Source organism: Ruminococcus bicirculans (ex Wegman et al. 2014) (assembly GCF_000723465.1).
GTDB classification, from domain to species: Bacteria; Bacillota; Clostridia; order Oscillospirales; family Ruminococcaceae; genus Hominimerdicola; species Hominimerdicola aceti.
On the sequence record NZ_HF545616.1, the window covers coordinates 1557128 to 1787813 of the forward strand.

Here is a 230686-nt window from a genome sequence, read left to right on the forward strand (position 1 = left end):
AAAAAGTTGAAAATGATTTAAAGACTGACGAGTCACAGGAAAACGATGAAAATTTAAATGAAGATACTAATATTGATGAGAGTATTGAAAAAGATAATGATACCAGCGATATAGATAGTGACGGCTATGATCCAATAAAAGCAACAGATTTTGATGATGAATTGGCGTCAGATCATACGAATGAGAAAAAACGTAACGAGGAAAATGCTGCACTTATAAATAATCTCACCAAACATAAAAAAGGCAAGGCTGCAAAGCAGAGCATTCCGCCTGTGAACAGGGCAAGCCTTAAAGATATCAAAATGGGACTGACGGGAAAAATAATCCCGAAAACAGAGGAGTTTGACAAGGCACTTATCCCTGATGACGCCACCTATGAGGAAAAATCCTCTATATTGTCACAGCACAGAAAGAAGAAAGTTGACAGCTTTGTTCTTAAAACTGACGAGCAGGAAAGTGAGCCTGACAGTGATGATACAAACGATAAAGACAAGGCAGGGCAGACGGAGTTTAAGAAGTTTGATGATGCCGAAAAGGTCTTTGGCTCTATCCGTCATGTGAAGAGCAACCTTGTTCTAAGGCTTTGTGTACTTCTGTTTACGGGCATTTTCAGCACATTCATCACGGTTGCAAATGACCTGGAACTGCCTCTTATAAAGACATTTGACAGAACGATAACCCCTGCGGCATATCTGTTTGCAAACACTATTTTGGGCCTTATTTCTATAGCGGTGTGCTATAACGTGCTTCTTGCCGGAATGAAAAGCCTATTTAAAAAAGAGGCAGATAATGATACAATAGCAGCGATAGGTATTTTTATTACAGTCATTGCAGGAATAATAAATCTATTTGACCCTGAGTCTATTCGTGACAGTGTTTACCATGTTTACATATCCGTTGCAATCGTGGGTCTGATATTCAATACTCTTGGAAAACTTATGGTGGTAAAACGTACTGAGCGTAATTTTAGGTACGTTGCAGGAGATTTTGAGAGATATGCAGTTACATCCGTTGAAGATGAGGAAATAGCAGAAAACTTCACAAGAGGCGCTGTTGCAGAGCCAAAGATAGCAGCTATGCGCAAAACCGAGTTTGTGGACGATTTTATGAAGAACAGCTACACTTCTGATATCTCAGATGAGTATTCAAAGAAAATAAGTCCTTATATCCTCATTGCAGGCGTTGTTATAGCACTTTTGTCACTTATATTTGATAAGGGTGCGTCAAACATGAAAGAACGTTTGTTTATAGCACTTGCGGCTTTCTCAGGCACTGTTACCATGTGTTCTTCGTTTGCGGTAATGCTTATAGTAAATGTACCTTTGGCAAGAGCTACAAAGAAGTATTTGCAGTATTCAGCGGTAATGCTGGGATATTCTTCTGTTGATGAATTTGCTGACACAAATTCACTTCTTGTTGACGCTGAACAGCTTTTCCCTAAAGGAAGTATTGAGCTTGCAAACCTTAAGCTTCTCTCAGCTATTTCTATTGAAGACTGCATTTTAATGGCGGCAAGCCTTAGCTGTCAATCGGGAAGTGTTCTTAAGTCTACATTCTACAAAATGCTCAGAGGCAAGACTGAGTTGCTTTATCCTGTTGAAAGCTACATTTATGAGGACGGTCTTGGACTTTCGGGCTGGATAGAAAACAAACGTGTACTTCTTGGTACAAGAGAGCTTATGGAAAACCACTCTATTGACGGTCTGCCGTCAGAAGCAAAAGAGAAGGAGTATACAAATGGGAATGTTGCTGTATATCTTTCTATTTCTGGAATAACAGCAGCAATGTTTGTTATTCAGGTATCGCCTAATCTGTCCGTTACACGTTGGCTTCAGGAGCTTGAACTTGAAGGTATCACAACAGTAATAAGAACAGTTGACGGCTTTCTTTCACAGCGTTTTCTCTCTGATCTCTTTGATATTGAAAGCGACAGCGTTAAGCTTCTCAGCTTCAGATATCACAAGGATTACGAAAGCGAAACCGAGTACGTTCCACGTCAGGCTTCATCAATGCTTTGCAGCGGACATTTTCCGTCATTTGCAATGCTTGTGATAGGCGCAAAAAGGCTCAAATTTACCGCAGAACTTGGTGCGTCAGTGATGTATGGTGCAACGATACTTGCGGCGCTCATAGCCCTTATAATGATGCTGACAGGTTCATTTGTTCAGCTTACTCCAACGCTAGTTATCGTCTACAACCTCATTGTAATGGGAGTAGCGTTGCTTATACAGCACATCAAAAAACTATAAAAATAAAACCTCGGTCTGTAGTGAAACAAACCGAGGTTATTTTTTACTTATTGCTTATTGTCCAATCTATTGGCTGAATATTGTTACTTACAAGGAAATCGTTAACCTTAGAAAAATGCCTGCATCCGAAAAAACCATTATACGCAGACAATGGAGATGGATGAGCTGCCTTGAATACTGCATGAATAGGGTTCGTTATAAGTGGTGCCTTAGCCTTAGCATTGCCACCCCAAAGGATAAACGCAGTAGGCACATTACGCTCATTAAGCTTTTTTATTACAGCGTCAGTAAGCTGTTCCCAGCCTTTACCCTTATGAGAATTAGGCTGACCCTGACGAACAGTAAGAACAGTGTTCATCATCAGCACACCCTGCTTAGCCCAATCGGTAAGCTCACCATTATTAGGGATAGAGATACCAAGATCAGCATTAAGTTCTTTAAAAATATTCTGCAAAGACGGTGGTGGATTAACACCAGCTTTAACGGAAAAACAAAGACCATGAGCCTGTCCCGGACCATGGTAAGGATCCTGTCCAATGATAACAGCCTTGACTTTTTCATAAGGCGTGTACTTCAATGAATTGAAGATATCATGCATATCAGGATAAACAGTGAAGTGTGAATATTCGTATTTCAAAAATTCACGGAGTTTCAAATAATATTCCTTTTTAAACTCATCAGCCAGAATATCGTCCCAGCTATTTCCGATATGCACCATTATACAGCACTAATGACAGTTCCGACGATCAGACCGAGTATAAGTGCGGCAACCAAAGCGAGAACGAGTATTCTCATGACCATAGGTTTCTTGTCGTTCATTAACTATCGTTCCTTTCATAAAATATACTACTATGATTTTATCATATTTTCGCTGTAAAATCAACTGTTTGGAGGAAATTTATAAAATAATTTGTTCAAAAAATAATGAAGTGGCTCACAAAGGTTCGTAAGTAAGCTACTTCTATACACAAAAAAAATATCATATGAGCAAGGTTTTAACATCGCCTTGTTTTATATGATATCATAAATTTTGTTGTCAAGGGATTACCGCAAATGTAGCATAGCTTGACAGTCCACAAAGTAGGGTGTATACTTAAAGCAGTACACAACGGAGAGAGCCGACAAAGCGTAAAAGAGCCACAAACAGCCCCTCGCACAGCGTGCACAGAAAGTTTCACTAAATAAAAATTTAGTGAAACTTAGAGAAGTGATAAATAAGGAGAATAGATATAAATGAAACAAGCATATGTAGATGATTGCCCATATTATCTTGACGATTTTCTAACTAACATGAAGGTTGTCAAAGACCGTTCTGACCGCACTGAAGAAGCTTATTTTATTGATATCCGAACATTTCTGCGATATCTTAATGTCAAACACCATGCAGTTCCAGCCGAAACGCCTTTCAATAAAATAAAAATAAAAGAAACGCCAATAGAATGGCTCGAATGCTTTTCACTAAACGATGCTTATGTTTATTTAAAGTATCTCAAAGATGAGCGCAATAATTCCACAAAAACCCGTGCGAGAAAATGTTCAGCTTTGAAACAATTCTATGTTTATCTTTGCCAAAAAGCCAAGCTCATTTCAAACAATCCGCTTGATGATCTTGAATTGCCACATATAAATCAAGCCTTGCCTAAATATCTGTCCCTTGAACAAAGCCTTGAGCTTCTGCGTAATATCGACTCTAAAAACCAGGTGCGTGATTATTGTATCATTACTCTGTTCCTTAACTGCGGTATGCGTCTGAGCGAGCTTGTGGGCTTGAATTTAAGCGATTACAGCCGAGATAACAGAACTCTGCGTGTCCTCGGCAAAGGCCGCAAGGAGCGCATTATTTACCTTAACGACGCTTGTGTTTCTGCACTTGATGAGTATATTGACACTACCCGCCCCCACGTGGAACAAACTGCCATTTTTTTGTCGGCTAACAAAACAAGGATAAACAAGCGACGTGTTCAACAAATAGTAGATGAACAGCTCCAACGTGCAGGACTTAGCAATTTGGGTATTACCACCCACAAGCTCAGGCATACAGCCGCAACCCTAATGTACCAACACGGCGGTGTAGATACTCTTGTACTGAAAGATATACTCGGTCACAAAAGCATTGCGACCACTGAGATATACACACATTTATCTGATGAAAACATCAAAAAGGCCATGGAGTCGAATCCATTGTCTGAAGAAATTGAAAAGAAAAAGAAGTAAACAAAAAGCCATGTGAGGAAAATCACATGGCTTTTTTGCTATTTTTTCATACGAATTATAGAATGTTCTGGGAACGTCAGATCTGATCTTATCGACATCTTCATAGCTGCATGATTTGCAGTATCTATGGAGTTGTCGTATTCATCAAACATTTCCTCCACGGTGAACTTCACAGGGCTACCAACAGGTGAAAGCACTTCAATCTCGTCGCCCTTGTTGAATTTGTTTTTTTGAGTACAGTATATTCTTCCACCGCTACAACCGTCAACCACAGCCACAACATCATATTCACGAATATACCCGCCGTTTTCGTAATACTGGCTCTCCTTTGGGTGTCCAAAGAAAAATCCTGTGCAGTATGCTCTGTGGCTTACCTTGAAAACTTCATCCTTAAGCCACTGTGGCAACTCAAAATGCTCAGGATCAGACTTATAGATATCCATAGCCTTTCTGTAGGCATTTGTGATAACGGACACATAATACGAAGATTTAGCTCTGCCCTCGATCTTAAAGCTGTTCACGCCTGCCTCTGCAAGCTTATCAATGTGGTTGAGCATACACATATCCTTGGCGTTGAGGATATAAGTTCCTTTTTCGTCCTCAAAAACAGGATAAAACTCATTGGTGCGCTTTTCTTCCATAAGGTGGTATCCCCAGCGGCAAGGCTGTGCGCACTCGCCACGATTTGCGTCACGGTTTACAAGGTACTGGGAAAGCAAACATCTGCCTGAAAAACTTACGCACATTGCACCATGTACAAAGCACTCAATTTCAAGATCTTTAGGGGTCTTTGCTTTTATTTCGGCGATCTCCTCGAGAGAAAGCTCTCTTGCAAGCACTACCCTCTTAGCACCCATGTTATAAAATTCATTTGCAGTAACATAATTTACTATACCAGCCTGTGTGGAAACATGGATCTCCATATCAGGTGCATATTTTTTTATCAGTGAGAAAACACCGATATCGTTGGCTATCATAGCGTCAACGCCTGCCGCAAGAGCGTCATTCACAAACTGCTCTAAATGCACTATCTCGTCATTATGAGGAAGCGTATTGCAGGTCAGATACACACGCTTACCCCTGCTGTGAGCCTCGTCACAGGCTTTTTTCAGAAGCTCAGCGTCAAAGCTTGCAGAGGCGGCTCTCATTCCGAAAGCCGTACCTCCAAGATAAACTGCATCAGCACCAAAATCCAGCGCCGCATACAGACGTTCCATATCTCCCACAGGAGCAAGAACTTCAAGCAAATTATTTTCAGTCATTAAAAATTCAATCCTTTATTACTTTTTCTTTGCAAGTCCAGCCTTAACAAGATTTTCCTCATGCTCGTCAAGTGTCTTTGCATAGAATGTTTCGCCCGTCTTAAGATTATTACAGAAGTAATAGTAATCAGTCTTCTTAGGCTCAAGAACAGCGTTTATTGCAGCCATACCAGGGTTGCATATTGGTCCTGCCGGCAAGCCCTTGCACTTATAGGTATCATAACACTCGGTATAATGCTCGATAGAAGCTGTGTTGTCAGCCTCGGTTTTTATAACATTCTTAATATAATTTGTTGTTGTATCAGACTGGAGCATAGGATAGGTGTCAGGGTCGTCAAGTCTGTTCAGAAATACCGAAGCTACCTTTGGCATTTCGTCCTCAGAAGCGGCTTCAAGCTGAACGATAGAAGCAAGGGTCATAACTTCGTTAAGTGACATACCGGAATTTTTGATCTTAGCTTTGACAGTTTCGTATTTCTTTTCAAACTGCTCTCTAAGCTTCTTGGTAACGTTTCCTGCACTGTCATTCACATAAAACTCATATGTATCAGGATAGAAATAGCCTTCCATGCGATAGAACATATCGCCGTTATCATCAACATCATTTTCAAAGTCAAAGCCTTGATTTTTATTGAATTCAAACAGGAAGTCGTCAGCAGTGCAGACCTCATTATCTTCAAGCTTTTTAGCTATGTCAAGAAGATTTTCTCCCTCTGTGAATGTAATGCTTACAGTCTTGTATGACTCTCTCATTTGTGAAAGTTTTTCGATTATTTCAGAATATCCGCTTGATGGCTGAAGTGTGATATCACCAGGATATATAGCTGCAGGCTTTTCAAATTTCAAAGCAAGCATAAATAGCTTTTTGTTCTTTATAACTCCCTCATTTACAAGTATATCAGCTATCTCACTGTTTGTTGAGCCTGCAGGGATATTAAATCTGATATCCTCGTCAGTTTTTCCGATACCATAATACTCCATGCCAATAGAAATGCCGCCCACTGCAAGCACTAAAGAAACTGTAAGAATTACTATAACAAGTATAATTCCGCCAAACACCGAATTATTCACCTTGCTTTTCTTTCTTTTTTTCTTTTTCTTCTTGCCGCTTTTTGACTTTTTTTCTTGCTTTTCGGGCTTCTCTGGCTTTTTATCCTCGTCTTTCTCGCTTTTGTCTTCCTCTGACTTGTCCTCGTGAAAAGCCAGGATAGGTTCAGGCTTGTCATCGGTCGCTTCTGGAGTTTCCTGTGGTTTCTCGTCAGTATTATCTGCCTGTTCACAGGCTTCGGAACTGTTCTCAGTGTCAGCGATAGGCTCTGCTTCAACGCTTTCTTCGTCCGCTTCATTTTTCTCGGCAGACTTTATCTTTGCGTTGACATCATTTATTATATCGTCAACATTAAAATTCAGATCGTCCATTATTTACTTCCTTTCCTTTGTGTTTATAGTATATATATCCTTATCAGTAAATACCTTATCTACAGAGATATCATAGCCGTCATGACAAAAGCTTTCTGACATACAGTTATCATAACATAAACCTAACTTTATGCCATTATAATCAGCCAAAAATCTGTCATAAAAGCCCATACCAAAGCCAAGCCTGTATCCGTCTTTATCATACGAAAGCGCAGGCACGATACACAATGCATTGTCAAAAACGCAGTATTTCTCACAACTTTCATCAGGCTCAAAAATGCCAAACCTACCCTCTTTGAGATCATAGGTGCTGTTTATTCTGTGAAAATACATAATATTGCCATTTTTTTCACATCTCGGGCATAGCACTATCTTGCTCTTTAGTGCCTTTCTTACTATCTCCGCCGTAGACACTTCAATATCAGAGGAAACATATGCAAGCACAGTTGTGCAGCTTTTATATTCCTCGCTGTCAAGGAAAGCTTGCTGAACAGCCACATCTGCCTGTTTTCTTTCTTCCGCAGACATACTAAGACGTATCTCTTTGAAATGCTTTCTTAAAGCTTTTTTATCTGTCATTTGCTCTGCATACCTGATTCAAGGGCTTCTGCCTTTTCTTTTGAAACAAGAAGCTCAACAAGCTTGAGTGCAAACTTCATGCTGCAGCCTGCACCCTTTGCAGTGATGAACTTACCGTCAACAGCCACAAGTCTGGCAGAATGTATCGCACCTTTAAGATCTTTCTCATAGCCTGGAAAACAAGTTGCATATCTGCCGTCAAGAAGACCCTTATGACCGATTATGGACGGAGCGGCACATATTGCGGCAATGTATCTGTTATTATCAGCACAGTAATCAACTGCACCAAGCACATCAGGGCTTGCTTCAAGATTTAAAGTACCCGGCATACCACCTGGGAGAACTATCATTTCGAGCTCGTCATTAAGAACTATCTTATCCACTGTTGTATCGGTCTTGACAGGAATGTTGTGTGAGCTGACTATCATATCAGAGCCTACACCTACAGTAAAAACTTCAACGCCTGCTCGTCTGAGCAGATCCACAGGGGCAAGAGCCTCCATTTCCTCAAAACCATTGGCAAGAAATACATAAACCATAACAAATGACTCCTTTCGATCATCTGAAAGTAATTACATTTTTATTCAAAAGAAAAGCAGGATTATAAGAAAGCTTTGACTTTCTAAGACCCTCTATTCCTAGATCCTCTTCCCTGTTGATGAAGCTGAGACCCTTTGCATTATGCGACGCAAACTGACTACACAGCATAGGATATGCACCCTGAACGTCAGCGAGTGCTTTTTCTATATGCACCACAAAGGTATCCGAATTTATTTGTTCACCAACTGTAAAGCCTGTCATTTTATCATTTCTGTAAAGCACAGCACCTTTAAGTCCGAGTCTATCCATATTCGTAAGAAAAAGATCAATAGCATATTGCTCAACCACCGCCGAAGGATCGTCAGCGTTGTCATTCTTATTATAAAACTCAGCCGAAAATTCAATACAGCTGTCTATTTCCTTATCAGTAAGCTCTCTGTATTCCCAAGGCTCGTCCATGAAACGCTTTATGTGATTACGCTTGCCGTGATACTTTTTGCCTTTAAGCTCGATAAGGTCGGAAGCATTGTAAATATAGTCTGAACTGTCCCTATCATACTCGCAGATGATTTTATCACCATAATATTCTTTTATCCAGCTTAGGTTATCATCTGTTACAGAAGATACGATAAGCGGCTTTCCATGGGCGGAAACGTATTCTTTAAGCTCATCAAAAAGCCTGATATATTTTTCTTTGCCCTCAACGTCTATTTTAACGCCCGCAGGAAATGTAAAATACGGCTGACCGTCCTCAAAGGAACAGCTTATATAAAAATCACCATGATGTGTTATTACAGTGTCATTAAGTCTTTGCCACGCCATATTATTTGCAAAGCAATATTCTGCTCCTCTGAAATCTGATACTGCAAGACACTTGGTTATCCATTCTTTGTCCTCAAAACTTATTTTTCTGAAATCAAACATTAAACACACATTACTTTCTATTGATTAACCCCAGAACATCTCCGAAAATCTTATCTTTTGTATAAGGCTCGCTGCCGTCGCTGCAAGGAATAATATCCCAATCCTGTTTCTCAGCGGTAAACAAAGCGGCTTCACGGCATTTTTTCAGATACTCCACATTTGCTTCATGGATATCCTTTTTGCTTTCATCTCCGCCGTATCTTCCCGACATCAGCTTTTGAGATATCTCTATTGGCATATCCAAGAATATCACCTTGTCAGGTCTTGGAAGCCCAAGCTTGTCATACTCGTAATTTTCAAGCCAGTCTATAAAATCTTCCCACTGCTCTTTCGGCAGTTTTGTCATCTGATAAATGCAGTTTGATGTAACATATCTCGCTGCAAGTACAAGACTTCCCTCTTTATAGTCATGCTCCCAAAATTGTTTGTAGCAAGCGTATCTGTCAACAGCGTAAAAGCTTGAAGCTGCGTAGGCATTCACGTCAGCAGGCGTTTTGCCTATCTCACCATTAAGATACATCTTTACCAACGCAGATGACGGATTATCATAGTCAGGAAAGCTTATAGCCTTATGCTTTATGTCATTTTCGCTGAAATAAGCAGAAAGCCTTTCAAACTGAGTTGATTTTCCACTTCCATCAAGTCCTTCAAGAACTATAAGTCCAGATCTATTCAACATTATTCATTTCTCCGTAAATTTTCTTTACTTCAGCCATTTTTCCACAGCTCATTGCGCCCTCTGGACACTTGCCTTTCATTACACATGACGGACCTGCGTTCTTGAAAAGCTCAGGAGCGGCCTGCTTGCAAAGTCTGAGCATTTCATCAGCCACAGCCTTTATCTCCCATTGTGCTCTGTTACAGCATCTATGCTGGAAGAAATTAAACAGTGTTCTGACGTTCATTGTCACAACTATCTTTGTTTCACAAGCGTTTGGAAGAACAAATCTTGCGTCCTCATAGGCTTTTTTCTTAGCCTTGTTAAGTGCGTCTTTTTCAGACATACCCTGCTCTAAAAATGCCTTCTCATGAGTTTTGGTAAGTATGTCAGCAATCTTATTATAACACTCAAGGAGCTGATCCATTTGCTTGTCAAATTCAGCCTTTGCTTCTGGCACAGCCTCTATTGATGGTGGCGTGATAAACTCAAAGCCGCTTTCATTTACATAACGCTGGCTTTTTTGAGAATAAGACGCAATTCTGTGTCTTACCAACTGATGAGAGCAGGCACGGGATATCCCCTCTATGCCAAAAGTAAAAGAAACGTGTTCCATAGGGCTTTCGTGACCAATAGATACGAGCCTTTCAATAAAGCTCTTTGTTTTTTCTTCCGTAAGGCCCTCTCTAAGCGAGGCGATATCACTGCTTGAATAGCAAAGTTTTGCAGCAGTAGCAACCACCTTTTCAGGCTCAGGTGTATGGGTAATAAGCTCAACTCTCATCATATATGATCCTTTCCACATATTTTTTATATTATACCATTAAAAAGCCTACAAGTCAACATTTTATTTTAAATGGCTATTTCAACTTTTGTAGTGCTACAATAGATATTGGACAAAATTAAGAAAAAAGAAAAGAGAGATAGGCAAAAATCTGATAAAATAAAGTTACCACACCAAATTCAAATCAGAAAGGAAGCCTATCTCTCATGAATAGTATAACACAAGATATGAAGTTTCGTCAATCCTTAATGAATTACGCAAAGAAATATGGAGTGAGCCGAGCAAGCAGAAAATACAATAAATCACGTTCATATATATATTTCTGGCTGAAACGCTGGGACGGAAGTGTGGAGTCCCTTGCAGTTAAATCACGCCGACCGCATCATCATCCCAACGAGCATACCAAGGAAGAAATAGATCTTATCAAAAGGTATCACAAACGAAACCCAACGCTTGAGCTTCCCGAACTATGGCATCGTCTCAGAAAACAAGGGTATACACGCTGTCTTGAAAGTCTTTACAGGGTTATGAAAAAACTAGGAATGCTTCCGAAAAAGCCGAAGAAAGCGACGTATAAACCAAAGCCATACGAGCAGATGACATACCCCGGAGAGCGTATTCAGGTGGACGTAAAGGTAGTTCCGAGAAAGTGTATAGCTGACCCAGAGATGAAGCTGTACCAATACACGGCGATCGATGAGTATACCAGGATAAGATTTTTATACGGATATGAGGAGCAAAGCACCTATTCTTCAGCAGACTTTGTAAAAAGGCTGGTGAAATGGTACAAACGCAGAGGAATAACGGTGAAATGTATTCAGACCGACAATGGATTTGAATTTACTAACCGCTTTTCGCCAAGCAAAAGAGACAAGAAAACGCTGTTTGAGAATACGCTCTCACAACTTGGCATTGAACACAAACTCATTCGTCCATATACGCCTAGGCACAATGGCAAAGTAGAGCGCAGTCACCGAGAAGATCACAACAAATTCTATTCGTGCCATAGGTTTTATTCCTGCGACGACTTAAACGTGCAGCTAGCTGCACGTTTAAGTCGAACAAACAACCGTCCTATGCGTCCCCTCAAATGGTTTTCGCCTATCGAATTTCTTAATAATAGTGTCCAATATGATTGACAAACCTACATTATTTTAAATGGCTATTTCAACTTCCGTGTTGATGTTAACAAGCATTTAACAATCAACTTATGTAAAATGAAATAATTTAGAACGCAATATTTGTTCAGCTATACAAAAATCTTGTGCATATGAGAGAAATATGCAGAATATAGTGACTTTTGTTGTTATATGTGTTAAAATAATGTATGCATAGATAAAAAAGTCTATTGCAAAAAATGTGATAAGCCCAATGAAGATGTGAATATTTATTATGCACAATTACCCGTTGTAATAATTGTGTGATATGATGAAGTTAAATTACTCTGCAACAAAACTTGAAGAAAATCACACCTATATTATGAAAAAACGTTTAATATGAAAAATATCGTTAAGAGGATCGCAGCTATGGGTGCTGCTGTTATGATGATGAGTTCTATGGCTATTGGGGCTAGTGCGGCAGATAGTAAAGCATTTAGTCTTCGCAACACGCCGGGAGCACCTTCAAGCGATAACGTGACTTCCAAAACACTTAATTTTAAAACAACACAATCTGGTAAATACACTACATATACCAAATTGACTGCAAGTAAAAATACTACAGTTACGACCAAGTGTTATGTTTGGAAAAACAACACTTGGAATTTGATCACAACATCTACGGGTACACAGAAGACTACAGGCTCGTGGTATCAGATAACAGTTGGCATGAATGCTAAAAACGTTGTTTCTATAACTAAAAATGCTTCAAAAGCAACATCTGCTTCTGGAAGTACTTTTGGTTATTAATATATGCACTTAAAATAACATATGAGCGACATATTGTCTGAAATTTATCAGCCGATAGTCGCTCATAATATTAGTAAAGGTCGTGAAATAATGAAAAAAAATTATGGCGTTGTTATATCTCTGCTTTTTCTTTTCCTTTTTGGTTGTTCATCTCAGGACAACAAATCCAATAACCACAGTACAGATGATGCAAGGCTTGAGCCTGTGGAACAGGCTTATGACGGCTGTAATAAGTTGCTTGGCAGCGATCACGGCAGTTTTAAGCTGCCAGAAAAGATAAGCAAAGTGGACTTTAATAAGGTATATTCTTTGTCCTGCAATACTTTGAAAAATGATGATATGACCAATGCTGAAAAGTTATTCAAGACTTTTTATGGCGACGATTTCGACGAAAGTGCACTTTCAACTGACAATGGCGGAATAGTTTATCAAGCTGGAATAAACACATCTGCATACTTGGGTATGGATATTGCACTTTATTCCGCTGATTATGAGTTTCAAGAAAACAGCAGCGGACAGACTTATGTTGTGGGGCTTGACGAGGGCGGCATTACTTTAGGTGGCAAAGCCATTGATGTGACTGATATCGACAGTGGATTAAACAATTATCTTGCCGATTTTTATAAGGATTTTACGATCAATACCAAAGAGTTTTCGGTGAATGACACTGTGGGCAGAATTGATTTTACGGCAAGTCTTGACTATGAAAATGTGCCTTTTCAGTATTCGCCCTCTGCATACAGTCGGGCAGACAACGAGAATAATATGAGTTATTGGACGTTTTTGCAGGTGACAGGCTCTATTGGGGCGGACGGCAAATTTGATTTTATCAACGCAAATGCGCCACTTAACATACTTGACAAAACAGAGAAAACTGAGATGATACCATTTGACGAGGCGGTGAAAATTCTTGAGACGGAGCTTGCAAAAGGGTCATATTATGAGTTTTCAAATGTTGAGCTTATGTACTGCTGTCTTGCAAATCAGCCTGCATTGGATATGACCGAAGAGGACAATGTTGCTAAGGCTGAACAGTTGGCGGAGGAATACAACAAGACACCCAAGAACTTTGAGCCTATGTGGTGTTTCGAGATAAAAGGCGGCGAGGGTGCAAAGGAATATATCAAGGTGAATGCTCTCAGCGGCGAGGTCTTTATTGATGTTCAGTAGGTCAGAACGAAAGGTGAATAGCATGATCACAAAGCGGATTTTTTGTATTGCTGTGATAGGTGGAATCATCTGTCTTACGGCTTGTGGAAATAGTAATAATAACAGCGAGAATAATTCATCTGCGGTGGTGGTATCAGCTGTGGGAAGCAGAACTGACAGCCTTTTGGACAGCAGAGTGACATTGCAGGCTGAGGCTGTGGCTTACGATAACGGACAGCTCACCTTTGTTTATGACGGCAAGGAATACACGCTTGCAATGGACAGCGAGCTTTTTGAACATGATGAAAAATATGTGAATGGGAAAAGCTTATCCCAAGCAATAATAAACAACGATATCGGCGAGGTCATTTCTGCGGAGATAGTTACGGACGAGGGCATAACAAAAATTTATAGTTGTGATGTTGTAAGTCCTAACGGCGAGAAATACGCTTCGGGAATGTATGAGGACATCAAGGCGGACGTGCCTGCGGAGGAGTATGACTACAAGCTTTGCCACAAGAGCGGCTCTGTCTATGAGCTTAGCAATGCAAATCGGACTATCACGGCTGACTTCAACGATCTTGAGGAGTGGCAGAAAGGAAAATATCCCGAAAGTGCTGATGATGTTATGTTCGGCGGCTATCTTTTTACCGACGGCAAGTTTATTATTGAGGATATCAACTTACTTGTTGCGGTGAATGATGACGGCTCAAAGACGTATGAGCCGCTCACGACCAGTGACTACCCCAGCTTTTTCGGCACAGTACAGACCATAGGCGACAACACGGCCGAAATTAAGCTCACAGACAAAAAGACAGTATGCACAGTGCCTACATATTATTGCGACGGGGAGCTTAGCGAGGGGCTTGAAGTCATGGTGATACTTGACTGCTCCACAGACCTTTTCGATAGCGGAAAGTCGGAGAGTTTTGATTACGCCGTTATCTGCACCGACCCTGCGGAGTATGACCCCTCAGGGCATGAGTTTGGAAATCTCGCCTACGCCAAAGCTGACAGCAATAATCTTGGTAGGTTTACCTACACCGAGATCGGAGATATAGAGAAATGAAACTAAAACTTCTAAACGCAATAAAATGTGACCTGAACAAAAGCATAATAAACATAGGCTTTGCAGGGGCGGTGCTGCTGACGACAGTGCTTGCTTTCACCGCCTCAGCCTATACAGACCTTGCCACCGATAAATCATATTCGGTGTTCGAGTCACTTTTCACTCTCGATAAAAATATCCTCCGCACCGACCCAATGCTGTCCTCAGTGCTGGTTTTCAGAAACGGACTTTCGGGATATATCACAATGTTTTTGCCTATTGTCGTGGCATTCCCATTCATGGTGTCTTTCTGTGCAGAGCGAAATAACGGACTGATGCGTTTCACCATATCTCGCACAGGCAAGCTAAGATATTATCTTTCAAAATTCATATCCGCACTTATCTCAGGCGGATTTGCCGTTATGCTCGGTATAGCTGTTTACGGCATAGCCTGTGCAGTGCTTTTTCAACCACTTTCGGAGTTTGACGTATCAGCCGACCAGCTTCAATACATAATGCAAGACAGCACAGGTAGAACCATAATCAAAATGCTTGCAGTAGCTTTCGCATATGGTGCAGTTTCCACACTGCCTGCGTTTTTCCTAAGCTCTTTCTGCAAAAATCCGTATATCATAACCTGCCTGCCTTTTATGCTCAACTATGTCCTCACAACAATGCTCAATAGGATAATAGACGCAAATCTTTTCAACGATAACTTTGATTTTGATAGAGCGAATGCCTTTTATCCAAGCTCTGTGACGAATTTTCTGTATATACAAAGCTTTGACAGAAGTGCAAAGTGGATAACTGCGGTGAACTGTTCGGGGGCGATCGTTACCCTGCTGGGATTTATTATCGTGATGAATTTGCGCAAGGACAAGGGGGTGTAGGTCAGCTATGATGAAAAATTTCAGCCTTAAACAAAGCTTTTTCTGTGCAAGAGCGGAGTTCATAAAGTGGGTATGCGACGCACGAATGATAATCCTAGGAGTGCTTCTTATCTTCATTTACAGCTTTGCTATCGAGCCTCTTAAATCAAACGCAGAGCTTATGGGCGAACCGCTGAATATCCTTGAGCCTTTTATCGCCATAGCAAATTCAGGTGCGATACTTCTTATCATACCGCTGGTTTTCCTCACACTTATCGCAGATTTTCCGAAGATAGACACCAACACAGTTTTCTACATAATGCGTGTGGGCAGGCTGAACTGGCTGTTCGGACAGCTTTTGAAGCTCATTTTTATGGCTTTATCTTATCTTGCAGTGATATTCTTGGGCGCAGTGCTCCCAATGCTTTCAGACGGTTTTTGGTACAACGGCTGGAGCAACGTGGCGACAAAGTTCGCTTCACGCTTTCCTGAACATTCAGGCAATTTCGGCGTGCAGCTTCTCCCTGAAAATCTCTACAATCAGCTCACAGTATTTTCAGCCGCAGTGCAAAGCTACCTGCTCGTGTTCGCATACCTTATGATAATTGGGCTTATCCTGCTGAGCTTTTCACTTGTGAAACACAAAACTGTGGGCTTTGTCCTCTGCGGAGCGGTGATATCATTAGGCACAGCGTTCTGCTCCATAAAGACCACGCTTATGTGGACAATGCCAATGGCGAACAGCATAATATGGCTGCACTACACAAAATATTTCCGTGAGCCTGTTATGTCAATGAGTTTTTCGGTCAGCTATCTTGCCATATTTATAGCAGTACTGCTGGCGTTCTGCTTTATCGCCATAAGAAAATTCAATTACGACAATGTTGCTGAGATAGCAAGTTAGGAAATTAGGGGGACAAAATGGATATCATCAATGTAAATGACGTATGCCTTACGCTTGGCAAAACGGAGATACTAAAGCATATAAATGTGTCCTTTGAGGAGGGCAGGATACACGGACTTATCGGACGAAACGGCAGCGGAAAGACAATGCTTATGAAGTGCATATGCGGCTTTATCAAACCCACGAGCGGTGAGATTATCGTTGACGGCAAGCAGGTGGGCAAGGACGTTGACTTCCCGAAAGATATGGGTATCATTATCGAAACGCCAGGGTTTATACCTTACTATTCGGGCTACAAGAACTTAAAGCTTCTTGCGGGGCTTAACAACAAGATAGGTAAAGATGAGATAAGAAACAGCATGAGGCAAGTGGGACTTGACCCTGATTTAAAGCGCCACGTTCGCAAATACAGCCTTGGTATGAGGCAGAGGTTAGGTCTGGCACAAGCTATCATGGAAAACCCGAAGATACTTATTCTCGACGAGCCGTTCAATGGTCTTGACAAAGATGGCGTAAAGGAAATGCGTGAGTATCTGCTCAGCTATAAAGAGCAGGGTAAGACTATCCTTATTTGCTCACACTCGGCGGAGGATATTTCTGTGCTGTGCGACACGGTACATGAAATGGATAAGGGTGTTATTGAGGGGGTAAGGTGACATATACTGAATAAGTATGGATTCGTACAAACAGATATCAGGAGCCGATATTGATAGGTTAAAATTAGGACTATTCTAAATAGGATAAGCTGCCACAGATTTTCTGTAGCAGCTTATTTTTGTTTATGCTATTCCTTCTTGCGAAGATATCCGTCATCATCATATTTCTTAGCTATATGCTGTGCAGCTTGCCAATCGCCCCATTTGTCTACAGTCTTATCCCAAATTGTCATATATTACAACATGTTTTCTGAAAAAGTTTACATTTATCAACATGGAAGTTGAAATAGCCTTTTAAATCACGCACTATTGCCATTTTAAATTCACAAAAAAGGCAGCAAGCTAACCTACTGCCTAAAATCATTTAATTGATGCCTATCACTGTTAGTAGAAAAAGTATCATCATCACAGCCGATATGCTGCTAAGAATAAGTCCAAATATCACACAGCAAACTGCGTTCAAGTCAAAAACTTCATTTCTTTTGCCGTCATATCTGAGCCTACAGACCTTATCGGGTATGTATATCTTTGAGCGCATTACTACCTCACATGGGAATACGTTTGGATACTCACTATCATTAACCTTGTAAAACGCTGTATCAAACTTCTTGCCCTCTGCCCTGCCGAAACGCACAAACTTTCCTTTCACGCTTTTCGTTCCAGTAAGTTTTACAGCAGAGTATACAAAGAAACCAAAAATAACCAGCAGCAGGACGACAAGAAAAACAATGAACATTATAGGAACTATAACAAAGTCTGCGCCAAGACACATGGCAAGCACAAGAACAACTGTGGCTATGATAACAAATTCCATGACTGTACCCTACAAAAGACTTCTGTAATAGTCGCTAAGACGCTTAGCGTTAGCTTTTAATAGCTCGTCAGCCTTGTTTTTAACGCTTTCATCTGCAAAAACACCACACTTTGAAAGTTCAGAAGCCTGCTTGGCAAGGTCTATCGCCTTTTGAAGATCCGTGGCACTGTCAGAGCCTGAATACTCCATAGCCTCCATAAGGCAAGCTTTCGCCTTAAGCGCACATATCTCATCTGAAAATTCGTCATCAGCGTCATACTCTATAACAGCCTTATAGTTCTTGTTTATAAATTCTTTCCGTATACTGATATAGCCCTCTGCGTCAGGGGCGTTTTTGGAGTCGTTTTCATCAGGCAGAAGGGCATTAGGCTCTATCTCCAACACCTTGCAGAGGTATTCAAGGGTCTTTACCGACGGCGTTGCTGAGCCACTCTCTATCTGACTAAGCATATTGCGGGTTATAAAATCACCTACTACCTCGCTTTGAGTCATTTTCTTTGCAAGCCTTGCCTCTTTTATCCTCTTGCCGAGAGTATTTTTCTCCATTATATCGCCTCACTTTATTTACTGTAAATTTCATTTACTTATATGATAGCAGATAGTAAAACAGATTTCAAGTGTTTAACGAAAAATTTACAATTTTTTTTGTGCTAAGCCATATCCAAAAAATAATTTTAATTATTATCGAAAATCTATTGACAAATAAGATAAATGAGTATATAATAAGCGTAAATAATATTTACATTGGAGGTGTAAGCTATATGAATGAATGGTGGGACGGTTTGTCGCTTTTACTTAAAGTGCTGTATTGTATAGCGTTTCCGTCAACGCTTATACTGCTTGTGCAGACTTTGCTTTCTATGTTCGGTTTTCATGATGGTGGAAGCGGTCACGATTTCAGCGACACGTCAGGTCTTGATCTTGATGTTGATGCCAACATCAGCGCTCACGGAGATGTGGATATTGGTCACTGTACACATGATATCGGCTGCGACCACAACGTAGACGGCGGAAACCCTGCGGATTTTGCTTCTATGAGAATGTTCACGCTTCAGACCATAGTTGCTTTTTTCACTGTGTTTAGCTGGTCATCTATCGTTCTTGTAAGCTCAGGTGTTTATCCAGCACTGTCTACAGTTATCGGCTTTGTTCTGGGTCTGGCGACCATGCTTCTTGTGGCAAAGATAGTTCAACTTTCTGCAAGACTTGCTGAAAACGGTACGGCTGATTATAAAAATGCTATAGGAGAAACTGCTACTGTTTATATCCCCTGCCCACCTAAAGACCATGGGCTTGGTAAAGTGAATGTTATGATAAACGGACAGTTAAGAGAAGTCACTGCAATAAACAATGGTGATGAGCTTATAAAGACAGGAACTCAGGTTCGTATTATCGATTTGCAAGGAGATACTGTCGTAATAGAAAAATAAAAGAATTGATAGAACAAAGGGGTGCTAAATATAACGATTCTGTGAAATGACCCGTCTTGAGGTTATTATAATATTATTTGTGTGGGAGGAAAAATTATGGAACCAGTAATCATCATCTGCGTGATAGTCGTTGTGCTTTTTGCGGCAATTATGGCAATACTGTCACGCTACAGAAAATGTCCGTCTGATAAGGTGCTTGTTATCTATGGTAAAGTAGGAACAGACAAGAATGGTCAAGCAAGAAGCGCAAGATGTATCCACGGCGGTGCGGCATTTATCGTGCCAATAATCCAATCTTATGAGTATATGGATCTTACTCCTATATCCATAAATGTGGATCTAAAAAACGCTCTTTCAAGGCAGAACATCAGAATTGATGTTCCATCAAGATTTACTGTTGGTATCTCAACAGAACCAGGCGTTATGCAAAACGCTGCTGAGCGTCTTCTCGGCTTGAAGCTCATGGAAATTCAGGAGCTTGCAAAGGATATCATATTCGGTCAGTTGAGACTTATTATCGCAACAATGGATATTGAGGAAATAAACTCGGACAGAGATAAATTTCTGCTTGCGGTATCAAACAATGTTGAGATAGAGCTTAAAAAGATAGGTCTTAAGCTTATCAACGTAAACGTAACGGATATTACAGATGAGTCTGGATATCTGGAAGCTCTCGGTAAAGAAGCTACTGCAAAGGCTATCAATGACGCTAAGAAGTCAGTTGCCGAAAAACACAGAGACGGTGAGATCGGTCAGGCAAACGCTCAGAAAGACCAGCGTATCCAAGTTGCTGCTGCAAACGCTTCTGCTATTGACGGTGAGAACCAAGCCAAGATAGAGGTTGCACAGTCAGAAGCCCTCAGACGTGAGCGTGAAGCGGAAGCTCTCAGACAGGCTACAGCCGCTGAAGCTGTTCAGGCAGCAAAGGCAAAGCAGGAAGCTTACATAGCTCAGCAATCCGCCGAGCAGACGAGAGCCGAACTTGAAAAGGCTACACAGACCGCCGATGTTATCGTAAAGGCTCAGATCTCAAAGCAGCAGGCCGAGATCGAAGCTGAAGCACAGGCTGAGGTAGTAAGACGTAAAGCAAAGGGTGAGGCCGATGCTATCTTTGCAAAAATGGAAGCTGAAGCAAAGGGTAATCAGGAAATACTCACAAAGCAGGCAGAGGGTATGAGAAAGCTTGTTGAAGCAGCTGGCGGAGACGCTAATGCAGCCGTCAAACTTATAGTTGCTGACAAGCTTGAAGAGCTTATCTCTATTCAGGTAGAAGCTATCAAGAACATTAAGATAGACAAGATAACCGTGTGGGATACAGGCGCAGGTGCAGACGGAAAAGGCTCGACAGCAAACTTTCTAAGCGGACTTATGCAGTCAGTTCCTCCGCTGAACGATCTGTTCAAGCAAGCAGGAATGTCACTCCCTGATTTTCTTGGCGAGGACATACAGGAAGCTTTGAAAAAGTCACAGGAAGAAGCAGTAAAGAGAGCAGCCGAGGCTGATAATGCAGAAACTCTCGACCCAAAAGATGTTGAGGTAATAGAGTCTAACAAATAAATAATTGTCACATAAAAACGCTGAGTGAAATTGTTTTTCACTCAGCGTTTTTTTATTTTCCAAATAGTAAAAATCAATAAGGCTCTGTAACCACCGCACAACCCTCTTTTAAAGACTTCTGCACGTCGATGAAGCGTTGATTTCGACTGCCCATGAATTTCAACTCAAGGCTTCGTTGCGACAGAATAAATGGTCCGTCAACAAGATAATCAAGCTGACTAAGAAGCTCCATATAGCCATTTTCAGCGTTAGCGTTTGCGATTAGATATTCATAAGTATAGCCCGTGAATGATATCACATTCAGTGGAAAGCCATGGAACGCTTTTATCCTTCCTGCAAGTTCTGCTAACGGTTTGCACTGACAGAAAGGCTCACCGCCACTGAACGTCACACCGTCAAGAAGCGGGTCTTTTATTATCTCATTATAAAGCTGGTCTGTGTCAACGACAATGCCACCGTTAAAATCATGTGTCTGCGGATTGTGACAACCCTCACAGCCGTGTGGACAGCCCTGCGTAAAAATAGTGAACCTAAAACCCGGTCCGTCTACGATAGATTCACCGACAGTGCCTGCTATCCTAAGTTCCATGGCTAATTGTCACCCTCACAGCAGGCTTTTGCACGAGGTATCCTCTCATGTATCACCTTGCTGTGTTCAGCCTCAGAACGTCCACACTTCGGGCATTTGTCACCTATTATTCCAGTATATCCGCAAACAGGATCACGGTCAACAGGGTGGTTTATTGAGCCGTAGCCTATGCCAACTTCTTTCATATATCTTACGACTTTCTCGAATGCAGAAAGATTGTTCAGCGGATCGCCGTCAAGCTCGATATAGCTTATATGACCTGCATTTGTAAGAGCATGGTAAGGAGCTTCTATTTTAAGTTTCTCAAACGCTGTTATCGGATAGTAAACAGGTACATGGAAAGAATTAGTATAATATTCTCTGTCCGTAACTCCTGCTATCTCGCCATAACGTTCTCTATCCATTTTAACAAATCTGCCAGAAAGTCCCTCAGCAGGCGTTGCAAGCAACGAGAAGTTAAGACCAGTACGCTTTGTTTCCTCGTCCATTCTTGCTCTCATACGTGAGATTATCTCCAAGCCAAGCTCTCTTGCTTCTTCACTTTCACCATGGTGCTTGCCAGTAAGCACTTTAAGACACTCAGCAAGACCGATAAAGCCCACGGAAAGCGTGCCATGCTTTAACACTTCTTCAAGCGTATCGTCAGCCGTAAGCTTCTCTGAATCGAGCCATATGCCCTGACCCATGAGGAACGGATAATTTCTCACACGCTTTGAACACTGTATCTTAAATCTGTGCATAAGCTGGTCGATACAAAGATCCATAAGCTCATCAAGGCTGTCAAAGAAAGCACCGATATTACGCTGTGCTTTTATGCCAAGTCTAGGGAGATTAATGGTAGTAAAAGAGAGATTTCCCCTGCCTGTCACTATCTCACGAGTAGGGTCATATGCGTTACCGATAACTCTTGTGCGGCAACCCATGTAGGCTATCTCAGTGTCAGGATTGCCCTCTTTGTAATACTGTAGATTGAAAGGAGCGTCGATAAATGAAAAATTCGGGAAAAGACGCTTCGCTGATACACGGCAAGCAAGCTTGAAAAGGTCATAGTTCGGGTCATCAGGATCAAAGTTCACGCCCTCTTTTATCTTGAAAATATGTATAGGGAAAATAGGCGTTTCACCATTGCCAAGTCCTGCTTCCTCTGCAAGAAGAATATTCTTTATAACAAGTCTGCCCTCGATAGAAGTATCAGTACCATAATTTATGGAGCTGAAAGGCGTTTGAGCGCCTGCACGGGAGTTCATGGTATTAAGATTATGGATAAGCGCTTCCATTGCCTGATATGTGGCTCTGTCAGTTTCTTTCAAAGAGTTTTTATATGCAAAACTCTGTATCTTCTTCACTATAGGTGCGTCGACAAAATTCACAAGAAACTGTGCTTCAGCCTCTTGATAGCCGTTATCATTGGCGAGAGTGATCTTTAAACCCTGCTCATCAAGCATTTCAGTTATTTTCTTTGCAATGCTCTGAGCATCAGAAACTTCACCAAGGAGAGCAAGACCCCTGCCGATATTGTCACGATAGCGGTGTCTGAATGTCTTTCTTACGCCCTCAGCCATATCATAATCGAACTTCGGAAGAGATTGACCACCATGCTGGTCGTTCTGATTGGATTGTATCGCAATGCAGGCAAGCGCCGCATAGCTTTGTATATCATTAGGTGTACGCAAAAAGCCATGACCTGTAGAAAAACCCTTATCAAAAAGCTTTGTAAGGTCTATCTGGGTGCAAGTGGTAGTCAGTGTATAAAAATCAAGATCATGAATGTGGATATCCCCTTCCTGATGAGCCTTTGAATGCTCAGGAGCAAGAACATACATCTCATTGAACTCCTTTGCTCCCACAGATCCGTATTTAAGCATTGTACCCATTGCGGTATCGCCGTCTATATTAGCATTCTCACGCTTCAAATCGTTATCTTTCGCTGATTGGAAAGTAAGATCCTCATAAACTTTCATAAGACGGGTATTCATTTCTCTTGCACGAGTTCTGTTTGAGCGGTAGAGTATATAACTTTTTGCAGTATCAGCCATGCCCTCCTCAATAAGAACACGCTCAACGCAATCCTGAATCTCTTCAACAGTAGGCATATCAAGGTGTTTTTCCATAAGCTTATCAACAACTTTACCCGAAAGCTCCAAAGCTTCCTCATAGTTATCCTTGCCCACAGACTGAGCCGCCTTGTATATAGCGCCAGCTATTTTCTCAATATTGAAAGTTACAGTACGTCCGTCACGCTTTTTTATCTTGATTATCACAATACCGCCTCCGATTTTCCCAATTTATCCTTATATTTTTTTATATTCTCACAACTCGCACCGCAAATCACAACATATTGTATAAAAAGCAGCGCTTAATACAAGTATATAGTATAAGTGACGCAAAGTCAAGGCGTTATACAACAAAATGTGACTTTGTTATTTGTATTAAATGCACAAAGCCACATTTTCGTCAGATATTGATTTTAGGTGTCAAGTAAAATGCTTTTAGCTGTAATGTAGTCGAACTTTACGATGTATAATACAAAATAGTTTAGTTCTTGATGCTGTAAAGTGAGCTAACTTGTCATCTCATGCGTCTTCGAATGTTGTTCCATGCCTCTTAAATGTCGTAAATAGGCGAATTCAGCAAGTACGTAAAGCACTTTAACTTGTCGAATTTTTAAATTTTGCACTATGCCGCTGAACTGCTCTCAGCACTCTCGTAAGTGTAATCGTGAGTAACTACAGAGCTGCCTGTTTCATTTTCAAGTACCTCTTCGAGAGTAGTATTCATCATGTAGGCACAGAAAGATATCAGCATTACAAAAAAACTCACTATCAACACAATATCCAATCTATAACCATTTTTCTTCTTTTTGTTATCGTTCATAAGATCTTCTCCAAAATATGATTTTAATACCATTATACTATATCCATCTGCCTTTTTCAAGCCAAAATGACAAAATCGCAGATATTTTTATACCATACACACTGCCATGTGATAGATGCACAAAAGACAATTTCTTTTATTGTTTAATTTTTGTTTTTACCCCTTGCAAAAAAGCCGCATATAGTGTATAATAAATATTATATTGCTTGACGTTCACTAGGCGACAAGCGCTTGTATTAACTAAGATACAGGCAATTTGATTTAACAGAAATGAGGCTTTTATATGTGCGGTTTTGTTGGATTTACAAATAAAATCAATGACGCTTCCATAGTTCTTGGAAAAATGATGGATAGAATAAAACATAGAGGTCCTGACTCTGACGGAAAATATGTTGACGAGCAGATCGCAATGGGTTTCCGCCGACTCTCGATCATCGACCTTTCAGATCAAGGTAGCCAGCCTATCTTCAATGAAGATAAGTCGTTGGTACTTACATTCAACGGTGAGATATACAACTACAAGGATCTCCGTGAGGAGCTTGTAGCGTCTGGTCACAAGTTCTATACACAGACCGACTCAGAGGTGCTTATCCACGGTTATGAGCAGTGGGGCGAGGATATGCTCGACAAGCTGAGAGGTATGTTTGCATTCGTTATATTCAACAAGAATACAAATGAGGTTTTCGGTGCAAGAGATTTCTTTGGTATCAAGCCTCTTTACTACGCAAAAATGGGCGAAACACTTATGTGGGGTTCTGAGATAAAGAGTTTTCTTGACCACCCTCATTTCAAGAAGGAGCTTAACACTGACGTTCTTGAAACTTATCTCACATTCCAGTATTCTCCTACAACAGAAACTTTCTTCAAAAATGTTTACAAGCTCCCTGCCGCTCACTGCTTTACATACAAGAACGGCGAGATGAACGTAAGAAGATATTGGGAAGTTAAATTTCACGCTGACAATGGTCCTGCTCTTGAAGATTGGGTGAATAGGATATCTGACACTTTCAAGAACTCTGTTGAGGTACACAAGTTCGCTGACGTTGAGGTAGGTTCTTTCCTTTCAAGCGGTGTTGACTCAAGCTATGTTGCCGCTGTTGCCAACGTTGACAAGACCTTTACTGTAGGCTTTGGCGAGGACGAAAAGTACAACGAGATAGGCTATGCTAAGGAATTTTCAAAGTATATCAATAAGGAGAACTTCTCCAAGGTCATTTCTCCTGAGGAATACTGGAACAGCCTTTCAAAGATACAGTATCACATGGACGAACCTCTCGCAGACCCTGCGGCTGTGGCTCTGTTCTTCGTATGTCAAATAGCTTCTGAAAAGGTCAAGGCAGTGCTTTCAGGCGAGGGTGCAGACGAGATATTCGGCGGATACAACATCTATCACAACCCTGCTGATATGGCAAGCTACTTCAAGATTCCAAGACCTATCAGAAAGGCTGTTGGTGCAGTTGCTGAGAAACTGCCTCACAAGCACGGCATAAACTATCTTATAAGAGGCTCTAAGGACCTTGATGAGAGATTTATTGGTAACGCATACATCTTCTCTGAGAAAGAGCGTAAGGACATTCTGAGCATAAAAACAAACGCTCCTGACGCTATGGCTATCACAAAGCCGTTCTATGACAAGGTAAGAGATCAGGATCAGGTAACGCAGATGCAGTACATTGACCTGCACCTTTGGATGACAGGTGATATTCTTCTTAAGGCGGATAAAATGAGCATGGCTCACTCTCTAGAGCTTCGTGTACCGTTCCTTGACAGAAAGGTAATGGAGCTTGCAGAGCAGATACCTGTAAAGGACAGAGTTACTGAAACTGAAACGAAGTATGCAATGCGTCTTGCTGCACTTCAGGCTTGCCCTCCACAGACAGCTAAGAAAAAGAAGCTCGGCTTCCCTGTTCCTATCAGGGTATGGCTCAAAGAAGATAAGTATTATAATATAGTAAAGGATAAGTTTACTTCTCCTCAGTCGGCACAATTCTTCCACACAGATAAGCTTGTACAACTTCTTGACGATCACCGTGCAGGCAAATATGACTATTCAAGAAAGATTTGGACAGTGTTCTCATTCCTTGTTTGGTATGATGTTTATTTCAGCGACAACGTATAATTACACAAGTAGTAAAAGCGGTTACCTCCAGCGGGTTACCGCTTTTACTGTAAATTTTTTTATATAACTATCTTTTAGAAATACTTTTTTCTTTATGTAGTAGCATCAACATATATATATTAGTGTACAGCTAATAAAATATGGTACGGTCAATGTAAAATCATTGAAGATTAAAAGTAAAAAAGCAAAAATATTGTGTCTTAGCTATTGTAAATTTTAAAATAATATGTTATAATAAATCTTAAATAAATGAGAGGAACAGGGGGGATCATATGACAATGGCTACACTCAAAATAGTTTTTTGGGCTTTAGCTTTCGTGTTCTTTGTTGTATGCGAGGTCGCAACAGGAACGGCACTTGTGTCTATATGGCTTGCTATAGCAGCACTTATTGCGATGTTTTGTGCCATAGCTAAGCTTTCTTTCCTTACACAGTGCATCGTATTCGTCGTAAGCTCGATCATACTTCTTTTGCTTACAAGACCTGTGGTCAAGAAGCTCCAGAACAAGCCAGTTGCAACAAATTACGAGCTTGATGTGGGAAAAACTGCAATAGTTATTGAGCCTATAGATAACTCTGTGAACAAAGGCAGGGTCACTCTTGAGGGCACAGATTGGGCAGCAAGAACTGAGGACGGCTCAAAGATCTCAGAAGGCACACCAGTTAAGGTCGTGCGTATTGACGGTGCAAAGCTGATAGTTTCAGAAGAAAAGTAACAGCTTACATAAACTTATTTTTAGGTGGCATATAATGGAACCTGGAATTTATATCGTACTTGCTATCATCGTATTGCTTATAATCATTGTTATCAGCAACATCAAGATAGTACCGCAGGCATATGTATTTGTAGTTGAAAGACTTGGAGCTTTTCATGCGGCATGGGGAACGGGACTTCACGTAAAAGTACCTTTTATCGACCGAGTTGCAAAAAGAGTATCTATCAAAGAGCAGGTAGTTGACTTCAAGCCACAGTCAGTTATCACAAAGGATAACGTAACAATGCAGATAGACACTGTTGTGTTCTTCCAGATAACAAACGCAATGCAGTTCACATACGGCGTTGAGAGACCTATCTCGGCTATTGAAAATCTGACGGCAACAACACTCAGAAACATTGTTGGTGACCTTGATCTTGAGGCTACGCTCACTTCCCGTGACATCATCAACACGAGGATCACAGCAATTCTTGATGAAGCCACAGATAGGTGGGGCATCAAGGTACAGAGAGTTGAGCTTAAGAATATTCTTCCGCCAAGAGAAATTCAGGACGCAATGGAAAAGCAGATGAAAGCTGACCGTGAAAGACGTGAAAAGGTCATTCAGGCAGAGGCTGAGAAGAAATCTCAGGTGCTTGTTGCAGAGGGTGAGAAAGAATCTAAGATACTCAGAGCACAGGCAGACAAGGAGTCACAGATACTTGCAGCCGAAGCTGAGAAGCAGTCTATGATACTTCGTGCAGACGCTGTCAAGGAGCAGAAGATACTTGAGGCAGAAGGTGAAGCGCAGGCTATCGACATGGTACAGAAAGCTATCGCCGAGAGTATCGTTAAGCTGAATGCTGCTAACCCTAATGAGCAGGTCATCCAGCTCAAGAGTCTTGAAGCATTTGCTAAAGCAGCAGACGGCAAGGCTACAAAGATCATTATACCAAGTGAGATACAGGGTATTGCAGGTCTTGCAACAGGACTTAAAGAAGTCATGACAGATGTTAAGAAGCCACAGTAAAACGCATATAGTTAATCCCCTCCAAGGCAAATGCTTTGGAGGGGATATTTTTTTTCATTTTCAAATAATAATTCAAAAGTTAGGCTTTCAGGTTACATCATTTACCTGTAAAAGCCGTAAATACAACTCGTACAAAGGCAGAAGAAGTTCTCCTACATCCATAGGACTAACAAACGCATGAACAGGGTATTCGCCTTTTAACAGTTTCATTAACTCATGTATATTTTTTAGTTTATATCGTATTTAGTTATAGTATCCTTATAAGCCATATACTGATATTCTCCTCTCAATTTAAACGCGTGACTTTCACTTCAGACAATTTAACGGTATCCGAAATTGCTTCAGAAACACCACCGGGAATTCAAAAAGAATTTGCTCCAGATTCATTGGTCTGAAATTACCAATTGTATAGAAACGACGCAGGAATACTTGCGTCCTTCAAGGAGTTTCTGTGCAAGATAACGGAAAATTGGCAAGTTAGACGTACACAAAGCCGTTAGGCGGTAGTTGTGCGGTGTCGCCCTAAAGATCTGAATTACAAATTGATTACCAAGGTCTTAAACTTTGAATTCGTTTAACAAAAGTTCCGTCGTCAGGTGAAAACACAAATCTGAATCCGTTGAAATCATTTACAATTAATTCACCATCAATATAATTAATCATTACATACGGCGAAATAAACTTATATTCCGGACATACCCTTTCTTTATTCTGAATTCGCCAGATAATATTTCCTTCCATATCAACAGCATATACGTTGTCGATTTCATCAGATTTTACAGACGCATCCAGTTCATTTAATTGTACAATTATCCTATCATCAAATAAAACAAAAGAATAAATGTTATGTTCAAAATAAATGGCAGAGTTATTAAAATATAGATTATTCTGATTAATTTCTACTATAAAATCTTTATCTAAGTCTGATCTTTGAAAAGGCTTATTATTTTTTTCAATAATGTTACCCGCCATATCAACAGCATATAAATCTCCGATTTCTAGCTGTACAATTATCTTTTGTTTTAAAATTATTACAGACTTAACATTATAATCAAAGCAAACATCATAACTATTTATATGAATCCATTTTTCAGATATTATCATTCTTAATACCATACTATATTCCTCATCATGATAGCGATCTTTAATTATAAAATTCCTCTATTCTTATTGGAACTATTACCAATCTCGCCCACTTTCATCTCTTCCCACTATATGCCCGTCATTAAGATCAAAAATGTATCTTCCGCCCCACCAATCATTTAACTGAAGCAGATTAGTTTCTTTCCTGACATACATACCAACATATGAGGTTAATTTTTTATTTTCATATTCCCTTGATAAGTATTTTCTGCTTTGAACACGCCAACCTATTGTTCCGTCAAAGTTTACCGAATAGACGTTATCACATTCATTTTTTATGCAACTATCCAGTAAGATCAATATTTGAGATTTTAAAATTAAAACTTGTTCAATTTTGTACGGAAAAGTTACTTTATTAGAATTAATGTAAAGAGTTTTTCCATTCGTTTCAACTATCGGTAACATAAAATCTTCTCCTTTTATAGTGGTCTGAAATTGCCAAATGAATTAAAATATTGACCCATTAAATCAAATTGTAATCCCCCTCCCAAACCCCATTCTGGAACTTCATTTGCTATACCAAAACGTACCTCTGTACCAGCCGGTAGTTCTACATCACAAATATGTGTTGGCTCATATGGTAATGCAAACTTATCTTTAATTTGCTTTGAAGACAATCCTTGAATCTCTTCATAGTTCATTACCCACTGGCCCTTTGCACTTGTTATGTTTTCAGTATACACTCTAACAAACGTGGTATCTTCAGTTAATTCGATAGTTGTTACATTAGTTCCCGGCTTATAAGAGGGATTTGTATATCCATTTTGTTTTAAAATTTCATTTACGTTTTCAGCTGAATTAAAATCAATTACATCAGAGCATGCCCAAGAAGGAATATCATCATATTTTGACATCAAAACAAAAAATTCATCACTCTGCTTTGAAGCAGTTTTTATGAACGATTCAGCTGCATAATCGTCAAGATTCTTAACCGCCCTTACAAGATCATCGCCGCCCCAAATGTTGCGACCGCCAGTATGGTTTGTTTTGCTATGTATGTCCTGATCTACAAAATGATCATATTAGTCAGGTGTATTTTAAATCATTATAAATAAGGTTCACCTGTCTTTTAGTAAAATCCCCCCTTAATTGATCTTGAAAATCATCTATCTCAAAAAAAGGAATACCGGTATAATCACTATTTTCAAACAGATCAGATTTAATTGTGTCATAAAAAAGCTTTTTATCCTCGGTTTTACATTTGACCGAAATTCCCCAAAAACCCTGACAACCCTCACAAGCAATCATAAACGCACGCTCATCATTTTTGCTTTTGTAAAAAATAAATTTCTCATCACCTTTAAAATAATGATTTGGAAAAGACTTGCGTTTTTCTTTTCTGTCAAAAACAAAACCCATGGTTTTACAAAGTGCATTCGTTATCGGTTCAACAAATTTCTCCGCAACTGCAAAAGAATAAGCAGACATATCTTCATATGGCTCTAAATAATCATTCATAAGTGCTATCCTTTCTATTATTTCCAATACACATTAACAACTATTCCGGGGTATGCTCTATTGAATTGTTTAATAACGCTTCGGCAGCTTGAGCAAGGTTCAAGTTCAGTAAATATATTTATAGCTCCAGTGAAGAAACTTTAGCCCAAGTAACTGTTCCAGCACCAAGCTTTCAAGTTAAGAAGAAACATACCCCGAAGCAAAGCGATAAGTATTTAGGTGTTATCGTCATCCGAATAAGATTTTTCTATTGTATTTAAAAAATATAAAATTTTCCGCCTTTACATTTACAAGCTTGAGGTAAAACTGATTTTAAATTTTCTATTCTTTCACTCATATATTTAAGATCTATTCCCGATAAATTCTCAGTAGCCCAAGCCCCTAATGCATTTAATTCTGACATAATAATATTTAAATCGCCCACATCAAAATCGCATCCATCTTTAAACAGTTTAACTTTGGATTCACATATTGCCTTAACCCAATAACGTTGATAGAAAACCTCAGATGATATATTTTCACTGAAAATAAGTTCAGTGTTTTTATCATTAATATCTCCACTATATCGATATAAACCAACAGACACTACTATCAACCTCCATAGACAGCTGAAAAATTATAATCTGGATAAAGAATTCTAAGTTGTTCCAGACAATCCTCAACGGCTATTCTCAATTCAGGTGTATCTGCATTAATTCTAAATACGTAACTCCTGACATCTTTTAACTCACTAGATAAAAAACTATATTCTTCACCATCAATATAAACGCTAAATTCATTCTGAGAAAGTGCCTTTATTCTATTCTCACCTTTTTTTAAGATTTGCTTATTTGCCCATTGAGTTTCAGTTTGTGGAACATCTGGATTTTCTATATATAATCCTCTCGCATTTTTATCTTCGTATATCACTTTCGTAGCAAAATCTATCTCATCAATTTCTGTATTAATAATGCCATGAATTTCAACCTCGTTAAAATTTATTCCACCTTTTTTATTGACAAGACTAATCAAATCATCTGTAAATCTATCACAATTTTCAAATAACTTGAAGAACTCTCTGTCTTGCTTAGAAGCAATCCCCATAAACCTTTCTAATGCCGCATCATCAAGCTTCGCCAAAGCCCCGACGAGATTATTCCCGCCCTTAACAGCAACTTTAACGCCATCATCACCATAGTCTCTTATCAAAGTTGCAACAGCGTCTTTATCCAAAATCTTATTTATCGCAACAATTGCTTCATCATCATACTTAGAAAGAATAGCAACAATATCAGAAGCTTGACCAGATTTGAATATTGAGTCAAGCAACTCAGGAGATATCTTTTTGGAAACCTCATATCCGCATACCTTTGCAACCTCTTCTTTAGCGTATTGCTTTAAGAGATATCTCTGATAAAGTTCGCTTGACGCAATAACCTTATTATTTAACTCCCATACTGCTCCTGAAATACTTCCAATCAGTCTTTGAACAAAGGGGATTTTCATGAATACTTTTGCAATAGGTTCAGCTAATTCCCCCAGGGCAACAAAAATAAAATCTTCTATACATCTGCTTTTTGTTCTTGCCGCCAGTTCTGCAGCAGCTAATGCATCACCGTTCATTGCTTTATTATATAACTTAAGACTGTCATTCCAGTATGTTACCGCAGAAATCGCAAGTGAAGCTGTTAAGACAAACATAACTACAGAGCCGACAATATTTCCTGTTGCAAGCATTGCCGCTCCTGCTGAAAGTGCTTGAAATGCAAAAAAGAATTCAAGTATTTCACACAAATTTGCACCTATCATATCAGCGGTGACATAATCTGTGTTTACCGCACCGTTCAGACCGTTTGTAAGTTTAAATGCGAAACTGTTTTCAGAATCGTCTATTATTATATATCCGGTTCCTGTCCAATTTCCAAAAGTAATATTTTTTTCTGGAACAATAACGGTTTGTCCGTTGTTCACAGCTGAAAGTACTTCTGATTTATCACTTTCATATATGTCCAAGCTATCAATTTCATCTTTGTTTGCAGCAGAAATATATTTTATTTCTATACCTTGACTTGAAGCAAAGGAAAAAATCTTTGCTGTTGATAAACTTCCAATACCAACTAATTCATCCAACACCAGACTCTCCAGATAAGAAGAAACATATCCCGAAGCAAAGCGATAAGCGTATTCGTCGTCGGCGTTATTCCTGTAGCTTACCGTGGAGGCATAGTTCCCCAGAATATCAGCGCTGAACGAACCTTTTTTCTCGATATCCTTAGAAAATGCGGAAACAGTAACGCAAGGCTCGTAGCTGAATACGCCGTAGCTCAGATATCTTTCGGCATAGATACGGTTAGCCCCTGCCAGTACCTTATTCTCGATGTCAAGCTGCGTGAAATACGTCGTTCCGATAAGGCTGAGGAAGTTGCCTATATACTTATCGTTGTAGACGTTGCTTTCGTTTACCTTTGCCTGCTCTTCGTCGGTGAGCGGCATTTTTCCATACGCCGTCAAGAGCGACTGCGCAGAAATATTTTGATTATCCGTAGATATACAGTTTACGGAACCTACAAGAATTTCCTTGGTATCCTCGAATGTTTCGTTTGATGAAACAGAAGCAATGTTGAGATACTGCGTTTTGCCGATCGACGTTAAAGCACCGTTCCACTCGTAAATAATCTTGTTGTCAATGTAAAGAGCAGGCGAAATAGTATCGGCGTATTGTGCCCAATAGTCATTTTTCAGATTATAGATACTGCTTGGAGTTCCGTCTCCGAAAATGCTGTAAAACTCTTTGTTGGGAACATATCCGACCGTTATAGTCGAAATGTATGCCTTGGGTCCCGATATCACCTGCTGATAACCGTTATTAATACCGATTTTGAGCAGATCGGTGTCGACAATCTTGGAGTCGTAAATATTTTTAACTTGTTCTTTAATTGTACCACAAATATACGGCAATTTCAAGGGAATTTTTGATATAATCTTCTGAACGATCATCTTGCCGGTAACATTAACCGATATTTCTTCAGAAGACTGATCGTCAAACTTGCTTAAATACAAATAAAAGTCGGAAGAATCCTTGAAATCGGAAATATCAACATCAATATTCTGTTTTTCAATCTCGTCCGAAATACTCTCTACCTGCTTGTATTTCTTGAAGCTGATATCGAGTTCGTATTCCTTGCCGTCGATCTATCTCGCAGTATCCGACGCACTCAAAGCCGCCCGCTTTTTCAAGTTCCGAACGGAATCCGCCTATTCCTGCAAAGATATTAAAAGATTTTATCAGTACGAATCATCTCCTTCCCGATTTTTCCAATAAAAAACAGTCAAGCTTTTTTTCAAAACTTGACCGTCACATTGATATATTCATTTCTTCATCTTCTGTTGGCTCACTATCTTCACTTACGATATGGAAATCGTCCACGCCTGGGATCACTCCGAGCGTTCTGCCGTTATCAAAGACGCAATGCACAGTGCCGATATCATCCATATGTTCGATATTTTTTGTTGTGTAGGGTTTGACTTCCTTTTTGGTGAAAACTGGCGAAAAGCATCTACGGTTTTACACCTGAGATTTTTACCCTCAAAACGCAAAAAAAGCTCGTAAATACGAGCTTTTCGAGGTGTGCATCTATTTTATTGCACAAGTATGGCAGGGGCAGAAGGATTCGAACCCTCGGCACGCGGTTTTGGAGACCGCTGCTCTACCAACTGAGCTATACCCCTAGATAAAAAAATGTGGTGGACCATCAGGGACTCGAACCCCGGACCCACCGGTTATGAGCCGGTTGCTCTAACCAACTGAGCTAATGGTCCACATAGAGCAAAAAAATAGCAAGCTTTTTGAGAAGCTTGCATAACGACCTCACGCAAGCGAGAGGAAATATTGGTGACCCGTGGGAGAATCGAACTCCCGATGCCGGCGTGAGAGGCCGGAGTCTTAACCGCTTGACCAACGGGCCATATAATGCTGACCTGCAGCATATAAAGAAAAACCGCAGCGAGCAAAAATATATCTGCCCGTTACGGGAAATTTGGTGCACCATCGGGGACTCGAACCCAGGACCCACTGATTAAGAGTCAGTTGCTCTACCATCTGAGCTAATGGTGCATAGGTGTCGGCAGCACCCTATCTTACCGGGACGTTACCATCCAAGTATTTTCGGCGAAGAAGAGCTTAACTACTGTGTTCGGCATGGGAACAGGTGTGACCTCAACTCAAACGCCACCGACTAAGTGAAGAGGAACGAATCCTCAAAATTGAATAATGAAAAAGCTGTTGGTTAAAAGGAGTAGTCATAACCAATAAGGTTAAGCCCTCGACCGATTAGTACTCGCTAGCTAAACACGTCACCGTGCTTACACTTTGAGCCTATCAACCTTGTAGTCTTCAAGGGGTCTTACTCTGTAAACAGAAGGGATATCTTATCTTAAGGGCGGCTTCACGCTTAGATGCCTTCAGCGTTTATCCGTTCCGCACATAGCTGCCCAGCTGTGCCACTGGCGTGACAACTGGTGCACCAGAGGTGCGTCCATCCCGGTCCTCTCGTACTAGGGACAGCTCCTTGCAAATATCCTACGCCCACGACAGATAGGGACCGAACTGTCTCACGACGTTCTGAACCCAGCTCGCGTACCGCTTTAATTGGCGAACAGCCAAACCCTTGGGACCGAATTCAGCCCCAGGATGCGATGAGCCGACATCGAGGTGCCAAACCTCCCCGTCGATGTGGACTCTTGGGGGAGATCAGCCTGTTATCCCCAGGGTAGCTTTTATCCGTTGAGCGACGGCATTTCCATTCACATACCGCCGGATCACTAACTCCAACTTTCGTTACTGCTCGAACCGTCATTCTCGCAGTTAGGCTCGCTTTTGCGTTTACACTCTGACGCATGGTTTCCATCCATGCAGAGCGAACCTTTGAGCGCCTCCGTTACTCTTTAGGAGGCGACCGCCCCAGTCAAACTGCCCACCTAACAATGTCCCCCGACTTGCTTCAAAGCCGCAGGTTAGAATTCCAGCACTCCAAGAGTGGTATCCCAAGGTCGACTCCACACAAGCTGACGCCTGTGCTTCCCAGTCTCCCACCTATCCTGTACGTGAAATACCGAAATCCAATATTAGGCTACAGTAAAGCTCCATGGGGTCTTTCCGTCTAGTCGCGGGTAACCGGCATCTTCACCGGTACTACAATTTCGCCGGGCGGGTTGTTGAGACAGTGCCCAGATCGTTACACCTTTCGTGCGGGTCAGAACTTACCTGACAAGGAATTTCGCTACCTTAGGACCGTTATAGTTACGGCCGCCGTTTACCGGGGCTTCAATTCAATGCTCTCACATCTCCTCTTAACCTTCCGGCACCGGGCAGGTGTCAGCCCCTATACGTCATCTTTCGATTTAGCAGAGACCTGTGTTTTTGCTAAACAGTCGCCTGGGCCTATTCTCTGCGGCTCAATCACTTGAGCACCCCTTATCCCTAAGTTACGGGGTCAACTTGCCGAGTTCCTTAACAACCCTTCTCCCGTTGGCCTTAGAATCTTCTTCCTATCTACCTGTGTCGGTTTGCGGTACGGGCACCTAAGATATTCATACAGCTTTTCTTGTCTCTTTCCATGATGACTTCTCTACTCATTTTCGATCCCTTACGACCGGGTCAACCATCGCCCGGCAACATCACTTCTAAAGCGTCCCTGTACTTAAATCTTTCGGTGGCTACGGAATTTCAACCGTATGTGCATCGGCTACGCGTCTCCGCCTCGCCTTAGCCCCCGGCTTACCCTGAGCGGACGAACCTTCCTCAGGAAACCTTAGATTTTCGGCCATTATGATTCTCACATAATTCTCGCTACTCATTCCGGCATTCTCACTCGAATAAAGTCCACCAGCGCTTCCGCTCTGACTTCACCCCTTATTCGACGCTCTCCTACCACTCTAAATTACTTTAGAATCCCAAGCTTCGGTACATTGTTTAGCCCCGTTGAATTTTCGGCGCAGGGTCACTCGACCAGTGAGCTATTACGCACTCTTTTAATGAGTGGCTGCTTCTAAGCCAACATCCTGGTTGTTTATGCAACCCCACATCCTTTTCCACTTAACAATGTTTAGGGACCTTAGCTGTGGGTCTGGGCTGTTTCCCTTTTGACAATGAGACTTATCTCACATTGTCTGACTCCCGTGAATCAATTATCTGGCATTCTTAGTTTGATAGGGTTCAGTAATCTTTCGACCCCTAGCCCATTCAGTGCTTTACCTCCAGTAATCTTTCACGAGGCTAGCCCTAAAGCTATTTCGGAGAGAACCAGCTATATCCGAGTTCGATTGGAATTTCTCCGCTATCCACACCTCATCACCGGCCTTTTCAACGGACGTGTGTTCGGCCCTCCATGGAGTTTTACCTCCACTTCAGCCTGGACATGGATAGGTCACTCGGTTTCGGGTCTATTGCATACGACTTTTTCGCCCTATTCAGACTTGCTCTCGCTTCGGCTCCGTGCCTTAAGCACTTAACCTTGCCGCATACAATAACTCGCCGGACCATTCTACAAAAGGTACCCGATCACACTTTGACGTGCTCTCGGTGCTTGTAAGCATAGGGTTTCAGGTTCTTTTTCACTCCCCTCCCGGGGTTCTTTTCACCGTTCCTTCACAGTACTATTCGCTATCGGTCATTAGGTAGTATTTAGGCTTGGAGGATGGTCCCCCCATCTTCCCACGGGGTTTCACGTGTCCCGCGGTACTTTGGATACAGCTCGCTGACTTTCTCTTTCGCTTACGTGACTCTCACACTCTTCGGTACGTTTTCCCACACGTTTCAACTAGAAATTATCAATGCTAAATGCTGTCCGAAACCCCATAAGTATTGCTACCTATGGTTTAGCCTCTTCCGCTTTCGCTCGCCACTACTCACAGAATCTCGGTTGATTTCTTTTCCTCGCCCTACTTAGATGTTTCAGTTCAGGCGGTTCCCCTCATATACCTATTTGATTCAGTATATGATGTATGTGCATACACATACGGATTGCTCCATTCGGAAATCTGCGGATCAATTCATACTTGCTGATCCCCGCAGCTTATCGCAGCTTATCACGTCCTTCATCGGCTCCTAATGCCAAGGCATTCTCCCTACGCTCTTCTTAGCTTAACCATTTTTGAATTATGTCTAATCCTCTTAATTTTTATGCTAATTGCAGGTTTTTTACCCGACTTTAACTTTCGTTATTGTCGTTCATTTTTCCTCATTTGCATTACTTTTGCTTTTCATTATTCAATTTTCAAGTTTCGTTCCTTGCAAGATCTCTCTTGCTGGTGGGCACAAGTGGACTCGAACCACCGACCTCACGCTTATCAGGCGTGCGCTCTAACCACCTGAGCTATGCGCCCATTATGCTTTACATAACGGCACTCAAGCTGTTCGTCTTCCTTCGTCCCTTGGTGGAGATGAGGAGAATCGAACTCCTGACCCCCTGCTTGCAAAGCAGGTGCTCTCCCAGCTGAGCTACACCCCCATATGCAGGGACTAGGTACTCCATTGTGCTGTTTTAAAGATACTGTTTCCAGCATCCTCAAAATTGAACAAAAACTACTTTCTTAAACCTTTGCTGACCGGAGAATTTGTTTATGAGAAGTTTTTTTACTTCTCCGTTCTCCATAGAAAGGAGGTGATCCAGCCGCACCTTCCGATACGGCTACCTTGTTACGACTTCACCCCAGTCATCAATCCCACCTTCGACTGCGTCCTCCTTGCGGTTAGACTACAGGCTTCGGGTGTTACCGACTCCCATGGCGTGACGGGCGGTGTGTACAAGGCCCGGGAACGTATTCACCGCAGCATGCTGATCTGCGATTACTAGCAATTCCGACTTCATGTAGGCGGGTTGCAGCCTACAATCCGAACTAAGACTGCTTTTAGGGGTTCGCTCCACCTCGCGGCTTTGCTTCCCTCTGTTGACAGCCATTGTAGTACGTGTGAGGCCCAGGTCATAAGGGGCATGATGATTTGACGTCATCCCCACCTTCCTCCGTTTTGTCAACGGCAGTCCTGCTAGAGTGCTCTTGCGTAGCAACTAACAGTAAGGGTTGCGCTCGTTGCGGGACTTAACCCAACATCTCACGACACGAGCTGACGACAACCATGCACCACCTGTCTATATGTCTCCGAAGAGATTTCACTCATCTCTGAGCTATGCATACGATGTCAAGACCTGGTAAGGTTCTTCGCGTTGCTTCGAATTAATCCACATACTCCACTGCTTGTGCGGGCCCCCGTCAATTCCTTTGAGTTTCAACCTTGCGGTCGTACTCCCCAGGTGGATTACTTATTGCGTTTGCTGCGGCACGGAAGGGGTCAGTCCCCCCACACCTAGTAATCATCGTTTACGGCGTGGACTACCAGGGTATCTAATCCTGTTTGCTCCCCACGCTTTCGAGCCTCAGCGTCAGTTAAAGCCCAGTAAGCCGCCTTCGCCACTGATGTTCCTCCTAATATCTACGCATTTCACCGCTACACTAGGAATTCCGCTTACCTCTACTTCACTCAAGAACCACAGTTTCAAATGCAGTTTATGGGTTAAGCCCATAGTTTTCACATCTGACTTGCGATCCCGCCTACGCTCCCTTTACACCCAGTAATTCCGGACAACGCTCGCTCCCTACGTATTACCGCGGCTGCTGGCACGTAGTTAGCCGGAGCTTCCTCCTCAGGTACCGTCTTTTTTCGTCCCTGAAGACAGAGGTTTACAATCCTAAAACCTTCTTCCCTCACGCGGCATCGCTGCATCAGAGTTTCCTCCATTGTGCAATATTCCCCACTGCTGCCTCCCGTAGGAGTCTGGGCCGTGTCTCAGTCCCAATGTGGCCGATCAACCTCTCAGTCCGGCTACTGATCGTCGCCTTGGTAAGCCGTTACCTTACCAACTAGCTAATCAGACGCGAGCTCATCTTTCAGCGATAAATCTTTGATAATCAAATCATGCGGTTCAATTATGTTATGCGGTATTAACGATCGTTTCCAATCGGTATCCCCCTCTGAAAGGCAGATTGCTCACGTGTTACTCACCCGTCCGCCACTAGATCAGAAAAGCAAGCTCCTCTTCTCTCGTTCGACTTGCATGTGTTAAGCGTGCCGCCAGCGTTCGTCCTGAGCCAGGATCAAACTCTTAATTAAAGTTGTATATCAAAAGCATCTCTGCTCTTGTTATCCTGTTTCAGTTCACTTCACTGAACGTACATTTCTTTTACGTCTTTATGTTAGACCTTTAATTCTTTTTCTCAAAAGAATCTCTCAAGGGTTTCGTACTATTCGTCTTTGTTCAATTTTCAAGATGCTGTTTCGTTACACTCTTTTGTGTCGTGCAACTTTTACATTATATCACACTTTTTATCTTTTGTCAACCCCTTTTCTGAAGTTTTTTCAAAAAAGTTTTTTGACTTCCGATCTTTTCGTGTTTTCTAATGTGCTGTCTTAAATCAGCTTATCTATTATATCATATTAGCTAAGCTTTGTCAAGACTTTTCTTTGTGAATTCTTTATGAATTCGTTTGAACTCTTTCAGAAAGTGCTCATCGTCATCACTTTATTCACATTCATCGCTCTCATCAAGCGACTTATTTATTTTATCATCTACAGCGACATTTGTCAATAGCTTTTTCATCGTTTCTCTCTTTTATACATTTTCTACCCGATAATTTAGATATTTTTCACTATGTTGTTCAGTTTATACTATGTATAAAAGAAAAAGCAGGGCAATGCCCTGCTCTGATGCTCTTAATTATTAGAAGATGTATCAAATCCGCCCCTGTTAAAGAACAATTCTCTTATTGCAAGCGCACAGCCTGACAGGAATCTGTGTTTGTCCTCAATAATAGAAAGCTCGATCTTGCTTGAAACAAGCGCTCCGCCTATCTCTGTCACAGCGTCCTTTAATTTCTGGAACGCCTTTTCATTCTGGAATTTGAACTGATGCAGCACTATCTTCTGTGGGTTGGTAGAAAAATACAAGTTGTTAAGAAGCACCGCTAACAGCGTAAGCTCGCCGTTAAGTATCTCTTTTACAGCCTTGTCGTCTTTCTCGTATGCCATCGTTATCATATCCTGATTGACATTCTCAAAGCTTCCCCTTGCCGCCTCATAGAGAAAAGGCGTCTTTTCAGCAGAAAATACTTCCCTAAGCTTTGACATAGTAGCCGATGGAGTGAGTTCACTCTCAACACAGCCCCTTCTTCCGCAAGGACAAGTCCTGTCAGAATAAGGGTTGATTATCATCTTATCCACAAAGTTAGTTCTGTTATCATATGAAACGATCGGATCATTAAGATTCGTCACAACAAAGTGCATAGTGTTGCCATACTGCAAAAAGGCTATGTTGTGTCTGTTTATATCCTTTGTTTTAAGGAAGTCGATATTTGCCATAGCTGTACCCTTTACAGAGTTGTCAAAAACCAGCGGAAGCTCAGTTTTCTCTCTTATTGCAGCCTTTAGCTTAGCATAATCAGGCTCGCCATCTTCAACACTGATACCAAGTCTTGAATACATAGTCGGGAATATACCGAAACCTATGCCGAGAATAGAGTTCTTGTCAAGGCAGTTGTCGCCCAGTACCTCGTTTATAGACTTCTCAGTGAAATCAAAAATAGTGCTGTAGTCCGTCTTTTCGTTGATAGCCAGGTTTCTCTTATCGAGAACTGCACCTGCCAGAGTTGACAGACCAACGCTTACGATATCCTCCTCTACCGTTACGCCTATAACGAACTTGTAGTGGTGATTTATGTCGATAAGTATCTTTTTTCTGCCTCTCGGAGCTTTTTCTGTAACGTGCTTGTATTCGCCTATTTCCTGTATTATCCCCTGCTCGATCATTTCATTTGTTATGATCGTAACAGCAGCTCTTGTAAGCTCTAAAGTTCCCGCAATGTCGATACGGGAAGTAGGGCCTCTCTGCTTGAGTATCTTGAGGACCTGCATACGGTTGCGCCTCTTGAGATCAAGCTTGCTAATGCCATGCTGTTCCATATAACTATAATTCCCTCCGAATATATTATTACCTGCCCTGTACGTTCAAAGCGTTCCGTGTCCTTTAAATACTGATACGAAACGCCTTTTATGTGCAAGCTTCCGGCGGCAGCCATGCATGAAATAACGCACAACTCCGCCGTTTAATTGTTCTTCTCGAAAATTATAGCAAACATTTTTAAACTCATGATTAACAATTGATTATCATTTAACTGTTTACCGAACATTTACAATTTTTTAAAGAATATCAGCCTCGTTAATATCGTCCTCTATTTCCTCACCGTTGAGAATAGCCTTGAGAGTTTCCACTTCTTCGTCAGTAAGAGTGATACCCTTGCCCATTCTGCTGTGGTCTGGATTCCATTCTCTCAGGTCATATTTAGGCTCTCTCTCGTTCCAGGAAACCTTGTTAAGCTCCTTTGTCCAGCCCTTAGCGTTTTCAGAAAGTACGCCTATACGCTCTGTGATCTCAAATTTCAATTCTGCCATGATAAAAAACCTCCATTGGTGTAATAGGAGCATAGCCCCTTTATCTATAAAACGCAGTATCTCTACCGCTTTTTATATGCCCATTCAATAAGCTTATCCCATATCTGTCTGCGGAATATAAAGCCGCATACAAGTGTCTGCACCGCCGCCGCAAGCACGCCGAACCAAAGTCCTGCCGCCGCACCAAGCAGTATATCAAGTGCCGCAATGCCAATGAAAACATCTGCTGGCCTGCGATTTTTGATAATAACAGCCACCGCCAGTATCAGAAATGCCACCGCTGCCCATACCATGCCGTGCCTGAAAACTAGACTCAGCGGCATAAGCACCATAAAGATATACATAAGCCTGTTCTTGTTTTTGTATATTGCAAAGACAAAGCCTGCCAGAAGCAAAGCATACACAATAATGCCCCTTGTGAGCAAGTCTATGAGTACAAATACAGCCAAGCCGCCTATAACTGCGCAAAGCTTTGCAGTGCTAAGGCTCACAAAATGTGAAGCTATCCTTGCAGGAAGCACCTTGTAGAATATGCTCTCCACAGCCTTTCGGTTGAGTATAAAGACCGCAAAGAAAAGCAGTGTCACGATAGCATACAAAGGCAGGTGGTGCATAAGGTCAGTTTCAAAAAGGCAAATGAACATCATCACAAGGATAACGATGTTGTTCACTATCATCTTTTTCATATCTATCCTGAACGGCACTAGCTTTCTCGAGTCTATGGCTCTTATGATGAAAACCGTCATGTAAGCCGCAACCGTGGATATAGGCGGACCGTAAAGTCCTATCCTCGGTATGAGGATAACGTTCAGCCCCACGTTTATCACACCTGAAACAAGGCTCGTAAAAAGTGACCTCTTCGTCTGCTTTGAAGCAAGATAAATAGACCCCATAAAAGTGGTGAAGCATGAATAAATGGTCGCATATATGATAATAGGCGAGTATTTTACGCAGTCACGGAAATCTGCGCCTATCCAGAAGTTAGTCACAGGCTGAACGATAAGCAGACAGCCTGCCACAAGGATATACAAAAGGCTCTGATTGAAGTCAAAAACATTCTCATAGAAGGAATCTCTGTCATCAGAATCGTCCTCAGTGATAGCCGACATATTCCAAGCCTGACCGAACATAAGATACACCGTTGACACAAGGTTAGGTATCTTGTAAGCCGCCGACAGCACGCCGTTGTAGTCCGAGCCAAGATAGTGGGTAGTCATAAATGAATCCGAGCTGTTTGTTATGAGCCACAAAAGCTGAGCAGGGATAAGAGGCACAGAGTATTGAAGCATTACCTGCAAAAGCTCTCTGTCAATATCCTTGAAGTTTATATATCTCCAAAGCTTTGACTTGAACGTGAGAAATACCACCGATATAAGGTCAGAAAGAATGGTAGCGAGCAAATACTTTTCAATGCCTGTGCCGTGACCGAGAAATCCCTCAGGGAGCACCATATAAAACAAAGCCGTCCAAAACAGCGTAAAGAACGTGGTCAGTATGCCGTTAAAAGCAAACAGCTTCACCTGCTCCATTGCACGCACGAAAGTTGAATACAGCGACTTCATGCTTGATGTGAATACATATACATATAGTATCAAGCTGTATCCGCCAATATACTTGTCAGCAATGCCCGTCAGCGACACAATAGGCAGCAAAATACCGAACACCGCCAGACCAAAGAAGCATATAAGATTGCCAAGAGTAAAGACCTTTACCTTGTCATAAGCCTTGTCAAGACCAAATCTGATTATAGCCTCCGTGATAGTCATGGTCACAAGAGGTATTATCCAGTTAGCTATCTGAGTGAGAACGTCCGTAACGCCCAGCTCAGCCGTAGTAAGATAGTTGGTGTAAATAGGCACAAGCAACAGCACAAGGACTTTTGAGCTGAAAGAACCTATAGCGAACACCAGAGTATTTGAAAACAGCTTTTTATAGCTGCTTTGTTTGCCTGTTTCTGCCATTTAAAATTTCCTCATTACATAAAAATATAACACATAGAGATATTATAACACAATGCTTTGATTTTTGCAAATATTTTTATAAAAAGCCGTATTTTTTCACAAACCGCTTGCAATCAGAGTAAGATTATAGTATAATAGACCTAAAGAAAAGGGCTGTAAAAACAGCGTCACAGAATTACAGGAGGAAGATAACATGAGCAAAGCAACAAAAGTATTTCTGATACTTTTCGTATCTGTATTCACAGCAGGAGTAGCTGCAAATATCATCTGTGAGATATTCAAAACAAGACTTCAGAAATATTATTCTGTAGACTAAAATTTAGCATGGTACAAAAACGTTTATTGTAGGGGACGGCGCCCCCGACGTCCCGCTTAGTCGGGGCTATTCCCAGCACGCACTCTCAGGACGGCTTCTGCCGTCCTTTTTCTTTACAAAAAACTTTTCACAAAGCTGAAACTTTTTCAGCATTTTTTCCGACTATTAGGGTGAAAGCTCACAGAGCAAAAAGAAACCTGCTAAGAAAAATCAATAGGCAAAATGAACAAAGTTGAGAAAAGAAGCAAAGGAAAAAACGATATAGCAAAGCTGACGTTTGAAGGAAGTATTCAAACGCCCGATGAGTATGTACCTGAGACTACAATTAATGTTCGGAGTAAAACTCCATAACCTTGCCGTAGTAAACTCGAAGGAATTTGTTAAGCCCCGCAATCATTGCTTCTTTGCCGCATTTCCCTTCGCTGCGTTTCTTCTGAATAAAGTCATAGACAGCATTGTCGGCAGGTTTGTGTTTGATTAAGGACTGCATGATCTCGTAGCCTGTTTTTCGCAGATAACTGTTTCCACGCTTGGATATATGACGCTCAGAAGCGTGGAATGCACCCGACTGATAAGGCGGAGCGTCAATGCCTGCATAGGCAATGAGAGAGTGCTTGTTTTTGAATCTGCGTACATCGCCAATTTCAGCAATGATACGTGGAGCAAGTGTATCTCCGATACAATCCATTTCCTTGACAACAGAATATTCAGGCAAGGTGTTGCAAAGATCCTGCATTTGTGCTAAAATGGTATTGCGTGATTCCTCTATTGAGTGGATCAGCTTGACGGCTTCACTAACGGCAATTTTGACGGATTGGGAGTTAGGAAGCGTAGGGATACCGTTTTGAGCAAGGGCAAGGATTTCCGCTGCCTTACGCTCGTTTAAGCGGTATCCCTTTTTCTTTGCCCATTTGCAGTAATCAGATGTAAATTTCATTTCTCCCATATCGAGAATATTCTGAAAATGAATATATCGACTGACAAACTCGGTCAGCTTGTGATTTTCACCTTGATTTGAAAGAACATCATTGATTTTGGGCATAACTTGGTCAAGAAGATTGGAGAAGTTCACCTTTGATTTAACAAGCATACCTGTAACCTGATAATACTGACGTGCAAGAAATTTAAGTTCATCGTATATAACATTAGAGGGATAAGCCTTAACAAGCTCGTTCCAGTATGTAATACCGAAAGATGCGATTTTAATCGAATCAATTTTATCGGTTTTTGCTCGTCTTATGCTTTGCGAGCAGAACTTCTTCATACGCAAGGCATTTACACAGCATACAAAAATGTTGTGAGAAGATAAATAGGTCGCAACAGGAAGATGATAGTGACCTGTATCTTCCATAACAACACGGGTTTCTTCATCGAATGATTTGATGAGAGAAATAAGAGAATCCAGTTCATCGGCAGTGTGACCAATGTCAAAGGGTGATTCAAGTATTTCGCCGCAAGGTTTCATAATGCAAACAGTACTTTTTCCTTTTGATACATCAATTCCTACACTAATCATGATAAATCCTTCTTTCTGATATTTTGTAATGTTTCCGCTCAGGAGCTTATTAAAATTCATTTTGGTTAGTGATGCGAACGCTGCTGTAAACACAGCAGGTACAACCTGCTTAATCGAATTTTATAACAAGAAGGCGGCTGACACTTTCTATTACGAACGCTTAGTTCTAAGGGGGTGACCGTCAGTCCATTACCTTCTTATTATATCAAAATAAGCATAGCCTGTCACCACTGTAGTCAGCAGTTTGGACTATGCTAATATCATACCAAAGGGGGAAAACCCATGGGAACAGAACTAAAAGATACATTCGTGCAGGCTTATAATGATACATACGATTATATAGACCGCTATCTTACCTCAAAGCTTCCCACCAGAGAGCTTATAGAGGACGCACTCCAAAGCGTGTATCTTGATTTTTACCGCTCCCTTATCACCACTGAGGGGAAAATAAAAAACGTCAGGCATTACGTCCTGCGTATAGCCAAGCATTATGTTGCAGACCATTACAGACAACAGCCCAAAGCCACATTCGAGGATATCACCAACCTGAATATCCCCGACGAAAAAGCCCTTGCTACCCTTGAAAACGCCGACTTTTTCGACTATGAACAGGTGATGAGCTATCTCAAAAGCTCCGACGATACCACCTACCGCATTTTCGTCCTGCACTATCAGTACGGCTATACTATCAAAAAGACAGCTTCATGCCTTGGCTTGTCGCAGTCCACCGTAAAATCAAGACTATACCGCACCCTTGAAAAGCTGAAAAAAATATACTGTGAAAAGGAGGAACAAAGCAATGAAAATGACAGATATAATGAAAAAGTCCCACAGCGAAAGCAAGTCTGAAAACCTTGACGCGATCCTGCAAAAAATAGACAATAAAGCCTTTATCACCTCTTCATCTGACAGCGCACCGACAGCCGCAAAACTCCAGCCTATAAAGCTTAGAAGAAAATCCGTGGGCATAGCCGCAGTGGCAGCCTGCGCCGCCGTAGCAGTGGGAGCATTCGCATTCAGCGGACTTTTAAAACCCGATATCGACACCACTACTCCCACATCCTCCACAGCTTCCACAGATACCGCCACACAGCCGCCCCAGACCCCACAGCCTATCACAGTGCCGGACGTCACCAACAAGACCTATGCCGAAGCCGAAAAGCTTATCGTACAGGCAGGCGGCACGCCCATGAGACGTGATAGATACAGCGATACTGTCTCCGCCGAAACTGTCATGAATACCGAGCCTGCCGCAGGGGAAGAGATACAAGCAGGGCAAGAAGTCAACCTGTTTGTGAGTAAAGGTCCAGTTCCTGAGCAAAGAACTTATATCCACAATGACAGTTCACAGACCGACTCTGACGAACAGACCGATAAACAGCTCACCGAAGACGAGCTTGGCACATATGAAGTGGCAGATATAGAGATACCGACCTTTACCGAACGCCTCACCGACCTTGAAAACACAGACGATCTTAACGTAATACTCTCCGCACTAAATTCAAGAGCCGCAGACTTTGGCATAATATCCGCCGAAAACCATGAAACCTACCTCGACGTAACAGTAAACACCGAAAATGACGTCACCTGCACAAAAGCCTACCTCCAAGCATACGGCGTAAATATCGACCTTGTGGACGTCCACACCGCCTACCCAGAGCCGACAGGCGATCTCCCCATCAGCGATACGCCTATAACAAATCCGTATAAAGTATCAAATCTTTTGTGCGACCTGGAAGAAATGGGTTACCGCCCAACTTTCACCTCCTGCAGCATTTATGATCAAGGCAACAGATGTGAGGTAACAGTGCTTTACGAACACAACATCAAGGAAATGGAAGAGCTTCTGCAAAGCTGTAACGTTGATATGTCAATAGTCACAATAACCCTCGGCGGCAAAGCAGAAGTCATCTCCGGCTACAGAAGCCCAAGAGAGATACTTGAAGAAGTAAAAGACGTTTTCCATATAAATGATGTAAGAATAGCCATAACTGGCAAGACCTCATATGTAGACGCCTATGCCATAGACATTTCCGATACCGAAAAGCTCGCCGATATAGCAGGCTACATCACCAGCTATTTTTCCGACGATATCCTCTACTCCATACCAATATCCCTAAACGGCAGCGATTACTTTTTCGTACATAAATAGCACAAAACCGCTCTGCACTGCGCAGGGCGGCTTTTGTTTCACATACAAAACCTATGGCTTCCAATAACCGTCACCGTAGGCTTAGCGTGCATATAAGCGTTTGAAGTCTTAGCAGGATTGTAGTAGTAAACGCAGCCGTTGGTAGGATCCCAGCCGTTCAAAGCGTCACGGGCAGCATTGTAAGCTGAAGCGGCAACAGGCTCGTTGAACTGTCCGTCCACCACCGCCGTAAAAGCGCCGTTTTGGTAAATTACCCCCGAAAGCGTGTCAGGGAAAGACGGGTGTTCAATACGGTTGAGTATCACCGCACCCACAGCCACCTGTCCCACATAAGGCTCGCCCCTGGCCTCGGCAGAGATTATCCTCGCCAAAAGATTGATATTCTGCTCCGTAGCCGACGGCACAGAGCCGATAGAAATGCCCAACGCACGCAGCGTCTGCGGACCTGCCGTCCCCGTCTGACTTATCCCCTGCTGTTTCTGAAATTTTATCACAGCGGCTTTGGTCTTTTCACCGTAGTATCCCGTCACAGAATCATTGAACAAACCACGTTCTTTAAGGCGTTCCTGAATAGCCCGCACCTCACTGCCGCTAGACCCAAGCTGAGAGAGCGCACTGTCCGAACCGCCCCAAAAGGCATTCACCGCCGCCAGCGAAACTCCCACCGCCAGCACCGTCACCACAGCTTTTTTTGCAAGCAGATTTCTCATTGTTCTCATAAGATCACCTCCTGAAAATCTGCATTTATTTTTTACAGCATTTACAGATTTATTCACGCCATGTCAATATGCACAAATTCAGCAGTACAAATTCATGCAAACAAATGATTTATATTTTAATTTGGCAACATTTCTGCAATTGTTGCATTTTTTATGCAACAAAAAGGGTACTTTTCGTGTATAAGTAGAAAGCGTTTTGATACTTGCGGGCACGTACAAGCCCTGCGACTTAGTGAATACGATGAGAGATTCTGGAACAGGCTGTAGAGTACTTGTGTCAAAGCGTGGGTGTGCGTTGTGGATTTTGTGTATACGCAACCAAGGGCTTAATACCAAATGTCACACCCCGAACGCAACTTGAAAATCGAATAAAAAACGACTGAAACACGACCCCCACGGCAACAAATCTGTAGGGGCGAACATCGTTCGCCCGTCGAAGAAACAAGTCCACGATTACAACCATTGTAGGACAGAACAAAAAACTATCCTATCACGCTTGTAGGGGACGGCGCCCTCGACGTCCCGCTCGGAGGTGTAATGCTGTGATTGTTGTATCTTTGATGCCAAATTATTTTCGAGGTACATTATTGTGATATTCCCCGATAATTCAATGGGCAAGAAATATCGGGCTGTCGCATTTCTGTGAGCTTGCGAACAGAAATTTCGCCAAGCCCCTACAATGCTGAAATTATGCAAATTCTGAACACGGGCGAACGCTGTTCGCCCCTACAGATATTCAGGCAAGTTTCTACCTCCGCAAAATCGCTCCGCTCTTTGCGGACTTTACGTTGTGCAGGAGGATAGTAAAGCGGTGCAGATTTTATACTCACATATCACTTTCATCTAATATCTAACTTCTATATGCTATTTTTCATTAAATCTGCACCTTGTCGGCTTACGCCGAATGAGGCTCTGCCTCAAACTCCGACAGGGCTTTGCCCTGTACCCACAAGGGGTTTCACCCCTTGACCCTGACCAGGGACGTGTCCCTGGACCTTTTGCTCGCTTCGCTCGGTGCTTTATTTTTACTTTATGCTTGCAATTTACTTTGATCTGCTATGCTCATTCCTCACTCCTCACTCCTCACTAAAAATCCGCCCCCACATCTTGCAATTTACCTCAAAATGTGCTATCATTATCTCTATAGGGGGTCTTATCCATGAAAAAACTCTTTTCCGTAATTTTTATGAACTTTTTCGGCTTCGACATGATAATTTTCTTGGTTGCAGTTGCGACCGCCCTCGTCTTTTATTTCACTAAAAAATCAGCTGATGTTCTCTATAACAAGCTTCATCTTAACATCTTCGTTCCCGACTCAGGTGCTTCCCGCCGTCAGGCTGACAGCGATATTTCCGGCATTCGTGAAACAGATATCGTTTCTATGCGCAACCGCACAGGAAGCCTTTATTCTCTGTTCGTAAATCTCACAGGGATTTTCCCTCTCTTGGGTATCCTCGGCACTGTTATCTCCCTCCTCGGTATGGTGGGCGATATGACAAACGTTCAGGATAATTTCTATGGCGCTTTGACCTCCACTTTTTGGGGACTTGTTTTTGCTATAATCTTCAAATTTCTTGACGGCATAATCTCTGCAAAAATAGAGGATAACGAGAAAAATGTTCAGCTCTATCTTGAAAGAAACAACGCTGAACATTCCCAAAGCGGTGAACAGCCATGAATGGTTTCAGGAAAAATAAGGGCATAGTCCTTGAGCTAACTTCCCTGCTAGATGTTATCATGATAATGCTTTTCTGGGTCATGACCGATGTTTCCGCATCTGCCGACAGTCAGAAAGAGGACGCTAAAGCTCAGGTGCAGGCTGTCACTCAACAGCTTGAGGAGCAGAAGCAAAAGTCCGCTGACGAATTAGAAAAGCTCCGTGAGGATATGCAAAAGCAGATAGATGAAGCCTATAAAAAGGCTGAGAGCATTAACAGCAATGCCGCAAAAAATCAGCAGGCGCTTGACGGCTACACTCAGGGTATGCTCATATCACTTGATATGCGAAATGAAAACGGCTCTGACAAGCTGTATATTTCCCGTAATGATGAGGATATTATGACCGTGACCCCTGATGAAGATATCTCAGGCAGGCTCATATCTCTTTTTGAAGGACTCGGTGCGGCAGACGGTGAAGTAATGCTTGCGGCAGTGGTCTATGACGGTGACGCAGTGCTTTATCGTAACATGAGAATAGTGGAAAACGCTGTGCAGGCTGTGTCAGACAAATACGAAAATGTTTACTTTACATACATAAACACTTCCAAATAGAAAGGACAATAAAAATGAGTATTCAGAACGATGTTGAAAAGCTCTACCGCAGTGACCTTGAAAAACAAAGACAAAAGCAGAAAAAGAAAAAAAAGAAAAAGCTTCTTAGTGTCATGTTGATCGTCATTATCATTGCGGCGCTTATTCTTATAATGCAGTATCTTGGACTTGGACTAGGCGGTGGAAAAGGCGAAGGCTCAGGGGACGGCAAGGACGTAAGTGCCTCCTCCAATGAAGCTTCCGTTACTACCACAACAACAGCAGTGCCAAAGGAATTTTATGACATCAAGGTTTCAGGAAGCACTTATATAATCGATGAGCGTGTGGTAAATCTTAAAAGTCTTGTTTCCACAGTGAAGCTTATGAGCGACAATGTTATCGTAAGGATAACAGACGACAACGCAACAAAGAACGCTATGGATGACTTGAAAAAGGCTCTTACCGACGACGGCAGAGAGTTCACAGAAACAGTTCTTGACAATTCAGCTTTGGATAACAGCGTGGCTAATGACGTCACATCAGAAACCGTAAGATAAAATCGTAGGGGCGAACAGCGTTCGCCCGTTGTTCAGTGCGTTTAACAAAACAGACGGACAGGGTTCGCCTGTTTTCTCAATAGACAGATAATATAATAAAAATGGGGACGGTCAAGCCGTCCTCTTTTCAGAAACAGAGGTAATATCATGCTTGGACTTACTTTAGAGGGCGGAGCCAGCAGAACGGTCTATTCCTGCGGAATAATGGACGCTCTGCTGGAGGATAAAATAATAGCCGATTATGTTATAGGTGTTTCGGCAGGAGCAGCTTTCGGCGTTTCTTATTGCTCAGGGCAGATAAGAAGAAATCTCCGCCTTGCAACTGAGTTTATGGGAACAAAGAAATACATGGGAGCAAGACATCTTATCGACCCGAAAAACCGATGCTACTATAACCTTGATTATGCCTACAATGTTGTGCCTAATGTTGAGCTTCCCTTTGATTATGAAGCCTACAGAAACTTCAAGGGCAGATTTTGTGCAGTTGTTACAAACGTAAAAAACGGCAAGGCTGAGTACATGGACGTGCCAAAAGATGACACCCACTGGAATTTGCTTAGAGCAACCTGTGCGCTTCCTCTGCTTTTCCCTGAGATAGAGATAAACGGAGAAAAATATATGGACGGCGGTATATCAGATTCAATACCATATATGCAGGCAATAAAAGCAGGCTGTGACAAAAATATCGTTGTGCTGACCCGACCAAAGGGCTATGTTAAGACCCAAGAGCCTGCCACAAAGCTTGCCATGAAATATTATCACAAGCACCCTGAGTTTGCCGAAGCCCTTGCCACAAGAGCCGAGAGATACAACAAATGTATCGCAGAGCTTATGGAGCTTAAAGCGGAGGGGAAAGTCTTTGTTTTCACACCAAAGACCACCTTCGGAGTAGGCAGGACTGAGGGCGACCCTGTAAAGCTGAGAAGGCTCTACGATTACGGCTACAACCACGCAAAATGGGCAATGGACGATCTGAAAAAATATCTTTGCAAGTAGGAATGAGGTAATAAAATGTCATACAAGCTGCCGCTTTTTGCTGCCGCCGCATTTCTGGGCGGTTATATGCTTATTTCAAACAGACAGCTAAGGGTGAACGAATATGAGCTGAAAGTATCAAAGCTTCCTGAGAATTTTGTTGGCAAAAAGATACTTCTTCTTGCAGACCTGCACAAAAAACGCTATGGGGACAATTTCAACAATCTTGTAAATTCCTGTATTGCCGCCGAGCCTGACTTTATTTTCTTTGCAGGTGATCTTTACAGCCGTGACGAAACGGACATGATACCGAAGCTTGCCCTTATGAAAAGGCTAAAACATATTGCACCGACCTATTATATTTTCGGTAACCATGAAACTGACAACATGGACAATGCCGAAGCCCTTGCTTTGAAACTCACCGAATGTGGAGTACACATTCTGAGAAACAACATGGAGCAGATAAAAATAGGCGAGGATCACATCAATATATACGGCACTCAGCTTCCCCAAAGATTTTACCGCAACGAAGATTTTTCACATCACGACCTGCCGCAGATTACAAAGGACGAGCTTACAAAACTTTTAGGAGAGCCTGACAGGAGCGAATGTAACTTTTTGCTTTCGCACACGCCGCTGGCGTTCCGTGCTTATGCGGACTGGGGAGCAGATGTGACGTTTTCGGGTCACTGTCACGGGGGAGTTATAAGATTGCCTTTTATTGGCGGAATACTTTCTCCTGAGCGGAAATTCTTTCCACGATACACAAAGGGCATTTACGAACTTAACGCTGAACAGGGCTTGGCAAAGCTTGCTGTTACGGCGGGGCTTGGTAAATTCAGGCTGAATAATCCCTCGGAAATAATGATTTGCACACTTGAAAGGCAGGAATAAATATGTATCAGAAACAATTTGCAGAATATTTTGACAAGCACATGGAGGAGATACTTCGTGACCTTGACGAGATTATTTCTATCGAGAGCATTGGTGACATAAACGCCCCTGTTAAGCCATTTGGCGAGGGTTCTCGCAAGGCTCTTAACTGGGGAAAGGCTTATCTTGAAAAGCTCGGCATGACAACAAAGGACTTTGACGGCTATGCTGTTCACTGTGATTTTTACCAAAATGGGGAATGTAAGCTTGCTGTGCTTTCACATCTTGACACTGTTCCCGCAGGCGAGGGCTGGAGCTATCCCCCTTTCAAGCTGACTAAAGCTGACGGAAAGCTTTTCGGCAGAGGAACAATTGACGACAAAGGTCCGAGCGTTGCGGTGCTGTGGGCTGTAAAGGCTATCAAAGAGCTTAACATTCCTATAAAAAAGAACTTCCGTGTTATTTTCGGTGGCAATGAAGAGGGCGGCTGTGAGGACATGGAATATTATGAAAGCAAACAGCCTTTCCCTGAAATGGTGTTCACCCCCGACGGCTCTTTTCCTGTGCTCAACTGCGAAAAAGGCATGGTGCATCTTACATTCTCTGCTGAATTTTCAGATGATAAGATAGCTGAGATAAATGGTGGAAGCGTTATAAATGCTATCCCGGACAAGTGCATTGTGAAGTTTGCTGACGACAGTGAGAAGGTCATCAGAGGAAAATCGTCACACGGGTCAAGACCTGAAAACGGCGACAATGCGGTGACGAAATTTGTGGCAGAATACAAAAATAAAAATGCTCTCCTTGGTGGGTTGGCTGAGCTTTTCCCACACGGAGAATGCAACGGAAAGTCCTGCGGTCTTGGTTTTTCAGACGATGTATCAGGCGAGATGACCTGTGCGCTGACTATCCTTAAAACTGAGGGTGGCAGGCTTCATGGCGGTATCGACATACGCTTCCCTATTGACAAGACGCTTGCTGAGATAAGCGGTATCATAACTTCGGCACTTGAAAGCAAGGGCTTCAAGGTGGACGAGCTTGACGGCATGGAGCCGCATTATGTGGACGAAAACAGTGAGTTCGTTCAGACATTGTTAAGGGTATACGAAAAGGTCAAGGGCGAAAAGGGAAAATGTATCGCAGAGGGCGGAATAACCTACGTTCACAACACAAAGGGCGGTGTTGCGTTCGGTGCGGAATTTCCTGAGGAAAACAACAATATGCACGGAGCTGACGAGCATATTTCCATGGAAACTTTCAAAATAAATCTGAATATGTACGCAAACGCTATTGCAGAGCTTTGCGGTGAATAATTGGGTGTGCATGGCTCTTGACAAAGTGTGATTTTAGTGGTATACTTTATTACATAAAAGCTTAAAAGCGTAAAAGCAAAGGGAGCATGACGGACAATGAAGATTTGTATAGTTGGACTTGGACTTATAGGCGGTTCGCTTGCCAAGGCAATAAAAAAGAACACTCATGAGAGCTGTTTCGGTATAGATATTGACAGGGGAACGATAGCAGGGGCGCTGGCGCAGGAGGCTATCGACGGTGAAATGACCATTGACGACCTTGCAGGCTGTGACGTTGTTATCGTGGGACTTCACCCTGAGGCTACCATAAAATTCATCACGGAGAATGCAGGTAAGTTCAAAAAGGGCGGTATCGTTCTTGACACCTGCGGTGTAAAGGGCGAGATAGTCAGAGCTGTAGAGGGCGTTTGCATTGAAAACGGCGTAAACTTTCTCGGCTGTCACCCTATGGCTGGACGTGAATTTTCTGGCTTTGCTTACTCGGTGGACAATCTTTTTGAGAAAGCAAGCTTTATAATGACGCCTACTGACAGAACGCCTATGAGGGTGGTGCAGGATATATCAAGGCTTGCATATAACATAGGTTTTGCGAAGGTCGTTGTATCAAACGTTAAGGAGCATGACAGCGTTATTGCGTTCACTTCTCAGCTTGCTCATGTTGTATCAAGCTCCTATGTAAAAAGCCCTAGTCTTTTAAAGCAGGCAGGCTTTTCGGCAGGATCATTCAAAGACCTTACGAGAGTGGCTAAACTCAACGAGGATATGTGGACGGAGCTTTTCCTTATGAACCGTGGTCCACTGGTGGACGAGATAGAGCATATAATCGCAAGATTAACGGAGTATCGTGATGCTATTGCAAATAATGACGCTCAAAGGTTGCATGACCTGCTTAAAGAGGGTCGAGAGCTTAAGGAATTGTCTAATAATAGCTAAATAAGAAAACAAAGCGGTGTCAGAGTTTCAATTCTCTGCACCGATTTTTGTTTATTCTTCTGTGTCCGTATCGTCGTCTGTATTATCAGTTTCTTCCTGCTCTTCATTTTCGTCAGGTTCGTCAGGCTCGGACAAATTGGTATCGTCGCTTTCGTCTGTATCGTGGATATCTTTATCATTATCCTTGTTGGCTGACTTATTGTCGCCTACTGTTTTGTTTTTCACTATCATAAGATATTCAGCGGCAATAAGAGCTAAGCACAAAACGCAGACCACACCAATAATAACGCCCATTGATGAACCGCTCTTTTTTTCCGACACCGGACTTGCGGCTTTTGAGGTCGCTTCTGCTTCTGAGCTTTCAAGCTTCACGGCTTCAGGTTCTTTTATCACTATTTTAAAATGCCCTACTGAGCCGTCCTTATAAACAATATCTATCTTTGTTTCGCCTGTGCTGAGGGTCTGGAACTTGCCGTCCTCGAATATAAGCACTTCGCCGTTGGCTACTGTTACGCTGTCAACATCTGTAAGTCCTATATCCTCAGGAGCGATAGGGTACTTGGAATAGTCAACGTCTATTTCGATGTAATCGCTGTCGTCCTGCTGAACGTCTGCAGCGTCCTGATACTTGACGATACCGTTCTCTACCTGATTTGATATGGCATTGAGGTTTTCGTCATCAAGGGAATTTACTGTGAGATAAAGCACTGTTGAGGTGAGCTTTTCGTCTGCGACTTTGAAATGGAGGGTCGCATAATCACCGTCAAAGTCTGTGCCGTCTGCGTTCACATAGTTATATACAAACTTACCTGCAAAGGCATTGTCTACTGCCATGCCCCCTGCTTTATCATTGGTTTCGCACTTTTCAAACTCTACAAGGCTATCGTCATAGCCCACGGAGATAGAGGCGTTTGAGATAAGGTGGTCGCACTGGATATTTATTTTCGCTGTGAACTTTTTATCCTTTACCTCGCTGACCACAAGCTTTACAACTGTCGGCGTAGAAGTCGGAGTGTCCGGAACATAGGAATAAGATGTGGTAGTTCCCCATGTGGTGGTTTCCCATGTCTGAGCTGTGGTAGTTGTAGTCGTTTCAGTGTCCTCCCACTGAGGCTGAGTGGTAGTGGTTGTTTCCGGTACAGGATCTGTGGCTGGCACATCGGTTGTCACAGGCGTTTCGGGATCAGCGAAACACACTGAGGTCATTGCCATGACCGCTGCAAAAAATCCCACTGTTACTTTTTTGAAATCCATTATTTACTCTCCTGATATTTTTTTGCCGTAAACAAGGGCTGCCGCCATAAAGACCGCAGCCCATGATTTTACTTTTTATTAGTCCTCAATAAGAGTTACTTTCTTCATGACCTGATCTACAAGCGGCTTATCGTTGAAATTTACGTCAACTGCTGCGATCTCGTCAACAACGTCCATGCCCTCGACTACCTTGCCGAATGCTGCATACTGTCCGTCAAGATGAGGAGCGTCCTGGTGCATGATGAAAAACTGTGAGCTTGCTGAATTTGGCATTGCTGAACGTGCCATTGAGATAACGCCTCTTGTATGCTTGAGGTCGTTACGAACACCATTGGCAAGGAACTCGCCCTTTATCTTCTCTTTTGCACCGCCCATGCCTGTTCCCGTCGGGTCGCCGCCCTGTATCATAAAGCCTGAGATAACTCTATGAAAAATAAGTCCGTCATAAAAGCCCTCTTTAACAAGCTTCTCAAAATTTGCAACTGTGATAGGTGCAACATCAGGATAAAGCTCGATCTTGATATTCTTTCCGTTTGCCATTTCTATATTTACCATGTTAATACTCTCCTTATTATCTGTTAATACAAAATTTACTTGGATTTTGGCAGCTCGCCACGTTTATTTTTCTCCATAAGATCATTGAAATACAATGTGACAGGAGTTGGAACTTTCTTGAAAAGTCCCTTTTTCTCAACCTCGTCACAAACGATATAATCTCTTTCACCGTCATTATTTACGCAATAGAGCCTGTCTGTTTTATAGAAGCCGCCGTTGCCGTCATCTCTGTTCTTATCAAAACAGCCGAAGATATCCTTTGCCATAAGCTCGCAAAGTCTGAGTATCTTCTCATAGTTGGTATGCTCGCTCCACTTTTCAAGCTCTTCATGGAAAAACTGCTGGACAGGAACGTCATTGACTTCCATTTTTCTTATTATTCTCGCAAGGCATATAGAAGCGTCCTGATCGGTAAGCTTATCAAGTCTTGCATTCTTATAATCAAGTATATACTCATTTAATGTAGCATAAAGCAACTTATCATACTGAAACGGCTTGCCTTTGCCTGAAAACTTTATGATAGGGTTATCGGTATTGATCTTCAATTTTATCTCTCCAATTCAATTTATTCTGGCAATACCCCTAATTACTGCCTTTACCCCGATCATCTGCCATATTTTTCGTTAAATTCTTTCACCTTCTGCGCCAAAAACTCTTCCGATACTGAGCCGATAGCGTCGTCGTCCTCGCTGTGGTCAACAGAGCCAAGACCCTCCACAAGAGCCTCATCGACGGATATTCCCTTTATATCCTTATACTCTGCATAGTCCTCAGGCTTTTTTGCATAAGGAAGCTCAGCCACCTTTGCGGCTGTAGTTTCTGCACTTATGGCTTCGATATTGCCTGTATCACGCTTCTCCTGAGCCACTTTCTCGTCATGTATCCTATATATCTCCTCAAGCTTTGAGTCGATACCCTCAACGGACGCCACGCTTATATCCTCTTTATGAGAAGCTACAAATCTTGCGTGTTCCTCCTCATAAAGCTTTTCATACTCGCTCTGGGCATCGGTTATCTCAGCCTGTCCTACCGGGTTCACGTCGTAGTCGGCATAGGTCTTTACGGGATCGTTTTTCTTTTCAGCCAGCTCTTTTTCAAGCTGCTCCATCTTGCTGCGGATAGTTTCCGGCTCTATGGTATCGGTTATCTTCTCGGCGTGTACCTTATCGCTGCTGGACTCCTTCACAAAAGCCGTATCTCCGCCTGCTCTCTTCACAGGCGTGTTCCATATATCATCAGCATTTATCTGCTGCTTTTTAGGCTGTGTCGATGTTTTGGGCTCGGAGCTTTTTCTGCTGAACAGACCCATAAGATCTCCCCCTTTTTATTGGCATGATGATCTGATATCGGCTTTTTATGCCTGACATCTTATACTTATTTATTATACAATATTTTCACCAAAATTGCAAACCTTTTGACAGTTACTTTTTGTACGATTTTTTAAACTCTTTTTGTGCATTTTGTTTTGTATTAATATAATATAAATATAAAATTCACGCTTAGTTAATGTAATCTATACTAATATTTGCTATACTATATTTGTTAAGTTATTTATTTTGTTAATTAAAAACAAAAAACAAATTAGTTTAAGAAAACTATTTTGGCATAAAAATACACAAAAATACCCGATCGTGAAGAAGATAACACGAATAAGAAGGGTAAAAGCTTAAGTATATATGAAGTAAATTCATGGAGGAGGATCTATTTATGACAAGACCGTCACTTGGGATAACAGCAATGGAACTTTTTGCCTGCAATCCTTTCAGGGTGCTCGGCATAGCCGTTGACACTCCTACTGCTGATGTCACGCTCACATACAAAAAGTTGCTTGATATGGCGGCTAAAGGTGACACGGCTGATTATGAAACGCCTTATGATTTTGATTTTCTGCCGCCTTTCTCCCGTTCTGAAAAGGATCTGAAAACGGCTTATGCAAAGATTGCCAGCAACGGATACAGATGCTTCGCATTCTCTGATCCTATATTTTCGGCTTCCCTGAACATTGATGACGTTATGCTCAACCTCAGAGATATCTCATGCTATGACTGTTTCCTCAGATGTTATATGTGGCTCATCACCAATGACAGAGATTTTGAAGAGCCTGAGCTTTGGATACCACTTTGTCAGTACATAGACAAGATGATAATGTCAAGCCCTGAGCAATGGGATAAGTATTTTGACCATCGTTTTCCGCAGGATATGCTTGACAGCTCAATGTCTGCGCTGAGGTCTTTCTATGCCACATTCTGCGATATAATTCTGCTTCCTATCAAGGAAATGGTAAGAGGCTCTATGAAGTGCAGATCCGCAATGGAGATACTTAAGATCGCAAAGGTGGACGTTAACGAGGTATTCCCTGACATTGACATTCCACAGGCTAACCTGCCTAAGAGGGGCGAGCCTGCGCCGAAGCTCAAGATCGCTGTCAAGGACGGCGAGGAATACTATGATGTTACAACAGGCAAAATGGTAAACTTTGAGGGCGACGAGGACTCTGCTATCGAGAGCAACGATTTCTCTGCGGCTGCAAGCTCCATTTCTGCTGACGCTATCGTTGGCGAGGACGGTCCTGACAGCGAGCCTATACCTGACGAGCCTGAGGAAAATCCTGAGCTTAAGGTAGTTCCGCCTCCAGCTCCCGTTCAGCCTGAGCCTGCACCAAAGCCAGAACCTATCCCAGAGCCAGAGCCTATACCAGAGCCACAGCCTGCTCCTGCACCGACGCCTACAGAGGACATCCAGTCTGCTTCTGTATTCAACACAAAGCCGATGGCTCAGAGCGGTATTCCCGGCGAGATAAACGCACCTATAAGAAAGAGAAAGATCTTTATTCCGGGACACGAGGGCATTTCAGGCTCTGCACCTGCAAGCCAGCCTGTTACTGCTCCTGTTCCGCCAGTTTCACAGCCTGCACCTGCTCCAACGCCTGTTCAGACAGCACAGCCTGCACAGCAGACAGTTTCAGCACCTGTGTACAGCCAGCCTGCTCCACAGCCTGCGGCGGAAGCTCCGAAGCCTGCGGCTAAAAAGCCATACAAGAAGGCAAACAAGGGACTTACTTCCCTTATCGATACAGTTGACGAGGCGATAAACGACACCTCGGACATAATCCTTACTGACGAGGCTGAGGAAGAGGAAAACCTCTACACGGACACTCTTATCAAGATGCTGAGGGCAAACCGCTCAAACAATCAGCTTATGAAGAGCGTTGACACAAAGCATATTTACGACAATGGTGACAGCCTTGGCAGACCTGAGGAAGCAGAGCTTTCTATGGACGCTATCAACATGAAGAAAATGGACAAGAGCCTGCTCAATTCTTCATATGATAACATCAGCACCAAGGAGACCGATCCTAAGAAGCTTCGTGAGGAAAAATACCGCAACATCAACATCAATGATATGCTCAATCCAACAGTAGGAAGCCAGATGCACAAAGAATACACTCCGGACGCTATCGAGGAATTTGTTAAAGCTAAAAAGCAGGAAAAGTCCGCCATAAAGGGTATTTGGAAGCTTCTTGGCGTTCTGTCGCTTTTGTTGATCATTTATCTTATACTGCTTTACACGGGGCTTATTTGATGACGATATAAAGTATGGCAGACTATCCGCAACGTGGTGTAACGAAAAAGAATAAGTAAACAAAACGTCGGGCAAGCGGGACGTCACATTTCTGCAAAGCAGAAATTGCACCGTTTCCCTACATGGTTTATGAAAACGTCAGCATTTTGCGAGTAACACAAGTTTATTCGGCAATTAATCGGGCGAGGAAGCGGGACGTCGAGGGCGCCGTCCCCTACATTATAATGTGATGCGAAATTTTGTAGGAAAATAAACAGTGTTAGAAATTTAGATAACAGATTTATAAGGGGTGGGATTTCCGCCCCTTTTTTGCAATAAGGAGAAATTTTATGAAAGAATACATACTCTCTTTAGATCAGGGAACGACTTCCTCCAGAGCGGTGCTTTTTAACGCAAAGGGTGAAAAGGTTGCGAGCGTACAGAAAGAATATCCGCAGATATTTCCCGGCAACGGCTGGGTGGAGCATGACCCTATGGACATACTGGAAAGTCAGCTCAGTTCTGCTCGTGAGGTCATTGCAAAGGCTGGGATAACAGCGGAGGACGTGGCGGCTATCGGCATCGCCAACCAGCGTGAAACGACGATACTTTGGGACAAGAACACCGGCAAGCCTGTTTATAATGCTATCGTTTGGCAATGCAGAAGGACTTCTGAGGACTGCGCACGAATGGAAAGTCAGGGCTTACAGAAGTTTTTCAAGGACAAGACGGGACTTCTTATCGACCCTTATTTCTCTGCCACAAAGATAAAGTGGATACTTGAAAATGTTGAGGGCGTAAGGGAGCGTGCAGAAAAGGGGGAGATACTTTTCGGCACTGTGGATTGCTGGCTCATATGGAATCTGACAGGGGGAATGGTACACGTTACGGACTACTCCAATGCTTCCAGGACTATGCTTTTCAACATTCACACCCTTGAATGGGACAGGGAGATACTGGGACTTTTGGGCATACCCAGCTGTATGCTCCCTGAGGTCAAAGAATGTTCGGGTGACTTGGGCGAAACTGAGGAGAACATTTTCGGAAGCAGGATAAAGATCGCAGGCTGTGCAGGAGATCAGCAGGCGGCACTTTTCGGGCAATGCTGTTTCCGTGAGGGCGATGTGAAAAACACCTACGGCACTGGCGGCTTTCTGCTTATGAACACGGGAGAAAAGCCTGTGGAAAGCCGTCATGGACTGCTCACGACTATTGCCTGGGGCATAGGCGGAAAGGTGAATTATGCTCTGGAGGGGTCGGTATTCGTATCGGGTGCGGCTGTAAAATGGCTTCGTGACGAGCTTTGCATAATACGCACAGCGGCAGAAACCGAGGAGCTTGCAAGGAGCGTTGAGGACGCAGGGGGAGTTTACTTTGTGCCTGCATTCGTGGGACTTGGTGCGCCATACTGGAAGCCTGAGGCAAGGGGCATGATAACAGGGCTGACAAGGGGCACGAACAGATGCCACATAGTCAGGGCGACACTGGAGGCGATGTGCTATCAGACCTATGACGTCCTCAGAGCAATGGAGGAGGACGCTGGGGCTATCGGAAGCATAAAGGCTGACGGTGGTGCGGCGAGCAACGATTTTCTTATGGAATTTCAGGCTGATATATTGGGTCACTCGGTCATAAGGCCTTATAACGTGGAATCCACCGCAACAGGTGCGGCATATCTTGCAGGGCTTGGCTGTGGGCTTTGGGGCAGTATGGAAGAGCTTGTTGGCGTTTCGGATAAGTTCAGGGAGTTTATTCCGTCTATGAGCGAGAGTAAACGCAGTGATCTGATAAGTGGTTGGAAGAAAGCGGTCGGGGCGGCTATTAGGGAATAAAGGTAAAAAAAATCGGGCGACCTTGGGTGGGTCGCCCTTTCTGTTACATATCTTTCATTTCATTAAGCACCTGGGCACATAGGAAAAGCGAACCGCATATAAGATTTACTCCGTGAGGATTCTCGTTTATTAGCTGACGTGCCATTTCAAGGGCAGGCTTTGGACTTTGCTCTGCCCTGCCGCCTGCGTTGGTTATGATGTCGGCAAGGTCAGAGGCAGTTTCGGCTCTGTCGCTGAAACCGTCAACTGTGTAGAATTTGTCTACATACGGTATGAGTTTCTTTACAGCCTCGGTGATGTTTTTATCCCTGCACATTCCCATAACGGCGTAACATGGGTGTTTTTCACAATGCTCCAATACGCCTGCCAAGGCTGACAAGCCGTCGGGATTGTGTGCTCCGTCAAGTATCAAAAGTGGCTCACGGCTGAGTATCTGCACTCTGCCTTGGAGCTGGGCTTTTTTGATGCCCTCAAAAATTTTATCCTGGGGAATTTTCAGGGTATCGTTTATAAGACGTATACCACTTATGACGCTCATGGCGTTCAGTACCTGATGTGCGCCACCCATTGTGACTTCATAATGCTGTCCCTTGAACTCAAACTTTGAGCCGAAAACGTCACAGCTTATAAGTTTGAGCTGATTGATGTCGGGGATAACGAGCTGAGAAAGATTTTTTACTGCCTGCTCACGGACAGTGCGGATAACTTTCATGTCGTTGCCTGCGCTCAAAACGCATGGGCAGTGGGGTTTTATAATGCCTGCTTTCTGATAGGCTATTTTCTCAAGGGTGTCACCTAAAATGGCGGTGTGGTCGAAATCAACTGAGCCTATGACTGTGAGGACAGGCGTTTTTATAACGTTGGTGCTGTCCAAAAGTCCCCCAAGACCTGTTTCGAGGACGACTATATCGCAGTTTTCCTCGGCAAAATAGAGGAAAGCTATGGCGGTGGTTATTTCAAACTGAGAGAAATTTTCACGGTCGCAGTGCATATCGGTGACGGCTTTCACACGCTTTGCCATTTTCGCAAGGGCAGGCTTTGGGATATCAATGCCGTTTATTTTTATCCTGTCGGTATAGCTTATTATATAAGGCGATGTGAAAAGACCTGTTTTCAGCCCTGCGCACTGAAATACCTCGCTGAACATCTGCGCCATTGAACCTTTGCCATTGGTGCCAGCGATATGGACGAATTTAAGGCTGTCCTGCGGGTCGCCAAGGTCGGAAAGCAAGGCTTTTATTCTGGACAGGTCTTTCACGGGCTTGCCTGAATGGGAAAAGCTGTTTATAAATTCAAGCTCGTCTATGTCTTTGGTATTTTCTATCAATTCTATCACTACATTTCGTCTATTATTTCTTTAAGCTCTCTTGCGGTGTCTATATTTACACCTGCGGTCTTTGCAAGCTCCTCTACTGTGGCTTTTTTGAGAGCCTCTTTGGTTTTATACTCGGTTATTAGCTTGGCGGCTTTTTTATCGCCTATGCCTTTGACCTTGGTTATTTCAAGTCGGTGGGCATTCTTTTTATGTTTCTGTGCCTGATAGGTTATGGCTACTCTATGGACTTCGTCCTGAATGGCGGTAACAAGATTGAATGCCGCTCTGCACTTTGCAAGGCTTATTTCTCCGCCCCCTGTGGCAACTGCTCTTGTGCGGTGCTTGGAGTCTTTCACAAGTCCGAACAATGGGCAGGTCACACCCATTCGCTCTAAGACAGGCTCAACAGCATTGACGTGGCCGTTTCCACCGTCAAGCAAGATAAGGTCGGGCATAATGGAAAAGCCCTCGTCTGTTTTCTCAAAGTAGTTTCTAAAGCGACGTTCTATGACCTCCTGCATACAGGCATAGTCATTTTGCTCTGCAACTGTTTTGATAGAAAACTTTTTATAATACTTCTTGCATGGTCTGCCGTTTTCAAAGACCACCATGCCTGCCACCATATTTGTAGAGGCGAGGTTTGATATATCGTAGCACTCGATATATTTCGGGGTCTTGGGAAGTCCCAATGCTTTGGCAAGCTCCTCAAGGGCGGTTATCTCACGGCTCGTTCTGCCGACTTTTATGGAGAGATACTCGGTGGCGTTGCTTTTGGCAAGGGTGGTAAGGCGGAGAAACTGTCCTCTTTTCGGAGTAGAGATATTCACGGCATGGTCATACTTCTGGCGGAGAAATTTCTCTATTATCTCGCCGTTTGTGATATCCTCGTCAAGGAGGATATCTTTCGGTATGCTGTCTTTGGAGGAATAATACTGCATGAGAAAATCTTCACGCATTTTTACGCTGTCGTCTTTTTCCCCAAGGAAATAGGAAGCCTTATCAAAAAGTCTGCCCCCACGATACATTATAACGCTTGCACACGCCATTTCGCCATTTTGAGCAATGGCGATTATATCAGTGTCATGAATATCGTCATTAATTATCTTCTGACTTTCAGCGGCTTTTTGTATGGCTTGGATACGGTCACGAAGCTTTGCGGCAAGCTCAAAGTCAAGCTCCTCAGCGGCTTTGTTCATTTCCTCGGTGAGTCTTTCAACTGAATCTGACGAGCCGTTTCGGATATAGTCCACCGCCTGACGGACTATAGAATTATACTCCTCTTTGGAGAATTTCCCTGTGCAAACGCCCATGCACTGCTTTATGTGCATATTAAGGCAGGGACGCTGTTTTCTGAAATCCTGCGGAAATTTTCGGGTGCAGGTAGGGAGCATAAAGACTTTATTGGCTTCGATAACGGCTTGTTTTACTGCAAACGAGCTTGTATAAGGTCCTATATACTCTGCTCCGTCATCGTATTTTTGCAGGACGGCTTGCAAACGTGGATAGTCCTCATTTGTGACCCTGATATAGCTATAGCCCTTATCGTCTTTCAGCAGGATATTATACTTCGGGGTATACTGCTTTATAAGAGAACACTCCAGCACCAGGGCTTCAAACTCAGAGTCGGTGACGATAAAGTCATAGTCATAGACGTGGGACACCATTTTCCACACCTTTGGCAGGTGATCCTGACACTTTCTGAAATAAGATGTCACACGGTTGCGGAGATTTTTCGCCTTGCCGATATATATTATCTTTTTCATTTTGTCTTTCATTATATAACAGCCCGGTGAGGTGGTGAGCTTTGAAGTTTTATCACGCAGAAATGGCAGGCGTGGGTTGTCTTCATCTGTAATGTACATAAATTCTCCTAACTGAAACTAAAAGCAAAGGCAATACGAGTTGTCCGTATTGCCTTGCTATTATCTCTTACCAATACATAAATACAGGAGTACCCATATCTATTTTGTCATAAACGTATTTTGCTTTATCTAAAGGCATATTTATACAGCCGTGTGAGCCCCATGTGCTTGACTTATAACGGCTGCCGCCAAAGTTGCCGTTCTGCCATGATGCGTCGTGAAGTCCTATGCCGATAGTGGAAACGTTGTTCCAATAGTCAACATATGAGGCATAAGACTGTCCGTCTGCTGAGCCTCTGAGGGTCTTGCCCTTTTCCTTATACCAAAGCTTATAAACACCGCCAGGGGTATTTCTTGACTTGCTTGGATAGCCTGAAACTATATCAGACTCCATTGCGAGCTTTCCGTCTTTATAATACCACAAATGCTGTGCGGTGAGGTCTACCTCGATATAAGTGTTGCCGTAATCCTTATCGGCTGTACGCCAATCCTTATTGCAGGTGTACTCATAGGCTGAGTCAGGGTTTACATAGTAGACAGGCTCAGTTTCGGCAGACTCTCCCTTTTCAACAAGGTCCACGATAAGGTCGCAGGTCTTTTGCTGGTCTATCCACCAGCCGTAACAGCCCTGGCCCTCGGAGATAGTGATAGTTCCACGCTTTGTGGTCTTGAACTCTCTGTCCTTGCCATAGGTATCATACTTATCTGCAAGGTCTTCAACATATGCCATTGCCTTATCTTCATCAACTGTATAGCCGGCTTCGGCGTTATCCTCGTCAAAGGTTATCCAATCCATGATAGTATCACCCGTGAGAGTTTCGGTGGTGTAGATAAAATCGAATGTTATTTCGATATCGTTAAGGTTATTGAGCTTCTTGCAGGTCTCTTCAAGCATATCCGCTGTTATGGCAGGCTTTTTATAGCAATCTGCCTTTGAGATATCAACGTCAAAGCTACCGTCGTCAATCTGATTTTCCACATAGGAATAAAGCTCGTCTATCTTATTCTCCTCCACAGCGTCGCCCGTGGTTTCTTTTACCACAACATAGCTGTTGTCGTCGCCTTTTTTGATATAGGCGTCCTCAGGATCTTTTGTGCTTTGGGAGTCAAGCACCTTTCTTTTCAGCACCTTTTCAAGCTTAGCCTTATCGTACTTGAACTTAGATTCAAAAGTGAAATCCGTACGCTTCATGGCAGAAGAGAACCATGAATAGTGGTTTTGCTGAGTATAATACTGTGTGATAAGGTTTTGAGTATTATCGTTATAGCCTATTTCAGACAGCTTTATGGAAAATGTTGTGCCGTCTTTCTTTGTAACGGTGATGGCTTCGGGGATAACAGCCTGCTCGCTTACGAGCTTATAGGCTTCCGCCTTGGTCTTTCCGCTGACCTCGATGCCGTTTATATATGTATTTCCAAGAAATCTATCCTTATACGAATTCATGCCCCAGAGATAGAAGCCACCTGCGGCGACTATCATAACACCAACAACTGAGCATATTGCTATTGCGACAGTCTTTCCTGACGAGGACTTCTTTTTCTTCTTTTTTCCATTCTTTGAGCCGCTCTTTGAAGTCTGCTTTGATGCAGGCTTTGCATTTTTACTGCGTGTTTCAGTTGTTTTGGGCTTTTTAGGCTTGATAGTTTCCTCGCCAAAGTCTGAAACTCCTCTTACGGGAGTGATAGGCTCGTCAAAGCCGCCGTCCTGCATTGCCATATTTTTAGCGATCATTCTTGCCATATCCTCATGGCTCATAGGGCGGTTCTGCGCCTGCGGCTTTGCGGCTTCATCGCTGTCGAGGGTAAGACCTTTCATATCAAGATCTATACCAAGCTCGTTATCCTTTCTTTCTCTATCGTTCATAACATTACCTTTCCTTATATAACCTTATTATAATATACTCGTTTTACATTTATTTTACCCTATTATACAACACTATCACCTTTTTTTCAAGGAGTATTTCCTACAATATAAAGACAATTTTATGACGATTTCTCAACAGTTTTCATACAGTTGTATAAAAATGCAGTTTTCAAAATGTTATCCTGCATATTTTTCCTATGACAAGGAATTTTTTTTGCAAAACCTCTTGAAAAAGATCACAATAAGTATTATAATATATGTGGTAAAGGTTCGCTTGGCGAGCCGATCATTAATTTAAGAAAGAAGGATCTGTATGTTAGATATCAAGATCGAACGTACCACTACTCCAAAGGAAAAACCGGCTGACGAAACAAAGCTTGGTTTCGGTCACATTTTTACTGACCATATGTTTGTTATGAATTATGACGCAGGTCAGGGCTGGCATGACGCTAGGATCGTGCCTTACGGCGACCTTTCACTCTCCCCTGCTGCTATGTGCCTGCACTACGGTCAGGAGATATTTGAAGGCCTTAAGGCTTATCGTACTGCTGACGGCTCTGTTCAGCTTTTCAGACCTCAGGAGAACTTCAAGAGAATGAACAACTCTGCTGAGAGAATGGTAATTCCTAAGATAAAAGAAGAGGATATGCTCTACGCTCTGAAAACTCTTGTTAAAATGGAGCAGGACTGGGTACCTCACACAGAGGGCGCTTCCCTTTACATCAGACCATTTATCATCGCAGTTGACCCATATGTAGGTGTTAAGCCTGCTGACCACTATCTGTTCATCATTATTCTTTCACCTTCAGGCGCTTACTATTCAACCGGTCTTAACCCTGTTAAGATCTATGTTGAGAACAAGTATGTAAGAGCCGTAAGAGGCGGTACAGGCTTTGCTAAGACAGCCGCTAACTACGCTATCTCACTTGCGGGTCAGGAAGAAGCTCACGAGCAGGATTACGAGCAGGTACTTTGGCTTGATGGTGTTGAGAGAAAGTATGTTGAGGAAGTTGGCTCAATGAACATCTTCTTCGTTATTGACGGCGAAGTTGTTACACCACAGCTGCTTGGTTCTGTTCTCCCTGGTATCACAAGAAAGTCTGCTATCGAGATATGCAAGAAGAAGGGCTACAAGGTAAGCGAGAGAAAGATCTCTATCGAGGAGATCGCTGAGGCTTACGACAACGGCAAGCTTGACGAGGTATTCGGCACCGGTACTGCTGCTGTTATCTCACCTGTTGGTCATCTTAAGTGGGGCGACAAGGTAATGGAGATAAACAACAACAAGATCGGCCCTGTTTCACAGATGCTTTATGATACAATGACAGGCATTCAGTGGGGCAAGATACCAGACGAGTTTGGCTGGATCGTTAAGATCGACTAATATCGTGAATAATCAATGCGGTCTGTGCTTCGGTATAGACCGCATTTTTCATAGGAGTGATAAAAATGGAGCTGCAGCAGATAATAGACAAGTCACACAGGATAGTATTTTTCGGAGGAGCAGGGGTATCAACAGAGAGCGGCATACCTGATTTTCGGTCGGTGGACGGACTTTACAATCAGAAATATGATTATCCCCCTGAGCAGATACTCAGCCACACGTTTTTTATGCGGCACACAAAGGCATTTTATGATTTTTACCGTGACAAAATGCTTTGTCTGACGGCAAAGCCTAACAAGGCGCATTACAAGCTGGCGGAAATGGAGAGGGCAGGCATACTTTCTTCAGTTATCACGCAGAATATTGACGGACTTCACACGGCGGCAGGCAGCAAAAAGGTGCTGGAGCTTCACGGAAGCGTACACCGCAACTACTGCATGGACTGCGGAAAATTCTACACTGCGGAGGATATTTTAAACAGCACAGGCATTCCGAAATGCACCTGCGGCGGAATAATCAAGCCTGATGTTGTGCTTTATGAGGAGGGGCTTGATGATAAAACTGTGACGGAGGCGGTGAGAGAGATATCTCAGTGCGACACGCTTATTATTGCAGGCACTTCTCTGACAGTTTATCCTGCGGCAGGAATGGTGAGATATTTTCAGGGGGATAATCTTGTGCTGATAAATCGGGACAAGACTTCCATGGACGGCTCCTGCGACCTTGTTATCCATGACAAGGTGGGGGAAACGTTGGATAAGATAGTGATAAAGTAATGTTAAACAACGCAATTACAAGGTGAGATAATAAACGGGCGAACACTGTTCGCCCCTACAGATGTGGATAGCCACATTTGCAGGGGGCAGTGTTCGCCCGTGTTTTTATGCTATTTTATTCGTCCATATGCTGGGCGGTATAAAGCTTGTAATACTCGCCTTTCTTTGCGATAAGCTGGTCATGAGTGCCGCACTCGGCAATGCCTTTGTTGTCGATATACATTATCTTATCGCAGTTTTTGATAGTGGAAAGTCTATGTGCGATAATAAATGAAGTTCTGCCAACAAGAAGTCTTTGAAGTCCCTGCTGAAGGAGCTTTTCTGTTCGTGCGTCTATTGATGAAGTTGCTTCGTCAAGGACAAGTATTTTCGGGTCGGAGAGGAGCGTTCTTGCAAAGGAGATAAGCTGTTTCTGTCCGCCTGAAAGCTTTGAGCCACGCTCGTTGACTTCGGTCATATAGCCGTCTTTCATTTCGCTGATGAACTCGTCTGCGCAGACTATCTTTGCGGCTTCTCTTATTTCTTCTTCCGTTGCGTCAAGTCTGCCGTAACGGATATTATCGTAAATAGTGCCGCTGAAAATAAAGCTGTCCTGAAGCATTATGCCCATTTGTGAGCGGAGTGAATGCAAGGTCGCCTGACTTATATCCTTGCCGTCTATGGTTATTTTACCGCTGTCCAGGTCATAAAATCTTGACAGGAGAGAAACTACTGTAGATTTTCCTGCGCCTGTTGGTCCAACGAGGGCAACGCTTTCGCCCGGCTTAACGTCAAAGGAGATATGCTCCAAAACTGTTTTGCCTTGCTCATAGCTGAATGTAACGTCATCAAATTTTACCTCACCTGTGATATCACCGATATCCTGAGCATTCGGCTTGTCTGCGATAGTGGCAGGCTCGTCAAGGGTTTCAAAGATACGCTCAAGGTAGGCGATATTGTTGATGAAGTTATTGAAGATGTTTGACAGGTTCATGATAGGCTGCCAGAAGCTTGAAGCATAGCTTGTCATGGCAACGATAGTTCCAAGGCTCACTGCCGCAGGGGTCAGAACCAGCAGACCCACCACGAATATTGCGGCTCTCACAAGGGTAGAAACGTTGTCGGTAGCAGGCCAAACAAGGTTAGAATATTTCACGGCGTTTATCCAGCTTTTACGATATTTCTCGGAAAGTCTGTCGAATATCTGGGCGTTTTCTTCCTCACGGGTGAATATCTGGGTCACTCTTGCGCCTGTGATGTTTTCCTGCAAATAGGCGTTAAGGTTTGAGGATTTATTTGAAACGTCCTGCCATGCTTTACGCTGTCTTTTCTTTATCATCATCATTATGACTGCAAATATCGGCAGACCCGAAAGCACCACCAATGACAGCTTCACATTCACAAAGAACATGAAAATCATGATGAAAAGCATATTAAGGCACTCGAGTATAACATTGATGATACCGTTTGAGAGCATATCCGACACGGAGTTTACATAGTTTACAACTCTGATGAGGATCTTGCCGTGTGGGCGGTTATCGTAATACTCAAACGGAAGTTCCTGCAAATGCTTGAAAAGGTCGGTACGGATATCGAAGATTATATCCTGACCAACAACTGTCATTATCCTTGAACGGATAGTGGAGAATGTTATGGACACGGCTATAGTGCCGACAAATGCGAGGGTGAGCAGGACGAGCTGTCCCATATTTTTCTGGGGTATGGTATTATCAAGAGCGTACTGTGTGATGAGCGGTCCGAGAAGTCCTGATATTGCGGCGAACACGCTCAGCACAAGGGCGGTTATCATTTTGCCCTTATATTTTTTGATATACACAAAGGAGCGTTTCAGGTGGGCGAAGTCGAATGGGGTCTCAAGGACTTCGTCAACGTCATAACGGTTTCTTGCCATTTAGACCGCCTCCTTTCCGAAGCCATCGTTCTGCAGCTTGAACACCTCGTAATAGTATCCCTTTTTGGCGATAAGCTCATCATGAGTACCCATTTCGGTTATCTTGCCGTCATCGAGGATTATTATCACGTCGGCGTCCTTCGTGGAGGAGATACGCTGAGCTATTATTATCTTTGTGCATGGGAAGTCGAGGTTTCTAAGGCTGTCCTGAATATACTTTTCTGTTTCCATATCCACGGCGGAGGTGGTATCGTCAAGGATAAGAATGGCAGGCTTTATGGCTAAGGCTCTTGCAAGGGAAAGTCTTTGCTTTTGTCCGCCTGAAAGACCTACGCCACGCTCGCCCACGATAGTTTCATAGCCGTCAGGCATTTTCTCAACGAACTCGTTTGCCGCCGCAAGCTTTGCATAGTGCTTAACGTCCTCTTCGGACATATCAGAGTCGCCGTATGCGATATTGCCGTCTATGGTATCGGAGAAAAGCAGGACGTCCTGAGTTGCCATACCTATTTGTGAGCGGAGCTGTGAGAGCTTACGCTTTCTTACATTCACACCGTCAACGAGGACTTCTCCTGAGTTGGCATCATAAAATCTTGGTATGAGGTTTATAAGCGAGGTCTTGCCTGAGCCTGTTTCGCCCATTATGGCAACTGTCTGACCTGCTTTTATCTTGAAGTTCACGTTGTCAAGGACTATATGCTTGCCAAACTTAAAGGTAACGTCCTTGAACTCGACATCTCCGTGAAGCCTTTCTGTCTGGTCAACTGCGTCTTCACGGTCGGTGATGATAGGTCTTGCATAGTATATCTCGATGACCTTCATTGCGGAAGCCATGAACCTTTGCATATCGTTCACATAGATACCAAGGTTTCTGACAGGGTTTGCGATGCCCCAGATAAGTCCTGAGATAGCAACATACTCGCCCATTGTTATTTCCCCTTTTATAAGGAAAAATCCACCGCCAAGGAGCATTACAACTGACAAGGCGTTTGCGAAAGCTTCCATATAAGGGAAGAATTTAAGCCACAGCAGTGACGCTTTTTTGTTGGCATCAGAATATTCTTTATTGGCTTTTTGGAACTTTTCTATCTCATAGTCCTCACGGGCGAAGGCTTTTACAACTCTGTTGCCTGAAATGTTCTCCTGAGCGTCTGTATTCATTTGGGACAGCTTCTCACGGAGGTCAACGTAGACCGGCTTTGCCTTTTTATCAAGAAGCACCACCACGCCAAATATAAACGGTGTAACAGCCAGCAGAAGAAGTGCCATTTTCCAGCTTACCATAAAGAAATAAACTGATGAGGCTATAAACAGCGAACATGATTCAAGCATACCTTTAAAAACGAATGCCACTGCATGACGCACCATATCAAGGTCACCTGTGAGTCTTGTCATAAGGTCGCCTGTTCGGTTGCGGTCATAAAACTCCATATCCTGATTTTCGATACGTCTGAAAAGGTGTGCCCTTATTCTGTATATCATGCCCTGAGATGATAATTCATAGGTCATGTTGCAGGTGTACTGACAGATAGTTCTAAGCAGGGTAAAGCCCACCATGCCTGCAAGCAGCAGCCAGAACAGCTTTCTTTCATGCTCAAGATTAAAAAGTGCGTCCTTGCTTGAAAGAAACTTATCCACAAGCTCTTTGCTGAAATAAGGTGTGGTAAGATACAAGGCGTTGCATACGATAGACAGCACAAGGGCTGTTACATAGAAATTTCGGTAGCCTTTCAGATTGTGCCATATCCATTGAAGCTGGAACATATTCTTTCACTCTCCTTTTATTCTTCTAAACTTCATGCTCTCATAGGCACATATATAAAAATATGAAACCCATACTCTTTTAAGCTATGGGATATTATAAGCCCTTTTCAAAATAAAGTCAAGGGGGTAAAAGCATTTAGTTTACATAAAGCAAGCTAAAAAATCAACGAAAACACGAAGCTTTTGTTGTGCTTTTTCACAAATTATGAATATGTTGTTATCTAATGATAGTCATATTTAGAAGAAAACGTTTTCTTTAACTGTTATATTATCTTAAACTAAGGTTTCGCACAATAAAATAACCGCCCTGAAATAACAGAGCGGATAGAGGATATTTTTGTATGCAATAATATGCGAGCGAAAAAGTCACCCTTACGGGTTTATTTAATCCTGAAAAACATCGGTGAAGTAGCCTGCGTTGGAGATAGGTTCATTGCCGCCTGCAAGGTGCTTTGTACAGCCCATGACGTGGCATCTGAAAAAGCCATAGTCGCCCTCACGCTCCTCACAGCCGAGGACTGTCACAGATGTAGGCTGCATATTGAAGCCATGCCACATATTCATGGTGGAAATACCAAGGATATGTCCTATCATCACCATTGATACGCCGAAGTGACAGAAGAACACAAGGGTTTCATCGCTGTGCTTTTCAATGCGGAACATACCGTTCTCGTGGATATAACCATGGTCGGCAAGAAGCTTATCAATACCCTCATGCACCCATTTAAGCTGTTCTTCAACATTGCCTGTTTGCATATAATCGGACTTGAACCAATTATTGCGGTCATAGTATATCTCTTTATCCGCCCACTCGGTGGGGTACATATCCCATGGGATACGATGGCCTCCGTCAGCGGTGGGTATTATGCCGTTAAATTCTCTCAGCCAAGGGAGAGTTTCGGCGGTATCCCCACGGAGCTTCAGGGAATATTCCGCTGTGAGCTGTGCTCTGCCAAGGGGAGAAACGTAGAACTTTGAAACGTCCCAATTCTTTACACGCTGTGCAAGAAGCTCTGCTTCACGCTTGCCCTTTTCTGTAAGGGTATCATGAACGTAATCGGGGTCGCCGTGTCTGATAAAAATAAGCCGCATAAAAATACCTCCTAGTTAGTCTGCCATTGGTTTTATTTCAGCGTTGTAGGCTCTTCTAAGGAAGAACAATGACGCCATGATCGAGAATATTTCGGCTATCGGGAACGCCCACCAGATAGCGTCAAGCTTGCCTGTAAGGGAAAGAAGATACGCCACAGGAAGAAGCACAACAAGCTGTCTTGTAAATGAAACGAGCATAGAGGAAAGTCCCCTGCCAAGAGCCTGCAATGATGAGATTATGATTATATCAAAGCCTGCGAAGAAGAAGTGTGTGCTGATTATACGCAGGGCTGTTACGCCTATGCTTAGCATATTATCGCTTGCGTCAAAGAGTTTCAGAAGCTGTGCAGGGAAAATCTGCATTATGATAGTGCCGACTATCATGATAGACACAGAATATATCATGGCGTATTTTATTGCACCTGTGATACGCTTTTTCTTTCTTGCACCATAGTTATAGGCAACGATAGGGATAAGACCGTTATTAAGTCCGAAAACAGGCATGAAAACGAAGCTCTGAAGCTTGAAATACACACCGAAAACTGCGGCGGCGGTGTTTGAGAAGCCGATAAGTATTTTATTCATGCCGTATGTCATGATAGAAGAGATAGACTGCATTATGATGGACGGCAGGCCGACAGCGTAGATCTTCTTGATTATCTTTGCCTGCGGTCTATACTTCACAAGGTTTATGGTTATCTCTTTGTTGAACTTCATATTGAAGAAAAGTCCGAAGGCTGCAGCGGTGAACTGACCGATACAGGTAGCCACAGCCGCACCTGTTACGCCCCACTTAGGGAAGAAGCCCACGCCAAAGATAAAGCAAGGGTCGAGGATAATATTTATCACTGCGCCTATTCCCTGAGTATACATTGAATAGATAGTTTTACCTGTTGCCTGCAAAAGCTTTTCCATGGTCATCTGACAGAAAAGACCGATACTTAGCAGGCTGATGACGGTTAGGTACTGGTCGCCATATTCGATAATTATTTTGCTTGAGGTTTGTGAGCGATAGAAGATCTCGGTAAAAAATGCACCAAAAACCACGAAGATAACGAAGTTCACAAGGCAGAGGAAAATGCCGTTATTGGCGGCGCTGTTGGCTTGTTTGAAGTTCTTTTCACCAAGTGATTTTGACAGCAGTGCGTTGATACCGACACCAGTGCCTGCACCGAGGGCTATCATAAGATTTTGCACAGGGAAAGCCAGTGACACGGCAGTGAGTGCGTCCTCGCTTATTTTGGCAACGAATATGCTGTCGACGATATTATAGAGAGCCTGCACGAGCATGGATATCATGATCGGCAGGGACATTTTGAACAGCAGCTCGCCTATGGGCTGCGTTCCCATTTTATTTTCTCTTACTTCTTCCATTTTACGATTCCCACCTTAGAGTTACTTTTTCTTAGAATATATACTTTAACTTTTTTATTATAGCATTTTTATACGAAAGGTGTATGAATTATTTGTTAAATCAGCACAAATCGGGTGGTGTCCTCTATGATTCAGAATTTATGCAAGTTCTGAGCACGGGCGAACGATGTTCGCCCCTACCGATGTTTGTGGGGTTATCAAGGGTTGTGAGATAAACAATAATGCGAAATGTCAAGGGGGTGGGCTGTCGAGGGCGCCAGCCCCTACAATTCTGAAATTACGGCAAGTCCTGAGCACGGGCGAACTATGTTCGCCCCTACCGATGTTTGTGGGATTATCAAGGGTTGCGAGATAAACAATAATGCGAAATGTCAAAGGGGGGTGGGCGGTGCAGATTTTGTGCTCCAATATGGGGTTTGTTTGATATATGGCTCTCGTGTGCTTTTTACACTTTAATCTGCACCTTGTCGGCTTACGCCGAATGAGGCTCTGCCTCAAACTCCGCTCAGGGCTTTGCCCTAAGAACCCACAAGGGACTCTGTCCCTTGACCCTGCAAGCCCTCTAACGCCGGGCTTGAGCCTGCGTTTAAGTGCTCGCTACGCTCGGTGCAGGGGCACAACTTTGGTCAGCTTTGCTCATTCCTCATTCCTCATTCCTCACTCCTCACTTAAATCGCTTTACCGCTTGACGAAACCACTGTAAAGTAGTATAATATAAGAAATGCTGCTTATGCAAATTCTTTTACGGAGGTCCTTTATATGGAGAAAAAACCGTTTTATATCACTACCCCGATATATTACCCTTCCGGTAATCCTCATATCGGTCACTGCTACACCACTGTTGCCTGCGATTCTATTGCCAGATACAGACGTATGCAGGGCTATGATGTCATGTTCCTCACAGGCACTGACGAGCATGGTCTGAAAATCGAACAGAAGGCTGCTGAAAAGGGTGTTACACCTAAGGAATATGTTGATGAGGTAGTCAAGACTTTCAAAAAGCTTTGGAGCTACATGAACATCAGCTATGACAGATACATCAGAACTACTGACGATTATCACATTGAAACTGTTCAGAAGATCTTCAAGGCTCTTTATGACAAGGGCTACATTTACAAGGGCGAATACAAGGGCAAATACTGCACGCCTTGCGAAAGCTTCTGGACTGAGTCACAGCTTGATGAGAACGGCTGTTGTCCTGAGTGTCACAGAGAGGTAACAGAGGCTAAGGAGGAGGCTTACTTCTTCAAGATGTCACCATTTGCTGAGAGGATAGAGAAGCTTCTCACTGAGACAGATTATCTCCAGCCAAAGACAAGAGCCACTGAACTTGTAAACAACTTTATCAAGCCCGGTCTTGAGGATCTTTGTGTATCGAGAACTACTTTCAAGTGGGGTATTCCTGTTACATTTGATGACAAGCACGTTGTTTACGTTTGGATAGACGCACTTTCTAACTATATTTCTGCACTTGGTTTCTGGAACGAGCAGTACAATGATTTTGACAAGTTCTGGCCTGCTGACGTTCACATGGTAGCAAAGGATATCATGAGATTCCACGCTATCATTTGGCCTGCAATGCTTATGGCACTTGATCTTCCACTGCCTAAGCATCTTGCTGTACATGGCTGGATAACATTCAACGGACAGAAGATGTCCAAGTCTTTGGGCAACGTTGTTGACCCGTTCATTCTTGGCGAGAGATATGGTGCTGACGCTATCAGATACCACATTCTTCGTGAAATGGCTCTGGGTGCAGACAGCTCATTCTCAAATGAGATAATGATAAACAGAATAAACTCTGACCTTGCAAATGGTCTTGGCAATCTTGTTTCAAGAACTGTAGCTATGGTTGACAAATATTTTGGCGGCACGCTTCCTGCTGACAGAGAAGAGGGCGAATTTGACGCTGAGCTTATTGCTGAGGCTAAGGGACTTGTTGCAAAGGTCGACGAGTTCATGGACAAGACTCAGATAAACAATGCTTTGGCTGAGATATTCAAGGTAGTATCCAGAGCTAACAAGTACATTGACGAGACAGCTCCATGGGTACTTGGCAAGGACGAGAGCAAAAAGGCAAGACTTGCGACAGTTCTTTACAATCTGCTTGAAACTATCAGGATAGTATCAACACTTCTCAGCAACTTTATGCCTACAACAATGCCAAAGGTATGGGAGCAGATAGGTGCGGCTGAGAGCGACATCACATACGAGAACGCTGGCAAGTTTGGTGTACTTCCTGCTGACGTTACAGTTCACAGGGGTGAGATCATCTTCCCAAGAATTGACGTTGACAAGGAGATAGAGGAGCTTAACAAGATAATAGGCAGCAATGCAGAGCCTGAGGAAAAGGCTGACGATGGATTTGAGCCTGCGCCTATAGCTGACGAGATAACCATAGATGATTTTGCAACGGTAGATCTGAGAGTTGCTCTTGTTAAGGACTGCGAGAAGGTAAAGAAGTCCAAGAAGCTTCTTTGCTTACAGCTTGACGATGGTTTTGGCGGCAGGCAGGTAGTATCGGGCATTGCGGCATGGTACAAGCCTGAAGATCTTATTGGCAAGAAGGTAGTTATTGTAGCCAATCTGAAGCCTGTGAAGCTTTGCGGAGTTGAGTCAAACGGCATGATATGTGCGGCTGACACACCTGACGGTGCGGCAAGCGTTATTTTCCCAGATCAGGACTTGCCATGCGGAGCTAAGCTTAGATAAAAAAATTTATAAAAAAAACAAGGAGCGGATTTCCGCTCCTTATATGCGTCTGTAGCTCAGTTGGATAGAGCGCAAGACTCCGACTCTTGAGGTCGCAGGTTCGATTCCTGTCAGGCGCACCAACAGGGGCGAGCCCCTGTACCATATCCGCTATCATTTATGGTAGCGGATTTTTTTATTTCCGCCCATAGGCGTGATATACTGGGAAAGTTATATGTTCGCCGTGGCAGGCATTTAAACCTTACCTTGTGTAAGGCGTTTTATTAATTGCATATTTCATTAAGGCACTTTGTCACTCGCCTGCGCAGTTCTTCTCCTCCAAAGGGAAAGCCGAACTCTGCGGCGGAGCTTCCCCACTCAGGTGGGTGCTTCTTTGAGCCGTCAAAATAGCGGCTTTTCACCACGCCACGATAGCGTTTTGGCATTTTTGCCGCAAGCTCCTCACATTCTCTCAAGCGAAGCTGCACCTTTGCAAGGTCAAGCCACAAGTCAGTAAGTTTTTTCCCTCTGTGGGCTACCCTGCCGCAATGCTCCCCCACTGCGGCAAGCTGTGAGGACATTTCGCAGATATCTTCTTTAAGCTTCCACTCCTGCCACCTTAGTTTGCGATACTGTGAAAGCTTTCGCAGTGCGGCTGTATTAACTCTGCTTCCACCGCTTCTGAAATTATATCGGCTCGCTGAGGGTGCAAGCCTTTTTATGAAATTTACCTCTACGGAATAATCTATATTATCGTACATTTTTCTCCTTTCGCCTTTTTGTACAGACATTTGGACAGTTAGTATGATATACTGTAAATAAAATAAAGCAATGACATTTCAGATAACCGTTTTCTGTATATCTCTCGGGGCGGAGATGTCAAAAAGGGGGGGCGGTTTATTCTCTTGACTTTTACAGGAAAATGTATTATAATTATATCAAAGCCAGATTTTATGCAGATATCTGTACTAACGATACATACAGTATACTACAGGTTTCTGCAAAAGTCAATAGGTATTAGCGAATTTGATACAGACTTCTGTATTTTTGTGAAATGATCACAATTGGAGGAAGAAAATATGACTGAAATGTACAAAAGGATAAAAGAACTATGCGAGGAGAACCATATGACGGTATCGCAGATGTGCAAGGAGCTGTCTATAACGAGGAGCTGTTTATCTGAGCTGAGCAAAGGCAGGACGGAACGACTTTCCGCAGAGAATTCTACAAAGATAGCGAACAGATTTGGAGTGAGCGTACAATATCTTATATCTGGCAGGGAAGAAGATTTTGACACGAAGCTGAAATATGCATTATTCAACGGAACGCTTGGAGTGACGGACGAAATGTTTGACGAGGTCAAGCAGTATGCAGAAATGGTCATGCTCAGAGAGGAAGCAAAGCGCAGAAAGGCTGGTGAAAAGTGAGAGATGACGAACATACAGGAATTGTATGATATTTGCAGTAGAGAGAACATAACTATAGATTTTATTGATTGTCCAAAGTGCGGGGCGATATCGCTTTTTGGCGCAGGTGGCTGTGCGATCGGCATAGACAGCCAGACGCCTGCAAGGCTTTTGAAGGAGCGCACTGCTCACGAGATAGGTCACTGCGTAAAGGGTGCGTTTTACAACAGATACGCTACGGCAGACAACATCTCACAGCATGAATACCGTGCAGACAAGTGGGCGATAGAAAATCTGATACCGAAAAGCGAGCTTATCAAAGCCATAAAGAAAAATCTGGACAGTATTTATCTACTTGCGCAACATTTTGATGTGAGCGAGGATTTTATGATAAAGGCTTGCAGGTATTATGGGGTTTATTTTGGGTAGAAAAATACCGCCGAGGGCGATGGCGTCCTCGGCGGTGTTGGTTTTTAGTAGAGTTTTTTGGCTGTAATTTCTTTTAGTGTGCCTATTTTGTTGAAAAGGTCTTTTGTTACATAGATGGTTATATATTGGTCATTTGTTTTAAACTTATAAGGTTTATATGCCGTGATACGCTTTACCGCAACATAATCATTTACGTCAATGTCAGGATACACTCTTGTAAGCTGACAGCGGTCAAGTACAACATCGGGTGGACCTTGCTCTCGCCATTTATTTATTATAGCCTCTGCCTCTTCCTCAGTTGAGGATTGATAATACATAAAAGTTTTGTCATGGTCATCAATGTTATAATTATAAAAAATGTTGTCATCAAAGTATGGAAGAATGGCGGTAGCAAGACCTTGAAGTTTTGGATAATCACGACACGCATAAACTTCATCTATCCTCCAGCTATCATTTTCCTCACTTATCACATCTTGAGTCCATGACGACAAAATTTTATAATCATAAAGCCTATATTCTTTGATAAACTCTGCCGCTTCTTTATACCAATAATCAAAACGGATATCAATATATGAAGAATATGCGCTCCATGCAATAGGCACTATCATAGGCAAAAAAGCTATAGCTACTACTGCTTTTTTTAAACCTCCTCTAAGGGAAGAAACCGCCTTATTTATGTACTCTGGCAACTCAATTTTGCCGTTATCGGCGAATATACCCCAAAACACAAATATCAAAAATACACCAACCATCCCCGAATGATATGGCGAAGAATAAATTAATGCCGAAAACAATCCAAAAAACGAATATGGTATTATAAAAGTAAGAATCTTTTTATTTTTATGCAAAATACTTAATGCAATGACAAACACAAAAACTGCGGTGATAAACTGAGGTATAATACTTGCCACATCATATGAATCCAGTTTACTGTCCGGCATTTGTATCAGAAAAGCTTCTGAAAGATACATTATATACCACATTACTTGAACATAGCTGAAAGAGAATGAGAACAGTTCCTCTGCGTTTTCATGCCCTTGGGTATATGTGTTACTATTTGGAAAAATCTCTATAATTATAGCTATTGCCAGAACAAGCAGACCAAGCATCATCCAACAGTGTTTGTCAGAAAATATTTTTAAAAATGTTTTTTCTTTAACATACTTGCTTATTATTTCTGAAAGCCACACCACACACAATCCACCTGCAAATATTATACCAAACGAGTGTATCATGCACATAAATGCCAATGAAAATACATACCTTAGTGGCTTTTTATTTCGTGAAGGATAAAATGCTGCTGCAAGAAAAAATGAAAGTGTCAAAACTGAATAGGGTCTGCTTACAACGCCGTACTGATAAAACAGGAAGAAGTTAAACGGCAACAGACAACGTATCAGCTTTGGAAAAGGTGACTTGAAAAGCAAGACCGCCACAGCAAGGGTCATAAAAAAAATATTGACTGCCGCAAGGGACAGCTCATAGGGTGCGCCAAGCTTTGCGAAAGGCGCCAATATCAAATGCCATAGTGGCGGGTGACCCTCATAGTGTGGTATCTCAAAAAGTATCTCCTTTATAGTTCCCGAACGTGCAATCGCCCATGACTGAGCTTCATCAAACCACGGTTCATGAAAAAACGATACAGTGCAAACGCCAAGCAGGTATATTATCAGCGTTATAACATCGCATTTTCCATGCTCTTTGCTGAATGCCCAGCTTTTAAATTTCTCTTTCATTAATATCCTCCAAAAAAATAATTGACATATAAATTATACCATTTATTAAGAAATTAGTCAATGTTTTTGTAAAACTTTTTGCGACAAATATTGACATGATTAGACTTGTACTCAATGTCTGCAATAAAAAGAAATAACCGCCCCACGTCCAATAGGTCGGTTATTTCTTAAAGAAAAAACTATATTGGAGGTAAACCGCTTACAGCAGTATGCCTCTTTTTTGTTATCTTAATTATTCCACGGCAATGACAGATCGTCAATAGTTTCAGAATTTAACGCCCCAACTGAAATTCTCAGGGAGATCGTCAGGTTTGTTCACAGGGTCAGGATACTGCCCTACAATGCCTTTAGACCTCGGCGAACTTGTATCACACCACTGTGCAAGCTTGTATCTGCCGTCCTCCCCTGCTATCCAAAAAGCATAGCCTGCATTGTCGCCATTGACGTTAAGTGCGTCATGGACGGCTTTTTCAAGCTTTTTGGATTCGTCAGGCTCTGCGGTGCAATCGACCACAGCCGTACATGACTGGACGTCGATATCTTTGCCCTCACACTGCATATCCGTCACGACCGCATTTACAGTATTGAACACTATCTTTGCATTGCTGTTTGCGCTTTTAAGCTTCGCTTTTCTGATATAACTCATCATAGTTGGTATGAGAATAGCCGCAAGCACGCCGATAATGGCAATAACGACCACAAGCTCCACCAAAGTAAAGCCTTTTCTGTTCATTTCTTTCCCTCAATTCTTTCATCAAAATATTGATCCCCATTTAATATTTCGACAAGTATATTATACAAAATTTACCCGATTTTGTCAAGGAAAAGGCAAGCTTTATTACTCAATTTTACCATTTGTACAAAAGTAAGCTATTCTTATTGGCTATTTTATATATTTTCAGACAAAAAAAGAACCGCTCAAATGAGCGGTTCTCAAAACGCTTTAATTGTAAATTAGTCACCTGCAGGTGGAGCCCAAGAATCCTTTGTGTATGCTGTATCAGCGAATGGCTTATTAGCATTGTCAGGCTTGCTACATGGGTCTGGATACTGGCCAAGAACTCCACCTGTTGGGTTCTCAACGTCAGACCACTGAGCAAATGTAACGTTACCATCATCGCCAAGAACATATACGCAATAGCCAGCGCCATCACCATTGTCCTTAAGTGCATTCCAAACTGCAGAAGCAAGCTTAGCCTTTGCAGTATCATCAGTGCCACCAAAATTCTCCTTAATCTTGTTACCCTTACTTGATGTAACCTTCATTGAAGCATCAGATGTTACTGATGTACCCTCAACGAGCATATCAGCAGCTTCGTTGTTTACAGTTGTGAAAACGAGCTTAGCGTTTGAGTTAGCTGTCTTGAGCTTTGACTTCTTTACATAGTTCATCATTGTAGGAACGAGGATAGCTGCAAGGATACCGATGATAGCGATAACAACTACGAGCTCTACAAGGGTGAAACCTTTTCTGTTAGATTTCTTCATAGAAAATCCCTCCATAATAAATTAAATAAATTTGTTTATAAAAGAGCTGCAAGCCGATTTAAGCAGCTACTTTCCAATAATTAAGCGGCTTTCGGAGTTCTTTGCGTTCTCCTTATCACCATGATTAAAGTATACATCATCTTGTCCAAAATGTCAATAGTTTTTCAGATTTTTTCTCAACTTTGTTCAACTTGACGAAAAACTAATTTTCAATCGGTCATTTTGACGATTGGTAACACTATGTTGACATTTTCACAAGAAATTATGTCACACACTTTGTCACACACCATTTTATGATGTATCACCTTACATCGTCCTTAATTATATCTTAAAACAAATAAATTGTCAAGACTTATTTAACAGTTTCGTTATTTTTGTGTACTCTGTACACTTCTCATTCATTTTTGAATACAATTTGCACTATTTGTTTCGCATATTTAACTATTTGTATAATTCCTTCATCTTATTATACAGATTTTCAGAAGCGTTTTCTATCTCTGCCCTGCCATAATAGAGCGACTCGGAGGTGCTTATAAAAAGGTCAAGTACCCCCTGATCTTCAAGCTTCGGGGACATTATTTCAAGCTCCTCTGAGTTTGCCATTTTCTCGTTGGCTTTATACTCTATCCCGTCAAGCATATCCCTCGCTTCAAGGGCTTCCAATGCCGCCTTTGATGCAGGCACGCCCTTTCCCATGCCCTGCAGGAGAGCCATTTCCTCACCGTTCACAAGATAGTCAAGAAGCTTTGCGGCTTCCTCAGGGGACTTGGTATTTTTCTTTATGGCATAAACGCTAGTGGGCTTTTTATACCAACCGCTGCTCACTGCCTGCTTATGCTTTGGATAGTCGCCTATAACGATGTCAAAGCCAAACTTCTGAGCAGGCTCGCAGTAATACTCTGCGTCTGATATCCAGGAAGCCACGCCTGCTGTCAGGCACTTTTCAAGATCGTTCCTATCGAAATCCCACGCAGGCTTTGTGACCTTTTTATTCAGCATTTCCTGATAAAAGGCGAGCATGAGCCTTACGTCCTCCGAGGTATACTGAAACTCACCGCTGTCAGATAACATTTTTCTTCCCGTTACCTGCTCCACATACGCCACAGAGCTGAGATAAGCCGCCTTTTTCGTCATTTCAACAGGATACACCTCGTCTGACTTCATGACCTCTGCCGCATTTATAAGGTCAGACCAATTTTCAGGCAGGCTCAGACCATAACTGTCATACATGGTCTTATTATAGTAGAAGGTTATACAGTTCGTACCGGTAGGCAAGGCGTTAAGCTTGCCGTTTATAGTGCCATATGAAAGGCTGTCATCATCAAATGCTGAAAGATTTATGTATTCCGACAGCTCATTAAGGTCATAAAAGTCCTCGCCGTCGGGAGAATATTCATAGAGCCAACTGTAGTTTAACTGCATGATATCTGCGGTGGTGTCAGAGAAAAATTCCACGTCCATTCGTGTTTTGAAGCCGTCAAAGTCTGCATACTCAGGTCTTACCACAACGTCCTTATTGCTGTTCTGATAGGCTTTAAGCCCGTCGAGAGTATACTCGTTACGCGCGTCCTTGCCCCACCACGAGAAGGACACCTCGGTCTTTACTTTATGCTCCATTCTTCTTTCAAACAATGCACAGCTCGTCATGACAGTCGCTGTGCAGATCGCTGAAGCGGTCAAAGCCGCACACCTTACAATGCGTGTTCTCAATTGCGGCTCACCTCTTCCTCTTTTTTATCATATATCACCGCTCTTGCGTCCTCACTGTGTTCTGCTTTCTCGCAGGCTTTTTCTGCCATTTCGTAAAGTTCATCATAATCATCGCTTGTTTCAGGGTAGACCGACGCACCAACTGCACATTTTATGTAGCCCCTGTCATCGTCAAGGCAGCATTCCTTCAGCTTATCGTTAAGCTCTTTAACATAAGCCCTCACATTACCATAGGCTCTCATAAGGTCAAAGTTCGTGTGGTCTGCAAACAGAGCAAACTCGCCCTCCCTGAAAATTCCGCAGATATCGCCCTCCTTGCGGTTCTCCACCAGTATTTCGGCGACCTTTCGCTCAGCTTCCGCCACTATCTCCTCGCCATAGTTGAGCCTTATAAGCTCCAGATTTGTTATTTTCACGATAATAAATGCGATAGTCGAGCCTGAGATACAAGTTTCCATTTTATCCATAATGCTGTTTTCGGTATATTCCGCAGTAAAAAGCCCTGTATTTTCGTCCACCTTTGGATATTTTCCAAACTTCGGTCCGTTCTGCGGGTCGTTATCCGCCGCCGCTGCCGCAGATATCATAATAAATATGACTGCGCAGCAAATAAAGATACCAAGGCATTTAAGCCCTGTTTTCACATAGTGACGCAAAGTGTCTGACATATCTACGGTAGTAATGACCACCCAATCGTCACTGCAATCATCAATAGCACAGATAGTAGTCATATCCGAAACGGTGACGCCAGTGCCTCCATCAAGGAATTTAGAGAGCTTTTCATCGAGCTTTTCGCCGACAACACTTTTTCCGTCGTTAGCATAGATTATCCTGCCATCGTCATCACACAGCATGGTATTTATCTCGCTGTAATTGTCAGAGGGCAGAAAAACAAGATCAAACTCCGTTGAAAACACAGAGGAGATAAAAATAAGATCGTCATTTATCCTGCCTGCGAAATACACTCGTCTGTAGTTATCGTCCTGTCCCGTGAACCATTTTATCTTGCTGTCACCCATAAGGTCGGAAACTCTCTTGTATATCTCATCGTCAAAGATATCCTTTGTACCATCGGTTATCTTTCCTACATTATGTTCATTACTGCTTACAATGCCAAAATCAGTATAGTTGCCCAATGTACTAAGCTCTATAAGCCTCTCAGTGAGAACATTCTCCTCATTAAGCACAGCAAATTCGCTCTTTGACGTATCCGTAGGATCATATTTCGCATAGTCCTCATTGCCCATTATAAGCTTGGCAGTGTCCTCCATTTTCTTCATAAAGGCAGCCACATTCTGGTCTGCTTCCGCATTTATAGCAGAGCAAAGCTGAGCCTCTTTCTGAAATGCATTCACACCGCTGTAATAGCAGGCACACGCATACACAAGCAGACAAGCAACGAACAGCACTAACACGCTTGTTTTCAAAATAGATCTTCTATATTTTTTTATTTTATCATACAGTTCAAAATCAGCAGAATTTTTCAAAAGCTATATCACCTCTCAGGCTAAATTACTATAATCATTATTAATTATAACACATATGCCCATAAAATAAGTGATTTTTTTGTTAATTATTGCTCAATTTGTATTGTACGGTTTATATTTTTTCTGACACGGCACTGTCTGACCTTATTTGCATGGCGTTTCTTTTTGGTTTCCGCTTCAAAAAGCGACAGTGCCGCCCATGCCGCTGTGAACACGATGCCTGCGGCAAACACTGCTCCCATGTTCCTCTCTGCCACCGCAACAAACAGGAAAAACAGCACCATTCTCATTATAGTTTTCATAAGCCACCTGTCGCCGCCTGCACCTGCCGCAACGATAAAAACATTCATCATGATTATCCATATCATTTTTACACACATCCTCATATTTTTCTTTTTCTATTTCGGGGCTGTATGTATGATAACACAACTTGATGAATTTGAGGGGTAATTTTTTGGACAGCAAGTTTTTTGTCGATATGCACAGATAAGAACGTTTGTTTTGATATAAATTCTACAAATCCAAAAGACCCCATGGCAAAAGCCACAGGGTCTTTCAGAGAAGTAAGAAGTATAATATGAAGAAAAAATTATGAATGGGGAATGCTAAAGTTATGTATTTTTCCATGCCATTTCACTTTTGCCGCACTCTGAAAATTCAGAGCACAGCGAGATGAAATGAAAAGAAGAATGAAGGAAAATTATATATGAAAACTCATTATATGAAAACTCATTATGAGTAATTGGTTGACGGAACTTTCATCAAGCTCTCAATGCTTTTGCCTGAGGTCTTTCTCGGTGTTCCTCTGACCTTGTATATATAATACCTGTTCAATATGATAGTTTTATGAAAAGACACTGAAAATAAGCTGATAAGAAAAGCAAAGTGGTTTTCATAATAACGTAGGGGCGAACAGCGTCCGCACACAAAACGCAAGTCAATCCGCCGCCTGCATATTCTCTATCCTGACGTGACTACAAGCACGTCTCCCTCTTTGAGCCGCAACCTGCCGTTTGGGATAAGTATACGCCCCTGACGTTTTATCATTACTATCAGGCTGTCCTCTGACATTGTTATCTCTGACACTTTCAGACCGCACCACTCGTGATGCTTATCAAGGTTCATTTCGCTTAGGACAAAATGGCTGTCGTCATAAAAGCCTGCCGCACTCAGCACCACAACGTCCCCTGCAAGTATCTGGGTTTTGCCTGTTGGTATTATCTTCTCCTTGCCACGGAGTATCATCACCACAAGCAGACCTCTCGGAAAAGGTATATCCTTTATCTTCCGCCCTGCCCAATTGCTGTCCGGCTGAACGGAAAGCTTTATAAACTGCACTTCCGTTTCGTCGCTGTAGTCATTGAACGTTTTCATTACGTTCTCCTCATCGTCTATCATATCGAGCTTTTTAGCAAACAGCGGCAGAAGCGTACCCTGAATACCGATAGACATAAGCACGATACAGAAAACGATATGGAAAACGTCATTTTTCATATATGCGTCATCAACTGTCGCCATGATAGCGAAAACAATGGAGGTCGCTCCCCTTAGTCCTGCCCATGAGATAAGGGCTATCTGCTTCCACTTTGCACCGAAAGGCTTCATGATAACAGTAACAGCCGCAGGTCTTGCAACGAATGTAAGGAACAATGCTATCGCCGCCGCAGGAAGTATTATTGACGGCATTTGCGACGGGAATGCCAAAAGTCCAAGGAGGAAAAACAGCAATATCTGTGTGAAGCCCGTTATTCCGTCAAAGAAATGCACAAGGGCTGTTTTGCCTGATATTTTTGTGTTGCCCAGGACTATTCCCACAATGTAACAGCTAAGATAGCCGTTTCCGCCCACCGCCGAGGGCAGAGCATAGGAAAGAATAGCTATGGCAGTAACAAAGATAGCGTCAAAGCCTGCTGCGTCAAATCGCACACGTTTTATGAGATACACTGCGCCCAAAGATATAAGCGCACCGAAGCCCACACCGAAGAACACCTGTGCAAGCAAGCTCACAACAAAGCCTCCTGCCGTCGCACCGCCTTTCATTACTGAAAGTATTATAACCGTGAGCATATAAGCCCAAGGGTCGTTGCTTCCGCTTTCAAGCTCCAGTATTGAAGCCGTACCGTATCGCAGGTTCAGCTTTTTGCTTCTCAGCACCGAGAAAACCGACGCTGCGTCTGTGGAGCTTATAACAGCGCCTATAAGCAGACTTTCCAGCCACTCAAAGCCCAGCACAAGCTTGCAGAATGCTCCTGTTGCAAAGGCTGTGAGCAAAACTCCTGCGGAAGCGAGTATAAGTGACTTGCCTGCCACCTTTTTGGCTTCGCTCCATTTCGTGCCAAAGCCTCCGTAGAAGATTATGAAAACAAGTCCCACCGAGCATATCTCCTCGGCAAATTTATAGTTATCGAACTCTATTTTAAAAAGCCCGTCAGAGCCGAACAACATTCCAAGGAGAATGAACGCCAGCAATGCAGGAAGTCCAAACTTGTCCGATATTTTATTGAAAAACACACAGCACAGCACTATCACCGAAGATAAAATGAGCATTGTGGTCAAGCTTATCACCCCTTTTTACCTTATTATAAAAATAGCGCTTTGGGTATCTTCTACTCAAAGCGCCTTTGCTTGTGTAAATATTATAACATATTCGCCCCTGTGCTGTCAACTTTTTGCCGACATCTTACGGAAATTTTACATTACCCCTTGACAATATCGAACATATGTGCTACAATCAATAGTGAAGCAGTATATCCAAATAAAAAACGCCTGCCTTTTGCAGCAGACGTTCGCCTATTTATATCTCGGCTCTTTTATCCTTGTCCAAATTTTTATTTGTAGCAATCGGCAATATCTGAAATAGCGTCCTTTGCCATTTCCACTGCCCTTTCAGGTCCAAGCACCTTTGCCTGTGAGCCGAACTGGAAAAGCCAGCCCCAGAATGTTGGTGCGACCTGTACCTCCTCATTTATATAGAAGGTATTGTCGGAATTTTTGTGACATATGGTTTTCTCACCAAAACGATCCATTACAACATCTATGAGCTTATTGTCAAACTGCAATTGCAGCGTCATAAGCTCGCCGCCGTACATTCCGTAGATAGTCTGACGATTTGTGACCTCTGTCTTCTCCTCCTCGGAAAGCTCCCTCCTGGGGATATCTGTAACAGTGACCTGAGTCATTCTGTCAACTCTGTAGCGGCATATCTTTTCATGCTTTTCGCAATAGCACACAAGGTAATAGTTGTCGTTTTCCCAAACCAGAGAATACGGTGAAACCGTATACACCTCGCCGCCGTGGCGAAGCTGTTTGCGTTTTTCAACGGTGTATTCGTAATACTTGAAGTGTATCTCCAAACCGCTGAAAATGCCCTCTTGTATGCTGTTTATAGCATAGTATATCTGCTCATTGAAGGTCTTTGTCCTGTTTGACACATAGACCATTCGGCGCAGATCCTTTGCCTTGTGTTCAGATGTAAGTGATTGTATCTTCTTTAACAGCTCCTTCGATTTCTTCTGTGTAAGAAACCTGCTTGAAGCAACTGCGTCTGCAAGAACATACAGCTCCTCGTCCTGAAACAGCCTTTGAGCAAGATAATAAGCGTTGGAGTGACCGTCCTTAGTTATCTCAATATCCATTCCGCTGTCGCAGAGGGTCTTGATATCGTCATAGATAGTCTTACGCTCAGCTTTTATGCCGTAGTCGCCCAGGATCTCGATAAGCCTGTTTCCTGTAATGGTGTGCTTTTCGTCTGTCTTGGTCTCAAAAAGCTTTTTCATGGTCAAAAGCTTCTGTTTCTGTCTGGAAACTCCTGTCACTTTATTTTATCCTCCCCGCTGCGTTTCATATCCGAAACCTTAATTCTTGAGCCGTCCGGCTCAATGATCGTCGTGGCTTCAAGCTGACCTGTCAGGTTAGCTATAACGCTTCTGCGATACTCATTTCTCAAAGCCTCACGCTCAGACTTCTCCTCTGGGGTAAGCTCTCTTTTTCTCGCAATAGCAGTAAGCTCAGACAATCTGTTAAGCTTTACTTTCTCCATAAATTTTTACACTTCTCCTTAAAGCTTCACACTGCCTCGTGTTTTTATTTTTATCCGCAGTATTCGGCTCAAAATAGAACGGGCAGCTTACACAATACCGCCCTTTTCATTCAAAAGATGTTCATATCGGCTTTTTTCTTTATTTATATTTATAAGTCCAACAAAACACCCTCAAACAAATTTGCAGATACATTATAACACATATTTCTTTAAATTGCAATGGTAAAATGCACAAACAGTCCGTTTAATTTCCCACAAATTAAACAAGAATTTTGAAAATTGTGTTTGTCCAAAAATTTGCCCACAATATATAGTGGGTAAAAAAATGGTCAGAAAACATCGAAAAAAAGATAAAGAAAGGATTTTTATGCAGCACACAAAGGTATCATACGAGCTTACACAAAACTATATCCCAAGTCCTCGTGACACTGAGAAAGATAGTCCCGACCCTGCCTCTGCCATAGAAAACAGGCTCATGCGTGAAATAGTGCGGGAAAATTTGACGAAACGGCAGAAATGTTATATAATAATGTATTATACAAAGGGCATGACAATGCAGGAGATAGCCGACGCAGAGGGTGTTTCAAAATCCACAGTATCCAGGACTATAGGGCTTGCAAGAAAGCGGATATCCTGCGGCATGAAGCCTGCCATGCTCAAAAGCGCACTGAAAGGGAGATAGCATTGAACGCACCTGTGAATAAATTCGTTAGAGAATATGCAAAGTCAGGCACGGCGAGGTTTCATATGCCCGGTCACAAAGGGCAGAAATTTCATGGTCTTGAGGCTCTTGACATCACTGAAATAAAGGGTGCGGACTATCTTTTTGAAGCCGAGGGGATCATCGCACAGAGCGAAGCCAAAATGGCGGAAGCCTATGGCAGCAGGCGGACTTTTTACTCTGCAGAGGGGTCGAGCCTTTGCATAAAGGCAATGCTTGGCATAGTATGTCGCAGTGGACAAGGAAAAAAGATAACTGTTGCCGCACCAAGAAACGTCCACAAGGCGTTTATAAATGCCTGCATACTCCTTGACATTGACGTGGAGTGGATATATCCAAAGGGCGAGTTTACGTCTATATGCGCAGGAAGTGTCACTCCCGAGGACGTTGAAAAGGTGCTGGCTGAAACAGAGGTGGACTGCGTTTATGTGACCTCACCTGACTATCTTGGCGATCTCAGCGACATAAAGGGCATGAGCGAGGTTTGCAGAAAATACGGTGTGCCACTTCTTTGCGACAACGCTCACGGAGCTTATCTGAAGTTTCTCCCTGAGAGCCTGCACCCCATGGACTTGGGGGCTGATATGTGCTGTGACTCTGCTCACAAAACGCTTCCATGCTACACAGGGGGAGCAATGCTTCATATTTCAAATCACGCCCCTGCGAATTATGATGATTGCGCCAAAGAGATAATGTCAATGTTCGGCTCAACAAGCCCCTCCTATCTTATAATGGAGAGCCTTGACCTTTGCGCTGACTATGTGAATGGTGATTTTCCTCGTGACCTTGAACGCACTGTGGAAAGGGTGAAAGTCTGTAAAGATAGGATAACAGCTTTCGGCTGGCATACCATAGGCGAAGAGCCTATGAAGATAACCCTTGCCGCATACAAAAGCGGTATCACAGGTGACGACCTTGCAGACAAGCTGAGGGAATATGACATCGAGCCTGAATACAGCGACGCACAATATGTTGTGCTTATGCCGTCGCCTTTCAACAGCGAGGAGGACTTTTTGAAACTTGAAAAGGCGTTTTCAGAGATAAAACAGCCTAGGATAAGGCTTTTCGGTGACTTACCTGCTATACCCAAAGGGATAAAACGAATGGGTATAAGGCAGGCGGCTTTTTCGGCTCAGCACACCGTAAACGTGGAGGACGCCTGCGGTCTTATATGCGGAATGACCGTCACAAGCTGTCAGCCGTCAGTGCCTGTGGCAGTGAGCGGTGAGGAGATAACACCGCAGGTAATAAAAATTTTGAAAAACTATGGAATTGAACGCATAAATGTGCTATAATATAAGGTGTAGCTAAAAAAGCTATTATTACATCAAAATAACAGGAGGCAAAATCATGAAACTTGTCTATGCTATCGTAAACAGCGATGACACCTACGCTGTAAATAAAGGACTTCTGAAAGCCGGCATAAGAGCCACAAAGCTTTCTTCAACAGGCGGTTTTCTTATGTCAGGAAACACCACTTTTCTTATCTGCTGCCCTGATGAGCAGGTAGACCTTGTTATAGAGGTCTGCAAAAAGTATTCAAAGAAAAGAAAGCAGTTCGTTCCATCATCAACTATCATGGAGCCTGACGGTGCGGCTTCATATCCTGTTGAGGTGGCTATCGGCGGCGCAACTATTTTCGTTACTGATATCGAGCGTTTCGAGAAAGTCTAAGGGATAGAAAATTTTCAGAAAGGGGTCTGAGGGCTTGATAATATACGGAAACAGTGAGCCTCGCAGGCTCGTATCTGAGATGATAAAAAAGAAACGAGAGCCGCATTCCATAATGATACACGGAGAAAAGGGGCTTGGTAAAAAGACCCTTGCACGGTGGATAGCGGCGGCACTCTTGTGCGAACGTCAGACAGGCGAGCCATGCGGCATTTGCAGGACCTGCAGAATGATAGCCGACGGAGCTCACCCTGACGTTATGGTGGCAAAGGCAAACAGCAACGGCAACTACATCGTGGACGATTCTATCAGACCTATAGTTGCGGAAGCTCCCGTTGCACCGAACGAGGCGAGAATGAAAGTATACATAATTCCTGACCTTGACTTGTCGGTAAACACTGTTATTCAGGTGCAGAACATTCTGCTTAAAGTAATCGAAGAACCGCCTGAGCATACTGCTATAATACTTACGGCGAGGAGCAAGGAAATTTTTCTGCCTACCATAATCTCACGAGTGCTTTCCCTTGGCATGACCTCTGTCACGGAGGCGGAGAGCATGGCGTGTTTGCAGGAGAAATATCCTGCCGTTGCCCCTGCGCTCATAAGCGAAGCTGTTTCAGCAGGGCGTGGAAACATCGGCAGATGTGTCGAGTATCTTGAACACTCCCAGTTTTTTGACAGCGTGAAGCTTGCAAGAGGTCTGTGCGACGCAATGTGCGGCGGAAACGAATATGACGTTTTGAAAACGCTATTTGCGGCAGACGGCAAAAAAACGTTGCTGAGAGAGGGGCTGAGCCTTTTTCAGGAGATACTCCGTGACAGTGCGGCATTCAGGCTCGGTGGAGAAAGTGAAAAGTCTGTGAGCTGTGCGAAAGAGGGTGCAAAGACGCTCAGCAGAAGCCTTTCCTCAGATCAGGCGGTCAGGCTTTACGATATAGTTTCTGACTACATAGGCAGGATAGACGCAAACTGCAACATAAGCCTGACTATAAACAGTCTGGCAGGACAGATATATTCTGTAACAGGAAAGTAGCTGACGGCAAAGCCGTGATATATATTTGAAAGGAAAAAGAGATGTTAAAAATAATCGGAGTACGCTTTAAAAGCGTTGGCAAGATATACTACTTCGACCCAAAAGACTATGACGTTAAAATGGGCGACAAAGTTATCGTTGAAACCGCAAGGGGCGTTGAATGTGGTGAAGTTGCGCTTGTGGACAGGGAAATAGACGAAACAAGATTCACAAACCCCGTAAAAGGCATTATAAGGCTTGCCACCCCTAACGATATGAAAACTATCGAAAAAAACAGACAAAAGGAAAAGGACGCTTTCAAGATATGCGAGCAGAAGATAGCCGCTCACAAGCTGAAAATGAATCTTATCGACGTTGAATGTACTTTTGACAACAACAAGCTTCTTTTCTATTTTACCGCAGAGAGCAGAGTTGACTTCCGTGAGCTTGTAAAAGACCTTGCCGCGGTATTCAGAACGAGGATAGAGCTTCGTCAGATAGGCGTTCGTGACGAGGCAAAAATGCTTGGGGGTCTTGGCATCTGCGGACAGCCTTTCTGCTGTTCAAGATTTTTGGGAGAGTTCCAGCCTGTTTCTATTAAAATGGCTAAGGAACAGGGCTTGTCACTTAACCCTACAAAGATCTCAGGCACTTGCGGAAGACTTATGTGCTGTCTGAAATACGAGCAGGACAGCTATGAGGATCTTCTCAAGCACACACCAAAGGTGGGCGCTATCGTCAAGACTGCTGAGGGCAGAGGCGTTGTTGAGGAAGTAAATCTGCTCACAGGCAAGCTGAGAGTTAAAATGGATAAAAACGACAATGTTGTTGTGGTAAAGAAAGACGATATTGAGGTAATAAAGGATTCTGTTATAAGGCTCGACCGTGACGAGATAAAGGCTCTCAAGGGTCTTGAGGGCAAGTAATTTCAGCGCTTTGCACGAGCGATCACCGCAACATAAACGGGCTGTGGGGGGCGCCGCCCCTACACAAAATCGGCGCAGCATTTTTATATATCACCAAATCATCAGATAAATATGCAGAAAGGAACGACCATATGGCAAAGGTGAAAACTTCGTATGTGTGCAGTCAGTGCGGATATGAAACTTCAAAATGGAACGGCAAATGCCCTAACTGCGGCGAATGGAACACCTTTGAGGAGGTCGAGCTTGCGGTCAGATCGGGCGGTGCAAAGTCTAAGCCCACGACTGTCAGGGATATTTCCGACAAGATAGTTGGCATAGACGACGTTGACGCAAGCTACAACGAGATACGTTATGCAACGGGGCTGAAAGAGCTTGACAGAGTGCTTGGAGGAGGGCTTGTGAAAGGCTCTCTGGTGCTTCTGGGCGGTGAACCGGGCATAGGAAAATCCACAATGCTTTTGCAGATATGTCAGTATTTAGGGCAAGACCACACCATACTTTATGTATCGGGAGAGGAATCTGTACGGCAGATAAAGCTTCGCGCAAACAGGCTTCATGTTGATTCTGAAAATCTGTATCTTCTTGCAGACAATGACTGCGAGCAGATATGCTCTGTGATAGTAAAAGAAAAGCCTGAGATAGTCATAATCGACTCTATCCAGACCATGAACATAAGCGGGATATCCTCAGCGCAGGGTTCTGTGACACAGGTAAGAGAATGTACAAATATGTTCATGCGCACAGCAAAGTCGGAAGAGATACCAATGTTCATAGTTGGTCACGTCAACAAGGACGGTGCTATCGCAGGACCTAAGGTCATGGAACACATTGTTGACTGCGTGCTGTATTTTGAGGGTCAGCGAAATCTCACCTACAGGATACTGCGAGCCATAAAAAACCGTTTTGGCTCAACGAATGAGATAGGTATGTTTGAAATGGCTGACAGCGGTCTGCTGGAAGTTGAAAATCCCTCTATGATGTTTTTGGAAGGCAGACCGACAGACGCTTCGGGAACTTGCGTTGCCTGCATAATGGAGGGCACAAGGCCTGTTATGGCGGAAGTCCAGGCACTTGTGTGCAAGAGCGTGCTTGCCTCCCCAAGACGTACTGCCACGGGCTTTGACTACTACAGAATGGCGATAATAATAGCTGTGCTTGAAAAGCGGCTTGGCTATTTTTTCGGTGGGCTGGACGTTTACATCAACATTGTAGGCGGATTAAAGCTTGATGACACTGCGGCTGACCTATCGGTGGCGTTGGCGCTCTATTCAGGGCTGACGGACAAGGTAATAAGCGACAAGCTCATTGCACTTGGCGAGATAGGCTTAGGCGGAGAGCTTAGGAGCATCTCCCACTGTGAACAGCGCCTTGCAGAGTGCGAACGAATGGGCTTTGAAACTTGTATCGTTCCTGCACATTCGCTGAAAAGCGTTGACACAGGCAAGTTTTCAATGAAAATAATCGGTGTGCGCTCAATAAGAGAGGCGTTCAAAGCTATAGGCTGATAAACTAATACAGAACAACACAAAACGGACGGAAGACCAAATCTTCCGCCCGTTATTTTTCTGTCTTATGTAGAAGCCGCACGCTCTCCCATAATATCGCTTCTGAGAAGCCCATAGATATTGAAGTCTGTATAGATGTTCACAAACTTTGCCTGACGCTTTGTTCCCTCACAGGTAAAGCCGCATTTTTCCATTACTCTGTTTGAAGCCACGTTCACCGTCATGACCTCAGCTTCAAGCCTTTGCACGCCTGTTTCCTCAAAGCAAAATCTGATTACACGCCTAAGGGCTTCGGTGACAAAGCCCATGTTCTGATACGCCGCCGAGATTCGATAGCCTATCATTGCCTGTCTGTCATTCTCGATATTGAAGAGATTTACCTCCCCTGCCAACCTATGATTTTTCTTTAGCTCTATCCCCCAGCTTATATGATCCTTTTTGCCGTTGTTAAGAGTGCGTCCGAAAAAAAGCGACGGCTCTCTTTCCTGCCTTGTCATATTTCTGCCCCAATATTTGTAAAGGTTCTCGTCAGCCATATAGGTTTTCATATCCTCTGCGTCAGTAGCGGTCTTCGCCCTGAGTATGAGTCTTTCTGTTTCCAGCACAGGAAAATGAGAAAAATAATAGTCCATATCCTGCAAAATAAACACTCTCCCCTGCTTATATAATAAAAATTCCCAAGTCTACTAAAATTATAACATAAAATCTAGCAAAAATCAAGTGTTTTTAAGCGAAATACACAAAAAAGCAGAAAACGCCCCGAAACAAGTTCGGGACGCTCTCTGTTCTATAATCTGGAGAATTAGAAATCAACTTCTGTATCGTAGTAGCAGCACTTGAGGAGCTTCTCCATTTCTTCCTGTGAAGGCTGACGTGGGTTAGAACCTGTGCAAGCGTCTGCGATAGCGTTCTTAGCGATCTCAGGGAGTCTCTCAAGGAATACGTTCTCAGGAACGAATCCCTGCTCACATGGATAGCTGTCTGTACCATAGTTCTTGATGCAGTGAGGAATGTTGAGCTTGTCATTCATGCCTCTTACATACTCGATGAGGAGCTTTACCTTCTCGTCATCGTTTGAACCGCCGAGGTGCATATAATCAGCGATAACGCCATATCTCTTCTTAGCTGTTTCGTCCTTAGCGTTGAATGCGATAACCTTTGGCAGATACATTGCGTTAGCTGCACCATGGATAATGTGTGCACCGTAATCAGCAAAAGCAGCACCAGTCTTATGAGCCATTGAGTGAACGATACCAAGCAGAGCGTTTGAGAATGCCATACCTGCAAGACACTGAGCGTCGTGCATTCTATCTCTTGCGCCCATATTGCCGTTGTAAGAATCAATGAGATCCTTCTGGATCATTTCGATAGCATGGATAGCAAGCGGATCTGTATATGCACAGTTTGCTGTTGAAACATAAGCTTCGATAGCGTGTGTCAGAGCGTCCATACCTGTATGAGCTGTCAGCTTCTGTGGCATTGTTTCTGCAAGGTCAGGGTCAACGATAGCTACATCTGGTGTGATCTCAAAGTCAGCGATAGGATACTTGATACCCTTGTCATAATCTGTGATGATAGAGAATGCTGTTACCTCAGTAGCTGTACCTGATGTTGAAGAAATTGCACAGAAGTGTGCTTTCTTTCTCAGCTCAGGGATACCGAATACCTTACACATATCTTCAAATGTGCAGTCAGGATACTCATACTTGATCCACATAGCCTTTGCAGCGTCGATAGGTGAGCCGCCGCCCATTGCTACGATCCAATCAGGCTCAAATTCGAGCATGACCTTTGCACCGTTCATAACTGTTGTTACAGAAGGGTCTGGCTCTACGCCCTCAAGAAGCTTAACTTCCATTCCAGCCTCTTTCAGATAAGCTTCTGCCTTCTGGAGAAAACCGTTTCTCTTCATTGAGCCGCCGCCGACTACGATGATAGCTTTCTTACCTTTCAGTGTTTTCAGGTTCTCCAATGCTCCCTTGCCGTGATAAAGGTCTCTTGGTAATGTAAATCTCATTTCTAATTCCTCCTATATGTAATGTAATAATGTGTTCAAAGAGGTTTGTGTAAATCTCACACAAATTCTCTCTTTGCTTGACTTTAATTATACAAAATGTCAATGAACTATTCTAACATAATCTATGAATATTCTATTAATTATTAACTTTTACATAGCATATATAAGTATGTGCATACAGCTAAATGTACATATGAATGTGTAAAACAGGTGAAAAAAATATCACAATTACATGAAAAATCACGATTTTGTTTGCACTATATGGAATTTCGCAGTGCTTATTTCGTTTTCTTTTGTTAATAAATTATACATTTGTAAGCACAGAAATATTCCTGTTTATGAAGATAAAAAAATTCATAAAAAATTTACTTAAGCTATGGAAATATGCGAAAAAATATGCTATAATATATTGGTATTGTATTGTATCCTCCCATGATGGAGGAATAATAACAAGGAGGAAATTTAATATGAAAACAAAGGTCAACACAAAATCATTGGTGATACTGGGATTGATGACAGCTCTTACAATGATCTTCTCGTTCACTCCTATCGGTTCTATACCTATCGGACCGCTGGTAATTACTCTCAACGTAATCCCTATTGCCATAGCGGCTGTAACGGTAGGTCCTGTGGGAAGTGCAGTCATTGGAGGAGTTTTCGGACTGCTCAGCTTTTTGCAGTGCTTCGGAATAGGCGTGCCAAGCGGAATGGGTGCAGCACTTGTTGCGATCGATCCGGTCCTGGCTTTCGTTCAGCGATTTGTACCAAGACTTCTTGACGGCATTATCGTAGGATTTATAGCAAAAGGCATGAGCAAGGTAACAAACAATTATGTTTCATATGCTGTTACGGGCTTTTTTACTGCGTTTTTGAACACTGCGTTCTTTATGAGCGCACTTGTTTTGCTTTTCGGCAACACCGATTATGTAAAAGAGCTTATGGGCGGAAAGAATATCATAGTATTCATCTGCACCTTTGTAGGCATAAACGCTCTGGTCGAAATGGCTGTATGTACATTTGTTACAGGTACAGTGGGTGCTGCACTTTATAAGGCAAGGTTCATACCCAGCAAAAACAAAGCGCAGGCATAAATTCACCGAAAGGATAACATACAAATGGTTTTAGCGGTCGATATAGGAAACACTAACATAGTAATGGGCTGTTTTGAAAGCGACAGGATACTTTTTGTTGAAAGACTTTCTACAAATCAGCAGTCCACGGCACTTGAATATGCCATAATGCTCAAGAACATTCTTGAGATACATTCTATAGATATGTCAGATTTCAGGGGCGGCATAATCTCATCGGTCGTGCCGTCTGTTACCCTCACGATGAAAGAGGCGATGGAGAGGCTTATCAAAAAGCGCATCATGGTGGTAGGACCTGGAATAAAGACGGGGCTTAAGATAAATCTCGACAATCCCGCACAGCTTGGAAGCGACAGAGTTGCAGACGCAGTTGCGGCGATAAACCTCTACCCTGTGCCTATCATAATGATAGATATGGGCACTGCTACTACCATATCAGTAATAGACAAGGAAAAGAATTTCATAGGCGGAATGATAATACCGGGACTTAGAACTTCCCTCGACTCGCTTTCGGGCAAGGCTTCACAGCTTCCTTTCATCAGCCTTGTACCGCCTAAAAAGGTCATAGGCACTAATACTATCGACTGTATGAAGAGCGGTATAATCCATAGCAACGCCGCAAGCATTGACGGCGTTATAGAGAGGATAGAAAACGAGCTTGGTGAAAAATGCACTGTGGTTTCCACAGGCGGTGTGGCAAAGATAATAGTTCCTTACTGCAAGCGTGACATCGTCATTGACGATGAGCTTCTGCTTAAAGGGCTTATGATAATCTACAATAAAAACAAACAATAATTTAAAATACAATACACAAAGCGTCGGGTAGTTTATCCGACGCTTTTTTATGTCGCTTTTTATATCCATAATAGACAAACAAACAGGCTTCAAACAGTTGCAAATGCCGAAAATGGAGCGTTTCTATTGCTTCCAGGACTTTGTTATGGTACAATCATATGTGCAAAGTAAAACGTTTACATAAAACAGAAAGCAGGAAATATATGAACGCAAGAAAAATATTATGCCTTATGGCCGCAGTGCTTATGCTGTCGGGCTGTTCAAAGGGCGTGGACGGTTCACAGGCTTCATCAAAAGCGGTTGAAAGCTCCGGCAAAGCGGACAGCAGTGTTTCAGACTATGATAATACCACCACCGAACCTGAAACAGACAAGCCTGACCTTGTTATCAATGACAGCGTGGTAGGTTTTTCGCAGAAAAGCGGCTTTTATGACAGCGGTTTCAGACTTGAGCTTACCGCAAACGAGGGCGAGAAGATATACTACACCACTGACGGCACAGACCCTAGGACCTCTGCCACGAGAGAAGAATACACTGCCCCTATCGAGATAAAAGACAGAAGCAATGACCCTAATGTGGTCTCAGCCGTGCCGACAGAAATGATATCGGGAAATTTCAATGAGTTCAGCTTTGGCGAGGGGGATTTCTGGTGCAACAAGAAAGCACCTTCTGACAATGCGGTGGACAAATGCACTGTTATAAGGGCGTCAAGTGAAAAAAGCGACGGAAGCGTTTCGCAAAGCTTCTCAGGCAGCTTTTACATAGGAAGCGCAGAGGAGCATATAAAAGGACTTAAAGAAAGCTGTGAAGCGGCTGGGCATGACCTTGCGGTAATGAACATCACAATGGACTACGCTGACCTTTTCGACAGCAAGATCGGCATATACGTCAAGGGCGATATTTTCAGCAAGGCACTTGAGGACTATAAAGCCAGCGGAGAAAGCATAGAAAACGAAACTGCAAGACAGCTTGACGCAAACTACAAACAGCGTGGCAAGGAATGGGAACGTGATTGTCACATCGAGCTTAACGAGATTTCAGCCGAGGGAAATGTGACGAACGCTTTGTCACAGGATTGCGGCATAAGGATACAGGGAAACTATTCACGCTCCGACCTGCAAAAGGGATTCAGGCTTTATGCCAGAAAGAAATATGGTGAAAAGAAGTTTAATTATGAGGTCTTTGAGGGGCTGAAAAACGCGTCTGATGAAACTATCGACAGCTTTAAGACGCTTACTCTCCGTGCAGGTGGAAATTGTGCTTTTACAGCAAAATTCAATGACACCTATTGGCAGAGTCTTATGACAGAGCTTGACGGCTCAACAAAGGCTTCACGACCATGCGTTGTTTATCTGAATGGCGAATACTGGGGACTTTATGTGCTGGAAGAGGACTATTCCGACAATTATTTTGAAAGCCACTATGGTGTGAACAAAGACGATGTGGTGGTCTACAAAGGCGACGCAGAAACCTATCAGAGCGGCTACAAGCTAGACGAGGGCAAGCTTCCGGAGGGAGAAACAGACGAAGGATATTTCTTCAAGGAGCTTACAGATTTCTTCGCTTCTCACAGAGACTTATCCGCACAGGCAGATTATGAGGAGTTCTCAAAGCTTGTTGACACCGACAGTGTGAGAGATTATTTCCTTGCCGAGGTTTGGATAAACAACAAGTGGGATTGGCCGGGCAAAAACTGGTCAATGTGGAAGGTTCAGAACACAGACAGTTCCAACGAATATGCAGACGGCAAATGGCGTTTCATGTTCTATGACGTTGAGTTCGGCGGAGTGAGCGGTGAAGGCGACGCATGGACGAACACCATGAAAGAGGATAACTACAAGCCAAAGGGACTGCTTGACACGGACACGAAAAATCCTGCGGTTCTGAGTTTTGCTTATCTTATGTCAAATGAGAATTTCAGGAACGATTTCAATGACAGGCTTTTAAAGATGTCTGAGGGTACGTTTGAAAAAGAAAAGGCACTTGATAGGCTCGCAGAATTTGAGAGCATTTATTCCCCTCTTTATGAGCAGTTCTTTGCAAGATACCCAGAAACAGGCTCGTCTGAAGAAGCGCTTCATGGAGGATATGCTTCATCAGATTGCATAAGAGCGTTCATTAACAAGCGTGATAAGTCTATCCAAACTATCGTGGACTGGACTAATTCGCAGTTCTGATATTTCACAAACCAAAACGGCAGAACAGCTTAATGCTGAACTGCCGTTTTTATATTGCTTATTTTATGCCGCAGGAGCGTATGTGAATGTTATTTCAAGGGTGTTTATCTTTCCTGCATAGTCAAGTATTATTGGAGAAGCCTTTGAAAGGTCACCGCCTGCTATCCTTGCGTCCTCAGGCGGTGTGGATACCCACTGGTTCACAAGATTCACTCTTGTGCAAAGCTGGTCGTCAGAGGTCGTATAGCCCTCCGCTAGGGTTTCAACAGCTTCGCCGTTTATCTTTATCTCGTCAATAGTTGCGATATAGTTCGGATAAAGCTTCTCACCGTTTGCGATACCCAAAGCCGAGAATGCAATGCCGTTGGCGTTGTTTGATGACATATCAAGGCTTACTGTGTAAGTTCCCTCACCGTCTATAACTGCGTTTTCTGCGATAACTCCGTCGCTCTTTGAAACCGGATCATACTCGTCACCAACGCTGTAGCATACGGAAAAATCTGCACTCTGATACATTATCCATGCCACCGCTGTGTTCTCGTCAGCCTGCGGTGCGGTATCATCTGTTAGCTTTTCAGGTGCAGCCGCAAGGGTTTCATCAAGCTTCTTTACAGCAGCGGCTCTTTCCTCCTCCACTGTCATCGAGGACTGGTTATCACGGCGTCTTTCATCAAATATCTTTGCCACAGTTTCATCACGCATTTTAAGCTCTGAACGTGAGAAGAAATCACTGCAATCCCAAAGGAATGGTGCAAAGCCGTAGGCGTCACAGTTGTCAAGGAGGTTGTCAATAAACTTGTCAGTTCCTTTCTTTAGGTCACCGCCGTTTGTAAGCACTGCATACTCGCCTATTATTATGCCATAGCCCTGCTCGGAATACTTTGTCATGTTCTTGAAAAGTCTGTTCTGCTCCTCATAGTCTGTCTTTGTTCCCCAATCTGAGCGACCCTTTGTTCCGCAATAATCCCATGGAGTATAATAATGAACAGAAAGCAGGAGCTTATCCTTTGCGGTATCAGTTGGCATTTGGAACTTGTTTGAGCAGGTCATTGTGATATCGGTATTGTAGCCTGCGATAAGAAGAAAACGCTGTTCGTTGTTTCCGCCTGTTGCACGAACAGTGTCAACAAAGGTCTGATTTATCTTGTTGGCCATTTCATAGCACTCGGCTTTTGAAAGCGAGCCTGAGTTTTTGCACACGTCTGTGTCATTGAGCCTGTCACCAAGCTCTTCGTTTGCACCCTCAAATATAAGTCTGTCGGAGTATTTTTTATATCTGTTCGCTATCTGCGTCCACATGGACTTATACATTTCAAACGCCTTGTCAACGTCGCTCTGCTTGGAAGAACCGAACATTCCCCACCAGCTTCCGTCCCAGTGGTCGTTTATGATAACATACATATCATTATCCAAAGCGTAGTTTATTACCTCCTCCACTCTGTCGAGATAGGCTTCATTTATGGTGTAATCGCCTTTTTCATACTCCATTGCGTTTGTCCATGCCACAGGCACACGGAGAGAGTCAAAACCGCTTGCTTTCATGCCCTTTATCATTTCTTCCGTTGTGACAGGCTGACCCCAGAAAGTTTCAAAGCTTTCAGGGTCGGTGTCTGCGGAATAGCTTTTATGACCGTATGCCTCCATTGTGTTGCCAAGGTTTGTGCCGTTGCCCAGAAGTCTTGCAAGCTCGGTTGATGTAAGGTCTTTGTTTATACTTCCGTCATCAGAGGTCTTTGCGCCCTCCTCTGCCTTTGATGAAGAGCTGTCGCTTCCCTTTCCACAGCCTGCAAGCAGTGCAGTACAGCCCATGACCGCTGCAGTAAGAAGCGGGATAAGCCTAAACTTTTCCATGTCATTCCCTCCTATTTCATAAATACAAATTCTTCAAGTTCAAAAAGCGGCTTGTTTTTGAAATAATCTGCTATCCAATCGGCAAGTTCATCTGAAAAAGCTGTAGGCACAAAATAGATAGAATGTCTGCCTGTGAGTGACTTGACTACTCCTGTGTAAACTCCGTCGCCTGTGCCAATATCAACATAGCCTACAGGCTCGCTGTTCTCATAGTCATCAGCATAGACCGCCACCTTTGCAACAGTTCCCATGCCCCTGACTTTCAGGGCTATCTTCATGGTCTTTGAGGAAAAGTCCTCGCCAAAGTCAAAATACTTATAGCCTATAACATTACCCTCGGTGATGTTCACGATACTTCTTGTGAAGATGTCCTTTTCGGTGATAAAACAGCCGCCTTTCAGCACGCAGGCTATATCCGCAGGATAAGGCTTGAAAGGGTCAAGGCTGTCTTCAAAGCCAAGCGATGTCATTTCCACTGTCGGTATCGTTCCGTCAGGGAGAATCTCTATTTTCTCAACGCAGGCACGTCTTGACATTATGGTATTGTTTGTCATTCTGTGATAAAAAATATACCACTGACCATTTATGTTGCACACTGAGCCGTGGTCATTTCCGCCTGGGAAATCCACGCCGTTGTCTATTATATATCCACGATATTTGAACGGGCCTTGTGGCTTATCTGAGGTTGCATAGGCAAGCCTGCTTCCTACACATGGGGAATATATAAGATAGTATGTATCTCCGATTTTCCTCGGGGAGCTTGCCTCAAAGAAACGCTGTTCCTGCGGTGCGTTGTCGCTGTCATCAATGACCGCTCTTTTGTAGCTTCCCTTTTTAATGGTATACATATCCGCAGGGTCTATCTCGTTGAAGTTGGATTCTGTGAAGCCGTAATAAATATACACTCTGCCGTCATCATCAACGAGCACGCCTGCATCATTATAAATGCCGTCATCGCCTGCGTCCTCAGGGTCATATTTATACTGAGAAAGGAGCTTGAAAGGACCTTCGGGCTTATCGGACACGCCAACAACGCCCTTTGAGCCGACTATATAGGCGTAGAGATAATACCTGCCGTCTTTTTCTATAACGTCCGGAGCGAACAGCTTGCGGTCGGTCATTCCCTCGGTATCGGACTTATGGTCACGGTCATCACGGGTATGAAAGCTGTGTCCGTGACAGACCCAATTGTTAAGGTCATCAAGTGGTGCAGACCAGACTTTCAGTTTATAGTCGCAAAAGTCGCTTTGAGCGGCTCTGTCATGTGAGCCATAAAGATAAACTCTATCGCCGAAAACTCTCGGCTCGCCGTCAGGGATATACTCCCATGCAGGCAAAATGGGGTTTGGCATGAAAATTTCCTCCTATTTTTTTTCATAACTTGTTTTATCATAAGATAATTATAAATCATACTATTATTATTTTCAATATCCTAACACGCTGTCAGAGGTGAAAATTTGTGCAAAATGTAAAATCGTGCAGACTGTCCAAAGGTGCAAAAAAGCCCGTTTGCGACGGCTTCCGACCTTGACAAAAGAGGGCAAATCGTGTATAATATTAAGTTGATAGTACCCGTATAAAATTATATTGATATAGGAGTGTTTAATTATGGCAGCTATTTCTAAGACTGTTTCCAAAGCAGGTTATGCTAAATTGCAGGAGGAACTTGAATACCTTATTACAGTAAAAAGACGTGAAGTTGCTCAGAAGCTTAAAGAAGCACGTTCTTTCGGAGACCTTTCCGAGAATGCTGAGTACGACGAGGCTAAGAACGAGCAGGCTATCCTTGAATCAAAGATCAATGAGTTAGAGCTTCTCATTTCAAACGCAACTGTCGTTGAGGACGATGATATTTCTGTAAACGAGATAGGCGTAGGCTCTATCATCAAGATAAAGGATATCGAGCTTGACGAGATCGAGGATCTTCAGATAGTAGGTTCAACTGAGTCTGACCCTGACAACGGCAAGATCTCTGACGAGTCACCTATAGGCAAGGCTGCACTCAAGCACAAGGTAGGCGACATTTTCGAGGCTGAAACACCTGCCGGTCTGCTGAAATTCGAGGTCATCGACATTTCAAAGTAACAGACCACTTACAAAACACACGGAAAGGAAAATATAAATGAGCGAGGAAAACCGCACAAACGCTCCTGAGGAAGAGCTTACTCAGGAGGACATAAACAGCTTAAAGAAGATAAGAATGGACAAGCTTGAAGAGCTGAAAGCCAAGGGCAAGAATCCATTTGAGATAACAAAGTATGACGTTACGGCAAGCTGTGCCGAGGCTAAAGCACAGTATGAAAAGCTTGAGGCTGAGCTGAAGTCACAGGCAGGCGAGGACGAGGAAAAGCTCAAGGAGCTTCTCGAGGCAAACCGCATAACAGTAAGCGTTGCAGGCAGAGTAATGTCAAGACGTCTTATGGGCAAGGCAAGCTTTTTCGACCTGAGAGATAAGAGCGACAAGGTTCAGGTCTATCTGAGAATGAACGAGATCGGCAAGGAAGAATTTGACGATTACAAGAAGGGCGATATCGGTGATATCGTTGGCATTGAGGGCTTTGTATTCAGAACAAAAATGGGCGAGATATCAATTCACGCTCAGAAGTTCGTACTGCTTTCAAAGTCGCTTCTGCCGTTGCCTGAGAAGTGGCATGGTCTGAAGGATCAGGACACTAGATACAGACAGAGATACACAGACCTTATATGCAATCCTGAGGTAAAGGACACATTTATAAAGAGGTCGCAGATAATCTCATCTATCAGAAGATATCTTGACAGACAGGGCTTTATGGAAGTTGAGACTCCGATGCTGGTATCAAATGCAGGCGGAGCTGCCGCAAGACCATTTGAGACACACTACAACGCACTTGACGAGGACGTTAAGCTGAGAATTTCTTTGGAGCTTTATCTGAAAAGACTTATTGTCGGCGGACTTGAAAGAGTATACGAGATAGGCAGAGTATTCAGAAACGAGGGTGTTGACGCAAGACACAATCCTGAGTTCACTCTTATGGAGCTTTATCAGGCATACACAGATTACTACGGCATGATGGATCTGACGGAGAATATGTTCAGGCACGTTGCACAGGAGGTATGCGGCACAACTTGCGTACCTTACGGTGACGTAATGATAGATCTTGGCAAGCCTTTTGAGAGAATGACGATGATCGACGCAGTTAAGAAGTATTCTGGTGTTGATTTCTCACAGGTAGCCACAACAGAAGAGGCAAAGGCACTTGCAGACGAGCATCACATTGAATACGAGGCAAGGCACAAGAGGGGCGACATACTCAACCTGTTCTTTGAGGAATATGTTGAGGAGCATCTTATTCAGCCTACATTCATAATGGATCACCCTATCGAGATTTCTCCACTTACAAAGAAGAAGCCAGAAAATCCTGACTATGTAGAAAGATTTGAGCTTTTCATCACAGGCAGAGAAATGTGCAACGCATACTCAGAGCTGAACGATCCAATAGATCAGCGTGAAAGATTTGCGGCACAGGAAGAGGCATTGAAGCAGGGTGACGAGGAAGCAAACCACACAGACGAGGACTTCCTGAGAGCTTTGGAGATAGGTATGCCACCTACAGGCGGTATTGGTTACGGCATTGACAGACTTGTTATGCTGCTGACTAACTCCCCGGCTATTAGAGATGTGCTGTTGTTCCCTACAATGAAGACGTTGGAGTGATAAACCCTTGATCTTGCGGGGTTTTCAGCAGGTCTAACCGACGGCTTACGCCAATTTTACGCCAATCGGTCAGAAACTTATAAAAAAATATGATAACATATGAGAGATCACTGATGTTTTGGTTCATCGGTGATCTCTTTTTTATTATTATTCGGCACTGCCGCCTTTGAGAAGCTTTTCAAGGGTCTGAAATTCTTTCTTTTTGAAGTCGCTCGTGGCGTCGGTGTAGACGTTCATCGTGGTGCTGAAATCTGAATGGCCGAGGACGTTGCAATTTTATCAATGTCTTTTCAAAAAAACAATCACTAGTCCATTTTTGTAGAAAATCTATTGAATAATTCGTCAAAATGTGGTATAATTAGTTAGATTATATTATGCGAAAGGACAATGCTGGATGAGTAAACCTATTACTTCTATACCGAGTGCTAATATCTTGCTTTCTTCGCTTCGCTCTGTGGGATATACTCCTGAAACAGCAATAGCAGATATTGTTGATAACAGCCTGTCTGCTAACGCTTCAGCGATTACCATAGAGTTTAACTGGCAAGAGCAAGTTATTATCATTTCAGATAATGGCGATGGTATGTCTGAGCAAGAATTACTGAAATCTATGAATATAGGTTCCTCAGATCCGCTTAATTCGAGAAGCATTCATGACCTTGGGCGATTTGGTATGGGAATGAAAACTGCCTCATTCTCTCTTGGAAAGAAATTAACTGTTCTTGCAAAGACCAGCGGTATCATTAATAATGCGAGCTGGGATTTAGACTATGTCAGAAAAGAGGATAAATGGCAGATACTCGTTGAAGAAAGATCCTCTTTGTCTATCCAACAATTGTCAAATAGAATTTCAGAGTATGACAATGGAACTGTTGTATGCATTTCTAACATCGATAAGGTTATATCATCTAATTCTGCTAACGAGAAGAAAAAATTCTATAAAATGATAGATAACGTGAAAAATCATCTTTCACTTGTGTTCCATAGGTTTATGGAATCGGGGAAAATGTCTATTATTGTAAATAGAACGCCGCTAACTCCATGGAACCCCTTTATACCAGACAACAAAGCTCGTCAGGAATTAGAGCCTGAGGAAGTAAACGAAAATGGTCATAAGGTTGTGATACGCCCCTATGTCCTTCCGCATAAAACCAAATTTGCAAATGATGATGAAGTTAGAGCTGCCGGAGGATATAAAGGTTGGCTTCACCATCAAGGCTTTTATGTTTATCGAAATAAACGCTTAATCATATATGGAACGTGGTTTGGATTATTTAAGAAGGAAATGTCCTTTAACCTAGCAAGAATACAGTTGGATATATATTCGGACAGTGACTTTGACTGGCAGATAGATATAAAAAAGTCAAAAGCTGTTCCTCCAGCTTATACTGATGATATTATTCGGATCGCTGCTGAGAAAGCAACAAAGCAATCGGTAAAGGTATATAATTCAAGAGGTACATATTCTGATCGGAAAGGAAATGCACATGCTCCTCAGCTTAGTTATGTCTGGGAACAGCGAAAGGATTCAAGAGGTTCATATTCTTTTTTCCTTAATAAAAAGCATACTTTGCTGAATAAACTAAAAATTACACTTTCTGCCGAACAAAAAGAACTATTAAATGCTTATCTGAACCTTGTTGAAAAATGCTCCCCTATGGAGCTTTCAGGAGTTAATGATATGTCAGTAAGCAAGGGTGTTCTGCCTGAAAATGAATACAACGAACTTGCATACCAAGCTAAACGGTTAATTTCAACCTTAACAATCAACGGCAGCTCAAAAGAAGAAACAGGAAGCCTTTTACAACAACTGCCAGATTACTCTGCCTTGATGGACGATTTTGATAATATATATATGGAGGCCTGCAATGGAACAAAATGAACTGAGAACATACGAAGCCGCTTTTACACTGTGCCTTGGGGAAAAAGAAAAGGGGCTTGAACCGGTTGAAGCCATTAATAAGATCGTAGATATGATGGTACCTCTTGTTTCTAACTCTGAGGATTTAAGAGAATATCTTTATAGAGAGGTTAGTTTTTCGAGTAATGACATAGCATCAATGCTTAGTGCCGATAATCGTAAAGGCAAGGATAAAGAATGGTGGAATAGTCTCAGGCAGACTTCCGGTTTTAAAGGAACATACTGGAACAGGTATAAAGCATATTTATCCGGCACAAAGAAGTGGAGCCAAAAAACCATCGAAAAAAGTATTAACGAACCTACTGACTTTGTCATGAACTGTATCTCAAATCCAAACTCCGGCGTTCCTGAAAAATCATACGGTGCCGTATTCGGTTATGTTCAGTCAGGTAAAACGGCTAACTATATCGGACTTATAAACAAAGCTGTAGATGCAGGATATAGAATAATAATAGTTCTCGCAGGTATGCATAATAACCTGAGAAGCCAGACACAGATGCGTATTGACGAGGAAGTTCTCGGTTTTGAAACCTATAATGTCCCCCTTGTCAAGACACAAATGAAAAAAATTATCGTGACAGCGAAAACTTTGTATAGCCATCCAAAAAACGTAAGCAAAATTTATGCAGCATTGCATACAGACTTGGCTTGGTAAACCTGCACAGGCAACTTGTAGCCAAGCGCCTGATGGGGTCTTTCGTTGTTGTAATCCTTGATGTAACTACCAATCTGCTGGCGCAGCTCTCTGGGATTGCTGTATTCATTGATATAAATCAACTCCGTTTTCAAGCTGCGAAACCAGCGTTCAATTACCACATTATCCACCCATCTAGCTTTTCCGTCCATACTCTGGCGGATATTCTTCGCTTTCAGAAATTCAATATAGTCATTGCTTGTAAACTGGCTGCCCTGATCAGAATTGATAATTTCAGGATTGCCGTATTGTTCCATGGCATTTGTGACTGCTGCTAAAACCGGTGCAGTATCCAGCGTATCAGACAATTCATAGCCCACGATAAAACGGCTGTACCAATCAATAATCGCTGTCAGATACATATGGCTACGCCCCATTTTGATATAGGTGATGTCAATTGACCATACCTGATTTGGTCGGTCAATTTTTAGATTTTTCAGCAGATACGGAAATTTTAAACTGTTCTTTCCGGGCTTTGAAAGATTGGATTTCGGATAAACCGGACAGATATTCATTTCCGCCATATAACGTCTGACAAGCTTTCTGCCGATTGCAATCCCGTCTTCCTGTACAAGCTTTTCTTTGATTTTCCGATGACCAATGTAGCAGAATTTTGTGTGCCAGTAGTCAATACGTGATTTGATGTATTCCTCACGCTCCAAGGCTTTTTCTGCCGGTTCAACAGGCTGATAGTACATCGAAGTGCGGTTGATTTCAAGCAGTTCACACTGTTCCTTAATGTTCAGCCTATCATTCTTCATAACCAGACTTTTCCTTCCAGTCAGGTCCGAGCACTTCTTCAGATTTTTTTTTGAGCCAGTCCACCTGAACTGTCAGGTGACCGATTTTCTGCATAAGCTTTTCTTCCCGCTTTTTTGAGTTCTCAGCTGCTCTTTTTGCTTCCTTTTCTGATTTTGAACCATTAAAGGCACGGGATGCATTCTCAAGAAATTCCTTTTTCCAATTTTTCAGCTGATTGACGTTGATTCCTTCACGACTTGCTATCTCGCTGATCGTCTGCTCTCCCTCCAGTATTTCTATTACGATTTTTGCCTTGTACTCCGGTGTGTATGTGTTCCTCTTCGCCATTATCGTGTCCTCCTGTTTCTTTCTTTTATTATACCACTGTCACGATGTTTTGGCAATTTTGTGTTCAGTTTCTAGGGTACATTATAAACCAGTATAGAGTATTTAAAGAAAAAATCTGGTTTAGTTCCGTCAGTAATAGGTGTTGGTAATCTTAACTTTAAGATGGATAAGTCAATAGAACCTCTTACATCAAGAGATGAAAAAGGCGACTTCACAAAAAATAGAGCAAGTGTAAGTAAACTATACGAACAGCCTAAAATTTTCATTGTAAAAAAGAAAAACACTGTTTTACAATGCATTTATGATAATTTGTCAAAAAATCATGCTATTGTTACGAATCCTGACGGCAAAAAGAAATTCCCATGTGAATATTCGCTCCTTATTATCGATGACGAAGCAGATCAAGCTTCAGTAAATACAAAGTATAAAACTGATCGTAACGGTGAAATAAGTGACGAATCAGATGTATCAAGAATTAATGAATTAATTAGAAAAATATTATCTCTTTTCTCATGCCGTTCCTACGTTGGTTATACTGCCACACCGTATGCTAATGTCTTTATTCCCCCGCAGATCAGCGATGATGAGCTTGAAGATGATTTATTCCCTAAAGATTTTATAGTATGTCTTCCGAAGCCGGCAGGTTATGTTGGAGCGATGGAGTTTTTCGGAGAAGATGAAAACAGCGAAACAATGCCTCTACGCAGAAGAATTACCACCGAACTCGATAATTTCATTGATTCTAAGACCAAGCAGATTATCTCACCGCTTCCTGACGAATTGAAGAAAGCAATTCTTTGCTTTATAATAATAACAGCTGCGAGAAATGTTAGAGGTCAGGTCTTGGAGCCTAACTCTATGCTGATTCATGTCAACAGGCTGAATGACGTTCAGAATTCACTGAAATCAATGGTTGACGATTATTTCAGCGAAGTACAGTCATATATTAACGGCGGTGACACAGAAATAATTGATACCCTGCATGATTTGTGGGACAAAGATTTTGTTCCTACAACAAAGAAAATGCAGCAGGACTTCTCTGCTTACATGGAGGGCGTAGACTGCTCTGATTGGAGCGATGTTGAAACAGAGATCAAGCGTCTTATCGGCAATCACCAGATTAGAGTGTTTGAAATTAACGGAAAAAGCGATGATGTTCTCTGCTATAAAGAATTCAAAGATGAAGACCGTCAGCTTAATGTTATTGCGATTGGCGGAGACAAGCTTTCACGAGGATTAACGCTTGAGGGATTGACAGTAAGCTTCTTTATGCGTTCTTCTCAGATGTATGATACCCTTATGCAGATGGGCAGATGGTTTGGCTTCAGGCCTAAATACACTGACCTTTGCCGGCTTTTTGTTTCTGATGAACTGTTCCGCTGGTTCATGGTTGTTTCTTTTGCGACAGAAAACCTGCGCAACCAGATTCATTATATGAACGAATATAACCGTACACCTATGGATTTCGGTTTAAGAATTGCATCTTACCCTGATATGCTGATCTCAGCAAGAAATAAACTTATAACAGGACAAGAGTGCACCCTTACATTCAGCAATACAGTAAGCCAAACAAGATCAATGGACAGAAATGCGGATACATATAATCTGAACTTTGAAGCGGTGGAAAGATTTATCTCCAATCTTGGAGATATTAGTTCAGATCACTGGGATAAACTTGATAGAAAATCCGGCACCGACCATATTTTTTGGGATGATGTTGATGGAAGCCTTGTGGCTGATTTCTTGTCCGAATACAGAACATCGTCAAACGCAAGCAAAGTCAAGTCACTGTTTTTAGCCGACTATATCCGTGACCAAATTTTGTTAGGCGGACTTACGAAATGGACAGTGTGCCTGAAAAATACTGGACGCAAAAATCCCCCTTTAACCATTGGCGGCTGCAGTATAGGACAAGGTTTGAAAAGAAGCGAAGGTCAATATGAGGCTGATGCTTCTATATGCTCCATAAAATCGCTAAAGTCTAAGGATGAAGAGTACCTTGACTTCTCAAAAGAGCAGTTTGAAGAAATGAAACAGATGAAAGCAAAGGGAGACAGTGACGATAAGATAAGAAAACAACTGAGAACGAGAGACCGTGGTTTGCTTATTCTTTGTCCTCTTGATACAGAAGAAATAGCCGGATTAAAAATAGACGGACAGACATACAAGACACCTTTCGGATTTATTGCTGTATTTCCGGATAATGAAGGAAAAGGAAATGGCAGGACATACCGATTGAATCCTATCGCAATTGAAAATGGTGATGAATTTTGAGTAATGCTATAAAAATATATCAGGAGATCATTGCTGACTTTAAAAAAGCAGAGAATTCCAGTTTAACTGTATTGAATAGAAGTATTCTCCTGAAAAATAAAATACGAATTGTCTATATTGTTGCTGCAAAGGATCACCAGAGAATTATTGCAGTAATGCTGCCCAAAGACTGTACTAAGGAGCCTCTGAGCCGTTTCCCCAAGTGGCACGGAATAGAATTTGCATATGATCATATCACTGAATATCAAAATCCGAACAGTGAGAACGAGTACATAATCATTTCTCAGTCAAAGGACTACGACAGCGGCATTTTTGAAATAATAGCCAACGACATCACCGATCAGCTTGAAAAAATAAGCACTCAAAAGAAAATGATAAGCTGCTTGTCAGACACGTTAAGCAAGTGGAAAAAGTTCTTTGCACTCAATTCCGATGTTATTATGTCGGAGCAATTGCAGGAAGGTCTTTATGGGGAATTGCTTGTCCTACAAAAGCTGATATTCAATTTTGGTGATGAAGCTGTATCATATTGGAGCGGAGCTGATAAGGAAACTCACGATTTTTATGTGAATGGATCTGCGATTGAAGTAAAGACAACATCTGCAAAATCAAATGAAAAGATAAGGATCAGCAGTGAACATCAGCTTAACCCTAAAGATGTGGAGAACACATTGTTTCTGTATGTCAATATGGTAAGAAAGAGCCGCAGCGACGGCACAACTTTACCTGAGATTATTAAATCTATCCATAGCGGTATTTCAGAACCATACAGATCTCTTTTTGAGGAGAAACTGTTTAAATACGGCTATATATCTTCATGTGAAGAGCGATATACGCTGGGATTTCATCTGAGATCGTACCAAACATACAAAGTTGAGGATACTTTCCCAAATATTGTACCAGATAACCTCGATAACGGTATATCAGAGGTAACATACTCACTTGATCTAAACGCCTGCTCAGATTTTGTAATTGAGTGGAGTGATATAATTAATACTTTGAAGGGAGGCATATTAATTGGAGAATCGTGAATTAGATGATTTTAATCAGGAGTTAATAGAAGAAGTCAAGGAATATGCCTCGGAGCATTCTGAAAATACAGAAAGCGCCTTTACAAGCGTTTTTCTATCTTATCTTGCTGATTTTGGCGAATCAAAAACTGCTGATGCAGAAGTAAGCTACTGCATGAAAGAGTCAGAAAAGTTTAAGGTTAATGCGTATGCTTTCAGTGAATATTTTCAAAGCCTCACTCTCATAGTCAGCTGCTATGAAAAGAACGGCAAAATTGAAAAGCTAAACAAATCGGAAACAGCCAAGATATGCAGACAAGCGTCTAAATTCTATAAATTATGCTGTTCAAGCATGAGTGTTCTTGATGAAATGGAAGAATCATCAAACGAATATATGCTTTATGAGTTCATAAAGGAAAATAAAGATAAAATCGAAAATCTTTATGTTGTTCTCCTTACTAATAAGCTTATTAACAGCGATTTGCCGGAAGATGCCATGATAAATAAAACCACCGTAAAATATGATGTGTGGGATATTGAACGTCTTGTTCAGGCTGTCTACCAGAGGAAAGAAGCAGAAAAACTTGTAATACGTTTTAAAAACAAATACAAGTATAGACTGAAACTCATCAAGATACCGCAGGAGAGCGATGTTTATGACTGTTATGTTGGCTACATATCAGGAGAATGCTTAGCGGAAATATACCGTGATGAAGGTCAGCGGCTTATTGAAAAGAATGTCAGATCGTTCCTGCAAGCGACAGGAAAGGTCAATAAGGGCATCAGAGATACATTGAGGAGCAATCCGGCAATGTTCATGGCGTATAACAACGGTATTTCTACGATTGCTGAGAAAGTTGTCATAGATGAAAATGAAAGCACCAATGATTTTATTCTCATAAAAGAGCTTGTCGGCTGGCAAATTGTTAACGGCGGTCAAACAACGGCATCAATATATGCTGCCTTTCAAAACAAAGTGGATCTTTCCAATGTTAATGTTCAGATGAAGCTTACAGTAATTAAAGCTGATGAGCAGATGGATACCGTAATAAGCAACATATCAAGGTACGCAAACAGTCAAAACAAGATTACCATGTCTGATTTCAGTGCTAATGATGATTTCCATATTAAGCTTGAGCAGCTGTCAAGACGTGTGTTCATTCCTGTTGAAAAAGGAAAGCCTTCTCAGCGATGGTTTTATGAACGTGCAAGAGGACAGTACAGTGTTGAAGTTAACAGACAGCTTACTGCTGCATCAAAGAGAAAATATAAAGAGCAAAATCCTAAGAATAAATGCATCTCAAAGACAGTGGCCGCTAAGTGTGCGATGTGTTGGCTGAGACACCCTGATATTGTCAGTAAGGGGTTAGAAACAAACTTTATTAGATATTCTGAAATGATACAGTCCGGTGAAATCCAAGAGCCAGATGAAAAGTTTTATTGCAATCTTATTGCTCAGGTTATTCTTTTTCAGAAATGTGATAAAATAGTAGATGCTCAGAATTTCGGTGGATATAAAGCTCAACTTAATTATTATACGATTGCTCTGCTATCAGAGTATTATGGCGATAGGGTTGATTTCAGCTATATATGGCAGCATCAGAACATATCTCCTGAAATATCACAGCTTATAGAAAATCTATGCTATAAAGTTTGGAATCATTTCATGAATCCAAATACGAATAACGCAAAGGGCGTTAATGTAACTCAATGGTGTAAAAAAGAAGATTGCTGGATAATGCTTAAAGAGCGTTTTCAGAACGATTCTATATAATATGCCGTCAGAATAGGAGAATTAGTGAAATGCATAAGGTAATTGATTTGTTTGCCGGTGCCGGAGGTCTAAGTCTGGGATTTAAGCAAACAGGCAAATATGAAATTGCTGCTGCATTTGAAATAAATCAAAATGCGCAGGAAACATACAAGAAAAATCATTCGGGAACAAAAGTATTTTCTGATGTGTGTTCAGCAGACTTTGTAAAACTAGGAGAGAAACTCGGAAATATAGATGTCGTTATTGGAGGTCCCCCTTGCCAGGGATTCTCAATGGCTAACAGACAGAAGAATCGTATTATAAGCCAAAACAATATGCTTGTAAAGCAATATGTCAGAGCTGTAAAGGAACTAAAGCCTAAGGCATTTGTCATGGAGAACGTTGAAATGCTAAAATCTGACGTTCATAGATTTTATTTGCGTACCGGCGAGACAGAGATAATCGATGAATATAACATTGAAACTACTCCATCAGAGATTCTGCTCTTGGAAGGAAAATACTTCTCAAAAGAAATATTCGAGGATATTCGCAGTCTGCATGAAGTTGAAGCAAGACTTTGGCCTGAGGAAGATTACAAGCTGCTTAACATTGCATATCGTCAGCGAAAAAACCTGAAGAAGTGCAGAGAAGCTTTATACCGCTATCAGAAAAAGTATCTTAAACTTGCAGAAAAGATAAAACAGGCTGATAATAATGGAGTATATGAATGTTTCGACGCAGCAGCAGATGCCATTTTTGACTTCTTTGATAAAATAATAGATGCAGATCAGGTGGTAAAACGCATTGAAAAAACAATTATGATTCAAAGATGTCTTTCACGAATAAAGGAAATCTATGATAATGAACTGCAAATAGATGAGATTATTTGCCAGAACGGTATTGTAGCTGTTATACAGTCATATTCTGTTCTTGAATATATCACTAAGATGCTTGGAAACTACACTTTTAACATGGGAGTACTGAATGCATTGGAATTTGGCGCGCCGCAGAGAAGAAATCGTTTTGTATTTATTGGGGTAAAGAATGAAATTGCTCAAAACATCGAAATGCCCACAGGAACATTTACAAAAGATAATTACAATACTGTAAAAGATGCCATAAAAGATATTGAGAACGTACGAACCGTATTTGAAACATCTGAAGACAGTGGTGCAGAACTAACAGACGATTTTGAACCAACGTCGCTTACCCCTCTTCTCAGAGATAGTAAAAAGTTGTATAATCATATTATTACTAAAACAAGAGCTGTTGCCAAAGCTCGATTTGAAGCTCTTGGACAGGGTGAAAATTTTCATTTCCTTGACGTGACATTAAAAGAAAATACATATACCGATGTTAGCCGCACGCAAAATACTATTTACCAACGTTTAAACTATGAAAAACCGTCTGGTACCGTTGTTAACGTGCGGAAATCTATGTGGATTCATCCAACCATAAACCGAGCAGTTAGCATAAGAGAAGCAGCCAGACTTCAGACATTCCCTGATTCTTTTGTCTTCTGCGGAACAAAGGATTCACAGTATCAGCAAGTCGGCAATGCTGTGCCTCCAATACTTGCTAAAGCTATCGCTGAGCATCTTGCATCATACTTGGATCAAAAGAAAAATGGCTGATAATCATAGTAAAGAAGTCCGCAGTATGAATATGTCACATATTCGCAGCAAGGATACCAAACCTGAAATCATAGTTAGAAGTTTTCTTCATCGCAAAGGCTTTCGTTTCAGAAAAAATGATAAACGGTATCCTGGTAAACCTGATGTTGTACTGCCTAAATATAAAACCGCAATCTATATCAATGGGTGTTTTTGGCATGTGCACAATTGTGATAATTTTGTATGGCCCAAATCAAACACAGAATATTGGACGAATAAGCTTATTAATAACAAAAAACGTGACAAAAAATATCATGACCAAATGAGAGAGAAAGGCTGGAAAGTTATTGTTATTTGGGAATGTGAAATTAATGAGGACAGGCTACAACGTCTTATTTCTGAGATTAAAGGAGAATAAAACATGGCATTAATAACAAAAGATAATATAAAAAAGCTTGATAAAGAAAGAAACAGTGTACATAGTAAAGTTAGAGCCACATATACAACATTCACAAGTGAGGGAAAAAAATACTTTCAAATTGATACCTACGGAAGTCCCACAAGAGAAATGAAGGATAAAATAAGTCAGTCTATTCAAATTGATAAAGATACTGCCAAAGAACTCATTAAACTTATGATGAATATATTTGATATTCTTGACTAATAAATACTAGTGAAAAATGATACTCGAACTGATCAGGCTATGATGGGGTGCAGTTTAATCTGGTTTGCTGTGTTAAAGAAAATTTCAGAGAAATAGTTATTTACAGGATAATATTTGCTGTTGAAAAAAATCGGCATGATGACAAATGAGGGGAGAAAAAATAATGGATAAATTAGTAAAACAGATTGAAAAAATACGTGAAATCAATAAACAGCATAAGCTTGTTATTTTTGTAGGCGCAGGCGTGTCACAAAACTCAGGCGTCTGTTCATGGTGGGAATTAGTTAAAGACATTGCAATAAGAATTGATTATAATGATATTTGTGAAAAATGCAAAATGAAAAATCTAATATGCTCTGAATGTGGGGAAACACTTGAGTTATGTAGCTTTGATAACGATGAATGTCAATACAAACATAATTATTCATCTGATGAATTTCTGAAAATACCTCAATATTTTTATGAAGAGAAAGGCGAAGAGCAATACATTCAGTTGCTAAAAGAAAAATTTGGAGGAAACTATGAATCAAATGAAATTGACAATTTAATTCTTGATATAAAGCCGGAACACATTATAACAACAAATTATGATCATCTACTTGAAGACACCAAGAATATAAACGTTTCAAAATACACCATTATAAAGAGCGATAAAGATTTACTAACTGAGACAGGTAAGCACTATATTATAAAAATGCACGGAGATAAAGATGATTTTAATGAGAATGGAATTAATAATATAGTTCTAAAAGAAGACGATTATCTTAAGTATTCTCATACTCATGAAATAATTGAATCTTATATTAAATCGCTTCTTTTTGATAAAACCTTTATGTTTGTTGGCTATTCTCTTAACGATAATAACTTAAAACTTATAATGAGCTACATAGATTATTATGTTAAGAGTCAAGGGATCAAGAAGTATAACTCGCATTATTTGATTACCAATAGAATTGAACATAAAGAACGTGATAATAAATATTGGGATAATAAAAATGTTGAAGTAGTCGATTTAGCTGCACTATCAAACTTTATGAAAGAAAAAACGCCATGCAGTCTTAATACTTATGGTAAGCCGCTTTTTTCTTTTCTGATGTATATCAAGGATAATAATCTTCCGTTTTATGAAGATAAAAAAGAACAATTAAAATACACATTGTTAAAAAATATTAAATCTGTAGAACCATTCAATCGCATCAGCTATACTACACTATTATCAATAGGTGCTTTCTCACACAATACAGAATTACAGGATGAATCATTAAATATTAATGATGAAACAGAATACAATAATTTGTTGGAAATTCTTGAACAAAATGATTCAGACAGTTCAGAGATAAAAAAATACTTTATTAAATCCGGTGTATACTCAATTCATAATAAAAGTAATTTCAAATATCTTTTGGCATCAGAAGAAAAAACAGACGAACTATTAAATTTATCCATGATATGGGCATATCCCGAGATTATCAAACGATTTCCTAGCATTAAAAATGATTTTGAAAAAGCATATTATAGTTTATTAATATATAAAACAGAAAATAATATTTGCCTTGATATATTATCAAACATTGAACTAGAGATTAATCTAAGAGACTTCAAACAACTGACGCCAAAAGATAAATATCAAATAGCAATACTTAAGTTTAATCAAATAGCAATTGGACTATTACGCTACCAAAAACAAAAGGAACAGCTGGATAATCTCGGGTACTTTCTTGATTCTGTCGCTACAGAAAATAAAACGTTTGAGTGCATAAAAAAGATCTATAATGATAATGGAAAAGTATAATGTACCCTAGAAACTGAACACAAAATTGCCAAAACATCGTGACAGTGGTATAATAAAAGAAAGAAACAGGAGGACACGATAATGGCGAAGAGGAACACATACACACCGGAGTACAAGGCAAAAATCGTAATAGAAATACTGGAGGGAGAGCAGACGATCAGCGAGATAGCAAGTCGTGAAGGAATCAACGTCAATCAGCTGAAAAATTGGAAAAAGGAATTTCTTGAGAATGCATCCCGTGCCTTTAATGGTTCAAAATCAGAAAAGGAAGCAAAAAGAGCAGCTGAGAACTCAAAAAAGCGGGAAGAAAAGCTTATGCAGAAAATCGGTCACCTGACAGTTCAGGTGGACTGGCTCAAAAAAAAATCTGAAGAAGTGCTCGGACCTGACTGGAAGGAAAAGTCTGGTTATGAAGAATGATAGGCTGAACATTAAGGAACAGTGTGAACTGCTTGAAATCAACCGCACTTCGATGTACTATCAGCCTGTTGAACCGGCAGAAAAAGCCTTGGAGCGTGAGGAATACATCAAATCACGTATTGACTACTGGCACACAAAATTCTGCTACATTGGTCATCGGAAAATCAAAGAAAAGCTTGTACAGGAAGACGGGATTGCAATCGGCAGAAAGCTTGTCAGACGTTATATGGCGGAAATGAATATCTGTCCGGTTTATCCGAAATCCAATCTTTCAAAGCCCGGAAAGAACAGTTTAAAATTTCCGTATCTGCTGAAAAATCTAAAAATTGACCGACCAAATCAGGTATGGTCAATTGACATCACCTATATCAAAATGGGGCGTAGCCATATGTATCTGACAGCGATTATTGATTGGTACAGCCGTTTTATCGTGGGCTATGAATTGTCTGATACGCTGGATACTGCACCGGTTTTAGCAGCAGTCACAAATGCCATGGAACAATACGGCAATCCTGAAATTATCAATTCTGATCAGGGCAGCCAGTTTACAAGCAATGACTATATTGAATTTCTGAAAGCGAAGAATATCCGCCAGAGTATGGACGGAAAAGCTAGATGGGTGGATAATGTGGTAATTGAACGCTGGTTTCGCAGCTTGAAAACGGAGTTGATTTATATCAATGAATACAGCAATCCCAGAGAGCTGCGCCAGCAGATTGGTAGTTACATCAAGGATTACAACAACGAAAGACCCCATCAGGCGCTTGGCTACAAGTTGCCTGTGCAGGTTTACCAAGCCAAGTCTGTATGCAATGCTGCATAAATTTTGCTTACGTTTTTTGGATGGCTATACAAAGTTTTCGCTGTCACGATAATTTTTTTCATTTGTGTCTTGACAAGGGGGACATTATAAAGAGATTAATAAACTGAACAACCTTCTTCTTAAACACGAAGAATACTATATGCGTAAAACCACAATGACAAAATATGGTGGAACAATCTATGGGGATTTATTCAAACTTCAGGCTATTGTATATGACTATTATTATTTCTACAAGAAGAACTACCTGATGCTTGATTGGTTTAATAATGTTTCAAAGATGTGCGAGCCTTACATAAAAGCTATCCTTTGCACATATTATCCAGATGAATATCAATTTTCAAATCCTGCATTAGGAAGAACGCAGGTAAAACCATATCCATTAAATCTAACAGATGTTAATTTGATAATACGCCATGTAAAGTACAAAGACTTTATTTCATGGCTATCGTATTATAAAGTATTTAGCTTGTCATTAATTGATGAATTAAATATTACTGAGATATTTGATAATTTCTGTATATCAATACGTTCTTTTTGGCTTACAGAATATGCAGAGTATATCAATCTGTTCGGCAAGTTACTATCATTGGTTGAACTTTCAAAAGATGAGCGCCACCAAATACTGCTGTCATTTTTAAAACTTGTAACACCTGATTATAAGATAAGTATTAAAATGTTGCGAAATTGTTTAAAAGCATTATGGCTATTTGCAGATAAACATTATAATGCTGATGAGTCTTCTTACTACCAGTTGTTGGAGCTCCTTATAGATGAGTGTTTATTGACTGATCCTCTTGATATGAGAAATGATTACATCAATCTAATACATATACTTTCATCACAAGCAGATAAAAAAATATATGATAAATGTTGTGCTATAATTGATAAATGTGATTCAGAACGTAAAAAAGCATATTATCCGTATGTTTTTAAGGACATTCTTTTAAAACATGAGCCTACCAAATGGACTAAATGGATAATTGACAATCTTGAGCATAATTGGGCTGAAGAAGTATTTGATTATCTTGAAAAAAAGATTATTCCTTATAATGAAGTTGTTTCAAAGTATTTTGAAGAAAAACTCAAAGCAAGAAAAGAAACTCCTGGTGTTATATTGTACCCTGACAATAAATCAGAGCTTGTTAATTCAATAGTAATTCTTCATATACTTGGGATTATACCTAATTTAGACAGCATGACCTATCTCAAACGGTATTGTACTGAATATGTTTATCTTGATTTTTTATTTAATCCCGGATCGTTTGACTATAGCAGCATTAATACTGCTGATTATATGTGGTGTAATTTTATAAATTCAAATGAGTATCGGGATATTATTCTTAAACATAAGTCTGAATTTTGGACTAAAGAAAACGAAAAAAGGATAGAATTAGGCTTTGGCAGCTCATTTGAGAACATGATAGCATACAAATACCTGTTTGGTTAATAACAGCAGAACCTAAAAAAGTAGTAGTAATGATCAAATATAAACAAGCACCTTCTCTATTGATTTGTAGGCAGATTGCTTCTTCGTGCAGAAACAAATTTACCGATATATGGTTTGGCTATTTGTATATCTGTTTATGTTGTTACATATTATTACAGTGACTTTTGGGCAATGAAATATAATATCGGTCACAATTACGCTTCAATTCGGGACTTTGGGGCATTTTTGTTCAGCAGCATAATTGTCTGTTCTTTGGGGGAATGAAGCAAGCCTCAAAATAAAAATCTACATAAACCCTTGAATTTGCGTGGTTTTCAGCAGGTCTGACCGACGGCTTACGCCAATTTTACGCCAATCGGTCAGAAACTTATAAAAAAATATGATAACATATGAGAGATCACTGATGTTTTGGTTCATCGGTGATCTCTTTTTTATTATTTGGCACTGCCGCCTTTGAGAAGCTTTTCAAAGGTCTGAAATTCTTTCTTTTTGAAGTCGCTTGTGGCGTCGGTGTAGACGTTCATCGTGGTGCTGAAATCTGAATGACCGAGCACGTCTTGAATCACTTTGAGGTTTATGCCCATTTCGCACATTCGTGTTGCAAAGGTGTGGCGTAGGGTGTGACAACTGAAATCGGGTAATAGGGTGACGTTTTCGCTTTTCTGCGCTTCCGAAAGCACTCTTTTGTCGCAGTCACGGATTATCCTGCGCAATGCCCTGTTGAGATTGTTCTGATTATGTACATTGCCAAAGCGGTTTATGAAAATAAAATCAGAAAAGCCGTCGACCTTAACTTTGCATCTCAGCCCTGCTATATCCTGATACTCTTTCTCCTGTTCGAGCGCTTCCCTGACTTCGCTCATAATAGGCACGCTGCGGCTTCCCGCTTCTGTCTTAGGCTTGTGTATGCTGAACTGACATTTGTTCGTATCGTGCTTGAAGTAAACAAGCGTGTGGTTGACGCTGATAAAGCCGTTTTCAAGATCAACATCGCACCAGCGCAGCCCCGTTATCTCGCCAACACGCAATCCCGTATAAAGCATTGTAAGAAATACAGGATACCAGTGCTGATAACGCGGCGTGCTGCGGAGGTAATCAAGAAAAAGTTCCTGTTCCTTTGCGGTAAGCGCCTGACGTTTCTGTATCTCCTTGCCGTGCATATGTTTCAGTTCTCTTATCGCATTGTCGGAGGGGTTCGCGGGGATAAGCCTGTTCTGCACGGCAAGTTCAAGCACTTGATGAAGCACGGTATTTACGTTGTCGATAGTAGAAACTTTTAGCCCGCGTTCTCTGTAAAGCATATTGTAAAAGCCCTTAACGTCCGAATACAGCAGTCCTGAGATCTTGCTTTTGCCGATATATGGATTGACGAACATTTCGTACATATACATATAGTTCAGCATAGTGTTGTCCTTTAGCCCCATTTTATCTCTCACCCACATTTTATAGATGTCATTTACCGTGAGGTTTCGGGCGTTAGGCCTTATGCCTCTGAGAACATCGGCAGAGATTTCCTCTTTTTTCTCACGAAGTTCCTGCAGCGTGGGTGCATATATCACGCGCCTTTCGCCGTTCTGCGTCCAGCGGTAATCATAACCGCCGCCCGCACGTTCGCTTTCACCTTTTTTCAGCATAATGCCTTTGCTGTCTCTGCGCCTTTTTGCCATAATAAAACTCTCCTTTCAAAATTCTGCCGACCATCGGCTTTCCGGACGGTCGGCATTTTTCACATTTCTCGCAGTTCAGATAGAATAAGCTCTCGACATATACTCGTCAAACTGCCTGCGCTTGATAAGCCTTTTGTTCCCCACCCACAAAACGAACGGACAGCGTTCGTCTGCCGTGAGTTCTCTCAGCTTGTGCTGACCGATGTTTGAGTAAACGGCGGCTTCCTCGATAGTGAGGTTTTGCTTTTGAAATATAGGGACGTTGAGTTCCCTTTCTCTGACAATATCCATAATAGTTTACCTCCTTGGTGTCTTGAAAATAATGTATTAGTGTAAAATAAGACTTTGCTCCTTTTTATGGGCGTTGTTCGACTTTCTTTCTATTCTTTAGAAAACTACGGTTAGTATGGAGCTCATAGGTTTCTTGGTCATCTATATTCTCAAAGCAGTCGTCCGAGTTATCTCCCCAACTGCCATAATCAGAAGATCTTGAAGTATCGTCCCAGCCATAATGCACTTCGTCTGCCGATATATTGGCGATCTCAGCCTGACATTCTTTCAATCTCTGCAAGTATAGCTGATAATATTTTCTGCTCTTGTCCTCTGAAATAGTAGATGTGTACTCGCCGCCGATAACTTTGAGCAGGCCATAATATCTTAACTGCGCCGATACTTTTTGTTTGCTGGGTACTACCTCAAGCTCTAATCTGGTTTTCAGCCAATTTGTCAAAACGTCAGCCTCAACGCAAAGGTAAGAGCCGTCAAAATAAAAGACGTATCGTTGCAGATATTTGTTTTTTCTTGCTTTTTTCGCTTCTTTGGAATATTCAGCAAAATCGGCGGACACAATGTCCTCTTGGTATATGCCGAGAAGTATCTCGTTGATAAATTCTCTGCCTATCTTATTATCATCTGTCAAACAATGGTCTATCGTGTCATTGATACAGTTTTCTATCGAGGTCTTGCATATGTTAGATAAGTCTTTGATATGCTCGTCCGTAAGATCGTGCTGTTCTTTAAGATAGCGTTTAAAAATATCCAGCGTGATACAAAGTATCTGATAGGTACGCATTATCCGCTTTAGCTTGCCGCTATTTTCATTGCCGATATTGCTATTATCGTTCTTGCTTTTGTAATATGCTGATTCATCGGATATTTTTTCATAATTCCGGCACAGCCACAAGATGAAATCTTTTAGAAACGCAATGTACTTGCCGTGCTCTTTTTTCAACAGAGTAAGTTCATCGCTGTCAAAGGCGTTTTCAAGCTGGACTAGCAGACACCTATTTATGGTGCTGTTGTTTTTGATGACATATTCTGCTGTGACGATAGCTATGTTGTCGAGTTTCACCTCGATGTCTTTGTAATGGCAGTTTCCGCTGCTTTGATTCATTTGTATAAAGTCGCAGAGCTTTGCTTCGTTGGAATTTCTTATCCTAGAAGATACCGTGCGATTCAGGTCGTCGATAACTATCAATGAATCTTTCAGTTTTGCGGCTTTCTTGATTGCATATTTATCGCTGGACAATGAAATGATGTTGTCGTGATCTTCAAAAATATCACTGAGCAACTTTGAAAATTCCGTTTTGCCAAGCCCTGAATCGGCGTAAATGTATATGGTAAAACCATATTCGTCCAGCTCGTTCTCAAACATCGGCTTGTCATAAGAGACTAAGGACGCTATGAATGCCGCCGGCGGGAACGATACCGAATTTATAAGCTTGTCGAGATATGAAGTAAAGTCGCCGCTGTTATCGCTTTTCTTTAGCTTTATAGTGCTTTCAGAGATAACAGGGTCTTCGTCGGAAGCGTTGACGACCTCGTCGCCTAAGCCGAAAACGATTTTTCCGTTTGGCAGTTTCAGATAGCCTTGGTCTATGGCATAATTCTCCGCTGGTGTTTGACCAAATACGCTCAGTTTCACTACCGATGATATGAATTTTGAAAACAGGTTGTCGCTGCAAAGTGCGTATATTTGATAGTCGAAAAAGATGTCTAAAGTCTTTCCCTCTATCGCAAGTGCTAGCGGACAATCGAAACTATACGTCTTATCCTGCTCAGCTAGCTTGATGTGAAATCTGACGTACTTAGTACAATTGTGCTGGGTATTGATAGTGGAATAAAACTCTAATTGCGTTATCGACCATTCCGTTATCTTGCCTTTTGAGTTGTAATAACAGCCGTCTTTCAGTATATACTCCTGCGGCAATTTTGGAGTTAATAATAAAGTTTTCATAAGAAGCTCTACTTTTAAGCAAATAGTAGTTGAAATATCTGTAAATAAGTGATATAATAGAAGCACTACAAAGCTGCTGACACATAGTATTTTTGTTGTACTTTATCTCTATCAGATCATCTGTCTGTTTAGAGTTTATCACACCAAGAACCGTTAACGCAAAGATGTTAACGGGTTAACGGCAAGTGAATACTCACAAAGTTTCAGAGCGATTTTTATGCTACTTGTACATATGCGCTGATTTATGTTGAAAAGGAGGAAACATTCAAATGGAAGAAACTCAGAAAAGTTCGTATCTTTCTCTAGGTATCTTTTTGAAACTCTTGTCAAGGTATACCAGAAAAGATAAAGCTATAGCAGAAAAAAGATTTTTGGGAGCAAATAATACTGTAATTTCGACAACTATCTTCAAGTATTTTATCTCTGCGCTTACTTTGAATTGGTATGCTGATGATAATGAACGAGCGGATACATTGAAGAGCCTGAACAGCAATCTGATAAATTGCAAAAAAGAACTCTTCAATTTTAAATTTCTTATGCCGGAAAAAGATGAGATAAAAGCGGTATTTATAAAAGATGTACAGTCCGATAAGCCGTCAGCGCTTGCGTTTATGACTGAATTTGTTCTATATTGCATTGATGAAAATAAGTGCAGGCAAATGGTAGACGAACTGCTCAGAGCGATAAGAGATGATAAGGACATCGCCGACGATACAGCGTTTTACATTTTCGGAAACGGCAAAAGTGCGACTAAAAGTGAAATGGTCGATAAACAGTTTAACTTTACCGCCGACTGTTTCCTGCTGGGAGTATGGCATTTTCTTATCAGTGAGCGTTCGGACAGTAACTGCATTGGCCGTGACACACTTGTTGATTGGTACGGCACTTCAACTGAAACATATGGTAAAAGCCAAATAGGTACTGAACTAAGACGCAACGTATGGGAACCGCTAGGACGTGAAATAAGGGTCATTCCGTCTGAACGCAAGGTACTTAAAGAAGAAAAAGCCGTTTCGCAGGACAATGCGGAGCAAGAGCATAAGCTGTTCGTTTATGATATGGACAGTCTTTCGGAAGAAGAAAAAGAGAGTTTGGAGCGTTTGAAGAAGAACCGCATACTTCGTGATCTTTTGAGAGCGTGTCATATTGGTACTTGTGATAAGAAAAATGATGATAATAAAGATGACAACAACTATGCGGAGAATTATGAGCTTTTTGTTATGGCGTTAAAAAGATGTGAGCTGCTTGTTTTAAATAACAATAACGCTGGTCGTATCAAGGAGGATGTTATCACGCTTTGTAAGCGGTTAGAAAAGTTTATAAAGTTGATAAAGCAAAAAGATACAAATAATTCTTCCGATAAGTCATATTCTGCATACAATAATAGTGTGAAACAAAAAATCACTAGCCGCAAAGAAGTTCTTGATAGAGTTTACACCACACTATATGGTCACTATCCTGTGTTTAGCGATGAACAGCTCTCTGATCTTTTATCTGTTGTTAAAATATAAACCTCGTTCATACTATACGGCTGAGATGAGCCGAGTGCTAAATCAAGCACACTCTTTTCCTTATAATTACATTGAATTTTATTTCTAAACAAAAAACCGCAAGTTTTACGCTGTTGATTCAAAAAACGGCTTGTACTTGCGGTTTTATTCTTTTTATAATATGTACGCTCTAATAAATTCCATTTAGAAGCATCTTTATTGCTTTACGACTGGCAAAGTGAAACGCAAATATATTCGCATTGATAGTTGTGCGTAACTTAGCGATATATATATAAGGATAAGTATTCTTGAAAAAAATGAACAGCTTAAAGCTGTAGGTATTCCCCTATACCCCTAATATTCTTAATATCTATTTTTACTCTTATATATCAGTAATAAAAGTATGATATTATATCAAGCTAAACGGGTATAATAAACTGTTTATATTATAAATAATTTTTTTATCTTTATGTTGTATTCACAAGCATTATTTTAAATTATTTTTTATTTTGATATAACATTCCTATAAAATAAAATTTTTTGCCGAAAAACAAGGAGTTGGATCAAATGAAAAACAATTATTTTATTGATACTATCGAGTTGACTTATCACACTACATTTGAATATATTACAGAAAAGCTAGGCACAGTTCCAAAGAAGTGCGTAAAGAAAGGTGAATTTTATTATCCGACTTCACTTGAAGCTAATAGGTCGGGTATAGATATGAGAACGAGAAAATGTTCTAAAGGAGAACGCCACAGAAAGGGTGAGAACTATAAGATAGTTTTAAGGATAGCTACCGGAAAGATACCATATTTCAAAGACGAGGTAAAGCACGTTGAAATGAGGGACGATCTTGATAAAATGATATACTACGTCAATGAATTTATCAAGTTCAGAATGCCTGACCTCGATATAAATGATTTTGAACTGACTAGGATAGATATAACTAAAGACATACACAAAGTACCTGAGACAGTCATCAAGGAATACATAATGCTTATGAGGAGAATGTTCGTGCCTGACAAATTTGAACTCAACGAACAGCTTGAAAAGAATACAAAGGATTTTCGCAAAGAAGATTCCTTCAATGCTCTGATGAAAAAGGGCAACACAAGTATAGCAGAATTTGTTGTATACAATAAAGCCCGTGCGGCAATAGATCAAGACCTTACCGGCACGGAGCTTGAATACTATAAAAATACTATGAGACTAGAGTTAAGATGTTACAAAAGTTACATAAGAAAAATGGCGGACGAAACAACTACAATCGAGATATTGCGCCATATGTTTGAGCGGAGAAGCTATTTTATCGAAAGAGAATTTTATAGGATATTTGACGTTGAGGAAAGAACGCAGTCGTTTTTGAATATCTACTGGCTGAAAAAGTACATAAAAAGAAGCATTGACGGCAAGCCTAAGCACAAAAAGTATATGATAGACCTATCGACGATACTTGACAGAGATAGTTTGCCAAATATTACGGACGCACGATTGATATACTGCGATAGTCATAGTTCGTCGTTAGGCGTGATGAACTGGTTCGACGATATACACATATCACCTGTCACTATCAAAAATAAGGATTATCCGTTTTTGCAGTCATTGAGCAGTGCGCTTGGCTTTAACGACCCAACGCCGACCGATACTAGGCTGTATGAGTATCTGCTCAAAAGGACAAGAAACAGAAAATTTTATCTTAATGCGTCAGATAATTATTACGAATTCGAGGGGGTGCCTAGATGTGAGCAAGAAGAATGTTGAAACAGAAAAATTATTCCTTACTCTTAATGAAGCCTGCAAAATGCTGCGGCTCAGCCGACCAACTTTGGTTAAGCTTATCAAGCAGGGAAAGATAAAGGCTTTCAAGCCGAGTATCCGTGTTTGGAGGATACCTGTGGAGGAGGTTTTTAAGTTTGAGAAAAGCAGCCAAAAATAAGTCAATATTGATATCAACCAGCATAAAGGTTTGCTTATACATCATCGTCAAAGAAACGGTCGATTGTGTGTAGTAAAACCTCTTCAGTCGGATTTTCTATTTTGATCTTATTATAATCTGGTCCTTTTGCTCGGCTTATGTAAACAACACAATTCATATTCTTTTCTTTTGCGTGTTTAGTAAATTTGGCATATAATTTTGATATCCGCATTTTAAAAATGTCATAACCACCGTTAAGCACAAAAGTTTTGAACGCTTCAGTAACAAACGGAAGAAAAATATGAATAATGGAATCAATAGGTATTCCAGCACCCAATCCGCTTGGCATTACAAATCTTGCGTTATATGGTGCAAGTTGTTCGTTTATTTCTTGAAAATCATCACAAAAATTATCTTGCGTACCATAAATGCTAAATTCAATCATTTCACTCATAATAGCCGTAGTATATAACTACTTTTCACATCCTTTCATATGAATGTATGTATCATTATAACTAGTATAGCATATATTGACAACTTGTCAATAGTAAAGCACCCGCCCCTGTACCGAAAAACACAGTACAGGGGCGGCTATTTTTTCACCTCTTCCTCAAAAACTCAATAACACTAAACTTGTAAATCCTCCACCTGCTGCCTATCTTGAACCCCTCTATCTCCCCTGTTTTAAGATAACGGAGCATAGAGTTTTTGCCTATCTTTAAAAGCTGCTGACATTCTTTAGCGGTAAGTATATCGGGAATATCGTCAAACATAATTTATCATTCCTTTCAAAAAATATCGGTTTATCTTAATGTTCGGCGGTTTTGATAAGCACTTTTCGGAAACTTACCCTTTACAAATATACATCATCTTTGTGAAGTAACGCAAATGCGGAAAGGAGGGCGTTACGATGAACAAAGCTAAAGTCATACTCGTGCTTGTGGGCAGCGTGCTGGTGGAGATAGCACAGGAGATCATCACCTACATAGCAGATAAGGACGAGTGAACACCATAGGCAGGCTTTCGGGTCTGCCTTTAATTTTTGTAAAGGAGTTTTAAAATGAGCGAACTTACCCATTGCAGCATTTGCGGCTGCACTTTAGAGGACGAGGCGGAATGCTATGAAGTCGAAAACGAGATACTTTGTCAGGAGTGCTACGATAACGAAACAGTTATCTGCGACCATTGCGGCGACCGCTGTATCGAACAGAATACCGTGAGCGATGAGAATACTATCCTCTGTACAGATTGCTACGATAATCATTACTACCGCTGTTCAAACTGCGAAACTATCGTGCATTCGGACGATACCTACTGGCGCGGCGATAACGCCTATTGCCGTGAATGTTATGACGATTGCTGTGATAACGGCGACTACATCAACGATTATTACTACAAGCCTAAGCCCGTGTTCTACAAACTGCCGAAAGAAAACAACGTGCGTTTTTACGGTGTTGAACTGGAGATAGACGGTGCAGGAAGATATGATGATAATGCGGAAAAGATTTATGATACAGCTAATGTTCAGAATGAAGTACTTTACATAAAGTCTGACGGCTCGCTTGACGAGGGAATGGAACTTGTCAGCCACCCTTGCTCAATAGATTTTCACCGAAAGAAATTTCCGTGGGACGATATCGTGAGAAAAGCTGTTGCCCTTGGCTACCGCTCGCATAATACGTCTACCTGCGGACTTCACGTTCATATAGGCCGAAAACAGCTTGGATATTCCTACGAGGAACAGGAAGAAGTCATAAGCCGAATAATGTTCTTTTTCGAGAGCCATTGGAATGAGCTTTTCAAGTTCTCACGGCGTACTGCATACAGCGTTGACCGCTGGGCGGCAAGACACGGCTACAATGACAAGCCGAAAGAGATACTTGAAAAGGCAAAGAAAAGCACTAAGGGCAGATATGCCTGTGTGAACATAACAAATGCTGATACTGTGGAGATAAGGCTGTTCAGGGGCACTCTAAAATTCAACAGCTTTATGGCGACGCTTGAACTTGTTGACAGCATATGCCAAAACGCAGTATGCCTTAATGATGATGATATGAACAAGCAATCCTGGGCGGATTTTGTGCTGGGCATAAAGCCTGAATATACAGAGCTTATCAGGTATCTGAAAGAGAAAAGGCTCTATGTTAACGAGCCTGTCAGCGAGGAGGATTAACTATGTGTGCGATATTTGGATTTGTGAATTACAGACGTTCTCTCAGCAGGAGCGAGATGAAAGAACTTATCAACAGGTTATCCGTAGAGTCTGAGGTAAGGGGCAAGGACGCAACGGGAATAGCGTATGTGAAACACGGCGAACTCAAAGTTTTCAAGAGAGCAAAGCCTGCTCACAAGGTAAAGCTTTATGTGCCGGAGGACACGGTTATCCTCACAGGTCACACGAGAATGACTACCCAAGGCGACGCTAGGTACATTTACAATAACCACCCGTTCACAGGCAAAACTGCGGACGGGTCTTTTGCTTTATGTCACAACGGCGTGCTTTACAACGACAGTCAGCTTGCAAAATCTGAACGTTTGCCGAAAAGCAAGATAGAAACTGACAGCTACGTTGCCGCACAGCTTATTGAGAAATACGGCAAACTTGACTTCAAGACCATAGCGAAGATGTCAGAGGCGGTAGAAGGCTCTTTTGTATTCACGATACTAAGCGACAAGAACAAGCTTTTCATAGCAAAGGGCGACAATCCGCTATGCCTTATCCATTACAAGCAATTGGGGCTGTATGTTTACACGTCCACCGAAGACATTATGAAAAATGTGCTGAAAGGCAGTTTCCTTGAAAAGCTGCCTTTTGAAGTGATAAAGGTCACGGAGGGAGAGATCATAAGCATTGACAAGCGTGGGCGTTTTGAGAAAAGCAGCTTTGTACCGAACGAATTTTGCTATGGTTGGAACTATTACGGATACAGAAAGCCCGCTTACGATGAGAACGAACTTTTTGATATATGCGGAATGTTCGGTGTATCGCAGGAGGATCTTATGCTGCTTTACGATATGGGTTACACGGATGAAGAGATAGAGGGTATGCTTTGCGACAGGAGTATGATCAGGGAGTGTATCGAGGAGGCTAGGGTGTTGGTGGGGGAATATTATTAGGAGGTATTTTATGGCATACACATTCAGCGGAAGCAGATACATCACAAGCGGCGTGGCAGAAAACTTCCCTATTGAATTGCAAGTGGCGTTATTTTCAGCCGTAGAGCAAATGCGAGAAAAGGTCAGCGGACAGCTTGATTATCTGCAAGTTTTCGAGATAGTGACAAGGGTCAAAGGGCAGAAAAAATTCCTGCACATTTATCATATGCAGGAATGCCCTGAGGCTAAGCTTGAATATTTCATACCGACCGACGTGGAGGTAAACGGCAGGGCGTATATGATCGACGATGTGGATCATATTACGCTGCTGTTGGCGGAGGAGTATTGAGTTGAAAAGGAATCACAGCTTTAGAGGAGGCTGTGATTTTTTTGCCCTGAACTCACCTCTCCTGTACCTATTTACCTTATAATCATGCTTCAAAGTGTCGGTCTTGTCTATGTGGCAGACGTACAAATTTACCTTTTCCCCTCTCACCGCCTATTCCCATTAGCCAGATCGTTAACAATATCAGCAATGTTCTCCAGCTGCCTTTTGTTGAGCTTTTTCAGGTCAGAGATAAGCTTACTTAGCTCTTTCGGCTGCTCGGCGTCGGCATCGAAAAACTCCTGCGGCGTAATGCCCAGATACTCGCAGATATAAAAGAAAGAGGTCATAGAGGGCAGGGCTTTTCCTGTTTCGATATTGTTTATATACCCTGCGTTCTGTCCAATAGATAAGCTCATATCCCTTGCGGAAACACCTTTCTGTGTGCGAAGTTTTGAGAGCCTCAAAGCAAAATTATTGTTATACATGAATTTGTTTTCGTACATTATTTGCACCCCCATGTATAATATTTTATCCTATATTATTATGTATTATGTCGGAATTTTTCCTATAAAGGGGTTGAAATATGCGAAATAATATGATATAATGATGTAAAGTATTTGAAATAATGCGATATTTGTATAAGAAGCGGATTGTGTCATGTTTTTTGTTAAAATAAAAAAATATCTTACGAAAACGTTATACTAAGCAGCCAGCTTAACAAAAGTGAAAAAGAATGTGTTATAATTAACATACAAAAACGTATTATTATGTCAGTTATAGTTGATAATTGACAAATCAATAAGGAAAAGGAGTTTTTTGACATGAACGAAAACATCAACAAGAAATTTGACGTAAAAAACTTTGACTATGATAAGTGCTATGAAGAAGTAAAGGAAAATGCTTCAAAAAATATCAATATCATAGTGTGCGGAGCTACCGGCGTTGGCAAAAGCAGCCTTATAAACGACTTCTTCGAGTTTGATAAGGATAGTGCCGCTCCTGTCGGAAGCAGCGGAAAGCCGCAGACAAGGGGCATACACGAGTATCATTCAAAGAGCATTACCCTGTTCGACACTGAAGGCTACGAGGTAGAAAGCTCGTCTACGCCGGAAAACAGCGCTTTTTACAAAAATATAATAGATCTTATCGACGAACGCAAAAATACATATTCTGCGGATTTGGGTATGCACATCCACGAGGTTTGGTACTGCATAAATAACCGCTTCATGGATCTCGATGAAAGGCTGATAAAAGACATACAGGCGAGAAATATCCCCGTGTGCGTTATTATTACAAAGGTGGATAATCTTGACGAGAACGAAGTCGCTCAGATAAAGGACGCTGTCGGCGATGCCGGAAAACGCAATAGGATAAACGGCGTTGAGGTGTTTACCTATTCTACTAACAGCGATCTTGGCGACGAGTATGTGCAGAAATCTGAGATAAACAGCTGGGCACATCATAATCTTGACGATTACCTCAGAGAAAGCTTTATCCCGTCGCTCAAAAAAGCGCAGGGTCAAATGGCAGAAATGATGATAAAGCACAAGATACCGAAATACGCGGCTTTAGCCGCAGGTATTGTTACGGCTACATCATTTGTACCCGTGCCACTTTCCGATTCGGTACCGCTTATGGGCATACAGGTAAAAATGGCGATGGATATTTTAAGCTGCTACGGAATAGATAATGATATGAAGGGCGCTGTGAAAAATTTAGCCGGAGCGGGCTTCGTTTCTTATATAGGAAAAACGCTGGCTTCTCAGCTGCTTTCGGTGATCCCATTTGTCGGCGGCGCGGCGAAAGCCACGGTAAATGTTTCAGTGGCAACTACTGTTACGGCTACCCTCGGCGTTGCGATAACGAAGATCTGCGAGGAATACACTAAAGCCTGCATAGAGAACGGCGGCTCGAAAGACCTTATGATCACCAAAATTTCCGACTACTTTACTGTTGAAAATCTGAAAAAGGTAATGAAAGAGATCAGCAAGGGCAAGGATCAGAGAATTGTAGAGAGAATAGTAAAAGCTGTAGTTGATATGTTCAAGGATACGAAAAAAGGAGCAAGGAAATAATGGAAGGCGACAAGATAAAAACTAATATACTGATAGCCGGCAAATCGGGCGTTGGCAAAAGCAGTCTGCTGAATTACATATTTGGCGAAGAGGTCGCGGAGACGGGTGCGGGAAAGCCCGTAACGGCGGAGGGCCTGCACGAATATTCTTTCGAGCTGAAAGATAACGACCGAATATCTTTTTCGATATGCGACAGCTGGGGTCTTGAACCCGATAAAGCGGACGAATGGCACAAGCAGATAATCGACAAAGTAGCGGAGTACGACAAGCACTCTATCAACGAATGGTTCAGCACCATAATCTACTGCCTTAGCGCCGACTCTGACAGAGTGGAAGATTTTGAGATAAGCATAATAAACGACCTTATAGCTGAGAAAAACAACGTAAACGTTGTGATAACTCACTGCAAGTCTGAGAACGACGACAGAGCGGAGCGTATGAAAAAGCGCATAGTTGAAGACGGCGGCGTTTCGGCTGACTCGGTGATATTTGTAAACAACTATGAGAAAAAACTTATTTCTGGCGAGGTAAAAAAGTTTGGACGCGAAAAGGTAGTAAACTGCATTATCCGCAACTTGTGGAACAATTACAAGGTAAAAGTGCCGTATAAAATAAAAGAGCACGCCAACGAAATGTTTCGCAGCGAGCACGATAAGTTTCATGATATGGTGGCAAGTACAAGCTTTGTTCTGCGAAAGCATCATAAGCTCGATAAGTTTGAAGAGGAAATAAACAAAGAATTCACCGTGTTCGTTTATAATTCTGTAAGAAAACTAAATAGCGAGTTTAACGATGCGTATAATTATTATCAGCAGTTGTCAAAAGAGTATTACACGATCGTTTTTGGTATGGACGCGTTAAAGCTGCTGAACGACCCAATAATGTTTTTTGACGCAACAAAGGCTTTCAAAGAAGAAGTAAGTCAGCAGGTGGAAAGGATCGCCGAATCGACGGGAAAAATACTGAAATTCATGAATCAGGACGTTACCAAAGAGCTTATGAAAAAGCTTTTTGCAGAGATAAAGATAAACGTAAAGACGGCAAAAGCTATCAAAAACGACCTTCATGAAACGGTGGACAGGTACATTGTAAGAACGAAAGGCGTAGTTTTTGAAGAGATCGAGAAAACTGAGGAAAAGCTGCTTGCTATCGAGATCAAGATATAGGGGGTGCAACCAAATGACCATAAAAAAGCTAACAGCAATAGTCCTCACGGGTGCGCTGTTGCTGCTCACCGCTTGTTCTGACAGCGATTCAGGCAGCGACAAAAAAAGCAAGAAGAAAGACTACTACACCATTGGCGAAACTTGGACAGTTGACGGGCAGTGGTCGCTTACCGTTACAGGCGTCACGGAAACGGCTGAGCGCAATGAGTATGCGGACGAAAAACCTGCGGCGGTCTATATCGTGGACTACGAATATACAAACATCGGTTACGAGGACGAGGACGGCATAGCAAAGGGCATTTTCTTCGACATGGAGGACACCATAATAGACAGCAATGGCGTTATGGGTTACAGTTACCCGGGCGACGTTACGAGAAACCCAAATGAAGCGCCTATCGGAAGCACCTGCAAGGCTCAGGCTTGCATTGGTGTGGACAATGCGGGCGATTTCAGGATCACTGAGAGCCATTATGATTCAGACGGTGACGAACATTCGACGACTTTTCTTATCGAAGTTGGCGGTAGTTCGGCAGACGAAAAATCTGACAGCGCCGCTCAGCCGACGGAAACTACCACCACTACGACCGCCGAGGCGACTACAACTAAGCCCGTGACCACGCTTGCGCCGTATGACATTTACGACGACACGGTGTATGCGAACGACCTTATCTACGAAACGGCGGACGATATTTTTGCCGAGCTGGGTGACGATTTCAGCATGGATTTTATATCAGTGGGGCAGGAAAACATCATCGCCGTGGAGAACGACGACGTGTACCCGAACACGAAGATCGGCTTTTATACCACGGACATACAGAACATCGGCACGCTTGATTTTCCGTACGCGATACACGTCACGCCGGGCGGATACATCACCGAGGGCGTGCAGGTTGGAATGACGTACAACGAGCTGAAAGCCATTTGCCCGAGCCTGGAGGGCGCAACGCTTGACGGCGGAACGTTCGGCCCGACGGCGTGGATAAACATAGACGGCAACGCGTGGGGCATAGAGTTCGACGTATCGCAGGCAGACCGCGAGCGGCTAGGCATGGCGGTAGGCGTAGCTGTTGATCTTTCGGAGCTTAATCCTAAGAGTACACTAGGGTATTATATTAGTTCGCTGAGCTGATATTTTTTGAATTTTGTTATGGCAGCTTTTCGGCTTTTTAAGGAGTCGGAAGGCTGCTTTTTTTACCTTAAATTTAGTGACTTTACTTCATTTTTTATTACAAAGCAATAAAAAACGCAGCTAAATGATTGACTATTTGTGGGAAATGTGGTATAATGTGATGTGAATATATAACTTCTTATAATTTTATCTTATCTGAAGTGGAGGTGTGACAATGACCATACTTGCAAAAAAAGAAATGTCAGAAGAGGATATAAAGCTTCAATTCATTACTCCTGCTATTCTTGATAAGTGGGATAAAAACAGAATTACAATGGAAACAAGGATCACCGACGGTAAGATCTGTCTGAACGGTAACTTTGTCCATCGTGATAAGAAAAGCGCCAAGTTTGCCGATTATGTTCTGTATTGGAGCAGCAGTTTCCCCATAGCGATAGTTGAGGCTAAGGACAATAACCATAGCGTATCATTCGGCTTACAACAGGCTATAGCTTATGCTCAGATGATGGATGTACCTTTCGTTTACAGCTCCAATGGTGATGCTTTCTATGAACACGATATGCTGACAGGTATGGAGTGTGAAATTGCACTTGATGATTTCCCTACACCTAATGAGCTTATGGAACGATACAAGGCAAATGCGAACGGCGGGCAAGGGCTGTCAGAGAATGAGCTTGCAGTCATCAGCCAGCCTTACTATTCAAGCCAGAATACCTACGAGCCAAGATATTATCAGCGAGTGGCAGTAAACCGTACTGTTGATGCTATTGCTCGTGGTGTAATGAGACTCCTGCTCGTCATGGCAACAGGCACGGGCAAGACCTATACTGCGTTCCAGATCGTGTACCGTCTGCTTAAAAGCGGTATGAAGCGTAAGATACTGTATCTTGCCGACAGGAATATTCTTGTGGATCAGTCTATACAGCAGGATTTCTCTCCGCTTGAAAAGGTCATCCACAAGATCAATGTTGCTAAGGATAACAAAACCACTATCACCTCACATCAGGTCTATTTCTCGCTGTATCAGCAGTTGATCGGTGATGATGATAAGGAGCATTTCTCCGAGCTGTTTGACAAGGATTTCTTTGACCTTATTATCGTAGATGAGTGTCACAGAGGCAGCGCCAAAGAGGATAGCAAGTGGCGCAGGATACTGGATTACTTCTCCTCGGCTACACAGATCGGTATGACCGCTACTCCGAAGGAGACAACATATACTTCTAACATTTCGTATTTTGGCGAACCGATCTACACATACTCCCTCAAAAACGGCATTGAGGACGGATTTCTCGCCCCGTTTAAGGTCATCAGCATCACAACAGACATTAGTGACGGCTGGAGACCGCTGAAAGGACAGCGAGATTATTACGGCAACGAAATTGAGGACAGGATATACAACAATACCGACTATGACTACAATATCATCATTCAGGACAGAATCAACCAGGTTGCCCTTGAAATTACGAACTACCTTATCAGCACAGACCGTATGCAGAAAACGATAGTATTCTGTGCGACAGAGGACGCTGCGGAGCGTATGAGAGTGGCTCTTGTCAACTTCAATAAGGATATGGTTGCTCAGAATCCTGATTATGTGGTGCGTATCACAGGCTCGGACGAGTACGGCAAGAGCAAACTCGATTACTTCATTTCTGTCGGCTCTCCTTATCCTGTTATCGCCACGACTTCCAAGCTCCTGTCTACGGGTGCGGATTGCAAAATGACCAAGCTGATCGTGCTTGATGAAAATATCGGCTCTATGACTGAGTTCAAGCAGATCATCGGCAGAGGTACCAGACTGCGTGAAAAAGAGGGCAAGACGCACTTTGTAGTTATGGATTTCAGAGGTGTGACAAGGCTGTTCTACGATAAAAAGTGGGACGGTCCGATTGAAATTGATCCGAACTATCACCCTCCGAAACCAAAAGAGGGACCGGATATTATTGTCGATCCGCCTGCACCTCCTCCTGAGCCGCAGGAAAAGCCCTATGTTGATGTGAACGGCTGTACTGTCCGTATCATCAACAAGGTGGTATCGGTGTACGATGCCGACGGCAAGCTCCTCCGACATGAGAACATCATAGACTATACAAGAACAAATATCCTCGGAGAATACGCCGACTTAGAGCATTTTATCAGAAGTTGGAACGGCGAGGAAAAGAAAAAGACCATATCTGAGCTTTTCAAGGAACACGGCATTGACCTGCAAGCGCTGAAAGAATCGCAGGGTATGGGTGATATTGACGATTTTGATTTTATCATTCATGTTGCGTTCGACAAGAAACCGCTGACACGGAGAGAGCGTGCGAATGATGTGAAGAAGCGTGACTTCATCAGCAAGTACAGCGGAATGGCAAGAGAGGTCATAGAAGCTCTGCTTGAAATGTACTCCAACGAGGGTATCTATCAGATAGAGGATACGCAGGTATTGAAGCTTGATCCGTTTATTAGAATGGGCAAGCCTGTCGCACTTGTCAAGCTGTTTGGTGGTAAGGACGGCTATTTGCAGGCGATCCGTGAGCTTGAAGAAGAAATATACAAGGTGGTATAAAACATGAGCAGTTTAGGTAATTTCGTAAAGAGATTACGGGATATTATGAGAAACGATGCAGGTATCAACGGTGATGCACAGCGTATCGAGCAGATCGCTTGGCTGCTGTTTCTCAAGGTTTACGACACAAAGGAAGAAGATTGGGAATTTGATGATGATGCCTATGAGTCTATTATCCCCGAAGATTGCCGTTGGCGTAATTGGGCGGTAGATGACGGCAAGGGTACAGCTTTGACAGGTGATGATCTGCTTGATTTCGTCAATAATACGCTGTTTCCCACGCTGAAAGGCATACAAGTTTCCAAGACTACACCTATCAATAAGGCTATCGTCAAGACAACATTTGAGGACACCAACAACTACATGAAGGACGGTGTTTTGCTCCGACAGGTGGTCAATGTCATTGATGAGCTTGACCTCACCAATTATGAGGAAAGCCACGCATTTGGCGATATTTATGAGTCTATCCTGAAAGAGTTGCAAAGTGCAGGCTCTGCCGGTGAGTTTTACACGCCCCGTGCTGTGACTGACTTCATGGCACAGATGATAAAGCCTGTAATCGGTGAAAAGATGGCTGATTTTGCCTGCGGTACGGGCGGATTTATCATCAGTTGGCTCAAAGCCCTTGAATCACAGAAAAAGACTGTTGAGGACAGAGCGGCGTTTGATACCTCGGTTTACGGTATTGAAAAGAAGCAGTTCCCGTATATGCTTTGTGTCACAAACCTTCTGCTCCATGATATTGACACACCGAGAGTATATCATGATAATTCGCTGTTAAAGGATGTTCTTGACTATACGGAGGACGATCAGTTTGATGTGGTTCTGATGAATCCACCATACGGCGGCAGCGAGAAAACGGAAGTCAAGAATCATTTTCCGTCTGATCTCGCAAGCAGTGAGACTGCTGACCTGTTCATGTCGGTCATTATGTACCGCCTGAAGCAGAACGGCAGAGCTGCGGTCATTCTCCCTGACGGTTTCCTGTTTGGTACGGATAACGCAAAGGTCGCTATCAAGAAAAAGCTGATGAGCGAGTTCAATCTGCACACTGTCATTCGTATGCCGCACAGCGTTTTTGCTCCGTACACCTCTATTACTACAAATATCCTGTTCTTTGACAGGACAGGCTCGACGAAGGAAACATGGTTCTATCGTCTGGATATGCCCGACGGATACAAGAACTTCTCCAAGACCAAGCCTATGAAGCTCGAACACTTTGCTCCTGCTGTTGAGTGGTGGAGCGACCGACAGGAGATCACCATTGACGGCTTTGACAAGGCGAAGAAGTACACAGTTGAGGAGCTTGCGGAGAGAAGCTATAATATTGACCTCTGCGGTTTCCCTCATGAGGAAGAAGAAATACTCCCTCCGAGAGAGCTGATCCAGCAGTATCAGGAGAAGCGTGCAAGCCTGAATGCGGATATTGACCGTATTTTGGAGCAGATCACGGGTATTCTCGGTATCAGCGATATGGAGGACTTGACATGACAGCACAGCAGCTAAAAAACTCCATACTCCAAATGGCAGTGCAGGGCAAGCTCGTTCCGCAAGATCCCAGCGATGAGCCTGCAAGTGTACTGTTAGAGCGTATCAGAGCTGAAAAACAGGAACTTATAAAACAGGGAAAAATCAAGAAAAACAAGAATGAATCCGTCATCATTACAAGGGATAAAATTCCTTATGAGATCATCGACGGAAAAGAGCGGTGTATCGCCGATGAAGTGCCGTTTGAGATTCCGGATAGTTGGTGCTGGTGTAGGCTGGGAACGATATTTCAGCATAACACAGGCAAGACTCTTAATTCCTCAAATCATCAAGGAACAATGATGCAGTATATTACAACCTCTAATCTATATTGGGACAGGTTTGAATTGGATAAGCTCAGGGAAATGCTATTTACAGACAGCGAGGTAGAAAAATGCACTGTCACTAAGGGTGACTTGCTTGTTTGTGAAGGCGGAGATATAGGCAGAGCGGCAATCTGGAATTATGACTATCCTATGCGTATTCAGAATCACATACACAGATTACGCTCTTATGCTCCCGTCGAGGTTTACTTCTTCTATTATGTGTTTTATCTGTATAAAAGAGCTGGATTGATTGGCGGTAAGGGTATAGGCATACAAGGACTTTCATCAAATGCAATAGACAAGTTACTAATACCACTCCCACCTTTAGCTGAGCAAAAGAAAATAGTCGCAAAGATAGAAGAACTTATGCAATACTGCGACAAGCTATAAAAAACGGGCATACTCTCGTTTCTGAGGGTATGCCCGTTGTGTTTATGGATCACCAGTCAATTATACTGTCTACGATCTCACGCTGTTCCGTGGCGGTCTTGCGGAGATAAATGCGAGTTGTTTCAATGCTCTCATGTCCCATAAGGTCTGCGAGAAACGCTATATCATTGCAGCGATCAAGAAAGCTCTTGGCAAAGCGATGACGGAACGAGTGCGGATATACCACCTTTGTGTCAATGCCGTACTTCTCGGCAAACTTCTTCAATTCGCCCGAAATGCCCCTTGTGGTGATACGCTGTCCACGCTGATTGAGGAAGATAAAACCGCTGTCCTGCTTCTTTTCTGCAAGCCACGCAAGGGCTTCTTCCTGCAAGGACTTCGGAATGTAGATGCGGCGGAGCTTACCGCCCTTAGAGTACAAGTCGAGATAGCCGAGTCTGACGTGTTCCACCTTGATCTGGATCAACTCACTCACTCTCGCGCCCGTGGCAGCAAGAAAGCGGACCACAAAGTACCAGAACAATTCGCCGTCCTCTTTCAGACGCTTCTTGAAGTACAAGTAATCCGCTTCACTGATAACATTTTCGAGGAACGGCTTCTGCTGAACCTTTACAAAGGACAGCTTCCACTTCTCCTTGCCCACGCTTTCAAGGTAGCAGTTCATTCCACGCAGTCGGAGATTTACCGTCTGCGGTTTGAAGTGATCCACAAGCCACACCTTGTATGCCGTGAGGTTCTTCTTGGTCACGCTGCCGTACTGCTCGATGAACTGTCTCAGAGCGAACAGATAGGCAAACTTCGAGTTTTCGGACAGATTTGTCTTGTCCAAATATGCCTTAAATGTGTCAATCATATCGAAAGACCTCCTTCCGATATAATTATAACTGAATATACGATTTAAAAAAATAGGTATTATATTCGCCCTGCAACCATACCGCCATTCTCAGTTTTCTCAAACTTCATGATGAGCGGATCATCAATCTCGTATGTCTGAGTCTCCCAGTTCCATGCACAGACATACACAGCAGGAAAGGGCGAACGCAGAATCGCTTTGAAAAAAGCACCGTAACAGCCGTTTTGTGGTCCGCTGTGAAGCAAATCCATCATCACACGAAATTCATCTTCCAGGACGAAGATGAACAGGTCGGTATTGCCGCTTTTATGCTTTTCGCCCTTCTCTCGCACTTCACGCAGAATGTTTTCAGTTGAACATTCGATGATTGGAGAATCGCAATCAAACTCAGAAAGCTTTTCTCCAAAGTCCCATTTTGTAGGATCATATCCCATATGCGATTTCACGAGCTTCAAATCGCATCTGTATTGCGCCATTCCTTCCTCTGTATTGGGATAACGGTATTCATGGATTCTATCATAAACATTTCGTGCTTTCTCCATGATTTCAAGCTGTTCTGCGGTGCTTTTTCGATGAAACCGATTGATATGCGTTATGATTGCATTGTTATGTAGTGTGTGGGTTACTTCAAGAAAACGCTCTTCGTCCAGATACTTGAAATCAGGCATAGACGGACGGGAGTTGTCATCGTGATAATTGTCATCAAAAGCCACTCCTTTGCGCTCAAGGATCATTTTTGCTTCCTGTTCGCCCTGCTTCATACGCTCACCTCTGAGTTAACCTTTCAATCATGGGCATGATCTCTTCGATTTTTGCGACTATGCGGTGCTGTTCGGCAAGAGGGGGTAATGGAAAAAGCATAGGATATATCTTTTTGCCTGAAACTACAGGTTGAGCTGTAGCATTATTATTTTGCCCAAGATTCATGTATCTTAGTGTATATACTAAATATTCTCGATAAATTGAGTTTTCGGGATAAGTTGTAATAAAAGCATTATCAGTTACCCACGCTTCTTTTTCAGTAATATGTACACTTCCACAATAATAACCCACTCTACCTATTACTACAGTTTCTTTATGAACGAGACTTGCATTGTGATAACCTGTAATTCCGTTACCGCCATAGACAGGTATACTTCCCTCAATCATTTGTTTTGAAGTTAAGCCTTTTCCTGATTCAATCTGAATTATTGATCCTAGCCTACACCAGCACCAACTATCCGGAATCTCAAACGGCACTTCATCGGCGATACACCGCTCTTTTCCGTCGATGATCTCATAAGGAATTTTATCCCTTGTAATGATGACGGATTCATTCTTGTTTTTCTTGATTTTTCCCTGTTTTATAAGTTCCTGTTTTTCAGCTCTGATACGCTCTAACAGCACACTTGCAGGCTCATCATCGGGGTTCTGCGGAACGAGCTTGCCCTGCACCGCTTCTTGCAGGATAGACTTTTTCAGGGCTTCGGGGAAGGTGGTGTTGAGGGTTGTGAGGTGTTCTTCTGCCTTGCCGTATCTTTCGATGTATGGGAGGAGTTCTTCTATCTTGGCTACTATGCGGTGTTGTTCGGCAAGCGGTGGGATAGGAATAAATAACTCTTTGATCCTATCAGCTTTCAGTTCCTTTTGCTTTGTTGAGCCTTCGCCGCTTTCTTCAAGATACGGCTGGTACCATTTAAGGATATAATAAATATACTGCGATATACTTTTGCATACCCTTACTATGGTGACGTGAGAATCAGGAACTAAGGGTAAATTGTTTGGATTGTCCCTATCAGAATATAGACCAATTCTACCAAGTGTACCTGTACCAGTAGAATTGACGATAATATCTCTGTCCTGCATATATTCCTCTTGCGGATATTTGCTGATAACACTATCTGAAAGATACTTTGCAAGCGTGATATTGATTCTGCCTGTTTTTACATTACATTTCTGAGCGAATACAAGGACAGAGCCACTATCTGCATAAACAGGCGATTTTCCTCGCTTAATCTCTTTGATGGCTAAATCCGAAAGTCTGCACCACTCCCAACTCTCAGGAATCTCAAAGGGAATCTCGTCTGAAATATCCCGAATTTCCTTGCCAATCTGCTCACAGTAGGCATAAGGCAAATTATCAGAAATATATTTTGTGATTTCTTCACTGCACCATTGCCATACACACAGAAAAATGCTATAATAAGGATAACAAATATTTCAAAGATTGCATTGAAGTTGGACTAAGTTATAAATCTTCTATGTTCTGAGAATTAAGTGAAGTTACTGGATAGGTGGATCGCTGAATGTGAAGAGAATTTGATTTAACTATAAATGTAGGAAGTGGTGAAATGCTATGTGTATAAAAATCACAGAAAAAACACCTTTTGAAAACCAAGTTTATCATTATTGCAGCCTTGAAACATTTCGTCTTATTGTGGAGAACAAAGTTTTATTTATGTCAGACTATCATTATATGAATGATAGTTCAGAAGAAAAATATTTTTTAGATGTTTTTGAGACAGAAATGAAAAACTTATATGACGGTTTATCAGATGAAGAAAAAGCAAATATTGAAAGCGATGATTATATGAAAAAATATATGGCGAGGCTTTCTGAATTATATGCTAATGTGTGCTTTATTTGTTGTTTTTCAAATATACGAGATGATTTAAACCCGTGGCGTGCTTATGGTGATGATGGTAAAGGTATATGTATAGGATTTGATAAATCATTTTTTGAAGGGTTGGTAAAAGAGGGATTTTTCGCTGAAAATGTAACTTATAAGGCAAAGGAAGAATTACACTCTTTTATTTCAGAAAAATTGATTTCAATAAAAAATGAGCATAGTTTGATAACAGACTCAGTTGAATTTACTCGTGAAGTAAAAAGTCAAATAGGGCTTAAAAGAGCTAAAGTAAAAAATCCTGCTTTTTTAGCGGAAAATGAATTTCGAATTGGTTTATATGATTCATTAAGTGATGATGCTATAAAGCAATATGTATTTGATGATATACATATTGGAGCAACGGGCTTGAAACAATATATGGGAAATATATATTATTTAGAAAATAATATAAAAATCTCTCCTGTTGATTATAGAACAAATAAAAATCGATTAATCCCTTACAGGAAACTTGAATTAGGCTCAGAACTATTTAAGGCCATAAAATCGGTGACTATAGGACCATTGTGTCAAGCCTCGCCTGAGGAACTTGCTAAATTTCTTGTATGCAAATGTGATAATTGTTTTTGTGGAATTGATACAATATACAAATCTACATTAACCTACGTTTAACAGCCATTTATAAAGATTTTTGTACTCCCGTATCAATTTATAAGCCATTGCCTCATTTTATACGGCTTTTATTAGACTTTTATAAGACAAATTACAATTTTATAAGAATTTAATCTTGACAAATTCTAATAAAATCAGTATAATTATATTATGGAGGCGATAAAATGCTGGATAATGAACTTGTAGATATGGTGAAACAAATACAGCTTGTTTGCAGCGAGAGCAACAAGATAGAGATAAAAGCGGCAAATAAGGGCTGCCCTAAGGTGCGTGATTCGCTATCCTCTTTTTCAAATCAGTCGGGCGGAGGCGTTATTATTTTCGGCGTAGATGAAAATGACGGGTACGAGGTCTGCGGAGTTTATGATGCCGCTGACCTTATGAAAAAGGTCGAGGCGCAGTGTCAGGAAATGACGCCTGTGATAAGACCGCTGTTTTCCGTTGCATCTATCGACGGCAAAACTGTCGTATCTGCCGAGATACAAGAGATAGATAATGCTGACAAACCCTGCTTTTACAGCGGTGTAGGCAGGCTGAAAGGCTCATATGTCAGGTCGGGCGACGCTGACAGACTTATGACGGAATATGAGGTTTACAGCTATGAGGCTTTCAAAAAAAGCATTCACGACGAGCTGAGAACTTGCGAAAGAGCCTTTGAAAAGGACATTCAGACCAACACATTCAAGCTCTATTTTGACCTGCTGAAAAGCAAAAAGCCCAATCTTGCCGAGCTCTCAAATGAGGAAATATGCCGTCTGCAAGGTTTTACTGATGAGGGCAAACCGACTTTGGCAGGGATAATGCTTTTCTCAAACTACCCACAGGCGTTTTTTCCGCAGCTTTGCATAACGGCTGTGTCTGTGCCCGGAACTGAGATAAGCAGTACGGCAAGCGTCGGCGAACGTTTTATAGACAATCAGCGAATAGACGGAACACTTGTGCAGATGCTGAATGATGCTTTGGTGTTCGTGCGCAAAAATATGAAAACTGCGACTATCATAGACCCGAACACGGGCAAGCGAACGGACAAGACGGAATATCCTGTAATTGCTATAAGAGAGCTTATCCTGAACGCTCTTATCCACAGAGATTACAGTATCCACACGGACACGACGCCTATAACCATAAAGATGTTCAGCGACCGTTTTGAGATAGAAAATCCCGGCGGACTTTACGGCAGAATGACCCTTGACAGATTGGGAAAAGTGTCTGCCGACACAAGAAACCCTAAGATAGCGGGTGCTATGGAGATACTCGGTGAAACGGAGAACAGATACAGCGGCATACCCACGATAATAAATGCAATGGAAGAAAGTGGTCTGCCTGCACCGAAATTCGAGAGCGACAGAGGCGTATTCAAGGTGACGTTGTACAACAGCGCCGCCGAAAGCGTGCCGATAGATGACATTGAAACTGAGATACTTGAATTCTGTAAAACGCCGAGAAGCAGGAATGAGATAGCGGAGTTTTTCAATGGCAGAATGACGATCGCTTACGTTATGGAAAGGTACGTCAAGCCAATGATAGCAAGCGGCAGGCTTATTATGACGATACCTGAGAAGCCGAAGAGTAAGTATCAAAAGTTTTTGGCGAGGTGAGTGGAAAGGTAGAGTGGATAATTATGAATGGAAATACAAATCGGAAGTTGTGGAGGAGAATATGAAATGAAAATCTATGATATTTCTCAAGAGGTTTTCGGCTGTCAGGTATATCCAGGCGACCCGACACCGAAAAAAGGGTGATTTCTTCAATGGAAAAAGGCGATTTGTATAACCTGACGGCTTTTAGTATGTGCGCTCACAACGGCACGCATATAGATGCGCCGTTTCATTTTATCAAAGACGGAAAAACTGTAGATTCCGTAAGTTTAGATACATTTATAGGAATGGCTTATGTTGCAGAATATAATGGAATCGTTTCTGCCGATGATGCCACGGAAATACTTGAAAAAGCGAAAAAAACAGAATTCAGAAGCGGCAAAGAGAATTCTTATCAAGGGAGATGCAGAGGTCTCTGCGGAAGCAGCTAAAGTGTTTACTGAATCAAACATTTTACTGCTTGGTAATGAATCTCAAACTGTCGGTCCTGAAAATGCTCCGATGGAAGTACACCTTATCCTATTAGGAGCTGGCACTGTATTGCTTGAAGGGATACGTTTAGCAGAAGTTTCAGAGGGCGTTTATTTCTTAAACGCAGCACCATTAAATCTATCAGGTGCGGACGGTTCGCCTTGCAGAGCTATACTGATCGCTGCTGAAAGATAAATTCCAACTTATAGATGTACAACAAAATTATTATCAACATAACAGCCACACCTCGTGCCGATTTGACAGCACGGGGTGTGGCTTGTTTTTTATGCGATCCTGCTTGCTTTCCCTGCAGAAAAATGGTATAATGAGAATAACAAAATTTTTCAAGAAGGCAAACTGTATGGGCGTATACGTCCGTTTCGCTTGTGAATAATAGCTATAAGGAGATGGTGTTGTGCTTAGAATATTTTTTGGAAAACACCCTAAAGAAATATACAATACTGAGGTCTATTATGCAAATCAGTATGATAAAATGTGGGTCATGGAACCATTTGCAAAAAAGATCATTAAGGATATTGATGACTCAACTGTAATTGGCCCTGATCTTATAGAAAACGATATTTTTGGCAAATTTAATTCAACGGAATTGTCAGCGGGCGTTAAGACTCTTTTGCTGATATATAATCAGCCTAAAAAGATCTTCAATATTTCAAATTGCGGAGATAACTGCTCAAAGTATCTGCTTGAAATGGCTGAAAACAAGGATATTACGGTATCATTGCATCATTTGATGGACTTTGGAAAGTCTTTTTCTGTGAAAATAATAAATGAAGGGAAAAGAAAAGTGATTACAGACCCAATTGAATATTTGATGCTTGCAGATAGATATCTGAGGGGTGAAGAAAATGAGGGGTAAAATAAAAATACAAATAAAAAACAGGCACATAACGTTTAATTTTACTCTTGAGAGAAATGTAACGATATTGACAGGGGACAGTGGCACTGGAAAAACGAAACTCATCAATATGGTGAGAAACTATTCCGAACTTGATGAACAAAGTGGTGTAATTTTAAAGTGCAGTAAACCTTGCCTTGTATTGTCAAATGCTAATTGGGAAACCATTCTTGAAAATACCCACGAGAGCATTGTTTTTGTTGAAGAAAGTACACCATTTCTATCTTCTTATGAGTTTGCAAAAGCGATTCAGGGTTCTGATAATTATTATGTTCTTGTAACAAGAGAGCCGTTGGCGCAAATTCCATACAGTATAGATGCTATCAGGAAGATCCATAAAAATGGTGCAAAACCGAAGTTCGAGAAGATATATAAGAACATTTCAAAAAATGATATATCAGCATTTCCGTATGATATTGTAATCGTTGAAGACAGCAGGTCGGGTCTTCAGTTTTTTAAGAAAGCAACTGAAGATCACGATCTCGAATGTATCAGTTCTAACGGAAAGAGCGGAATTGTAAAATTACTGGAACAGCATAAAGGTAAGCGTATTCTTGTAATAGCCGACGCTGCGGCACTTGGTTCAGAAATCAAAGAGCTTATGTATTTAAGATCTGTATCAAATAATAAGATCGACCTCTTTTTGCCGGAGAGTTTTGAATGGCTTATTCTTCGCTCGGCGATTTTTGACCGTAACGATAATGTTCAAGAGATTTTGGCTGACCCGGCAGAACATATAGATTGTGAAAAGTATTTCAGTTGGGAGCGTTTTTTTACTGCATTGCTGGTGGCAGAAACTAATGGCAGAGCAAATCTTGAGTATCACGAGAACAAGAGCCATATCCCTTCCGGATATTTATCCGAACAAAATATTTATTCTATTTTAAATGCAATGGAATAATAATAGACAAGCCATACTCTGTGTTGATTTGATTGCACAGGGTGTGGCTGTTATTTCGATTCAGCTTGCTTTCCCCGCAGAAAAATGGTATAATAGGAATAACAAATATTTTCAAGGAGGCAGGCTGTATGGGCATCTACGTTAATCCTAATGATGTGGATTTTCAGCGTTGTTTGCAACAGGATATATACGTTGACAAAACCAATCTGACGTGAAAATTGTTTTAACTTCATAAAAACGCAAGCAGAATGTACACAAGAAATGGCAAGCACGACATTTGCGGTTTGGATACAGACAGGCTTTCTTCAGAAGATAAGGCAAGACAAATTTATCAGTGTTCCATTTTAAAAGATATGTTGCAGTTAGAGAGGTAATAAATGATTACAATATATAAACACGGTCAGATACCCAAATCAATAGAAACTGTTAAATTGAACGATGTTTATTTTAACAAATATACTGCTCAAATGCTGGATAATAGGGCAAATAGAGTAATTGAAAAAATTGACCACGCTGAATTGACCGGGCCGTATACGATTAAATCACGTTTTGACGGGACAACGCTGAACACTGATAAGCTTTCCAGTGGCTGCAAGACGGTATTGAATATAATGTACAATCCTGACAAGGTTTTTGACATCAGAGAATGTGGAGATAATGCTCTTGATATGATCTATTCTCTTGACGAAGGAAAGATCTGTTGTGATTATCCGCTTATATCATTTGATATGACACGAGTGAACGTGTATGATAAGAGTAAGAAGAAATGCAGAGAAATAGATGATTATGAAGAATTGAAGGAGTGGTGGAGCGGTGAAGATTAAACCGATCGTGATGCAAGAGATCCATACTACCCACACCTCGTTCATCGTTGATCTGCATCTCGATTACAACGTTACTTTTATCACAGGCGACTCAGGAGTTGGCAAATCCGCTCTTTATTCTTTTATTGAAGAACTGTCTGCAAATGATAAAAGAATAAGATGTTTTAATTATCTTGACCAGAAAAAGAATTACAAAGCTTCGATTAAAAATTCAAAAGGCAAACTTTTTGTGATAGATAATGCAGATATTCTGCTGGACGATAAAATGAGACAGTATATTGCTTTTGATGCGCAAAACCAATATGTAATAATAGGGCGAAACCCCACTGGCTTAATGCTTGAGTTAGATGAGATCTACGAATTGTCAAGCGAGAATATCAATGGCAGAACACTATTATCATTAAAGAAAAGCTTTTAAACGATGAGTTGAAAGATAGATTCTAAAAAAGCTGTTTAATTTTTTCAGCCCAATAAAATCTAAACTGTTTTATAGTAGAATCCCACCACTCCACCATATCCACCTACGCCAATTTTACGCCAAAATGGCGTAGGTTTTGCGAGAATATATAAACTTTTGTAAAAAGCAAAAACGTCGCAAATCCAGTAAAATCAAGGGTTTGCGAGCTTTTGAAAAGATATAAAAAGGCGGTGTGGGTATTTCCCTACGATGAAGACGTTGGAGTAAACATAGTAAGATAGTTTGTTGAATTAATGGGCAATTCAGAATATGGGTTGCCCATTTTCTAAGCAGAAATATAATTAGGATTCATAGAAAAAATAAACTAAAATTTAAAGGAGAAGCACATGGGAAAGAAACAAGTTCCAACCGCATCTGAATTACGTGAGTACCTCGCAAAAGAAAGAGCATATCTAGTTGATTGTGTCAAAAACAATAAAACATTTGTAATAACAGGTCCAAAGTTTCCGGGCGAAACAATTTGGAGATCTAAGATTACATTGCCTTTGCTGGAAGCTGCCGAAGAGGTCGGCACATCAAACGAGGAAATATGGGAACTGTGCAAAAAAAGAACTCAAACGACACACGCCCCTGTTACGCTTAAAGAATATCAGCGCATGCTTCCTTTTGCACAGAAAGAAAAAACGGTCGACGCTGTATTAAAACTTTTGGAAACGTATATCCCACCTTTTGATGACAAGTATTGGACGGGTTTTGATATTGCCGGATATTATTATTGCCTTGCTCTTATTTCATTGTCCGATTATAGAAAAGAAGATTGTGAAAAACAGCTATGGACGACCATTGACCAATTCTTTAAATACGATATTGGGCTGGAGAACATCCCAGTTTTGTTAAGAAACATGACTATATTAGGGTCTTCAAGACCTGTACTGAAAAAAATGGGGGCAATCATTGAAGCAGAGATCGAAAAAAGAGCGGTAAACAAGTGACGTTCTTACGAGTTGTTTCACAATAGTGGCTTACATTTTCGTTGAAACCTACCCTTTGAGAGAGGAGAAATCCCTTTCTCAAAGGGTATTTTTATATTGTGCAGTTTGTATGAGGTTCCTTGTGTTTCATATTATCACATAAGAAACCGCAAAGACATCACCGCTCTTACTTCTCCTCAAACATCCACTCGACCGCCTTTTCAGCATACTCACTCCAAAAAATCATATCGTGGTTGCCTTTGCTTTCAAAATACTCGTGAGAAACGTTTCTGCTTTCAAGAAATTTGTGAAGATCACGGTTGTTTTCAAGCAGGAAATCTTCTGTACCGCAGCACATAAATATATCTGGGATATTTTTGCCCTCTCGCTGAAGTTCGTCTATAAGAAATTCGGGATTGTTCCTGCTGTTCAGCACCTCAGACGTTTCGCCGAAACATTCTCTGTAATATTCATAATTCGCTGTGGCATTGCCTTGCCCCTCTGACATTCCTGCGACTTCGTGTACGATAAGAGCCGAAGATAATGCCGCAACCTTGCCAAAGGTTTCTGGATATGCAAATGCTGTATGAAGCGCACCAAATCCGCCCATTGAAAGACCCATAATGTATGTTTCACTGCCGTCTTTCGCAAGTCTGAAAACTCGTCTTACATAGTCCACAAGCTCCTCGCCGACGAATTTGCAGAACTGATGACCAGTCGAGCGTCCGTCCAGCCAAAAAGAATTTTCGCCCGAGGGGATAACTACCGCAAAATTATACTTGTCCGAAAGATATTCAGGCACCCAGTTTTCTGCGTCGCCTGTAAAACCGTGCAGCAAGAAAAGCGTTTTGGTGCTGTTTTCCGAGTATTTCGTATCTGTCTGCCCCCAGTCCTGCCTTATGTCACTTGGCAGGTACATTTTAAACGTGGTATATCTCCGCAGGCAATTTGAATAAAATCTGATCGTTAAGTTTGACATAGCTTTTCCTCCTGTCTTTTATATAATTATACTACATAAAATCAGGTTTGTCTAATGGGGCAGCGAAAAAATTTTTCAATTTCCCTCACAAAATCATTTATCCCTATAAAAATAAAGATCACATCTGTCAAAGCCTCGTCCCAACGTACCTTGCCGCTTTTTCATAATATTTTTTGTCGATCATAATTCTACGCTCCTCCACATTTACAAGGTGTCTGTCTACCCCGTCTGCAACTATTTTATTCATTATATCAAAATCAAAGCCGCAAAGTCAAACCAGCAAAAAAGATGTCTGACCTTGCGGCTTTTGACCTTTATAATACAATACTAACCGAAATGTGCCCTACATATCCTCCCTCATCATATCATTCTCACTCTTTATAAACATAAGCACAAAGCATATAAGCAGCAATGCACAAGATATCCATATAAACTCATTGCCTATGTATAATGAATATGCTCCGCCTATTCCTGCACCGCAGGCAAATACGAATATCGTAAGAAAATATTGCAGCGATTTCCTAAGCAGCGACTTGTCCCCTATCCTCATGTATGCACTTATGGATTCCATTGCACTTCTCATATTTCCTATGCACATCGTGCTTGCGTATGGATAACTATTTACTTTCCTGAACGATTGCACCTGCATTGCACAGGCACATGATGAAAGTGCATTCGCAACAAAATCGTATGAACCGCCAAGCGGTATAAACCCCACAATGCAAAGCAGCACCATTTCCGTGAAAACTATTATCTGCCGCCAATGTATAAATCCCACGTCCTTGAAACGTGCGTGCAGACGCTCGGCTATGAAAATCCCCATTGCAAACGCCAGCACAGGTATAAGATAGTGCAACGCCCTGTGCCAGTTGCCTTTTGCGACATATGTGCTCATAAGCACAATGTTTCCCGTCTGTGCATTTGAAAAAACTTCACCTCGCACAAAATACGAATATGCGTCCTGCAAGCCCCCTGATATGGTCAGAAGTATCATGAGCATATTGGTTTCAGACATTTGTTTTCTTGATCGTAACATCATTTTATCATATTCCTTCATAAAAAATTAACAAGAAAAATATTTTTATGCACTTTAATTTTCTCCTTTTTCCATTATAATTATCTCAGATATATAAGTCAAATATATAATTGATATGGAAGATATAAAATATTGATATAGCAAGAAAGTGATAAAGTGAATATAAATTACGAATATTATAAGATATTTTATTATGCCGCAAAGAACCGCAGCTTTTCAAGAACGGCAAAAGTGCTGCTCACAAATCAGCCTAATATCACAAGGGTGATAAAAATACTCGAAGGAGAACTTGGCTGCACGCTTTTCAATCGAATGAAAAACGGCGTCACGCTTACCCCTGAGGGAGAGATACTTTACGAGCACATCTCAAAGGCGGTGGAACTTATTACAGAGGGCGAAGATGAGATCTCAAAAGCCAACGACCTGCAAAGCGGAACTGTCACCATAAGTGTGACGGAGACCGCACTTCACGGCGTTATGCTGCCACTTCTCAATGAGTTCCATGAAAGATATCCGGGAATAAAAATAAAGCTGCTGAACCATTCAACCCCTCAGGCACTGACTGCTCTCAAAAGCGGCATTGCAAACCTCGCTGTGGTAACAACGCCGATAAGCACAGAGGGCTCGCTGAATTTTCATAAGCTCAGAGAGTTCCGTGAACTTATCATATGCAGCACAAAGCTAAAGGATCTTGCAAAGCGAACGCTCACTCTTGAGGAACTTTGCAGCCACCCTATAATATCACTTAACCGAAACACAAGGACATATGATTTCTATTCCGACTTCTTTTTCCAGCATGGAATAGATTTTCAGCCGGATATTGAGGTCGCAACCGCCGATCAGATAATGCCGCTTGTGAAAAGCAACCTTGGCATAGGTCTTATACCTGAACCAATGGCACAAAGCGGCGATGTTTATATTCTGAAAACTGATGAAGAGCTTCCAAAGAGGAGCATCGTTCTTGCAGAAAATGCAGACAAAAAACTCAATGCCGCCGCTACAGAGATACAAAAAATGATACTGAAAAAGTGTAATATGTTTGCAAATGCTGAGATATGACATACATGAAAGGAGATAATAATATGCCTACAGTTTTGCCAAAAGAAAATGAAGTTGAACAGTTTTTTTCAAGGATAATGGCATCGGAAGGAGCTTGCGAAAGGCTCAGCAGCGTGCTTTACGATCACCTTAGCGACGACGATATGCAGACCGATCCTGACCCAAAACATCTTGTGCAGGTGCTTTTGACCGCATATACGAACGGTGATATAAGTGCACTTCTGCTGGAGCTTTGTGGAAGAAGTCTTTTCGATCTGCTGAGAGAGGCATACCTTATACCAAAGCGTTTTCACGGAAAAGCCGGAAAAAATCCTGAACTCCTTACGACCCCTGAAGGCGATGTCATTGAAGAAAAGAAAAAGCTTGTCACAAAGCATGAGTTCGAGAAATTTCGTGATGTGTACAAAAACCACAGCTGTGCACCACGTTCAAAGCTTTATCTTGCAGACGGATATGACCTTATGAGGGTCTATACCGACGGAATGAACATTAAGGAAAAGCGTGTTGACAAAAGACGTGGCGTGCTTATACTTTACGCCCTGCCTGACACTGTAAAGCTTGGACTTTCCGAGGCTCAGACCTATGATGTTATATGGAATACTTTCCACAAGATACAGCAGACTGCCCCAACTGCAATGGTCTATTACGGACAAGAAACAGGCGAAAAGGCTGGAAAATCATTTGATGAGATCGGCGTTTTACTGCCTGTTCATCAGTTTGAAAAGAAAATGCTCATGCACCTCAGCGAGATAGACGGCATTGTGCTTGCCTGCCGTGAGGAAATGATGAAAAAAGCAGGCTCAGACAGCCTTGATCTTTAAAAACGGAAGTGATACTGAATGTCACAAACTATAGTTAAGAAAAATCACATGGATATCCCATGGCACGATTTCACAGACGCCGAAAAGGACGAGCCAGTATCAAAGGCGAGCCTAAAAGAAAAAGCCTCTGTTATAGGCAGGGTGGGAATGATGTTTCTCTCCTGCGGAACGGGAGCGTGGCGTGTGAGAAGTTCCATGAACACCATGTCGGAATGTATGGGACTGACCTGCACAGCAGATATCGGGCTTATGTCCATAAACTACACCTGTTTTGACGGCGAGGCTTGCTTTTCGCAGTCTCTTTGCCTTACTAACACGGGAGTAAACAATTCAAAGCTAACACGTCTTGAAAATTTCATCAACGATTTTGTCGGCCGCTGTGATAGTTTGACTTGCGAACAGGTCCACAATGAACTTGACGATATCGAAAAGATACACGGACTTTACTCGCCGCCTGTTTTGGGCCTTGCGGCGGCACTTGCCTGCGGAGCGTTCACATTCCTGCTTGGCGGTGGACTGACCGAGATGATATGTGCATTTTTCGGCGCAGGCATTGGCAATTATGTGCGGAGCAAATTCACAAAGCACCACCTTACCCTTGTGCTTGGAATAGTTGCCTCAGTATCGGCGGCGTGCCTTTCATATGCAGGGCTGTTTGAACTTGCGAAAATACTTTTCAATATAAAAATGCAGCATGAGGCAGGCTACATATGTGCAATGCTTTTTATTATACCTGGTTTTCCGTTCATCACAAGCGGCATAGACCTTTCAAAGCTCGATATGCGTTCGGGCATCGAGCGGCTGACCTACGCCCTCATCATTATAATTGTAGCCACAATGACGGCGTGGTTAATGGCACTTATCCTGCACCTTACGCCAATGGACTTTTTGCCTCTGCACCTTACCTTATGGCAGTTCATACTGTTCAGACTTGCGGCAAGTTTCTGCGGGGTTTTCGGATTTTCCGTTATGTTCAACAGCCCTGTCAAGCTTGCAGCCTCTGCGGCAGTTATAGGTGCACTTGCAAACACTCTGAGATTGGAACTTGTTGACCTTGTTTCATTTCCTCCGGCAGCTGCTGCGTTTGTGGGGGCATTCACCGCAGGCATACTCGCCTCGCTGCTGAAAAAGTATGTGGGCTATCCGAGAATATCCATAACCGTTCCGTCCATAGTCATAATGGTTCCGGGATTATATCTTTACAAGGCTTTCTATAATTTGGGCGTCATGTCCCTTGAAACATCTGCGTCATGGCTTGCGTCTGCTCTGCTGATAATACTAGCTCTACCTTTGGGGCTTATCTTCGCTAGGATAATTACGGACAGGTCATTTAGGTGTTGTACTTAAAATCTTAGTCATAGCTAAAGCTATACTGAACCCACATAAAAAACTATATTGATATACACTTTCCTATTAAGACTATTCTCCTTTACCTATAACTGGGGTCAGCGGCATTTGTCAGCAAAAGCGAAGTGCTGAGGTGTTTTAAGAACATAACAGGACAGTCGCCGTTTGAATATCTAAAAAATTATCGTCTGCGCAATGCGGCATATATGAAAAAAACACATCTGACTCGATAAATGCTATCTGTGGGCTTTGCGACTTTGACGATCACAGCTATTTTTCAAAAGTCTTTAAAGAAGCCTACGGGTGCAGCCCCAGAGATTTTAGAAAGTAGAATATACGGGACAATATCTCACAGATTTATCCGTCTGTCATGTAGACATTACATTTTCCTGTTTATAGGACTACGATAAAACTATTATCAAACAAAAGACGTTTCATTTTATCCAAATGGAACGTCTTTTGCATTTGTGCTTTTTCTTGTATGAAAAACGAGTCAATTATTCTCCTCCCAATAATCCTCTGCATCCTCGTAGTCATAGAAATCATCATAGTGATCTTCATAGAGATCCTCTGGGTCGTCATAATCATGAGCATCATACTCAGCAGATTTACTGGTTGAGGTTTTATTGGTATTCTTACGGGTAGCTCTGGTAGCTGAACTACTTGCCGTAGTGGTTTTCGGACGTGATGTTGTAGCAGTTGTGAATGCTGGAGTATAGCTGTTCTTATTATTGTAATACTTAGGGTCATGTATCAAACAGTAGCAGCTGCCTTCTTCAGGAGTATTGTCACAGCCGGAGTGTGCGCATTTGGGGCGCAGGGCATCATAGATCATGGCTATCCCTATGATGATCAACACAGCGACAACGATTCCTTTGAGATTGAACGAACTATGCTGAGAGCTGTTTTCTGTTGTCAGCTTGTAGCCTATATAATCGTCAAGCAATTCCTTGTTTCTGTTGTTTTTTCCAGATTCCATAATCACACCTCCAAACTGTATTTCTAATATTATACCATATTTTTTAGATTTGTGGTAACAATTTTTGGACAGTTGCTTATTCTGTCCATTTTATTATTTTTTAGTGGCAAAGTCGGGAGATGTTGCCCACTTGGACGTTTTTATAAAGCAACGAACCATTGAGTACGAAACAACGAATTGATAATTGACCTGAGTTTATCTCTATGCTATAATTAGCGTACACCGGTGATAAAATAATTCGGAGGTATTTAAATGCAAGTAAAAATTGGTGAGAAAATAAAAGAACTGCGAAAGGTGACAGGAAGGAAGCAAGAGGACCTAGCCACCGCCTTAGGTGTTACGCCACAAGCCATTTCAAGGTGGGAGGCAAATGGCGGTTATCCGGACATGGAGATGATCCCATCGATAGCTAACTATTTCCATATATCAATCGATGAATTGTTTGGCTATAATAATGACAGGAACAGAATTATTCAGGAATATAATGATAAGGCTCAATGGCTGATAAATAATAACGATGATATGACAGAGTGTATTGCCCTAATGCGTAGAGGGCTTGAAGAGTTTCCAGACAGAGTGGATTTTAAGACCAAGCTTGCTTTTGCTTTACATAAGCAAGGTTGGAAAAATAAAGGCAAAGAGCCAAATATCTTTTGGGAAGAAGCCGCTAAACTGTATGAGAAATTATTGCCTCATGACCAATCGTGCATCATTCCGTTATTATCCGTATATTCCTGCCTTGGTAAATATGAAAAAGCCGAGCAGAAAGCATCTGAACAGCCCGACCTTGAATTGTGCAGACAAGTTCTGCTGGGGAATTTAGGAAGTATCGGCAGTATAAATGATGAGAAAAGGGCTGAACAATATCGTGGAGACGCAGTGTTAGAGCTTCTTCATGCTTTTCAAAAATCACTTGATGAAGCGATAGTGTGTAATAATGAGCTGAATAATAGTCGAGAAGGATTGGAGCTTCTTTTATTGACTCGACAGTTGTTTGATAAAATAGTAGGTACTGAATGCCATGGATTTCACAGTGACTTATGTTTTATAGATATGAGATGCGTCAAAATCGCAAATAATATCGGAGATCATAAAGTTGCAATGGACTGTTTTGATTCAGCGTTTGAGCAATATATTAAATTTGAACAATGGAAAATTAAACAATTCAAAAGATGGGAAGAACGGAATAATAAGAGCATAAATGATGAGAATAACGATGAGCATTTTACTTCATCACTGTTGAAATCTGTAAATCCGTCAGGTCATAAAGTAATTGTATGTGAGCCAAGCTTTTTAGTAAAGACTGCGACTTCCTTTCCAGAGAAGGAAAAGAAGTTAATTACAGAAGATCCAAAGTACGCTTGCATATTTGAACAATGATTTTACATGATCAGTAAACAACAAAAACCTTTCTTTCGTTCGACAAATTTCAGTTTATAAAGGTACAGTTAAATTATTATCAAAATAATGGTCACACAACACCACAGGCTCTCGCCACACTGAAAAGCAGCGTGGCAGACCTTGCGGTGGTGACAACGCCTATAAGCACCAAGGGTTCACTCAGATAACATAAGCCAAAAGAGTTCCATGAGCTTATCCCCATTATGCAACTTGAAGCGAACTCTATGCCAATGGGTAAAAATTTTTTCAAACCTCCCCAATTTTACCCCTAAGTATGCTATAATAGAATAGACAAGAAACCCGACCCCAAACCCAGCGAGGTGCTTTTATGACATATGCAATATCTGATATTCACGGCTGTTATGAGGAGTATATTAAGCTTCTCGAAAAAATCAACTTTTCTGAGGACGATACCCTCTATATCCTAGGTGACATCTGCGACAGGGGCGAAAAACCTATGGAGATCTATAACGACATCATGGCTCGTGATAATGTTATCCCGCTGTTCGGCAACCACGAACACCTTGCCTATATCAATCTCCGCCACCTTATAAAAAATGATGTGAGCAAGCTTACAAAAGACGAACGGCTAGACCTGATAGATTGGCTCACCAGCGGAGGCAAACCCACTTTCAGCGAATTTATCTCCCTCTCAAAAGCCGACCGCATGGACTTTATGGAGTTTCTCAAAAGCTTCTCAATGTATGAGGATATTACCATAAACGGCAAACGTTTTGTCCTCACCCATGCAGGTCTTGGGGGCTTTAGCGAGGATAAGCCCCTTGATGAATATACCCTCCACCAGCTTATCTGGGAGCGTGCCGACTATTCAAAACGCTATTTCAGCGACCCGAATACTTTCCTTGTGACAGGTCACACCCCTACCGCCAATATCCCCAACCACGGCAGACCCGAAGCCTACAAAGCCAACGGACACATAGCCATAGACTGTGGCTGTGCCTCAGGTGGACGGCTGTGCGCATACTGCTTTGAAACAGACAGGGAGTTTTATGTTGACAAAATAAACCAGTCCCTTGAAAATCACTTCAAAATGTGATATACTTGTCCTAATAACATAACCGACGAGGACAAAACGGGGTTATGCCGTATTAAAGCGTATTTATAGATTATATTTTATGGAGGTAATCATGGCTTTTGATTTTAAGAAAGAGTACAAAGAATTTTATATGCCTAAAAACAAGCCAGAAATTGTAACTGTTCCTAAAGCAAATTATATTGCAATCAGAGGAAAAGGCGACCCAAATGAAGTATGTGGAGCATATCAACAAGCAATTAGTGTGCTATATGCTGTTGCTTATACACTGAAAATGAGTTATAAAACAGATCATAAAATTGAAGGATTTTTTGAATATGTAGTTCCACCACTTGAGGGTTTTTGGTGGCAGGACGGCATAGACGGTATAGACTATACTGATAAGGCATCATTCAATTGGATATCTGTTATCCGTTTACCTGAATTTATAACTCAAAAAGACTTTGAATGGGCAGTTGAAACAGCAACTAAAAAGAAAAAGTTAGATTGTTCGTCAGCAGAGCTAATGACAATTGACGAGGGATTATGTGTTCAAATAATGCACTTGGGTTCGTTTGATGATGAACCAGCTACTATTGCTCTAATTGATGAATATTTAGAAAAAAACGGATATGTCAATGACATAACTAAGACAAGGTTACACCATGAAATTTATCTCTCAGATGCAAGGAGAGTTGTCCCTGAAAAATGGAAAACTGTCATTAGGCATCCAATAAAAAAGATAATTTAGACGTAACCGATAATGATAAGACGAGATATGTGCCGTATTAAAGTGTGTTTATAAATAGGATTTTTTAAAGATCATTTTAATCAAAAATGGGAGGAAATCAAAGTAATGAGAGAAATGAGAGAATATTTCAATCTAATGGAGTACACAGAAGAATTTATAAATAAAATAATTGATTATAGAATGCACATGGATAAAGAATTAAATAGATATTTATCATACGAGGAAATTGCAGAACGTGAAAAATGCAGTGCTGGTGATGTGAAAAAAATACTTACTGCAACAGCAATTGTATGGACTCATTAACCTACGACCTCCCATTTCTCACCCCTTTACTCACATGACCCCCACCGATACAGCCCCTCTGTATCGGTATTTTTCTGCCCCAACGCCCCTATCCGCCCCACCTCTATTGACATTTTACCCTCAATGTGCTATCATAAAAAAGTAAGTTAGTTGCAACTATCTCAATAACACCACAGGAGGAAGAAAAATGGATATGAATGAAAAACCAAAGCTCTCAGGCGTGCCTGAAACTATGCTGCAAACCGTGTATGCCCGTGCAAAAGAAACCAAAACAAGGGGTGCGATAAAAGATACAAAAGCCGTGGAGATAATAGATAAGATAAACTATGATTTTTCACTTGCCGATAAGGACTCAGCAATGCACAGCGGCGTTGTGGCAAGGACAATAGTCCTCGATAAGCTTGCGAACAAGTATCTTGCAAAAAACAAAGACGCAGTGGTGGTGAATATCGCCTGCGGACTTGATACACGCTGTTACAGAATGAACGGCTACACCAATTGGTATAACCTTGACCTGCCCGAAACTATCGCCGTAAGAGAAAAGCTTCTCCCTGAATCAGGCGAGATATCCCAGATAGCAATGTCCGCCATGGACGATTGGAGCGGAGAAATAACCGAGCATGATGCCCCTGCTATCGTCATTATCGAGGGTCTGACTATGTACCTCTCAGAAAAGGAAGTAAAGGAGATTTTTGACGTCATAAGCAAACGCTTTGACCACGTCACCGTATTGGTCGAGACAATGAGCCCCACTATGGTAAAGCGTATGAAAGAAAAGTCGATCGAGGGCAGCAAAGCCAAATTCACATGGGGCGTCAAGGACGGCAAAGAGCTTGCAAAGCTTCTACCGAACTTCCGCCACATTGAAGACCACAGCCTCGTCGAGGGAATGGCGGAGTTTATCCCAATATTCAAGCTTCTCAAAAAGATAAAGCCTGTGAGCAATATCTCAAACAAGATAGTAGTAATGGAAAAATAACTTTGACTTCCCACCCCCGCCATGCTATAATCCCAAATTTAGAAGTTCCGCCACGCAAAAAGCCCATCAAACAGCGTATCAGCGTTGTTTGACGGGCATATATTTTATACAAGTAAAAAAAGGTGAATATACCTCTAAAATTATGGAGCAATAAGCATTATATCCTTTATATATGTACGCTTTGGGCCTTGAGACTTAATAACAAAAGAAATATGATTTCCCTTACTTATTATGTTTTCAGCATTAATGGTCTGAGAAAAAATGTTTTCATCAATGGTATATGTTTTATTATCATATCCCGTAACCTCTGCGTATTTTGCTCTTTTACCGCGTTTTACATCAGCTATGACTCCTTCTATTCTCGTAATGTCATTATTATATTCCATTACGGAATTTACATCGTCATCTATAAGTTCTGTATAATGTCCCCCTTGTCAAGACACAAATGAAAAAAATTATCGTGACAGCGAAAACTTTGTATAGCCATCCAAAAAACGTAAGCAAAATTTATGCAGCATTGCATACAGACTTGGCTTGGTAAACCTGCACAGGCAACTTGTAGCCAAGCGCCTGATGGGGTCTTTCGTTGTTGTAATCCTTGATGTAACTACCAATCTGCTGGCGCAGCTCTCTGGGATTGCTGTATTCATTGATATAAATCAACTCCGTTTTCAAGCTGCGAAACCAGCGTTCAATTACCACATTATCCACCCATCTAGCTTTTCCGTCCATACTCTGGCGGATATTCTTCGCTTTCAGAAATTCAATATAGTCATTGCTTGTAAACTGGCTGCCCTGATCAGAATTGATAATTTCAGGATTGCCGTATTGTTCCATGGCATTTGTGACTGCTGCTAAAACCGGTGCAGTATCCAGCGTATCAGACAATTCATAGCCCACGATAAAACGGCTGTACCAATCAATAATCGCTGTCAGATACATATGGCTACGCCCCATTTTGATATAGGTGATGTCAATTGACCATACCTGATTTGGTCGGTCAATTTTTAGATTTTTCAGCAGATACGGAAATTTTAAACTGTTCTTTCCGGGCTTTGAAAGATTGGATTTCGGATAAACCGGACAGATATTCATTTCCGCCATATAACGTCTGACAAGCTTTCTGCCGATTGCAATCCCGTCTTCCTGTACAAGCTTTTCTTTGATTTTCCGATGACCAATGTAGCAGAATTTTGTGTGCCAGTAGTCAATACGTGATTTGATGTATTCCTCACGCTCCAAGGCTTTTTCTGCCGGTTCAACAGGCTGATAGTACATCGAAGTGCGGTTGATTTCAAGCAGTTCACACTGTTCCTTAATGTTCAGCCTATCATTCTTCATAACCAGACTTTTCCTTCCAGTCAGGTCCGAGCACTTCTTCAGATTTTTTTTTGAGCCAGTCCACCTGAACTGTCAGGTGACCGATTTTCTGCATAAGCTTTTCTTCCCGCTTTTTTGAGTTCTCAGCTGCTCTTTTTGCTTCCTTTTCTGATTTTGAACCATTAAAGGCACGGGATGCATTCTCAAGAAATTCCTTTTTCCAATTTTTCAGCTGATTGACGTTGATTCCTTCACGACTTGCTATCTCGCTGATCGTCTGCTCTCCCTCCAGTATTTCTATTACGATTTTTGCCTTGTACTCCGGTGTGTATGTGTTCCTCTTCGCCATTATCGTGTCCTCCTGTTTCTTTCTTTTATTATACCACTGTCACGATGTTTTGGCAATTTTGTGTTCAGTTTCTAGGGTACATTATACTGGATATTGCTTTTTGTATTTTGAAATGACCTCATAGGTTTCAGTGATCACATCACCGCCGCAATTCAGATATAATTTTTTATCTCCAACAATATAAAATTCTTTTTTTGCACGGGTAGCGGCAACATTCAGTCAATGTCTGCGTTGATGCGGAATTTGATAAATATTTTTCAGTCACTCCAAAATATTCTCTAAGCATATTCAGAATGTTTGAATCCATTGTGAGTACAGGCTTTATTTGAGAGCGATACTGCAAAAATAGTCAGCACCTTTAAGCTCCTCAACAAACTTTTGGTCGATTTGTTCCTTGGTAAGTGGAAGCTCATTTACGATATTCTGCACTGCACCATTATTGGAGCTTGCAACAACAATGTTGTTTTCTGTAATGATCTCTGAAAGTACGCCAATAGATGCGTTGTCAAAATATATTGTCTCTTTTATTCCCTTGATCGACCTGTCTCTTAGTTTTGCGATATCATAAGCCTGTTTTACATTTTTCCCTGTCCATTGCCATTCCCCTATCTTCCGTTCATCACCCAAGCAAACCCCTTAGCTGTCCGCAAAGCAGGCCCTTTAAAATGCCCGCCCTTGTTCCATTCAAGGGCGCATTCGATACCCTGCCCCGTCAGCAAATCATAACTCTCACGGATACAGTCGCCCACCTTTGACATGACCGCATTTTTCGTCCTTTCTTCCTTGTCACCAAGGCTGAGATAAACAGCGTCGCATTTTATCTTATTCTCTTTCATATACCCCACAAAATCAGGAAACCACACCGACGGAGAAGCCGCCGCAACGCCTGAAAATTTCTCCGTTTGAAACGCCGCCCACAAGGCAAAAAGCCCTGCCAGAGAATATCCGCCAATGTAATAATTCTTGCTCTTGTCCGAGCAAAGCGTTAATATCTCCGCCAGAGTGTCTTCCGCTCCATTGCCGAAGCCCTCATTGCCAAACACCGCAGGAGCGTTCCAAGGCGATAACTCATCGTTCCAATCCTCGACCTTCACCGCAATAAGCTGAAAATCCACACTCGTGAGCTTTTTTATCTCTGCCACCTCGTTTTCTATCTCAGGCAGATCATGGTCGCCCACAGGCTGGATAAGAACAATATCAGCATTTTTGTCGCCATAATAATGGTATGTCATTTTGCCGTCACCTCTGTAATGTATCTCACTTCAAGTACCCCTTTACAACGCCAACAAATTCCCCTATATCCGCAAAATAATTAGGATAAGCCTCACTTAGCCTTGCGAAAGAAGAAAACCTGACAAGCACATTGTCCGACCTATCGTTGCTGCGGTATTTCGTTTATTGACAGTATATCACATTATCCGCAATATTTCAACAGCCCTCAAAGTCAAGCCCTTTTAATCTGTGTAGTACTACAATAATTGTACCACATTGCAAAGTAAAATACTTGAAATGACATACGGAATATGGTATAATAACACTATCTAAAAAACTATCGGAGGAAAATTATATGGGATTATTTGATAAACTTCGTGAACCTGTGGTACTAAAAGAGGACAGCAGTGCGAAAAAACAACTTGAGCAGCTGGACTTTTATTCAAAGCTTGCACCTGAAAGTGTCAAGGAACAAATAGAACAGGACAAAAAACTTGTTTACTATGGCATAAAAGGCGAAGAGGCATTGATGTTTGAGCTGAAAAACAGTCATATGCCTATGTATATTCTTCACGATATTTTCTTTGAAGAAAATGGACTTACAACGCAGATAGACTATATAGTAATCACACGAAAAGTGATACTGATAATTGAGTGCAAAAACCTCTATGGAAATATTACTGTTAATAATCAGGGAGATTTCACTAGAACCATTCAATTTGGAAAACGCTATCATAAAGAAGGTATATATAGCCCTATAACTCAAAATCAGCGTCATTTGGATATGCTAAAAGAAAAGCGTCGAAACACTAAAGGCTTACTCACCAAGGCTATTTTTGAACATTATTTTGACGATACATATAAGTCAGTAGTTGTTTTAGCTAATCCAAAAACTATAATTGACATGAAGTATGCACCTAAGGATATAAAATCCAAGATAGTTAAAGTTGACGGACTTAACAGCTATATAAAAAGACTGAATGACGAAAGCCGAAACGAAAATATGTCAGATAAGCAAATGAAAGAATTGGCTGATTTCTTTCTGCAAAGCAGCATTCCAAATACTACTGACTATACTGCCAAATATCAGCTTGAAGTCAATGAGGAAAAAACAGTTACTGTAAAGGAAGAGCCAATTCAAAACACATATTTTGACAGCATTGAAAATTCACCTGTATATAAAGCATTAAAAGACTATCGCTACAAACAAAGTGTTAAGGAAAAAATCAAGCCATATTTCATTTTTAATAATGCTCAGCTTGAAGAGATAATAAAAACTAATCCTCAAACTTTAGAAGAACTAAAATCAATAAAAGGCTTTGGTGATGCCAAATGCCTAAAATACGGTAAAGACATTCTAATGATATTGGGAGATTATTGATATAACAATAACTAACTTCAGATATATCCACCGATACAGCTCCCCTGTATCGGTATTTTTCTGCCCCAACTCCCCTATCCGCCCCACCTCTGTTGACATTTCCCCTCAATATGCTATTATAAAAAAACGAGTTAGTCACAACTAGCCAGATGACACCGCAGGAGGAAGAAAAATGGATATGAATGAAAAAACAAAGCTTCTTAAAAAGATAAAGCCTGTGAGCAATATCTCAAACAAGATAGTAGTAATGGAAAAATAACTTTGACTTCCCACCCCCGCCATGCTATAATGATAAAAAAAGAGGTGACCCCACATGACCAATAAAGCATACTACCACCTGCCGGGGCTTTTCGAGTTTTATGACCTTTACGCCGCTTTCCTGCCCATATTCCGTGAGCATAGAGATTATTTCTATGACTGGTGCGAAATAGGCTCTGTCTATGGCGCACCTGCCGACTGTATATGGGGCGGCGGACGAGCAGGCTTCGGCGAACATTCTCCACGAGAAGTCCTCGACCTTATGAAAGAATATAACATCTCCTCACGGCTGACCTTCAGCAATTCCCTGCTAAGGGAAGAACACCTTTCAGACAAAAAGTGCAACGAGCTTTGCAGACTGTTTTCCCAAAGCCCGCCTCCACAAAATGGCGTGATAATATGCTTCGACCTGCTTCTTTCATATCTGAAAGAGAATTATCCCCACCTCTATTTTGTGTCCTCTACCACAAAAGTCCTCACCGAGTTTTCTCAGCTTGTAAACGAGCTTGATAATGACGATTTTTCCTATGTAGTCCCCGACTTTCGCCTAAACAAAGCCCTGGATAAACTCTCCGATCTCACCACTGAGCAGAAAAACAAGGTTGAGTTTCTTTGCAACGAGTGCTGTTATGTAGGCTGTGCAGACCGAAAAAACTGCTATGAAAACGTCAGCCGCAAAAATCTCGGTGAAAACTGCCCCGACCATGTTTGCAAAGCACCCAATGCCGCAGAGGGCTACCGCTTTTCAAAAGCCATGGAAAGCCCCACCTTTATCTGCATAGAGGATATCCAAAACACCTATCTCCCCATGGGATTTTCAAACTTCAAAATAGAGGGCAGAAGCCTTGGAAGCGCCCTGATACTTGAATTTCTGCTCTACTATATGACAAGACCCGAACATCAGCTAAAGGTCAGAGAGCAAATTTATCTCGACAGTATGCTGGATCTGTTCTGACTATTCTTCACATTGCATATCTCAAATATCACAAGAAATATGTCACAAAGCTCATGTTACCCATGGCTTACTTGGAAACAAAAATCAAAATAAGTGTAAACAATGCCACTTTTTTGTTGAAACAGCCATTATAATATAGTATAATAACACAGTGCTTTGTCACAAAAAAGTTATAGGAGAATTTACATGAAAAAAAATTATCGACATATTTCTGCGTTCTTTGCTCACAGGCGTGGCGATAGCCATAGGCGGAACAGTCTATCTTTCCTGCCCTAACAAATATCTGGGAGCGTTTCTTTTCGGCATAGGACTGTTTGTGATACTGTCTTTCGGCTTTGATCTCTTCACAGGAAAAGTCGGCTATGCAGTTGAAAACAAACCCTCTTATCTCGGTGAGCTTTGTCTGATATGGCTGGGCAATTTTGCAGGAGCCGTCATCTCCGCCCTGCTTATTACCCAAACACGCATATCCACCATAAGCGACAAAGCCACAGAGCTTTGCAATATAAAGCTTGGGGATAATATCACAAGCGTTTTTATCCTATCATTTTTCTGCGGAATACTTATGTTCGTTGCCGCAGACGGCTATAAAACTATCCAAAACCCTGCGGGACAGATACTTGCAATATTTCTCCCCGTTGTGGTCTTTATCCTCAGTGGCTTTGAACACTGCGTCGCTAATATGTATTTCTTTACCATAGCAGACTTATGGAGCATTAAAGCCTTTGGCTACCTTATTATAATGTCCCTTGGCAACTCCATTGGCGGAATACTTATCCCCCTTCTGCGAAAAGGCTTTGTATCAAAAGCATGACGCCTGTTTTTATAAGCTTATGTAACACATAAAAAAAGATACCGCAGTTCAAAAAGAACTGCGGTAAAAAAATGACTTCTGCTCTCAGGAACACAGTAAAGGGGTATTATGAAAACATCGCAAAGTTTCAAAAACCAAAACAAAATCAAACAAAAGAGTAGTAAACATCATAAGATAACAAATAAAACACAATTTAAACAATTTAGAAGGAGTGTGCAGAAGTCTTTGTTCGTTCCTGATGTATGTATTATATCACACTAAAAACCATTTGTGGTAACTTTTTTTGGACAGTTGCGACTTTTTTCAAAAAAATCTGCACTCCGAAAATCCTAAAGTTTTCAGAGTGTAAATTTATCTTTTTCTGTAGAGGCGAACAGCGTTTGCCCCTTCCCACGTCTATCTAAATTGTCGCCTGTCTATCAAATAATATCCGCCCTGCGTTTACCTATCTGTGCAAACTCTTTGCGCCGTATGATAAAGTAAGCCACTGTTACCGCAGTGCCTGTTATCACCCAGGAAACAGGGTAAACTATCATGAGCATAAGATAGCTTCTGTGAGCCGCATAAATCGTGTTCACCCACACAAGCCTGAACACGCAGGTGCCAAGCACAGTTATGACCGCAGGCGTCATAGAGTGACCCATTCCCCTAAGACAGCCGCCCGATATTTCGTAAACACCCGTAAGAAGCTCCAGCAGGCAAACTGACCACATTCTTATCATTGCGTAGTGTATAACGTTCTCGTCCGTTGAGAAGATCTGTATAAAAAGGTGTCTGCCAATAAGGAATATCAGACTCAGCCCAAGACAGCTCGCAAGCCCGATAAAAGTGCAAAGCCTGTATATCTTTTTACAGCGTTCCTTATCCTGAGCCGCAAAATTCTGACTTGTAAAGGTGGTCGCAGTCTGAGCGAAAGCATTTATCACAAAATATGCCATGAACTCAAAATTCTGTTCCGCTGTGCTTCCGGCGATACCGTCTGAACCGAAGCTGTTTATCGCCGCCTGTATCACAACGTTTGACAGTGAGAAAACCATGCTCTGCAAACCAGCCGGCAAGCCTATCTTTATGATACCGAGGAGATATTCCCAGCGTATCCTGAGCTTTCTGACATCAAGTCTTAGCATCTCCTCCTCGTGGGTAAGAAAGTAAAGTATCATGCAGGCACTGAAAAAATTTGATATAACAGTTGCCGTTGCAACGCCTGCCACACCCATTTTGAACACGATCACGAACACAAGGTTCAGAATAACATTTATAACGCCTGCGGTGATAAGAGCGTAAAGAGGTCTGGTGCTGTCGCCCTTGCTTCTAAGCACTGCCGAACCAAAGTCATATATCTCGATAAAAGGCATTGCAAAGAAAAATATCCTGAGATACAGCGTTGCAAGCTTTAAAACATCGTCAGGCACATTCATCATGCCAAGGAGTATCGGTGCAAGTATCTCGCCTACACCCAGTATGATAAATCCGCTTATGACCGCCAAAAGCACCACCGTATGTACAGCCTCGTTTGCCTTATCTTTTCTCCCCTGACCTATAAGCCTGGCCACCACAACGTTCGCGCCGACAGAAAGCCCCAGAAAAAGGCTTACAATAAGGTTCACCAATGAAGAATTGCTTCCAACCGCCGCCATGGCTTTGTCGCTGTCAAATCTGCCCACCACCGCAAGGTCAGCGGAGTTAAAAAGCTGCTGCAAAATACTTGACAATGCAAGGGGCAGTGCAAAAATAACGATCTTGCCCACAAGCGGACCGTTTAACATATCTATTTTCTTATTTTTCATACCAGATCTTCTCTCATCTTTCAACTAACTATTTCTCATACCTAATATTATATCACACCATCAAAGCTATTTCAATACCCGAATTTGCACATAAGCACACACAGAGATGTGTAAAAATCTAAACATTCCGACCATTTGTACAATTTTTTGAACTCTTTGCCTGTTGACAAAGGCATGAAATGGTGTTATAATAATATTCCACGGGAGGTGAGCAGTATGGCGATAGACAAAAAAGGCACAAAGCAGATTGCCGACAACCGAAAGGCACGTCACGATTATTTCGTGCTGGAGCAGATAGAGTGCGGTATCGAGCTTGTGGGAACAGAGGTCAAGTCTATAAGGAATGGCGGCGTCAATCTGAAAGACAGTTGGTGTTCTATCGAGGACGGAGAGATGTGGGTCAAGGGTATGCACATATCCCCTTATGAACACGGCAATATTTTCAACCGTGATCCACGCCGGGAGAGAAAGCTGCTGCTCCACAAACGTGAGATACTGAGGCTGTTCGGAAAGGTACAGCAGGAGGGTCTTACGCTTATCCCGATGTCGCTGTATTTCAAAGGCAGCAGAGTCAAGCTTGCACTTGGGCTTTGCAAAGGTAAAAAGCTTTATGACAAGCGTGACGACATGGCAAAGAAAGCCGCACAGCGTGACATAGAGCGTGCCATGAAAGAGCGAAACTAACACGGGGGTGTAAAGGTTTCGACGGGGGTTTTGAAGCACGATAAGCGAGTAGAGGAGCGCACACTCTTTAAACGGCGTACGTTTTAAAATTAGACGACAACGATAATTTTGAATTAGCTGCTGCTTAAGTCAGCGCTCGTCTTGCCTTAGAGTACCACGGCTTTGGTAAAGGCGTCGATCAGTGGTGAACGTTACAAAGCGACGGCTGTAGCCTTGTGATGTATCACAGCCTACCAAACACACAGGCGTGTCTGTTTGCCTTTGTGCAAGGGAACGGGAGTTTTCCGCAATAACAGAATACACTCGTAGAAGTTCGTGGGGATAGGCTTTCGGACAGGAGTTCGATTCTCCTCACCTCCACCAAATGTTGAAAAGACGAACACAACAAATATATTCTTTGTGAGTGGTCTTTTCGGAATAATAACAACGCCTCATGATTGATTTCATGAGGCGTTTATTCTTACTTGATAATTTTGATTACCTGTCCTGCATAGATAAGATTAGCATTTTTTATGTTGTTGTCCTTAACGATTTTTGCGACTGTCGTTTTGTATCTTGCGGCTATCGCCGAAAGAGTATCACCCTTTTTGACTGTATATCTAGTTACTGTCTTTTTAGGTGTGTCTTTTTTCGGCTCCGGCGGTGTAACATTTTTCTTATAGCCGTTAAGCCCTGCGGCTTTTATGATTGACGGGAAATTGACTTTTGCAGTATCGAGGTCAACGCTGCCTGTAACGCCGTTTACTCTCCCTGTAAAGCTGTGCTGGTGCATTTTATGCGCTATTGACGGGGCTCGGGTGATATTCGCACACCATATTGCATAGCGACTTCTGATAGCTGCCGACACTTTGGCGGTGAGAAAAGCTTCGTAAGAATAGAGCATACAATAATATCCCGCCGCCTCAACAACGCTAATAAAAGCTTTGATGATGTCGTCACGCAGTCCGGGCATATTATATTGTGCAGCTTCTTCTATGTCGAGCGCAACAGGCATAGAGAATGGGCATTTAGACTTGATGAGATTGACAAAGCCTGTTGCTTCTCTCTTCGCTGCCTCTACTGTATCTGCATACATATAGTGATAGAAACCTATGTTAAGTCCTGCGGCCTTTGCGTTTGCATAATTACGCTCGAACTTTTTGTCAATCTGCCTAGGATAAGACATTATGTCGCCGTAGCTCGATCGTATCATTACAAAGTTTATGCCGCTTGCTTTGAGCTTCTTTGTATCAACGTTTCCGTTATGCTGAGATACGTCTACGCCTTTGTATGTAGCCATTTTTATTCCTCCATTTTCTTGTAGTAGGACTTGATCTTATTGACCTTGTCGGCGTTATCTGTCAAGAGCTTTTTAACGTCGGTAAGGTCAATTTCGTAAACGTCCGAAATCTCATCATATGTCATACCGAACGCAAAGCTCTTGAATATTTCATTTTTTTCCTGCTCTGAAATGTTTGTCATTACTGTTCTCCTCCTTGGCTTTCTTCAACTGTTATTTTTAAACGGTGTACGATTTTAACGAGAAATGACGGCAACGGCACGCCGAGAACGGAAAGGTTTTCGAGAATGCTTATACACTCATTGATGATGAGCCATACTGTGACGATTACGCCGAAATAATAGCTAAATCCTATATCAATTCCCACCGAGGACAGCCCCTCACTTATGAGCCAGTCCGTGACACCCGCTACGCACACTACAAGGATATAGCAGAGCTTTTTGACAGCTCCGACAATCCCTATTCGGCTACTTAGGTCACTCTTATACCACGCTTTCGCAAGCCCGCTCAGATAGTCTATAATCATAACGGCGATCAATATAAGCAGCGGTATAGCTATAACGCCGAAATATGCAGACAGACCGCCTAGGGCGGCGGCGACAATGCCCTTAAATACGTTTTCTTTCATTTATGCCTCCTTGCCGTCGTCGAAATCATATCCTGTGATTTCTTTATATTCTTCGGCTGTGATCCACTTGTGCACTACTGCGTCATATACCTTGCGTATATCCCACAAACCACGTTCGTAGTAGTCTTTGACCTTAGCATATTTCTTACTCTGTGACATTTTCAAGCACCTCCTCTTTTTCGTTTTCGAGTTCTACATCAAACACCATTGCTATATAGTCAATATTAGCGGCGTTTCTGTCGTTTTCCACCTTAAGTGCGGCGCTTTTCTGTCGCTCTTTTATAAGCTGGTCTTTTACTGATATGTAGCCAAACATAGCTATTCCCTCCATAGATTATAATAATATTCCTGCATACTATCTATCAGCTTATAGCAGTTCCCTTTGCTTGCGTGCGAAGCCCAGGACTTGAAACACTCGTCAACTTGTTCTCGGATCATTGCGCCACGTTCACATAATTGCACAAGCTTTGCGAGCTTGCGGCGAGCTCTCGTGACCTTTTCCGGCAATACACGCATTATGACCTTTCCTGTACTTGTAAGCCTAAAACTGAAACCTAAGAAGTGTATGGGCTGTTTAATCGGGAATAATTGAGTTTTCTTCTTACTAAATTTTAGCCCTAGTTTCTCGAGTTCTTCGCCTATGTGCTCTTTGCAAAATGTCAAATATTCTTTGCTTTGATGTATAAGTATGAAATCGTCCATATAACGAACATAATACTTTATGCCTAGTTGCTCTTTAATTAAATGGTCGATGTCGTCTAATACTGCAAGCTGAATAAGCTGCGTGACTTGCGAGTCTAAGCCCATTCCTTTTGACGGGTCAACTCCTTGCGTAAAGCTGTTTATAATTCTTTCGGTTTCAGCATACGCCCAATCGTCAGAAACTCTTTTCCGAACAGCAGCGCAAGCGACGCTGTGAGGCGTAGAGCCGAAATAATCCGAAATATCACACTTAATAATATAACCGTTTAGACCCGATTTTCTATAAAATCGCTGCATATGACATTTCAATCGCTCACGGGCGAAATCTGTTCCTTTACCCTTTTGACAAGCGCAATTATCGTATATAAAAGATCTCGTTATCTGTTCTGTAAGGTAATTATCACATAACGAACGTTGAAACACCCTGTCTTTTATTCTTGTGCTTACGATAACACGTTCTTTCGGCTCGTAGATTTTAAAAACGGTATAATCACCGATTTTGTACTTTCCGCTCATAAGCTCGTCTTTTAGTTTATAACAGTTTGTCAAGCCGTTCTTAACGAAACCCGCTGTGCTATCTTTCCACATCACATTTCTTCTGCATACAAGCATTGCCTTATACAGATTTTCAAAGTCACATACATTCTCTTTTACTGTCATATTATCTCTTCTACAAAACTTACGTTGTTAATAGTGATACTTACTCATAAAGTAAATCACATCAACGTTATACTTTCACCATATCGGCTAGGATAATAGTTCCTTGTGTGATTGCATTGATTTCAGCTATTGAGCCTACTTTAAGCTAGCATTATCACAATCCGGGGCGAGCCCGTTACTGTTGTTCGCATTGTTGTTGTTGATAGCTCCTGTCGGGTTGACGTTACGCACGTTGTTAGCGTTGCCGGTGTTAGGAGTACGCAGCCACCACAAAGCAGAAATAAAACAACTATTACCCTAATTTACTTTCCGTATCTATCGTAATCGGACTTTCTCCAATTACGCAGTAACACTTGAACTTCGTTTACAAGTCTAGTCCAATACTCAATACGTTTGCTTTCTATACTGAAAACACTATATGCAATGTCAATCATACTTAGTAAGGCGTATGTTTCAGCAAGAGCTTTCGTCTGATACTGTCGCCTTAGCTGATAATCTTTCTTGTTATCATCATTAACGTAAATAGAATTGGCTGCATTAACGTTGCTACTCACATCAATGGCGCAATCAACGATTTTAGCAGTAATGCACCACCTATAACGCTTAGGAAAGTTCTTTTCATTTGAACATATCTTAATTGTATATGCGGCGAGCTCTCTCGCTTTGGTTACTACTAATAACTTGCCCTCGGTTTGTTTCGATTTTACAACTGACATTGCTTTCTCCTTTCCGCCCTCTATCGAGGGCGATTATAGATTAAATAATGCAACAAGCCGGGGCGAGCCCGTTACTGTTGTACGCACCGCTGTAGTTGATAGCTCCTGTCGGGTAGACGTCACGCACGTAGAGAGCGTTGCCGGTGTCAGGAGCACGCAGCCACCAATAGTACGGCGTGCCGTTACTTTGATACTTAATGCGGTTCGTGTCGTTGCCATCGTTTTTGCTCGCAAAGTCTGAGTAGTTTTTATAGTATGGGTACGCTGCACCCTCATCAACGCTATTTTCAAAATTTCCGTAAACTTCGGAACATGAAAGCAAGAATATTTTCTCCGTGCTTGTTTTAGAACCTCCACCGTCAGTAAGTGTGTTGAGCGCCGTTACTTTCGTGACCTCGCCGAGAACTGAAAGGAAATCGGGGTCTACGCCACGCAGAAAGCCGCTTTCGGTGTCCGCCCAGGACGGCTTGCGTGAAAACTTGCTCTGCCTCGTCCACGTTCCGCCAGGAGCGGCAGAGCTGTTAAGCCTCATTCTGAGATCACTCTCAGCCCAGTTGTTAGAGCCATAGCGAGCACGATGAATGTGATTGAGGTCTGACACGGTGCCGTCTGCCATTCCGAGCGACGTTCCCTCTGAGCCCTCCTGAACAGATACAGTTTCAATAACCGCACTAGCATTAGCATTAACATACGTCGAAACCTTTGTAGCTGATGCCTGCTGCTGATATGCCCACGGAAACATAATCTGACCCGCTGCGGGTACAGGTTTTGTGAGCGTAAACTGGTATGTTTTACCGCCACCGTTTTCCACGTCATAGCCTGCAGGCAATGTTATGTTATATGTTCCTGCCACAAGTTCTTCACGGGCATAGTATATTGCTTCCGTGCTGTCGAACTGAATGTTCTGATAGAGATCGTGGAGCTGCAAAGTTAGGGAGTGCTCAAACTGACTATCGGCGGGCGTGTCGTGATCTATGCCGATGATGTCAAACACAAGCTTGTTTGTCGTTTCGTGCACAAGCACCTCGTCGCCTGCTTTCGGTGTACCCGTTACTGTGATACCATACGCTGAAAGCTGTACAGGCTCACCATTGAAATGCCACTCAGCGCCGTTATATGAAAACTCATACTCCCCGTTGTGTGATGTACCTACCGCCGCTATGAACGTGTCTGCGGCTACTGTGGCAGCGGTAATGCCGCTTGTGCCCTCTGTGTTGCCGACGGTTGCAGTTATCGCAGTTTCTTTTTCGGCTATGATCTGATCGCCGATAGCAAACACCTTGTCTGCCATACCCGCTCTTACGATAGCCTGCACGTCTGCAAAGCTGTTGATTTTAAGACCGCCCGTGTTCGCTGCAATCGCAGCTACCGAACGAGCTATGCCCTGCATAGTGCTGTCTCTTACGAGGTCTATTGTTTCTGCCATTGTTATTCCTCCGTTTCTTTATATGTCAACGATAAACTTTTATCGCTGTTTACTGATAGTAAAAAATTCTTGTCGTGATAAATGTCTTTCACGGCCTTTTCTGCTTCTGCTGCCGCTGCGTTTGCGGCTGTTGCTGCCGCATTAGCTGATTTTACGGTTTTCCTCGCAATAGCGGTTGCTTCTAAGTCCATTATTTGTGCTGCCTCCTATATCTTTACCCAGGATAGAGCTTCACCGTCGAAAACGAAAACCTCGCCTGTGTCGATTTCAAAAAAAGTCGAGCCGTTTCCGACTTTGTACCCGCATATCATATCCGTAGGCTTAGTATCGGTTGACTTTCCTCTAAGCTCCAGTATAGGCGCTCTGTCTGCGAGTGAAGTTGTCGCCTTGTATATAGTTATCACATTATCCCTCCTTATAACGTTTCACATACGGCATAAGGCTTGCCGTCGGTTATTCTGAGTTTAACAACGAACGTTGCTCCAGTATCATTATTTTTAAGAGCTATGCCGTCGATTACATCACCGACGCTCTCAGCAGCCTTATTAGCCCGCTCAGTTGCGGCGTTAGCAGTAGCTATTACTGTATTGACCGCTCCTGTAAGGCTTTCTCTCGCCGTGTCTGCATTATCGGCGGCGGAGTTCGCCTTGCTTGCGGCAGCTGAGGCTATATCAACAGCTTTGCTCGCTTCATTCAAAGCCTCAGCAAGCGCCTTATACTCATTCGTAGACGTTATCTCGTCGTCTGATACTGCCGAGCGCTGCACCGCAATATAGAAATACTGCGTTGTAAGTAGTGAGCTTTCTTTGTACAGAGATATTTCAGCGATAACATAGCCCTCAACTGCTAGTATCTGTTCTGTGAGTTCTGCTACGATTACGTTATTTTCAATAGTAGCGTTGTTGAATACTGCTTTCTTATCTGCCTTAACCGCTCTTATTCGTGCTGTAATACCGCTGTCAAGCGTATACGGCTTGCCGCTATCTGTTATCGTAATATTAACGTAGCGGCTGCTGCTGTCACCTTGCTTGGCGAATACTATCGGCGGAGCTGTCGAACGTGAAACATCAAGCGATATGCTTGTTGAACTTTTCATATAAGTTAGCCCTCCTCGATCATAAAAGAAAGTGCGTCAATAGCGCTAAGAGGCATTTCTCTTTCTGCTATATCAGATAGCTTTATTGTTGATATTTCCACCTCGGACAGCTCTAAGGCTATTTCGTTTATAGCCTCGCATATCTCATTGAATGCTTTCGGGTCGTCTTTGGCTGATACACTTGTTTTGCCGCCCGCCTTATTCTTTATGATCTCATCACGAGATAAAACGAACGGCTCTAATGCCCGCTCTATCGCAATTTTATTTTTGATAATAGCGTATGATGTTTTGGACGGCAATTCGATTTTCTGCTTGATTAACGTTTTGATCTGCTCTAGCTTCTGCTCGAGTTCAGCGTTTGATTTCTTGATTTTCATATTATCCCGCCTTTTCGATATTGATTATTCTGTTTTCGAGGTCTTTAATGTATGCTAGCAACAGCGGTACAAATTCCTCGTATCTGAGCGCATATTCTTTCCCGTCGCCGTCTACATCAACGAATGCAGCGAACTCAGAGGCGCTAATGCCTGCTGTTTTCATAGCTTCAAGTACATTCTGTGCGGTGAAGCCTGTGTGCGTCCTGCCGCTTAACGCTATATCGCTTGTATAATTGAACGATACAGGCGTTATATTTTTTATAACGCTTAAATATCGTTCGGAAAGTGGAACGATATTTTCTTTTTTTCGTTCGTCGGACGTTACGGCAACGGGCGAGCCGTTAGCATAGATGTTTGAGCCCACAAGTTTGAGGCTATAAGCGTCCATACCAACAAATAAGCCATTACCATTGACCCACCTAAACGCTATCGTTCCTGTGCAGCATATCCCGCAGCCGTCGTCGATATCAAGATAACCTTTCCGAATATAAAGACTGTGATTTTGCACCCAGGTGTCACACCGCATTGTTATTGAGTTTCCGACAACGTAAGTGTTACAGCTATTAGCGTTAATACCGAGATATAATCCCGCTCCGTATGTTGCGTTGTTGCTCCAGTACCTAAGCCCCGTGTTCCCTCCCCATGCAACGCCGACATTATCATCAAAATTAAGCAAACTTTTGATTTTTCCGTTGCCAAACTTAATATCGCCATAGAAATAATGCCTGCAATCCATATCAGTTGCCGCACTTTGAATATTGCACTTATAATATGTTTCCCAGCCGTTATCATATGCACCACCTAGGGTTATGCCATGATAATTACCCGAAGCCATAATTCCAAGTTGATAGTAAGTGTTGCTATACCCAACAGGGGTGATATATGCAAGTCGTTTATTATCTCTGAAAAATTCAAGCTGATTTCCGTGCACATATAAGTACGTTAAATCGGTAGTTGCGGTTGTAAGAGATCCTGTAATCGTTGCACTGTTTAACGTTGCACTTTTTGCCGTTATAGTTCCATTGGCGGTGAGCTTAAAATTGTCGCTTTCAACAACAAACCTGTTAGAAGTAAGCTTGATCGTTCCTGCTGATTGATTTATCTCGGATACAAGATTAGACTTGCTCACCTTAAGAGATATGCTCTGCGAGTTCTGCGTTATCGACGATTGCATAGTATTCATTGTCGACTGCATATTGTTGACAGTAGCTTTCGTGGCGTATGTCGTGCTTACAGTTTGTGTTATATTGTTTTCTGATACTTCGATAGCTGCTGTTACGTCCTCTGTCTTAGCGTAGCTTTCAAGAGTTTGGCTTACGGATAATGTAATACTATCAGCAGTTTGACTTATAAGCGTTTTGAGTGAGCTTTCAGCCGTTGATATGGCGTCAGTGTAGCTCGTTGTGATCGTGCTTTTTAACTCTTCGTCCGCAAGCTTGAAAGCCTGCTCGACGCTTTCTTTTGCGCCGGTTATGTTGTCCTCAATGGATTTTTTAAAACTCTGAGATATGGCGTTCGCCTGTACGCTATCAGCCGCAAGGAGTGCTCCATTAAGTGTGCCCACCGTTATGAAGTCTGCTACTATTGCGCCGTTCATTGTTATAGCAAGCCCATAATCGCCGTTATACCCGTTTTTTGAGTAGCCTAAGCCCGCTGAGTTCCAGCGCCAAACACGGACGGCGCTTTCAATGTCGGGGCTATCAAGTATAAGTATTTCCTGCGGGCTTTCCGCAGGGTGTAAAACTACATAGCCGCCACTGTTACCTGTTATAAGGTTTGTCGCATTTTTTATGGCCTCTTTGAGCTCTGTTGACGCATTTGCAAGCCCCTTTTTCACAAGCGTAGTAATTCCCGCTATTGCCTTATTCTGGTCTAAGACAGTTTGAGCAAAGTTGCTCTTAGCGTCACCGAGCTCGATTGACTTGTATTTCTCGGCTAATACGTCATATACAGTCTTAATTACCTTGGCTTTTGCTGATACGCCGAGCTTTGCGAATTTAACGGTTACAGTATCGCAGAGCTTAACTTTTTCAAGCGGCGCAATATTTTTGTATTCCTCAGTCTGCCACAACGAAACAAAAGAGGCAGTAATGCTTACGCTCGGAACTCCGAGGCTTGTGTGTGCTTTCAAATACGTTTCCGCTTTTGTGCGGAGTGTTGCCGGTGTTATCTCGTCGCCCGCTGAAAATTGATCGGAAAGATTTATGATATACGCCTTTTTATGTCCGAGTTCCGCCGCCTCATTGATCGGCAATACTTTGTCTTTGAGATATACAAATTTGTCCTCTGATGTAGTTTTACCGTTGCCGTCGTCTTTCTGCTCTGTGTAAGTAGCATATGGCATTATGTGAGTATACGTTGCTGTTATATTTTTATCTTGCTTAATGTCAGTTAAGTTCTTGCCGTACTCGATCGTTACGCCCGTGTCTGAGCCTCTATGTGAGTGTAGCTTTATAACGTAATTATCAAACTCGTACTCGCCGCCCCATATATCAAGCACCGAGCCTTGTTGACCCCCGAGGGCAGCTCTGATTGAACACGGCTCGGAAAGGTCAATAGTATTGAGCGTCGCTATATCGCTTAATGCTTTAAACTTGCTCTCGAAAGCACCGTCAGATATAGCTTTTGTGATAGCCATTTGAGCGGTAGCCGATTTAAGCTTAAGCTCTGCAATCGGTATGCCGTTGAGATCGTAGCTTATATGCTCTGCTTTAATTGATACAATGCCGTTAAGTGGCTTTGAGCAACTATATATACGGAACAACTGAGGGTCGCTTGTGTCATTAGCCTTACATTTGATGATGTTGCCCTCGTTTATGTACGCATATATATTGCCCGTTATAGGATAGCTGATTGACAGCTCATACGAGCCGTTTCTTTCTTCGGTGACTTCGCACGATATAACGTCGGTAAGAAAACCTATGCCGTTTCTTGTGAAATTTTCCTCTGATTTATCATATAAAATAGGTATCATAACGTACACCACCTTGGCACGATTTCGGCTTTTGTTACTGAGCCAGTAAAGCTTATAGCGTTAGTACCTGGAGAAAGTATCGGGAAACCGTCACCGCTCATTACGTTGTTTTGCAAACTATGACCCTTGTATGCGTTCATTGTTTCGCTGTCTATTTCGATGTAGTCGGACACATTTTCAAAGGTGAATGTGTCTGAGTTTATATGCAATGAAATATTACCGCTGCCGTATATCTTGATATATGGCTTTGCGGCGAGCATTTCCGCATTTTCTAGCGTTGCGCCGCCGCTTGGTATTTCGACAGCAGTTTGACCCTCGAATGAATAGCGATACGGCTTGCAGTTAAAACTTATAGAACATTCTCCGTAATTTCGTAGCTCCTCTTTAATGTCTACACCACCGCTATATGCGCCATATCTAAAATATCTTACATCGTAGCTATCCCAAAGCTGAGCGTACCTGCTATCAGAGAGCAGCCAGTTCTTGACCTCACTCACGAGCTCGTCAAAGCCCCTTGCGTCACGCTTAACCAAACATAGTTCATAGGGGATTGTTACATTAAGATAGCGACCGTTGTCTTGAATAAGGTCGCCGTTTCGTCCTGGAACACTTGTAAACGTCACATCTCTTGCAGGCGCATTGTATGAGCCTTTGCTTTTGATTATTAAGTTAAAATCAAGGGAGCTCTTTCCCTTGAAATATAAAAACGGTAATTTTACACTCAACCGAAAACAGCTCCCTTTCTTTTAATTATTTCTTCTATTTGTTGTAGGATATACTCTATAAATTCGTCTATATCCTTTTCTGTCTTATTCTCGATGTTCTCAATATTGACAGAAACATTAACATTTACTTGCGGTTTACTTTCTGTTTGAGCGGTAGAGCTTTTCCGCTCCTGGTATTCTTCACGCTCTGAGGCTGTGAGTACCTGTTCGCCCTTGTGCAGCAGCGCAGGGTATTCATCATACGGCACATAGTCAAGACCTATTCGCAGCCTTGATATATTAGGAATATTAAGGCTATATCCACCGACACCCGGCACCCAGTCGGGTATCTCTAGCGAGTTGATACCATTTATAAAGCCGTTTATACCGTCTATGATCCAGTTTATCGGAGCTTTGAAGAGTTCTCCAATACCCGAAAAAATGTTGCCGAATATGTCTACAATGTTTTGCCATGCACCACGCCAATTTCCAGTAAAAACATTCTTGACGAAATCAATAATGCTATTAAAAATCTCCTTGGCACTATTGAATACTGTTTTAATACTTTCAAATGCGCCCTTAAATCGGTCACTGATAGTGCTTGATACCGCTTTGAAAGCCGCCTCAAGAGGAGGTAATAGTGCCTCGAACAAATACTTGATAACGTCCATAAGCGGCGGCAACAAGCTTTCAAGAAGCGTTGTGATCGGTTCAAGGATAGTTACGAGCAAGTCAAGCAACGGCTGCAATGCAGGCAGTAACGTGTTAAGTAAGTCGATAAGTACAGGCAGTATAGCGTTTATTATCTCTGTAACAAGCGGCAATACTGAGTTTATAAGCTCTATCAGTACGGGCAATATATTGTCTACCACCGATTGAATAAACGGCATAAGAGCGTCAAATAACTGCAATAATACAGGCAATATAGCCTCTATAATCTGCATTGCAAGCGGCAATATAGCGTTAATGAGCTCAATCAACAGCGGCATTACTGTGTCTACAATTTGAACTAATATCGGCAAGAGTGACTGCGCAACTTGTAGAATTACAGGCAGAATTGTTTCAACTATTTGTATTGCTGTCGGCAGAATAGCTTGTAAAAGCTCTATAAGTACCGGCAGTATAGTTTCAAGTATCTGCATGAATATCGGTATAACGTCCGTTATCAGCGATACCACCGACGGCAGGACAGTTTGTGCAACTTCAAGCAATGGTGGCACAAGCTGTTGAATGAACGTTACGAAAACAGGCAGAACGGCTTGTATAATGCTTTGTAGTGGAGGCAATAGCGTTTGTATCGCAGTTAATAGAATCGGAAAGATTGTTTTCGCCAGTTCAAATAAGGGCGGTATAGCACTATCAAATACTTCTGTAACAACAGGAACAAGCTGTTCTACGAGAGATTGTACCTTCGGCAAGCCCGCTATAAGCATATCGGCGAATTTCTGTATTATAGGAATTGCCGCCGCTCCTATTTGATTTTTAAACCCGTTGAGTGCGTCTTTAACGTTAGCTATGGTATCACCGAGCTTAACACCCGCCTTAACTGTATCTTCGGACATTACTATGCCTAAATCGTCGGCTTCTTGTTTTAAGTCCTTAATACCGTCTGAGCCTGCATTAAGCAGAGGCAGCATTTCCGTGTACGTTTTGCCTAGTAGGTCATTTCCGATAGCGTTTCGCTCTGCGCCCTCTTCCATATCAGCTAATGCCGCTGTTATGGCGTCGAATTGCTGCTCTGTTGTCATTCCGTTAAGGTCGTCAAGAGACAGTCCTAGACGTTCTAATGCAGTCTGAGCAGTAGCCGAGCCTTGATTAGCGCTATCTATGGTATCAGTCATTTTCTTGATACCATTTTTGAAACTATCTACACTAGCACCGCTTTGATCGGCTGCGTGTTTCCACCTTTGCAGTTCTTCTCGGTTTATCCCTGTTCTTTCTGAGAGCTTGTCTATGTAGTCCGCCTGTTCGGCTGTTGACATAGCCATTTTATAAGCTGAACCGCCGAGAGCCGTTGCTCCTGCGATAGTTGCCGTTCCCATTGTGACAGCGGCCTTGCCGATCGTTCCGAATGCCTTTCCGATTTTTGACCCTGCACTCTCACCTTTTTGTGTTGTCTTGTCTATTTCTTCGTTAGCTTTCTTGTTGTCAATGAAGATTTCACCGAAAAGAGAGAATATGCTTGCCACGCTGATTAACGCCCCCTGTCTGCCTCGATTATCGGCATAAACTCGTCTATGATCTCTTGCCCTGTTTTCTTATGTGTTGAGGGCTCGGGTGCGTATTGGCGTCGCTCCGTGCGTTCTGCACCTATTGTTTTATTCAAAAATTCTTGATAGCTTATAGGACTATCAGCGCCTTTAAGCTTACTTACTGCGTCATTGGCTAGCCACAACGGAAACAACCTTTTTTCTATGTCTGCTTTCGCCGCCTGTTCCTCTTTACGCCGAGCGGCTGCTATAAGGCTTTCAAGCTCTGAGAGCGGTAAGTCTGCTATTAGGTCAAAGCAATAATACTTATTGAGCAGTATTAGTGTCTCTGCTCTACTTTCTTTCGTAGAGCAGAGCTGAAAAAATTCAGAACGCCGCTATCACCTATAAGCTCTTTGATTACCTCGATAGCGTCAAGCTTTTCAGCTTCTTCGACGCTTACGCCCTTATAAGCCGCTACGAACTCAGCGAGAAAATCTGATACACTGTCGAGCTGAGGCAGTATTGCGGCGAACATTTCTGCACCTACTATAGCTGCCTTTTCTTTTGTGAGCTGTTTCATAGCCTCGTCCGGGGACTTAGCCTCTGCGAATATATCAAGGTTCTTAAGCTTGTCGATAACAGGCTTAATGTCGAGCTTAGCTGTGATTTTGAGCAAAATTGCCATTGACTTTATATTGAGCATTGTTTATTCCTCCGTTCTTATGCGTGCGAGGCTTCGGCTGCTTTGCGCATTGTGAACTCGCTTACGTCTGTTATCTGCCAGAGATCGCCGTCAAGATCGTCAACGGTGTAGTGCGCCGCAAATTCGAGTGCAAGCTCACCCTCGGCTTTCTGAACTGCCTTTGCCGATATGCCACCCTCGTGCATAGCGTTATACACCACAATTTTCTTATACTCGCCGTCAAGAGTGCGACAGAACATCGTTACATTTTTGAGATAGTCGCTGCTTTCGGGTACGCCCATTTTCGGATTTTTTATTGTTTTGCCGTCACCCTCAATTCGTGCGAATGGCATAGCTAGCTTTAAGTTCTCCTGTGACATACAGATAGTAGTCACTTTAAGGCTAGCCGCCTGTTCTTCGATAGGCTGTAAGCCTGCTGTCTTGCCGTTTCTGCCGTCAAACTCAATATCTCTGAGAGTTGCCGTCGCCGTGAACTCACCGCCGCCACGACACGGCGCAAGCGGTCTTTCAGTGGTTTCGCCGTAGTCAAGGACTATAACGCCCTCGTCGATCTGTATTTTTTCGATTTCTTTTTTTGTGAGGTTTTTCACTATTGACATTTAGTCGCCCTCCTTATTGTAATAAAATACTCTTGCCGTCCATTCTTGGCGGCGATGATTAATGTCAAACTCCGCCTCTTGCAGCGGCGTTTCTTTTTCAAAGTTTAAATGCCCGCTTAGTTGCGGCGCTTTGATAATTGACTTATTAAGCATATTTCGCAAGTTATCACACACGTCGATTATATCTTCTCCATTGTCAAAGAGCTTATCGTTTCCGTACACATCGACATAAAAGGCTATGAGTTCTGCGTCCTCGTCTGTGATACCTGTTCGTATAGGCGAATTGATTACGCAGTATATAGGCTCGTTGTCTTGTGCGGCGTCCTCAAAGTATGCGGGTATGATCTCATTGAACATACCGACTATGCTCGTAAATAAGCTTTTTGACAACACCGACATTTAGTCGTCCTCCTCATAGTCTTCATCGTCGATTTTCGATTTTGCTTTTTCGATTTCACCCGAAAGCAGTTTCAAATACTCCTCTTGCGCCGCTTTTATCTCGGAAATATTGTTGTATACAGAATTTCTAAGCACGTGCGTTGCTGCTTGTCCAGGGTGATTTACGTTGTGTCCGTACTTCGTAGCTGTACTCTTATCGTACATTGTCTTGCTCGAATGTATAAGGTGCGGTTTTGTACCTTGTTCAATCCACCACGGCGATGAGCGTGACGGGTCTTTGCCTCTATCCTCTACTTTTTGCCACCCATAAAACCCGACTTGCATTTGAGGTTGTCCTGTTTTCTTATCAATGAACACCCACGATGCAATATGATTTTTAATACGTTTTGTACGTAATGGTACTTCTTTGCGGACGTGTTTTCGGATAACTTTGCCACTAGCTCTTAATGCAGATTTCGCAAGCGAAGCCATTGCTTTCTTGACCTCGGGTGACGTATCTACGAAAGTTATTTTTGATTTTTCAGACATTTTCACTCACCAACGCTGTGCATATGATTTCAAGGTTTTCGGCTTTTGTAGGGTACGAACGCAATATGCGGTACATATCGCCGCCGTACTCGAAATATTCCTCTTTGTGATACTCAGAGGCTTTTATTTCTACGCAAAGCTCGGGCTTATATCCTGCCGTCTGAGCCTGGTAGAACTCATTGCGCTTTATGCCTTTTTCATTGCAGAAGATTTCACGCTTTTCATACTCGGTTTTGGTCGGTCGCCTCATAGCGTCGAGCTTTTTGACAGCTTTACAAAGATAGCCTATATCACGCCATAGCATAGCTATTCCTCCCTAGTTTCAAGATACTCGTCGCTCAGCGTAAGCTTGCGTTTAAGCATTTCATAACTTTCACGATACTTAGGAGCGTCGGCATTATCAAGTCCGAACTCGGCTTTCACATATGCGGAGATAGCCCGCTTAATAAGCGGGTCATCTTCATCACATACTTTATCACGCCTTATGCCCTCGAGCTGTAAATCAGCTCGAGCGGCTGATATAATGTCTTTGATCTCATCATCAAGGCGAGTATGATTGATACGGAGCGCCGCTCTGAACGCAATCACATATTGTTCCGATATATTGTCTTTCATTATGCAGCACTCCTTTTAGGCTACTTCGCTTTCTTCACGCCGTATACAACGGTTTCGGGCTGTAATGCTCCGCTCCATATGCCGTAGGCGGTGTAATCGTTGCGGCGCTTAGCACCGCTCACGTCACGGGTGATAGAAATGCGCTCGTGCTCATTCATCTTGTAGTATCTGCTGAGGTTTCCTATGATGAAGTCACCGTCATTAAGGTACGGGTCAGCCTCGACAGGATATGTAGCAATGCTTTTAATGCCTGCTCCGTTGATAGGCGTGTAGATGTAGTTTCCATTTGCGTCCTTAGTGAACGATATATCGTTGATGATAGTGTTTGAAACGTATATCTTAGCGCCTACGAGGTGCTTTTTGCTCTTGAACTTGCCGAGAGCTACGCCGATAGCGTCGAGAGCCGTTCCCTCGTATTCGTACTTAACAGCGTCTTTTGATATACCGCTGAGCTGATCGTCTGTTGAGCCTGTTCCGTAGATAGTTTCGGTAACGCTCTTATCTTCCATTTGTTCCGTGAGTTCGCCCATAAGATATGAGATAAATTCCTTGACAGCCATTGCTTCAAGTCTCCACGAAACAGGGATAGTTGCCGCAATCTCGGAAATAGACAGCGTAAGGTCTTTCCATTCGATTGACGTTTCGGGTGTCTTAGCATTTTCCTTTACATTCTTAGGCTTTGTGATCGTTGAACGATATGGGAACTTTGTAAGTCCAGGAACAGCAGTCTTAGACACATCACGGAAAATAGGCGATACAAGCCCGATATGTTCGAGCAACGAAAGGTTCATATCGGTTGGAATAAAAAGTCCACCATTATTTACGCCGTCAACCGAGCCGCTCGGCGCAACGAATGTTGTTGCGGTAGTGGTTAGCGCCGTGTCAAGTGCTCTACTTTCTTTTTCAGTCAGAGAGCGATTAAGCAACGTCTTAGCGAACGCTGATTTATATTCCGGCGTGGCTAATACGGCCCTAGGCTCAGAACTCTCTGTCTCGTGTCCTTCGTTGCGCTGCTCTGCGAACGGATTAGGGATTGAGCTTGATGTTTCGCTTGCCTCGCCGAGTGCTGCCGCCCTGCGGTCAAGGTCTGAAAGCTCGGCGTTGAGCTGCCTCAGTTCCTCCGTGATATTATCGATGTTGATTGCGTTTCCGTCTGCGTCAACGCCTTTTTCAAGCAGTTCTCTTATTTCTGCTTTGCGGCGGTTGATTTCGCTCTTCCTTTTTTCAAACATTGTTTTTCCTCCTCTTAAATATAAGTCATTGCTATTGCTAATTTTCTGCGGCGTTCCTGCTCCAGTTTTTCAAAATCTTTCTGCCGCTCCGCCTCAAAAGATTTCCTCGCAGAAATTGACGTCTGTTCATATGCCGGCATATCCACCGCTGAGACATCATATAGCTTTCTTATCTTAGTTACTCTCCTGGTATGAGTTTCAGCGTCGTACTCCTCGCCGTCGTCCGCTACCGTGAAAGCAAAAGACATCTTGTCAATATAGCCTCCTCTGATTTCTTCCCATAGCTTGCGCCCCTCGTCCGTTCCCGATAAATTGGCGGTCACGTCTACGCCCTCAGAGTTAAAGTCAAGCTTAAGTGTATGATTTCTAAGGCGGGCGACTACCTTTCCACCGTGGTTATAGTTCATAATCACGTCTGATGTATCGCACCCTATGAATGCGTTGCGGTCGATTATCTCGAAATACTTGACGCCCTCAAATTCTGCAAGACAAGTAGGGCTATCAAATACAACGGCACGTCCTTTGACCTGGTACGCAGGCGTATTCTCGTCGCTAGACGGAATGGCCGCGACGGACGAGAAAACTCTATACTCTCGTTCTCCTGGTTTGAATGGCATTGCTATTCCTCCTCTTCTCCGCCCTCTTGCGGCGGTTGATTGTCTGAACTATCTCCGAGCTGATATTCGTCGGCTCTGTCTGCATTAACCATATTCAGCGTTTGCACACGACGAGCGCCCTCTTCTCCACCTAGCGGCGACATATTATAGGCTAAAAGTACGTTATCTACGGTAATAGCTCCTATGTCAGCGAGAAACTTTAAGGCGGTCGTTTTATCGGAGAGCTTTTCGTTTTGGAGGGAGTTTCCCTCGAAAATAATTTCGTTTCCGTAACCCATTTCACGGGCAGAAAACAGACCATTTGTGAAAGCCTGTGATAGCTGTGCGTAGAATGGCGCTATCTCACCATTGTAGAAAGACGACGCCTGCTCGGGTGTTTCCTTGTTTTGTACGATTTCTTCCGATACGCCGAAATAATCGTATATTTCGGATTTAATGTATGCAAGCTGACCTGTCGGGATAGGTGTTTGCTTGTCCGTGATAGGCGTGTATTCGTATTTGTTGTCAGTAACGATAACGCCCGCTCCGTTATTGTCCATTTTAAGATTATCACGGATAAAATCATCACGGCGGCGGTTGAGATCGTCTGTCTTTGTGGTTGACTGCACTTTCAGAATGCCACGCACAACGCTGACTAGCTCGGCCATTTTCCCCATAGATTGATTAAACGTATTTGCTGTTGCAAGTACGGCGGTAATAGGCTTATTACTATCGCCGAAAATATCGTTATCGTTGAAATTCCTGCCGATATGAATAAGATCGGTATACGGCAAAGTATATACATTGCCCGTCGCAAACGTCATTTTGCAGCAAAGTTCGCCGCTGACGTTTATAAGCTCAATAGAGCTTGCGTTTACGTTATACAGCGCCTCGAGGGCGCCTGTTGCTGCATTCCATACAGGATATACAAACGCATTATTGTATATCTTGTATTGTGTGGCGAGCCGGTAATAGAATTTATACGCCGTCGTATATGGGTTAGGTCGGAATTGTAGCAAGCTATTATATCGGCTATTAGCAACATCGGCAAACTTGCCCTCGCCTCGGCGAATGTGTCGAGGCCTCACGTCCGCACATCTGCGGGCGAAAGCGTCAACGGCGGCACGAACTGTATTTATGTCATATGCGTTTCCCGAAAACGGTGCAAATAACGTCTGATAGGTATTAAGCAAGTGATATTGTTCGGCTGTATTGGCGTTTTTGTTTTTACCGAAAATTATCTCAAAAAGTCCACGTTTCCGCATTATCAAATCACCTACCCTACGTTGTACATATAATCTTCGTAATCTCTGACGTATACCACCCAGGCATTAAGTAGAGATACCATACCGTCTATTCTTCGCTTTTCGGAAATCTTAACGGGCATTATGTTATTTAGCCCTTGCTCTTTCTTGCCCGTGTTAGATAGACACCATTTAAGCACGGGATTGTTATTATAATTAACGAGCTTGTCTTGCAGCGCCGCTCCGAGTTCTCGCATAGGCTGAGAAAATGTATAAGTTCCTTGAATTACTTTATCCATTGTGAAACCGTTAGCGGTCATTTCGTCCACCCAGTAGCCGGCAAGCGCCCGGTCGTAGCCGCATTTCCAACAGTCAATCTTATATTGCTCACGCATTTGTACAAACCACGCTGTAACATCACTATAATTGACACGAGCACCTTGACAGGCGGTGAGCAATCCTCTTTCAGCCCATAGCTTATAAGGAGCTTCATCGTTACTATGACCGCCACTGCGTTGCTTTTTGTCGGCAAGCTCATCAATTCGGGCTTGTGGCAAAAAGTAATGTTGCAACACATATACTGTCTTATCGTTCGGTTTGCGGATAAGCAACGTAGCGCAAGTGAGGTCGGTCGTTGATGATAGGTCACAACCGCCGATAGCGTATGTGTCGTAAACGTCCGCAAGGTCAAATGTAGCCTCGTTGTTGATTACGTCGAAAGGCAGCCACGCCGTACTGCCGTTCTCTCGCACGTTAAAGTCCTTGCAGAGAACGCCTGCTCTGTCAGCAGGGTTTTTCTTGGCTCGCTCGACGAATGATCTAAGCGTTTCAACTTGCTTGATCTTGCCGAGCCCTGGATTAGCTTTAATCCACATTTTCGGGTCAAGCCATTCCGAACGTTCGTCCAACTCGTAGAGAATGGGCAAAAACGCTTCGTCTACTTCTTCGCCGTCAGCTACTCGACAGGCGTACTCGTACATATCGTCGAAAATGCATTCACGCACCGTTCCCGCTGTTGTAATCATCACAATGAGCGGTTGACGGCGTGAAGATGTTGATTGTTTCATAACTTCGTATAGGTTCCTATCTCTGATAGCGTGCAGCTCGTCGATGATTACCCCGTGCGAGTTAAGCCCGTCAAGGGTGTTACTGTCAGAGGCAAGCGCTTCAAATTTCGAGCTTGTCGCCGCAAAATATACATCATTGCGACGCTTTTTCAACACCGCGCGCAATTCGGGGCTTTGCTTAATCATATTGACCGCTTCTGTTAATGCCTTTCGAGCCTGGTCTTTCTTAGTCGCTACTGAGTATATCTCGGCTGCGCCCTCATAGTCAGCGGTGAGTAAGTATAATGCAATGCCCGCCATAAGCGTTGTTTTGCCGTTTTTTCTGCCGACAAGGAACATCGTTTCTCGAAAACGGCGATAGCCTGTTTCTTTGTCGAGAAAACCAAAAAGAGCTTGAATATAAGCCCGCTGAAAGAGTTCAAGCTCGAGCGGCGCTCCGAGGTCACCTTGCGATTGCTTGCAAAAAGTTTCTATAAAACTAATAGGACGTTCGCCTGTTTCTTCGTCAAAATAATACTTGAAGTTCTTTGGTGGACGATCTATTTCTTTGAGCAACCGTGTATAGACTTTCCGCACTCGTGCGGAGGTTTTTATTTTGCCTCGTTTAATCAGCTCAACATATTCACGGATATAGTTCAAGCCTGCTGCTTCCCTTTCGGCTTCTTAATGGCGAACTGCAACAGCGCCTCGCCTGCTTTGTCGGCGTCAGCAGCTGGCACTACCTCGTTGAGCTGCTTAATGATTGTCGTGTAGTTCTTAACCATAGCATTGTACTGAGAAATCAATGGGTGTGCACGATCTATGCTATAATTCCCCTGCGGCATAGATACAAGCAGCCCGTCGCTGTCTATGCGCTGCTCCATTTCTGCTAGTTTTTCTTGCATAAAAACAGCCCGTTTCATCAAGTCCTCGTTGATTTTAAGCTTATCTTTCGGCATATTTTTATACAAATTCTTAAGTTTGTTTAACTCTTTTCTTCTTATTTTAAATACGTCCTCATTCACCTTAAAATCAGCTCCTTTCTGTTTGAGTAGGGGGGTCTATATGCACCCGTGGAGGCTCAAAAATGACTTATACGCGGTTCTCAAAAATAAACCTCACGATTTTGCACCCGGGGGTGTGTTTTTGAGAAAAAAACTTCCGTTTAGACCTCACGCACGGCGGCAATTTCTACCGCAACTGCCGTCAGCGGATTGATAATCACTTTGTTTCCGTCAACTGTGTCGAGTAGCACGCAGCCCTCCTCGAGTGCGGCACATAGCTCGTCCTCGAACTCTATGCCATTGTGAGCAATGACCGTATATTCAATCGCTGCTCCTGTTGTTGCATATATCGTTATGTCCTGCACTTTCATTGCTGCACCTCTTGACTAAATTTCCGTTTACGTCAAACATAAGCTCTCGATCTACTGCTAGAGTGCCCTCGTGTTCTATTGCGTGACAATTTCTGCATAGCAGTTCGAGGTTATCTCCGTTTAGTGCAATAGAGGGATTATTGATATTCTTAGGCGTTAAATGTATCTTGTGGTGTACGATCTCGCCAGGAGCCCCACACCTTACGCATAAGCCGCAATCACGCTTATACACATAAGCTCGCAGTTCACGCCACGGCTTTGAGTTATAAAAATCTTTTGCAAATTCTCGCATATTGTGCGTCCCACCCCTCGCTTATCTTAATATGCTCTATACCCTTGTGCATTGCTGCACGTTTCCATACTACGATTATACGGCGATTATTTAATTATTTCCATACGGAATATTTTCGGCTATATAGACATCAACGTAGGTGCGCCGTAGTATCTGAGTGCAAAGTCAGCAACTGCTTTGTTGCGCAGGCTGTAAAGGGTCGATAAAGACTCTATGTGCATTGCTGCGAGTATCTGTTCTTTCGGCTTTTTATCAACATACCAAAGACGGAGTATCTCTTGTTCTTCGTCGTCGAGCTGCGACAATACACGCTCTATGTCAGATATGAGGTTCTTCGTCCTCTGTAAGCAACGCTTAAGCTCTATTTCCTCGAGCCCACATTCGAGATACTGTTCGATAGATTTAACGTTGCTATACTTAGGCTTAGTGCTTGCCTGTGCGATATGGCTCGCTCGGCCATTGATATTTTCTATCGCTGCGTTAAGCGCAGGAATAGACCCGAGCAACTGTTCGGCTGACTTAAAATAATTCATATCATTCACCCCTTATTTTCTTTGTTAGCTTTCTGTTTGTGATTTTGCGCATTCGCAATGATATGTAAAATCCGCCGTTAATGTCATTGTAAAACGGCTTCGCTTGCGAAAATTCATATCCTGGATAGAGCTTTTCGTATTCTAAATTTCCGTCGTATTCTCCGAACGAACTAAGCTCTTTCACTTTTCGAGCGGACAAGCGCCCGTCCCTTTTGCTCTCTATCGGTTTGTCGAGATTTCGGGAACACGTCCAGGAGTAACCGATAGTTTCTCCTATATCCTCGTCCGTAGCGGCTTTTTTCTTTCTGCCTTTGCAAAAATAACGAGATAGCCCCTCAACGCCGCATTGATCGAATTGCAAAACCTTAATGTCAACATAGCCTTGCCCCCATAGCTCTACAAGCACCGGAGCAGGCATATCACCACAATTAACGATCGTATGATGATGATAGCGGCCGTTTCTGCTTCCCCTTTCTGTTACCGACATATATTTCAGCGACGGCAAGCCGTGCTTTTTTCGATAGCGCTTAAGACGGGCAATGAAATTACGAAATTGTTTCTTGACCGCTTCATCATTCCCGGGCAAATGATCCCCGTTGTAGGTCAAGTGTATGCAGAGATCGGAGCTAGTGAAGTTCGTCATAACAAGCCGTGAGAATTTCTTTTCACGGTTATGCTGATTAAGCCTCTCTTGCGCCGCAGATGAACATTTTGCTTTCTTTCCTCGGCCTCCTCGAGAAGTCGAGAACACGGGATATATATCTACGTCAATATATTCTCCGCATATATATTTTTTCTCTCTGTACAGACATCGCATATATATTCCTCCTATCGCTTAGTGTAGGTAAGGGGGAGAGGGGATAAAGAGCGGCGGCTTGTTAGCCGCCTTAAAGAGAAAGCTCCTCCCTCTCCCCCTTACAATCCCCCTCGCCCTCCGCTTTCTCCATAGACACAACAGATTTATTTTTTTGTGCATAAAGATAATATCCATTACAAGCCCTGCAACGCTCAGACCGAGCGATTTGTTTTTTATACTATATATAAAGGGCACAAAAGCGACTGCCTTTGATTTCGACAGACAGTCGCTCTATTATGGAAAATTATTCAGCGGGTATAAGCTGCGCCTGTCGGCGCAATGTGAGATTATTAGAATTAAATAGACAAACCGGGGCGAGCCCGCCACTGCCGTGCGCATTGCTGAAGTAGATAGCACCTGCCGGGTTGACGTCACGCACGTGGTCAGCGTAGCCGGTGTCGCACCTCCAAGGAGTGAGCGTCCACATACATTCTTCAAACAACGGCACATAATCTCTATACTTGCGATATTGGTCGCAAGTGAGCAGCGTTATATAATCTTCACACGTTCCGTAAGCTTTATCGCCGTTGTCCGCAGTAAGGTCTGATGTCTGTTTTATAAGGTGTTTTGCGTCGAAATGCTCCTCTAGCACATCTTCGTTGAGAAAGCGACGGAGCGTTGACGTTTTCCAGTTGTTGCAACCGTCATTGTAATTATCGTTGAAACGTTTTTCACACAAACAATCAGCGGTTATAGCTAAATAGTTGCCGTCGATAACGTCAAGGCATATAAAACGTATGCCATTATATACGAACTCCTCGCCGGGTCTTAGTTTGATTTCATTCATTGTTATTCCTCCTATGCAAATATTATTTCACGCAGTTCTATGCCCTTTATATTTTTCAGAGAGAAGTAAACCTCCTTAGCTGTTACGTAGAAAATGTCCATTCTGTACTTATTCGCTACATCTTCATCGGCGAAATAAGACAACACCCTGTACGTTTCCGTGCCTTCTAGAGCAATATCTCGCCGCCTTAAGTAAATCGGTTCTGCCTTACTAACGCACATTCTTAGAGCGGCTGCAAGTGTTTTCCCTGCACGCCTAGCAAAAGATATTTCCTTTGGCAATGGCTTATTGTAAAAAATGTAGCCTATCTGCCAATCGAAAAGAGATATATTAAGGCATTTGTTGATTTTCTGAACTGTTTCTTCAATCTCTTGTGGATATTCCCTCATTGGAACAACTTTCGTTTTCATAAAATCTCCTCTCTTACGGTATCGGGTTTTGTTATCGTTACGCTGCTTGTATTCTTGTCGGCAAGCTCAACGTAAAGAGCGGGCTTGCCGTTGATTATTCTATAAATCAATGCCGATATACATTTATAATGAACATCTGATCTTGCCGAATAGCTACGATCAATTACAGGGCATTGCTTTATAAACGCTTGTTTTGCTTCTTCGCTAGTCATAGTGCTGCTCCTCCCATTCTTTCTTGTGCCGCTCTAATCGGCGTTCAAACTTGCTCGAACATATACAGAGCGCAAAGCAGATAAGAGCAAGCACGATTGCAACAATGACTAGCAGTATAGTAATCAGAACGGGCACGGCATTCTCAGCTCCATTTCTCTTTCAAGTTCTTCAAAGCCTGCTTTTGTGTTTCTGTGATTTTTGTACTGTTTCAAAAGCTTCTGACATACAGCGTAAAGGCTGCAATAGTCCTCATAGGTTAATCTTTGACGCTCTACAAGGCGCTCGTTCTCTTTTGCGGTTTCTGCGCCGTGGAGCAATTCGCTGTACTGCTCAGCAGTAAGCTTAATAACAACGTGGAACGGGCGGCTCTCAGAGCCTCTCTTGCCTTTTCTGAGTTCGTAAAGTCTATTTCTAATAGAGTTTTCCGTTCTTCCAAGAGCCGAGGCGATGTCAGCTAGGCTCTTTCCGCTGTCTGCGAGTTTTAATGCCTGCTTGTCCTCGGCGGCAGTCCACTTTTTAATCATAATCAATTAGCCTCCTGTTCGTTGTCGCAGGATAGCGCCGCTACAATTCGCTTGATAGGTGAGGCAGCGTCCCGCACTATTATCTCGGCTTCTCCGTCAATATGATTTTCGAGAAGGTTAATTTTCTTCGAGAGTGTAGATGATATGTTTTCTATGTAATTTGATACATATTCAACAGCTCCGAACTCTGCCGCCTCCTTGACGATGTTCGCCGCTTTGTATTTCGGGCACTCAACGCCCGCTAAGCGGCACATCTTTGATTTTACGGCTATAAGCTTTTCTGCGTCCGCCGTAAGTTTTGCGTATTTACTGTCGGGAATTTCGATTGTTATTCTTTTCATTGTGAAATCTCTCCGTTTCTCTGTTACCAGGCTTATATAAAGCAAACTCTCTGCACGGGTAAAGCCTGCTCCATTCAATGCACTTAAAGCAATGCTTACAATCCTTGCAAGTCAGCTCCTTGCGCTTAACGTTGCTGCTCAAAGCTCACTCCTTAAACAGCCTACAGCGTCTATTGCCTGTTGAATGCTGCTGAGTGCTTCGTCTATGTTGTCCTCGTTATCTTCGTCGATGTAACGCCCTTTGAATATTGTCAGTTCGTCGTATATCGTTTCGAGCTGTTCCTCGATCTCTTTAAGCTTTGCAGTGTCCATTACTTCGCCTCCTCCCGAAAACACTCATGCTCTCCCGAAAGTAGTTTTATTTCGTCGCTGCTCATTCTATACCCGACACGGGTTAGTATAGCGTACCATTCCCCGAGCTGATCGTTTCGTCGGTAATCGCCGTTAAAGTCATGTACGGCGGTTCTGTATGTACCCTCGTAAACCGTTAGCAGCATTGCAAGCATAACGCTTTCGGGGTGCTGCTTGACCTGTTTTTTGTAGTTGGGATTTTTCGTAAGATCGTCACAGCTTTCACTGTCTTTGAGCTCGATTCCTAAAACTTCAGCGACTTCATCATAATCAATGTCGTCGAGATAATAGCTTGTTAAAAATGCCTCGGTTACTTTGCCAATGTACTCACGATTTGCAAATTCTTTAACAAATGCCTTGCGAAGTGCCGCCGTTTGTCTTTCAAGTTTGGATATTTTCGCTTCACGAGCACGGCGGCGGTTCTCTTGTTCGGTGCGCTTTTGCTTTTCGGTATCGTCCGCTTGCTCTGCGTCGGCATAGATATACGCCCACGCATACTCGGGGGAGACGCTGCTTACAGTGTAATATTTTGCGCCTTTGCCTATAAGGTCGTCAATTTCCTTTTGTCGTTCCTCCGTCAACGTTTTTGATATAGGCATATAGCCTATTTGCTTATACTGAAATCTATTGTCATACTGTATCTTTTTTAGCTTGCCGTCAAGAAATTCCATTACTTTTTCGGCATTTGCCACTGCGTTCTCACGGGTTATAAGCCGCTCGATCGTATACTTAAAACTTGACGTGCCGATAGCCTTTAACGCCTCGGTCTTGCTTTCGGGATTTTTCAGCTTTTCAAGTTCTATGTAGTCGCTGAATGTAGCTTGCCGTTCCTGTGCTTTTGCGAACTCTTCCGGGTCAAGTTCGAGCAATTTAAGGCGGTGTCTGATCGTTGACTTACTGAAACCTGTCTTTTCTGCTATCCCGTCTTGCGTTTCACCGAGATCTAACATCATTTGAAATCCTTGTGCTTGCTCATATATGGTGAGATCGGAACGCTGCATATTTTCGAGCAGCATTGTTGCCGCCTGCTCTCGCTCGTCCATTTCTACCACCATACAAGGAACTTGCTTTAAGCCTGCTTGCTTAGCTGCTGAAAGCCTGCGGTGTCCTATAATTACGGTGTAATCGTCCGCCGTCGGCGCACCTTTGCCGCCTCCTACTACCGTGAGATTTTGAAAAATGCCGTTTGCTTTGATACTTTCGGCGAGCTCTGATACGTCCCCGACGTCCTTTCGTGGATTGTCGGGGTGTGGATAAATCTTGCTAATAGGCAAGTCTACATTTCTTGATACTACTTTCATTTGAAATCACTCCGTTTCTTGTTTTTATGTTGCTTTTCGCTGTCCATTCTTGCACCGCAACAAGGGCAATACGGCGTTGCGTCGCCCTCGTTGTCGCCGTGTTCGCCGCACAACGAACAAAAAGGTACTTTGACCGTTATGCGTTTTTTTAAAATTATAGTTGCTTTGTCTATGTTTTCTTCGGTAATAGTGCGATAGCCTTCCAGTATGCCGACATTGTCCGTGTTCACGACTTTCGTTCGTTCCTTGTAGACCCAACGCCCGTGTTTCACTTCTTGTACGTCTACGGCAGGTTGTTCATTGATTATGTCAGCAATACTGCTGTTGTCACCCAGAATACCCGTTATGCCCTTTTCGTATATTGGCATACACGCTGCTGACAATTCATCGATCAGAGACTTAGCGTCAATATATGTTTTCATGGTTTTCCTCCTCATTTACTTCGCATAAAATATCATTTCGCCGCTTTTCAAGCCACTTTTCATACTCTACCTTAACGGCGGGGTCTGAGAAATAACGCTCTACTGCCCGCAGCGTTGCCCGAGCGAAACCGTCGGCAACGTGAGAGGGAATGTCGGAGGGCTTAACGTTCAGCCTCTCGGTTTTAACTATCATCATATCGGGCATTGTTCCGCCCTCCTTTCGTTTATTTCTCAGCTCTGCACGAGCAGTAGCTACATATGCTGTTAAAGCTCATATGGTTGTAATCGCTATCGTGTGCGCAAAAATCGCACTTGCCGTCATAATAGCAATTCTCACAACACATATGATTAAAATATACACATTCTTTGCAGCCCTCGAGGGCGCAATCAAAGTTATAATGCAATGGTTTGTCTGACATAGCACCGCTCCTATGCTTTGCCTACTTTGCCATAGCGGAAATAGTTGACTACGGCGTATATAAAAAGCTTGTTCGTGGGCTTGCTGTCAATGCTGAAAAGCTCCGAAAATATGCGGGGTCTATGCTCGTATGCTCGGTTGATAGCGGTGCGAATGTTTCTCTCAACAGCGCCGCTCTTTATGTTATCTTCTTTGGCGATAATATCGTAGACTTCGCCGAGATTATCAACCTTTCCTGCGTTTATAGCAAACACGGCTCTGATGATGTAGTCAATTCCCGTATACCCTGCGGAAACGCCAATGCGCACGAGCAGCTTATAAACCTCTGCTTCTGTCATTTTCTTCATTTGAAATCACTCCGTTTCTATGTTTTGTGGGACGTTTTCCTGCGTCCACCGTCTGAACGCCTCTAAGCCTGCTCTTGCCTCTTTCTGTTCCTGCAAGGTAACTTTCATTTTCTCCTTGTACTGGAACTTACGATAATCAACTTGTCCGACGTTTGTTTCTTCTATGTAGTTCTTTATGCCGAGCTTGCTCACTTCCTCAGCAGGCTTTGCTATGCGTTCGGCAAGCAGCGCCTCTTGAAGTCGCTGCATACGCTTTGCACCTACGCCGAATTGCTCGGCAGTCTGAATAAGGGCAAGCTTGACATTGGCTGCGAGAACGGTTTTGTTATCCTTGCTGAAATCTGAGCAGCGACGAGCTACAAAAGCGTTGATCTTGTCAACGTCAATAGAACACCTTTTAACGCCCTGTTCTAACTTGAAATCAAGTACGCCGTCACGATCCTGCTCGTTTGCCGTCTTGCAGCTCTCGGCATATGTATCAATCCACTCAATGCAGCGCTTTGAATAGAACTGCTTTGGAAACTCTTTGTTAAGAGTAAGCAAGATTGTGCAGAGCAGTTCATAGTTTCTCAAAATAGCTATGAAAGCAAGGCGGTTTTTCTGATAGTCCTTAAACTTTCTATTCGTCAATCTTATCGCCTCCTGTCTGCTTGTAATACGCTTTCAAGCTACTTTCAAGGCGGTCGGCGTTGCGTATCATAAAACCGTGACACCCTAGCGTAAGCACCATTTCAAGATATTCCTCAAAGGTGTGCGGCTCTCTGCCTGCTGCTGTTTCGATAGCATTAAACCTATCATAATGCGGCTTCAACTCGTCTGTTGTGTGTTCGCTTATTTCGATTGTCAGCTTAATCATTTGAAATCACTCCGTTTCATTATTTAATGTGTTCGTGTGTTAAGCTTCTCGCTGATACTTACCGCTCAACTCGCCGTCGTCGAATAAGTATTCCATAGTGAGCTTAGGGAAAAATGTTCTGCGTATCGTCTGAGCTTCCTTAAGCTTTAACCTGTCGGGGTTAGACAGCTTTTCAGATACCGTATTGACGTTAAGCCCAAGTACGGCGGCTATGTCTTTTCTTGCTATGCCGTAGCGGCTCAGTTCCGCTTCAAGGTTTCTGTACGTTTTGTACACATTAAAACCTCCTTTCGCTTGTTGAAACATTTTAGGCGCTTAAAAAGAGCTCGTTGTATTCGACGTCAAGCCCACGCTTGATTTTTACTATGTCGGTATCTCTTATAGTAAGATAGCCGTTAAGCATATTACTGAATGTTTTAGCCGAATACCCGCAAAGTGCGGCTGCGTCTTTCTGTTTGATGTTTCGCTCATTTATAATGCGCTTTACATTCTTTCCGATGATAGTTAACATATGAGTTCCTCCTCTCAAGCCCATTATAACTGGTCTTTAGCTATATTATAATCCATTTAAACTGTATTGTCAAGCTGTTTTGTCCATTTTAAGTGGACAAAAGTGTAGAATTTAATCTAGTTATTTTGGACGTTTTCAACAAATTTCCTCGATTTATCAATTTTTCTCTATAAAAGTCTTGAAATACTGGACTTAATATGATATAATAAAATTGTTGAAAGGAGGCGATATGTTGATAGGCGAACGTATACGGGAGCGCCGCAAAGAGTTAGGAATAACGCAAGACGAGCTCGCTAATAGAGTAGGTGTTAAAAAGACCTCAATCAGTAATTACGAGGTTAACACAAATTCTCCACCTGAGAAAGTCATAATTAAGCTAATGGAGGCTTTAGACTGTGACGCAAACTACTTATTCGGAGGCTGTGACGAACAAATTATAGTTACGCCGCACGAGCAAAAGCTAATCAAAGCATATCGGCAAATGCCCGAAATGCAACCAGCGATTGACAAGCTGCTTGACATTGCAAACGATAAATCTATTACGGTATATCGAGCTGCCGAAAGCTCTGACGGGCACGAGGACGAAATCTTAAATATTTCGGCTGAACGTCTGCAAAAGTTGAAAGACGCACCCGAGAGCGACGACGATTTGTAATTACATAAACAAATACCTCGTAGGGCATAATACCTTACGAGGTGATGTCGTTTGCTTTACGGTATTTATAAAGATACTCGCAACGCTGCGTGGCGTTGTCTAATTGATTACAACGTGTCAGAATTACCCGTTAAACCGTCGCTAATCGCTCGGGCGGCAGGGATAAAGGTAATAAAAAATAGCGATGTTCACGAGCTTGCCCCACACGAAAGCGGTGCAAGCGTGCTTGACGGCAAGCAATGGTATATAATATATGATGATGAAAATACTCGTCAGCGTTGCAGATTTACCGTTGCGCACGAGCTCGGGCATATTTTTTTAGGACACGAGCTCCGCAAGGGGTATCACGCAAGAACATTTGACACCACACGCCCCACGATCGAGCAGCAGGCGGACGCATTCGCCGTTCGGTTGTTAGCTCCTGCTTGCGTGCTGTGGGCGCTGAATGTCCGCACTATGACGGAGATAGCGGAATTATGCGACATATCAAACACCGCTGCTCAAATAAGAGCCGAGCGAATGGCACTACTATATGCAAGAAATAAATTTCTGACAAGTCCGCTTGAAAGAGCGGTACATTCAAACTTCGAGGCATATATACAAAGAAAAAAAGCGGAGTAAATCCGCTTTTTACATAGGGGTTGATTATATGGTAAACTTCGTACTTACTATTTTCTTAGGCTGGACGGGTTATGCCCGCTTTCGCAAAGGACAAATTGGACTAGGTATCTTGTGGCTATTTACTTGCGGTTGTTTTTGTGTAGGGTGGATAGTTGACATTGTGGGTGCTTACAAGGAATATAAGAGTAGCTCTGTTTCTAGTGCGCCTGCAAGTGTTCGTATGGATATGCAATTTTACGATGTTGTTTCGGACTTTCACACAAAGGTTGTAGGAGTTACGTTTAAAAATGACGACGGAACAGACAGACAGAAAATTATAAGCGGGTGTGTTCCAGGGCAGGATATAATTTTTAGACCAACACCTACTAAAAAATATCCCGAGGCTATCGGCGTATTTAACACCAAAGGAAAGCAGCTCGGAAACGTAAATGCAGAGTTAGCAAGCGATTTGATACATAAATATCCTAACAACAAAATGAAAGTTACAATTTCAGATATAACAGGCGGCGGAGACAAGAATTACGGTTGTAATCTTCACGTCGTTATCTACAAGGCATAATTAAGGAGGCGGGCAAAATGGCAAGAGCCGCAAAGCAAGACAGCAATTCGGAAATAATTGACGGCGTGATATATGCCCGCTATTCGGAAGGTCCTAACCAAACGGAGGCGAGCATAGAGGGACAAGTTCGAGAGTGTAAAGAGTATGCTAAACGAAACGGCATACGAATTATAAACGTGTACTCGGACAGCAAGCACACGGGCACGAACGATAACCGAGCAGAGTTTCAAAAAATGCTCCGTGATAGCAGGCGTGGCGGTTTTTCCGTTGTTGTAGTATGGAAAATAGACCGTTTCGGACGTAATCGTGCAGAAATGGCACAAAATAAAGCCCTACTAAAGTTGCAAGGCGTTAAGGTCGTATCAGCGAAAGAGTACATACCCGACAGCCCCGAGGGAATAATACTTGAAAGCGTACTCGAGGGTATGGCGGAATATTACTCCGCCAATTTGTCGCAGAACATAAAACGAGGTATGAAAGAAAATGCTCTGCATTGCAAGAGCAACGGCTCCGGAAAGAGCTTAGGTTACATTGTAGACAAAGACGGGTATTTTGAAATAGAGCCAAATGAGGCAACGATAGTCAAGACAATATTTCAGAAGTACGACGAGGGAATGAAGATTGCCGACATATGGCGTGAGATTGTGGCAAGCGGTGCAAAGACAAAGAGAGGTAAAGACTTCACGCAGTACGGCATTTCTCGTGTGCTGAGCAACAGGGCATATATAGGCGAATACCGCTACGGCGATATTGTAACGCCCGGCGGAATGCCACGCATAATAGACGATGATCTATTTAATAGAGTGCAAGAAAGACGTGCGCTGAGCAAAAAAACTCCCGCAAGCAGGCGGAGCAATAGTGATGTTGATTTTCTTCTGACCGGTAAAGTGTTCTGTGGGCATTGCAAAGGAACTATGCGAGGAATGAGTGGAACGAGTAAGACAGGGCGCAAATTCTATTATTATGCTTGCCACGATAAAATCTTCAAGCATAATAAGTGTACTAAAAAGAATGTAAAAAAAGAATGGCTTGAAACTGAGGTTACACGAATAACAAGAGATGATATACTCAACAAGGAAACAATAGAGTTTATTGCTGATCGAGTAGTTGAGATACAAAGACAAGAGCAAGAGGACAAGTCAATGCTCCGCTACTATGAGCAACAGCTCCGTGATACTCAGAGCGCTATTAACAACATAATGAAAGCGATAGAGGCAGGAATTATAACAAGCTCAACGAAAAGCAGATTATTTGAGCTCGAGGAGCAGAAATCTATAATTGAGGGCGAAATAGAAAGGGAAAAAATAATAACGCCCGTAATTGAGAAAGAACAGGTTATTTTCTCTCTCGAACGTTTTTTCGGTGGAGATATAAATAATAAAGAATATCAACGTAATATTATTGATATGTTCGTGAATAAGGTTATATTATATGACAACAAAATAATAATCACATATAATATTAGTTCACAAAATGAAATATCTGTTGATGTGGTGGAACAAGCGGCATTTGCGGCATTAGATGAGTGTTCGTCTAAGCTCTCGTTAGCTCCACCAGCAGGGGCGTGCCCCTGCACCCAATTCCGCTTTACTTTATGTAAGGCGGTTTTTTTATTGCCGCTCATCAATTTTATCTAAAACCCAACCATTGTTTCGCCTTGGCGGACATTTCCCGTCAAGGCTTTTTGTAAACGCACAAAGCCACCGCGGTGATAATTTGTGTGTCACTTTTACAAATTCAGGGGCGTGCCCCTGCACCCGATCCGCTTTACTTTATGTAGGGCGGTTTTTTATTGCCGCTCATGGATCATTATTTATAAACCCAACTTTGTTATTTCACCATGGCAGACGCTGACATAATAAAAAAAGAGTACATTACCACCTCAGATAATGCACTCTTAAATTTTACCCTATTTCTCCTCCAGCCCGCTGAGCGAAAGCCTGCTCTCCATTTTCTGAACAGTCTTGCTCTCCTGCTTTGCGATCTTTGCTTCAAACCAGAAGGTCGAGCCTTTGCCCTCCTCCGATTGAACACCGTATGCAAAGCCGTGGGCTTTGAGTATCTCCTGACAAATGGAAAGTCCAAGTCCTGTGCCTACCACGTCACGCTTTACCTTTGCGTCACGATAGTATCTGTCAAATATCTTCGGCAGAAGCTCCTTGGAAATGCCCTTTCCGTTGTCTGTTACTTCAATACGAACCGCATCAGCCTTGTTTATCTGCTTGATACGAATGACCTTATTGTCACCTGTGTAGTTTATAGCGTTGTTTATAAAGTTGTAAATGACCTGATCCAGCTTTGCAATATCCGCCGTTATCACTCTGTCCTCGTCTGGAATATACTTGATATCATAACCATTTTGCTCTATGAGTATCTGATATCGAGTCATGCAGTCATTGAGCTTGTCAACAATAGAGAAGTCCGTGAGTTTAAGCTCCGCATTACCCGACTCCAGCTTTGAAAGCTCCAGCAGATTATTTACCAGACTTGAAAGCCTGTCAGCTTCGTCGATAATGACTTGGATATGCTCCTGTCTCTTTACAGGATTATCCCCCGACAAGTCCCTTATCATTTCCGCATAAGCCTTTACCATAGTGAGCGGTGTTCTCAGGTCGTGAGATATGTTCGCAATAAGGTCTTTCCTAAGCTCCGATACCTTTTGTATCTCGTCCTTGGCATTGTTAAGCACCGTGGAAAGCTCCTCTATCTCACAATAGCCATGACCATTGAACTCCACCGTATAATCCCCTTCACCGAATTTCTTCGCCGTGTTCGTAATGTCAACGATAGGCTTTGAAAGTCGCTTTGAGATATACATAGTTACAATAAAAGCAAGCTCAAAAAGTATGATAGTGATATAAATGAGCTGTTCTCTTATAATGCTTACAGTGGAATCTATAGGCTCTATTGAGCTTTCAATAAAAAGATACGCCTGCTTATCCGAATCATCAGTGTAGATAGATGTGCAGTAAAATATCTCCTTGCTCTTGAAATTCTCATTCTGAGCAATTTTCGTGATGTAGTTATCGTCCGACTGCTTTAGCTTAGATATCATCTTGAAAAGTCCGATGCCATAGCCCTTGTTTATGACCTTGTTAAGATGCGAATATGCTCCCATGTTGTTTTCCATCACAATAGGATTGCCCATTTCGTCCGTTATAACAATGCAAAGGCTGTTGTCAAAAGCCAGCGAGCGGTTCGTTACCTCCTGCTCGTCAGTGCCATATGCTTGGATTATCTGATTTGCAGCGTCTGTAATATCTCTTATCTTCGCCGACTGATAATATCTTTCCAAGAAAAAATACTGAAAAAGCCAAATAAGAATAAGAATAAAAGCCGTGAAGAAGATAAAATACATCCACACATATGACCGCAGACTTCTTTTCGCCTTTATCTCCGCCGTCTTATTGCTGACTTTTTCCTTGACTTCTGCAAGCTTACTGGATCTTTTCAAACTTATATCCCATTCCTCTCAGAGTAACAATAAGATTGCGGTATTTTCCAAGGCTGTTTCTCAGCATTTTTATGTGAGTGTCCACAGTTCTGTCGTCACCGTAAAAATCAAAGCCCCATACCTCTTCAAGAAGCTTCTCTCTTGAAAGCGCAATGTTCATGTTCTTCACCAGATAGAAAAGCAGGTCATACTCTTTCGGAGTCATGGAAACCTTCTCCCCGTCTATCTTTACCTCACGGGCTGTAAAGTTTATCTCTAATCCCTCGTATCTTATAACGTCCTCAGTACGCTGAGAAGCTGACGCACGGTTAAGCACCGCCCTTATCCTTGCCATAAGCTCCTTTGGCGAGAACGGTTTTACTACATAATCGTCAACACCTATCTCAAAGCCGAAAAGCTTGTCATACTCCTCGCCCCTTGCGGAAAGCATTATAACAGGTATCTGCTTTATTTTTCTTATCTCCTTGCAAGCTGAATAGCCGTCAAGCTTCGGCATCATAACGTCCATTATGATGATATCGAAATCCTGATTTTTCACCATTTCCACAGCCTGCATACCGTCCTCAGCCTGAGCTACTTCATATCCCTCAAACTCGGCATACTCTTTGATTATCTCTCTTATTTTAATTTCGTCATCGACTACAAGAATTTTTGCCATAGTTATTCCCTCCTATTCAGGCAGCACCGCACAAGGAACGCCTGTCGGCAATGCACGCAACCTGCTTGCATACAATCCTTGTGTGTTGATACCTTAATTCATATTCTTTGCTTATATAATAACCTATTATTGTGTAAAATTTGTGACGGTTTATAGAATATTCTAAGCCATACCACACCAATTCACAAGAAAACTACTGCCCGCCAACCAAAATGGTATGACGGGCAGTAGTTTATATAGGAATTTGTTATGGGAATGTCAGAAAATCAGCAATGTCCCATCATAATGAGAGCCATAAGACAAAAACCTGTTACGATACAACTCATTGCACCCATGATGTTGTCAATTTTTTCTGCTGTAAGCTTTTTCATAGTGATTACCTCCTTGAGATCTAAAATAAACTATTCTGTTCTCAGTGCGATAACAGGGTCTTTCTTTGCCGCCACTCTTGACGGGAACAGACCTGCGATAAGCGTCAGGCAAACGCTTATCGCAATGAGTATAACTGCCGCACTGACAGGTATTGAAGCTCTTATCGGCACGTCTGTAAGATGTGCGATTATCATGTTTATCGGTATTGTGAGCAGATAGGAGATAATTATTCCCAATGCACCTGCCACAAATCCCACGATAACTGTTTCGGCATTGAACACTCTTGATATATCCCTCTTTGAAGCACCTATACTTCTCAGAATACCTATCTCCTTTGTTCTTTCCAAAACTGAGATGTAGGTTATAATGCCTATCATGATAGATGATACCACAAGTGAAATTGCAACAAATGCAATAAGAACGTAGCCGATAGCGTTTATGATAGAGGTGATAGAACTCATCATAAGACCAACATAATCGGTGTATTCTATCTTGTCCTCTTCGCCGACACTGTCGTTGTAATCGTCGATAATATCTATTATCTTTTCCTTTGAAGCAAAGTCCACAGGATAGATATTTATGCTGTCAGGGTCTTCAACAACTGAATAGCCAAGAGTTTTCATGTTGTTGTCATAGTTTGAAGTGGAATATTTTCCGCTGTTTGCAAGCTGATCCGCATTTGTGTCGGACTGTTCCTTGAGCATTTGCTTCATAAGCTCCATTTGCTCGTCAGAAAGTGAAGCTATATACTTCTTCTGAGTTTCGGTAAGCGATGACATATCACCGCCCTGAATTGCTGACATATCCATTGAACCCATGGCATTCATGCCCATATCTGCAAGCTCGCCTGTATCGGAAGCACCGCTCTGCTCCATAAGAGCCTTATACTGCTCCTCAGTCATTCCCTCAGGTATCTCCATAGAGCTGTCGCCGCCTGCCACCAAACCAGCCTTCTTATCTGTGTCGGAGCTGTCTGCTGTTTTGTCAGCCTTGCTTTCTGTATCAGCTGTGCTGTCGGAAACGGTTTCTGAACTGCTGTCTGTATCTGCCACATTCTCGTCCGTTTTGAACTTAAGTCCTGTGAAAACATCTATGTCAGGATTTGCTATCTGCTCTTTTACTATCTCGCTGTTATCTACTTCGTCGATAAGATATGTCATAAGGTCATGACGATAGCCTATCGCACCGCTTATGGAAGCAGAAGAAGCGTCCTCGTCAGGTCGCAGGATACCGACTACACTTATTTCTGTGCCGTTTGCAACAGCCTTTTTCATGTAGCTCTCATCGCCTGTCATATCTTCCCACACACCGTCTTTTTTCTTATAGAGATAAGGAGTAGGAACGACCTTGAATTTCAGGTCAAGAAGCTCATCATAGGTGTAAACGTGCTGTTCGCTGTCAACGGATATATCCTCTCCTGCCATGGCACGTCTTACTATGCCGTTAAGTGAGCTTGGGTCGAGAAGTCCGAGAGAATAAAGCACATAGTCGTTTATCTCGTTGTTCTTATCAACTACAAGCACAACTTCGTTATACTTTTCAGGCAAACGTCCTGCGATAACGTCATACTGCTTGTCGATAAGCTCCTCATTATCTATCATTTCGCTCCATACGTCAGTACCCATGCCCATCATGCCACCCATTGAACCACTCATGGACATTGCTTCCATCTGAGTTGAGGACATATATCCCATATCTTCAAGAAGCGTTGACGGATTGACCTGCATTACACCGCTGTCGCTCTCCGAAAAAACGTTAAGTGTAGTGGCGTATGTGTACTGAACGTCGCTTGTAAGGTCTTTCAGGTCACTGTTATCGTCAAGATATTTCTTGAACTTCTCCAGATTGTTGACCTTTGTTTCTTCCATGAGAGTGTTTATCATCTCGCCCATGGCATTCTGAGAATAGACCTTGTCTTTATCGTGGTTTGCTGAATCCTCATGGTTTTTCGCCATGGTGTTCATTATCTCGCCTATACTTGCGGTGGTCTTTGTTATCTGAAGCGGATAGCTTGAAAGTGTATCAGACTGCACCTGATCTATATAAAGCTGAACGCCGTTTGAGATAGAAAGAATAAGTGCGATACCGATTATACCAATAGAGCCTGCAAAAGAGGTAAGAAGCGTTCTTGCCTTTTTTGTCATAAGATTGTTTCGGCTCAAAGACAGCGCAGTGAGGAAGCTCATGGAAGTTTTAAGCTTTTTGCGCTCTTTCTTCGCCGCCTTTTTGTCAGCCTTAGTAGGCTCTTTTTCAGGCTTTTTGATAGGCTCCACAACATTCTTGTCAAGAGGGTCGGAATCATCTATGACCTTTCCGTCAAGAAGTTTGATTATTCTTGAAGAATATTTCATTGCAAGCTCAGGATTGTGCGTTACCATTATAATAAGCTTGTCCTTTGAAATGCTCTTCAAAAGCTCCATTATCTGCACGCTTGTTTCAGTATCAAGCGCACCTGTAGGCTCGTCTGCAAGCAGAATGTCAGGCTCATTCACAAGCGCTCTTGCAATGGCAACTCTCTGCATCTGACCGCCTGACATCTGATTAGGCTTTTTGTGGAGCTGGTCGCCAAGGCCCACCTGCTCGAGAGCCTTGACGGCTCTTTCACGTCTTTCTGACTTTGAAACACCTGAGAGGGTCAAAGCAAGCTCAACGTTTGAAAGCACTGTCTGGTGCGGTATAAGGTTATAGCTCTGGAACACGAAGCCTATGGAATGGTTTCTGTAGGAATCCCAGTCGCAATCCTTGAAATCCTTGGTAGATTTGCCGTTAATATTAAGGTCACCGCTGGTATATCTGTCAAGACCACCGATAATGTTCAAAAGAGTGGTTTTACCGCAGCCTGACGGGCCGAGGATAGAAACGAACTCATTCTCACGAAAATCAATGCTGACGCCTTTAAGGGCAGAAACGGTGGAATCACCAACGACATAATCTTTTTTTATGTCCTTTAAACTAAGCATATATTTTCTCCTATTTTTGTTATTGTAAAGATATTATAATAGGGTTTTATAAACTCAGTTTAAACATAACACAGTTTTGGGTAAAAAAATTGTCGGAGGGGGGATTTAAGTGAGGAGTGAGGAGTGAGGAATGAGCATAGCAGACCAAAGTAAATTACAAACATAAAGTAAAATAAAGCACCGAGCGAAGCGAGCAAAAGGTCCAGGGACACGTCCCTGGTCAGGGTCAAGGGGTGAAATCCATTGTGGGTACAGGGCAAAGCCCTGTCGGAGTTTGAGGCAGAGCCTCATTCGGCGCAAGCCGACAAGGTGCAGATTGTAGTATCAAAAGCATATAGAAGTCAAATATCAGATAAAAGTGATATCGGAGTATAAAATCTGCACCGCCTTTCTAGCCCTAAGCGCAATGTAGATACGCAAAGAGCGAAGCGATTTTGCGGAGAAATAAACTATCCCGAATATCTGTAGGGGCGAACAGCGTTCGCCTGTGTTCAGAATTTGTTATAATTTCAGAATTGTAGGGGAGCGGCACAATTTCTGCTTTGCAGAAATCCGACGTCCCGACCCCTCGACAGCCTTTATCCCCCTGCATGGCTTGTGGAAAAAATACAAACCTCGCTCCTTCGAGCGGGCTGTCGCATTTCTGTGAGCTTGCGAACAGAAATTTCGCCAAGCCCCTACAAGCGTGATAGGATAGTTTTTTTGTTCTGTCCTACAATGGTTGTAATCGTGGACTTGTTTCTTCGACGGGCGAACGCTGTTCGCCCCTACAGATTTGTTGCCGTAATTTTGTGGTTTTGTACGATTTTTATTCAGTTTTCAAGCTTCAAACAAGGTGCAGGAAGTGCTTTTCTGTGCGATCAGAACCTCTCATCGTGTTCACCTAACTCACGTTGACAAAATGTTTCCTCATACACTGCTACCTTGCAGGATATTCAATTTGGGATAATACCCCTATACTTATCCCGAAAAGCACCACTTTTGTTGCATAAAAAATGCAACAATTGCAGAAATGTTGCCAAATTAAAATATAAATCATTTGTTTGCACAAGGCAATACCCCTGAAATTGTGCAGGATCAACATGGAATTTTGAACTAAATGTGTCTTGACATCGTTAATATCACGTTAATAAAACGGTGATATAATAAAAAAATGCAAAGTGAACGGAGGGGTAAAAATGTTTCACATACTTGTTGTGGAGGACGACACTAACACTCGCAAACTGACCTGTGATGTGCTTAGCGACAACGGCTACACACCTATCGAGGCTCGTGACGGTATAGAGGCTCTCGAAATAATGGACGAAAAACACGTTGACCTTATTATAATGGACGTTATGATGCCTCGTATGGACGGTTTGGAGCTTTGCGAAACTATCCGCAAGGCTGGGTTTCAGACGCCTATATTAATGGTGACGGCTAAGGAAACGGCTTTTGACAAAAAGCAGGGCTTTATAAAAGGTACGGACGATTATATGGTGAAGCCTGTGGACGAGGAGGAAATGCTTCTGCGTATTCAGGCACTTTTGCGGCGTTCAAAGATAGTGAGCGACCACAAGATAACTGTGGGCGACACCACTCTCGACTATGACGCACTGACTATCAAGACCCCTGAGGGCATAAGGGAGCTTCCGCCGAAAGAGTTCATGCTTCTTTACAAGCTTCTTTCCTATCCCGACAAGATATTCACCCGCCGTCAGCTTATGGACGAGCTTTGGGATATGACCTCAGACACTGACGAGCGCACTGTGGACGTACACATAAACCGCATAAGAGAGCATTTGAAGAATAACCACGATTTTGAGATAATGACAGTGAGAGGGCTTGGCTACAAGGCGGTCAAGCTGAAAGGATAGGCTCATGAAAAAACATCTTATCTCTGCTCTTCGCTCAGAGCGCAGGCGAAATTACACCATGAACGCCAGCATAGTTTCGGCGGTATTTATGATAATGATATGGGCAGGGCTTCTTACGGGATTTATAATGATAGGCATAAAAAGATGCCTGCATTTTCTATCCCCTTTGCAAATGCCTTTTGTTTTCCTTATTGTGGGACTTGTGGTATCTGTAATAATCGGCACTTGCATTTCTGCCGCTGTAGCAAGCAAGATAGTAAGACCTGTGCGTGAGGTAAAAAAGGCAATGCACAGGGTAGAAAAGGGAGATTTCTCTCAAAGGTTAGAGGTAACAGGTTTTAACGGCGAGATAGACGAGCTTATAGAAAGCTACAACAAAATGGCGCAGGAGCTTGGGGGCATCGAGATGTTCAGGGAGAATTTTATCAACAGCTTCTCCCACGAGTTCAAAACGCCTATCGTTTCTATCCAAGGCTTTGCGAAACAGCTAAAAAAAGAAAATCTCTCGGAGGAGAAAAAGCAGGAATACATTGACATTATCATCAGCGAATCAAAGCGTTTGACCAATCTTTCATCGAACATTCTTATGCTTTCAAAGCTTGAAAATCAGCAGATCATCACTGACAAGACAAGCTTTTCCCTTGACGAGCAGATAAGAAACTGCATACTTCTTCTGGAAAAGCAATGGACGGCTAAGGACATAAGCTTTGACATTGATATGCAAGAGATACAATACACCACCAATGCGGAAATGCTTTCGCAGGTGTGGGTGAACATAATAGGCAACGCCATAAAATTCTCCCCGGAGGGAAGCTCTATCAGAATAAAGCTTTTCAAAGAGGGTGATGTGATAACGGCTGAGATAACTGACCGTGGCATTGGCATGGATCAGCAGACCATATCACACATTTTCGAGCGTTTTTATCAAGGGGACAGGGCGCACGCTTCAGAGGGAAACGGACTTGGTTTGCCCCTTGTTAAGCGTATCGTGGAGCTGTGCAACGGCAATATCCGTGTAGAATCACAATACGGAAAGGGTACAAATTTTATTGTTACGCTCCCTGAGAATGGATAGGCACATAAAAAGGACGGGTATTTCGCAGGAAATATCCGTCCTTGATTTTTTTATCTCAGGTCATCAATGCTGTAGCTGTTATAGCCCTCGTAATAATAGCTTTGGTCTATGCCCTTCATAAACAGCTCTCGGTCATTTGTATCCGCTGTGAGGGCATTTTTAAGCAGGTGCTTTATTTCGATATCACGAATGGGGCTTCGCTCCATGGCAAGGAGATAATCCTCCTTGTCTATCCTGCTCCAATCTACCGCCACAGAAAGCTCTTTTCTGAACATCATATCCAGCCATATGCGCATTGATCTGCCATTGCCCTCTCTGAATGGGTGGGCGATATTCATTTCAACATACTTTTCAACTATGCTGTCAAAGTCGCTTTGTGGCATTTTTTCGATATTTTCAAGGGAGCTTTCAAGATACATAACAGGGGCAAATCGAAACCCACCTTTAGCAATATTCACAGTTCTTATTTTCCCTGCGAAATCATAGATATCCTCAAAAAGATATTTGTGTATCTCTGCAAGAGCTTGAAAACTGCCTGCTTTCTGCTTATCCAAAATGCCATGTTCAACCAGCTTAACAGCCTTTTCCTTGCTTAGCTTTTCTTCTGTTCTGGCAAGGGTCGCAGAGTCGGTTATACCAAGTTTGTTTTCCAAAGCCATAAGCTGTTCTCCTTTCGGTGGATTTTAGATAGCCGCAAAGCCCTGCTTAAGATCGTCTATGATATCCTCGACATTTTCAAGACCTACGGAAAGTCTTATCATTCCGCCGTTTATGCCTGCGGCAACGAGCTGTTCGTCTGAAAGCTGTCTGTGTGTTGCGGAGGCTGGGTGGAGGATACAAGTACGGATATCGGCAACGTGAACTTCGTTGGAAGCAAGCTTAAGGCTGTCCATGAACTTTGCCGCTGTATCTCTTCCGCCCTTGATAACGAACGAGATAACACCTGCTGTGCCAAGAGGGAGATACTTTTCAGCAAGCTTATGGTACTTATCGCTTTCAAGTCCAGGATATGCAACGGACTCTACCTTGTCATTGCTTTCGAGAAATTTTGCCACTGTGAGCGCATTCTCACAATACTGCTTCATTCTTACAGGGAGAGTTTCAAGTCCCAGATTGAGCAGGAACGAGGAATTTGCGGCAGGATAGCAGCCGAAATCTCTCATAAGCTGCATTCTTGCTTTTACGATATAAGGTGCAAAAGAATATTTCTCAGTGTAGATAGTGCCATGATAGCTTTCGTCAGGCTCGGTCATGCAAGGGAACTTTCCGCCCGTCCAATCGAACTTGCCGCTGTCAACGATAACGCCGCCGACCTGAACAGCGTGGCCGTCCATATACTTTGATGTAGAATGGATAACGATATCTGCGCCCCACTCTATAGGTCTGCAAAGGTATGGAGTAGCGAAAGTGTTATCAACGATAAGAGGAACGCCATTCTTATGGGCGATATTTGCAAAACGCTCGATATCGAAAACTGTCAGCGCAGGGTTTGCGATAGTTTCACCGAAAACAAGCTTTGTATTATCCTTGAATGCCGCCTGTATCTCATCATCTGTAGCATCGGGGTCAACATAGATACACTCTATGCCAAGTCTTTTCATTGTTATGCTGAAAAGGTTTATGGTGCCGCCATAGATAGAAGTGGAAGCTATAAAGCTGTCCCCTGCCTGACAGATGTTCAGGATAGAGCAAAGTGTGGCAGCCTGTCCGCTTGATGTACACATTGCGGCTGCACCGCCCTCGAGAGCGGCTATCTTCTTTTCAACTGCGTCTGTGGTAGGGTTTTCAAAGCGTGAGTAGATAAGGCTCTTGGTAGGGTCGTCAAAGACCTCGGCTATCTCTCTTGAGGAGTCATAGACATAGGTTGTACTTTGTACGATAGGCACTACTCTCGGCTCTCCGTTTTTAGGCGTATAACCCTCGTGTAAACATTGTGTTTCGATCTTCAATCAAATCAAATCCTTTCAAAGCGGTGATGACCGCAAAATTTTTACCAATATAAAAAGCTTTTCAAAAAGCGTTTAAAGCAGCAGCCTCCTAAGACCGCCTCAACATTACAAATGCGTTTATTTTGCATAGCGAAAACTCATAGCTGAATCGAAAATATCTTCTCCCATTGAAACATACTTTAGTGGTATCACCACATTATATTGTATATATTCGCTGTCAGAAAACTCGTATATACCCTGAACGTTCACACTTTGATCCTCACCCAGAGCCGCAATAACACAGCCACGCTTGCCGCCGCCCAGGTCAATTCCACGGTAATCAAGCCAAACATTATCGTCAGATCTGATATCAGCCGACTTTGCATACATATCTAGCATATCATCAACTGTGGTCTTGTCAAGCCGCTGATAATAAGACAATGACAGATTTAACCCGTCATATTTTTCGTCCACTTTGCCGTCAATAAGATTTGCATAGACAATCTTCACATCTCTCGTGCCGTCAAAATCATCTGTAGTTATCTCATGCTTTTCCAACTTTGCGGCAGAAAATCCACCTATCTCAGGCAACTCTAAAGCGGCAGAAAAATCCGAAAGTTCTATGGTCAAACCGTTTTCAATATCATAACGGTCTGTATCCACCGACCCTCCGTTAAACATATCATAAACATAGCTGTCTATGACCATGTAAACGCCACCCGTGGTGATATTCGCAGAAATGCCATTTTTGTCAACGAAACTTTCAAGTTTCGTGAACGTGCTATCCTCGTCAAACTGCATTATAACTGCACTGGCTTTCTGCTCGTCGCTTATTTTGTCGCTAAACTCAAAACGAATGACCCCACCCCCGAAATCAGCGTCAGTATACTTGACAGGTATACTAAGGAGCGGCTCGTCAGAATTTATCATTGCGTTTATACCATAATAATCAGAAAGCATTGCCTCTGCACCAAAATTGCCCTCTACGGTGCATTTGGCTGTATATGGTATTTCGCTAAGGTCACAAACAAGCTCAGGGTCACGAATTATTTCCACCTGCGAACTGTCATCCGTCTGCGAACTTTCCTCCACACCGTTGGGCGCATCTGACACCGCTTCCGCAGTAGTAGTATCTTTCGTTTCTGAAACGCTATCTGCGGCTTCCTCAACAGGTCCGCAGGCGCAAAGTGACACTGACAGCAATGCCGCCAGCAATACGGCTGTTTTTCTGCTATTTTTCATATTAAGTTTCTCCCTATTTTTTTATTTTGTTTACCTTACAAGTCCTTGAAGTCCACCCTTGCCCCCGTAAGAGCGCTTTCCATTATTATTCTTGCGCACTCTGAAAGTGACACTGCGCTTTTGCAGGTCATCATGGCTTTTTGTATGCAAAGTCCGAAAACTATGTGAAGCTCTCCCCTGCCTGCTGACTTCTGCGCTATAGGCAGAAGCGGTTGCCAAAGAAGCTTTATATAGCTTTGGACAGTTTCACCTGTGGTGCAGTTTCTTATTTTGCCAAAGCTTGCGCCCCCTGCATTTGCCGCAGTGTAGCGGAGCATTTCCCCAACGTCCGTAAAAGGCTCGTTATATTTTTTAAGCACTCCTGCGGTAAAAGACCACACTGAGTAGTTATTGCCCACAAGCTTTTCGTCAATGATATCGCCGTAGAAATACTTTCTGCCCGACTTATCAGTGAACACTGTGAAAACGTCCTCCTCTTGAACTCCCTCTGTCATGAAAAGCTTTCTCACGTCCTGCTGACAGGAATAGCCTGCAAGAGAACCTATACAGCACAAAAGGGATTGCGGGTGGACATAGCCCTCGGGGCTTCTCATGGCTCTGAGAAGTCTGTCGAATATTTCAAAGGCACTGCTTTTATATTGTTCAAGTTCCATTTTTATCACCGTTTCTCACGTTTTATCGAATATGCCAAATGCGGCATATCAACGCCGTAATAATGCTTTGTAAAGGTATATTTCACTGTCATGCCGTTTTTCTCGGCAACACGCCTTGAAGCTGTGTTGCTGTCACGAATAATGGAATACACCTCGTCTGCGCCAAGTTTATCAAAGGCAAAGTCTTTGCAGACTTTAGCCGCTTCGGTACAATAGCCTTTGTTCCAGCAGTCACGTCTGAAAAGATAGCCCACTTCCATAACGCTTTCTCTGTCGGTATGCTGAATTGTGATACCGCACTGTCCGATAAGCTCGCCGCTTTCTTTGAGTATCACAGCCCAAAGCCCGAAGCCGTAAATGCGGTATCTCACAAGCTGTTTGCAAAGCCACTCTCTCACTTCTTCATCAGAAAAAGCGTGTTCGTAGGCGTACATACACTTCTCGTCCTGCAAAATTTTGCAAAGAGCGTCAAAGTCGCCCTCGGTGAGCCTGCGCATATAAAGTCTATCTGTTTCGATTATCATGTTTTCGCTCCCCTTTTTATCTTTTTTATCACAAATCTGATGATACCAACATATGCAACCGCAAGCCCAAATCCTCCAAGCAGACCTGTTATGAGCCGACGTTTATTAGTGGACTTTTTCACCCCTGTATACTGCAAGAGCCAATCAAGCATTGTAGTTTCACAGCACAAAACCGCTGTCAGGGCGGATATATTTTTCTTTACGGCTAGCGGAAAGCCTATAAGCTGTCCTGCAAGCACGCCCGTACATCTTGCGCACACAGGAAACTGCCAGCCGTGGAAAAAGAAGCTTCTGTCGGGGCGTTGGTGACAGCCTGCCGACGCACCAAGCTTCATAAGATAAAGCCACAGCGCATATGGGTCTTTTCTCGTTCTCATGCCCTGAACTTATAGTCGCAATCGGGGCATACCCAATAGGAACGTGTTTTTGACTTGCTTTCCATGCCGCAAAGTCCGCAGATAAGCCCTGGCAGTCCGAACAGTATATAGCCGCAGCAGCCTTTTCCAAAGCCATATTTGCCGCTTCTGTAGTCTGTTTCGCTTATAAGCTGACAGTTCCTGCCGCCACATTTTGGACAGCGTTTGCCTGTACAAAAATCTGCCATGGTGTTTTCCGCCTTTCTTTTGTGTGGTGTTTATCAGATAAAATTCAGGGGCTTGACGATCTGAAAAGACCTATCAGCCCGCTGAAAAATTTTATCCTTTGATATTATACGTTTATTTCTGCAACATCGTCAGACACGCCGTTTGCTTCGACAACAGGCTTTACGCAATTTTCGATAAACTCGTCCACCTGCTGTGGGCATCTGCCGATAAAGTTTTCAGGCTTCATTATCTTATCCATTTCTTCCTTTGTTATCATGAACATAGGGTCGTTAAGGATAAGCTCGCAGAGGTTATTATCAAGTCCCTCTTTCTTAACTCTTGCGCCTGCTACCATTGAATATTCTCTTATTCTTTCGTGGAGCTCCTGTCTGTTTCCGCCCTTTTCTACAGCGTCCATCATAATGTTCTCGGTAGCCATGAAAGGAAGCTCTGCCATAACTCTTCTTCTGATGATCTTGTCATATACTACCAAGCCGTTGTCAGGATCTGTAACATTGAGCATGATATTGAGTATAGCGTCAACACCAAGGAAAGCTTCGGCAACGGAAATTCTTTTGTTTGCAGAGTCGTCGAGAGTTCTCTCAAACCACTGTGTACCTGTTGTGAATGCAGGGTTGAGAACGTCGCAGATAACGTATCTGGCAAGTGATGTTATTCTCTCATCTCTCATTGGATTTCTCTTATATGCCATAGCGGAAGAGCCTATCTGATTTTTCTCGAACGGCTCTTCGATCTCCTTGAATGACTGCAAAATTCTTATGTCGTTTGAGAACTTCATAGCAGACTGAGCGATACCAGCGAGAACTGAGCATACCTGATAATCCATTTTTCTTGAATAGGTCTGACCTGAAACAGGAACAACAGCGTCAAAGCCCATTTCCTCGGCTATCATTTTTTCAAGCTCTTTTACCTTATCAGTATCACCATGGAAAAGCTCCATAAATGAAGCCTGAGTGCCTGTAGTTCCCTTTGAGCCGAGGAGCTTGAGGTTAGCAAGTCTGAAATCCAGATCTTCAAGATCCATAAGAAGCTCGTTGCACCAAAGAGTAGCTCTTTTGCCCACTGTTGTGAGCTGTGCAGGCTGGAGGTGAGTATAAGCAAGGCAAGGCATAGCCTTATACTTATCGGCAAACTTTGCAAGCTGGTCGATAACCTTGACAAGCTTTCTCTTTACGACCTTAAGTGCATCTCTCATGATGATAACGTCTGTGTTATCGCCTACATAGCATGAAGTTGCGCCAAGGTGAATGATACCTGCTGCCTTTGGACAAACAAGGCCATAAGCATAAACGTGTGACATAACGTCATGACGAACAAGCTTTTCACGCTCAGCGGCAGCGGCATAATCTATATTATCAATGTTAGCTTCAAGCTCGTCTACCTGCTCCTGAGTAACATTAAGACCGAGCTTCATTTCAGCACGGGCAAGGGCTACCCACAGCTTTCTCCAAGTAGTAAACTTCTTGTCAGCAGAGAAAATAAACTGCATTTCCTTGCTTGCATATCTGGTACAAAACGGGCTTTCATAAGAATTTGTCATTGTTCTTCGACCTCTTTCGTAATATTATATAATGTATACACACTTATTATAGCATATTTTTTGCGAGTTTACAATAGGTTTAAGGAGAAATGTTTACATATCAGGCTTCAAAGGTTCTGCAATTGAAATTCTTGACATTTGTTAATACACGTGATATAATATATCTACATTTTGTTAAGGCAGCCCGCATAAATGCCGTGTGGTGTCGCTTTGAGTAAAAGAGGGTATAATATGAAAAGAAACATAAAAGAAAAGGCTATTCACTACTCAAAAATAATAGCCACTGAAAAAAACTTCACTTTATTTATAATACTCACATTGGTACTGATACCTTTAGGTGAGATCGCAACGCTAGTTCACAACGAGTATTTTGTGTCACAGCCTGTTATCGTTGACTTTGCAGGCTGGGTGGGCAGTATAATGGCAGTGGCATATTTTATCACAAACCGAAAAAAGTATTATCCGTCTGACTTCTTTCTTTTCACATTGTTTATGTTTGCCGTAATATCAAGCGCATTTTCGCATGACAGAAATCAGACTCTTTTCGGTTTCTATTATGACGAATGGTTTATACATTATATGGCATATTTCGCCTTGATGTTTGCAGCAACAAATGTCAAAAAACTTAAATACAAAGAATATATCCTTGCTGCATTTGTTACTGTGACAACTATAAATATAGTACCTAGCGTGTTAGAATCTGTTGGAGCATGGCCATATTATGCGTACTTTGATGCAGAATCTCATGAAGAAAACAAATGGGTGTACGGACTTACCCAAAACTCAAACTTCTATGCGGGAATAAGCACAGTTTTCACTGCTTGCTGCACAATGTTGTTCTTATTTGCCAAGAGCAAAAAGACGTGCATTATACTATTTGTAGCAGACCTCCTATGCTTTTACTGTTCCATATCAACAGGCACAAGAATATCGTTGGTAGGCAACATTTGCTTTATGATATTTGCTGTGATACTTATATTTCTTCTGCACAGAAAAGAGAAGTCAAAATCGGATTTGAAATGTCATTTGAAGCGTTACGGACTTGTTTTGGCGGCATTTGGCGTGATATTCTTTATTCTTGTTAAATTTTTTGGAAGACTTAATGGCGACCTTGAAACTACCATAGGCGAATTTGAGAATATGGGTTCTCTTTCTGCATTTGATTCATTCGGCAGTTGGCGTGGCTATATTTGGCGTATCGGGCTTGAATCTGTGCCTGATTTCTGGCTGACAGGTATCGGACTTGACAATTATCGTGACGCATTTGAATACAGGGCAGATTTTTCTACGCTTCCTTGGTCACAGGGCAAAGGACACAATGAATACATACACATACTTGTTACCGAGGGCGTTTTTGCCTTAGTAAATTACCTTGCGCTTCTGTTTTATGCGTTCTTCACAGGAATGAAGAGCGCGCTCAAAAGCATAAACAAAGATCGTGCGAACGCTGTTGTGACCTGCATTTTTTTGACAATGTTCATTGCCTACACTTCACAGGCTTGCTTCAATAGCAGTGTTGTAAACACTGCGCCTTATTTCTGGGTAGTTCTTGGAATGGTAATGACAAAAAATCATCAGAGACCATTTGGATACAGAAAAAAGCTTAAGCAAAGGCAAAGCAAAAGTTAAATTTCTGTAAATTTTTAAGCAGAAACAGAGCTGTGCTTGACTTTTGGGGGCGGATATGTTATGATATTAAAGCCGCATATTCACGGTCATAAGTGTTTGTATTTGCAGACCACCGTGCGTAGCGAGTTTATTTAAAGGTAGGTGCATTCGTAATGTACGCAGTAATTGAAACAGGCGGAAAGCAGTATCAGGTTAAGCCTGGTGATGAGGTTTTCGTAGAAAAGCTGGACGTAAACGCTGAGGACGCTGTTACTTTCGATAAGGTAATGGTAGTTGGCGCTGACGACGGTATCAAGGTTGGCGCTCCATATGTTGACGGCGCTTCCGTAACAGCTAAGGTCATCAAGAACGGCAAGTCCAAGAAGGTGACTGTATTCACTTACAAGCCAAAGAAGGGCGAAAAGACCAAGATCGGTCACAGACAGCCTTACACTAAGGTTATGATCGAAGCTATCAACGCATAATGATCTGTGCTGATTTTTTCAGAAATGAGCATGACAGGCTTGTGGGATTTCGTATAACGGGTCACGCAGGTTACGCAGATTATGGCGAGGACGTATGCTGTGCAAGTGTATCGTCTGCTGTAATGTTGACGGCTAACACTGTCACTGAGGCTTTTAAGATAAAGGCTGATGTTGCAGTGGAAGAAAACGAAATAATATTAAGGCTTGAAAATGACAGCTCAGAGGAGGGGGACAAGCTAATTTTAGGGCTTCTCACTCATTTATATTTTCTAGCTGAGGAATTTTCAGGCAGGATCAAAGTCACGGTCAGAGATAACTGATCGGACGGATTACATTTTATGGAGGTGTAATTTAGATGATTAAGATTTCAATGCAGTTTTTCGCTCATAAAAAGGGAATGGGTTCTACAAAGAACGGACGTGATTCTGAGTCAAAGAGACTTGGCGTAAAGAGAGCTGACGGTCAGTTCGTACTGGCTGGTAACATCCTCGTTCGTCAGAGAGGTACTCACATTCACCCAGGCGAGAACGTTAAGAAGGGTTCTGACGATACTCTGTTCGCAACAAGCGATGGTGTTGTAAGATTTGAAAGACTCGGTAGAGACCGCAAGAAGGTTTCGGTTTATCCCAAGGCTTAATTTTGTAACATATGACCCTGAGCCTTAGGCTTGGGGTCTTTTGTTGGTTAATGACAACTTAATTTACGCATAATATCATTTATAAGGAGGTTTGATCATGTTTGTCGATCAGGCGAAGATCTATATAAAAGCCGGTGACGGCGGCGACGGTGCAGTTTCATTCCACCGTGAGAAATACGTTGCGGCAGGCGGTCCGGACGGCGGTGACGGCGGTAAGGGCGGAGATATTGTTTTCGTTGTTGACGACAATATCTCAAACCTTATAGATTTCAGATATAAGAGAAAATATGTTGCCGAAAAGGGACAGAACGGCGGCGGCAAAAACTGCTCAGGCAGGAATGCTCCAGACCTTGTGGTGAAAGTTCCTAGAGGCACTGTTGTTAAAGAAATAAAGAGCGGCAGGATACTTGCCGACCTTTCTACCGATGAGCCTGCTGTTATCGCTCACGGAGGCAAGGGTGGGCGTGGAAACGCTCATTTTGCCACTTCCACAAGGCAGATACCGAAGTTTGCAAAGCCGGGTTTCCGTGGTGACGAATATGAGGTAATGCTTGAACTCAAGCTTATTGCAGACGTAGGACTTGTGGGCTTCCCGAACGTTGGTAAATCCACACTTATCTCTGTTGTATCAGCGGCAAAGCCAAAGATAGCCAACTATCACTTCACTACCCTGACGCCTGTGCTTGGCGTTGTTAAGATAGAAGAGGGAAAATCTTTTGTTATGGCAGATATCCCAGGTCTTATCGAGGGTGCGAGCGAGGGCGTCGGTCTTGGTCACGAATTTCTCAGACACGTTGAGAGGTGCAGACTTATCGTTCACGTTATCGACGTTTCAGGCAGCGAGGGCAGAGATCCTATCGAGGATTTCAAGGCGATAAATCACGAGCTTGAAAACTTCTCAATGGAGCTTGCGGAAGCTCCGCAGATAGTTGCCGCAAACAAGAGCGATATGGCTACCCCTGAGCAGGTGGAAAGACTGAGAAACTATGTTGAGGATCAGGGACTTCTGTTCTATGAGATCTCTGCCGCTACCACAAAGGGTACAAAAGAGCTTATGTATGGCGTATGGGAGCGACTTTCTGTTCTGCCGCCTGTTAAGCAGTTTGAAGCTCAGCCGCTCACGCAGGAGGAGATTGACGATAAGCTCATCTCAAAGAAAGACTTCCGTGTTACTGTGGAGGACGGCGTTTATTTCGTGGAAGCAGATTGGCTTCTTGACATACTCAGGACGGCTAATATGGACGACTACTCTTCCCTCCAGTATTTCCAGAACGTACTCAGGACCAGCGGCATAATCGACAAGCTGGAAGAAATGGGTATCGAAGAGGGCGACACTGTTTCTATATTCGACTTTGAGTTTGAATATCTCAGATAGGAGGGAGCGTCACGGGAAAGCTTTCTGATATGGACGCCATGCAATACTCCCCTCTGGCACTGGCTTTTATCGGGGACGGCGTTTACGAGATAAGGGTAAGAGAAAAGCTTATCCTTGAAGCTAATATGCCTGCGGACAAGCTGCACAAGCTCACTGTTGAGAGGGTGTGTGCGGAATATCAGGCAAAGGCTGTTCGCAAGTGGCTTGACGAGGAGCTGCTTAACGAACAGGAAATGGATATTTTCAAAAGGGGCAGAAATGCAAAGGGCATAAATGCTCCGAAACATTCCACTGTGGGGGAATACCGCATGGCGACAGGTTTGGAATGTCTTTTCGGTTTTTTATATCTCACGGGGCGTGAGGAACGTATAGGTGAACTGTTCGAGGCAGCATGGTCTGTGGGCAGCATCAATGAATAATATTACATCAAGGAGTGAATCAAATGTCAGGTCATTCAAAGTGGGAAAACATTAAAAGAAAAAAGGGTGCAACAGACGCTGCAAGAGCTAAGATATTTACAAAGATAGGCAGAGAGATCGCTGTTGTAGTTAAGCAGGGCGGTGCTGATCCTGCAGGTAACGCAAAGCTGAGAGATCTTATCGCAAAGGCTAAGTCAAACAACGTGCCTAACGATAATATCGATAGAATTATCAAAAAGGCAGCAGGCGACGGCGACAAGAACAGCTACGAGTCAATGGTATACGAGGGCTACGGTCCAAGCGGTGTTGCTGTTATCGTTGAGTGCCTTACAGACAACAAGAACAGAACAGCAGGCGATATCCGTCACTTCTTCGACAAGTTCGGCGGAAACATGGGTACATCAGGCTGTGTATCTTTCATGTTCTCTGATGTTGGTACTGTTGTTATGGAGAACAACGGTGCTGACGAGGACAAGATAATGGAGGACTGCTTTGAGGCAGGCGCTGACGATTTCAACGTTGATGACGATGTTATCGAGATATCATGCGACCCTAATCAGGTTTCTTCTGTAAGAGAAGCTCTTGAGGGAATGGGTTACAAGGTACTTTCTGCCGAGGCTGAGAAAGTTCCTTCAAACTACACAACTATCGAAGACGAGGACGCTATCAAAAAGATGGGTCTGCTTCTTGAGCATCTTGAGGACGATGACGACGTTCAGAACGTTTACCACAACTGGGAGAATATGCCGGTTGAAGAGGAAGAATAATCAGGAAAATTTCTGACACTTTACTATTGACATTTACATATAATGTGGTATAATAGAATTAGAAAGATTTATTCTTTTAATAGGGGTTGCGAATCCGTCTAAAATCGCTTTAATAGAGGTCACAGAGCCTTTAAAAATACTGTTTTAATAGGGGTTGCGAATCCGTCTAAAATCGCTTTAATAGGTATTTAAAGGGTCAATTTGTTTTGACCCTTTATTTTTTGTATGGAGATGTATGAACGTGCAGAAGTGGAAAATAATAAACAAGGATTACCTTGACTATCTGAGAGAAAATTATGAGTCGAGGATACCAAGAACAGACTACGGAAATGATAAGCTGAAGCCGTTCTTTGGAGAGCTTATGCGTGTGGGTGACCTTGCATATGTGACGCAGGTATCTTCTGCAAAGCCAAGACACAATAAAATAAAGGCAAATATAGATTTTCAGAAAATAATACATAATGACGTGCTTATAGCTGTTGTAAATCTTAATTATATGTTCCCTGTGCCTGTGTCTGAAATGACAAACCTTGAATACGGAAAAATCGAGGAGTATGTTGATTTCAAAAATGATACTGCCAAAAGCAAATACATTGACCTTCTGAAAAGAGAAATGAAATATATCAAAGAGCTTCCTCTTGAAAATAATGCACGCTCATTGTATGCTCTCAAATATGACAAGCCTGAACACGTAATATCAAAGCGTTGTTTTGATTTCAAAACATTGGAAAATGGTGCGCATAATTGGACGGAGAAGCTCATAAAATAATCATGCAGATATGGGGGACTGACGCTTGCGGGGCGGCAGTCCCTTTTAAGCTTTAAACGACGATTTTTCGGGGATTTTCGTGTTAAAATCGCTGAAAATCCTTGCAGCTTTGCGGTGCTGTTTGTAAGTTGTGCTATTGACATAAAAGGGGTTATAGTATATAATAATCGTATGTGTAGATATTGCCCTGAAAAGATAAAAAATACAGATAATGGGCGATAAGGAAGAAGCAGAAAATGATAGGAGGAAACTTATGAACAAGATTTTTTGTTCTGCTCTGACAGCCGTTGTTGCAGGTGCTATGCTTACAGGCTGTGCCATGCCTTGGGAAAAGGGTGCTGATGACGACGTTGCCCCTGGTGGTTATTCCTATACGGCTGACTCAAATTCAGAACAGAAACAAGCTTATCGCTGGCTCATAGAGCCGACTATAAACGCCGATAATATCATTTCTTTTGACGGAAGTCAGGTCGACCCTAACAACGAAAAGAACACAGCTTATGCCAACTATTCTGTTATCAGACAGAATGGCAAATATGGCATTATAGACTACAGCGGAAACATGGTAGTGCCTGCGGAATATGACGATTACTACACCTGCTGGTGCGGAGAGGTCACGCTTTTCAATATTATAAATGAAAAGAATGATGAATATGAGTATTGCAGTATCGACAGCTCGAATCAGGTAGTATACTATGCGGCGGAACATCATGACAGCTCACCGAAATATTACTGGAACAGCAATGAGGAAAAGATCTATGTAAAGGACGCTGACGAAGAACAGGGCGAAGAATACACTGGCAAAAAGGCTGTTGTGGTATGTGAAGCTGACGTGAAAAAGTCTGACAATGGTTTTTATGACATTTCTCCTGTGAGCGAACCGCTTTACGGGCTTGCTAAAAAGGACAAGCTTATACTTGATATGCAGTACACTGATTTCTATGCCCCTGCATACAAAGGCGCAGGACTTACCTGCATCGCCTTTGAGAACGATGAAGGCAAGTGGGGATATGTTGGTTCTGACGGCAAGACTATAATCGACTTCAAGTGCGACGGTGACATGAGTGCCTATTGCGGAAAGGTGATAGATGACGAGATGGCAGTTCATCCTTATCTTTTCACTGACGATTATCTGCCGGTATCCATAGATTCATCATATGGTTATTATGACATAGACGGCAACTGTATCGTAAAGCCAGGCGAGTTCGATCAGGCAAGACCTGCTCACAACGGCAAGGCATGGGTAATGAAGTCTGGAAAATGGGGCGTTATAGCATTCGGTGACGCACCTGTGGAGGAGGACTCATCAGAGGAAGAGACCACCACAACTACGACCACCACAAGCTACATCACCACGACCACAACTTCAAAGACCACCACAACAACTTCGGTTTCAACTGAAACGAAAAAAGCAACTGAAACTACTCCATCTTTGACACAGCCAAGTGAAACCACTGAGGTGTCAACGAACACGGAAACTGTTACAGAAACAGTAACGGAGCCTGTTACGGAAACTGATCCGCCTGCTCCTGAGCCTGAGCCTGAGCCGACACCTGAACAATAATAAGAATATAAACGGCGTTATCCCACTTTGGGGTACGCCGTTTTTTTGGTGCATGAATATGTGCGGATATTGAAAATGCGTGCATAAACAAAGCATCGAAAGCGGGACGTCGTATTTCTGCAAAGCAGAAATTGCGCCGCTCCCCTACATGGTTTGTGCGTTTTTAATATATTTTTTTTGCTATACAAAAAAAGCTCTGCCGAAACAGAGCTTTTATTTTTTACTGGTTATATATATCTTTCCTGAGAAGTGCTTTGCAGACTTCAAAATCCACTTCGAGAATTGATTGACCGTCAGATGATGTGCCATATGAATAGGAATCATCATCAGGTATTCTCATGGACTTTATCTCGTAATTCATGGAGAATATCGCCTTATAGGTAAGAGCAAAAAGCTGTGTCTGGGACATATTGGTTGTAAGATGTGACATTGATGCTTTTGCGAACTTGTCTATAGTCAGCGGATCTGAGCTTTTCGCCTTTTCGATTATCTTTGTGATAACTGTTCTCTGGCGTTCTGTTCGCTGGAAATCTGCGTTGCCAACATATCTAAGTCTTGCATAGGCAAGTGCCTGATTGCCGTTTACAAGAAGCTTCTTTCCGCCCTTATCAAGATAGTCTGTACCCTTTTTATTGCCAAGAAGCTTGTTTTGCTCTGCCATTGGAGGCTTCATGCCCTCGGCCTCTTCATCGGAAATGTCAAGCTCGATACCGCCAACTGCGTCAACGATATCAACGAATGACAGAAAGTCGATATAAACATAATCGTCAACGGCAATATCAAAATTATACTCTATGGTATCCATAAGAAGCTCTGCACCGCCGTAAACATACGCTGCATTGAGCTTTGACCATGTGTCTATATCATTTCCGTCAGCGTCAATGCCCTTGATATTCACATACATATCACGCATGAAAGAGGTCATTGTTATCTCTTTTGTGGTGCTGTTAATTGAGAGAAGTATCATAGAGTCTGTTCTGCCACGCTCGTCAGCGTTTCTTGTATCAGAGCCTATAAGCAGGATATTTCGTACATCAGAGCTGTTCATGGAAGCATCTGTGTTCGTTCGCTGACCTCTTTGCACCTTGTTCACCATGCCTATGTATCGCCATATAAGCACGTTCGCCAATATGAAAACCACCAAAAGTA

At 42.4% G+C, this 230686-nt stretch carries 229 protein-coding genes, 7 tRNA genes, 3 rRNA genes, 1 other RNA gene and 2 pseudogenes (2 of these 242 cut by a window edge); 105 read left to right on the forward strand and 137 right to left on the reverse strand.

The window, feature by feature from the left end:
* On the forward strand, positions 1 to 2249 hold the 3' portion of the coding sequence (locus RBI_RS07115) for a hypothetical protein (RefSeq protein ID WP_038671991.1). The gene continues 46 nt to the left of window position 1, outside the view; only the last 2249 of its 2295 coding nucleotides appear in the window; its start codon lies off the left edge, out of view; the stop codon is at positions 2247 to 2249.
* A 43-nt stretch (positions 2250 to 2292) separates the two neighbouring features.
* Here RBI_RS07115 and RBI_RS07120 read toward each other — a convergent pair whose 3' ends face one another.
* Complete coding sequence (locus RBI_RS07120; protein WP_038671992.1) at positions 2293 to 2967, reverse strand: uracil-DNA glycosylase; 675 nt, start codon at positions 2965 to 2967, stop codon at positions 2293 to 2295.
* Positions 2968 to 3482: 515 nt separating this feature from the next.
* Between RBI_RS07120 and RBI_RS07125 the strand changes: the two genes are divergently transcribed.
* Positions 3483 to 4463: a tyrosine-type recombinase/integrase gene (locus RBI_RS07125; RefSeq protein ID WP_038671994.1), complete on the forward strand. Its 981-nt coding sequence runs from the start codon at positions 3483 to 3485 to the stop codon at positions 4461 to 4463.
* Positions 4464 to 4501: 38 nt separating this feature from the next.
* On the opposite strand, the gene RBI_RS07130 is transcribed toward RBI_RS07125, so the two are convergent.
* Genes RBI_RS07130 through thyX form a run of 7 tightly spaced genes read right to left on the reverse strand, consistent with a single transcriptional unit; the run spans position 4502 to position 10629 of the window.
* Positions 4502 to 5725 (reverse strand): peptidase U32 family protein, encoded by a 1224-nt coding sequence (locus RBI_RS07130; RefSeq protein WP_178086261.1) that lies wholly within the window; start codon positions 5723 to 5725, stop codon positions 4502 to 4504.
* 18 nt (positions 5726 to 5743) lie between these two features.
* Complete coding sequence (mltG, locus tag RBI_RS14095) at positions 5744 to 7144, reverse strand: endolytic transglycosylase MltG (RefSeq protein ID WP_051706600.1); 1401 nt, start codon at positions 7142 to 7144, stop codon at positions 5744 to 5746.
* A gap of 3 nt (positions 7145 to 7147) precedes the next feature.
* Positions 7148 to 7723 carry a 5-formyltetrahydrofolate cyclo-ligase gene (locus tag RBI_RS07140; RefSeq protein WP_038671996.1) on the reverse strand — a complete coding sequence of 192 codons (576 nt, stop codon included), beginning with the start codon at positions 7721 to 7723 and terminating at the stop codon, positions 7148 to 7150.
* Positions 7720 to 8262 carry a DJ-1 family glyoxalase III gene (locus RBI_RS07145; protein WP_022286914.1) on the reverse strand — a complete coding sequence of 181 codons (543 nt, stop codon included), beginning with the start codon at positions 8260 to 8262 and terminating at the stop codon, positions 7720 to 7722. Before RBI_RS07145 ends, RBI_RS07140 begins: the two co-directional genes overlap by 4 nt.
* Before the next feature lie 19 nt (positions 8263 to 8281).
* Complete coding sequence (locus RBI_RS07150; RefSeq protein WP_038671998.1) at positions 8282 to 9187, reverse strand: DUF2156 domain-containing protein; 906 nt, start codon at positions 9185 to 9187, stop codon at positions 8282 to 8284.
* 10 nt (positions 9188 to 9197) lie between these two features.
* A complete protein-coding gene (locus RBI_RS07155) occupies positions 9198 to 9866 on the reverse strand; it encodes a dTMP kinase (RefSeq protein ID WP_038672000.1) in 669 nt (222 codons plus the stop codon).
* A complete protein-coding gene (thyX, locus tag RBI_RS07160; protein WP_038673278.1) occupies positions 9856 to 10629 on the reverse strand; it encodes an FAD-dependent thymidylate synthase in 774 nt (257 codons plus the stop codon). Before thyX ends, RBI_RS07155 begins: the two co-directional genes overlap by 11 nt.
* Positions 10630 to 10835: 206 nt before the next feature.
* Between thyX and RBI_RS07165 the strand changes: the two genes are divergently transcribed.
* From RBI_RS07165 to RBI_RS07195, 7 genes are all read left to right on the forward strand, one after another.
* The gene (locus tag RBI_RS07165; RefSeq protein WP_038671142.1) at positions 10836 to 11768 is read left to right on the forward strand and encodes an IS481 family transposase; all 933 of its coding nucleotides are present in this window, start codon (positions 10836 to 10838) and stop codon (positions 11766 to 11768) included.
* 387 nt (positions 11769 to 12155) lie between these two features.
* The gene (locus RBI_RS07170) at positions 12156 to 12536 is read left to right on the forward strand and encodes a hypothetical protein (protein ID WP_038672002.1); all 381 of its coding nucleotides are present in this window, start codon (positions 12156 to 12158) and stop codon (positions 12534 to 12536) included.
* A 90-nt stretch (positions 12537 to 12626) separates the two neighbouring features.
* A complete protein-coding gene (locus tag RBI_RS07175) occupies positions 12627 to 13706 on the forward strand; it encodes a hypothetical protein (protein ID WP_038672004.1) in 1080 nt (359 codons plus the stop codon).
* Between the two features lie 52 nt (positions 13707 to 13758).
* Complete coding sequence (locus RBI_RS07180; RefSeq protein ID WP_148303584.1) at positions 13759 to 14754, forward strand: hypothetical protein; 996 nt, start codon at positions 13759 to 13761, stop codon at positions 14752 to 14754.
* Positions 14751 to 15623 carry an ABC transporter permease gene (locus RBI_RS07185; protein WP_038672008.1) on the forward strand — a complete coding sequence of 291 codons (873 nt, stop codon included), beginning with the start codon at positions 14751 to 14753 and terminating at the stop codon, positions 15621 to 15623. The genes RBI_RS07180 and RBI_RS07185 overlap by 4 nt, the downstream gene beginning before the upstream one ends.
* 7 nt (positions 15624 to 15630) lie before the next feature.
* Positions 15631 to 16506: a hypothetical protein gene (locus RBI_RS07190; RefSeq protein WP_038672009.1), complete on the forward strand. Its 876-nt coding sequence runs from the start codon at positions 15631 to 15633 to the stop codon at positions 16504 to 16506.
* Positions 16507 to 16523: 17 nt separating this feature from the next.
* Complete coding sequence (locus tag RBI_RS07195; protein WP_038672012.1) at positions 16524 to 17162, forward strand: ABC transporter ATP-binding protein; 639 nt, start codon at positions 16524 to 16526, stop codon at positions 17160 to 17162.
* Positions 17163 to 17526: 364 nt separating this feature from the next.
* On the opposite strand, the gene RBI_RS07200 is transcribed toward RBI_RS07195, so the two are convergent.
* A complete protein-coding gene (locus RBI_RS07200) occupies positions 17527 to 17976 on the reverse strand; it encodes a hypothetical protein (protein WP_038672013.1) in 450 nt (149 codons plus the stop codon).
* Positions 17977 to 17985: 9 nt separating this feature from the next.
* On the reverse strand, positions 17986 to 18522 hold the full coding sequence (locus tag RBI_RS07205; protein ID WP_038672016.1) for a helix-turn-helix domain-containing protein: 537 nt from the start codon (positions 18520 to 18522) through the stop codon (positions 17986 to 17988).
* Between the two features lie 215 nt (positions 18523 to 18737).
* Here RBI_RS07205 and RBI_RS07210 point away from each other — a divergent pair, with 215 nt between their 5' ends.
* Complete coding sequence (locus RBI_RS07210; protein ID WP_038672017.1) at positions 18738 to 19406, forward strand: NfeD family protein; 669 nt, start codon at positions 18738 to 18740, stop codon at positions 19404 to 19406.
* 96 nt (positions 19407 to 19502) lie between these two features.
* Positions 19503 to 20963 carry a flotillin family protein gene (locus RBI_RS07215; protein WP_038672019.1) on the forward strand — a complete coding sequence of 487 codons (1461 nt, stop codon included), beginning with the start codon at positions 19503 to 19505 and terminating at the stop codon, positions 20961 to 20963.
* A gap of 73 nt (positions 20964 to 21036) precedes the next feature.
* Here RBI_RS07215 and nrdG read toward each other — a convergent pair whose 3' ends face one another.
* The 3 genes from nrdG to RBI_RS07230 form a co-directional block, all read right to left on the reverse strand.
* Positions 21037 to 21552 (reverse strand): anaerobic ribonucleoside-triphosphate reductase activating protein, encoded by a 516-nt coding sequence (gene nrdG, locus RBI_RS07220; protein WP_038672021.1) that lies wholly within the window; start codon positions 21550 to 21552, stop codon positions 21037 to 21039.
* A gap of 2 nt (positions 21553 to 21554) precedes the next feature.
* Entirely contained in the window at positions 21555 to 23813 is a 2259-nt protein-coding gene (locus RBI_RS07225; RefSeq protein WP_038672023.1) for an anaerobic ribonucleoside triphosphate reductase, read from the reverse strand.
* Between the two features lie 415 nt (positions 23814 to 24228).
* Positions 24229 to 24426 (reverse strand): hypothetical protein, encoded by a 198-nt coding sequence (locus tag RBI_RS07230; RefSeq protein WP_022287342.1) that lies wholly within the window; start codon positions 24424 to 24426, stop codon positions 24229 to 24231.
* 283 nt (positions 24427 to 24709) lie between these two features.
* On the opposite strand from RBI_RS07230, the gene asnB reads away from it, so the two are divergent.
* The 3 genes from asnB (at position 24710) to RBI_RS07245 (ending at position 28270) form a co-directional block, all read left to right on the forward strand.
* Positions 24710 to 26545, forward strand: a complete 1836-nt coding sequence (gene asnB / locus RBI_RS07235) for an asparagine synthase (glutamine-hydrolyzing) (protein ID WP_038672025.1) — start codon at positions 24710 to 24712, stop codon at positions 26543 to 26545.
* A gap of 272 nt (positions 26546 to 26817) precedes the next feature.
* The gene (locus tag RBI_RS07240) at positions 26818 to 27261 is read left to right on the forward strand and encodes an NfeD family protein (RefSeq protein ID WP_022287344.1); all 444 of its coding nucleotides are present in this window, start codon (positions 26818 to 26820) and stop codon (positions 27259 to 27261) included.
* A gap of 34 nt (positions 27262 to 27295) precedes the next feature.
* Positions 27296 to 28270, forward strand: coding sequence for an SPFH domain-containing protein (locus RBI_RS07245; RefSeq protein ID WP_022287345.1), 975 nt, complete (start codon positions 27296 to 27298; stop codon positions 28268 to 28270).
* 546 nt (positions 28271 to 28816) lie between these two features.
* Here RBI_RS07245 and RBI_RS07250 read toward each other — a convergent pair.
* The 20 genes and pseudogenes from RBI_RS07250 to RBI_RS07335 form a co-directional block, all read right to left on the reverse strand.
* Positions 28817 to 29386: a hypothetical protein gene (locus RBI_RS07250; RefSeq protein ID WP_038672027.1), complete on the reverse strand. Its 570-nt coding sequence runs from the start codon at positions 29384 to 29386 to the stop codon at positions 28817 to 28819.
* 63 nt (positions 29387 to 29449) lie between these two features.
* The gene (locus RBI_RS07255; protein WP_038672030.1) at positions 29450 to 29818 is read right to left on the reverse strand and encodes a hypothetical protein; all 369 of its coding nucleotides are present in this window, start codon (positions 29816 to 29818) and stop codon (positions 29450 to 29452) included.
* Between the two features lie 14 nt (positions 29819 to 29832).
* On the reverse strand, positions 29833 to 30267 hold the full coding sequence (locus tag RBI_RS07260) for a hypothetical protein (RefSeq protein ID WP_038672032.1): 435 nt from the start codon (positions 30265 to 30267) through the stop codon (positions 29833 to 29835).
* A 172-nt stretch (positions 30268 to 30439) separates the two neighbouring features.
* Positions 30440 to 30871, reverse strand: coding sequence for a hypothetical protein (locus RBI_RS07265; protein ID WP_038672033.1), 432 nt, complete (start codon positions 30869 to 30871; stop codon positions 30440 to 30442).
* Between the two features lie 17 nt (positions 30872 to 30888).
* Positions 30889 to 30993 carry a deaminase domain-containing protein gene (locus tag RBI_RS15580; RefSeq protein WP_081856037.1) on the reverse strand — a complete coding sequence of 35 codons (105 nt, stop codon included), beginning with the start codon at positions 30991 to 30993 and terminating at the stop codon, positions 30889 to 30891.
* Positions 30994 to 31127: 134 nt separating this feature from the next.
* On the reverse strand, positions 31128 to 31457 hold the full coding sequence (locus RBI_RS07270) for a hypothetical protein (RefSeq protein WP_051706603.1): 330 nt from the start codon (positions 31455 to 31457) through the stop codon (positions 31128 to 31130).
* Positions 31458 to 31462: 5 nt separating this feature from the next.
* On the reverse strand, positions 31463 to 33910 hold the full coding sequence (locus tag RBI_RS07275; protein WP_038672035.1) for a hypothetical protein: 2448 nt from the start codon (positions 33908 to 33910) through the stop codon (positions 31463 to 31465).
* Between the two features lie 295 nt (positions 33911 to 34205).
* Positions 34206 to 34364: pseudogene (locus RBI_RS14600) on the reverse strand (DUF4314 domain-containing protein); the annotation flags it as partial.
* Between the two features lie 139 nt (positions 34365 to 34503).
* Positions 34504 to 34579, reverse strand: a tRNA-Trp gene (locus tag RBI_RS07280).
* Between the two features lie 13 nt (positions 34580 to 34592).
* Positions 34593 to 34669, reverse strand: a tRNA-Ile gene (locus RBI_RS07285).
* A 71-nt stretch (positions 34670 to 34740) separates the two neighbouring features.
* Positions 34741 to 34815, reverse strand: a tRNA-Glu gene (locus RBI_RS07290).
* A 73-nt stretch (positions 34816 to 34888) separates the two neighbouring features.
* Positions 34889 to 34964: transfer RNA gene (locus RBI_RS07295), tRNA-Lys, on the reverse strand.
* Between the two features lie 5 nt (positions 34965 to 34969).
* A 5S ribosomal RNA gene (gene rrf, locus RBI_RS07300) occupies positions 34970 to 35086 on the reverse strand.
* 74 nt (positions 35087 to 35160) lie between these two features.
* A 23S ribosomal RNA gene (locus RBI_RS07305) occupies positions 35161 to 37997 on the reverse strand.
* Between the two features lie 159 nt (positions 37998 to 38156).
* Positions 38157 to 38233 (reverse strand) — tRNA-Ile (locus RBI_RS07310).
* 49 nt (positions 38234 to 38282) lie between these two features.
* Positions 38283 to 38358, reverse strand: a tRNA-Ala gene (locus RBI_RS07315).
* A gap of 146 nt (positions 38359 to 38504) precedes the next feature.
* A 16S ribosomal RNA gene (locus RBI_RS07320) occupies positions 38505 to 40016 on the reverse strand.
* The 16S, 23S and 5S rRNA genes sit together here with 6 tRNA genes alongside, the layout of an rRNA operon.
* Before the next feature lie 600 nt (positions 40017 to 40616).
* Positions 40617 to 41861, reverse strand: coding sequence for an ROK family transcriptional regulator (locus tag RBI_RS07325; RefSeq protein ID WP_022287990.1), 1245 nt, complete (start codon positions 41859 to 41861; stop codon positions 40617 to 40619).
* A gap of 237 nt (positions 41862 to 42098) precedes the next feature.
* A complete protein-coding gene (locus tag RBI_RS07330) occupies positions 42099 to 42350 on the reverse strand; it encodes a YdbC family protein (protein WP_022287989.1) in 252 nt (83 codons plus the stop codon).
* 62 nt (positions 42351 to 42412) lie between these two features.
* The gene (locus tag RBI_RS07335; RefSeq protein ID WP_051706605.1) at positions 42413 to 44311 is read right to left on the reverse strand and encodes a lipopolysaccharide biosynthesis protein; all 1899 of its coding nucleotides are present in this window, start codon (positions 44309 to 44311) and stop codon (positions 42413 to 42415) included.
* 193 nt (positions 44312 to 44504) lie between these two features.
* Here RBI_RS07335 and RBI_RS15425 point away from each other — a divergent pair, with 193 nt between their 5' ends.
* A complete protein-coding gene (locus RBI_RS15425; protein WP_022287987.1) occupies positions 44505 to 44627 on the forward strand; it encodes a hypothetical protein in 123 nt (40 codons plus the stop codon).
* A 325-nt stretch (positions 44628 to 44952) separates the two neighbouring features.
* On the opposite strand, the gene RBI_RS07340 is transcribed toward RBI_RS15425, so the two are convergent.
* Complete coding sequence (locus RBI_RS07340; protein ID WP_038670590.1) at positions 44953 to 46143, reverse strand: IS110 family transposase; 1191 nt, start codon at positions 46141 to 46143, stop codon at positions 44953 to 44955.
* 282 nt (positions 46144 to 46425) lie between these two features.
* Here RBI_RS07340 and RBI_RS07345 point away from each other — a divergent pair, with 282 nt between their 5' ends.
* The gene (locus RBI_RS07345; protein ID WP_038672038.1) at positions 46426 to 46992 is read left to right on the forward strand and encodes an RNA polymerase sigma factor; all 567 of its coding nucleotides are present in this window, start codon (positions 46426 to 46428) and stop codon (positions 46990 to 46992) included.
* Positions 46943 to 48295, forward strand: a complete 1353-nt coding sequence (locus RBI_RS07350) for a PASTA domain-containing protein (protein WP_038672041.1) — start codon at positions 46943 to 46945, stop codon at positions 48293 to 48295. The genes RBI_RS07345 and RBI_RS07350 overlap by 50 nt, the downstream gene beginning before the upstream one ends.
* 38 nt (positions 48296 to 48333) lie before the next feature.
* Here RBI_RS07350 and sleB read toward each other — a convergent pair whose 3' ends face one another.
* Entirely contained in the window at positions 48334 to 49014 is a 681-nt protein-coding gene (gene sleB / locus RBI_RS07355) for a spore cortex-lytic enzyme (RefSeq protein WP_038672043.1), read from the reverse strand.
* 1159 nt (positions 49015 to 50173) lie between these two features.
* Between sleB and RBI_RS07360 the strand changes: the two genes are divergently transcribed.
* The 7 genes from RBI_RS07360 (at position 50174) to RBI_RS07390 (ending at position 55915) form a co-directional block, all read left to right on the forward strand.
* On the forward strand, positions 50174 to 50692 hold the full coding sequence (locus RBI_RS07360; protein WP_038672045.1) for a MotA/TolQ/ExbB proton channel family protein: 519 nt from the start codon (positions 50174 to 50176) through the stop codon (positions 50690 to 50692).
* Positions 50689 to 51285, forward strand: coding sequence for a cache domain-containing protein (locus tag RBI_RS07365; protein ID WP_038672047.1), 597 nt, complete (start codon positions 50689 to 50691; stop codon positions 51283 to 51285). Before RBI_RS07360 ends, RBI_RS07365 begins: the two co-directional genes overlap by 4 nt.
* Positions 51286 to 51299: 14 nt before the next feature.
* Entirely contained in the window at positions 51300 to 51821 is a 522-nt protein-coding gene (locus RBI_RS07370) for a hypothetical protein (protein ID WP_051706607.1), read from the forward strand.
* Positions 51822 to 51968: 147 nt separating this feature from the next.
* Entirely contained in the window at positions 51969 to 52817 is an 849-nt protein-coding gene (locus RBI_RS07375; protein ID WP_178086262.1) for a patatin-like phospholipase family protein, read from the forward strand.
* A gap of 15 nt (positions 52818 to 52832) precedes the next feature.
* The gene (locus RBI_RS07380) at positions 52833 to 53690 is read left to right on the forward strand and encodes a metallophosphoesterase (protein ID WP_038672051.1); all 858 of its coding nucleotides are present in this window, start codon (positions 52833 to 52835) and stop codon (positions 53688 to 53690) included.
* 2 nt (positions 53691 to 53692) lie between these two features.
* Complete coding sequence (locus tag RBI_RS07385) at positions 53693 to 54982, forward strand: Sapep family Mn(2+)-dependent dipeptidase (RefSeq protein ID WP_038672053.1); 1290 nt, start codon at positions 53693 to 53695, stop codon at positions 54980 to 54982.
* Between the two features lie 96 nt (positions 54983 to 55078).
* On the forward strand, positions 55079 to 55915 hold the full coding sequence (locus RBI_RS07390; RefSeq protein WP_038672055.1) for a prephenate dehydrogenase: 837 nt from the start codon (positions 55079 to 55081) through the stop codon (positions 55913 to 55915).
* A gap of 51 nt (positions 55916 to 55966) precedes the next feature.
* On the opposite strand, the gene RBI_RS15095 is transcribed toward RBI_RS07390, so the two are convergent.
* The 4 genes from RBI_RS15095 to RBI_RS07410 all read right to left on the reverse strand — a co-directional run bounded on the left by RBI_RS15095 (position 55967) and on the right by RBI_RS07410 (position 59033).
* Complete coding sequence (locus RBI_RS15095) at positions 55967 to 57169, reverse strand: hypothetical protein (RefSeq protein WP_038672057.1); 1203 nt, start codon at positions 57167 to 57169, stop codon at positions 55967 to 55969.
* 78 nt (positions 57170 to 57247) lie between these two features.
* Complete coding sequence (locus RBI_RS07400) at positions 57248 to 57724, reverse strand: peptidylprolyl isomerase (protein ID WP_038672059.1); 477 nt, start codon at positions 57722 to 57724, stop codon at positions 57248 to 57250.
* Positions 57725 to 57759: 35 nt separating this feature from the next.
* Positions 57760 to 58269, reverse strand: a complete 510-nt coding sequence (locus RBI_RS07405; protein WP_022287922.1) for a hypothetical protein — start codon at positions 58267 to 58269, stop codon at positions 57760 to 57762.
* Between the two features lie 59 nt (positions 58270 to 58328).
* A complete protein-coding gene (locus tag RBI_RS07410; RefSeq protein WP_022287921.1) occupies positions 58329 to 59033 on the reverse strand; it encodes a hypothetical protein in 705 nt (234 codons plus the stop codon).
* Between the two features lie 398 nt (positions 59034 to 59431).
* On the opposite strand from RBI_RS07410, the gene RBI_RS15100 reads away from it, so the two are divergent.
* Together RBI_RS15100 and glpK are read left to right on the forward strand one after the other, a co-directional pair.
* A complete protein-coding gene (locus RBI_RS15100; protein ID WP_038672061.1) occupies positions 59432 to 61306 on the forward strand; it encodes a hypothetical protein in 1875 nt (624 codons plus the stop codon).
* Positions 61307 to 61635: 329 nt separating this feature from the next.
* Positions 61636 to 63117 (forward strand): glycerol kinase GlpK, encoded by a 1482-nt coding sequence (gene glpK, locus RBI_RS07420; RefSeq protein WP_038672063.1) that lies wholly within the window; start codon positions 61636 to 61638, stop codon positions 63115 to 63117.
* 43 nt (positions 63118 to 63160) lie between these two features.
* On the opposite strand, the gene RBI_RS07425 is transcribed toward glpK, so the two are convergent.
* The 3 genes from RBI_RS07425 to RBI_RS07435 form a co-directional block, all read right to left on the reverse strand.
* Positions 63161 to 64453, reverse strand: a complete 1293-nt coding sequence (locus RBI_RS07425; RefSeq protein ID WP_242843631.1) for a bifunctional folylpolyglutamate synthase/dihydrofolate synthase — start codon at positions 64451 to 64453, stop codon at positions 63161 to 63163.
* Positions 64453 to 66294: an excinuclease ABC subunit UvrC gene (gene uvrC / locus RBI_RS07430; protein WP_081855988.1), complete on the reverse strand. Its 1842-nt coding sequence runs from the start codon at positions 66292 to 66294 to the stop codon at positions 64453 to 64455. The genes RBI_RS07425 and uvrC overlap by 1 nt, the downstream gene beginning before the upstream one ends.
* A gap of 67 nt (positions 66295 to 66361) precedes the next feature.
* Positions 66362 to 68158, reverse strand: coding sequence for a L,D-transpeptidase family protein (locus tag RBI_RS07435; RefSeq protein ID WP_051706610.1), 1797 nt, complete (start codon positions 68156 to 68158; stop codon positions 66362 to 66364).
* Between the two features lie 313 nt (positions 68159 to 68471).
* Between RBI_RS07435 and RBI_RS07440 the strand changes: the two genes are divergently transcribed.
* Positions 68472 to 69542 (forward strand): branched-chain amino acid aminotransferase, encoded by a 1071-nt coding sequence (locus tag RBI_RS07440; protein ID WP_038672065.1) that lies wholly within the window; start codon positions 68472 to 68474, stop codon positions 69540 to 69542.
* A gap of 65 nt (positions 69543 to 69607) precedes the next feature.
* Positions 69608 to 70318, forward strand: a complete 711-nt coding sequence (locus tag RBI_RS07445) for an NAD-dependent protein deacylase (RefSeq protein WP_038672067.1) — start codon at positions 69608 to 69610, stop codon at positions 70316 to 70318.
* Positions 70319 to 70433: 115 nt separating this feature from the next.
* Here RBI_RS07445 and RBI_RS07450 read toward each other — a convergent pair whose 3' ends face one another.
* The 4 genes from RBI_RS07450 to RBI_RS07465 all read right to left on the reverse strand — a co-directional run bounded on the left by RBI_RS07450 (position 70434) and on the right by RBI_RS07465 (position 76439).
* The gene (locus tag RBI_RS07450) at positions 70434 to 72209 is read right to left on the reverse strand and encodes an ABC transporter ATP-binding protein (RefSeq protein ID WP_038672069.1); all 1776 of its coding nucleotides are present in this window, start codon (positions 72207 to 72209) and stop codon (positions 70434 to 70436) included.
* Positions 72210 to 73973 carry an ABC transporter ATP-binding protein gene (locus RBI_RS07455; protein WP_038672071.1) on the reverse strand — a complete coding sequence of 588 codons (1764 nt, stop codon included), beginning with the start codon at positions 73971 to 73973 and terminating at the stop codon, positions 72210 to 72212.
* Positions 73974 to 74357: 384 nt separating this feature from the next.
* A complete protein-coding gene (locus tag RBI_RS07460) occupies positions 74358 to 75065 on the reverse strand; it encodes a histidine phosphatase family protein (protein ID WP_038672073.1) in 708 nt (235 codons plus the stop codon).
* A gap of 15 nt (positions 75066 to 75080) precedes the next feature.
* Complete coding sequence (locus tag RBI_RS07465) at positions 75081 to 76439, reverse strand: MATE family efflux transporter (RefSeq protein WP_038672075.1); 1359 nt, start codon at positions 76437 to 76439, stop codon at positions 75081 to 75083.
* A 759-nt stretch (positions 76440 to 77198) separates the two neighbouring features.
* Between RBI_RS07465 and metG the strand changes: the two genes are divergently transcribed.
* Positions 77199 to 79151 carry a methionine--tRNA ligase gene (gene metG, locus RBI_RS07470; protein WP_038672078.1) on the forward strand — a complete coding sequence of 651 codons (1953 nt, stop codon included), beginning with the start codon at positions 77199 to 77201 and terminating at the stop codon, positions 79149 to 79151.
* Between the two features lie 45 nt (positions 79152 to 79196).
* Positions 79197 to 79273: transfer RNA gene (locus tag RBI_RS07475), tRNA-Arg, on the forward strand.
* Positions 79274 to 79414: 141 nt separating this feature from the next.
* Here the strand turns inward: RBI_RS07475 and RBI_RS07480 are convergent.
* On the reverse strand, positions 79415 to 79891 hold the full coding sequence (locus RBI_RS07480; protein WP_038672080.1) for a hypothetical protein: 477 nt from the start codon (positions 79889 to 79891) through the stop codon (positions 79415 to 79417).
* A gap of 318 nt (positions 79892 to 80209) precedes the next feature.
* On the opposite strand from RBI_RS07480, the gene RBI_RS07485 reads away from it, so the two are divergent.
* Positions 80210 to 80557, forward strand: a complete 348-nt coding sequence (locus RBI_RS07485; RefSeq protein ID WP_038672082.1) for a helix-turn-helix domain-containing protein — start codon at positions 80210 to 80212, stop codon at positions 80555 to 80557.
* A 3-nt stretch (positions 80558 to 80560) separates the two neighbouring features.
* On the forward strand, positions 80561 to 80965 hold the full coding sequence (locus RBI_RS14100; protein ID WP_022287877.1) for an ImmA/IrrE family metallo-endopeptidase: 405 nt from the start codon (positions 80561 to 80563) through the stop codon (positions 80963 to 80965).
* Positions 80966 to 81009: 44 nt separating this feature from the next.
* On the opposite strand, the gene RBI_RS14105 is transcribed toward RBI_RS14100, so the two are convergent.
* From RBI_RS14105 to RBI_RS07535, 9 genes are all read right to left on the reverse strand, one after another.
* Positions 81010 to 82701, reverse strand: a complete 1692-nt coding sequence (locus RBI_RS14105) for a hypothetical protein (RefSeq protein ID WP_051706611.1) — start codon at positions 82699 to 82701, stop codon at positions 81010 to 81012.
* Between the two features lie 265 nt (positions 82702 to 82966).
* Complete coding sequence (locus RBI_RS15430; protein WP_051706614.1) at positions 82967 to 83434, reverse strand: type II secretion system protein; 468 nt, start codon at positions 83432 to 83434, stop codon at positions 82967 to 82969.
* 221 nt (positions 83435 to 83655) lie between these two features.
* Positions 83656 to 84189, reverse strand: a complete 534-nt coding sequence (locus tag RBI_RS14115; RefSeq protein ID WP_051706617.1) for a type II secretion system protein — start codon at positions 84187 to 84189, stop codon at positions 83656 to 83658.
* A 441-nt stretch (positions 84190 to 84630) separates the two neighbouring features.
* Positions 84631 to 85899, reverse strand: coding sequence for an ABC transporter substrate-binding protein (locus RBI_RS07510; RefSeq protein ID WP_051706620.1), 1269 nt, complete (start codon positions 85897 to 85899; stop codon positions 84631 to 84633).
* Positions 85896 to 87386 (reverse strand): sensor domain-containing diguanylate cyclase, encoded by a 1491-nt coding sequence (locus RBI_RS14120; protein WP_051706622.1) that lies wholly within the window; start codon positions 87384 to 87386, stop codon positions 85896 to 85898. The genes RBI_RS07510 and RBI_RS14120 overlap by 4 nt, the downstream gene beginning before the upstream one ends.
* Positions 87387 to 87472: 86 nt before the next feature.
* The gene (locus RBI_RS07520) at positions 87473 to 87754 is read right to left on the reverse strand and encodes a hypothetical protein (protein ID WP_038672084.1); all 282 of its coding nucleotides are present in this window, start codon (positions 87752 to 87754) and stop codon (positions 87473 to 87475) included.
* A gap of 592 nt (positions 87755 to 88346) precedes the next feature.
* On the reverse strand, positions 88347 to 89933 hold the full coding sequence (locus RBI_RS07525) for a potassium/proton antiporter (RefSeq protein ID WP_242843691.1): 1587 nt from the start codon (positions 89931 to 89933) through the stop codon (positions 88347 to 88349).
* Positions 89934 to 90214: 281 nt separating this feature from the next.
* A complete protein-coding gene (locus RBI_RS07530; protein ID WP_022287891.1) occupies positions 90215 to 91201 on the reverse strand; it encodes a helix-turn-helix transcriptional regulator in 987 nt (328 codons plus the stop codon).
* Entirely contained in the window at positions 91198 to 91425 is a 228-nt protein-coding gene (locus RBI_RS07535) for a DUF896 domain-containing protein (RefSeq protein ID WP_022287892.1), read from the reverse strand. Before RBI_RS07535 ends, RBI_RS07530 begins: the two co-directional genes overlap by 4 nt.
* Positions 91426 to 91792: 367 nt before the next feature.
* On the opposite strand from RBI_RS07535, the gene RBI_RS14125 reads away from it, so the two are divergent.
* The 6 genes from RBI_RS14125 (at position 91793) to radA (ending at position 97260) form a co-directional block, all read left to right on the forward strand.
* Positions 91793 to 92107 (forward strand): sigma factor-like helix-turn-helix DNA-binding protein, encoded by a 315-nt coding sequence (locus RBI_RS14125; protein ID WP_051706624.1) that lies wholly within the window; start codon positions 91793 to 91795, stop codon positions 92105 to 92107.
* 2 nt (positions 92108 to 92109) lie between these two features.
* Complete coding sequence (locus RBI_RS07545) at positions 92110 to 93441, forward strand: PLP-dependent transferase (protein WP_051706626.1); 1332 nt, start codon at positions 92110 to 92112, stop codon at positions 93439 to 93441.
* A 55-nt stretch (positions 93442 to 93496) separates the two neighbouring features.
* Positions 93497 to 93820, forward strand: a complete 324-nt coding sequence (locus RBI_RS07550; RefSeq protein WP_022287895.1) for a cyclic-di-AMP receptor — start codon at positions 93497 to 93499, stop codon at positions 93818 to 93820.
* A gap of 34 nt (positions 93821 to 93854) precedes the next feature.
* Positions 93855 to 94850 carry an ATP-binding protein gene (locus RBI_RS07555; RefSeq protein ID WP_038672088.1) on the forward strand — a complete coding sequence of 332 codons (996 nt, stop codon included), beginning with the start codon at positions 93855 to 93857 and terminating at the stop codon, positions 94848 to 94850.
* Positions 94851 to 94891: 41 nt separating this feature from the next.
* Complete coding sequence (locus RBI_RS07560) at positions 94892 to 95755, forward strand: PSP1 domain-containing protein (protein ID WP_022287897.1); 864 nt, start codon at positions 94892 to 94894, stop codon at positions 95753 to 95755.
* Between the two features lie 131 nt (positions 95756 to 95886).
* Complete coding sequence (gene radA / locus RBI_RS07565) at positions 95887 to 97260, forward strand: DNA repair protein RadA (protein ID WP_038672091.1); 1374 nt, start codon at positions 95887 to 95889, stop codon at positions 97258 to 97260.
* A gap of 65 nt (positions 97261 to 97325) precedes the next feature.
* Here the strand turns inward: radA and RBI_RS07570 are convergent, their stop codons facing one another.
* Both RBI_RS07570 and RBI_RS07575 read right to left on the reverse strand, forming a co-directional pair.
* A complete protein-coding gene (locus RBI_RS07570) occupies positions 97326 to 97910 on the reverse strand; it encodes a GNAT family N-acetyltransferase (RefSeq protein WP_147338057.1) in 585 nt (194 codons plus the stop codon).
* Positions 97911 to 98062: 152 nt separating this feature from the next.
* Positions 98063 to 99277, reverse strand: a complete 1215-nt coding sequence (locus tag RBI_RS07575) for an iron-containing alcohol dehydrogenase (protein WP_038672093.1) — start codon at positions 99275 to 99277, stop codon at positions 98063 to 98065.
* A gap of 467 nt (positions 99278 to 99744) precedes the next feature.
* Between RBI_RS07575 and RBI_RS07580 the strand changes: the two genes are divergently transcribed.
* The 3 genes from RBI_RS07580 (at position 99745) to RBI_RS07590 (ending at position 103337) form a co-directional block, all read left to right on the forward strand.
* A complete protein-coding gene (locus RBI_RS07580; RefSeq protein WP_038672095.1) occupies positions 99745 to 100368 on the forward strand; it encodes an ECF transporter S component in 624 nt (207 codons plus the stop codon).
* Between the two features lie 24 nt (positions 100369 to 100392).
* A complete protein-coding gene (locus tag RBI_RS07585; RefSeq protein WP_022287902.1) occupies positions 100393 to 101160 on the forward strand; it encodes a type III pantothenate kinase in 768 nt (255 codons plus the stop codon).
* A 203-nt stretch (positions 101161 to 101363) separates the two neighbouring features.
* Positions 101364 to 103337 (forward strand): CotH kinase family protein, encoded by a 1974-nt coding sequence (locus RBI_RS07590; RefSeq protein WP_051706628.1) that lies wholly within the window; start codon positions 101364 to 101366, stop codon positions 103335 to 103337.
* A gap of 63 nt (positions 103338 to 103400) precedes the next feature.
* Here the strand turns inward: RBI_RS07590 and RBI_RS07595 are convergent, their stop codons facing one another.
* On the reverse strand, positions 103401 to 105188 hold the full coding sequence (locus RBI_RS07595) for a glycoside hydrolase family 5 protein (RefSeq protein ID WP_051706631.1): 1788 nt from the start codon (positions 105186 to 105188) through the stop codon (positions 103401 to 103403).
* 11 nt (positions 105189 to 105199) lie between these two features.
* Positions 105200 to 106540, reverse strand: a complete 1341-nt coding sequence (locus RBI_RS07600) for a family 43 glycosylhydrolase (protein WP_022287905.1) — start codon at positions 106538 to 106540, stop codon at positions 105200 to 105202.
* Between the two features lie 256 nt (positions 106541 to 106796).
* Between RBI_RS07600 and greA the strand changes: the two genes are divergently transcribed.
* The 4 genes from greA (at position 106797) to RBI_RS07620 (ending at position 111458) form a co-directional block, all read left to right on the forward strand.
* Positions 106797 to 107273 carry a transcription elongation factor GreA gene (gene greA / locus RBI_RS07605; protein WP_022287906.1) on the forward strand — a complete coding sequence of 159 codons (477 nt, stop codon included), beginning with the start codon at positions 106797 to 106799 and terminating at the stop codon, positions 107271 to 107273.
* 37 nt (positions 107274 to 107310) lie between these two features.
* Positions 107311 to 108882, forward strand: a complete 1572-nt coding sequence (gene lysS / locus RBI_RS07610; protein WP_038672097.1) for a lysine--tRNA ligase — start codon at positions 107311 to 107313, stop codon at positions 108880 to 108882.
* A 394-nt stretch (positions 108883 to 109276) separates the two neighbouring features.
* Complete coding sequence (locus tag RBI_RS07615) at positions 109277 to 110764, forward strand: ATP-binding protein (protein ID WP_051706633.1); 1488 nt, start codon at positions 109277 to 109279, stop codon at positions 110762 to 110764.
* Entirely contained in the window at positions 110751 to 111458 is a 708-nt protein-coding gene (locus RBI_RS07620; RefSeq protein ID WP_038672099.1) for a hypothetical protein, read from the forward strand. The genes RBI_RS07615 and RBI_RS07620 overlap by 14 nt, the downstream gene beginning before the upstream one ends.
* Here the strand turns inward: RBI_RS07620 and RBI_RS07625 are convergent.
* A protein-coding gene (locus RBI_RS07625) for an IS3 family transposase (RefSeq protein ID WP_242843625.1) occupies positions 111425 to 112586 on the reverse strand; the annotation gives its coding sequence in 2 pieces (ribosomal slippage) (positions 111425 to 112300 and positions 112302 to 112586; 1161 coding nt in all). The two genes, RBI_RS07620 and RBI_RS07625, sit on opposite strands and share 34 nt — an antisense overlap.
* A 309-nt stretch (positions 112587 to 112895) precedes the next feature.
* Between RBI_RS07625 and RBI_RS07635 the strand changes: the two genes are divergently transcribed.
* The 9 genes from RBI_RS07635 to RBI_RS07680 all read left to right on the forward strand — a co-directional run bounded on the left by RBI_RS07635 (position 112896) and on the right by RBI_RS07680 (position 124382).
* Positions 112896 to 114860 (forward strand): Z1 domain-containing protein, encoded by a 1965-nt coding sequence (locus RBI_RS07635; RefSeq protein WP_158455125.1) that lies wholly within the window; start codon positions 112896 to 112898, stop codon positions 114858 to 114860.
* Positions 114857 to 115891, forward strand: a complete 1035-nt coding sequence (locus RBI_RS07640; RefSeq protein WP_038672101.1) for a PD-(D/E)XK motif protein — start codon at positions 114857 to 114859, stop codon at positions 115889 to 115891. The genes RBI_RS07635 and RBI_RS07640 overlap by 4 nt, the downstream gene beginning before the upstream one ends.
* Positions 115878 to 117644 carry an AIPR family protein gene (locus tag RBI_RS07645; RefSeq protein WP_038672103.1) on the forward strand — a complete coding sequence of 589 codons (1767 nt, stop codon included), beginning with the start codon at positions 115878 to 115880 and terminating at the stop codon, positions 117642 to 117644. Before RBI_RS07640 ends, RBI_RS07645 begins: the two co-directional genes overlap by 14 nt.
* A 29-nt stretch (positions 117645 to 117673) precedes the next feature.
* Positions 117674 to 119257 carry a DNA cytosine methyltransferase gene (locus RBI_RS07650; RefSeq protein ID WP_038672105.1) on the forward strand — a complete coding sequence of 528 codons (1584 nt, stop codon included), beginning with the start codon at positions 117674 to 117676 and terminating at the stop codon, positions 119255 to 119257.
* Positions 119250 to 119654 (forward strand): very short patch repair endonuclease, encoded by a 405-nt coding sequence (locus tag RBI_RS07655; RefSeq protein WP_081855993.1) that lies wholly within the window; start codon positions 119250 to 119252, stop codon positions 119652 to 119654. Before RBI_RS07650 ends, RBI_RS07655 begins: the two co-directional genes overlap by 8 nt.
* 3 nt (positions 119655 to 119657) lie before the next feature.
* A complete protein-coding gene (locus tag RBI_RS07660; RefSeq protein ID WP_038672107.1) occupies positions 119658 to 119900 on the forward strand; it encodes a hypothetical protein in 243 nt (80 codons plus the stop codon).
* A gap of 163 nt (positions 119901 to 120063) precedes the next feature.
* Positions 120064 to 121692, forward strand: a complete 1629-nt coding sequence (locus RBI_RS07665) for an SIR2 family protein (protein ID WP_038672109.1) — start codon at positions 120064 to 120066, stop codon at positions 121690 to 121692.
* An 81-nt stretch (positions 121693 to 121773) separates the two neighbouring features.
* A protein-coding gene (locus RBI_RS07675; RefSeq protein ID WP_242843625.1) for an IS3 family transposase occupies positions 121774 to 122935 on the forward strand; the annotation gives its coding sequence in 2 pieces (ribosomal slippage) (positions 121774 to 122058 and positions 122060 to 122935; 1161 coding nt in all).
* A gap of 139 nt (positions 122936 to 123074) precedes the next feature.
* The gene (locus tag RBI_RS07680) at positions 123075 to 124382 is read left to right on the forward strand and encodes a hypothetical protein (RefSeq protein ID WP_038672111.1); all 1308 of its coding nucleotides are present in this window, start codon (positions 123075 to 123077) and stop codon (positions 124380 to 124382) included.
* 434 nt (positions 124383 to 124816) lie between these two features.
* On the opposite strand, the gene RBI_RS07685 is transcribed toward RBI_RS07680, so the two are convergent.
* From RBI_RS07685 to RBI_RS07695, 3 genes are all read right to left on the reverse strand, one after another.
* The gene (locus RBI_RS07685) at positions 124817 to 126049 is read right to left on the reverse strand and encodes a tyrosine-type recombinase/integrase (RefSeq protein WP_038672113.1); all 1233 of its coding nucleotides are present in this window, start codon (positions 126047 to 126049) and stop codon (positions 124817 to 124819) included.
* A gap of 75 nt (positions 126050 to 126124) precedes the next feature.
* Positions 126125 to 126340 carry an excisionase gene (locus tag RBI_RS07690; protein ID WP_038672115.1) on the reverse strand — a complete coding sequence of 72 codons (216 nt, stop codon included), beginning with the start codon at positions 126338 to 126340 and terminating at the stop codon, positions 126125 to 126127.
* Positions 126341 to 126404: 64 nt separating this feature from the next.
* A complete protein-coding gene (locus tag RBI_RS07695; protein ID WP_148303586.1) occupies positions 126405 to 128285 on the reverse strand; it encodes a hypothetical protein in 1881 nt (626 codons plus the stop codon).
* A 269-nt stretch (positions 128286 to 128554) separates the two neighbouring features.
* Here RBI_RS07695 and RBI_RS07700 point away from each other — a divergent pair, with 269 nt between their 5' ends.
* The 3 genes from RBI_RS07700 to RBI_RS07710 all read left to right on the forward strand — a co-directional run bounded on the left by RBI_RS07700 (position 128555) and on the right by RBI_RS07710 (position 131714).
* Positions 128555 to 129796 carry a hypothetical protein gene (locus tag RBI_RS07700; protein ID WP_038672119.1) on the forward strand — a complete coding sequence of 414 codons (1242 nt, stop codon included), beginning with the start codon at positions 128555 to 128557 and terminating at the stop codon, positions 129794 to 129796.
* 546 nt (positions 129797 to 130342) lie between these two features.
* Positions 130343 to 131539, forward strand: coding sequence for a hypothetical protein (locus tag RBI_RS07705; RefSeq protein ID WP_038672121.1), 1197 nt, complete (start codon positions 130343 to 130345; stop codon positions 131537 to 131539).
* Complete coding sequence (locus RBI_RS07710) at positions 131520 to 131714, forward strand: helix-turn-helix domain-containing protein (RefSeq protein WP_038672123.1); 195 nt, start codon at positions 131520 to 131522, stop codon at positions 131712 to 131714. Before RBI_RS07705 ends, RBI_RS07710 begins: the two co-directional genes overlap by 20 nt.
* Positions 131715 to 131748: 34 nt before the next feature.
* Here the strand turns inward: RBI_RS07710 and RBI_RS07715 are convergent, their stop codons facing one another.
* Both RBI_RS07715 and RBI_RS07720 read right to left on the reverse strand, forming a co-directional pair.
* A complete protein-coding gene (locus RBI_RS07715) occupies positions 131749 to 132147 on the reverse strand; it encodes a hypothetical protein (protein ID WP_038672125.1) in 399 nt (132 codons plus the stop codon).
* Positions 132148 to 132292: 145 nt separating this feature from the next.
* Positions 132293 to 132466 (reverse strand): helix-turn-helix domain-containing protein, encoded by a 174-nt coding sequence (locus tag RBI_RS07720; protein WP_038672127.1) that lies wholly within the window; start codon positions 132464 to 132466, stop codon positions 132293 to 132295.
* Between the two features lie 287 nt (positions 132467 to 132753).
* Between RBI_RS07720 and RBI_RS07725 the strand changes: the two genes are divergently transcribed.
* From RBI_RS07725 to RBI_RS07735, 3 genes are read left to right on the forward strand one after another with little or no spacing between them, the layout of a single operon-like run.
* Positions 132754 to 133866, forward strand: a complete 1113-nt coding sequence (locus RBI_RS07725) for an amidoligase family protein (RefSeq protein ID WP_038672129.1) — start codon at positions 132754 to 132756, stop codon at positions 133864 to 133866.
* Between the two features lie 2 nt (positions 133867 to 133868).
* On the forward strand, positions 133869 to 134810 hold the full coding sequence (locus RBI_RS07730; protein ID WP_038672131.1) for a class II glutamine amidotransferase: 942 nt from the start codon (positions 133869 to 133871) through the stop codon (positions 134808 to 134810).
* A 10-nt stretch (positions 134811 to 134820) separates the two neighbouring features.
* On the forward strand, positions 134821 to 135138 hold the full coding sequence (locus RBI_RS07735; protein ID WP_038672133.1) for a DUF960 domain-containing protein: 318 nt from the start codon (positions 134821 to 134823) through the stop codon (positions 135136 to 135138).
* Positions 135139 to 135281: 143 nt separating this feature from the next.
* On the opposite strand, the gene RBI_RS07740 is transcribed toward RBI_RS07735, so the two are convergent.
* Entirely contained in the window at positions 135282 to 135602 is a 321-nt protein-coding gene (locus RBI_RS07740; RefSeq protein WP_038673322.1) for a helix-turn-helix domain-containing protein, read from the reverse strand.
* 336 nt (positions 135603 to 135938) lie between these two features.
* On the opposite strand from RBI_RS07740, the gene RBI_RS07745 reads away from it, so the two are divergent.
* From RBI_RS07745 to RBI_RS07770, 6 genes are all read left to right on the forward strand, one after another.
* Entirely contained in the window at positions 135939 to 137192 is a 1254-nt protein-coding gene (locus RBI_RS07745; RefSeq protein WP_038672135.1) for a GTPase, read from the forward strand.
* Positions 137192 to 138358: a GTPase gene (locus RBI_RS14130; protein ID WP_051706637.1), complete on the forward strand. Its 1167-nt coding sequence runs from the start codon at positions 137192 to 137194 to the stop codon at positions 138356 to 138358. Before RBI_RS07745 ends, RBI_RS14130 begins: the two co-directional genes overlap by 1 nt.
* A gap of 13 nt (positions 138359 to 138371) precedes the next feature.
* A complete protein-coding gene (locus tag RBI_RS14135) occupies positions 138372 to 139487 on the forward strand; it encodes a hypothetical protein (protein ID WP_051706639.1) in 1116 nt (371 codons plus the stop codon).
* A gap of 214 nt (positions 139488 to 139701) precedes the next feature.
* Positions 139702 to 142038, forward strand: a complete 2337-nt coding sequence (hsdR, locus tag RBI_RS07760; protein ID WP_038672136.1) for an EcoAI/FtnUII family type I restriction enzme subunit R — start codon at positions 139702 to 139704, stop codon at positions 142036 to 142038.
* A gap of 3 nt (positions 142039 to 142041) precedes the next feature.
* On the forward strand, positions 142042 to 143529 hold the full coding sequence (locus tag RBI_RS07765; RefSeq protein WP_038672138.1) for an HsdM family class I SAM-dependent methyltransferase: 1488 nt from the start codon (positions 142042 to 142044) through the stop codon (positions 143527 to 143529).
* Positions 143526 to 144281 (forward strand): restriction endonuclease subunit S, encoded by a 756-nt coding sequence (locus RBI_RS07770; RefSeq protein WP_051706641.1) that lies wholly within the window; start codon positions 143526 to 143528, stop codon positions 144279 to 144281. Before RBI_RS07765 ends, RBI_RS07770 begins: the two co-directional genes overlap by 4 nt.
* A 49-nt stretch (positions 144282 to 144330) precedes the next feature.
* Here RBI_RS07770 and RBI_RS07775 read toward each other — a convergent pair whose 3' ends face one another.
* Genes RBI_RS07775 through RBI_RS14145 form a run of 3 tightly spaced genes read right to left on the reverse strand, consistent with a single transcriptional unit; the run spans position 144331 to position 147249 of the window.
* A complete protein-coding gene (locus tag RBI_RS07775; RefSeq protein ID WP_038672140.1) occupies positions 144331 to 145134 on the reverse strand; it encodes a tyrosine-type recombinase/integrase in 804 nt (267 codons plus the stop codon).
* 59 nt (positions 145135 to 145193) lie between these two features.
* Entirely contained in the window at positions 145194 to 145895 is a 702-nt protein-coding gene (locus tag RBI_RS14140) for a hypothetical protein (RefSeq protein ID WP_051706643.1), read from the reverse strand.
* A gap of 4 nt (positions 145896 to 145899) precedes the next feature.
* Positions 145900 to 147249, reverse strand: coding sequence for a restriction endonuclease subunit S (locus RBI_RS14145; RefSeq protein ID WP_051706645.1), 1350 nt, complete (start codon positions 147247 to 147249; stop codon positions 145900 to 145902).
* Between the two features lie 220 nt (positions 147250 to 147469).
* Here RBI_RS14145 and RBI_RS07785 point away from each other — a divergent pair, with 220 nt between their 5' ends.
* The 9 genes from RBI_RS07785 (at position 147470) to RBI_RS07820 (ending at position 154531) form a co-directional block, all read left to right on the forward strand.
* Positions 147470 to 148411, forward strand: coding sequence for a DUF2971 domain-containing protein (locus RBI_RS07785; protein WP_038672142.1), 942 nt, complete (start codon positions 147470 to 147472; stop codon positions 148409 to 148411).
* A 164-nt stretch (positions 148412 to 148575) separates the two neighbouring features.
* Complete coding sequence (locus RBI_RS07790) at positions 148576 to 150009, forward strand: ATP-binding protein (protein ID WP_051706647.1); 1434 nt, start codon at positions 148576 to 148578, stop codon at positions 150007 to 150009.
* Positions 150010 to 150161: 152 nt separating this feature from the next.
* The gene (locus RBI_RS15275; RefSeq protein ID WP_242843632.1) at positions 150162 to 150440 is read left to right on the forward strand and encodes a cyclase family protein; all 279 of its coding nucleotides are present in this window, start codon (positions 150162 to 150164) and stop codon (positions 150438 to 150440) included.
* A gap of 1 nt (position 150441) precedes the next feature.
* The gene (locus RBI_RS15280) at positions 150442 to 150675 is read left to right on the forward strand and encodes a hypothetical protein (protein WP_242843633.1); all 234 of its coding nucleotides are present in this window, start codon (positions 150442 to 150444) and stop codon (positions 150673 to 150675) included.
* A gap of 220 nt (positions 150676 to 150895) precedes the next feature.
* Positions 150896 to 151357, forward strand: a complete 462-nt coding sequence (locus RBI_RS07800; RefSeq protein ID WP_022287080.1) for a DUF4869 domain-containing protein — start codon at positions 150896 to 150898, stop codon at positions 151355 to 151357.
* Entirely contained in the window at positions 151347 to 152297 is a 951-nt protein-coding gene (locus tag RBI_RS07805) for a hypothetical protein (protein WP_038672144.1), read from the forward strand. Before RBI_RS07800 ends, RBI_RS07805 begins: the two co-directional genes overlap by 11 nt.
* 377 nt (positions 152298 to 152674) lie before the next feature.
* Positions 152675 to 153121, forward strand: coding sequence for a DUF4869 domain-containing protein (locus RBI_RS07810; RefSeq protein ID WP_038672146.1), 447 nt, complete (start codon positions 152675 to 152677; stop codon positions 153119 to 153121).
* Entirely contained in the window at positions 153111 to 153539 is a 429-nt protein-coding gene (locus RBI_RS07815; protein ID WP_038672148.1) for a hypothetical protein, read from the forward strand. Before RBI_RS07810 ends, RBI_RS07815 begins: the two co-directional genes overlap by 11 nt.
* A gap of 386 nt (positions 153540 to 153925) precedes the next feature.
* Complete coding sequence (locus tag RBI_RS07820) at positions 153926 to 154531, forward strand: hypothetical protein (RefSeq protein WP_038672150.1); 606 nt, start codon at positions 153926 to 153928, stop codon at positions 154529 to 154531.
* 166 nt (positions 154532 to 154697) lie between these two features.
* On the opposite strand, the gene RBI_RS07825 is transcribed toward RBI_RS07820, so the two are convergent.
* Both RBI_RS07825 and RBI_RS07830 read right to left on the reverse strand, forming a co-directional pair.
* On the reverse strand, positions 154698 to 155489 hold the full coding sequence (locus RBI_RS07825; protein ID WP_038672152.1) for an alpha/beta hydrolase: 792 nt from the start codon (positions 155487 to 155489) through the stop codon (positions 154698 to 154700).
* A gap of 343 nt (positions 155490 to 155832) precedes the next feature.
* Positions 155833 to 156528 (reverse strand): YoaK family protein, encoded by a 696-nt coding sequence (locus RBI_RS07830; protein ID WP_022288241.1) that lies wholly within the window; start codon positions 156526 to 156528, stop codon positions 155833 to 155835.
* A 153-nt stretch (positions 156529 to 156681) separates the two neighbouring features.
* Between RBI_RS07830 and RBI_RS07835 the strand changes: the two genes are divergently transcribed.
* The 4 genes from RBI_RS07835 to RBI_RS15585 all read left to right on the forward strand — a co-directional run bounded on the left by RBI_RS07835 (position 156682) and on the right by RBI_RS15585 (position 160083).
* Positions 156682 to 157584 carry a LysR family transcriptional regulator gene (locus tag RBI_RS07835; protein WP_038672155.1) on the forward strand — a complete coding sequence of 301 codons (903 nt, stop codon included), beginning with the start codon at positions 156682 to 156684 and terminating at the stop codon, positions 157582 to 157584.
* A 23-nt stretch (positions 157585 to 157607) separates the two neighbouring features.
* The gene (locus tag RBI_RS07840; RefSeq protein ID WP_022288239.1) at positions 157608 to 158405 is read left to right on the forward strand and encodes a DUF4866 domain-containing protein; all 798 of its coding nucleotides are present in this window, start codon (positions 157608 to 157610) and stop codon (positions 158403 to 158405) included.
* 18 nt (positions 158406 to 158423) lie between these two features.
* Positions 158424 to 159752 (forward strand): threonine/serine ThrE exporter family protein, encoded by a 1329-nt coding sequence (locus tag RBI_RS07845; protein WP_022288238.1) that lies wholly within the window; start codon positions 158424 to 158426, stop codon positions 159750 to 159752.
* 229 nt (positions 159753 to 159981) lie between these two features.
* Positions 159982 to 160083: a helix-turn-helix domain-containing protein gene (locus tag RBI_RS15585; protein WP_410059949.1), complete on the forward strand. Its 102-nt coding sequence runs from the start codon at positions 159982 to 159984 to the stop codon at positions 160081 to 160083.
* Positions 160084 to 160245: 162 nt separating this feature from the next.
* Here RBI_RS15585 and RBI_RS07850 read toward each other — a convergent pair whose 3' ends face one another.
* A complete protein-coding gene (locus RBI_RS07850) occupies positions 160246 to 160731 on the reverse strand; it encodes a hypothetical protein (RefSeq protein WP_038672156.1) in 486 nt (161 codons plus the stop codon).
* 252 nt (positions 160732 to 160983) lie between these two features.
* On the opposite strand from RBI_RS07850, the gene RBI_RS07855 reads away from it, so the two are divergent.
* Positions 160984 to 162111 carry a helix-turn-helix domain-containing protein gene (locus RBI_RS07855; RefSeq protein ID WP_038672158.1) on the forward strand — a complete coding sequence of 376 codons (1128 nt, stop codon included), beginning with the start codon at positions 160984 to 160986 and terminating at the stop codon, positions 162109 to 162111.
* Positions 162112 to 162202: 91 nt separating this feature from the next.
* Here RBI_RS07855 and RBI_RS14810 read toward each other — a convergent pair whose 3' ends face one another.
* On the reverse strand, positions 162203 to 162382 hold the full coding sequence (locus RBI_RS14810; RefSeq protein ID WP_148303587.1) for a hypothetical protein: 180 nt from the start codon (positions 162380 to 162382) through the stop codon (positions 162203 to 162205).
* 78 nt (positions 162383 to 162460) lie between these two features.
* Between RBI_RS14810 and RBI_RS07860 the strand changes: the two genes are divergently transcribed.
* From RBI_RS07860 to RBI_RS07875, 4 genes are all read left to right on the forward strand, one after another.
* Positions 162461 to 163189, forward strand: coding sequence for a metallophosphoesterase (locus RBI_RS07860; RefSeq protein ID WP_038672160.1), 729 nt, complete (start codon positions 162461 to 162463; stop codon positions 163187 to 163189).
* Positions 163190 to 163280: 91 nt separating this feature from the next.
* Positions 163281 to 163916 carry a GyrI-like domain-containing protein gene (locus RBI_RS07865; RefSeq protein WP_038672162.1) on the forward strand — a complete coding sequence of 212 codons (636 nt, stop codon included), beginning with the start codon at positions 163281 to 163283 and terminating at the stop codon, positions 163914 to 163916.
* Positions 163917 to 164021: 105 nt separating this feature from the next.
* Positions 164022 to 164219 carry a hypothetical protein gene (locus RBI_RS07870; protein WP_038672164.1) on the forward strand — a complete coding sequence of 66 codons (198 nt, stop codon included), beginning with the start codon at positions 164022 to 164024 and terminating at the stop codon, positions 164217 to 164219.
* Positions 164220 to 164406: 187 nt separating this feature from the next.
* On the forward strand, positions 164407 to 165198 hold the full coding sequence (locus RBI_RS07875; RefSeq protein WP_367576853.1) for a class I SAM-dependent methyltransferase: 792 nt from the start codon (positions 164407 to 164409) through the stop codon (positions 165196 to 165198).
* 140 nt (positions 165199 to 165338) lie between these two features.
* On the opposite strand, the gene RBI_RS07880 is transcribed toward RBI_RS07875, so the two are convergent.
* The 4 genes from RBI_RS07880 to RBI_RS07900 all read right to left on the reverse strand — a co-directional run bounded on the left by RBI_RS07880 (position 165339) and on the right by RBI_RS07900 (position 168099).
* Positions 165339 to 165584, reverse strand: coding sequence for a hypothetical protein (locus RBI_RS07880; protein WP_038672166.1), 246 nt, complete (start codon positions 165582 to 165584; stop codon positions 165339 to 165341).
* Between the two features lie 121 nt (positions 165585 to 165705).
* Positions 165706 to 166867, reverse strand: a protein-coding gene (locus RBI_RS07885; protein WP_242843625.1) for an IS3 family transposase whose coding sequence is annotated in 2 segments (ribosomal slippage) — positions 165706 to 166581 and positions 166583 to 166867 — 1161 coding nt in all. Because the reading frame shifts where the segments join, the coding sequence is not laid out codon by codon here.
* Positions 166868 to 167188: 321 nt separating this feature from the next.
* Complete coding sequence (locus tag RBI_RS07895) at positions 167189 to 167494, reverse strand: hypothetical protein (protein WP_038672168.1); 306 nt, start codon at positions 167492 to 167494, stop codon at positions 167189 to 167191.
* Positions 167473 to 168099 (reverse strand): esterase, encoded by a 627-nt coding sequence (locus tag RBI_RS07900; RefSeq protein WP_038672170.1) that lies wholly within the window; start codon positions 168097 to 168099, stop codon positions 167473 to 167475. Before RBI_RS07900 ends, RBI_RS07895 begins: the two co-directional genes overlap by 22 nt.
* Positions 168100 to 168434: 335 nt before the next feature.
* Between RBI_RS07900 and RBI_RS07905 the strand changes: the two genes are divergently transcribed.
* From RBI_RS07905 to RBI_RS07915, 3 genes are all read left to right on the forward strand, one after another.
* Positions 168435 to 169460, forward strand: a complete 1026-nt coding sequence (locus RBI_RS07905) for an NERD domain-containing protein (RefSeq protein ID WP_038672172.1) — start codon at positions 168435 to 168437, stop codon at positions 169458 to 169460.
* Positions 169461 to 169773: 313 nt separating this feature from the next.
* Positions 169774 to 170673, forward strand: coding sequence for a hypothetical protein (locus tag RBI_RS07910; protein WP_038672174.1), 900 nt, complete (start codon positions 169774 to 169776; stop codon positions 170671 to 170673).
* A 205-nt stretch (positions 170674 to 170878) separates the two neighbouring features.
* Complete coding sequence (locus RBI_RS07915; RefSeq protein WP_302465495.1) at positions 170879 to 171487, forward strand: formate/nitrite transporter family protein; 609 nt, start codon at positions 170879 to 170881, stop codon at positions 171485 to 171487.
* 419 nt (positions 171488 to 171906) lie between these two features.
* Here RBI_RS07915 and RBI_RS07920 read toward each other — a convergent pair whose 3' ends face one another.
* Positions 171907 to 173274, reverse strand: a complete 1368-nt coding sequence (locus RBI_RS07920; protein ID WP_242843635.1) for an MATE family efflux transporter — start codon at positions 173272 to 173274, stop codon at positions 171907 to 171909.
* A 216-nt stretch (positions 173275 to 173490) separates the two neighbouring features.
* On the opposite strand from RBI_RS07920, the gene smpB reads away from it, so the two are divergent.
* Positions 173491 to 173958, forward strand: coding sequence for an SsrA-binding protein SmpB (gene smpB, locus RBI_RS07925; RefSeq protein ID WP_022286588.1), 468 nt, complete (start codon positions 173491 to 173493; stop codon positions 173956 to 173958).
* 3 nt (positions 173959 to 173961) lie between these two features.
* Positions 173962 to 174321: a transfer-messenger RNA gene (gene ssrA / locus RBI_RS14610) on the forward strand.
* 97 nt (positions 174322 to 174418) lie between these two features.
* On the opposite strand, the gene RBI_RS07930 is transcribed toward ssrA, so the two are convergent.
* The 46 genes from RBI_RS07930 to RBI_RS08140 all read right to left on the reverse strand — a co-directional run bounded on the left by RBI_RS07930 (position 174419) and on the right by RBI_RS08140 (position 203211).
* A complete protein-coding gene (locus tag RBI_RS07930; RefSeq protein ID WP_038672178.1) occupies positions 174419 to 175237 on the reverse strand; it encodes a GH25 family lysozyme in 819 nt (272 codons plus the stop codon).
* Positions 175238 to 175239: 2 nt separating this feature from the next.
* Positions 175240 to 175419, reverse strand: coding sequence for a hypothetical protein (locus RBI_RS07935; RefSeq protein WP_038672180.1), 180 nt, complete (start codon positions 175417 to 175419; stop codon positions 175240 to 175242).
* Complete coding sequence (locus tag RBI_RS07940) at positions 175419 to 175865, reverse strand: phage holin family protein (protein ID WP_038672182.1); 447 nt, start codon at positions 175863 to 175865, stop codon at positions 175419 to 175421. Before RBI_RS07940 ends, RBI_RS07935 begins: the two co-directional genes overlap by 1 nt.
* Positions 175866 to 176024, reverse strand: coding sequence for an XkdX family protein (locus RBI_RS14615; protein ID WP_081855996.1), 159 nt, complete (start codon positions 176022 to 176024; stop codon positions 175866 to 175868).
* Positions 176011 to 176181 carry a hypothetical protein gene (locus RBI_RS14955; protein WP_158455128.1) on the reverse strand — a complete coding sequence of 57 codons (171 nt, stop codon included), beginning with the start codon at positions 176179 to 176181 and terminating at the stop codon, positions 176011 to 176013. The genes RBI_RS14615 and RBI_RS14955 overlap by 14 nt, the downstream gene beginning before the upstream one ends.
* Before the next feature lie 2 nt (positions 176182 to 176183).
* Positions 176184 to 177227 (reverse strand): RNA-directed DNA polymerase, encoded by a 1044-nt coding sequence (locus tag RBI_RS07945; RefSeq protein ID WP_038672184.1) that lies wholly within the window; start codon positions 177225 to 177227, stop codon positions 176184 to 176186.
* A 135-nt stretch (positions 177228 to 177362) separates the two neighbouring features.
* On the reverse strand, positions 177363 to 177500 hold the full coding sequence (locus RBI_RS15590; RefSeq protein ID WP_367576854.1) for a DUF6273 domain-containing protein: 138 nt from the start codon (positions 177498 to 177500) through the stop codon (positions 177363 to 177365).
* A gap of 29 nt (positions 177501 to 177529) precedes the next feature.
* The gene (locus RBI_RS07950; protein WP_038672186.1) at positions 177530 to 177943 is read right to left on the reverse strand and encodes a four helix bundle protein; all 414 of its coding nucleotides are present in this window, start codon (positions 177941 to 177943) and stop codon (positions 177530 to 177532) included.
* A 40-nt stretch (positions 177944 to 177983) separates the two neighbouring features.
* Positions 177984 to 179369, reverse strand: coding sequence for a DUF6273 domain-containing protein (locus tag RBI_RS07955; RefSeq protein WP_038672188.1), 1386 nt, complete (start codon positions 179367 to 179369; stop codon positions 177984 to 177986).
* A gap of 2 nt (positions 179370 to 179371) precedes the next feature.
* On the reverse strand, positions 179372 to 179560 hold the full coding sequence (locus RBI_RS07960; RefSeq protein ID WP_038672190.1) for a hypothetical protein: 189 nt from the start codon (positions 179558 to 179560) through the stop codon (positions 179372 to 179374).
* Positions 179561 to 179575: 15 nt separating this feature from the next.
* A complete protein-coding gene (locus tag RBI_RS07965; protein ID WP_038672192.1) occupies positions 179576 to 179773 on the reverse strand; it encodes a hypothetical protein in 198 nt (65 codons plus the stop codon).
* Positions 179774 to 179784: 11 nt separating this feature from the next.
* Entirely contained in the window at positions 179785 to 180465 is a 681-nt protein-coding gene (locus RBI_RS07970) for a BppU family phage baseplate upper protein (protein WP_038672194.1), read from the reverse strand.
* A gap of 5 nt (positions 180466 to 180470) precedes the next feature.
* On the reverse strand, positions 180471 to 180842 hold the full coding sequence (locus RBI_RS07975) for a hypothetical protein (RefSeq protein ID WP_038672196.1): 372 nt from the start codon (positions 180840 to 180842) through the stop codon (positions 180471 to 180473).
* 1 nt (position 180843) lies between these two features.
* Positions 180844 to 183816 (reverse strand): phage tail spike protein, encoded by a 2973-nt coding sequence (locus RBI_RS07980; RefSeq protein ID WP_038672198.1) that lies wholly within the window; start codon positions 183814 to 183816, stop codon positions 180844 to 180846.
* Positions 183813 to 184541, reverse strand: a complete 729-nt coding sequence (locus RBI_RS07985; RefSeq protein ID WP_038672199.1) for a phage tail domain-containing protein — start codon at positions 184539 to 184541, stop codon at positions 183813 to 183815. The genes RBI_RS07980 and RBI_RS07985 overlap by 4 nt, the downstream gene beginning before the upstream one ends.
* A complete protein-coding gene (locus RBI_RS07990; protein ID WP_038672201.1) occupies positions 184538 to 186709 on the reverse strand; it encodes a phage tail protein in 2172 nt (723 codons plus the stop codon). The genes RBI_RS07985 and RBI_RS07990 overlap by 4 nt, the downstream gene beginning before the upstream one ends.
* Positions 186710 to 187049: 340 nt before the next feature.
* Positions 187050 to 187415, reverse strand: a complete 366-nt coding sequence (locus RBI_RS08000; protein WP_038672205.1) for a hypothetical protein — start codon at positions 187413 to 187415, stop codon at positions 187050 to 187052.
* Positions 187416 to 187432: 17 nt separating this feature from the next.
* Positions 187433 to 188014 carry a hypothetical protein gene (locus tag RBI_RS08005; RefSeq protein ID WP_051706650.1) on the reverse strand — a complete coding sequence of 194 codons (582 nt, stop codon included), beginning with the start codon at positions 188012 to 188014 and terminating at the stop codon, positions 187433 to 187435.
* The gene (locus RBI_RS08010) at positions 188015 to 188413 is read right to left on the reverse strand and encodes a hypothetical protein (protein WP_038672207.1); all 399 of its coding nucleotides are present in this window, start codon (positions 188411 to 188413) and stop codon (positions 188015 to 188017) included. It lies immediately after the preceding gene.
* A complete protein-coding gene (locus RBI_RS08015; RefSeq protein WP_038672209.1) occupies positions 188414 to 188941 on the reverse strand; it encodes a hypothetical protein in 528 nt (175 codons plus the stop codon).
* A complete protein-coding gene (locus RBI_RS08020) occupies positions 188934 to 189245 on the reverse strand; it encodes a phage head closure protein (protein ID WP_051706652.1) in 312 nt (103 codons plus the stop codon). The genes RBI_RS08015 and RBI_RS08020 overlap by 8 nt, the downstream gene beginning before the upstream one ends.
* A gap of 2 nt (positions 189246 to 189247) precedes the next feature.
* On the reverse strand, positions 189248 to 189556 hold the full coding sequence (locus RBI_RS08025; protein ID WP_051706655.1) for a phage head-tail connector protein: 309 nt from the start codon (positions 189554 to 189556) through the stop codon (positions 189248 to 189250).
* A gap of 20 nt (positions 189557 to 189576) precedes the next feature.
* Positions 189577 to 190788 (reverse strand): phage major capsid protein, encoded by a 1212-nt coding sequence (locus tag RBI_RS08030; RefSeq protein ID WP_038672211.1) that lies wholly within the window; start codon positions 190786 to 190788, stop codon positions 189577 to 189579.
* 14 nt (positions 190789 to 190802) lie between these two features.
* Positions 190803 to 191405: an HK97 family phage prohead protease gene (locus RBI_RS08035; protein ID WP_038672213.1), complete on the reverse strand. Its 603-nt coding sequence runs from the start codon at positions 191403 to 191405 to the stop codon at positions 190803 to 190805.
* A 2-nt stretch (positions 191406 to 191407) separates the two neighbouring features.
* Positions 191408 to 192649 (reverse strand): phage portal protein, encoded by a 1242-nt coding sequence (locus tag RBI_RS08040; protein ID WP_038672216.1) that lies wholly within the window; start codon positions 192647 to 192649, stop codon positions 191408 to 191410.
* A gap of 11 nt (positions 192650 to 192660) precedes the next feature.
* Positions 192661 to 194334 (reverse strand): terminase large subunit, encoded by a 1674-nt coding sequence (locus RBI_RS08045; RefSeq protein ID WP_038672218.1) that lies wholly within the window; start codon positions 194332 to 194334, stop codon positions 192661 to 192663.
* Entirely contained in the window at positions 194331 to 194699 is a 369-nt protein-coding gene (locus RBI_RS08050) for a hypothetical protein (protein WP_051706657.1), read from the reverse strand. Before RBI_RS08050 ends, RBI_RS08045 begins: the two co-directional genes overlap by 4 nt.
* A 140-nt stretch (positions 194700 to 194839) precedes the next feature.
* Positions 194840 to 195049, reverse strand: coding sequence for a hypothetical protein (locus tag RBI_RS08055; RefSeq protein ID WP_038672220.1), 210 nt, complete (start codon positions 195047 to 195049; stop codon positions 194840 to 194842).
* Positions 195000 to 195341 (reverse strand): HNH endonuclease, encoded by a 342-nt coding sequence (locus RBI_RS15595; RefSeq protein ID WP_081855997.1) that lies wholly within the window; start codon positions 195339 to 195341, stop codon positions 195000 to 195002. The genes RBI_RS08055 and RBI_RS15595 overlap by 50 nt, the downstream gene beginning before the upstream one ends.
* Positions 195342 to 195460: 119 nt before the next feature.
* Positions 195461 to 195874: a DUF1492 domain-containing protein gene (locus RBI_RS08065; RefSeq protein WP_038672222.1), complete on the reverse strand. Its 414-nt coding sequence runs from the start codon at positions 195872 to 195874 to the stop codon at positions 195461 to 195463.
* 1 nt (position 195875) lies between these two features.
* Positions 195876 to 196691, reverse strand: a complete 816-nt coding sequence (locus tag RBI_RS14155; RefSeq protein ID WP_051706660.1) for a rolling circle replication-associated protein — start codon at positions 196689 to 196691, stop codon at positions 195876 to 195878.
* Between the two features lie 283 nt (positions 196692 to 196974).
* A complete protein-coding gene (locus RBI_RS14160) occupies positions 196975 to 197517 on the reverse strand; it encodes a DUF6273 domain-containing protein (protein WP_051706662.1) in 543 nt (180 codons plus the stop codon).
* Between the two features lie 11 nt (positions 197518 to 197528).
* The gene (locus RBI_RS08080) at positions 197529 to 197927 is read right to left on the reverse strand and encodes a hypothetical protein (RefSeq protein ID WP_038672224.1); all 399 of its coding nucleotides are present in this window, start codon (positions 197925 to 197927) and stop codon (positions 197529 to 197531) included.
* Entirely contained in the window at positions 197924 to 198139 is a 216-nt protein-coding gene (locus tag RBI_RS08085) for a hypothetical protein (protein ID WP_038672226.1), read from the reverse strand. Before RBI_RS08085 ends, RBI_RS08080 begins: the two co-directional genes overlap by 4 nt.
* A 123-nt stretch (positions 198140 to 198262) precedes the next feature.
* On the reverse strand, positions 198263 to 198664 hold the full coding sequence (locus RBI_RS08090; RefSeq protein ID WP_038672228.1) for an SANT/Myb-like DNA-binding domain-containing protein: 402 nt from the start codon (positions 198662 to 198664) through the stop codon (positions 198263 to 198265).
* 2 nt (positions 198665 to 198666) lie between these two features.
* Complete coding sequence (locus tag RBI_RS08095) at positions 198667 to 199005, reverse strand: hypothetical protein (RefSeq protein WP_038672230.1); 339 nt, start codon at positions 199003 to 199005, stop codon at positions 198667 to 198669.
* A 138-nt stretch (positions 199006 to 199143) separates the two neighbouring features.
* A complete protein-coding gene (locus RBI_RS14960; RefSeq protein ID WP_158455131.1) occupies positions 199144 to 199317 on the reverse strand; it encodes a hypothetical protein in 174 nt (57 codons plus the stop codon).
* The gene (locus RBI_RS14165; protein WP_051706665.1) at positions 199317 to 200657 is read right to left on the reverse strand and encodes a ParB/RepB/Spo0J family partition protein; all 1341 of its coding nucleotides are present in this window, start codon (positions 200655 to 200657) and stop codon (positions 199317 to 199319) included. The genes RBI_RS14960 and RBI_RS14165 overlap by 1 nt, the downstream gene beginning before the upstream one ends.
* Complete coding sequence (locus RBI_RS08105) at positions 200654 to 201079, reverse strand: hypothetical protein (protein WP_038672231.1); 426 nt, start codon at positions 201077 to 201079, stop codon at positions 200654 to 200656. The genes RBI_RS14165 and RBI_RS08105 overlap by 4 nt, the downstream gene beginning before the upstream one ends.
* Positions 201063 to 201284 carry a hypothetical protein gene (locus RBI_RS08110; RefSeq protein ID WP_038672233.1) on the reverse strand — a complete coding sequence of 74 codons (222 nt, stop codon included), beginning with the start codon at positions 201282 to 201284 and terminating at the stop codon, positions 201063 to 201065. Before RBI_RS08110 ends, RBI_RS08105 begins: the two co-directional genes overlap by 17 nt.
* 19 nt (positions 201285 to 201303) lie before the next feature.
* The gene (locus RBI_RS08115; RefSeq protein WP_038672235.1) at positions 201304 to 201498 is read right to left on the reverse strand and encodes a hypothetical protein; all 195 of its coding nucleotides are present in this window, start codon (positions 201496 to 201498) and stop codon (positions 201304 to 201306) included.
* Between the two features lie 10 nt (positions 201499 to 201508).
* The gene (locus RBI_RS08120; RefSeq protein WP_038672237.1) at positions 201509 to 201844 is read right to left on the reverse strand and encodes a sporulation initiation factor Spo0A C-terminal domain-containing protein; all 336 of its coding nucleotides are present in this window, start codon (positions 201842 to 201844) and stop codon (positions 201509 to 201511) included.
* A 6-nt stretch (positions 201845 to 201850) separates the two neighbouring features.
* On the reverse strand, positions 201851 to 202474 hold the full coding sequence (locus tag RBI_RS08125) for a hypothetical protein (RefSeq protein ID WP_038672239.1): 624 nt from the start codon (positions 202472 to 202474) through the stop codon (positions 201851 to 201853).
* Positions 202464 to 202700: a hypothetical protein gene (locus RBI_RS08130; RefSeq protein ID WP_038672241.1), complete on the reverse strand. Its 237-nt coding sequence runs from the start codon at positions 202698 to 202700 to the stop codon at positions 202464 to 202466. The genes RBI_RS08125 and RBI_RS08130 overlap by 11 nt, the downstream gene beginning before the upstream one ends.
* 39 nt (positions 202701 to 202739) lie before the next feature.
* Positions 202740 to 202976: a hypothetical protein gene (locus tag RBI_RS08135; protein ID WP_038672243.1), complete on the reverse strand. Its 237-nt coding sequence runs from the start codon at positions 202974 to 202976 to the stop codon at positions 202740 to 202742.
* A 31-nt stretch (positions 202977 to 203007) separates the two neighbouring features.
* Entirely contained in the window at positions 203008 to 203211 is a 204-nt protein-coding gene (locus RBI_RS08140) for a helix-turn-helix domain-containing protein (protein WP_038672244.1), read from the reverse strand.
* Between the two features lie 229 nt (positions 203212 to 203440).
* Here RBI_RS08140 and RBI_RS08145 point away from each other — a divergent pair, with 229 nt between their 5' ends.
* The 5 genes and pseudogenes from RBI_RS08145 to RBI_RS08160 all read left to right on the forward strand — a co-directional run bounded on the left by RBI_RS08145 (position 203441) and on the right by RBI_RS08160 (position 206683).
* Positions 203441 to 203866: a helix-turn-helix domain-containing protein gene (locus tag RBI_RS08145; protein ID WP_038672246.1), complete on the forward strand. Its 426-nt coding sequence runs from the start codon at positions 203441 to 203443 to the stop codon at positions 203864 to 203866.
* Between the two features lie 51 nt (positions 203867 to 203917).
* Entirely contained in the window at positions 203918 to 204487 is a 570-nt protein-coding gene (locus tag RBI_RS08150) for an ImmA/IrrE family metallo-endopeptidase (RefSeq protein WP_038672247.1), read from the forward strand.
* 28 nt (positions 204488 to 204515) lie between these two features.
* A pseudogene (locus tag RBI_RS15435) lies at positions 204516 to 204638 on the forward strand (NINE protein); the annotation flags it as partial.
* A gap of 69 nt (positions 204639 to 204707) precedes the next feature.
* The gene (locus RBI_RS15290; protein ID WP_051706669.1) at positions 204708 to 205046 is read left to right on the forward strand and encodes a hypothetical protein; all 339 of its coding nucleotides are present in this window, start codon (positions 204708 to 204710) and stop codon (positions 205044 to 205046) included.
* 17 nt (positions 205047 to 205063) lie between these two features.
* Positions 205064 to 206683, forward strand: coding sequence for a recombinase family protein (locus RBI_RS08160; protein ID WP_051706671.1), 1620 nt, complete (start codon positions 205064 to 205066; stop codon positions 206681 to 206683).
* A gap of 272 nt (positions 206684 to 206955) precedes the next feature.
* On the opposite strand, the gene RBI_RS08165 is transcribed toward RBI_RS08160, so the two are convergent.
* From RBI_RS08165 to RBI_RS08175, 3 genes are all read right to left on the reverse strand, one after another.
* Entirely contained in the window at positions 206956 to 208500 is a 1545-nt protein-coding gene (locus RBI_RS08165) for a sensor histidine kinase (RefSeq protein ID WP_038672249.1), read from the reverse strand.
* Entirely contained in the window at positions 208484 to 209158 is a 675-nt protein-coding gene (locus tag RBI_RS08170) for a response regulator transcription factor (protein WP_022286586.1), read from the reverse strand. The genes RBI_RS08165 and RBI_RS08170 overlap by 17 nt, the downstream gene beginning before the upstream one ends.
* Positions 209159 to 209559: 401 nt before the next feature.
* Positions 209560 to 212490, reverse strand: coding sequence for an ABC transporter ATP-binding protein/permease (locus tag RBI_RS08175; RefSeq protein ID WP_038672251.1), 2931 nt, complete (start codon positions 212488 to 212490; stop codon positions 209560 to 209562).
* 1178 nt (positions 212491 to 213668) lie between these two features.
* Here RBI_RS08175 and RBI_RS08180 point away from each other — a divergent pair.
* Entirely contained in the window at positions 213669 to 214346 is a 678-nt protein-coding gene (locus tag RBI_RS08180; protein WP_038672253.1) for a response regulator transcription factor, read from the forward strand.
* Positions 214347 to 214350: 4 nt separating this feature from the next.
* Positions 214351 to 215421, forward strand: a complete 1071-nt coding sequence (locus RBI_RS08185) for a HAMP domain-containing sensor histidine kinase (protein WP_051706673.1) — start codon at positions 214351 to 214353, stop codon at positions 215419 to 215421.
* A gap of 50 nt (positions 215422 to 215471) precedes the next feature.
* Here RBI_RS08185 and fic read toward each other — a convergent pair whose 3' ends face one another.
* From fic to purB, 8 genes are all read right to left on the reverse strand, one after another.
* On the reverse strand, positions 215472 to 216080 hold the full coding sequence (gene fic, locus RBI_RS08190; RefSeq protein ID WP_022288723.1) for a protein adenylyltransferase Fic: 609 nt from the start codon (positions 216078 to 216080) through the stop codon (positions 215472 to 215474).
* A gap of 24 nt (positions 216081 to 216104) precedes the next feature.
* Positions 216105 to 217370: an O-acetylhomoserine aminocarboxypropyltransferase/cysteine synthase family protein gene (locus RBI_RS08195; protein WP_038672257.1), complete on the reverse strand. Its 1266-nt coding sequence runs from the start codon at positions 217368 to 217370 to the stop codon at positions 216105 to 216107.
* A 117-nt stretch (positions 217371 to 217487) separates the two neighbouring features.
* The gene (locus RBI_RS08200; RefSeq protein WP_038672259.1) at positions 217488 to 218591 is read right to left on the reverse strand and encodes a hypothetical protein; all 1104 of its coding nucleotides are present in this window, start codon (positions 218589 to 218591) and stop codon (positions 217488 to 217490) included.
* A 35-nt stretch (positions 218592 to 218626) separates the two neighbouring features.
* Complete coding sequence (locus RBI_RS08205; protein ID WP_022288726.1) at positions 218627 to 219244, reverse strand: hypothetical protein; 618 nt, start codon at positions 219242 to 219244, stop codon at positions 218627 to 218629.
* 5 nt (positions 219245 to 219249) lie between these two features.
* On the reverse strand, positions 219250 to 219768 hold the full coding sequence (locus tag RBI_RS08210) for a GNAT family N-acetyltransferase (protein ID WP_038672261.1): 519 nt from the start codon (positions 219766 to 219768) through the stop codon (positions 219250 to 219252).
* Positions 219765 to 220145: a DUF2085 domain-containing protein gene (locus RBI_RS08215; RefSeq protein WP_038672264.1), complete on the reverse strand. Its 381-nt coding sequence runs from the start codon at positions 220143 to 220145 to the stop codon at positions 219765 to 219767. Before RBI_RS08215 ends, RBI_RS08210 begins: the two co-directional genes overlap by 4 nt.
* Positions 220142 to 220372: a hypothetical protein gene (locus RBI_RS08220; RefSeq protein ID WP_022288729.1), complete on the reverse strand. Its 231-nt coding sequence runs from the start codon at positions 220370 to 220372 to the stop codon at positions 220142 to 220144. The genes RBI_RS08215 and RBI_RS08220 overlap by 4 nt, the downstream gene beginning before the upstream one ends.
* A 104-nt stretch (positions 220373 to 220476) precedes the next feature.
* A complete protein-coding gene (purB, locus tag RBI_RS08225; protein ID WP_038672266.1) occupies positions 220477 to 221913 on the reverse strand; it encodes an adenylosuccinate lyase in 1437 nt (478 codons plus the stop codon).
* Positions 221914 to 222144: 231 nt separating this feature from the next.
* Here purB and RBI_RS08230 point away from each other — a divergent pair, with 231 nt between their 5' ends.
* From RBI_RS08230 to RBI_RS08270, 9 genes are all read left to right on the forward strand, one after another.
* Positions 222145 to 223542, forward strand: a complete 1398-nt coding sequence (locus tag RBI_RS08230; protein WP_038672269.1) for an O-antigen ligase family protein — start codon at positions 222145 to 222147, stop codon at positions 223540 to 223542.
* Between the two features lie 152 nt (positions 223543 to 223694).
* Complete coding sequence (gene rplU, locus RBI_RS08235; RefSeq protein ID WP_022288731.1) at positions 223695 to 224006, forward strand: 50S ribosomal protein L21; 312 nt, start codon at positions 223695 to 223697, stop codon at positions 224004 to 224006.
* A complete protein-coding gene (locus RBI_RS08240; RefSeq protein WP_038672271.1) occupies positions 224006 to 224326 on the forward strand; it encodes a ribosomal-processing cysteine protease Prp in 321 nt (106 codons plus the stop codon). Before rplU ends, RBI_RS08240 begins: the two co-directional genes overlap by 1 nt.
* Before the next feature lie 35 nt (positions 224327 to 224361).
* Positions 224362 to 224643: a 50S ribosomal protein L27 gene (gene rpmA, locus RBI_RS08245; RefSeq protein WP_022288733.1), complete on the forward strand. Its 282-nt coding sequence runs from the start codon at positions 224362 to 224364 to the stop codon at positions 224641 to 224643.
* A 97-nt stretch (positions 224644 to 224740) separates the two neighbouring features.
* The gene (gene obgE / locus RBI_RS08250) at positions 224741 to 226018 is read left to right on the forward strand and encodes a GTPase ObgE (protein WP_038672273.1); all 1278 of its coding nucleotides are present in this window, start codon (positions 224741 to 224743) and stop codon (positions 226016 to 226018) included.
* A 29-nt stretch (positions 226019 to 226047) separates the two neighbouring features.
* The gene (locus RBI_RS08255) at positions 226048 to 226437 is read left to right on the forward strand and encodes a Mini-ribonuclease 3 (RefSeq protein WP_038672275.1); all 390 of its coding nucleotides are present in this window, start codon (positions 226048 to 226050) and stop codon (positions 226435 to 226437) included.
* 23 nt (positions 226438 to 226460) lie between these two features.
* Positions 226461 to 227204 (forward strand): YebC/PmpR family DNA-binding transcriptional regulator, encoded by a 744-nt coding sequence (locus tag RBI_RS08260; RefSeq protein ID WP_038672277.1) that lies wholly within the window; start codon positions 226461 to 226463, stop codon positions 227202 to 227204.
* A 241-nt stretch (positions 227205 to 227445) separates the two neighbouring features.
* Positions 227446 to 227973: a type III toxin-antitoxin system ToxN/AbiQ family toxin gene (locus RBI_RS08265; RefSeq protein ID WP_158455134.1), complete on the forward strand. Its 528-nt coding sequence runs from the start codon at positions 227446 to 227448 to the stop codon at positions 227971 to 227973.
* Between the two features lie 253 nt (positions 227974 to 228226).
* Positions 228227 to 229537, forward strand: a complete 1311-nt coding sequence (locus RBI_RS08270; protein WP_051706675.1) for a WG repeat-containing protein — start codon at positions 228227 to 228229, stop codon at positions 229535 to 229537.
* Positions 229538 to 229757: 220 nt separating this feature from the next.
* Here RBI_RS08270 and RBI_RS08275 read toward each other — a convergent pair whose 3' ends face one another.
* Positions 229758 to 230686: the 3' portion of an LCP family protein gene (locus RBI_RS08275; RefSeq protein WP_051706678.1), read on the reverse strand. Its footprint extends 508 nt past the window's final position; 929 of the gene's 1437 nt are visible here — the last part of the coding sequence; its start codon lies beyond the right edge, outside the window — the gene reads right to left on this strand; it ends in the stop codon at positions 229758 to 229760.

Bases quoted from the DNA above. Each gene is read 5' to 3' on its own strand.
- RBI_RS07600 (WP_022287905.1), bottom strand. From the start codon at position 106,540: ATGCCAAACCCCATTTTGCCTGCATGGGAGTATATCCCTGACGGCGAG.
- RBI_RS07720 (WP_038672127.1), bottom strand. From the start codon at position 132,466: ATGTTTGACGATATTCCCGATATACTTACCGCTAAAGAATGTCAGCAG.
- RBI_RS15290 (WP_051706669.1), top strand. From the start codon at position 204,708: ATGGATATGCAATTTTACGATGTTGTTTCGGACTTTCACACAAAGGTT.
- RBI_RS07400 (WP_038672059.1), bottom strand. From the start codon at position 57,724: ATGGTAAATATAGAAATGGCAAACGGAAAGAATATCAAGATCGAGCTT.
- RBI_RS08200 (WP_038672259.1), bottom strand. From the start codon at position 218,591: ATGAAAAATAGCAGAAAAACAGCCGTATTGCTGGCGGCATTGCTGTCA.
- RBI_RS07910 (WP_038672174.1), top strand. From the start codon at position 169,774: ATGACCAATAAAGCATACTACCACCTGCCGGGGCTTTTCGAGTTTTAT.
- RBI_RS07825 (WP_038672152.1), bottom strand. From the start codon at position 155,489: ATGTCAAACTTAACGATCAGATTTTATTCAAATTGCCTGCGGAGATAT.
- RBI_RS07705 (WP_038672121.1), top strand. From the start codon at position 130,343: ATGAAAAACAATTATTTTATTGATACTATCGAGTTGACTTATCACACT.
- RBI_RS07880 (WP_038672166.1), bottom strand. From the start codon at position 165,584: ATGGAATATAATAATGACATTACGAGAATAGAAGGAGTCATAGCTGAT.
- RBI_RS07960 (WP_038672190.1), bottom strand. From the start codon at position 179,560: ATGGACTTAGAAGCAACCGCTATTGCGAGGAAAACCGTAAAATCAGCT.
- RBI_RS07325 (WP_022287990.1), bottom strand. From the start codon at position 41,861: ATGGAACAGCATGGCATTAGCAAGCTTGATCTCAAGAGGCGCAACCGT.
- RBI_RS07480 (WP_038672080.1), bottom strand. From the start codon at position 79,891: ATGTACGATAATATAGATTATTCCGTAGAGGTAAATTTCATAAAAAGG.
- RBI_RS07365 (WP_038672047.1), top strand. From the start codon at position 50,689: ATGAATGGTTTCAGGAAAAATAAGGGCATAGTCCTTGAGCTAACTTCC.
- RBI_RS07665 (WP_038672109.1), top strand. From the start codon at position 120,064: ATGGATAAATTAGTAAAACAGATTGAAAAAATACGTGAAATCAATAAA.
- RBI_RS07255 (WP_038672030.1), bottom strand. From the start codon at position 29,818: ATGTTACCGATAGTTGAAACGAATGGAAAAACTCTTTACATTAATTCT.
- fic (WP_022288723.1), bottom strand. From the start codon at position 216,080: ATGGCTTTGGAAAACAAACTTGGTATAACCGACTCTGCGACCCTTGCC.
- metG (WP_038672078.1), top strand. From the start codon at position 77,199: ATGGAGAAAAAACCGTTTTATATCACTACCCCGATATATTACCCTTCC.
- RBI_RS08160 (WP_051706671.1), top strand. From the start codon at position 205,064: ATGGCAAGAGCCGCAAAGCAAGACAGCAATTCGGAAATAATTGACGGC.
- RBI_RS07790 (WP_051706647.1), top strand. From the start codon at position 148,576: ATGCTGGATAATGAACTTGTAGATATGGTGAAACAAATACAGCTTGTT.
- RBI_RS14615 (WP_081855996.1), bottom strand. From the start codon at position 176,024: ATGTCACAGAGTAAGAAATATGCTAAGGTCAAAGACTACTACGAACGT.
- RBI_RS07535 (WP_022287892.1), bottom strand. From the start codon at position 91,425: ATGGAGAAAGTAAAGCTTAACAGATTGTCTGAGCTTACTGCTATTGCG.
- RBI_RS07575 (WP_038672093.1), bottom strand. From the start codon at position 99,277: ATGAGATTTACATTACCAAGAGACCTTTATCACGGCAAGGGAGCATTG.
- RBI_RS07735 (WP_038672133.1), top strand. From the start codon at position 134,821: ATGGCATACACATTCAGCGGAAGCAGATACATCACAAGCGGCGTGGCA.
- uvrC (WP_081855988.1), bottom strand. From the start codon at position 66,294: ATGTACATTACAGATGAAGACAACCCACGCCTGCCATTTCTGCGTGAT.
- RBI_RS15595 (WP_081855997.1), bottom strand. From the start codon at position 195,341: ATGCGAGAATTTGCAAAAGATTTTTATAACTCAAAGCCGTGGCGTGAA.
- RBI_RS08080 (WP_038672224.1), bottom strand. From the start codon at position 197,927: ATGAAAACGAAAGTTGTTCCAATGAGGGAATATCCACAAGAGATTGAA.
- RBI_RS07525 (WP_242843691.1), bottom strand. From the start codon at position 89,933: ATGCTCATTTTATCTTCGGTGATAGTGCTGTGCTGTGTGTTTTTCAAT.
- RBI_RS08040 (WP_038672216.1), bottom strand. From the start codon at position 192,649: ATGCGGAAACGTGGACTTTTTGAGATAATTTTCGGTAAAAACAAAAAC.
- RBI_RS08185 (WP_051706673.1), top strand. From the start codon at position 214,351: ATGAAAAAACATCTTATCTCTGCTCTTCGCTCAGAGCGCAGGCGAAAT.
- RBI_RS07210 (WP_038672017.1), top strand. From the start codon at position 18,738: ATGAATGAATGGTGGGACGGTTTGTCGCTTTTACTTAAAGTGCTGTAT.
- RBI_RS07855 (WP_038672158.1), top strand. From the start codon at position 160,984: ATGCAAGTAAAAATTGGTGAGAAAATAAAAGAACTGCGAAAGGTGACA.
- RBI_RS14140 (WP_051706643.1), bottom strand. From the start codon at position 145,895: ATGAAGCAGGGCGAACAGGAAGCAAAAATGATCCTTGAGCGCAAAGGA.
- RBI_RS07250 (WP_038672027.1), bottom strand. From the start codon at position 29,386: ATGGTATTAAGAATGATAATATCTGAAAAATGGATTCATATAAATAGT.
- RBI_RS08210 (WP_038672261.1), bottom strand. From the start codon at position 219,768: ATGATAATCGAAACAGATAGACTTTATATGCGCAGGCTCACCGAGGGC.
- smpB (WP_022286588.1), top strand. From the start codon at position 173,491: ATGGCGATAGACAAAAAAGGCACAAAGCAGATTGCCGACAACCGAAAG.
- RBI_RS08175 (WP_038672251.1), bottom strand. From the start codon at position 212,490: ATGCTTAGTTTAAAGGACATAAAAAAAGATTATGTCGTTGGTGATTCC.
- RBI_RS14130 (WP_051706637.1), top strand. From the start codon at position 137,192: ATGGAAGGCGACAAGATAAAAACTAATATACTGATAGCCGGCAAATCG.
- RBI_RS07690 (WP_038672115.1), bottom strand. From the start codon at position 126,340: ATGGATATTGTCAGAGAAAGGGAACTCAACGTCCCTATATTTCAAAAG.
- RBI_RS08055 (WP_038672220.1), bottom strand. From the start codon at position 195,049: ATGAAAGTGCAGGACATAACGATATATGCAACAACAGGAGCAGCGATT.
- RBI_RS07130 (WP_178086261.1), bottom strand. From the start codon at position 5,725: ATGACTGAAAATAATTTGCTTGAAGTTCTTGCTCCTGTGGGAGATATG.
- RBI_RS07695 (WP_148303586.1), bottom strand. From the start codon at position 128,285: ATGAAAACTTTATTATTAACTCCAAAATTGCCGCAGGAGTATATACTG.
- RBI_RS07830 (WP_022288241.1), bottom strand. From the start codon at position 156,528: ATGATGTTACGATCAAGAAAACAAATGTCTGAAACCAATATGCTCATG.
- RBI_RS15425 (WP_022287987.1), top strand. From the start codon at position 44,505: ATGAGCAAAGCAACAAAAGTATTTCTGATACTTTTCGTATCTGTATTC.
- RBI_RS07520 (WP_038672084.1), bottom strand. From the start codon at position 87,754: ATGATATGGATAATCATGATGAATGTTTTTATCGTTGCGGCAGGTGCA.
- RBI_RS08170 (WP_022286586.1), bottom strand. From the start codon at position 209,158: ATGGCAAAAATTCTTGTAGTCGATGACGAAATTAAAATAAGAGAGATA.
- purB (WP_038672266.1), bottom strand. From the start codon at position 221,913: ATGACAAATTCTTATGAAAGCCCGTTTTGTACCAGATATGCAAGCAAG.
- RBI_RS07340 (WP_038670590.1), bottom strand. From the start codon at position 46,143: ATGATTAGTGTAGGAATTGATGTATCAAAAGGAAAAAGTACTGTTTGC.
- RBI_RS07770 (WP_051706641.1), top strand. From the start codon at position 143,526: ATGACAGCACAGCAGCTAAAAAACTCCATACTCCAAATGGCAGTGCAG.
- RBI_RS07240 (WP_022287344.1), top strand. From the start codon at position 26,818: ATGACAATGGCTACACTCAAAATAGTTTTTTGGGCTTTAGCTTTCGTG.
- RBI_RS07150 (WP_038671998.1), bottom strand. From the start codon at position 9,187: ATGTTTGATTTCAGAAAAATAAGTTTTGAGGACAAAGAATGGATAACC.
- RBI_RS07660 (WP_038672107.1), top strand. From the start codon at position 119,658: ATGGCATTAATAACAAAAGATAATATAAAAAAGCTTGATAAAGAAAGA.
- RBI_RS08010 (WP_038672207.1), bottom strand. From the start codon at position 188,413: ATGTCGGTGTTGTCAAAAAGCTTATTTACGAGCATAGTCGGTATGTTC.
- RBI_RS07935 (WP_038672180.1), bottom strand. From the start codon at position 175,419: ATGACAAACATTTCAGAGCAGGAAAAAAATGAAATATTCAAGAGCTTT.
- RBI_RS14165 (WP_051706665.1), bottom strand. From the start codon at position 200,657: ATGAAAGTAGTATCAAGAAATGTAGACTTGCCTATTAGCAAGATTTAT.
- RBI_RS08085 (WP_038672226.1), bottom strand. From the start codon at position 198,139: ATGACTAGCGAAGAAGCAAAACAAGCGTTTATAAAGCAATGCCCTGTA.
- RBI_RS07190 (WP_038672009.1), top strand. From the start codon at position 15,631: ATGATGAAAAATTTCAGCCTTAAACAAAGCTTTTTCTGTGCAAGAGCG.
- RBI_RS14100 (WP_022287877.1), top strand. From the start codon at position 80,561: ATGACGAACATACAGGAATTGTATGATATTTGCAGTAGAGAGAACATA.
- RBI_RS07335 (WP_051706605.1), bottom strand. From the start codon at position 44,311: ATGGCAGAAACAGGCAAACAAAGCAGCTATAAAAAGCTGTTTTCAAAT.
- thyX (WP_038673278.1), bottom strand. From the start codon at position 10,629: ATGAGAGTTGAGCTTATTACCCATACACCTGAGCCTGAAAAGGTGGTT.
- rpmA (WP_022288733.1), top strand. From the start codon at position 224,362: ATGATTAAGATTTCAATGCAGTTTTTCGCTCATAAAAAGGGAATGGGT.
- RBI_RS14960 (WP_158455131.1), bottom strand. From the start codon at position 199,317: ATGGACACTGCAAAGCTTAAAGAGATCGAGGAACAGCTCGAAACGATA.
- RBI_RS08220 (WP_022288729.1), bottom strand. From the start codon at position 220,372: ATGGCAGATTTTTGTACAGGCAAACGCTGTCCAAAATGTGGCGGCAGG.
- RBI_RS07330 (WP_022287989.1), bottom strand. From the start codon at position 42,350: ATGGCAGAATTGAAATTTGAGATCACAGAGCGTATAGGCGTACTTTCT.
- RBI_RS07655 (WP_081855993.1), top strand. From the start codon at position 119,250: ATGGCTGATAATCATAGTAAAGAAGTCCGCAGTATGAATATGTCACAT.
- RBI_RS07820 (WP_038672150.1), top strand. From the start codon at position 153,926: ATGGGAAAGAAACAAGTTCCAACCGCATCTGAATTACGTGAGTACCTC.
- RBI_RS08120 (WP_038672237.1), bottom strand. From the start codon at position 201,844: ATGAAGAAAATGACAGAAGCAGAGGTTTATAAGCTGCTCGTGCGCATT.
- RBI_RS07980 (WP_038672198.1), bottom strand. From the start codon at position 183,816: ATGATACCTATTTTATATGATAAATCAGAGGAAAATTTCACAAGAAAC.
- radA (WP_038672091.1), top strand. From the start codon at position 95,887: ATGGCAAAGGTGAAAACTTCGTATGTGTGCAGTCAGTGCGGATATGAA.
- RBI_RS07440 (WP_038672065.1), top strand. From the start codon at position 68,472: ATGTTAGATATCAAGATCGAACGTACCACTACTCCAAAGGAAAAACCG.
- RBI_RS08115 (WP_038672235.1), bottom strand. From the start codon at position 201,498: ATGTCAGACAAACCATTGCATTATAACTTTGATTGCGCCCTCGAGGGC.
- lysS (WP_038672097.1), top strand. From the start codon at position 107,311: ATGAGCGAGGAAAACCGCACAAACGCTCCTGAGGAAGAGCTTACTCAG.
- RBI_RS07380 (WP_038672051.1), top strand. From the start codon at position 52,833: ATGTCATACAAGCTGCCGCTTTTTGCTGCCGCCGCATTTCTGGGCGGT.
- RBI_RS07435 (WP_051706610.1), bottom strand. From the start codon at position 68,158: ATGAACGATAGAGAAAGAAAGGATAACGAGCTTGGTATAGATCTTGAT.
- RBI_RS07920 (WP_242843635.1), bottom strand. From the start codon at position 173,274: ATGAAAAATAAGAAAATAGATATGTTAAACGGTCCGCTTGTGGGCAAG.
- mltG (WP_051706600.1), bottom strand. From the start codon at position 7,144: ATGGACGATCTGAATTTTAATGTTGACGATATAATAAATGATGTCAAC.
- RBI_RS07970 (WP_038672194.1), bottom strand. From the start codon at position 180,465: ATGAAAAGTTCAACAAGCATATCGCTTGATGTTTCACGTTCGACAGCT.
- RBI_RS07745 (WP_038672135.1), top strand. From the start codon at position 135,939: ATGAACGAAAACATCAACAAGAAATTTGACGTAAAAAACTTTGACTAT.
- RBI_RS07700 (WP_038672119.1), top strand. From the start codon at position 128,555: ATGGAAGAAACTCAGAAAAGTTCGTATCTTTCTCTAGGTATCTTTTTG.
- RBI_RS15100 (WP_038672061.1), top strand. From the start codon at position 59,432: ATGACAAGACCGTCACTTGGGATAACAGCAATGGAACTTTTTGCCTGC.
- RBI_RS07950 (WP_038672186.1), bottom strand. From the start codon at position 177,943: ATGTCAGTTGTAAAATCGAAACAAACCGAGGGCAAGTTATTAGTAGTA.
- RBI_RS07120 (WP_038671992.1), bottom strand. From the start codon at position 2,967: ATGGTGCATATCGGAAATAGCTGGGACGATATTCTGGCTGATGAGTTT.
- RBI_RS08000 (WP_038672205.1), bottom strand. From the start codon at position 187,415: ATGCTCAATATAAAGTCAATGGCAATTTTGCTCAAAATCACAGCTAAG.
- RBI_RS07930 (WP_038672178.1), bottom strand. From the start codon at position 175,237: ATGGCTACATACAAAGGCGTAGACGTATCTCAGCATAACGGAAACGTT.
- RBI_RS07685 (WP_038672113.1), bottom strand. From the start codon at position 126,049: ATGGCAAAAAGGCGCAGAGACAGCAAAGGCATTATGCTGAAAAAAGGT.
- RBI_RS07145 (WP_022286914.1), bottom strand. From the start codon at position 8,262: ATGGTTTATGTATTTCTTGCCAATGGTTTTGAGGAAATGGAGGCTCTT.
- RBI_RS07975 (WP_038672196.1), bottom strand. From the start codon at position 180,842: ATGAAAATCAAGAAATCAAACGCTGAACTCGAGCAGAAGCTAGAGCAG.
- RBI_RS07185 (WP_038672008.1), top strand. From the start codon at position 14,751: ATGAAACTAAAACTTCTAAACGCAATAAAATGTGACCTGAACAAAAGC.
- RBI_RS07595 (WP_051706631.1), bottom strand. From the start codon at position 105,188: ATGGAAAAGTTTAGGCTTATCCCGCTTCTTACTGCAGCGGTCATGGGC.
- RBI_RS14955 (WP_158455128.1), bottom strand. From the start codon at position 176,181: ATGTTTGGCTACATATCAGTAAAAGACCAGCTTATAAAAGAGCGACAG.
- RBI_RS07215 (WP_038672019.1), top strand. From the start codon at position 19,503: ATGGAACCAGTAATCATCATCTGCGTGATAGTCGTTGTGCTTTTTGCG.
- hsdR (WP_038672136.1), top strand. From the start codon at position 139,702: ATGACCATACTTGCAAAAAAAGAAATGTCAGAAGAGGATATAAAGCTT.
- RBI_RS14125 (WP_051706624.1), top strand. From the start codon at position 91,793: ATGCAGCACACAAAGGTATCATACGAGCTTACACAAAACTATATCCCA.
- nrdG (WP_038672021.1), bottom strand. From the start codon at position 21,552: ATGGAACTTAGGATAGCAGGCACTGTCGGTGAATCTATCGTAGACGGA.
- RBI_RS07650 (WP_038672105.1), top strand. From the start codon at position 117,674: ATGCATAAGGTAATTGATTTGTTTGCCGGTGCCGGAGGTCTAAGTCTG.
- RBI_RS07445 (WP_038672067.1), top strand. From the start codon at position 69,608: ATGGAGCTGCAGCAGATAATAGACAAGTCACACAGGATAGTATTTTTC.
- RBI_RS07585 (WP_022287902.1), top strand. From the start codon at position 100,393: ATGGTTTTAGCGGTCGATATAGGAAACACTAACATAGTAATGGGCTGT.
- RBI_RS07460 (WP_038672073.1), bottom strand. From the start codon at position 75,065: ATGCGGCTTATTTTTATCAGACACGGCGACCCCGATTACGTTCATGAT.
- RBI_RS07725 (WP_038672129.1), top strand. From the start codon at position 132,754: ATGAGCGAACTTACCCATTGCAGCATTTGCGGCTGCACTTTAGAGGAC.
- RBI_RS14155 (WP_051706660.1), bottom strand. From the start codon at position 196,691: ATGCGATGTCTGTACAGAGAGAAAAAATATATATGCGGAGAATATATT.
- RBI_RS08020 (WP_051706652.1), bottom strand. From the start codon at position 189,245: ATGCTATGGCGTGATATAGGCTATCTTTGTAAAGCTGTCAAAAAGCTC.
- RBI_RS07155 (WP_038672000.1), bottom strand. From the start codon at position 9,866: ATGTTGAATAGATCTGGACTTATAGTTCTTGAAGGACTTGATGGAAGT.
- RBI_RS08090 (WP_038672228.1), bottom strand. From the start codon at position 198,664: ATGATTAAAAAGTGGACTGCCGCCGAGGACAAGCAGGCATTAAAACTC.
- RBI_RS08035 (WP_038672213.1), bottom strand. From the start codon at position 191,405: ATGCCATTCAAACCAGGAGAACGAGAGTATAGAGTTTTCTCGTCCGTC.
- RBI_RS07205 (WP_038672016.1), bottom strand. From the start codon at position 18,522: ATGGAGAAAAATACTCTCGGCAAGAGGATAAAAGAGGCAAGGCTTGCA.
- RBI_RS07350 (WP_038672041.1), top strand. From the start codon at position 46,943: ATGAAAATGACAGATATAATGAAAAAGTCCCACAGCGAAAGCAAGTCT.
- RBI_RS08015 (WP_038672209.1), bottom strand. From the start codon at position 188,941: ATGTCTGAAAAATCAAAAATAACTTTCGTAGATACGTCACCCGAGGTC.
- RBI_RS14135 (WP_051706639.1), top strand. From the start codon at position 138,372: ATGACCATAAAAAAGCTAACAGCAATAGTCCTCACGGGTGCGCTGTTG.
- RBI_RS08130 (WP_038672241.1), bottom strand. From the start codon at position 202,700: ATGATTAAGCTGACAATCGAAATAAGCGAACACACAACAGACGAGTTG.
- greA (WP_022287906.1), top strand. From the start codon at position 106,797: ATGGCAGCTATTTCTAAGACTGTTTCCAAAGCAGGTTATGCTAAATTG.
- RBI_RS08260 (WP_038672277.1), top strand. From the start codon at position 226,461: ATGTCAGGTCATTCAAAGTGGGAAAACATTAAAAGAAAAAAGGGTGCA.
- RBI_RS07450 (WP_038672069.1), bottom strand. From the start codon at position 72,209: ATGGCAAGAAACCGTTATGACGTTGACGAAGTCCTTGAGACCCCATTC.
- RBI_RS07590 (WP_051706628.1), top strand. From the start codon at position 101,364: ATGAACGCAAGAAAAATATTATGCCTTATGGCCGCAGTGCTTATGCTG.
- RBI_RS07805 (WP_038672144.1), top strand. From the start codon at position 151,347: ATGAGGGGTAAAATAAAAATACAAATAAAAAACAGGCACATAACGTTT.
- RBI_RS08105 (WP_038672231.1), bottom strand. From the start codon at position 201,079: ATGAAAACATATATTGACGCTAAGTCTCTGATCGATGAATTGTCAGCA.
- RBI_RS07260 (WP_038672032.1), bottom strand. From the start codon at position 30,267: ATGTCAAAATATGATGATATTCCTTCTTGGGCATGCTCTGATGTAATT.
- RBI_RS07850 (WP_038672156.1), bottom strand. From the start codon at position 160,731: ATGGAATCTGGAAAAAACAACAGAAACAAGGAATTGCTTGACGATTAT.
- RBI_RS07410 (WP_022287921.1), bottom strand. From the start codon at position 59,033: ATGGGTCTGTTCAGCAGAAAAAGCTCCGAGCCCAAAACATCGACACAG.
- RBI_RS08240 (WP_038672271.1), top strand. From the start codon at position 224,006: ATGATCTGTGCTGATTTTTTCAGAAATGAGCATGACAGGCTTGTGGGA.
- RBI_RS07785 (WP_038672142.1), top strand. From the start codon at position 147,470: ATGTGTATAAAAATCACAGAAAAAACACCTTTTGAAAACCAAGTTTAT.
- RBI_RS07865 (WP_038672162.1), top strand. From the start codon at position 163,281: ATGGCTTTTGATTTTAAGAAAGAGTACAAAGAATTTTATATGCCTAAA.
- RBI_RS07345 (WP_038672038.1), top strand. From the start codon at position 46,426: ATGGGAACAGAACTAAAAGATACATTCGTGCAGGCTTATAATGATACA.
- RBI_RS08110 (WP_038672233.1), bottom strand. From the start codon at position 201,284: ATGCCCGATATGATGATAGTTAAAACCGAGAGGCTGAACGTTAAGCCC.
- RBI_RS08005 (WP_051706650.1), bottom strand. From the start codon at position 188,014: ATGTCAATAGTGAAAAACCTCACAAAAAAAGAAATCGAAAAAATACAG.
- RBI_RS07810 (WP_038672146.1), top strand. From the start codon at position 152,675: ATGATTACAATATATAAACACGGTCAGATACCCAAATCAATAGAAACT.
- RBI_RS07390 (WP_038672055.1), top strand. From the start codon at position 55,079: ATGAAGATTTGTATAGTTGGACTTGGACTTATAGGCGGTTCGCTTGCC.
- RBI_RS07385 (WP_038672053.1), top strand. From the start codon at position 53,693: ATGTATCAGAAACAATTTGCAGAATATTTTGACAAGCACATGGAGGAG.
- RBI_RS08230 (WP_038672269.1), top strand. From the start codon at position 222,145: ATGAAAAGAAACATAAAAGAAAAGGCTATTCACTACTCAAAAATAATA.
- RBI_RS08215 (WP_038672264.1), bottom strand. From the start codon at position 220,145: ATGAGAACGAGAAAAGACCCATATGCGCTGTGGCTTTATCTTATGAAG.
- RBI_RS07620 (WP_038672099.1), top strand. From the start codon at position 110,751: ATGGAACAAAATGAACTGAGAACATACGAAGCCGCTTTTACACTGTGC.
- RBI_RS07775 (WP_038672140.1), bottom strand. From the start codon at position 145,134: ATGATTGACACATTTAAGGCATATTTGGACAAGACAAATCTGTCCGAA.
- RBI_RS07200 (WP_038672013.1), bottom strand. From the start codon at position 17,976: ATGGAATTTGTTATCATAGCCACAGTTGTTCTTGTGCTTGCCATGTGT.
- RBI_RS07230 (WP_022287342.1), bottom strand. From the start codon at position 24,426: ATGAACGATAACAAAAAGAAGAAAAATGGTTATAGATTGGATATTGTG.
- RBI_RS14105 (WP_051706611.1), bottom strand. From the start codon at position 82,701: ATGAAAGAGAAATTTAAAAGCTGGGCATTCAGCAAAGAGCATGGAAAA.
- RBI_RS07195 (WP_038672012.1), top strand. From the start codon at position 16,524: ATGGATATCATCAATGTAAATGACGTATGCCTTACGCTTGGCAAAACG.
- RBI_RS07680 (WP_038672111.1), top strand. From the start codon at position 123,075: ATGCGTAAAACCACAATGACAAAATATGGTGGAACAATCTATGGGGAT.
- RBI_RS08145 (WP_038672246.1), top strand. From the start codon at position 203,441: ATGTTGATAGGCGAACGTATACGGGAGCGCCGCAAAGAGTTAGGAATA.
- RBI_RS07550 (WP_022287895.1), top strand. From the start codon at position 93,497: ATGAAACTTGTCTATGCTATCGTAAACAGCGATGACACCTACGCTGTA.
- RBI_RS07375 (WP_178086262.1), top strand. From the start codon at position 51,969: ATGCTTGGACTTACTTTAGAGGGCGGAGCCAGCAGAACGGTCTATTCC.
- RBI_RS08180 (WP_038672253.1), top strand. From the start codon at position 213,669: ATGTTTCACATACTTGTTGTGGAGGACGACACTAACACTCGCAAACTG.
- sleB (WP_038672043.1), bottom strand. From the start codon at position 49,014: ATGAGAACAATGAGAAATCTGCTTGCAAAAAAAGCTGTGGTGACGGTG.
- RBI_RS07175 (WP_038672004.1), top strand. From the start codon at position 12,627: ATGAAAAAAAATTATGGCGTTGTTATATCTCTGCTTTTTCTTTTCCTT.
- glpK (WP_038672063.1), top strand. From the start codon at position 61,636: ATGAAAGAATACATACTCTCTTTAGATCAGGGAACGACTTCCTCCAGA.
- asnB (WP_038672025.1), top strand. From the start codon at position 24,710: ATGTGCGGTTTTGTTGGATTTACAAATAAAATCAATGACGCTTCCATA.
- RBI_RS07730 (WP_038672131.1), top strand. From the start codon at position 133,869: ATGTGTGCGATATTTGGATTTGTGAATTACAGACGTTCTCTCAGCAGG.
- RBI_RS08030 (WP_038672211.1), bottom strand. From the start codon at position 190,788: ATGTTTGAAAAAAGGAAGAGCGAAATCAACCGCCGCAAAGCAGAAATA.
- RBI_RS07900 (WP_038672170.1), bottom strand. From the start codon at position 168,099: ATGACATACCATTATTATGGCGACAAAAATGCTGATATTGTTCTTATC.
- RBI_RS07170 (WP_038672002.1), top strand. From the start codon at position 12,156: ATGGGTGCTGCTGTTATGATGATGAGTTCTATGGCTATTGGGGCTAGT.
- RBI_RS08270 (WP_051706675.1), top strand. From the start codon at position 228,227: ATGAACAAGATTTTTTGTTCTGCTCTGACAGCCGTTGTTGCAGGTGCT.
- RBI_RS07360 (WP_038672045.1), top strand. From the start codon at position 50,174: ATGAAAAAACTCTTTTCCGTAATTTTTATGAACTTTTTCGGCTTCGAC.
- RBI_RS07580 (WP_038672095.1), top strand. From the start codon at position 99,745: ATGAAAACAAAGGTCAACACAAAATCATTGGTGATACTGGGATTGATG.
- RBI_RS07245 (WP_022287345.1), top strand. From the start codon at position 27,296: ATGGAACCTGGAATTTATATCGTACTTGCTATCATCGTATTGCTTATA.
- rplU (WP_022288731.1), top strand. From the start codon at position 223,695: ATGTACGCAGTAATTGAAACAGGCGGAAAGCAGTATCAGGTTAAGCCT.
- RBI_RS07485 (WP_038672082.1), top strand. From the start codon at position 80,210: ATGACTGAAATGTACAAAAGGATAAAAGAACTATGCGAGGAGAACCAT.
- RBI_RS14115 (WP_051706617.1), bottom strand. From the start codon at position 84,189: ATGAAGAAATCTAACAGAAAAGGTTTCACCCTTGTAGAGCTCGTAGTT.
- RBI_RS07370 (WP_051706607.1), top strand. From the start codon at position 51,300: ATGAGTATTCAGAACGATGTTGAAAAGCTCTACCGCAGTGACCTTGAA.
- RBI_RS07875 (WP_367576853.1), top strand. From the start codon at position 164,407: ATGGATATGAATGAAAAACCAAAGCTCTCAGGCGTGCCTGAAACTATG.
- RBI_RS07845 (WP_022288238.1), top strand. From the start codon at position 158,424: ATGTCACAAACTATAGTTAAGAAAAATCACATGGATATCCCATGGCAC.
- RBI_RS15275 (WP_242843632.1), top strand. From the start codon at position 150,162: ATGGAAAAAGGCGATTTGTATAACCTGACGGCTTTTAGTATGTGCGCT.
- RBI_RS07870 (WP_038672164.1), top strand. From the start codon at position 164,022: ATGAGAGAAATGAGAGAATATTTCAATCTAATGGAGTACACAGAAGAA.
- RBI_RS08205 (WP_022288726.1), bottom strand. From the start codon at position 219,244: ATGGAACTTGAACAATATAAAAGCAGTGCCTTTGAAATATTCGACAGA.
- RBI_RS07455 (WP_038672071.1), bottom strand. From the start codon at position 73,973: ATGTTCCAGCTTCAATGGATATGGCACAATCTGAAAGGCTACCGAAAT.
- RBI_RS07715 (WP_038672125.1), bottom strand. From the start codon at position 132,147: ATGAGTGAAATGATTGAATTTAGCATTTATGGTACGCAAGATAATTTT.
- RBI_RS07615 (WP_051706633.1), top strand. From the start codon at position 109,277: ATGAGTAAACCTATTACTTCTATACCGAGTGCTAATATCTTGCTTTCT.
- RBI_RS07955 (WP_038672188.1), bottom strand. From the start codon at position 179,369: ATGGCAGAAACAATAGACCTCGTAAGAGACAGCACTATGCAGGGCATA.
- RBI_RS08095 (WP_038672230.1), bottom strand. From the start codon at position 199,005: ATGAAAAGAATAACAATCGAAATTCCCGACAGTAAATACGCAAAACTT.
- RBI_RS07860 (WP_038672160.1), top strand. From the start codon at position 162,461: ATGACATATGCAATATCTGATATTCACGGCTGTTATGAGGAGTATATT.
- RBI_RS15095 (WP_038672057.1), bottom strand. From the start codon at position 57,169: ATGGATTTCAAAAAAGTAACAGTGGGATTTTTTGCAGCGGTCATGGCA.
- RBI_RS07165 (WP_038671142.1), top strand. From the start codon at position 10,836: ATGAATAGTATAACACAAGATATGAAGTTTCGTCAATCCTTAATGAAT.
- RBI_RS07125 (WP_038671994.1), top strand. From the start codon at position 3,483: ATGAAACAAGCATATGTAGATGATTGCCCATATTATCTTGACGATTTT.
- RBI_RS07465 (WP_038672075.1), bottom strand. From the start codon at position 76,439: ATGGAAGAAGTAAGAGAAAATAAAATGGGAACGCAGCCCATAGGCGAG.
- RBI_RS07905 (WP_038672172.1), top strand. From the start codon at position 168,435: ATGGGATTATTTGATAAACTTCGTGAACCTGTGGTACTAAAAGAGGAC.
- RBI_RS07265 (WP_038672033.1), bottom strand. From the start codon at position 30,871: ATGAATGATTATTTAGAGCCATATGAAGATATGTCTGCTTATTCTTTT.
- RBI_RS14160 (WP_051706662.1), bottom strand. From the start codon at position 197,517: ATGAATGAAATCAAACTAAGACCCGGCGAGGAGTTCGTATATAATGGC.
- RBI_RS08140 (WP_038672244.1), bottom strand. From the start codon at position 203,211: ATGTTAACTATCATCGGAAAGAATGTAAAGCGCATTATAAATGAGCGA.
- RBI_RS07560 (WP_022287897.1), top strand. From the start codon at position 94,892: ATGTTAAAAATAATCGGAGTACGCTTTAAAAGCGTTGGCAAGATATAC.
- RBI_RS15430 (WP_051706614.1), bottom strand. From the start codon at position 83,434: ATGAACAGAAAAGGCTTTACTTTGGTGGAGCTTGTGGTCGTTATTGCC.
- RBI_RS07765 (WP_038672138.1), top strand. From the start codon at position 142,042: ATGAGCAGTTTAGGTAATTTCGTAAAGAGATTACGGGATATTATGAGA.
- RBI_RS07940 (WP_038672182.1), bottom strand. From the start codon at position 175,865: ATGAAAGAAAACGTATTTAAGGGCATTGTCGCCGCCGCCCTAGGCGGT.
- RBI_RS07945 (WP_038672184.1), bottom strand. From the start codon at position 177,227: ATGACAGTAAAAGAGAATGTATGTGACTTTGAAAATCTGTATAAGGCA.
- RBI_RS07740 (WP_038673322.1), bottom strand. From the start codon at position 135,602: ATGTATAACAATAATTTTGCTTTGAGGCTCTCAAAACTTCGCACACAG.
- RBI_RS07840 (WP_022288239.1), top strand. From the start codon at position 157,608: ATGCCTACAGTTTTGCCAAAAGAAAATGAAGTTGAACAGTTTTTTTCA.
- RBI_RS08065 (WP_038672222.1), bottom strand. From the start codon at position 195,874: ATGAATTATTTTAAGTCAGCCGAACAGTTGCTCGGGTCTATTCCTGCG.
- RBI_RS08025 (WP_051706655.1), bottom strand. From the start codon at position 189,556: ATGAAAGACAATATATCGGAACAATATGTGATTGCGTTCAGAGCGGCG.
- obgE (WP_038672273.1), top strand. From the start codon at position 224,741: ATGTTTGTCGATCAGGCGAAGATCTATATAAAAGCCGGTGACGGCGGC.
- RBI_RS07140 (WP_038671996.1), bottom strand. From the start codon at position 7,723: ATGACAGATAAAAAAGCTTTAAGAAAGCATTTCAAAGAGATACGTCTT.
- RBI_RS08255 (WP_038672275.1), top strand. From the start codon at position 226,048: ATGGACGCCATGCAATACTCCCCTCTGGCACTGGCTTTTATCGGGGAC.